General features: G+C 71.8%; 206 protein-coding genes, 3 tRNA genes and 1 riboswitch (1 of these 210 only partly in view). Of the genes, 80 read left to right on the top strand and 129 right to left on the bottom strand.

From position 1 onward, the window contains the following. From ACQPZP_RS09255 to ACQPZP_RS09245, 3 genes are all read left to right on the top strand, one after another. Positions 1-203: the end of a response regulator receiver protein gene (locus ACQPZP_RS09255; protein WP_433477212.1), read on the top strand. Its footprint begins 937 nt before the window's first position; only the last 203 of its 1,140 coding nucleotides appear in the window; its start codon lies beyond the left edge, outside the window; the stop codon is at positions 201-203. A gap of 96 nt (positions 204-299) precedes the next feature. Then, positions 300-2,201, top strand: a complete 1,902-nt coding sequence (locus ACQPZP_RS09250) for an AAA family ATPase (protein ID WP_433477211.1) — start codon at positions 300-302, stop codon at positions 2,199-2,201. Further along, positions 2,198-2,944, top strand: a complete 747-nt coding sequence (locus ACQPZP_RS09245) for a 4Fe-4S single cluster domain-containing protein (RefSeq protein ID WP_433477210.1) — start codon at positions 2,198-2,200, stop codon at positions 2,942-2,944. Before ACQPZP_RS09250 ends, ACQPZP_RS09245 begins: the two co-directional genes overlap by 4 nt. Here ACQPZP_RS09245 and ACQPZP_RS09240 read toward each other — a convergent pair. Beyond that, the gene (locus ACQPZP_RS09240) at positions 2,848-3,750 is read right to left on the bottom strand and encodes a hypothetical protein (protein ID WP_433477209.1); all 903 of its coding nucleotides are present in this window, start codon (positions 3,748-3,750) and stop codon (positions 2,848-2,850) included. The two genes, ACQPZP_RS09245 and ACQPZP_RS09240, sit on opposite strands and share 97 nt — an antisense overlap. A 45-nt stretch (positions 3,751-3,795) precedes the next feature. On the opposite strand from ACQPZP_RS09240, the gene ACQPZP_RS09235 reads away from it, so the two are divergent. Beyond that, on the top strand, positions 3,796-4,188 hold the full coding sequence (locus ACQPZP_RS09235; RefSeq protein WP_433467288.1) for an FHA domain-containing protein: 393 nt from the start codon (positions 3,796-3,798) through the stop codon (positions 4,186-4,188). A gap of 195 nt (positions 4,189-4,383) precedes the next feature. On the opposite strand, the gene typA is transcribed toward ACQPZP_RS09235, so the two are convergent. After that, complete coding sequence (gene typA / locus ACQPZP_RS09230; RefSeq protein WP_433477208.1) at positions 4,384-6,237, bottom strand: translational GTPase TypA; 1,854 nt, start codon at positions 6,235-6,237, stop codon at positions 4,384-4,386. A 191-nt stretch (positions 6,238-6,428) separates the two neighbouring features. Next, positions 6,429-6,563: riboswitch (cyclic di-AMP (ydaO/yuaA leader) on the top strand. Between the two features lie 7 nt (positions 6,564-6,570). Between typA and ACQPZP_RS09225 the strand changes: the two genes are divergently transcribed. Then, entirely contained in the window at positions 6,571-7,584 is a 1,014-nt protein-coding gene (locus ACQPZP_RS09225; protein ID WP_433477207.1) for an NlpC/P60 family protein, read from the top strand. Positions 7,585-7,641: 57 nt separating this feature from the next. Here ACQPZP_RS09225 and ACQPZP_RS09220 read toward each other — a convergent pair whose 3' ends face one another. The 3 genes from ACQPZP_RS09220 to ACQPZP_RS09210 are packed head-to-tail and all read right to left on the bottom strand — an operon-like array spanning position 7,642 to position 10,147. Continuing rightward, positions 7,642-8,034, bottom strand: a complete 393-nt coding sequence (locus ACQPZP_RS09220; protein WP_433479575.1) for a (deoxy)nucleoside triphosphate pyrophosphohydrolase — start codon at positions 8,032-8,034, stop codon at positions 7,642-7,644. A gap of 5 nt (positions 8,035-8,039) precedes the next feature. Further along, positions 8,040-8,828 carry a Mut7-C RNAse domain-containing protein gene (locus ACQPZP_RS09215; RefSeq protein WP_433477206.1) on the bottom strand — a complete coding sequence of 263 codons (789 nt, stop codon included), beginning with the start codon at positions 8,826-8,828 and terminating at the stop codon, positions 8,040-8,042. 38 nt (positions 8,829-8,866) lie between these two features. Further along, on the bottom strand, positions 8,867-10,147 hold the full coding sequence (locus tag ACQPZP_RS09210) for an amidohydrolase family protein (RefSeq protein ID WP_433477205.1): 1,281 nt from the start codon (positions 10,145-10,147) through the stop codon (positions 8,867-8,869). Positions 10,148-10,208: 61 nt separating this feature from the next. Here ACQPZP_RS09210 and ACQPZP_RS09205 point away from each other — a divergent pair, with 61 nt between their 5' ends. Next, complete coding sequence (locus tag ACQPZP_RS09205) at positions 10,209-10,733, top strand: MarR family winged helix-turn-helix transcriptional regulator (RefSeq protein ID WP_433477204.1); 525 nt, start codon at positions 10,209-10,211, stop codon at positions 10,731-10,733. Between the two features lie 18 nt (positions 10,734-10,751). Here the strand turns inward: ACQPZP_RS09205 and ACQPZP_RS09200 are convergent, their stop codons facing one another. From ACQPZP_RS09200 to ychF, 8 genes are all read right to left on the bottom strand, one after another. Further along, entirely contained in the window at positions 10,752-11,810 is a 1,059-nt protein-coding gene (locus tag ACQPZP_RS09200; protein ID WP_433477203.1) for an NlpC/P60 family protein, read from the bottom strand. Beyond that, the gene (locus tag ACQPZP_RS09195) at positions 11,807-12,442 is read right to left on the bottom strand and encodes a hypothetical protein (protein WP_433477202.1); all 636 of its coding nucleotides are present in this window, start codon (positions 12,440-12,442) and stop codon (positions 11,807-11,809) included. The genes ACQPZP_RS09200 and ACQPZP_RS09195 overlap by 4 nt, the downstream gene beginning before the upstream one ends. Continuing rightward, entirely contained in the window at positions 12,442-14,862 is a 2,421-nt protein-coding gene (locus ACQPZP_RS09190) for a type IV secretion system protein (RefSeq protein ID WP_433477201.1), read from the bottom strand. The genes ACQPZP_RS09195 and ACQPZP_RS09190 overlap by 1 nt, the downstream gene beginning before the upstream one ends. After that, positions 14,859-17,342 carry an ATP-binding protein gene (locus ACQPZP_RS09185; RefSeq protein WP_433477200.1) on the bottom strand — a complete coding sequence of 828 codons (2,484 nt, stop codon included), beginning with the start codon at positions 17,340-17,342 and terminating at the stop codon, positions 14,859-14,861. Before ACQPZP_RS09185 ends, ACQPZP_RS09190 begins: the two co-directional genes overlap by 4 nt. Positions 17,343-17,508: 166 nt before the next feature. Beyond that, positions 17,509-20,442 (bottom strand): TcpE family conjugal transfer membrane protein, encoded by a 2,934-nt coding sequence (locus tag ACQPZP_RS09180; RefSeq protein ID WP_433477199.1) that lies wholly within the window; start codon positions 20,440-20,442, stop codon positions 17,509-17,511. Between the two features lie 56 nt (positions 20,443-20,498). Further along, positions 20,499-20,621 carry a hypothetical protein gene (locus ACQPZP_RS09175; RefSeq protein WP_433477198.1) on the bottom strand — a complete coding sequence of 41 codons (123 nt, stop codon included), beginning with the start codon at positions 20,619-20,621 and terminating at the stop codon, positions 20,499-20,501. 11 nt (positions 20,622-20,632) lie between these two features. Continuing rightward, the gene (locus tag ACQPZP_RS09170) at positions 20,633-21,658 is read right to left on the bottom strand and encodes a conjugal transfer protein (RefSeq protein WP_433477197.1); all 1,026 of its coding nucleotides are present in this window, start codon (positions 21,656-21,658) and stop codon (positions 20,633-20,635) included. Positions 21,659-22,125: 467 nt separating this feature from the next. After that, complete coding sequence (ychF, locus tag ACQPZP_RS09165) at positions 22,126-23,217, bottom strand: redox-regulated ATPase YchF (protein ID WP_433477196.1); 1,092 nt, start codon at positions 23,215-23,217, stop codon at positions 22,126-22,128. A 154-nt stretch (positions 23,218-23,371) separates the two neighbouring features. On the opposite strand from ychF, the gene ACQPZP_RS09160 reads away from it, so the two are divergent. Beyond that, the gene (locus ACQPZP_RS09160; protein WP_433477195.1) at positions 23,372-24,751 is read left to right on the top strand and encodes a DNA recombination protein RmuC; all 1,380 of its coding nucleotides are present in this window, start codon (positions 23,372-23,374) and stop codon (positions 24,749-24,751) included. A gap of 56 nt (positions 24,752-24,807) precedes the next feature. Continuing rightward, entirely contained in the window at positions 24,808-25,344 is a 537-nt protein-coding gene (locus tag ACQPZP_RS09155) for a DUF6542 domain-containing protein (protein WP_433477194.1), read from the top strand. 182 nt (positions 25,345-25,526) lie between these two features. On the opposite strand, the gene ACQPZP_RS09150 is transcribed toward ACQPZP_RS09155, so the two are convergent. Next, a complete protein-coding gene (locus ACQPZP_RS09150; RefSeq protein ID WP_433477193.1) occupies positions 25,527-26,492 on the bottom strand; it encodes a 4-hydroxy-3-methylbut-2-enyl diphosphate reductase in 966 nt (321 codons plus the stop codon). A 108-nt stretch (positions 26,493-26,600) separates the two neighbouring features. Between ACQPZP_RS09150 and ACQPZP_RS09145 the strand changes: the two genes are divergently transcribed. Next, a complete protein-coding gene (locus ACQPZP_RS09145) occupies positions 26,601-27,491 on the top strand; it encodes a hypothetical protein (protein WP_433477192.1) in 891 nt (296 codons plus the stop codon). A gap of 44 nt (positions 27,492-27,535) precedes the next feature. Here ACQPZP_RS09145 and ACQPZP_RS09140 read toward each other — a convergent pair whose 3' ends face one another. Further along, the gene (locus ACQPZP_RS09140) at positions 27,536-28,759 is read right to left on the bottom strand and encodes an MFS transporter (RefSeq protein ID WP_433477191.1); all 1,224 of its coding nucleotides are present in this window, start codon (positions 28,757-28,759) and stop codon (positions 27,536-27,538) included. 20 nt (positions 28,760-28,779) lie between these two features. Beyond that, positions 28,780-29,205 carry a MarR family winged helix-turn-helix transcriptional regulator gene (locus ACQPZP_RS09135; protein ID WP_433477190.1) on the bottom strand — a complete coding sequence of 142 codons (426 nt, stop codon included), beginning with the start codon at positions 29,203-29,205 and terminating at the stop codon, positions 28,780-28,782. 125 nt (positions 29,206-29,330) lie between these two features. On the opposite strand from ACQPZP_RS09135, the gene xseA reads away from it, so the two are divergent. Further along, the gene (xseA, locus tag ACQPZP_RS09130) at positions 29,331-30,539 is read left to right on the top strand and encodes an exodeoxyribonuclease VII large subunit (protein ID WP_433477189.1); all 1,209 of its coding nucleotides are present in this window, start codon (positions 29,331-29,333) and stop codon (positions 30,537-30,539) included. A 13-nt stretch (positions 30,540-30,552) separates the two neighbouring features. After that, positions 30,553-30,789 (top strand): exodeoxyribonuclease VII small subunit, encoded by a 237-nt coding sequence (locus ACQPZP_RS09125; protein WP_433479574.1) that lies wholly within the window; start codon positions 30,553-30,555, stop codon positions 30,787-30,789. A 3-nt stretch (positions 30,790-30,792) separates the two neighbouring features. Here the strand turns inward: ACQPZP_RS09125 and ACQPZP_RS09120 are convergent, their stop codons facing one another. Next, on the bottom strand, positions 30,793-31,446 hold the full coding sequence (locus ACQPZP_RS09120) for a DUF4245 domain-containing protein (RefSeq protein ID WP_433477188.1): 654 nt from the start codon (positions 31,444-31,446) through the stop codon (positions 30,793-30,795). A 20-nt stretch (positions 31,447-31,466) separates the two neighbouring features. Then, positions 31,467-32,132, bottom strand: coding sequence for a TetR/AcrR family transcriptional regulator (locus ACQPZP_RS09115; RefSeq protein ID WP_433477187.1), 666 nt, complete (start codon positions 32,130-32,132; stop codon positions 31,467-31,469). Positions 32,133-32,311: 179 nt separating this feature from the next. Between ACQPZP_RS09115 and glpX the strand changes: the two genes are divergently transcribed. After that, entirely contained in the window at positions 32,312-33,346 is a 1,035-nt protein-coding gene (gene glpX, locus ACQPZP_RS09110; RefSeq protein ID WP_433467265.1) for a class II fructose-bisphosphatase, read from the top strand. A 16-nt stretch (positions 33,347-33,362) separates the two neighbouring features. On the opposite strand, the gene ACQPZP_RS09105 is transcribed toward glpX, so the two are convergent. Next, entirely contained in the window at positions 33,363-33,932 is a 570-nt protein-coding gene (locus tag ACQPZP_RS09105) for a DUF1707 SHOCT-like domain-containing protein (RefSeq protein ID WP_433477186.1), read from the bottom strand. A 124-nt stretch (positions 33,933-34,056) separates the two neighbouring features. Here ACQPZP_RS09105 and ACQPZP_RS09100 point away from each other — a divergent pair, with 124 nt between their 5' ends. The 3 genes from ACQPZP_RS09100 (at position 34,057) to ACQPZP_RS09090 (ending at position 37,195) form a co-directional block, all read left to right on the top strand. Next, positions 34,057-35,010, top strand: a complete 954-nt coding sequence (locus tag ACQPZP_RS09100) for an ABC transporter ATP-binding protein (protein WP_433477185.1) — start codon at positions 34,057-34,059, stop codon at positions 35,008-35,010. A 66-nt stretch (positions 35,011-35,076) separates the two neighbouring features. Next, positions 35,077-35,874: an ABC transporter permease gene (locus ACQPZP_RS09095; protein ID WP_433467262.1), complete on the top strand. Its 798-nt coding sequence runs from the start codon at positions 35,077-35,079 to the stop codon at positions 35,872-35,874. A gap of 91 nt (positions 35,875-35,965) precedes the next feature. Continuing rightward, a complete protein-coding gene (locus ACQPZP_RS09090) occupies positions 35,966-37,195 on the top strand; it encodes an MFS transporter (protein ID WP_433477184.1) in 1,230 nt (409 codons plus the stop codon). 52 nt (positions 37,196-37,247) lie between these two features. Here the strand turns inward: ACQPZP_RS09090 and ACQPZP_RS09085 are convergent, their stop codons facing one another. Beyond that, positions 37,248-37,478 (bottom strand): hypothetical protein, encoded by a 231-nt coding sequence (locus tag ACQPZP_RS09085; RefSeq protein WP_433477183.1) that lies wholly within the window; start codon positions 37,476-37,478, stop codon positions 37,248-37,250. 29 nt (positions 37,479-37,507) lie between these two features. Then, complete coding sequence (locus ACQPZP_RS09080) at positions 37,508-38,932, bottom strand: PLP-dependent aminotransferase family protein (RefSeq protein WP_433477182.1); 1,425 nt, start codon at positions 38,930-38,932, stop codon at positions 37,508-37,510. Between the two features lie 114 nt (positions 38,933-39,046). Between ACQPZP_RS09080 and ACQPZP_RS09075 the strand changes: the two genes are divergently transcribed. The 4 genes from ACQPZP_RS09075 (at position 39,047) to ACQPZP_RS09060 (ending at position 44,568) form a co-directional block, all read left to right on the top strand. Next, the gene (locus ACQPZP_RS09075) at positions 39,047-40,000 is read left to right on the top strand and encodes a DMT family transporter (protein ID WP_433477181.1); all 954 of its coding nucleotides are present in this window, start codon (positions 39,047-39,049) and stop codon (positions 39,998-40,000) included. A 1-nt stretch (position 40,001) separates the two neighbouring features. Continuing rightward, the gene (locus ACQPZP_RS09070; protein WP_433477180.1) at positions 40,002-41,672 is read left to right on the top strand and encodes a fumarate hydratase; all 1,671 of its coding nucleotides are present in this window, start codon (positions 40,002-40,004) and stop codon (positions 41,670-41,672) included. 149 nt (positions 41,673-41,821) lie between these two features. Next, the gene (locus ACQPZP_RS09065; protein ID WP_433477179.1) at positions 41,822-43,087 is read left to right on the top strand and encodes a serine/threonine-protein kinase; all 1,266 of its coding nucleotides are present in this window, start codon (positions 41,822-41,824) and stop codon (positions 43,085-43,087) included. An 80-nt stretch (positions 43,088-43,167) separates the two neighbouring features. Beyond that, positions 43,168-44,568 (top strand): class II fumarate hydratase, encoded by a 1,401-nt coding sequence (locus tag ACQPZP_RS09060; RefSeq protein ID WP_433477178.1) that lies wholly within the window; start codon positions 43,168-43,170, stop codon positions 44,566-44,568. A 62-nt stretch (positions 44,569-44,630) separates the two neighbouring features. Here the strand turns inward: ACQPZP_RS09060 and ACQPZP_RS09055 are convergent, their stop codons facing one another. The 4 genes from ACQPZP_RS09055 to ACQPZP_RS09040 form a co-directional block, all read right to left on the bottom strand. Continuing rightward, on the bottom strand, positions 44,631-45,515 hold the full coding sequence (locus ACQPZP_RS09055) for a lytic transglycosylase domain-containing protein (RefSeq protein WP_433477177.1): 885 nt from the start codon (positions 45,513-45,515) through the stop codon (positions 44,631-44,633). A 507-nt stretch (positions 45,516-46,022) separates the two neighbouring features. Continuing rightward, positions 46,023-47,339 carry a PhoH family protein gene (locus ACQPZP_RS09050; protein WP_433477176.1) on the bottom strand — a complete coding sequence of 439 codons (1,317 nt, stop codon included), beginning with the start codon at positions 47,337-47,339 and terminating at the stop codon, positions 46,023-46,025. Between the two features lie 75 nt (positions 47,340-47,414). Next, entirely contained in the window at positions 47,415-48,302 is an 888-nt protein-coding gene (locus ACQPZP_RS09045; protein WP_433477175.1) for an isoprenyl transferase, read from the bottom strand. 141 nt (positions 48,303-48,443) lie between these two features. After that, on the bottom strand, positions 48,444-48,965 hold the full coding sequence (locus tag ACQPZP_RS09040) for a hypothetical protein (protein ID WP_433467251.1): 522 nt from the start codon (positions 48,963-48,965) through the stop codon (positions 48,444-48,446). 115 nt (positions 48,966-49,080) lie between these two features. On the opposite strand from ACQPZP_RS09040, the gene ACQPZP_RS09035 reads away from it, so the two are divergent. Together ACQPZP_RS09035 and ACQPZP_RS09030 are read left to right on the top strand one after the other, a co-directional pair. Then, on the top strand, positions 49,081-50,619 hold the full coding sequence (locus tag ACQPZP_RS09035) for an MFS transporter (RefSeq protein ID WP_433477174.1): 1,539 nt from the start codon (positions 49,081-49,083) through the stop codon (positions 50,617-50,619). Further along, complete coding sequence (locus ACQPZP_RS09030; RefSeq protein ID WP_433477173.1) at positions 50,600-51,241, top strand: TetR family transcriptional regulator; 642 nt, start codon at positions 50,600-50,602, stop codon at positions 51,239-51,241. The genes ACQPZP_RS09035 and ACQPZP_RS09030 overlap by 20 nt, the downstream gene beginning before the upstream one ends. 1 nt (position 51,242) lies before the next feature. On the opposite strand, the gene ACQPZP_RS09025 is transcribed toward ACQPZP_RS09030, so the two are convergent. The 4 genes from ACQPZP_RS09025 to ACQPZP_RS09010 all read right to left on the bottom strand — a co-directional run bounded on the left by ACQPZP_RS09025 (position 51,243) and on the right by ACQPZP_RS09010 (position 56,990). Further along, the gene (locus ACQPZP_RS09025; protein WP_433477172.1) at positions 51,243-52,430 is read right to left on the bottom strand and encodes a C40 family peptidase; all 1,188 of its coding nucleotides are present in this window, start codon (positions 52,428-52,430) and stop codon (positions 51,243-51,245) included. Between the two features lie 210 nt (positions 52,431-52,640). Next, positions 52,641-54,623, bottom strand: a complete 1,983-nt coding sequence (locus ACQPZP_RS09020) for a thioredoxin domain-containing protein (protein ID WP_433477171.1) — start codon at positions 54,621-54,623, stop codon at positions 52,641-52,643. 47 nt (positions 54,624-54,670) lie between these two features. Continuing rightward, positions 54,671-56,029, bottom strand: a complete 1,359-nt coding sequence (locus tag ACQPZP_RS09015; protein WP_433477170.1) for a dihydrolipoyl dehydrogenase family protein — start codon at positions 56,027-56,029, stop codon at positions 54,671-54,673. Further along, on the bottom strand, positions 56,022-56,990 hold the full coding sequence (locus ACQPZP_RS09010) for a ribonuclease Z (protein ID WP_433477169.1): 969 nt from the start codon (positions 56,988-56,990) through the stop codon (positions 56,022-56,024). Before ACQPZP_RS09010 ends, ACQPZP_RS09015 begins: the two co-directional genes overlap by 8 nt. 80 nt (positions 56,991-57,070) lie before the next feature. Here ACQPZP_RS09010 and ACQPZP_RS09005 point away from each other — a divergent pair, with 80 nt between their 5' ends. Beyond that, the gene (locus tag ACQPZP_RS09005; RefSeq protein WP_433477168.1) at positions 57,071-57,547 is read left to right on the top strand and encodes a pyridoxamine 5'-phosphate oxidase family protein; all 477 of its coding nucleotides are present in this window, start codon (positions 57,071-57,073) and stop codon (positions 57,545-57,547) included. A gap of 9 nt (positions 57,548-57,556) precedes the next feature. Here the strand turns inward: ACQPZP_RS09005 and ACQPZP_RS09000 are convergent, their stop codons facing one another. From ACQPZP_RS09000 to mca, 3 genes are all read right to left on the bottom strand, one after another. After that, positions 57,557-58,363: a hypothetical protein gene (locus tag ACQPZP_RS09000; RefSeq protein WP_433477167.1), complete on the bottom strand. Its 807-nt coding sequence runs from the start codon at positions 58,361-58,363 to the stop codon at positions 57,557-57,559. A 154-nt stretch (positions 58,364-58,517) separates the two neighbouring features. After that, positions 58,518-58,760, bottom strand: a complete 243-nt coding sequence (locus tag ACQPZP_RS08995) for a hypothetical protein (RefSeq protein WP_433477166.1) — start codon at positions 58,758-58,760, stop codon at positions 58,518-58,520. Next, a complete protein-coding gene (gene mca / locus ACQPZP_RS08990; RefSeq protein WP_433479573.1) occupies positions 58,760-59,623 on the bottom strand; it encodes a mycothiol conjugate amidase Mca in 864 nt (287 codons plus the stop codon). The genes ACQPZP_RS08995 and mca overlap by 1 nt, the downstream gene beginning before the upstream one ends. 181 nt (positions 59,624-59,804) lie before the next feature. On the opposite strand from mca, the gene ACQPZP_RS08985 reads away from it, so the two are divergent. Both ACQPZP_RS08985 and greA read left to right on the top strand, forming a co-directional pair. After that, on the top strand, positions 59,805-60,188 hold the full coding sequence (locus tag ACQPZP_RS08985; RefSeq protein WP_433477165.1) for a DUF4307 domain-containing protein: 384 nt from the start codon (positions 59,805-59,807) through the stop codon (positions 60,186-60,188). A gap of 209 nt (positions 60,189-60,397) precedes the next feature. Beyond that, entirely contained in the window at positions 60,398-60,898 is a 501-nt protein-coding gene (gene greA / locus ACQPZP_RS08980) for a transcription elongation factor GreA (RefSeq protein WP_433467240.1), read from the top strand. A gap of 75 nt (positions 60,899-60,973) precedes the next feature. On the opposite strand, the gene ACQPZP_RS08975 is transcribed toward greA, so the two are convergent. Continuing rightward, positions 60,974-61,507 (bottom strand): Lrp/AsnC family transcriptional regulator, encoded by a 534-nt coding sequence (locus tag ACQPZP_RS08975; protein ID WP_433477164.1) that lies wholly within the window; start codon positions 61,505-61,507, stop codon positions 60,974-60,976. 128 nt (positions 61,508-61,635) lie between these two features. Between ACQPZP_RS08975 and hppD the strand changes: the two genes are divergently transcribed. The 6 genes from hppD (at position 61,636) to ACQPZP_RS08945 (ending at position 69,460) form a co-directional block, all read left to right on the top strand. Beyond that, positions 61,636-62,727: a 4-hydroxyphenylpyruvate dioxygenase gene (gene hppD / locus ACQPZP_RS08970; RefSeq protein WP_433477163.1), complete on the top strand. Its 1,092-nt coding sequence runs from the start codon at positions 61,636-61,638 to the stop codon at positions 62,725-62,727. Between the two features lie 103 nt (positions 62,728-62,830). Next, a complete protein-coding gene (locus ACQPZP_RS08965; RefSeq protein ID WP_433477162.1) occupies positions 62,831-63,634 on the top strand; it encodes an RDD family protein in 804 nt (267 codons plus the stop codon). Between the two features lie 100 nt (positions 63,635-63,734). Further along, positions 63,735-64,619, top strand: a complete 885-nt coding sequence (locus ACQPZP_RS08960) for an RDD family protein (RefSeq protein ID WP_433477161.1) — start codon at positions 63,735-63,737, stop codon at positions 64,617-64,619. Between the two features lie 81 nt (positions 64,620-64,700). Next, positions 64,701-66,314, top strand: coding sequence for a M1 family aminopeptidase (locus ACQPZP_RS08955; protein ID WP_433479572.1), 1,614 nt, complete (start codon positions 64,701-64,703; stop codon positions 66,312-66,314). Between the two features lie 135 nt (positions 66,315-66,449). Further along, positions 66,450-67,901: a M1 family metallopeptidase gene (locus tag ACQPZP_RS08950; protein ID WP_433477160.1), complete on the top strand. Its 1,452-nt coding sequence runs from the start codon at positions 66,450-66,452 to the stop codon at positions 67,899-67,901. A gap of 137 nt (positions 67,902-68,038) precedes the next feature. After that, a complete protein-coding gene (locus ACQPZP_RS08945; RefSeq protein ID WP_433477159.1) occupies positions 68,039-69,460 on the top strand; it encodes a M1 family metallopeptidase in 1,422 nt (473 codons plus the stop codon). A 5-nt stretch (positions 69,461-69,465) separates the two neighbouring features. Here the strand turns inward: ACQPZP_RS08945 and ilvA are convergent, their stop codons facing one another. The 3 genes from ilvA to ACQPZP_RS08930 form a co-directional block, all read right to left on the bottom strand. Beyond that, entirely contained in the window at positions 69,466-70,689 is a 1,224-nt protein-coding gene (ilvA, locus tag ACQPZP_RS08940) for a threonine ammonia-lyase (RefSeq protein WP_433477158.1), read from the bottom strand. Positions 70,690-70,767: 78 nt separating this feature from the next. After that, positions 70,768-71,718: an ROK family protein gene (locus ACQPZP_RS08935; protein ID WP_433477157.1), complete on the bottom strand. Its 951-nt coding sequence runs from the start codon at positions 71,716-71,718 to the stop codon at positions 70,768-70,770. Further along, complete coding sequence (locus ACQPZP_RS08930) at positions 71,715-72,893, bottom strand: FIST signal transduction protein (protein ID WP_433477156.1); 1,179 nt, start codon at positions 72,891-72,893, stop codon at positions 71,715-71,717. The genes ACQPZP_RS08935 and ACQPZP_RS08930 overlap by 4 nt, the downstream gene beginning before the upstream one ends. A gap of 209 nt (positions 72,894-73,102) precedes the next feature. Here ACQPZP_RS08930 and ACQPZP_RS08925 point away from each other — a divergent pair, with 209 nt between their 5' ends. Then, on the top strand, positions 73,103-74,485 hold the full coding sequence (locus ACQPZP_RS08925) for a sigma 54-interacting transcriptional regulator (protein WP_433477155.1): 1,383 nt from the start codon (positions 73,103-73,105) through the stop codon (positions 74,483-74,485). Positions 74,486-74,523: 38 nt separating this feature from the next. Then, positions 74,524-76,575: a vWA domain-containing protein gene (locus ACQPZP_RS08920; protein ID WP_433477154.1), complete on the top strand. Its 2,052-nt coding sequence runs from the start codon at positions 74,524-74,526 to the stop codon at positions 76,573-76,575. A gap of 99 nt (positions 76,576-76,674) precedes the next feature. On the opposite strand, the gene ACQPZP_RS08915 is transcribed toward ACQPZP_RS08920, so the two are convergent. Continuing rightward, entirely contained in the window at positions 76,675-77,661 is a 987-nt protein-coding gene (locus ACQPZP_RS08915) for an alpha/beta hydrolase (RefSeq protein WP_433477153.1), read from the bottom strand. 200 nt (positions 77,662-77,861) lie between these two features. Beyond that, positions 77,862-79,010 (bottom strand): cystathionine gamma-synthase, encoded by a 1,149-nt coding sequence (locus ACQPZP_RS08910; protein WP_433477152.1) that lies wholly within the window; start codon positions 79,008-79,010, stop codon positions 77,862-77,864. A 155-nt stretch (positions 79,011-79,165) separates the two neighbouring features. On the opposite strand from ACQPZP_RS08910, the gene ACQPZP_RS08905 reads away from it, so the two are divergent. After that, the gene (locus ACQPZP_RS08905; protein WP_433477151.1) at positions 79,166-81,328 is read left to right on the top strand and encodes an MMPL family transporter; all 2,163 of its coding nucleotides are present in this window, start codon (positions 79,166-79,168) and stop codon (positions 81,326-81,328) included. A gap of 134 nt (positions 81,329-81,462) precedes the next feature. Here the strand turns inward: ACQPZP_RS08905 and ACQPZP_RS08900 are convergent, their stop codons facing one another. Next, a complete protein-coding gene (locus tag ACQPZP_RS08900; protein WP_433477150.1) occupies positions 81,463-82,851 on the bottom strand; it encodes a cystathionine beta-synthase in 1,389 nt (462 codons plus the stop codon). A 186-nt stretch (positions 82,852-83,037) separates the two neighbouring features. On the opposite strand from ACQPZP_RS08900, the gene ACQPZP_RS08895 reads away from it, so the two are divergent. From ACQPZP_RS08895 to ACQPZP_RS08885, 3 genes are all read left to right on the top strand, one after another. After that, on the top strand, positions 83,038-84,174 hold the full coding sequence (locus ACQPZP_RS08895) for an SGNH/GDSL hydrolase family protein (protein WP_433477149.1): 1,137 nt from the start codon (positions 83,038-83,040) through the stop codon (positions 84,172-84,174). A 285-nt stretch (positions 84,175-84,459) separates the two neighbouring features. Beyond that, complete coding sequence (locus tag ACQPZP_RS08890) at positions 84,460-85,680, top strand: acetyl-CoA C-acetyltransferase (RefSeq protein ID WP_433477148.1); 1,221 nt, start codon at positions 84,460-84,462, stop codon at positions 85,678-85,680. Positions 85,681-85,853: 173 nt separating this feature from the next. Then, a complete protein-coding gene (locus ACQPZP_RS08885; RefSeq protein WP_179843986.1) occupies positions 85,854-86,081 on the top strand; it encodes a DUF4287 domain-containing protein in 228 nt (75 codons plus the stop codon). A gap of 161 nt (positions 86,082-86,242) precedes the next feature. Here the strand turns inward: ACQPZP_RS08885 and ACQPZP_RS08880 are convergent, their stop codons facing one another. From ACQPZP_RS08880 to ACQPZP_RS08865, 4 genes are all read right to left on the bottom strand, one after another. Next, positions 86,243-87,058 carry a Bax inhibitor-1/YccA family protein gene (locus tag ACQPZP_RS08880; protein ID WP_433477147.1) on the bottom strand — a complete coding sequence of 272 codons (816 nt, stop codon included), beginning with the start codon at positions 87,056-87,058 and terminating at the stop codon, positions 86,243-86,245. 170 nt (positions 87,059-87,228) lie between these two features. After that, positions 87,229-87,301, bottom strand: a tRNA-Leu gene (locus tag ACQPZP_RS08875). A gap of 113 nt (positions 87,302-87,414) precedes the next feature. Then, positions 87,415-88,764, bottom strand: coding sequence for an NAD(P)/FAD-dependent oxidoreductase (locus ACQPZP_RS08870; RefSeq protein WP_433477146.1), 1,350 nt, complete (start codon positions 88,762-88,764; stop codon positions 87,415-87,417). Positions 88,765-88,983: 219 nt separating this feature from the next. After that, the gene (locus tag ACQPZP_RS08865) at positions 88,984-89,805 is read right to left on the bottom strand and encodes a uracil-DNA glycosylase (RefSeq protein ID WP_433477145.1); all 822 of its coding nucleotides are present in this window, start codon (positions 89,803-89,805) and stop codon (positions 88,984-88,986) included. Positions 89,806-89,944: 139 nt separating this feature from the next. Between ACQPZP_RS08865 and ACQPZP_RS08860 the strand changes: the two genes are divergently transcribed. Beyond that, entirely contained in the window at positions 89,945-90,709 is a 765-nt protein-coding gene (locus ACQPZP_RS08860) for a DUF2510 domain-containing protein (protein ID WP_433477144.1), read from the top strand. 4 nt (positions 90,710-90,713) lie between these two features. Here the strand turns inward: ACQPZP_RS08860 and ACQPZP_RS08855 are convergent, their stop codons facing one another. The 4 genes from ACQPZP_RS08855 to eno form a co-directional block, all read right to left on the bottom strand. Then, positions 90,714-91,670: an exopolyphosphatase gene (locus tag ACQPZP_RS08855; protein ID WP_433477143.1), complete on the bottom strand. Its 957-nt coding sequence runs from the start codon at positions 91,668-91,670 to the stop codon at positions 90,714-90,716. Continuing rightward, on the bottom strand, positions 91,667-92,188 hold the full coding sequence (locus tag ACQPZP_RS08850; RefSeq protein WP_433477142.1) for a DUF501 domain-containing protein: 522 nt from the start codon (positions 92,186-92,188) through the stop codon (positions 91,667-91,669). The genes ACQPZP_RS08855 and ACQPZP_RS08850 overlap by 4 nt, the downstream gene beginning before the upstream one ends. A gap of 132 nt (positions 92,189-92,320) precedes the next feature. Next, positions 92,321-92,785 carry an FtsB family cell division protein gene (locus ACQPZP_RS08845; protein ID WP_433477141.1) on the bottom strand — a complete coding sequence of 155 codons (465 nt, stop codon included), beginning with the start codon at positions 92,783-92,785 and terminating at the stop codon, positions 92,321-92,323. A gap of 83 nt (positions 92,786-92,868) precedes the next feature. After that, positions 92,869-94,152, bottom strand: a complete 1,284-nt coding sequence (eno, locus tag ACQPZP_RS08840) for a phosphopyruvate hydratase (protein WP_433477140.1) — start codon at positions 94,150-94,152, stop codon at positions 92,869-92,871. A gap of 215 nt (positions 94,153-94,367) precedes the next feature. On the opposite strand from eno, the gene ACQPZP_RS08835 reads away from it, so the two are divergent. From ACQPZP_RS08835 to ACQPZP_RS08820, 4 genes are all read left to right on the top strand, one after another. After that, complete coding sequence (locus ACQPZP_RS08835; RefSeq protein ID WP_433477139.1) at positions 94,368-95,411, top strand: ABC transporter substrate-binding protein; 1,044 nt, start codon at positions 94,368-94,370, stop codon at positions 95,409-95,411. Further along, positions 95,408-96,184 (top strand): ABC transporter ATP-binding protein, encoded by a 777-nt coding sequence (locus ACQPZP_RS08830; protein ID WP_433477138.1) that lies wholly within the window; start codon positions 95,408-95,410, stop codon positions 96,182-96,184. Before ACQPZP_RS08835 ends, ACQPZP_RS08830 begins: the two co-directional genes overlap by 4 nt. Beyond that, the gene (locus tag ACQPZP_RS08825; protein WP_433477137.1) at positions 96,174-97,049 is read left to right on the top strand and encodes an ABC transporter permease; all 876 of its coding nucleotides are present in this window, start codon (positions 96,174-96,176) and stop codon (positions 97,047-97,049) included. The genes ACQPZP_RS08830 and ACQPZP_RS08825 overlap by 11 nt, the downstream gene beginning before the upstream one ends. A gap of 176 nt (positions 97,050-97,225) precedes the next feature. Then, the gene (locus ACQPZP_RS08820; RefSeq protein ID WP_433477136.1) at positions 97,226-98,542 is read left to right on the top strand and encodes a sensor histidine kinase; all 1,317 of its coding nucleotides are present in this window, start codon (positions 97,226-97,228) and stop codon (positions 98,540-98,542) included. A 5-nt stretch (positions 98,543-98,547) separates the two neighbouring features. Here the strand turns inward: ACQPZP_RS08820 and ACQPZP_RS08815 are convergent, their stop codons facing one another. The 7 genes from ACQPZP_RS08815 to mfd all read right to left on the bottom strand — a co-directional run bounded on the left by ACQPZP_RS08815 (position 98,548) and on the right by mfd (position 108,106). Next, entirely contained in the window at positions 98,548-98,904 is a 357-nt protein-coding gene (locus ACQPZP_RS08815) for a tetratricopeptide repeat protein (protein WP_433477135.1), read from the bottom strand. Positions 98,905-98,984: 80 nt separating this feature from the next. Beyond that, positions 98,985-99,203 (bottom strand): hypothetical protein, encoded by a 219-nt coding sequence (locus ACQPZP_RS08810; RefSeq protein WP_433477134.1) that lies wholly within the window; start codon positions 99,201-99,203, stop codon positions 98,985-98,987. A 64-nt stretch (positions 99,204-99,267) separates the two neighbouring features. After that, positions 99,268-100,212 (bottom strand): NADP-dependent oxidoreductase, encoded by a 945-nt coding sequence (locus ACQPZP_RS08805; RefSeq protein ID WP_433477133.1) that lies wholly within the window; start codon positions 100,210-100,212, stop codon positions 99,268-99,270. Positions 100,213-100,299: 87 nt separating this feature from the next. Continuing rightward, the gene (locus tag ACQPZP_RS08800; protein WP_433477132.1) at positions 100,300-102,777 is read right to left on the bottom strand and encodes a penicillin-binding protein; all 2,478 of its coding nucleotides are present in this window, start codon (positions 102,775-102,777) and stop codon (positions 100,300-100,302) included. Between the two features lie 70 nt (positions 102,778-102,847). Beyond that, positions 102,848-103,822: a MazG family protein gene (locus tag ACQPZP_RS08795; protein ID WP_433477131.1), complete on the bottom strand. Its 975-nt coding sequence runs from the start codon at positions 103,820-103,822 to the stop codon at positions 102,848-102,850. 5 nt (positions 103,823-103,827) lie between these two features. Beyond that, positions 103,828-104,484: a hypothetical protein gene (locus ACQPZP_RS08790; RefSeq protein WP_433477130.1), complete on the bottom strand. Its 657-nt coding sequence runs from the start codon at positions 104,482-104,484 to the stop codon at positions 103,828-103,830. 58 nt (positions 104,485-104,542) lie between these two features. Next, positions 104,543-108,106: a transcription-repair coupling factor gene (gene mfd / locus ACQPZP_RS08785; protein ID WP_433477129.1), complete on the bottom strand. Its 3,564-nt coding sequence runs from the start codon at positions 108,104-108,106 to the stop codon at positions 104,543-104,545. Between the two features lie 228 nt (positions 108,107-108,334). Between mfd and ACQPZP_RS08780 the strand changes: the two genes are divergently transcribed. The 4 genes from ACQPZP_RS08780 to ACQPZP_RS08765 all read left to right on the top strand — a co-directional run bounded on the left by ACQPZP_RS08780 (position 108,335) and on the right by ACQPZP_RS08765 (position 112,635). Continuing rightward, on the top strand, positions 108,335-109,213 hold the full coding sequence (locus ACQPZP_RS08780) for a class I SAM-dependent methyltransferase (protein WP_433477128.1): 879 nt from the start codon (positions 108,335-108,337) through the stop codon (positions 109,211-109,213). Between the two features lie 110 nt (positions 109,214-109,323). Then, a complete protein-coding gene (gene cysC / locus ACQPZP_RS08775; RefSeq protein WP_433477127.1) occupies positions 109,324-110,793 on the top strand; it encodes an adenylyl-sulfate kinase in 1,470 nt (489 codons plus the stop codon). Positions 110,794-110,896: 103 nt separating this feature from the next. Beyond that, a complete protein-coding gene (locus ACQPZP_RS08770) occupies positions 110,897-111,958 on the top strand; it encodes a sulfite exporter TauE/SafE family protein (RefSeq protein WP_433477126.1) in 1,062 nt (353 codons plus the stop codon). After that, positions 111,841-112,635, top strand: coding sequence for a WecB/TagA/CpsF family glycosyltransferase (locus tag ACQPZP_RS08765; RefSeq protein ID WP_433477125.1), 795 nt, complete (start codon positions 111,841-111,843; stop codon positions 112,633-112,635). The genes ACQPZP_RS08770 and ACQPZP_RS08765 overlap by 118 nt, the downstream gene beginning before the upstream one ends. Positions 112,636-112,655: 20 nt before the next feature. Here the strand turns inward: ACQPZP_RS08765 and ACQPZP_RS08760 are convergent, their stop codons facing one another. Beyond that, positions 112,656-113,195, bottom strand: a complete 540-nt coding sequence (locus ACQPZP_RS08760) for a hypothetical protein (protein ID WP_433477124.1) — start codon at positions 113,193-113,195, stop codon at positions 112,656-112,658. A 180-nt stretch (positions 113,196-113,375) separates the two neighbouring features. Here ACQPZP_RS08760 and ACQPZP_RS08755 point away from each other — a divergent pair, with 180 nt between their 5' ends. Next, entirely contained in the window at positions 113,376-114,635 is a 1,260-nt protein-coding gene (locus ACQPZP_RS08755; protein WP_433477123.1) for a hypothetical protein, read from the top strand. 111 nt (positions 114,636-114,746) lie between these two features. On the opposite strand, the gene ACQPZP_RS08750 is transcribed toward ACQPZP_RS08755, so the two are convergent. From ACQPZP_RS08750 to ACQPZP_RS08735, 4 genes are all read right to left on the bottom strand, one after another. Continuing rightward, positions 114,747-117,080 carry a fibrinogen-like YCDxxxxGGGW domain-containing protein gene (locus ACQPZP_RS08750; protein ID WP_433477122.1) on the bottom strand — a complete coding sequence of 778 codons (2,334 nt, stop codon included), beginning with the start codon at positions 117,078-117,080 and terminating at the stop codon, positions 114,747-114,749. 287 nt (positions 117,081-117,367) lie between these two features. Further along, positions 117,368-118,261, bottom strand: coding sequence for a sulfotransferase domain-containing protein (locus tag ACQPZP_RS08745; RefSeq protein WP_433477121.1), 894 nt, complete (start codon positions 118,259-118,261; stop codon positions 117,368-117,370). 2 nt (positions 118,262-118,263) lie between these two features. Beyond that, complete coding sequence (locus ACQPZP_RS08740) at positions 118,264-119,874, bottom strand: oligosaccharide flippase family protein (RefSeq protein ID WP_433477120.1); 1,611 nt, start codon at positions 119,872-119,874, stop codon at positions 118,264-118,266. Beyond that, positions 119,849-121,207, bottom strand: coding sequence for an O-antigen ligase family protein (locus ACQPZP_RS08735; RefSeq protein ID WP_433477119.1), 1,359 nt, complete (start codon positions 121,205-121,207; stop codon positions 119,849-119,851). The genes ACQPZP_RS08740 and ACQPZP_RS08735 overlap by 26 nt, the downstream gene beginning before the upstream one ends. Before the next feature lie 197 nt (positions 121,208-121,404). Between ACQPZP_RS08735 and ACQPZP_RS08730 the strand changes: the two genes are divergently transcribed. Further along, a complete protein-coding gene (locus tag ACQPZP_RS08730) occupies positions 121,405-122,502 on the top strand; it encodes a hypothetical protein (protein WP_433477118.1) in 1,098 nt (365 codons plus the stop codon). 183 nt (positions 122,503-122,685) lie between these two features. Then, entirely contained in the window at positions 122,686-124,551 is a 1,866-nt protein-coding gene (locus ACQPZP_RS08725) for a Wzz/FepE/Etk N-terminal domain-containing protein (protein ID WP_433477117.1), read from the top strand. Positions 124,552-124,576: 25 nt separating this feature from the next. Here the strand turns inward: ACQPZP_RS08725 and ACQPZP_RS08720 are convergent, their stop codons facing one another. The 10 genes from ACQPZP_RS08720 to ACQPZP_RS08675 all read right to left on the bottom strand — a co-directional run bounded on the left by ACQPZP_RS08720 (position 124,577) and on the right by ACQPZP_RS08675 (position 135,073). Continuing rightward, positions 124,577-125,473, bottom strand: a complete 897-nt coding sequence (locus tag ACQPZP_RS08720; RefSeq protein WP_433477116.1) for a glycosyltransferase family 2 protein — start codon at positions 125,471-125,473, stop codon at positions 124,577-124,579. Positions 125,474-125,538: 65 nt separating this feature from the next. After that, positions 125,539-126,801 (bottom strand): sulfate adenylyltransferase subunit 1, encoded by a 1,263-nt coding sequence (locus ACQPZP_RS08715; protein ID WP_433479571.1) that lies wholly within the window; start codon positions 126,799-126,801, stop codon positions 125,539-125,541. Between the two features lie 44 nt (positions 126,802-126,845). Further along, entirely contained in the window at positions 126,846-127,763 is a 918-nt protein-coding gene (cysD, locus tag ACQPZP_RS08710) for a sulfate adenylyltransferase subunit CysD (protein ID WP_433477115.1), read from the bottom strand. Between the two features lie 122 nt (positions 127,764-127,885). Next, positions 127,886-128,872 (bottom strand): 3'(2'),5'-bisphosphate nucleotidase CysQ, encoded by a 987-nt coding sequence (locus ACQPZP_RS08705; RefSeq protein WP_433477114.1) that lies wholly within the window; start codon positions 128,870-128,872, stop codon positions 127,886-127,888. 122 nt (positions 128,873-128,994) lie between these two features. After that, complete coding sequence (locus ACQPZP_RS08700; protein ID WP_433477113.1) at positions 128,995-130,467, bottom strand: sugar transferase; 1,473 nt, start codon at positions 130,465-130,467, stop codon at positions 128,995-128,997. 251 nt (positions 130,468-130,718) lie between these two features. Further along, entirely contained in the window at positions 130,719-131,294 is a 576-nt protein-coding gene (pth, locus tag ACQPZP_RS08695; RefSeq protein ID WP_433477112.1) for an aminoacyl-tRNA hydrolase, read from the bottom strand. Between the two features lie 118 nt (positions 131,295-131,412). Further along, complete coding sequence (locus ACQPZP_RS08690) at positions 131,413-132,036, bottom strand: 50S ribosomal protein L25/general stress protein Ctc (RefSeq protein ID WP_433477111.1); 624 nt, start codon at positions 132,034-132,036, stop codon at positions 131,413-131,415. A 218-nt stretch (positions 132,037-132,254) separates the two neighbouring features. Continuing rightward, the gene (locus tag ACQPZP_RS08685; RefSeq protein WP_433467183.1) at positions 132,255-133,235 is read right to left on the bottom strand and encodes a ribose-phosphate diphosphokinase; all 981 of its coding nucleotides are present in this window, start codon (positions 133,233-133,235) and stop codon (positions 132,255-132,257) included. A 167-nt stretch (positions 133,236-133,402) separates the two neighbouring features. Further along, positions 133,403-134,845 (bottom strand): bifunctional UDP-N-acetylglucosamine diphosphorylase/glucosamine-1-phosphate N-acetyltransferase GlmU, encoded by a 1,443-nt coding sequence (glmU, locus tag ACQPZP_RS08680; protein ID WP_433477110.1) that lies wholly within the window; start codon positions 134,843-134,845, stop codon positions 133,403-133,405. Positions 134,846-135,000: 155 nt separating this feature from the next. Beyond that, positions 135,001-135,073: transfer RNA gene (locus ACQPZP_RS08675), tRNA-Gln, on the bottom strand. 481 nt (positions 135,074-135,554) lie between these two features. On the opposite strand from ACQPZP_RS08675, the gene ACQPZP_RS08670 reads away from it, so the two are divergent. Both ACQPZP_RS08670 and ACQPZP_RS08665 read left to right on the top strand, forming a co-directional pair. Beyond that, positions 135,555-136,508, top strand: a complete 954-nt coding sequence (locus tag ACQPZP_RS08670) for an acyl-CoA desaturase (RefSeq protein WP_433477109.1) — start codon at positions 135,555-135,557, stop codon at positions 136,506-136,508. A gap of 17 nt (positions 136,509-136,525) precedes the next feature. Then, positions 136,526-137,308, top strand: a complete 783-nt coding sequence (locus ACQPZP_RS08665; RefSeq protein WP_433477108.1) for a TetR/AcrR family transcriptional regulator — start codon at positions 136,526-136,528, stop codon at positions 137,306-137,308. On the opposite strand, the gene ACQPZP_RS08660 is transcribed toward ACQPZP_RS08665, so the two are convergent. Both ACQPZP_RS08660 and ACQPZP_RS08655 read right to left on the bottom strand, forming a co-directional pair. Beyond that, complete coding sequence (locus ACQPZP_RS08660; RefSeq protein WP_433477107.1) at positions 137,300-137,662, bottom strand: VOC family protein; 363 nt, start codon at positions 137,660-137,662, stop codon at positions 137,300-137,302. The genes ACQPZP_RS08665 and ACQPZP_RS08660 overlap by 9 nt on opposite strands. Positions 137,663-137,836: 174 nt before the next feature. Next, positions 137,837-138,628: a trans-aconitate 2-methyltransferase gene (locus tag ACQPZP_RS08655; RefSeq protein WP_433477106.1), complete on the bottom strand. Its 792-nt coding sequence runs from the start codon at positions 138,626-138,628 to the stop codon at positions 137,837-137,839. A gap of 104 nt (positions 138,629-138,732) precedes the next feature. Here ACQPZP_RS08655 and ACQPZP_RS08650 point away from each other — a divergent pair, with 104 nt between their 5' ends. Together ACQPZP_RS08650 and ACQPZP_RS08645 are read left to right on the top strand one after the other, a co-directional pair. Next, a complete protein-coding gene (locus tag ACQPZP_RS08650) occupies positions 138,733-139,536 on the top strand; it encodes a patatin-like phospholipase family protein (RefSeq protein ID WP_433477105.1) in 804 nt (267 codons plus the stop codon). A gap of 43 nt (positions 139,537-139,579) precedes the next feature. Continuing rightward, positions 139,580-140,068: a MarR family winged helix-turn-helix transcriptional regulator gene (locus ACQPZP_RS08645; RefSeq protein WP_433477104.1), complete on the top strand. Its 489-nt coding sequence runs from the start codon at positions 139,580-139,582 to the stop codon at positions 140,066-140,068. Positions 140,069-140,121: 53 nt separating this feature from the next. Here the strand turns inward: ACQPZP_RS08645 and ACQPZP_RS08640 are convergent, their stop codons facing one another. The 11 genes from ACQPZP_RS08640 to metG all read right to left on the bottom strand — a co-directional run bounded on the left by ACQPZP_RS08640 (position 140,122) and on the right by metG (position 150,759). Then, a complete protein-coding gene (locus tag ACQPZP_RS08640; protein WP_433477103.1) occupies positions 140,122-141,240 on the bottom strand; it encodes an amidase in 1,119 nt (372 codons plus the stop codon). A gap of 56 nt (positions 141,241-141,296) precedes the next feature. Then, the gene (locus tag ACQPZP_RS08635; protein ID WP_433477102.1) at positions 141,297-143,054 is read right to left on the bottom strand and encodes an ABC-F family ATP-binding cassette domain-containing protein; all 1,758 of its coding nucleotides are present in this window, start codon (positions 143,052-143,054) and stop codon (positions 141,297-141,299) included. A gap of 50 nt (positions 143,055-143,104) precedes the next feature. Then, positions 143,105-143,281 (bottom strand): hypothetical protein, encoded by a 177-nt coding sequence (locus tag ACQPZP_RS08630; protein WP_433477101.1) that lies wholly within the window; start codon positions 143,279-143,281, stop codon positions 143,105-143,107. A 5-nt stretch (positions 143,282-143,286) separates the two neighbouring features. Continuing rightward, the gene (locus ACQPZP_RS08625; RefSeq protein ID WP_433477100.1) at positions 143,287-143,745 is read right to left on the bottom strand and encodes a hypothetical protein; all 459 of its coding nucleotides are present in this window, start codon (positions 143,743-143,745) and stop codon (positions 143,287-143,289) included. Positions 143,746-143,788: 43 nt separating this feature from the next. After that, positions 143,789-144,004 (bottom strand): hypothetical protein, encoded by a 216-nt coding sequence (locus ACQPZP_RS08620; RefSeq protein WP_433477099.1) that lies wholly within the window; start codon positions 144,002-144,004, stop codon positions 143,789-143,791. A 113-nt stretch (positions 144,005-144,117) separates the two neighbouring features. Next, a complete protein-coding gene (locus ACQPZP_RS08615) occupies positions 144,118-145,041 on the bottom strand; it encodes a 4-(cytidine 5'-diphospho)-2-C-methyl-D-erythritol kinase (RefSeq protein ID WP_433477098.1) in 924 nt (307 codons plus the stop codon). A gap of 21 nt (positions 145,042-145,062) precedes the next feature. Next, complete coding sequence (locus tag ACQPZP_RS08610) at positions 145,063-146,175, bottom strand: glycoside hydrolase family 26 protein (protein WP_433477097.1); 1,113 nt, start codon at positions 146,173-146,175, stop codon at positions 145,063-145,065. A gap of 52 nt (positions 146,176-146,227) precedes the next feature. After that, entirely contained in the window at positions 146,228-147,109 is an 882-nt protein-coding gene (gene rsmA / locus ACQPZP_RS08605) for a 16S rRNA (adenine(1518)-N(6)/adenine(1519)-N(6))-dimethyltransferase RsmA (protein WP_433477096.1), read from the bottom strand. A 58-nt stretch (positions 147,110-147,167) separates the two neighbouring features. Next, positions 147,168-147,974, bottom strand: coding sequence for a transglycosylase family protein (locus ACQPZP_RS08600; RefSeq protein WP_433477095.1), 807 nt, complete (start codon positions 147,972-147,974; stop codon positions 147,168-147,170). 134 nt (positions 147,975-148,108) lie between these two features. Next, the gene (locus tag ACQPZP_RS08595; protein WP_433477094.1) at positions 148,109-148,933 is read right to left on the bottom strand and encodes a TatD family hydrolase; all 825 of its coding nucleotides are present in this window, start codon (positions 148,931-148,933) and stop codon (positions 148,109-148,111) included. Further along, complete coding sequence (metG, locus tag ACQPZP_RS08590; protein WP_433477093.1) at positions 148,930-150,759, bottom strand: methionine--tRNA ligase; 1,830 nt, start codon at positions 150,757-150,759, stop codon at positions 148,930-148,932. Before metG ends, ACQPZP_RS08595 begins: the two co-directional genes overlap by 4 nt. Positions 150,760-150,815: 56 nt before the next feature. On the opposite strand from metG, the gene ACQPZP_RS08585 reads away from it, so the two are divergent. Continuing rightward, complete coding sequence (locus tag ACQPZP_RS08585; protein ID WP_433477092.1) at positions 150,816-152,438, top strand: ArnT family glycosyltransferase; 1,623 nt, start codon at positions 150,816-150,818, stop codon at positions 152,436-152,438. Here the strand turns inward: ACQPZP_RS08585 and ACQPZP_RS08580 are convergent. Next, entirely contained in the window at positions 152,435-154,255 is a 1,821-nt protein-coding gene (locus ACQPZP_RS08580; protein WP_433477091.1) for a hypothetical protein, read from the bottom strand. The genes ACQPZP_RS08585 and ACQPZP_RS08580 overlap by 4 nt on opposite strands. Positions 154,256-154,464: 209 nt before the next feature. Beyond that, the gene (locus ACQPZP_RS08575) at positions 154,465-155,817 is read right to left on the bottom strand and encodes a glycosyltransferase family 2 protein (RefSeq protein WP_433477090.1); all 1,353 of its coding nucleotides are present in this window, start codon (positions 155,815-155,817) and stop codon (positions 154,465-154,467) included. 311 nt (positions 155,818-156,128) lie between these two features. Between ACQPZP_RS08575 and ACQPZP_RS08570 the strand changes: the two genes are divergently transcribed. Further along, on the top strand, positions 156,129-157,904 hold the full coding sequence (locus ACQPZP_RS08570) for a hypothetical protein (RefSeq protein ID WP_433477089.1): 1,776 nt from the start codon (positions 156,129-156,131) through the stop codon (positions 157,902-157,904). A 57-nt stretch (positions 157,905-157,961) separates the two neighbouring features. Here ACQPZP_RS08570 and ACQPZP_RS08565 read toward each other — a convergent pair whose 3' ends face one another. Beyond that, entirely contained in the window at positions 157,962-158,264 is a 303-nt protein-coding gene (locus tag ACQPZP_RS08565) for a hypothetical protein (RefSeq protein ID WP_433477088.1), read from the bottom strand. 139 nt (positions 158,265-158,403) lie between these two features. Beyond that, on the bottom strand, positions 158,404-159,240 hold the full coding sequence (gene rsmI / locus ACQPZP_RS08560; RefSeq protein WP_433467158.1) for a 16S rRNA (cytidine(1402)-2'-O)-methyltransferase: 837 nt from the start codon (positions 159,238-159,240) through the stop codon (positions 158,404-158,406). Between the two features lie 94 nt (positions 159,241-159,334). Here rsmI and ACQPZP_RS08555 point away from each other — a divergent pair, with 94 nt between their 5' ends. Beyond that, on the top strand, positions 159,335-161,026 hold the full coding sequence (locus ACQPZP_RS08555; protein WP_433477087.1) for a dolichyl-phosphate-mannose--protein mannosyltransferase: 1,692 nt from the start codon (positions 159,335-159,337) through the stop codon (positions 161,024-161,026). A 7-nt stretch (positions 161,027-161,033) separates the two neighbouring features. Here ACQPZP_RS08555 and ACQPZP_RS08550 read toward each other — a convergent pair whose 3' ends face one another. Then, positions 161,034-162,227, bottom strand: coding sequence for an MFS transporter (locus ACQPZP_RS08550; protein ID WP_433477086.1), 1,194 nt, complete (start codon positions 162,225-162,227; stop codon positions 161,034-161,036). 113 nt (positions 162,228-162,340) lie between these two features. On the opposite strand from ACQPZP_RS08550, the gene ACQPZP_RS08545 reads away from it, so the two are divergent. The 3 genes from ACQPZP_RS08545 (at position 162,341) to bla (ending at position 165,461) form a co-directional block, all read left to right on the top strand. Then, a complete protein-coding gene (locus tag ACQPZP_RS08545) occupies positions 162,341-163,357 on the top strand; it encodes a LacI family DNA-binding transcriptional regulator (RefSeq protein WP_433477085.1) in 1,017 nt (338 codons plus the stop codon). Between the two features lie 8 nt (positions 163,358-163,365). Beyond that, positions 163,366-164,400 (top strand): magnesium transporter CorA family protein, encoded by a 1,035-nt coding sequence (locus ACQPZP_RS08540; RefSeq protein ID WP_433477084.1) that lies wholly within the window; start codon positions 163,366-163,368, stop codon positions 164,398-164,400. Positions 164,401-164,507: 107 nt separating this feature from the next. Beyond that, positions 164,508-165,461 carry a class A beta-lactamase gene (bla, locus tag ACQPZP_RS08535; protein ID WP_433477083.1) on the top strand — a complete coding sequence of 318 codons (954 nt, stop codon included), beginning with the start codon at positions 164,508-164,510 and terminating at the stop codon, positions 165,459-165,461. 47 nt (positions 165,462-165,508) lie between these two features. Here the strand turns inward: bla and ACQPZP_RS08530 are convergent, their stop codons facing one another. Then, positions 165,509-167,158: a penicillin-binding transpeptidase domain-containing protein gene (locus ACQPZP_RS08530; protein WP_433477082.1), complete on the bottom strand. Its 1,650-nt coding sequence runs from the start codon at positions 167,156-167,158 to the stop codon at positions 165,509-165,511. Between the two features lie 112 nt (positions 167,159-167,270). Here ACQPZP_RS08530 and ACQPZP_RS08525 point away from each other — a divergent pair, with 112 nt between their 5' ends. The 3 genes from ACQPZP_RS08525 to ACQPZP_RS08515 all read left to right on the top strand — a co-directional run bounded on the left by ACQPZP_RS08525 (position 167,271) and on the right by ACQPZP_RS08515 (position 171,934). After that, positions 167,271-168,233 (top strand): LysR family transcriptional regulator, encoded by a 963-nt coding sequence (locus tag ACQPZP_RS08525; RefSeq protein ID WP_433477081.1) that lies wholly within the window; start codon positions 167,271-167,273, stop codon positions 168,231-168,233. Next, entirely contained in the window at positions 168,230-169,132 is a 903-nt protein-coding gene (locus tag ACQPZP_RS08520) for a serine hydrolase (protein WP_433477080.1), read from the top strand. Before ACQPZP_RS08525 ends, ACQPZP_RS08520 begins: the two co-directional genes overlap by 4 nt. A 90-nt stretch (positions 169,133-169,222) precedes the next feature. Beyond that, complete coding sequence (locus ACQPZP_RS08515) at positions 169,223-171,934, top strand: AAA family ATPase (RefSeq protein ID WP_433477079.1); 2,712 nt, start codon at positions 169,223-169,225, stop codon at positions 171,932-171,934. On the opposite strand, the gene ACQPZP_RS08510 is transcribed toward ACQPZP_RS08515, so the two are convergent. Then, on the bottom strand, positions 171,925-173,217 hold the full coding sequence (locus ACQPZP_RS08510; protein WP_433477078.1) for an amidase: 1,293 nt from the start codon (positions 173,215-173,217) through the stop codon (positions 171,925-171,927). The two genes, ACQPZP_RS08515 and ACQPZP_RS08510, sit on opposite strands and share 10 nt — an antisense overlap. Before the next feature lie 539 nt (positions 173,218-173,756). Here ACQPZP_RS08510 and ACQPZP_RS08505 point away from each other — a divergent pair. The 3 genes from ACQPZP_RS08505 to ACQPZP_RS08495 all read left to right on the top strand — a co-directional run bounded on the left by ACQPZP_RS08505 (position 173,757) and on the right by ACQPZP_RS08495 (position 178,477). After that, positions 173,757-176,117, top strand: coding sequence for a phosphoketolase family protein (locus ACQPZP_RS08505; RefSeq protein ID WP_433477077.1), 2,361 nt, complete (start codon positions 173,757-173,759; stop codon positions 176,115-176,117). Continuing rightward, positions 176,105-177,190, top strand: a complete 1,086-nt coding sequence (locus ACQPZP_RS08500; RefSeq protein ID WP_433477076.1) for an acetate/propionate family kinase — start codon at positions 176,105-176,107, stop codon at positions 177,188-177,190. The genes ACQPZP_RS08505 and ACQPZP_RS08500 overlap by 13 nt, the downstream gene beginning before the upstream one ends. A gap of 72 nt (positions 177,191-177,262) precedes the next feature. Further along, positions 177,263-178,477, top strand: coding sequence for a PP2C family protein-serine/threonine phosphatase (locus ACQPZP_RS08495; RefSeq protein ID WP_433477075.1), 1,215 nt, complete (start codon positions 177,263-177,265; stop codon positions 178,475-178,477). A 26-nt stretch (positions 178,478-178,503) separates the two neighbouring features. Here the strand turns inward: ACQPZP_RS08495 and ACQPZP_RS08490 are convergent, their stop codons facing one another. Beyond that, the gene (locus ACQPZP_RS08490) at positions 178,504-178,986 is read right to left on the bottom strand and encodes an Lrp/AsnC family transcriptional regulator (RefSeq protein WP_433467144.1); all 483 of its coding nucleotides are present in this window, start codon (positions 178,984-178,986) and stop codon (positions 178,504-178,506) included. A gap of 103 nt (positions 178,987-179,089) precedes the next feature. On the opposite strand from ACQPZP_RS08490, the gene ACQPZP_RS08485 reads away from it, so the two are divergent. Next, positions 179,090-182,569, top strand: coding sequence for an indolepyruvate ferredoxin oxidoreductase family protein (locus ACQPZP_RS08485; protein ID WP_433477074.1), 3,480 nt, complete (start codon positions 179,090-179,092; stop codon positions 182,567-182,569). 1 nt (position 182,570) lies between these two features. Here the strand turns inward: ACQPZP_RS08485 and ACQPZP_RS08480 are convergent, their stop codons facing one another. Beyond that, positions 182,571-183,398, bottom strand: a complete 828-nt coding sequence (locus ACQPZP_RS08480) for a DUF6338 family protein (RefSeq protein WP_433479570.1) — start codon at positions 183,396-183,398, stop codon at positions 182,571-182,573. Between the two features lie 236 nt (positions 183,399-183,634). On the opposite strand from ACQPZP_RS08480, the gene ACQPZP_RS08475 reads away from it, so the two are divergent. The 3 genes from ACQPZP_RS08475 to ACQPZP_RS08465 are packed head-to-tail and all read left to right on the top strand — an operon-like array spanning position 183,635 to position 185,975. Continuing rightward, positions 183,635-184,882 carry a protein kinase domain-containing protein gene (locus ACQPZP_RS08475; protein WP_433477073.1) on the top strand — a complete coding sequence of 416 codons (1,248 nt, stop codon included), beginning with the start codon at positions 183,635-183,637 and terminating at the stop codon, positions 184,880-184,882. After that, complete coding sequence (locus ACQPZP_RS08470) at positions 184,879-185,463, top strand: hypothetical protein (RefSeq protein ID WP_433477072.1); 585 nt, start codon at positions 184,879-184,881, stop codon at positions 185,461-185,463. Before ACQPZP_RS08475 ends, ACQPZP_RS08470 begins: the two co-directional genes overlap by 4 nt. Positions 185,464-185,510: 47 nt before the next feature. Next, entirely contained in the window at positions 185,511-185,975 is a 465-nt protein-coding gene (locus ACQPZP_RS08465; RefSeq protein WP_433477071.1) for a MarR family winged helix-turn-helix transcriptional regulator, read from the top strand. Here the strand turns inward: ACQPZP_RS08465 and ACQPZP_RS08460 are convergent. Continuing rightward, the gene (locus tag ACQPZP_RS08460; protein WP_433477070.1) at positions 185,939-186,637 is read right to left on the bottom strand and encodes a helix-turn-helix transcriptional regulator; all 699 of its coding nucleotides are present in this window, start codon (positions 186,635-186,637) and stop codon (positions 185,939-185,941) included. The two genes, ACQPZP_RS08465 and ACQPZP_RS08460, sit on opposite strands and share 37 nt — an antisense overlap. Before the next feature lie 132 nt (positions 186,638-186,769). Between ACQPZP_RS08460 and ACQPZP_RS08455 the strand changes: the two genes are divergently transcribed. The 6 genes from ACQPZP_RS08455 (at position 186,770) to ACQPZP_RS08430 (ending at position 190,854) form a co-directional block, all read left to right on the top strand. Continuing rightward, positions 186,770-187,309, top strand: a complete 540-nt coding sequence (locus ACQPZP_RS08455) for a DUF2231 domain-containing protein (protein WP_433477069.1) — start codon at positions 186,770-186,772, stop codon at positions 187,307-187,309. After that, positions 187,306-187,734, top strand: coding sequence for a hypothetical protein (locus ACQPZP_RS08450; protein WP_433477068.1), 429 nt, complete (start codon positions 187,306-187,308; stop codon positions 187,732-187,734). The genes ACQPZP_RS08455 and ACQPZP_RS08450 overlap by 4 nt, the downstream gene beginning before the upstream one ends. Positions 187,735-187,805: 71 nt before the next feature. Next, positions 187,806-188,411: a DUF2975 domain-containing protein gene (locus ACQPZP_RS08445; protein WP_433477067.1), complete on the top strand. Its 606-nt coding sequence runs from the start codon at positions 187,806-187,808 to the stop codon at positions 188,409-188,411. After that, complete coding sequence (locus ACQPZP_RS08440) at positions 188,411-188,635, top strand: helix-turn-helix domain-containing protein (protein WP_433477066.1); 225 nt, start codon at positions 188,411-188,413, stop codon at positions 188,633-188,635. Before ACQPZP_RS08445 ends, ACQPZP_RS08440 begins: the two co-directional genes overlap by 1 nt. Positions 188,636-188,750: 115 nt before the next feature. Further along, positions 188,751-190,268, top strand: a complete 1,518-nt coding sequence (locus ACQPZP_RS08435; RefSeq protein WP_433477065.1) for a helix-turn-helix domain-containing protein — start codon at positions 188,751-188,753, stop codon at positions 190,266-190,268. A 148-nt stretch (positions 190,269-190,416) separates the two neighbouring features. Continuing rightward, positions 190,417-190,854 (top strand): ATP-binding protein, encoded by a 438-nt coding sequence (locus ACQPZP_RS08430; protein ID WP_433477064.1) that lies wholly within the window; start codon positions 190,417-190,419, stop codon positions 190,852-190,854. 160 nt (positions 190,855-191,014) lie between these two features. Here the strand turns inward: ACQPZP_RS08430 and ACQPZP_RS08425 are convergent, their stop codons facing one another. Beyond that, positions 191,015-192,439 (bottom strand): MFS transporter, encoded by a 1,425-nt coding sequence (locus tag ACQPZP_RS08425; protein ID WP_433477063.1) that lies wholly within the window; start codon positions 192,437-192,439, stop codon positions 191,015-191,017. 65 nt (positions 192,440-192,504) lie between these two features. Between ACQPZP_RS08425 and ACQPZP_RS08420 the strand changes: the two genes are divergently transcribed. Next, positions 192,505-193,002, top strand: a complete 498-nt coding sequence (locus ACQPZP_RS08420; protein WP_433477062.1) for a winged helix-turn-helix transcriptional regulator — start codon at positions 192,505-192,507, stop codon at positions 193,000-193,002. Positions 193,003-193,043: 41 nt separating this feature from the next. On the opposite strand, the gene ACQPZP_RS08415 is transcribed toward ACQPZP_RS08420, so the two are convergent. The 14 genes from ACQPZP_RS08415 to ACQPZP_RS08350 form a co-directional block, all read right to left on the bottom strand. Then, positions 193,044-193,661: a GTP-binding protein gene (locus tag ACQPZP_RS08415; RefSeq protein WP_433477061.1), complete on the bottom strand. Its 618-nt coding sequence runs from the start codon at positions 193,659-193,661 to the stop codon at positions 193,044-193,046. Next, on the bottom strand, positions 193,642-194,070 hold the full coding sequence (locus tag ACQPZP_RS08410; RefSeq protein WP_433477060.1) for a DUF742 domain-containing protein: 429 nt from the start codon (positions 194,068-194,070) through the stop codon (positions 193,642-193,644). The genes ACQPZP_RS08415 and ACQPZP_RS08410 overlap by 20 nt, the downstream gene beginning before the upstream one ends. A 6-nt stretch (positions 194,071-194,076) precedes the next feature. Continuing rightward, positions 194,077-194,496, bottom strand: a complete 420-nt coding sequence (locus ACQPZP_RS08405; RefSeq protein ID WP_433467129.1) for a roadblock/LC7 domain-containing protein — start codon at positions 194,494-194,496, stop codon at positions 194,077-194,079. Next, positions 194,493-197,171: a nitrate- and nitrite sensing domain-containing protein gene (locus tag ACQPZP_RS08400; protein ID WP_433477059.1), complete on the bottom strand. Its 2,679-nt coding sequence runs from the start codon at positions 197,169-197,171 to the stop codon at positions 194,493-194,495. The genes ACQPZP_RS08405 and ACQPZP_RS08400 overlap by 4 nt, the downstream gene beginning before the upstream one ends. A 73-nt stretch (positions 197,172-197,244) precedes the next feature. Further along, on the bottom strand, positions 197,245-197,610 hold the full coding sequence (locus ACQPZP_RS08395; RefSeq protein WP_433477058.1) for a hypothetical protein: 366 nt from the start codon (positions 197,608-197,610) through the stop codon (positions 197,245-197,247). Between the two features lie 39 nt (positions 197,611-197,649). After that, the gene (locus ACQPZP_RS08390; protein WP_433467126.1) at positions 197,650-198,147 is read right to left on the bottom strand and encodes an ATP-binding protein; all 498 of its coding nucleotides are present in this window, start codon (positions 198,145-198,147) and stop codon (positions 197,650-197,652) included. A 135-nt stretch (positions 198,148-198,282) separates the two neighbouring features. Further along, positions 198,283-198,864 (bottom strand): PadR family transcriptional regulator, encoded by a 582-nt coding sequence (locus tag ACQPZP_RS08385; protein WP_433477057.1) that lies wholly within the window; start codon positions 198,862-198,864, stop codon positions 198,283-198,285. 129 nt (positions 198,865-198,993) lie between these two features. After that, complete coding sequence (locus tag ACQPZP_RS08380) at positions 198,994-200,841, bottom strand: fatty acyl-AMP ligase (RefSeq protein ID WP_433477056.1); 1,848 nt, start codon at positions 200,839-200,841, stop codon at positions 198,994-198,996. 6 nt (positions 200,842-200,847) lie between these two features. Continuing rightward, a complete protein-coding gene (locus tag ACQPZP_RS08375) occupies positions 200,848-202,665 on the bottom strand; it encodes an acyl-CoA dehydrogenase family protein (RefSeq protein ID WP_433477055.1) in 1,818 nt (605 codons plus the stop codon). A 45-nt stretch (positions 202,666-202,710) separates the two neighbouring features. After that, positions 202,711-203,151, bottom strand: coding sequence for a nuclear transport factor 2 family protein (locus ACQPZP_RS08370; RefSeq protein ID WP_433477054.1), 441 nt, complete (start codon positions 203,149-203,151; stop codon positions 202,711-202,713). A 34-nt stretch (positions 203,152-203,185) separates the two neighbouring features. Beyond that, positions 203,186-204,010, bottom strand: coding sequence for an SGNH/GDSL hydrolase family protein (locus ACQPZP_RS08365; protein ID WP_433477053.1), 825 nt, complete (start codon positions 204,008-204,010; stop codon positions 203,186-203,188). Between the two features lie 35 nt (positions 204,011-204,045). Then, positions 204,046-204,678, bottom strand: coding sequence for an SGNH/GDSL hydrolase family protein (locus tag ACQPZP_RS08360; RefSeq protein WP_433467120.1), 633 nt, complete (start codon positions 204,676-204,678; stop codon positions 204,046-204,048). Then, positions 204,678-204,935 carry an acyl carrier protein gene (locus ACQPZP_RS08355; RefSeq protein WP_021593239.1) on the bottom strand — a complete coding sequence of 86 codons (258 nt, stop codon included), beginning with the start codon at positions 204,933-204,935 and terminating at the stop codon, positions 204,678-204,680. Before ACQPZP_RS08355 ends, ACQPZP_RS08360 begins: the two co-directional genes overlap by 1 nt. A gap of 466 nt (positions 204,936-205,401) precedes the next feature. Beyond that, positions 205,402-206,406: a sulfotransferase family protein gene (locus ACQPZP_RS08350; protein WP_433477052.1), complete on the bottom strand. Its 1,005-nt coding sequence runs from the start codon at positions 206,404-206,406 to the stop codon at positions 205,402-205,404. A gap of 335 nt (positions 206,407-206,741) precedes the next feature. Here ACQPZP_RS08350 and ACQPZP_RS08345 point away from each other — a divergent pair, with 335 nt between their 5' ends. Next, complete coding sequence (locus ACQPZP_RS08345) at positions 206,742-207,443, top strand: glycoside hydrolase family 11 protein (RefSeq protein ID WP_433477051.1); 702 nt, start codon at positions 206,742-206,744, stop codon at positions 207,441-207,443. Positions 207,444-207,475: 32 nt separating this feature from the next. On the opposite strand, the gene ACQPZP_RS08340 is transcribed toward ACQPZP_RS08345, so the two are convergent. Next, a complete protein-coding gene (locus ACQPZP_RS08340; protein WP_433477050.1) occupies positions 207,476-208,363 on the bottom strand; it encodes a LysR family transcriptional regulator in 888 nt (295 codons plus the stop codon). A gap of 79 nt (positions 208,364-208,442) precedes the next feature. On the opposite strand from ACQPZP_RS08340, the gene ACQPZP_RS08335 reads away from it, so the two are divergent. Then, on the top strand, positions 208,443-209,669 hold the full coding sequence (locus tag ACQPZP_RS08335; protein WP_433477049.1) for an MFS transporter: 1,227 nt from the start codon (positions 208,443-208,445) through the stop codon (positions 209,667-209,669). A gap of 54 nt (positions 209,670-209,723) precedes the next feature. Here the strand turns inward: ACQPZP_RS08335 and ACQPZP_RS08330 are convergent. The 16 genes from ACQPZP_RS08330 to ACQPZP_RS08255 all read right to left on the bottom strand — a co-directional run bounded on the left by ACQPZP_RS08330 (position 209,724) and on the right by ACQPZP_RS08255 (position 220,585). Then, a tRNA-Met gene (locus ACQPZP_RS08330) sits at positions 209,724-209,795 on the bottom strand. Between the two features lie 66 nt (positions 209,796-209,861). Continuing rightward, a complete protein-coding gene (gene hypE / locus ACQPZP_RS08325) occupies positions 209,862-210,929 on the bottom strand; it encodes a hydrogenase expression/formation protein HypE (protein ID WP_433477048.1) in 1,068 nt (355 codons plus the stop codon). Beyond that, positions 210,926-212,050, bottom strand: coding sequence for a hydrogenase formation protein HypD (hypD, locus tag ACQPZP_RS08320; protein WP_433477047.1), 1,125 nt, complete (start codon positions 212,048-212,050; stop codon positions 210,926-210,928). Before hypD ends, hypE begins: the two co-directional genes overlap by 4 nt. Then, the gene (locus ACQPZP_RS08315; protein WP_433467108.1) at positions 212,050-212,319 is read right to left on the bottom strand and encodes a HypC/HybG/HupF family hydrogenase formation chaperone; all 270 of its coding nucleotides are present in this window, start codon (positions 212,317-212,319) and stop codon (positions 212,050-212,052) included. Before ACQPZP_RS08315 ends, hypD begins: the two co-directional genes overlap by 1 nt. Next, on the bottom strand, positions 212,319-212,957 hold the full coding sequence (locus ACQPZP_RS08310) for a D-sedoheptulose-7-phosphate isomerase (protein WP_433479569.1): 639 nt from the start codon (positions 212,955-212,957) through the stop codon (positions 212,319-212,321). Before ACQPZP_RS08310 ends, ACQPZP_RS08315 begins: the two co-directional genes overlap by 1 nt. A gap of 5 nt (positions 212,958-212,962) precedes the next feature. Next, entirely contained in the window at positions 212,963-213,166 is a 204-nt protein-coding gene (locus tag ACQPZP_RS08305; RefSeq protein ID WP_433477046.1) for a HypC/HybG/HupF family hydrogenase formation chaperone, read from the bottom strand. Further along, entirely contained in the window at positions 213,163-213,753 is a 591-nt protein-coding gene (locus ACQPZP_RS08300; protein WP_433467105.1) for a D-sedoheptulose-7-phosphate isomerase, read from the bottom strand. Before ACQPZP_RS08300 ends, ACQPZP_RS08305 begins: the two co-directional genes overlap by 4 nt. Positions 213,754-213,784: 31 nt before the next feature. After that, the gene (locus ACQPZP_RS08295; RefSeq protein ID WP_433467104.1) at positions 213,785-213,916 is read right to left on the bottom strand and encodes a hypothetical protein; all 132 of its coding nucleotides are present in this window, start codon (positions 213,914-213,916) and stop codon (positions 213,785-213,787) included. Continuing rightward, positions 213,913-214,680 (bottom strand): hydrogenase maturation protease, encoded by a 768-nt coding sequence (locus ACQPZP_RS08290; RefSeq protein WP_433477045.1) that lies wholly within the window; start codon positions 214,678-214,680, stop codon positions 213,913-213,915. Before ACQPZP_RS08290 ends, ACQPZP_RS08295 begins: the two co-directional genes overlap by 4 nt. Further along, a complete protein-coding gene (locus ACQPZP_RS08285) occupies positions 214,677-215,681 on the bottom strand; it encodes a hypothetical protein (protein WP_433477044.1) in 1,005 nt (334 codons plus the stop codon). Before ACQPZP_RS08285 ends, ACQPZP_RS08290 begins: the two co-directional genes overlap by 4 nt. Beyond that, entirely contained in the window at positions 215,669-216,352 is a 684-nt protein-coding gene (locus ACQPZP_RS08280) for a DUF6084 family protein (protein WP_433477043.1), read from the bottom strand. The genes ACQPZP_RS08285 and ACQPZP_RS08280 overlap by 13 nt, the downstream gene beginning before the upstream one ends. Before the next feature lie 53 nt (positions 216,353-216,405). Next, the gene (locus ACQPZP_RS08275) at positions 216,406-216,609 is read right to left on the bottom strand and encodes a hypothetical protein (RefSeq protein WP_433477042.1); all 204 of its coding nucleotides are present in this window, start codon (positions 216,607-216,609) and stop codon (positions 216,406-216,408) included. Beyond that, complete coding sequence (locus ACQPZP_RS08270; RefSeq protein WP_433477041.1) at positions 216,606-217,226, bottom strand: DUF5947 family protein; 621 nt, start codon at positions 217,224-217,226, stop codon at positions 216,606-216,608. Before ACQPZP_RS08270 ends, ACQPZP_RS08275 begins: the two co-directional genes overlap by 4 nt. After that, on the bottom strand, positions 217,223-217,708 hold the full coding sequence (locus ACQPZP_RS08265; RefSeq protein ID WP_433477040.1) for a hypothetical protein: 486 nt from the start codon (positions 217,706-217,708) through the stop codon (positions 217,223-217,225). Before ACQPZP_RS08265 ends, ACQPZP_RS08270 begins: the two co-directional genes overlap by 4 nt. Next, a complete protein-coding gene (locus tag ACQPZP_RS08260) occupies positions 217,708-219,522 on the bottom strand; it encodes a nickel-dependent hydrogenase large subunit (RefSeq protein ID WP_433477039.1) in 1,815 nt (604 codons plus the stop codon). Before ACQPZP_RS08260 ends, ACQPZP_RS08265 begins: the two co-directional genes overlap by 1 nt. Before the next feature lie 13 nt (positions 219,523-219,535). Further along, on the bottom strand, positions 219,536-220,585 hold the full coding sequence (locus ACQPZP_RS08255) for a hydrogenase expression protein HypE (RefSeq protein ID WP_433477038.1): 1,050 nt from the start codon (positions 220,583-220,585) through the stop codon (positions 219,536-219,538). A gap of 184 nt (positions 220,586-220,769) precedes the next feature. Here ACQPZP_RS08255 and ACQPZP_RS08250 point away from each other — a divergent pair, with 184 nt between their 5' ends. The 3 genes from ACQPZP_RS08250 to ACQPZP_RS08240 all read left to right on the top strand — a co-directional run bounded on the left by ACQPZP_RS08250 (position 220,770) and on the right by ACQPZP_RS08240 (position 222,925). After that, entirely contained in the window at positions 220,770-221,108 is a 339-nt protein-coding gene (locus ACQPZP_RS08250; protein ID WP_433477037.1) for a hydrogenase maturation nickel metallochaperone HypA, read from the top strand. Then, positions 221,101-221,808, top strand: coding sequence for a hydrogenase nickel incorporation protein HypB (gene hypB / locus ACQPZP_RS08245; RefSeq protein ID WP_433477036.1), 708 nt, complete (start codon positions 221,101-221,103; stop codon positions 221,806-221,808). The genes ACQPZP_RS08250 and hypB overlap by 8 nt, the downstream gene beginning before the upstream one ends. A 79-nt stretch (positions 221,809-221,887) precedes the next feature. Next, positions 221,888-222,925 carry an aldo/keto reductase gene (locus ACQPZP_RS08240; protein WP_433477035.1) on the top strand — a complete coding sequence of 346 codons (1,038 nt, stop codon included), beginning with the start codon at positions 221,888-221,890 and terminating at the stop codon, positions 222,923-222,925. A 46-nt stretch (positions 222,926-222,971) separates the two neighbouring features. Here ACQPZP_RS08240 and ACQPZP_RS08235 read toward each other — a convergent pair whose 3' ends face one another. The 5 genes from ACQPZP_RS08235 to ACQPZP_RS08215 form a co-directional block, all read right to left on the bottom strand. Further along, positions 222,972-225,122: an acyl-CoA dehydrogenase gene (locus tag ACQPZP_RS08235; protein WP_433477034.1), complete on the bottom strand. Its 2,151-nt coding sequence runs from the start codon at positions 225,120-225,122 to the stop codon at positions 222,972-222,974. Positions 225,123-225,161: 39 nt separating this feature from the next. Beyond that, positions 225,162-225,770, bottom strand: a complete 609-nt coding sequence (locus ACQPZP_RS08230; RefSeq protein WP_433477033.1) for a TIGR03086 family metal-binding protein — start codon at positions 225,768-225,770, stop codon at positions 225,162-225,164. 135 nt (positions 225,771-225,905) lie between these two features. Beyond that, complete coding sequence (locus ACQPZP_RS08225; protein WP_433477032.1) at positions 225,906-226,778, bottom strand: TIGR03620 family F420-dependent LLM class oxidoreductase; 873 nt, start codon at positions 226,776-226,778, stop codon at positions 225,906-225,908. A gap of 99 nt (positions 226,779-226,877) precedes the next feature. Continuing rightward, positions 226,878-227,210: an ArsR/SmtB family transcription factor gene (locus ACQPZP_RS08220; RefSeq protein WP_433477031.1), complete on the bottom strand. Its 333-nt coding sequence runs from the start codon at positions 227,208-227,210 to the stop codon at positions 226,878-226,880. Between the two features lie 108 nt (positions 227,211-227,318). Further along, positions 227,319-227,771 carry a DUF7144 family membrane protein gene (locus ACQPZP_RS08215; RefSeq protein WP_433477030.1) on the bottom strand — a complete coding sequence of 151 codons (453 nt, stop codon included), beginning with the start codon at positions 227,769-227,771 and terminating at the stop codon, positions 227,319-227,321. Positions 227,772-227,827 lie beyond the last annotated feature (56 nt).

Genomic DNA, 227,827 nt, shown 5'->3' with positions numbered 1-227,827 from the left:
ACCGGCGGGTGGACGTCGAGCGGGAGCGCGAGTGGTGCACCGCGTTCGAGGCCGCCCGGGAGCGGCTGGCGGAGGCCGGGATCCGCTCCGACGTGGCCTGGCGGCTGGAGCCCGGGGTGCGTGAGCTGCCCGTTCCGGCGGAGTCACGGCAGACTGGGAGCCGTGCGGGGCAACGCGAACGCTCCCGCGAGCGTCACAAGTGAGGTGCGGGGGCGCACCGGCGAAGCGGAGTGGAGTTGACGGGATGAGCGGAGCGGACCGGGGGCCACGGGGGCGCCGCCTCCCACGGAGGAGCACGGATGAGCATTGAATCGCCGACCCTCGGGGGGCGGTTGCAGGGCTGGCCGCCGTTCATCCGGGAGCTGGACGCGACACTGTCGGTGCACTCCCAGTACGTGCTGTCCGGGAACCTCCACGACAGCTTCCTCGCGCCGCCGCAGGAGGGCGGGGGCCCGGCGCGGCTGCTGCCGCTGCGCGGGCTGCTGTGGGAGACGCTGCGGTCCAGCGGCGCCTCCTTCATGATCGTTTATGACCCGGTGGACGGTCTGGAGGTGTACCCGGAGGGAGCCGGGGACGCGGCGCAGGCGGCCGAGACGCTGCTCGGCAAGATCAAGCCGGACGAGAAGCCGTCGCTGGAGGCGCTGACCCGGCAGCTGGCCGCGATCGCCCGGCCGAAGGAGAACGTCCGCGCCGCGTTCGTGATCGACTCGGCGTCCCGCATCGCCCGGACCCCGACGGACCTGGAGCCGGCCGAGCGCGACTTCTTCCGCTTCTGCACGAAGCTGTCACGCAGCGCCCGGCCTGTGCGGGTGACGGGGGCGCGGCCGAAGCCGCTCTACAACCCGATCATCTGGCTGGTGGAGCGGCCCGGCGATCTGCCGCCGTGGCTGACGGCCGACAACGAGAACATCCGCGAGATCACCATCCCGCGCCCGCACCTCGGCGACCGGCAGGAGACCGCGCGGCTGCTGGCCCGCGCCTTCGGCGTCAGCGACGTCGGATCGGACGAGGTGGCGGCCGCCGCCTGCGACGCGTTCGCCGAGCAGGCCGACGGGCTCACCCTGCAGTCGATGATCGAGGTGACCCGGCTGGCGAAGGAGCGCAACGTCGACCTCGCCGACCTGCCGGACGCCGTCCGCACCTACAAGCTCGGCGTGCTCGACAACCCGTGGAGCCGCGGCCATCTGCGGCGCCGGGTGCTGGACGGGGAGAAACGCGTCCCGGAGCGGGTGATCGGCCAGCCGCAGGCCGTCACCAAGACCCTCGACATCCTCAAGCGGGCGGTGCTCGGGCTGTCGGGCGCGCAGGCGACCAGGTCCGGGAGCCGGCCGCGCGGGGTGCTGTTCTTCGCCGGCCCGACCGGCACCGGCAAGACGGAGCTGGCCAAGGCGATCACCGAGCTGGTCTTCGGGGACGAGTCGGCCTACCTGCGCTTCGACATGAGCGAGTTCTCCGGTGAGGGCTCCGGCGACCGGCTGATCGGGTCGCCGCCCGGCTACGTGGGGCACGAGGCCGGCGGCGAGCTGACCAACGCCGTCCGCGAGGACCCGTTCCGGGTGATGCTCTTCGACGAGATCGAGAAGGCGCACCCGCGGATCCTGGACAAGTTCCTGCAGATCCTGGAGGACGGCCGGCTCACCGACGGGCGCGGCAACACCGTGCACTTCTCCGAGTCGATCCTGATCTTCACCTCGAACCTCGGCCTGTTCGTGCCGGGACGGGACCTCACGACCCGGGACGCCGCCCACGGCGCCCCGGACCGTGTGCAGAACATCACACCGGGGATGTCCTACGACGAGGTCGAGCAGCGGATCAAGGGCGCCGTCGCCGATCACTTCACCGAGGTCCTGAACCGGCCGGAGCTGCTCAACCGGTTCGGCGACAACATCGTGGTGTTCGACTTCATCTCCGGCGAGGCGGCGCACAAGATCTTCGACCTGCAGTTCGCGAACATCTGCCGGCGGGTCACCGAGGAGCACCGGCTCGTCCTCGTCGTGAAGGGGGACGCGCTCGAGACGCTCCGCGGATGGTGCACGGAGGAGCTCGACAAGGGCGGGCGCGGCATCGGGATGGCACTGGAGTCGCACTTCGTCAACCCGCTGGCGCGCGCGCTGTTCGACCGGGAACTCGTCCCGGACGAGAAGATCACTGTGACCGGGATACGGCGCGAGGGCAGCATCGTCCATCTGGACCTCCAGTGAGCCCGGGACGTACGGCGGACGAGGGCCCCGGCGAGACGCTGCTGCTCGCCAAGGCGCACTATCCGGTGACCACCCTCGGCCCGGGCACCCGGGCGGGCATCTGGACGCAGGGCTGCACCCTGCACTGCCGCGGCTGCCTGTCCCGTGACACCTGGGAGGCCGACCCGGGGAAGGCGGTCCCCGTCGGGGCGGTCCTAGGATGGCTCGCGTCACTGCCGGAACCGGTCGACGGGGTGACCATCTCGGGCGGGGAGCCGTTCCAGCAGCCCGCGGCGCTGGCTACCCTGCTACGTGGGATCCGCGCGTGGCGGGACGCCCTCGGCCGTGAGACGATTAAGTTGGACATATTGATTTACAGCGGATATGTCTACTCTCGGCTCTCGCGCACCGGTGAGACGCGCGAGATCCTGGACATGTGTGACGCCGTGATCACGGGGCCGTACGTCGACCGGCTCAACCCTGGGGGGCGACACCCCGGGGACGGCTCTCTACTCTGGAGAGGGTCGGCCAACCAGCGCGTCGTGCCGCTGTCCCCGCTGGGACGCGAACGGTACGAAGCGGTGGCCGGCGTCGGGAAGACTGGAGAAGGAACAGGGCCCCGAGTACAGGTGTCCGTGGACGAAGGGCCGGAGGGAAGGCGGGTGTACTACATCGGGATCCCGCGAAGAGGTGACATGGAGCACCTCACGTCGAGGCTCGACCGCGCCGGGGTGCGCTCGGGGGATGTGTCATGGCGACCTTGAAATGCCCTGTCTGTGACGAACCGTTCCAGCCGGGCGACCTGCTCTGCATGAGCTGCGGGGCCAACCTCGCGCGCGCCGGTGGCGGCGCGCCGCAGCAGGGCCAGGGCGGATACGACCCGCAGCGGGTACCTCCGCCGCCGGGGCCGCAGCAGGGGGGCCAGCAGTACGGCGCGCCTCCCCAGCACGGCCAGCCCCAGCATGGGCAACCGCAACACGGGCAGCAGCAGTACGGGCAGCAGCAGCAACAGCCGCCCGCGGACCCGTGGGGGGCACCGCAGCAGCAGCAGCAGCCCCAGGACCAGTGGGGGCCGCCGCAGCCACAGCAGCAGCCCCAGGACCAGTGGGGCGCGCCGCAACAGCAGCAGCCGGCTCCCGATCCGTACCAGCAGCAGCCCCAGGACCAGTACGGGCAGGGGCAGCACGGGCAGCAGCAGTACGGGCAGCAGCCCCAGCAGGGCCAGCAGGGCCAGCAGGGCCAGCAGCAGTACGGGCAGCCGCAGCAGCAACCGCCCCAGGACCAGTGGGGGGCGCCGCAGCCGCAGCAGCCCCAGGACCAGTGGGGCGCGCCGCAACAGCAGCAGCCGGCTCCCGATCCGTACCAGCAGCAGCCCCAGGACCAGTACGGCCAGCCGCAGCAGCAGTACCAGCCCCCGGACCAGTACGGCGCCCCGCAGCCCGGCGGGGGCGACCACCAGTTCGGCCAGCCGCAGCAGCAGCAGCCCCAGTACGGCCAGCCCCCGCAGCCGCAGCACGGGGGCCAGCCTCCGCTGCCGCCGCACGGGCGTGAGGCGACGCTGCTGCCGCACGAGCAGAACCAGCCGCGCCCGGCCGCGCCCGACAGCACGGCGTTCATGTGCCCGTACTGCGAGGCGGTGCTGGCCAACCCGGGCGCCGCGCAGTGCGACTCGTGCCTGCGCCCGCTGCCGCAGAAGGGCACGCCCGTCCTGCGCGTGCAGTTCCCGACGGGTGAGCTCAAGGTCTCCGTCGGGCAGCACCTGGTGCTCGGCCGCGACGCGGGCCAGTCGCCGGTGGCTGCCACGTTCACGCAGTACGACAACGTGTCGCGGCGTCACTCGACGGTGTGGCTCGACCCGTCCGGGACGGCGTGGGTGCGCGACGAGGGTTCGACCAACGGGACGTTCGTCAACGGCGAGCGGCTCCCCCGCGGTGTGGAGGCCCCGCTCCGCGACGGCGACCAGCTCCGCCTGGCCGCCGACGTGACCGGGACCATCCAGCTGGCCTGACGGCAGGCCACGGCGAACGGCGGCCCCGGGGATCCGATCCCCGGGGCCGCCGTCTTTTCATGGTCCGGACATGCGAACGGGGGCCGCCCGGTACCGGACGGCCCCCGTCCCCTTCGGCGCTCGGTCGGCCGGAAAGCTCGGTCCGCCGCGGTCAGCCGTAACGTCGGTCCGCCGTAACGCCTGGTCTTCTCCGGGTCAGCCGGCCCGCTTGGTGCGGGCGCGCGTGCGCTCGCGCTCCTTGGCGTCCAGGACGACCTTGCGGATGCGGACGGCGGTCGGGGTGACCTCGACGCACTCGTCCTCGCGGCAGAACTCCAGCGCCTCCTCAAGCGACAGGTTCCGGGGCGGGGTGAGCCGCTCCAGCTCGTCACCGGTGGAGGAGCGCATGTTCGTGAGCTTCTTCTCCTTGGTGATGTTGACGTCCATGTCGTCGGAACGGGAGTTCTCCCCGACGATCATGCCCTCGTACACCTCGGTGGTCGGGCCGACGAAGAACGTCCCGCGCTCCTGCAGGTTCGTGATCGCGTACGCGGTGGCGGCGCCGGAGCGGTCGGCGACCAGCGACCCGGACGGGCGGGTGCGCAGCTCGCCGAACCAGGGCTCGTAGTCCTCGAAGACGTGGTGCGCCATGCCGGTGCCGCGCGTCTCGGTCATGAACTCGGTGCGGAACCCGATCAGGCCGCGGGCCGGGACGAGGAACTCCATCCGGATCCAGCCGGTGCCGTGGTTCGTCATGTGCTCCATGCGGCCCTTGCGGACCGCCATCAGCTGCGTGACGGCGCCGAGGTGCTCCTCGGGGATGTCGACGGTGAGCCGCTCGACCGGCTCGTGCCGCTTGCCGTCGATGTCCTTGGCGACGACCTGCGGCTTGCCGACGGTCAGCTCGTAGCCCTCGCGGCGCATGTTCTCGACCAGGATCGCCAGGGCCAGCTCGCCGCGGCCCTGCACCTCCCAGGCGTCGGGACGCTCGGTCGGGAGCACCCGGATCGACACGTTGCCGACCAGCTCGCGGTCGAGCCGGTCCTTGACCATGCGGGCGGTGACCTTGGTGCCCTTCTCGCGGCCGGCCATCGGCCCGGTGTTGGTGCCGATCGTCATCGAGATCGCCGGCTCGTCCACCGTGATCAGCGGCAGCGGGCGCGGGTCCTCGGCGTCGGCGATGGTGTCACCGATCATGATGTCGGGGATGCCGGCGATCGCGATGATGTCGCCCGGCCCGGCCTCGTCGGCCGGCTTGCGGGCGAGCGCCTCGGTCATCAGCAGCTCGGTGATCCTCACCCGCTCGACGCTGCCGTCGTGCCGGCACCAGGCGACCTGCTGGCCCTTCTTGATCGTGCCGGCGTGCACCCGGCACAGCGCGATGCGGCCGAGGTAGCTGGAGGCGTCGAGGTTCGTCACGTGCGCCTGGAGGGGCGCGTCCGGGTCGTAGGACGGCGCCGGGATCGTCTCGGTGATGACCTTGAACAGCGGCTCCAGGTCATCACTGTCCGGCATGGCCCCGTCGGCGGGCTTGCCGAGCGAGGCCCGCCCGGCACGGCCGGACGCGTACACGATCGGGAAGTCGATCTGGTCCTCGTCGGCGTCGAGGTCCATGAACAGCTCGTACGTCTCGTCCACGACCTCGTCGATGCGGGCGTCGGGACGGTCGGTCTTGTTCACGACCAGGATCACCGGCAGCCGCGCGCCGAGCGCCTTGCGGAGCACGAACCGGGTCTGCGGGAGCGGGCCCTCGCTCGCGTCCACCAGCAGGACGACGCCGTCCACCATGGACAGCCCGCGCTCGACCTCGCCGCCGAAGTCGGCGTGGCCGGGGGTGTCGATGATGTTGATCGTCAGCCCGTTGTGCTTGACGGCGGTGTTCTTCGCGAGAATGGTGATCCCCTTCTCGCGTTCAAGATCGTTGGAGTCGAGCACCCGGTCGTCGACGTCCTGGTTCTCGCGGAAGGCCCCGGACTGCCAGAGCATGGCGTCGACCAGCGTCGTCTTGCCGTGGTCGACGTGGGCGACGATCGCGACGTTCCGGAGGTCGTCGCGCGTGGAGATGGGCATGCGGGTTCGCCTTGCGTGAGAGTTCGGGAGTCGCCGCAGACGCGCGGCACCGATCCATTCTACTCGGCGGTGCGTACCACCCTTTACGCGTCGTTCGCACCAGCTCTCACAGGAGCCCCGATTGGCCAACTTTGCTCATCCTTTGTAATCTGCCCGTGATCCGGTCGTCCGGAGCCCCTCCCCCCGGGGCTGCGGCCGGAACGCCGAATCTCCCGATCGCGGGAGAACCGGGGACCCAAACCCCTGGGGTGAATCGACGCACGTCGTAGGGCGACTCCTGGCCCGAACCCGTCAGCTAACCCGGTAGGCGTACGAGGAGAGGAGAACACCGGCTTGGCTCCGGATCTTCGCCGGCGGCGCCGCCTTGCGCCCGCCGCCATCGTCACCATGCTCCTGGCCGGCCTCGGCGCCGCCCCGCCCGTCACCGCACACGCCGCGCAGCCGTTCCGGCTCGCCGCCGCGTCGTCGCCCAGCCCGACCCCGACGACGGAGAAGGGCCTGCGCAAGACCCTGGACGCGCTGAACGAGGAAGCCGAGATCCTCACCGAGAAGTTCAACAAGGCGCGCGTCGACTTCGGCAAGGCCAAGAAGGCGCAGCAGGCCGCCACCGCGGAGGCGCAGCGCCTGCGCACCCTGGCCGAGCCGGCCCGCGAGCAGCTCGGCCGGATGGCCGCGGCGAACTACATGGCCGGCGGTCCGGACGTGCTCTTCGGTTCCGGCGGATCGGCGGACGGGCTGTCCGACCGCGCCTACCTCGCGCAGAACCAGGCGGCCGCCGTCCTCGCGCTGAAGAAGCAGATCGCGCAGGCCGACGCCGCGCAGCGCACCGCGGAGGCCAAGACCGCCCAGCTCAAGAAGGCGTGGGACGACGCCAAGCAGGCCCGCGGGGCCGCCAAGGCCAAGGTCGCCGAGGTGATGAAGCGGCTCGACAAGCTGACCACCACCCACGTCAGCGACCCGCGCACCGGCCTCACCGCGACCGTGAAGGGCTCCGGGCTGCCCGCGAAGATGGCCCGCAAGGCGCTCACCAAGCTCGGCAGCCCGTACGTGTGGGCCGCCGCCGGGCCGAGCAGCTTCGACTGCTCCGGTCTCGTCGTCTGGGCCTACGCGCAGGTCGGCAAGTCCGGCCTGCCGCACTACACCGGCGACCTCTTCGCGCTGGGCACGAAGGTCTCGCGCGGCGAGCTGCGCTCCGGCGACCTGGTGTACTTCGGCAGCAACCTGCACCACATGGGCATCTACCTCGGTGACGGCAAGTTCCTGCACGCCCCGCAGACCGGCGATGTGGTGAAGATCTCCAATCTTTCCGACCGCTCCGACTTCGCCGGCGCCAACCGCATCACCTGACGCCACCGCCCCGAGACGTACAGGGGCCTCCCGCGGCGCGGCGGGAGGCCCTTGTATTCATCCTCCTAAGAGGCCCTCGCGGACGAGGGCGCCGATGACGGGACGGTCGCCCGGAAGCCAGTCGACGTCGTAGGCCTCGTGCGGGGCCAGCCAGCGCAGGGCCAGGTGTTCCAGGGCCTGCGGCTCGCCTTCGACGATCTCGGCGGTCCAGACGCGCAGGAGGGCGCGGTCGCTCAGCCGCCAGTCGCCGCCGACGCGGCGGCCCAGGCGCACCTTGACGGCGAGTTCCTCGTGGCACTCGCGGACCAGGGCGTCCTCGTCCGACTCGCCCGGATCGACCTTTCCACCGGGCAGCTCCCAGCCGCCCGCCATGTGCGGCGGCTCGGCCCGCTGCGCGCCCAGCAGCCGCCCGGCCGAGATGATCGCCGCGCCCACGACCACGAGATCGATCGCGATCAGCTCCCCTCCGTCACGGCGGCCCTTGTCCGATCGTTACCCCGAATGGCGTCGACCAGCCGCGTCGACTCCCGGACGATCTCCTCCAGGTGGTCGCCGTGCGCGCCGCGCCAGTACACCTGCCCGCAGTCGGCGCAGCGGCCGTAGACGTCGTAGCTGCGGCGGGTGCCCGCTTCGAGGTGCCGTTCGATCTCCTCTTTGTCGACCGGCACCAGTTCGCCGTTGCAGGCGGTGCAGCGCGTCCACGGGCTCAGGACGGGGGCGAAACGGTCGAGCAGGTCGCGGAGCTGGTCGTCCGGCCGGGAGCCGCGGACGTACGCGCCGAACCACAGCGCGCGGCGGCGGAGCAGCCCGCGGTCCTGAGTGAGCAGGACGCGGCGTTCCTCGTTGGCCTGGACGACCAGCGCCGGGTCGTCCATGTCGTTGTGGTAGGCGGTGTCCAGGCCGAGCAGGCGCATCCGCCGGGCGAGCGTGCCCAGGTGAACGTCCAGGAGGAAGCGGGGCGCGACCTGCCCCGGCTCCAGCGGCACGGGCTGCGGGCGCGGGACGGCCGCCACGTCCGCCTCCGCGCCGGCGTCCGGCCGGGTGGCGGGCCCGGCCGGCTCACCGTCGACGGTCATCGGCCCCGCCTCGGGCAGCGGCACGCCGAGCGACTCCACGAGGTGCCCCAGCGTCGAGGTCCCGTCGTGGGGCATCCGGGTCACGGCCTCCCGCCGCGCGGCGGGCAGGAACATCAGCAGCTCGTCGGCGACACGGATCGTAATCTCGGGCTCCACGACGCTCAGCATGCCACGCGCCGCCCACGAATCCCGCCGCATTATCCGCCTCAGGCGGCGGCGAGGCGCGCGGCGGAGTCCGCCAGGGAGGTCAGCAGGGACGGGACGTCCTGGTCCTGCAGCACTCCCCCGCGCTTGACCACCCGGCCGCCGACGAGGACGGTGTCGACGTTGCGCGTGTCCGCCGACAGGACCACGGCCGCGATCGGGTCGTGGGCCGCCGCCACGCCGAACGTGTCGGTGCGCAGGACGAGGAGGTCGGCCTGCTTGCCCGGCGCCAGCGACCCGGTGACGTCCGCGAGCCCCGCGACCTCGGCGCCCTCGATCGTGGCCGTCCTCAGCGCGTCGGCCACGGTGAACCCGACGCCGGCGGCATCGGGGCGCCCGCGCTCAAGGAAGTAGGCGGCCCGCATCATGCTGAACATGTCGCCGGGGCAGCTGGCGACCGTGTCGGCGCCGAGGCCGGTCGGGGCGCCCGCGGCACGGGCCCGTCCGGTGGGCGGCGCACCGATGTTCAGGGCGGCCTCGACGCCGGGCGCGACGGACACCGTGCCACCGGCGCCGGCGATCCGCTTGAGCGCCTCGTCGGTGTAGAAGTTGGCGTGCACGTACGTCGTCGGGTGGTCCATCAGCCCGTTGCCGCCGAGGAACGCCAGCCCGCGCGCGGCGCTCTCGGCGCCGTGGCCGCCCATGTGCGCGGTGACCGGGAGCCCGAGGTCGCGGGCCAGCCGCCATTCGGCCAGCGCGCGCTCCTCGCCCGCGATCTCGGGGCCGAGCGCGGCCAGCGCCATGGTGATCGTCCCGTCGGCGTACTCGCGGTGGACGCGGGACGTCTCGGCGGCGAGCGCGTCGAGGTCGCCGTCGCCGCCGTAGCAGTAGCCGAACACGGCCCTGATGCCGGAGGCGCGCAGCGCGGCGACGTTCGCCTCGGTGTGGCCGGGGCTGAGCTGGATGTGCGACCAGTCGACCAGGGTCGTGATGCCCGAGTCGAGGCACTCCAGCGCGCCGGCGAGCGTCCCGGCGTACACGTCCTCGGGACGGTACCGGGGCGCCAGTTCGCCGAGTACGCGCTGCAGGTAGGCGGGGAGGTCGGTGTCGGGGAGGATCGCGCGGATCCCCGCCTGCCAGGTGTGCCGGTGGGTGTCGACGAACCCGGGCATGACGATGCGCCCGGTCACGTCGATGACCTCGGCGCCCGCCGGAGCGGCCAGATCGGGGCCAACTGCGGAGATGCGTCCGTCCTCGACGAGCACGTCGGCGTTTCCCAAGACTTTCGGCTCGGGTGCGGTGTCGATGACGAGCCCGTTCGTGAGCAGTAGAGTCGTTGCCATGCCAAAAAGCTTAAGAGTTAGCTTTTTGAAAAGCAACTGAGCGAGCGAGTATTCTCGATGCGTGCAGGTCGACGAGGGTGCAGGCAGGGACGACATCGACGTCGTGGCCGAGGCGTGGCGACGCGACGGCTTGTCCGAGCCGCTCATCGCGATGCTGGAGGTCGGCAAGCGCGCGGGGCGCATCGCCATGCTGGTGCAGCAGGCCCTCCGCGGCCCGCTCGCCGAACTCGGCCTCACCTACGCCGAGTTCGAGGTGCTGACCGTCCTGCGCCGGGAGGGCGAGCCGTACCGGCTGCGCCCCAGCGAGCTCACCCGGTCGGCGTTCCTCACCTCGGGCGGCACGAGCAACGTCCTGCAGCGGCTGCAAAAGGCCGGCCACGTCGAACGCGAGGCCAACACCGGCGACGCACGCAGCCGCTTCGTGCAACTGACCGAAGACGGACTGCGCGTCACCGAACAGGCCCTCGCCGCGTCCGCCGCGGCCCACGAAGAGGTCATGGCCCGGGTGCCGCCCGAGGAGATCCGCGATGCCGCCGACGCCCTCCGCCAGATCCTCCTCGTCATCGGCAAGCGCCGCTTCCGCTGAGCACCCCGCTTCGCAGCCCTACTGCCGCGCGGCCAGGGCGTCGACCTTCTTCTTGAAGTCCGGGCGCGCGAGCGGACGCGTCACGCCCACCCAGTCGGACCGCTTGTAGGACTTCACACCGATCGCGGGAACGCAGGTCGAGCAGCTCGCCACGATCATCTTGCCCTTCCCGATGACCATGCCGACATGGCCGGGATTGTTCGACGACGTCCCTGGGCCCGAGTTGAAGAACACCAGGTCGCCGGGCAGTTCCTTGCCTTTGCTGATCTTCACGCCGAACGGCCACTGCTCGAACGTCGTACGGGGGATGTTCAGGCCGACCTGCCGGTAGGCCGCCTGGATGATGCTGGAGCAGTCCCACGCGTCCGGCCCGGTCGCGCCGAACACGTACGGCTTGCCGCGCTGCGCCAGCGCGAAGGCGATGATCTGCTTGACGAGGGCGCTCATGTTGGCGGGGAGTTCGTTGTCCTCGCAGTTGACGCCGTTCGCCTGAACGACCTTGAAGTCACCGCCGACATAGCGTTTCGCCCAGCTCAGGACGAGGTCGACGTAGTCCCACGAGTGGTTGTACTGGAAGATCGCGGTCTTCATCCGCTGCGGGGCGCCGTTGTGCTTGAGGTAGGCGGCGGCCGAGGGGATCGCGTCCGCCGGGTCGTAGCGGTCCTTCTTGCCGTCCTTGTTCCCGTCGACCGCGAACTCCTTGAACGTCCCGGCCAGGAACTGCATCGGCCCGCCCGCGCCCGCGTAGTTCTCCCCGCTGCTGACACCCGGCATGGTCGACCTGCCGTGGTCGGTCTCCACCTTGCCGACGCCTGCCAGCACGTTCCACGGGATGCCGTACTGCTTGCCGGCAGCCTGGTACAGCGAGAGATAGTTCGATGGGACGGCCTTCGCGTCGTTCGCCGCGGCGGGCTGCGCGCCCGCACCGGCCACGTTCACGCAGTTGCCGCCTCCGCCGATCCCGCCGCCGAAGATGAACTGGCTCACGCCGAACAGGATCGGGACGAAGACCAGCGCGGCGAACATCACCGCGGCGACGCCGAGGGCGGCCGCGATCAGCAGCCTCTTGGGGGTCATCCCGTGTCACCGGCCTGGCCGGCGTCCGCGGGCTGGAAGGAGTACACCTTCAGCGCACCGCCGTCCCGCGCCACCGTCACGGCGTACTGCTTGCTGTCGTCGCTCGTCTTGCCGCTCCTGGTGACCTGCTGGTGCCCGGTCACCAGGAAGATGATCGAGTTGTCCTCGATGTCGCGGACCCGGTCGAGCGACGCCGACCCCTGCGCGACGAGCTGCACCCGCTGCCGCTCCTCCGTCATCGCGGGGGTCGCCGCGTCCTGCCCGAGCCGCTGCTTCAGGTCGTCGGTGGTCAGTCCGGTGAACCGCCCCATGTAGGTCTCGGGGGTCTCGTCGTAGCGGTACGTGCCGTAGGCGGCGACGAACCGCTGCGCCAGGTCCGCCGCCGTGGCGAACTCCTGCCGGGAGAACGTCAGCAGCCGGTAGATGTCGAAGTCGCCCGGGTTCACCGCCTTCTGGATCCCGGACGGCGTGGACGACGGGCCCGGCGCGCCCGTGGCCGTGGCGGTCGGGCGGGCCTCCGGCTCGCCGGACGAGCCGCCGGGCGACGCGACCGTCAGGTAGACGCCGACGGCGGCGAGCACGACGACCAGCCCCGCGAAGAGAAGCTTGCGCCGGCGGTCGGTCAGGTTCATCAATCGTCCCGCCGGTCGACCGGGCGCAGCCAGAACGGGATCGGCGGGCCGTCGCCCGAGCCGCGCTTGCCCCACAGCGGCGGGGGCTGGCGCCGTCCGCCCGGCTCAGGACGCGACGGGCTCCCGCCCGAGCCACCGCCCGAGTTGCCGCCCGAACCACCGCCGGAGTTGCCTCGCTGCCGGGGAACGTTCGACCCTCCGCCGCCGGAGCCACCGGAACCGCCCGAACCACCGGAGCCACCGGAACCACCGCGCCCACCGGCCCCGCCGGGGCCACCGCGACTACCGGGCTCGCCCCGCCTACCGGGCTCACCTCGCCTGCCGGGCTCGCCCCGCCTGCCCGGCGCGCCCTGCACACCGGGCGCGCCCCGGACGCCGCTCTTACCGGAGCCGCCGTTTCCGCCCGAGTCACCGCCATCGGTTACGCCGCGTCCCGTCCAGGAGGTCGGCCGGGCACTGCTCCTACCGGAGCCGCCGGAGGGCTCCTCCTCGCCCTTCGCCATGATGATGCGGCCCAGCCGGGGCTCCGCCGCCTTGGCACCGTCCTTGCGGCGGTCGCCGAGCGCGCCCGCCCTGGTCGGCAGGTTGAGCGGAGGAGCGCCACGCCGGGATCGTCCCTGCGCCGCCGCGGCACCCGCACCGCGCGGCTTGGCCGCGAGCACCGGCGCGTCCCCGGGCGACTGCTCCTCGCCCGCCCCGGCCGCCGACCGGTCGGACGCGGTCACCGCACCGGCCATGGCGCCGCCCGCCCCACCGCCGGCTGCGGCGGCCACCACCGGTGTCGGGTCGTCCTTGAGCTTGCGGAACATCTGGTAGGCGGCCACCGGCGGAATCGCCTCGGTGCGCTTGCGGGCCGCCGCGACCGACTTGCCGAACTCCGCCTCGCCCTTGCCCCGTGCCCCGACCGCCGAGTAGCCGACGGCGGAGAACAGGTGCTGGAACGGCTTGCGGTAGATGAACGCCGCGAACGTCACCAGCGCGATCAGCAGCACCTGCAGTCCCCAGGGCAGCGTCTCGCCGAGGATCAGGCTGTACGCCCACAGCAGCAGTGAGAGCACGCCGATGAGCGCTGCCTGTTTCAGCAGCATGGACAGCAGCAGTTCGAGCCAGCGGATGGCGATGACCCGCCCGACGCCCGGATGTATCCCGATCCCGAGGAAGATCGGACCCGCGACGAGGAGCAGCAGGAACGCGATCTTCACCACGATCAGCGCGAGCGCGATGACCATGATGAGCAGCCCCGCGACCAGCGCCGCGAACAGCGCGATGATCGACACTCCCAGCCGGTTCTGCCAGTCCTTGCCCTGGAACAGCGCGTAGTTTGCGGAATGGTTGTCGTCGATGTCCTTCGTGACGTCCTTGTAGGCGTCGGACTTCTTCCCCAGATCGACCTTGTTGGTGCCGTACGTCTCCGGCAGGTCGACCGCCTGCGACCAGAGCAGCTTGTCGGCGTTCTGCTTGATGATCTCCGCGTTGGGGTCGTTGGTGCCGAACTCGCCCTGCAGCCACGGCTTGCAGACCAGCGCCACCCACAGCGCGTTCGCGTTGCGGGCCACCGGGTCCAGGTTCTCCGACGTCGCCGGGTCGGGCTTGCCGTTGGGGACGGGAATGCACGTCCCGCCCTTGGTATCGCTCGGCGGCAGCGCGGCCTGGAACGCGGCGTCGGTCGCCTTCGACACCGTCGTCCCGAGCGTGGTGAAGTCCGAGGGGCGCGCGATCAGCCAGGTCAGCGCCACCATCGCGGCGACCATCCAGATCACGCCCTCGGCGACCTTGCTCGCCCGCTTGCGGACGAGGCCCCACCAGGCCAGCCACATCGCGCCGAGGATGATCACCCAGGACCAGTAGCGCGCGTTGAACGTATTGCCGATGTTGGTGATGACCCCGTCGACGGTGTCCTTCAGCCAGCTCAGCAGCGAGTCCGACGCGGCAGCCTGGTAGACGCTGATCGTCGTGCGGTCGATCGTCCGGACGAAGGTGAACACGGTGTTCGCGACCGCGTTCCCCATCATGGCCATCGCGTCCGCGCACCCCATGTCGACCGCGTACCAGGTCTGGCCGGCGGTGCCGTACCGGTCGTAGTACGTCAGCCCCTCGACATGGGTCTTCTGCAGCTTCTCGCTCGGATAGTCGGGCGGCTTGATCATGCCGTCCGTCCCGGACCCGTACCGCTCGGGCGGGGGATGGTCGGCCGGTTTGCACGCGTCGTTCAGCGGATTCGGCGGCAGCGGACCGTCCGCGGACGCCGGGAACAGCGGCCCCGCCATGAGCAGCGCCATGATGGTCAGCAGCAGGATCGAGCGGCGGGTGCGCGGCCGTCGGCGGCGGGCCGAGCGGCCGGACCGGCCCAGGTCCTTGCGGTCGAGTCCTTCGCCCGGTGAGCGCTGCAGGCGCGCCAACGGGTCGCCGGAACCCCTCATCGGGCGGCCTCCTCGGCCTCGGCCCCCGCGGCGGTGAGTTCGGACGTGCCCGGATGGGACCGGGTCGGGTTGGTGTCCAGCCAACGCTGCAGTTCCTCGGAGATCAGGTCGACGCCGATGCGCCCCGCACGGCCGTCGAGGTCACGGAAGATGCATTCGCCGTTGCCGAGGTTGCGCAGCACGGCCTTGTGCTCGTCGGACGCCTCCACCCCGAGGAGCGACATGACGTTGCCGACCTCGACCCGCTCGGTGGAACGGAACGAGAACACCGACGACAGGCAGTTCGTCACCTGCTCGTTCAGCAGGTCCCCCGCGTTCTGGGAGACCAGGATCAGCGCGGTGTTCCGGGAGCGGCCCATGCGGGACACCTCCGGCACCAGCTTGGCGCCCTCGGGCGTCGCGGTGATCGCCCACGCCTCGTCCAGGAAGATGGCCTTCGGGAGCCGCCGGTCGAGGCCGTGCATGAGCCGCCGCGCGAACTGCGACACCAGGTACATCAGCGCCACCGACAGCCGCTGCTCGTAGGAGTAGTCCTCCCGCGCGATGGCGACGTCCGGCAGGGTGAGCCCGCCGAGGGTGAAGACGGTCGTCCACCCGGCGGTGTCGATGCGCTCGCCGCCGGACGGGTCGAAGCACAGCCGTGCGAGCCGCATCTCCGACATGGACCGCAGCACCGCGCCGAGGTTCTTGGACGCGGGGTCCTCCGCGGCCTCCAGATGGTCGACGACGCGTCCGAGGGACGGCCGCTCGGCGTTGGCGACCGCGCCGACCGCCTGGATCATCGCGGACTCGCGCTCCTCCGACATCCGCGGCAGCAGCAGCCGCAGCGTCTCGGTCGCCATCGTCTTCATCGTGGCGAGGTCGTCGCCGAACGAGAACGGGTCGAGCAGGCCGGGCGCCGCCGAGCCGAGCGGCAGGATCCGCGCCTTGCGGCCCCGCGCCTTGAGCAGCTGCACCAGCGACTCGGCGTCGCCCTTCGGGTCGATCGCCGCGATGGTGACGCCGCGCAGCGCCATCTGGTAGATGAGCAGCAGCGCGAGCGTGGTCTTGCCGCCGCCGGGCTCGCCGGTGATCGCGACGGCGGTCGGGCGGTTCCGGGCCGCGGCGACGAGCGGGTCGAAGTGCACGATGGACCGGGCCCGGCCGAGCGTCTCGCCGACGTACGGGCCGATCCAGCCCTCGGCCTCGTCGTCGGGACGGTCCCCGAGGTCGACGGTCGCGACCGGCATGCCGCCCGCGATCGTCCGCAGCGGCTGGCGCTGCGCGTAGGCGTTCAGCCGGATCTGGTCGCCGGGCAGCGACTCCAGGAACAGCGAGAACTGGTCGCCGGTCGAGTTGACGACGTCGATGCCGATGTCGCGGTAGTGCTCGACGACGGCGTCCACCCGCTGTGCGAGCAGTTCCTCGGTCGGCGCGGACACGATCAGCCGGTGCCACCCGTACACGAACGGCAGCCGCTCCTTGGTGATGCCGTGCTCCAGCATCCGGGCCGCGTCGATCTGCTCGGCGAGCGCTATCGGCGCCTCCGCGCCCGCCTCCCGGATGTGCTGGTCCATGTCGCGGGCGTGCGCCAGCTTCCGGGAGACGTCCTTGGACGCCTTCGCCGGCGGGATGAGCTTCATCCGCGCGCTGATCTCCACCGGGAACGGGAGGGCGTCGGCGTAGTGGAACCAGGGCTCGCCGTCCGGGAACGGCATCATGTCCGGGAACCGGGCGAACGACAGGTAGGCGACGTACGACGCGGCCGTGGCGCTCACGCCCGCACCCGTGAAGTTGGGCTGCTCGATCCGCAGGTACGAGCGCCCGTTGTGGATGGCGCCCTCCACCAGCGACTCGATCTCGCCCTTGCCCCACGTCCGGCGCGGGACGGCGGACGGCGGCGGATCGGCCAGCGCCCCGGTCACCGCGTGCTGGAACAGCCACGCCACCTCGGTCGAGGTGGCGTGCCGGGCGTACAGCGCCGACCCGCCGAGCGCGCGCCCGACCCGCTCGGCCTGCTCCGTCCAGCGGGTGATCTCCTTGTTGTCGATCGCGTCGTCGTGCACGCCGAGGACGCCCTCGCTCCGCTTGTACAGGACCCTGAGCTGCGACAGGACACCGCCGGACAGGTGCATCCCGCGCTGGCCGAGCCGGACCCCGAGGTAGACCTCCTTGGTCCAGAAGTCCTTGGCCCACACGTGCGCGTAGGTCTCCTCCAGGTACTCCCGCCACCCCGCGCCGCCGTCGGACGTCTGGTCCAGCGCCAGCGCCCACTCCGCCGCCGGGTAGGTCCGGTGCGCGATCCGCAGATGCACCTCGGCGTCCTGCATCCGGATGCCCGCGAGCGCGATGGTGATGTTGGTGGCGAGCGCCTCGCGCTCCTCGCCGGTGGTGAACTCGTAGGACACCGTGGGCAGCCGGAAGTACGCCCACGCGGCGTTGTCGGTGAACAGCACACGGTCGTCGAAGTACCGCACGGCGAGCCGGCTGGACTTGCTCATGCCGACCTCCCGTCCCGTGTCCCGGCCCCCGATTCTCCCGCCGCGCGGGCGGCCGCGCAGGGCTGGCCGAGAGAGTCTTCGCCGTCCGGACGGTCATGAAGGTCGAACGCGTCCGCCAGGAATGCCCGGCTCGCTTCGGTCTCCGCTCGGTGCCCGCGGGGGGCGCTCATCGGGTGGCCTCCTGCTCCTGCTGAAGCTCCTGGTAACGCTCGGGCATGACGGTGAAGCCGCCGGCGACCACGCCGGCGAGGGCAAGATAGGCACGCCGCGTCGGCGTCCGCAACGACTTCAGCTCGTTGCGCGGCGCGCGGTCCATGCTCAGGTGATCATCCCATGGGATGCGCACCAGCGCCCGGCACCGCCCCCGCGCCACGGCCTCGGCCTGCTCGACGTCGTCCATGCTGCGGCGGCTCACGCCGTTGATGACCGTGACGGCGCGGGACCTCAGCTCCTCATAGCCGTGGCCGTCCAGCCACTCGAACGTCATCGCGACCGCGCGCGGGGCGTCCGCGCTGGCCGGCGCGACGAGGACGATCTGGTCGGCGTACGGCAGGACGCGCGCGACCACGGCGGCCGCCGCGTCCAGCAGCGTCACCGAGTAGAACTTGTCGATCGTGCGGATCGCCAGCGCGTAGTCGCGGTCGTCCAGCGCCTGCAGCGGGTTCTTGCCCGCCGCGATGACGTCGAGCCCGGACTTGGCCTGCGAGGTGTACCGGCGCATCGCGGTCAGGCTGCCGACCTGGTCGGCGCGCGTGATGAGCCCGGTCAGCGTCTCGTTGGTGTCGCTGCGCGTCCGCCTGGCGAGCGCGCCCGGGCCGGGGTTCACGTCGATCGCGACGACCGGTTCCCCGTTGTACTGCGCGAACGTGTGCCCCAGCATCAGCGACGTGACGGTCTGCCCGGCGCCGCCGGTGCAGCCGAGCACGACGACGTGCCGCGTCCCGTGGAACGGCTGCTGGATCCGCTGCTGGTAGTCGGCGTCGACCTCGCCGTGCCCGCCGCCGACCGCGTGGATGAGCCGGCGCAGCCCGCCGCCGCTGACCTCGTGCTCGGGACCCGGCGGGGTGATCGCGGGACCGGAGGGCGGCGGCGCCGGTGGCGGCGGCAGCGGCCGCGGCCGGACGGGCGACGCGGGCTGCGACCGGACCTCGCGCGGCGGGGCCGCCTCCTCCGCGGGAGGCGGCGGCTCGGCCGGCGCCTCCGGCGCGGGCGGGGGCCCCGGCTCGGGGACGGGCGGCCACGTGAGGTTGTCCGAGGCCGCCGGACGCGGCGGGTTGGACAGCCCCTTCGTCCAGGGCCTCGGCGGCTCCAGCCGGGGCGCCTGCTGCTCGGAGGGCTCCGCGGGCGGCTCGCCCTGCGTTCCGAACGCGCCGGGCACCATCGGGATGTCGGGCCGCGTCGCCGGGGGCCGCGGCGCGGGCGTCCACGACCGTGGCAGATCCCGCCGCGGCTCGCCGGCCCGCGGGCCCTCGGCCCCCTGGCCGGCCGGACGCTCCGCGGGCGGAACATCCCGCTCCGCCTCCTGGCTCCCGGAGTGCCGGGCGGCCGCGGGCCGCTCGGCAGGCGGCGCATCCTGCCCTTCCCGCTGCCCCGGCTCCTGACCGGCCGGGATGCCCCCGGGCGTGTCCGAAATCTCTGCGTCTCCAGGCTTCTGTCCGGCCGGACGCACCACGGAGGGGACGTCCACCGGCGTCCCCGCGTCCCCAGGCTTCTGCGCGCCCGGATGCTTCGCGGCCGGGATGTCCTCGGCCGTGTCCGGAGTCCCCGCCTCTCCGGGCTTCTGCCCAGCCTGCCGCACCACGGACGTGTCCCCGGGCGTGCCCGGAGTCCCCGCGTTCCCAAGCTGCGCGGGCGGACGCACCGCGGAGGGGATGTCCCCGGCCGTGTCCGGGGGCCCCGCGTCTCCGGGCTTCTGGGCGGGCGGCACGTCCTGCTGCGGCTCCCGGTCCCCCGGTTCCTGACCCCCAGGCGCCATCGCGGGCCGGACGTCTTGCGGGGGTTCCTGGGATCCTTGATCGCCGAGGGGGGCGGGGGCTCGCTGCCCGGCGACCTTCCGGTCGCCGGGCTCTCCGTTGAACGCCTGCACGGCACGTACGCGCTCGCCGTCGGCGGCGTGCGCCTGCTCCGGCTCGGCCGGCGGCTCCCGGGTCACGCCCTCGCCCGGCTCGGCGGGGCGTACCCAGCGGACGTTCGCCGCGGGCGGCCGGACGTCCTCGCGGGTGTCCGCGGACGGCGGCGCGGGCGCCGGCCGCTCGCCGGGGCGCGGGTCGTGGTCGGGGGCGTTGGCGATCTCCTCGGCGGCCCTGCGGACGCCGGCGCCGGGGGGTTCGGCGGCCTGCCAGAACTCGGCCGGGGCGCCCGGGCGGCGGACGCCGGAGGCCAGCGCCCGCTTGCCGGAGCCGGGAGGCGGCGGGGGCGCCTCCAGCAGCGGGGTCGCCGGGGGGCGGTCGAGTTCGGCGGAGGCGGGCAGGACGTCGTCCTCGTGGGAGATGTCGCGGGTACCGCGGCGCCACGGTCTCGGTGGGGCGGGCTCGGCGGGTGCGCCGGGCAGGGGGGCGAGGGCCGGCTCGCGCTGGGCGGCGTACTCGCCCAGCGACGGCGGCGCCGCGGCGGCCGAGGGCCGCGGGACGAGGGCCGGGGTCGCGACGGGAACCGGCTCGGCCTCGGGCCGGCGGACGCGGCGGCGCGACTTGATCGCGGCGCGTTCCATCGCGGCGGCCGGGGCGGGGGCCCCGGTCCGGCGCCAGACGCGGGCGACGATGACGACCTCGCGGGGCTCCCGGATCGGGGTGAGGCGGCACCAGGTGCGGGGCTCGGCCAGGTAGCGGCTCTGGGAGAGCAGCAGCTCGGTGAGCCGCTTGCCCTCGATGACGGGGCGGGTCGCCAGCCAGGTGAGGACGCCCGGCGGGACGATATAGAGGACGTGCCAGGGCGACTCGAAGGGGATCCCGACCACCCTGAGCAGCAGGATCCACGGCACGAACACGCCGAGGAACACGCCGATCTGGACGAGCGGCAGCGGCATGGGCAGCCGCAGGTCGTACAGCTTGTAGAGCCGCTTCTCGATGCGCCAGATGTTCGTGTACGTGGGTAGATCCACGCCCCTACTCCCCTAACTGAGCGAGCACCGTGCCGCCTGCCGACCTCCTCCGGTGGTCAGGTGACGTCCACGCCGAGGGCCTCGGCGATCGCCTCGGCCGCGGTCTCGATGATGTTCGGCACGTAGAAGACCACTGCCTTTCCCGGGTCGGCGGATTCGCCGGGGGTCGTCGTGTTCACGTCGCGGCCTCTCATGATGCTTTCGGTTCCGTGGTGCCGCGAATGTCCTGGACGAGCCAGGTCGAATTCTTCTTGACCATGGCGAGCTGGTAGGTCTGCTCCAGCTCGCCCCCGCCGCCTCCGGCGGGCTGCCAGACCACGGTCGCGGTGACGGTGCGCTCGCCCGCCGGCCCTCTCGGCGCGACGATCTCCTTGACCTGCACGAAGTTCACGGAGCTGGCGAGGCCCGCGATGGTCGTCCCGTTGGAGAAGCGGGACAGGGCCGCCTGGTTGCCGGTCGCGTACTCCTGGAAGAAGGTGCCGAGGAACGGCTGGAGCTCGGTCTCCAAGGACGTGTCGCGGTCGTCGACTCCGCCCTGGGGAAGCTGCGCCTTGGTCGGCGGGGGAAGCAGGGCGGGACGGGCCGAGACGACCAGTGAGCCGCTCTTGTCCGCGTAGACGGGGACGGCGAGGCGGAGCCATCTGTCGGCCGTCCGGGCGAGCAGCGTGACGGTCGCGTTGTTGGCGTCGCGGGCGTCCACCCCGGCGACCTGGACGGACTGCACCTGCATCTTCCCGACGCCGTTCCAGCCGAATTGGGCGTCGGCGCCGTCGGGCAGGAAGGTGCGCAATTGCGCCTCGCGGACGGGCGCGGTCTTCTGGTCGAAGTTGAGATAGACGTTGGCGAACTGGATGGCGAACGCGCCCGCGGCGCTGCTGGGGAAGCCCGCGCTCTTCGGCGGCTTGGACGGGGTGTCCGACCCGCCGGCGGTGTCGTCCGCGGTGAACCGCTCGAACGGGGCGCGGACGCCGTTGACGAGGATGACGACGATGAGGGCCCAGAGCACGGCGCGCCCGACCCACACCCACCAGCGGCCGCCGGAACCGCCCCAGCGGCCGCCGCCGCGCGCGCCGCCGTCGCCGGACCCTCCGCGGCCCCGGCCCGTCTCCGGCAGGTCCCACGGGTCGGCGGACGACGCGAGCGCCCGGCCGGGCGCCGCCGTCTCGTCGACTACGGCGGTGTCACGGCCGCGTCCCACGGCCGACCTGCGAGCCATCCTGCCTCCGCTCGCGCCTCGCCCCCGGTCGGCGCGGTCCTCTGTGCCTGGTCATGTTCCGGTGGTCCTTTCTGAACCCACCTCGGGCCCAGGGTAACCACGGGCGTCAATTGTTCCAGCGCATCGCAGCGAAGCACACCCCCGGCACGCGGTTGTGGATAATGCAATCCACCTCAGCAGGAACGGGGAAGATTGCCAAACGGTGACGATCCCCTATCCAAGGCTCCGAACAGGGCGCAGGTCGACGTTCCGGACAAGCACGGCGACTCGGAAGTTGATTGGTTACCGGGTGACGACGGCGACCGCAATCTGTTCCCAAAAATATCCGGCAGACTGTCGGATTCGCGACATTTCACGACAAAACACCCAGCTCAGTGGCCACAACAGCCCCGGCCGCATCCACTGTTGCCGAAATCACACGGGCCACACCCGCGCCCGCGGCGCGGCGGCCCTGCCTCAAGGCGCCGTCAGACGTTGAAGCGGAACTCCACGACGTCGCCGTCCTGCATGACGTAGTCCTTGCCCTCCATGCGGACCTTGCCGACGGTGCGGGCCGCCGCCATCGAGCCGGCCTCGGTCAGGTCGCCGAAGGAGACGATCTCGGCCTTGATGAAGCCGCGCTGGAAGTCGGTGTGGATGACGCCGGCCGCCTCCGGCGCGGTGGCGCCCTTGCGGATCGTCCACGCCCGCGACTCCTTGGGCCCCGCGGTCAGGTAGGTCTGCAGGCCGAGGGTGCCGAAGCCGATCCGGACGAGCTGCGACAGGCCCGACTCCTCCTGCCCCATGCCCTGCAGCAGTTCGAGCGCCTCGTCGTCCGGCAGCTCGATCAGCTCCGCCTCGATCTTGGCGTCCAGGAAGATCGCCTCGGCCGGTGCGACCAGCTCGCGCAGGCGCGCGCGCAGCGCCTCGTCGGTCAGCTCGCTCTCGTCCAGGTTGAAGACGTAGAGGAACGGCTTCGCGGTGAGCAGGTGCAGCTCGCGCAGGAGCGTCAGGTCGATCCCGGCCTTCTCCGCGCCCGCGAAGAGCGTGATGCCGTCGTCCAGGAGCTTCTGCGCGGCGTTGACGGCGTCGACGACGGCGAGCTTCTCCTTGTCCTTCTTGGTCCGGGCCTCCTTGTCGAGGCGCGGCAGCGCCTTCTCGATCGTCTGGAGGTCGGCCAGGATCAGCTCGGTGTTGATCGTCTCGATGTCGCGGGACGGGGCCACGTCGCCGTCCACGTGCGTGACGTCCGGGTCCTCGAACGCGCGGATGACCTGGCAGATCGCGTTGGTCTCCCGGATGTTGGCGAGGAACTTGTTGCCGAGGCCCTGCCCCTCGGACGCCCCCTTGACGATGCCCGCGATGTCGACGAACTCCATCGTGGCGGGGATGATCTTCTGCGAGCCGAAGATCTCCGCCAGCGCGGTCAGCCGCGGGTCGGGCACGCCGACCACGCCGACGTTGGGCTCGATGGTCGCGAACGGATAGTTGGCGGCCAGGGCGTCGTTCTTGGTCAGCGCGTTGAACAGCGTGGACTTGCCGACGTTCGGCAACCCGACGATTCCGATGGAGAGGCTCACGGCCGTCAAGTTTATGGGCGTCCGCGCACCCCTCGGGCTGCCCGGAACCTCCGGCAGGCCGCCCCCGGGTGGACTCTGGGCCAAATGTCCGGGGACGCGGGGCGTCACGGCGCGTCGCGGTCGCCGATCGGGGCCGCGCTGTCACGATGAACGGATGGATCTCGCGCTGTTCGCCGGACTCCTCGTCGGCGCCGTCTTCGGCGTCGTCGCCGGGTACGCGCTCGCGACGGGCCGGCAGGGCGCGCTGATCGCCCGGGCGCGGGCGGCCGAGGAGAAGCTCGCCTACGCCGAGGAGCGGATGGCGGAGCATTTCGAGAGCCTGTCCGCCAAGGCGCTGGACGCCAGCAACCAGCGGTTCCTGGAGCTGGCGGACGCCCGGCTGAAGGCGGCGGGGGCCGAGGCGGCCGGTGAGCTGCAACGCAGGCAGCAGGCCGTCGAGCATCTGGTCGCACCGCTCAAGGAGACGCTCGCCAAGGTCGAGGAGCAGCTCCGCGAGGTGGAGACCGGCCGGCGCGAGTCGCACGCGATGCTGGCCAAGCAGGTCGACTTCGTCCGGCAGAGTTCCGATCAGCTGCGCCGCGAGACGCAGTCGCTCGTCCGGGCGCTGCAACGGCCCGAGGCCAGGGGACGCTGGGGCGAGCTCCAGCTCCGCCGCGTCGTGGAGCTGGCCGGGATGGCGCACCACTGCGATTTCGACGAGCAGGCCAGTGCCGCCACGGTGGACGGAATGGTCCGTCCCGACATGGTCGTGCGGCTGGTCGGCGGCAAGAGCATCGTGGTCGACTCCAAGGTCTCGCTGGCCGCGTACCTCCAGGCCGCGGAGAGCGGAGACCCGGTGCGGCTGGACGCGCACGCCCGGCATCTGCGCGATCACGTCGACCGCCTGGCGGCCAAGTCGTACTGGCAGGCGTTCAGCCCGTCGCCGGAGTTCGTCGTCCTGTTCATCCCGGGCGAGGCGTTCCTGGCACCGGCGCTCGACCGCGACCCGGGGCTGCTGGAGTACGCGATGAGGCGGCGCGTGCACATCGCCACTCCGACGACCCTCATCACGATGCTGCGGACGGCGTCCTACGCGTGGCAGCAGGCCGCCCTCTCACGCAACGCACGCGCGGTCTTCGAGCTGGGAAAGGAACTGTACGAGCGCCTAGGCACGATGGGGCAGCACGTCGACGAACTCGGTCGCGCGCTGACCGGAGCCATCAAGTCCTACAACCGGACGGTCGGTTCGCTCGAAACCCGCGTGCTGGTGAGTGCGCGCAAGCTGAACGAACTGGGCGTGGTCGACGGTGGGCTGGACGGCCCGAGTCCCGTCGAAGAAGGCCCCCGCGCGCTCTCCGCGGCCGAACTGACCGGCTATGGCGAACCATTCGGCGACGATGACCGTCTCCCCGATGAGAAGCGGTCTCAGTCCGGCCCGGCCACGGAACCGGTAGGTTTCGGCGGGCGGGCCATCCCCGAGCAGAGCGATCGGCTGAACACCCATGAGCGGGGCGAGCCGGGCGGTCGTCCTGCCGGCGGGAAGAGGTGGCCATGAGTTCATCGACGGTACGCGACGCGCCGGGCGGCGCCTCGCCGGGCCCGGGGGATCCAGTGACTCGTCAGCGCGGTTCTTCCTCCCGGGCGAGATCGGCCGGCCCGATCACGCTCACCGGGCGCGGCGGGATCGTGGTCATGTTCGCAGCCGGGGTGGTGTGCGGGCTGTTCTCGCGGTGGTTCGGCGTGCCGCTTCTCGCCGGCGCCGGGTTCGCGATCGGCTGCGCGCTGGCCGCGTTCGCCACCCGTCCCGCCGACCTGCTGACGCTCGTCGTCAGCCCGCCGCTGGTGTTCTTCGCCGCCACGCTCACGGTCGTGTTCGTCACCACGCTCGGCGACGGCTCGCTCCTGCGCGGCATGTCGGTCGGCGTCCTCACCGCGCTGGCGGCCACCGCGCCGTGGCTGTTCTTCGGGACGCTGCTCGTCCTCGTGGTCTGCCTGGCCCGCGGTCTCCGGACGAACGTCAGGGAGCTGCGGGACAAGCTCGTCGGGGTCCGCCTCTTCGAGAAGGAGGAGAACGAGAACCCCGTCCGCTGGGACGAGTCCCCCACGACGACGCAGGAGCGCCGCCGTGCCCATCACGGGGACGACTGAGCGGCGTCTGGAGTGGAGCGCCAGCGGAGCGAAGGACGACGCTCAGTCGCCTTGACGGGGGGTGTGGGGGGTCGCCCCCCCACAATGAAACTGAGCGGCGTCTGGAGTGGAGCGCCAGCGGAGCGGAGGACGACGCTCAGTCGCCTTGACGGGGAGTGTGGGGGGTCGCCCCCCACAATGAATCAGACGGGCGTGATGCGGAGGTCTTTACGGAGTTCCTTGGGCAGCGAGAAGCGCATGCTCTCCTGGACGGACTCGATCTCCTCCGCCTCACCGAAGCCGCGTTCGGCCAGCCACGCCAGGACCTCCTGGACCAGTTCGTCCGGGACGGACGCGCCGCTCGTGACGCCGACGGTGGTGACGCCGTCAAGCCAGGCCGGGTCGATGTGCTCGGCGTAGTCGACGAGGTGGGCGTCGTCGGCGCCGTGCTCCTTGGCGACCTCGACCAGCCGCACGGAGTTGGAGGAGTTCGTCGACCCGACCACGATGACGAGGTCGGACCGCGCCGCCATCTCCTTCACCGCGACCTGCCGGTTCTGCGTGGCGTAGCAGATGTCGTCGGACGGCGGGTCCGTCAGCTTGGGGAACCGCTCGCGGAGCTTCTCGACGGTGGCGATCGTCTCGTCCACCGACAGCGTGGTCTGCGACAGCCACGCCACGCGCTCGGGGTCGCGGACGATCACGTTGGCGACGTCGTCCGGGCCGTCCACGAGGTGGATGTGGTCGGGGGCCTCGCCGGTGGTGCCGATGACCTCCTCGTGGCCCTCGTGCCCGATCAGCAGGATGTCGTAGTCCTGGGCGGCGAACCGGACGGCCTCCTTGTGGACCTTGGTCACCAGCGGGCAGGTCGCGTCGATGGTGCGCAGGTCCAGGCCCTTGGCCTCCTCGTGCACGACGGGTGCGACGCCGTGCGCGGAGAACACGACGATGGAGCCCTCGGGGACCTCCTCGGTCTCGTCGACGAAGATCGCGCCCCGTTCCTCCAGCGTCTTGACGACGTGGACGTTGTGGACGATCTGCTTGCGGACGTAGATCGGGGCCCCGTACTTCTCCAGGGCGATCTCGACCGTCTGCACGGCCCGGTCGACGCCCGCGCAGTAACCACGCGGCTTGGCGAGCAGGACACGGCGCTGGCTGTTGGCGGTCATGGCTCTATCGTACGAGTGACGGGCTGTGACCCACCCGGGGGTGACCACGATCGCACCCATGGGGCAGAGTGAGTTTCGACGAGCCGACGCAGGAAGAGGAAAAGTCCGATGACGAAATCGCCGCGCCGCCTCAGGGAGCAGGTCCGCGACACGGTGGGCGAGCAGGTCCGGGACCTCCCGCTGCACGCCGTCCGGCTGGCCATGTTCGGCGTCGGCCGGGCGCTGCTGCTCAGCGACCGGGTGACCAGGGACTACAAGGAGATCACCGAGGGCGCCGGTGTGAAGCCGGTGATCGGGCGGCTGCGCGACGACGTCCAGAGCACGGCCGAGAAGGTGGTCGGGAAGGTCGTCGAGCGCGTCCGCGGTGAGGAGCCCGAGCCGGAACCCGTGCGCCGCACGCGGACGGCCGCCGCGCGCACCGACACCGCGCCGACGGAGACCGCGGAGATCTCGATCGGCAAGCCCGGCGCCGAGACGGGGCACACGCCCAAGCACGCCCGCCCCGGCGCGCCGTCGAAGCCCCCCAAGCCGACCAAGCCCGGCGCACTGGGGAGGCACCACGCCAAGCCGGGGGACGAGGCCGGTCCCGTCGCCGAGCCCGCGCCGAAGCCGGTGCCGTCCGAGCCGAAGCCGGAGCCCGCGCCGCAGGCCGAGCCGGCACCGAGCCCGAAGGCCGCCGAGCCCGCGAAGCCGGAGCCCGAGGCCAAGCCCGCGGAGCCGAAGGCCGAGTCGGAGCCGAAGGCCGAGCAGGACGAGGCGGCGTTCGAGCCGAAGCCGGAGTCCAAGCCCGCCGCGCCGGCGGAGGCCGAGCACATCGCCGCGGACCTGCCGGTGCCCGACTACGACAGCGCCACGCTGCCGCAGCTGCGCGCGCGCCTGCGGGGCCTGTCCGTCGACCAGGTGAAGCTCCTGCGCGAGTACGAGACCAAGCACGCGGGGCGTGAGGACGTCATCCGCATGTACGAGCGCCGCATCGCCAAGCTCAACGGAGCCGGCTGAGCGACATCGGAAAAGCCCCCGGCCGGGGGCTTTTCCATGCCGGGTCAGGCCGCGGCGGGGGCGTCCTGGAAGGCGTGGTCGATGTCGACCCGCTCCAGCGGCGCCAGGTGCCGGCGGCGTACCGCGAGGATCCCGATCGCGACGGCGCAGCAGGCGGCCCCGACGACGTACGGAAGGTTCGCGTCGACCTCCTCGGCCAGCTTCGTCGCGATGTACGGGGCGAGCGCGCCGCCCATCCAGCGGACGAAGTTGTACCCGGCGGACGCGACGGGCCGCGGGCTGTCGGACACCTCCATGGCCGCCTCGGTGAACGCGGTGTTGTTCAACCCGATCGGGATGCCGGAAAGGACCGTGCACACGATGATCCCGCCGTGGCCGAGGAAGGCGAGGCCGAGCTGGAACACGATCAGCAGAGCCAGCGCCAGGAACATGACCCGGACGGTCCCGATCCGCCGCTGCAGCGCGGGGGCGCCGAACACCGAGGCCAGCGCCACCATCACGCCCCAGCCGAAGAACACCAGGCCGATGCCGTGCGCGCTCATCCCGAGGACGAACGGGGTGAAGGCCAGGACGGTGAAAAAGGCGTAGTTGTAGAACAGCGCGGTGAACGCGGTCGTGGACAGGCCGCCGTGTGAGAGAGCCCGGATGGGCGCGCTGAGCCGGGTCTTCTGGGGCGGCTTGGGCGGCGCCTTGAGCAGCACGCTGATCAGCAGGAAGCCGATCGCCATGAGCGCGGCGGTGCCGAAGAACGGGAACCGCCAGTTCATGTCGCCGAGCAGGGCGCCGGCGAGCGGGCCGAGCGAGATGCCGAGGCCGAGCGCTGCCTCGTACAGGATGATCGCCGACTCGGCGCCGCCGGAGGCCGCGCCCACGATGACCGCGAGGGCCGTGGCGACGAACAGGGCGTTACCGAGCCCCCAGCCGGCCCGGAAGCCGACGAGCTGCCCGACGGTGCCGGACGTCCCGGCGAGCGCGGCGAAGACCACGACCAGCGTGAGCCCGATGAGCAGGGTCTTCTTGCCGCCGATCCGGCTGGACACCCAGCCGGTGATCAGCATCGCCACCGCGGTGATCAGGAAGTAGCTGGTGAACAGCAGGGACACCTGGCTGGGCGAGGCGTCCAGGTTCGCCGCGATCGCGGGCAGGATGGGGTCGACGAGGCCGATGCCCATGAAGGCGACGACGGCGGCGAAGGCGGTCGCCCAGACCGACATCGGCTGCCTGAGGATGCCGCCGCCCTTCGGGGCCGCCGGGGGCTTCACGTCCATGGATACCTCCGTTCAGGGGGTCAGGGGGCACCGAGGAGCTTGTCGAGGGCGGGCAGCGCCGCGGCGACCGCCGCGCGCTCCTCGTCCGTCAGGTCCGCGAACCGCTCCGTGAGGAAGCCGATCCGGCGCTCGCGCCCGGCGGCGAGCCGGTCGCGGCCCGCGTCGGTGAGCCCGGCGGTGACGACCCGGGCGTCGGCGCCGTCCCGGCGGCGCGCGACGAGCCCGTCGCGTTCGAGCCGGTTGATCTGCGCCGTCATGGTCGGCAACCGGACGCCGTGCTCGGCGGCCAGCTCGGTCATCCGCCGCGGGCCGTGCTCCAGGGAGCCGAGCACGGACAGCTGCTGGCTGGTGATCGGCTGGTCGGCGCTGACCCGCCGGAGCATCAGCACGACATGGCGCAGGCGCCGGTTGAGCTGTTCGGCGAGCTCGCGTTCGGATGCGGTCACGGTCTCTCCTCGGAATTACTTAGTCAGTCTAAGTTAGCTGGGCTAATTAGTGAAGCCCGGACACATGTCTCGTCGGTCACACAACGTGCGGCCGGGCGGCATGGTGCGCACCGTAGGCTGCCTGCATGGCGATGGAGACCACGGCCGAGGCCCCGGTTCCGGTGCGGACCGTGCTGCAAGCGGTGAGCGGCTGGATCGGCAAGCTCGGCCGCATCTGGGTGGAGGGCCAGATCACCGACCTCAACGCCCGCGGCGGGACGGTCTACATGACGCTCCGTGACCCCGTGGCGAACATGTCTGTGCGGGTGGTCGGCCCGCGCGCGGTGTTCGAGGCCGCCGGGCCGGCGGTCACCGACGGGGCCCGCGTCGTCGTCCATGCCAAGCCCGACTTCTGGATCAACCGCGGGACGTTCTCGCTCAGCGTCCTGGAGATCCGGCCGGTCGGGGTCGGCGAACTGCTGGCCCGGCTGGAGCGGCTGAAGCAGGTCCTCGCCGCGGAGGGGCTTTTCCGGCCCGAGCGCAAGCGCCCGCTGCCGTTCCTGCCGGGGAAGATCGGGCTGATCTGCGGGCGCGACTCCGACGCCGAGCACGACGTCCTGCAGAACGCGCGGCGCCGGTGGCCGGCGGTGGCGTTCCGGGTGGAGAACACCGCGGTGCAGGGCTCGTACGCGGTCGGCGAGGTCATGGAGGCGCTGCGCACGCTGGACGCCGATCCCGGGATCGATGTGATCATCATCGCGCGGGGCGGGGGCGCGATGGAAGACCTGCTGCCGTTCTCCGACGAGGCGCTCGTCCGCGCGGTGTCGGCGGCCCGGACGCCGGTGGTCAGCGCGATCGGGCATGAGCAGGACAGCCCGATCCTGGACCTGGTCGCGGACGTCCGGGCGTCGACCCCGACCGACGCGGCGAAGAAGGCCGTCCCGGACGTGCGGGAGCAGCTCCAGCTCGTCCGGCAGCTGCGCGACCGGGGGCGGCGGTGCCTCGGCGGCGCGGTGGAGCGGGAGGTGGCGTGGCTGCGCGCGGTGCGGTCGCGGCCCGCGCTGGCCGATCCGGTGCGGGAGATCGAGCGGCAGTCCGAGCAGGTCACGGCGTTGCGCGACCGGGCGCGGCGGTGCCTGTCCGGCGCGCTGGACCGGGCCGGGGACGAGCTGTCGCACACCCGCGCCCGGCTGCTCGCCCTCTCCCCCGCCGCGACGCTGGAGCGCGGATACGCGATCGTCCAGCGGGAGGACGAGACGGTGGTGCGGGAGTCGGCGGTGGTCAAGGACGGGGAGCGGCTCCATGTCCGGCTGGCGGACGGGCGGCTCGGCGTGACCGTCACTGACAGGGAGTGAGAGAGTGGAACCTGTGGCGGACGAGAAGGGGACGGCGGACAAGCCGTCGTACGAGCAGGCGCGCGACGAGCTGGCCGAGGTCGTCAAGCGGCTGGAGGCCGGCGGCCTGACGCTTGAGGAGTCCCTGAACCTGTGGGAACGGGGCGAGAAGCTCGCCGCGATCTGCGAGGAGTGGCTGGAGGGCGCCCGCGCGCGGCTGGCCGCGGCTCTCGACCGGCCGGAGAACGGCGATGCCGCCGCACCGTTCTGAGCGTCAGGAGCCGGGCGTGGCCGTCGCCGAAGGGGCGACGCTCGCGTTCTTCTTCTGCGGCTGCAGCGACCCGGCCAGCACCGCCAGCTCCTGGTAGGAGGCCGTACCGGTCACCACCAGGCTCAGCCCGTCCGGGAGGGTCCGGGCGAGGGAGTTCGCCTTCTTGTCCTTGCGGTAGTACTTGGTCCAGGTGACGCCGTTCACCTGCTGGGTCCCGACCGGCTTGCTGCTGTTGGTCATGCGCGGGACGTACTCGGGCGCCTTCTCGTTGCTCTGCTCCAGCGCCGCGTACTCGTCGCTGGGCGTCACGAACCCGAGGTGCCATGACACGGGCTCGTCGCCACCGGAGTCGAGCCCGTTAACCCGTGAGCTGGTGGGACGCCACCGGGCGGGAAGCCCCTCCGGGGCGTACACGGTGAAGGGCGCGTCGTTGCGCATGGCCCACAGCTGCGAGCCGTAGTCGACGGTCGGCAGGACCTCCTTGTTGCTGCGCGGCGTGATGACGTAGATCGCCAGCACCAGCAGCAGGCAGGCGCCCATCGCCATGGCGAAACCGCCGAGCCCCGTGGTCAGCCGCTTGTGCACGCCGGGGCTGACCTCGATCACGGGCCGTGCGGCCGCGGTGTCCGGGGCGGAGGGCGGGGTCTTGTCGGTCACCCCTCCAGGATCCCGCACGGTCAGCGCTGCTCCGTACCGGGGTTCCTTATCGTGCCGACGATGGCCATGACCTCGTCGGCGAGGCGGCGGGCGGCGTCCTCGTCGTCCATCAGCGAGATCTCCGACACCGCGCCCGCCATCGCGCCGGTCAGCACCGTGACCAGGGCGTCGTCCACCCCGCCGTCGGCGGTGTGGAACAGCGCTGCGTTGCGGCGCGCCCACTTGTTGAGCCGCTGCCGCATGACGCGGTCGAACCCGGGCGGGCCGTCGCCGGAGATGAACAGCCGGGCGACGTCGCGCTCGTCCAGGCAGCCGTTGAGGTAGGCGCCCGCGCCCGCGATGAACTGCCGCATGGGGTCGGCCTCGCCCGCCTCCCGGACGGCGTTGATCGCCTCGCGGGTGCGCTCCTGCTGGCGGCCCTGGAAGTCCTCGAACAGCGTCAGGTACAGGTCGGCCTTCCCGTTGAAGTGGTGGTACAGGCTGCCAACGCTGGCGCCCGCCCTGGCGACGATGTCGGTCACCGCGGCCTGGGCGAAGCCGGAGTCACAGAAGACGTCCCTGGCCGCGGCCAGCAGGGCGCCGCGCGTGGCCGCCCCGCGGTCGGAGGTCCGCGCGGGGACCTCCGCGGGCCGCGCGCCCCCGTCCTGTGTCACCCCGCCGGACGAGACGTCGATGTCGCTGCTCATGACGCCTGAGATTACGCCCTCTCCCATGGGGAAACGATCCCTTGCCCGCGCGACCGTCAAATCCCGTCCGCACGCGGTGCCGGTGAAACCCGTGCCCCGGCTGGTCTGGTCCAATTTGTGGCCCGCCATCCGGTCCACGGAGAATTCGAGGCACCACCGACCGAAGGGGCCGCCCCGTCATGTCCGATGAGACCACCGTTTCCTCTCCGCTCACCACCGAGCCGGCGGCGCCGGACCGCAACCTGGCGATGGAGCTGGTCCGGGTGACCGAGGCCGCCGCCATGGCCGCGGCCCGCTGGGTCGGCCGGGGGGACAAGAACGGCGCCGACGGGGCCGCCGTGAACGCCATGCGCCAGCTGATCAACACGGTGTCCATGCGGGGCGTCGTGGTGATCGGCGAGGGCGAGAAGGACAACGCGCCGATGCTGTTCAACGGCGAGGAGGTCGGGGACGGCTCCGGCGCCGAGTGCGACGTGGCCGTCGACCCGGTGGACGGGACCCGGCTGACCGCGCTCGGCATGAACAACGCGATCGCGGTGCTGTCGGTGGCGCCGCGCGGGTCGATGTTCGACCCGTCCGCGGTGTTCTACATGGAGAAGCTGGTGACCGGCCCGGAGGCGGCGGACGTCGTCGACATGGAGCGTCCGATCGCCGACAACATCCGCGCGATCGCCCGGGCCAAGGGCTCCTCGCCGCACGACGTGACGGTGTGCATCCTGGACCGCCCGCGGCACGAGGGCATCGTCAAGGAGGTCCGGGAGGCCGGGGCGCGGATCAAGTTCATCATGGACGGCGACGTGGCCGGCGCGATCATGGCGTGCCGTCCCGGTACGGGCGTCGACCTGCTGCTCGGCATCGGCGGCACCCCGGAGGGCATCATCGCGGCGTGCGCGATCAAGGCGCTGGGCGGGGTGATCCAGGGCCGGCTGTGGCCGCAGGACGAGGAGGAGAAGCGGAAGGCGGCCGACGCCGGCCACGAGCTCGGCCGGGTGCTGACCACCGACGACCTGGTGACCTCCGACGACGTGTTCTTCGCCGCGACCGGCATCACCGACGGCGAGCTGGTCGACGGCGTCCGCTACAGCAAGGGCACGGCGGTCACGCACTCGCTGGTCATGCGGTCCCGCAGCGGCACGATCCGGACGATCTCCAGCGAGCACCAGCTCGGCAAGCTGCGCGCCTACAGCGCCATCAACTTCGACACCGCGGTCTAGGGCCGGCGGCGCCGGGCTATCCGCCGCGGGTGAGGCGGTTGCGGACGCGGGTGCGCAGCGGGAGTCTCGGCGCGCGCGCCCGCACCGAGCCGAAGATCATGGTGCCGGCCACCTCGACCGTGGGGCCTTCGGAGGCGGGCCGGTCCCGCAGGTCGCGGGTGCTGAGGATGGTGCGGCCGGTGACGTCCACCCGGACGCCGTCGGGGACCAGGAGCCGGATCCGGCCACCGAGCACCATCGAGTCGACCACGATGTGCCGGCGCTGCAGGACGGCCTCGCGCAGGTCGAGCTCGACCGTCCCGAACAGGGCGACGAGCGGGAGCTTGACCGGGACGACCCACCGCCCGTCCCTGCGGGTGCGGCCGAAGAAGACCGAGACCGGCCGGTCGTCCACGAGGATGGGCTGCGCCTCCTCGGGGATGAGGTCGCCGGTGAGACCGGTCAGCTCGCCCAGCGTGCGGGCGGCGTAGGCGCGGGCGGTGCGCTCGGAGTGCTCCTCCATGGTGAGCCGTCCGTCCGCGAGCGCCTCGCCCAGGACGGCCGCGACGCGATCCCGGTCGGCGTCGGACGCACGCAGATCGCGCACACGGGTGACCTTTTCGCCGGCCGGTCGATGGGGGACGTCCACAGGTAGAGATTAGCCTCCGGCCGGGACGGGCCCGCGAGAAAACGTGTGGGGTTTCGTCGGCTGAATTTCCTAGTGTGAAGGTATGACCTCGCAACGTCCCCAGATCGCGGCTGCCCGGGACGGCACCGAAGCGGCGGCGATCAGGCTCCGCGGCGTCGTGAAGCGGTTCGGCGACTTCACCGCGGTGGACGGGCTCGACCTCGATGTCCCGAACGGGGTCTGCCTGGGACTGCTGGGCCCGAACGGCGCCGGGAAGTCGACGACGATGAAGATGCTGACAGCCCAGGCGATCGCCGACGAGGGCGGCATCCACGTTCTCGGCTTCGAGGTTCCGCGGGAGTCCAAGCGCGCGCGGGCCGTGATGGGCGTCGTCCCGCAGCAGGACAACCTCGACGAGGAGCTGACCGCCCGCGAGAACCTGGAGGTGTTCGCGCACCTTTACCGGGTACCGCGGAAGGCGCGGCGCAAGGCGGTGGACGACGCGCTGGCGATCGCGCGCCTGACCGAGCGGGCGCTGACCAGGGTGGACGACCTGTCCGGCGGCATGCGGAGGCGGCTGCTGATCGCGCGCGGGCTGGTGCACCGGCCCGCCCTGGTCCTGCTGGACGAGCCGACCGTCGGCCTCGACCCGCAGGTGCGTGCGGAGCTGTGGGGGCTGATCGACGGGCTGCGGGCCGGCGGCACGACCGTGCTGATGTCGACGCACTACATCGAGGAGGCCGAGCGCCTCGCCGACGAGTGCGCCCTGATGTCGCACGGCAGGGTCATCGCCCGGGGGTCGCCGGCGGAGCTGGTCGCCGAGCACGCGGGCGAGCGGGTCGTCGAGCACTACGGGCCGCCCGGCCGGCTGAGCGAGGTCGAGCGGCTGGCCAGGGCCGCCGGGCTCCCGACGCGCCGCACCGGCCCGTCGGTGTCGGTGCTGAAGGCCGAGACGATGCCGTCTTCGCTGGAGGACGAGCTGGGCCCCGACGGCGTCCGCCGCGCCTCCAACCTCGAAGACGTGTTCGTCGTGCTGACCGGGGAGCGTGTCGAATGAGCGGAGCGAACCGGGGGGTGCGGGGGTCGTCCCCCCGCGAGGAGCAGGAATGAGCGAGGAGCAGGCATGAGCGTGGAGGCGGAGCGGGCGCCGCGGCTCCGCAGGTTCGAGATGGCGCCGGTGCGGGGCATCTGGCGGCACGAGCTGGCGCTCTACAAGCGGTACTGGAAGTCGCAGTCGTTCGCCTCGATGGTGGAGCCGACGTTCTTCCTGCTGGCGTTCGGCTACGGGTTCGGCTCGATGGTCGCGATGATCGGCGACTACCGGTACCTGGACTTCGTCGCGACCGGCGTCGTCGGGACGGCCGCGCTGTTCACCTCGGTCTTCCCGGGCATGTTCAACGGCTACATCAGGCGCGTGTTCCAGCACACCTATGACGGGATGCTCGCCGCGCCCGTGGACGTCCACGAGCTGGTGACGGCCGAAGCGCTGTGGATCGCGGCCAAGTCGGCGGTCTACTCGTGCACCCCCATCGTGGTGGCGCTGTTCTTCGGCCTCGACCCCTCGCCGGGGATGCTGCTGGTCCCGTTCGTGACGTTCTTCACGGCGCTCGGCTTCGGCCTGTTCGGCATGTGGACGTCCTCGGTGGTGCCGTCGATCAACTCGTTCGACTACGTGATCACCGGTGTGGTGACGCCGCTGTTCCTGATCGCCGGGACGTTCTTCCCCATCGGGTCACTGCCCGGCTGGGCGCAGAAGGTCTCCTACTTCAACCCGCTCTACCATTGCGTGGAGCTGGTCCGGGACGCCGTCTTCGGCCTGCGCCCGCTCGCCGATCTCGGGCATCTCGGCGCGCTCGTGGCGTTCGCCGCGCTGATGTGGCTCATCGCCGTCCGCGGCATGCGCAACCGCCTCATCGACTGAGCGCCTCCCCCGCGATTGACCTGGGGCGTACCCTGTCCCTACGCTGACGCGAATCTTCTTCACATTGCGCAGCTCAGAGAGGTCGGGCCGCATGAGCCAGGGCATCACCGCGATGGACCGCCGGGCGCGGCTCGCCGCGTACACGGCGTTCGCCGTCCAGGGGCTCTGCTTCGCGTCGCTGGTGACGCAGGTCCCGCAGATGCAGAAGGCGCACCACCTGAGCGACGCGACGCTCTCGCTGGTGCTGCTCATGGTGCCGCTGGTCGCCGGGGTGGGCAGCGTGGCGTCCGGCGCCCTGTTCCAGCGGCTCGGCAGCGGCCCGGTGCTGCGCGTCTCCCAGCCCGCCGTCGCCGTCACGATCGCGCTGATCGGCCTGACCGGCGACAACGACGTCGCGCTCTACGCCGCGGTGGCGCTGTTCGGCCTGTTCGTCGGCGCGGTGGACGCGTCGATGAACGCGCAGGCGATCGCCGTCGAGCGCCGCTACGGGGTCAGCCTGATCACCGGCTTCTACGCGGTGTGGAGCGTCGCGGGGATCCTCGGCGGGCTCTGGGCGTCCCTCACCAACAAGCTCGACCTGTCGCTGTTCACCGGCTTCGCGATCGCCGCCGCCATCGGCGTCGCGGCCTCGCTCGCCACCGGCCCGCGCCTCTACCGCCGCGCCGAGGAGGGGGACGGCCCGACCGCCGAGGAGCTGAAGGCCGCCGGACGCAGCGTGCCGTGGCGTCCGATCCTCGTCGTCGGGGCCGCGATGGCCGTCGCCTACCTCGCCGACTCGGCGATCTCCAGTTACGGCGCCAAGTACCTGGACGACGAGCTGTCCGCGAGCGACTGGGTCGCGCCGCTCGGCTACGTCGCCTACCAGATCACCATGGTGATCAGCCGGGCGGTCGCCGACCTCGCCGTCCGCCGCTCGGGCGCCGTCCTCGTCGTGCGGATGGGCGGGCTCGTCGGCATCATCGGCATGTTCGGCGTGGTCGCCGCGCCCAACGCGGCCTTCGCGATCGCCGCGTTCGCGCTCGCCGGCCTCGGCCTCAGCGTGATCGCCCCGGTCTCGTTCTCCGCCGCCGGACGGGTCGACCCGACCGGCCTCGGCGTCGCCGTCTCGCGCGTGAACATCTTCAACTACGTCGGATTCGTCCTCGGCGCCGCCGTGGTGGGCGCCATCGCCCCCCTCAGCGCCGACCACGGACTCCGCCTGGCGTTCATCGTCCCGAGCGCCCTGATCCTGGTCGTCTTCATAACGGCCAAGGGCTTCAACCCGCCCCCGGTCAAGGACGCCCGCCCCGACAGCCCGGCCATGGAACGCCCAATGGCCTGATCGAAGCGAACGCCCGTGACGGGGGTTCCAGGGGGTCGCCCCCTGGGCTGACTCAGACTTCCTCTAGGGAACGGATGGCCTTCTCCCCTTCGGCCTGGGCTTGTTCCGGCGTCAGGTCCTGCAGGGCACGGCTGAGCGCCACTTCGGCGGCGTCGGCGGCGGCCCGGAGGGTCACGGCGTGTTCCTGTGCCCTTTCGAGGTCGCCCAGGCCCACACAGTCGAAGGCCACCTGCGCGTCGTGCCCGGCCATCTTCAACTGCCGTGCGGCCTCATCCAGACTCATGCATACCTCCTACACCGGGGATGCTGGTCCTACCCTTCAACACCGTCTGTAACCGCTTGGCCCAGCAGTTGCGCCGCCTTGACCAGGCGCGGCTCGGAAAGCGTGGCGTAGCCGAGGACGAGCGCGGGCGGTGCGTCGTCCGCGCGTCCGCGCGACCACATCTGCCGGGCGCCCGCGACCGACACCCCGGCTCGCGCGGCCCTGGCGACCACGGCGTCCTCGTCGCATCCGTCCGGCAGTTCCACATAGAGGTGGATGCCCGCTGAGACGCCGCGAACCACGGCGCCGGGCAGATTCTCGCCGAGGGCGCCGACGAGGGCGTCGCGGCGGGTTCGGTACCGCCGCCGCATGGTGCGCAGGTGCCGGTCGTAGCCGCCGCCACTGAGGAACTCCGTCAGCGCGAACTGCTCCAGGACGGGTGCGCCCAGGTCGGTGTTGACGCGGTGCTCACGCAGCCGTCCGGCGATGGACGGCGGCGCGACGACCCAGCCGAGGCGGAGCGCGGGGGCCAGGGACTTGCTGACCGAGCCGAGCAGGACGACCCGGTCGGGGTCGACGCCCTGGAGGCAGCCGACGGGGTCGCGGTCGTAGCGGAACTCGGCGTCGTAGTCGTCCTCCAGGATCAGGCCGTCCACCTCGCGCACCCAGGCGATCAGCTCGGCGCGGCGGGCCGGGGACAGCACAACGCCGGTCGGGTACTGGTGCGCGGGCGTGACGAGGACGGCCCGCGCACCGGTGCGGCCGAGCGCCTCGACGTCCAGGCCCTCACCGTCCACGGGGACGCGCGCGACCCGGATCCCCGCGGCCTCCAGCATCGGCAGCTGCCGGTCGCTGGTGGGGTCCTCGACCGCGAGCGCCGTGTGACCGCCGGCGCGCAGCATCGCGAGCAGCGCCGACAGGCCGTGCGCCACCCCGTTCATGATCACGACCCGGCCGGCGTCGGCGTGCGCGGCGCGGACCCGGCCGAGGTAGGAGGCGAGCTCGGCGCGCAGGGCCGGGACACCGGCGGGGTCGGGGTAGGTGAGCGCGTCGTGCGGCAGGGTGCGCAGCGCGGCGCGCGCGGCCGCGATCCACCGCTCCCGGGGGAAGGCCGACAGGTCGGGCCGGCCGGGCCACAGGTCGTACCGGACCGCCGGCTCCGGCGCGGGTTCGACCGGCCGGGCGGCGGCGGGCGGCCGGGCCGGGGGCGCGGCGTCCTCGTCGGGACGGGCGAGCGGCGCGATCCGGGTGCCGTCGCCGCGCCGGGCGATCAGGAACCCCTCGGCGGTGAGCTGCTCGTAGGCGGTGACGACGACGCCGCGCGAGACGTCCAGGTCGCGCGCGAGGTCGCGGCTCGAGGGCAACCGGGTCCCGGCGGTCAGCCGGCCGGACCGCACCGCGGCGCGGAAGCCGGCCGCGATCTGCGCCGCCAGCCGGCCCGCGGACCGGTCGAGTGAGAGATGAAGGTCGGTCACATGACACTCAGCGTCAATAGGGAGCGCGGACGTCACGGGGTCCCCTATTGGTCCACGATGGAGCATTTCGATTGGCTCTGTCGAGTGGACCAAGCGGCTTCTAGCTTTGCGTTCATGAACACGTCCCACAAGCGCGGCATGGCCGGGGCCGGATCCGCGATGTTCCTCGTCGGCACGCTGACCGCCGTCTCGGCGACCATCTCCGGCTACCCCGTCTTCGGCGGTCAGGCGGTCCGGTACGCCGTGGCCGCGCTCGTCCTGCTCGCCGTGGCCCGCCTCGCCGGCGGGGCCGCGCCGCGGCCGTCGGTGGGGCCGTCGGCGCGGGACTGGCTGCTGCTGGCGGCGCTGGCGGCGACCGGGCTGGTCGCGTTCAACGTCTGCATCGTGGCGGCCACCCGGGACACGAGCCCGGCCACGATCGGCACGGTGATCGCGACCGTCCCGGTCGTGCTGGCGCTGATCGGGCCGCTGCTGGAGGGGCGCCGCCCGGCCCCCGCGCTCCTCCTGTCGGCGTGCGTGGTGGCGGCCGGCGCCGCCCTGGCCAGCGGCTTCGGCGGCGGCAGCGCGCGCGGCCTGCTGCTGTCGCTCGGCGCGCTCGCCGGGGAGGTGTGCTTCTCGCTGCTGGCCGTCCCGCTGCTGCCGCGCCTCGGGCCGCTGCGGGTCTCCGCCTACTCCGCCGCGCTGGCCGCCCCGATGCTCGTCGCGGTCGGCCTGGTCGCGGACGGGACGGCGCTGCTCCGCGTCCCGACCGCCGCCGAGCTCGCGGGCTTCGCCTACCTGTCGGTCGTCGTCACGACGATCGCGTTCCTGCTCTGGTACGACGCGATCGGACGGCTCGGGGCCGACCGCGCGGGGCTGTTCGCGGGACTGATCCCGGTCAGCGCGGTGATCACGACCGTGGCGCTCGGCCTCGGCCGGCCCGGAGCGGCCGACCTGGCGGGGGCCGCGCTGGTCGCGGCCGGGGTCGTGCTCGGCCTGCGGACCAGGGTCGCCCCCCGTGAGCCCGCGCCTTCCGAGCCCGTAACCTGTGAGACGGCCCCCATCGGAATCGCGCGAGGATCTGCCTGAGATGCCTGAGTTCTCCTACACCGACCTGCTGCCGCTCGGCCCGGACGAGACCGACTACCGGCTCCTGACGTCCGACGGGGTCTCCACGTTCGAAGCGAACGGCCGGACGTTCTTGCAGGTCGAGCCGGAGGCTCTGCGGCTGCTCACCGAGACGGCGATGCGCGACATCTCGCACCTGCTGCGTCCCGCGCACCTGGCGCAGCTCCGCCGCATCCTGGACGACCCCGAGGCGTCCCCGAACGACCGGTTCGTCGCGCTGGACCTGCTGAAGAACGCGGGCATCTCGTCCGGGGGCGTCCTGCCGATGTGCCAGGACACCGGCACCGCGATCGTGATGGGCAAGCGCGGCCAGCACGTCCTGACGGACGGCAAGGACGAGGAGCACATCTCGCGCGGCGTGTACGACGCGTACACGAAACTGAATCTGCGCTACTCGCAGATGGCGCCGGTGTCGATGTGGGACGAGAAGAACACCGGCTCCAACCTGCCCGCACAGGTCGAGCTGTACGCGACACCTGGCGACGCCTACAAGTTCCTGTTCATGGCCAAGGGTGGCGGCAGCGCGAACAAGTCGTTCCTCTACCAGGAGACCAAGGCCGTCCTGAACCCGAAGCGGATGATGTCCTTCCTGGAGGAGAAGATCCGCTCGCTCGGCACCGCCGCGTGCCCGCCGTACCACCTGGCGATCGTCGTCGGCGGGACGTCCGCCGAGTACGCGCTGAAGACCGCCAAGTACGCGTCCGCCCACTACCTGGACACGATGCCCACCGAGGGCTCGCCGCTCGGGCACGGGTTCCGCGACCTGGAGCTGGAGCTGCAGGTGTTCGAGCTGACGCAGAAGCTCGGCATCGGCGCGCAGTTCGGCGGCAAGTACTTCTGCCACGACGTGCGGGTGGTCCGGCTGCCGCGGCACGGCGCGTCCTGCCCGGTCGCGATCGCGGTGTCGTGCAGCGCCGACCGGCAGGCCCTCGCCAAGATCACCGCGGAGGGCGTGTTCCTGGAGCGGCTGGAGACCGATCCCGCGCAGTACCTCCCGGAGACCACCGACGACCACTTGGACGACGGCGTCGTCCAGGTCGGGGCGGGCGGGGGGAATGCGATCAGCATCGATCTGAACCGTCCGATGGCGGAGATCCGGGCGGAGCTGACCAAGTACCCGGTGAAGACGCGGCTGTCGCTGACCGGCCCGCTCGTCGTGGCCCGCGACATCGCCCACGCCAAGATCAAGGAGCGGCTGGACGCGGGCGAGCCGATGCCGCAGTACCTGCGCGACCACGCCGTCTACTACGCGGGCCCGGCCAAGACGCCGGAGGGCTACGCGTCCGGGTCGTTCGGCCCGACCACGGCCGGGCGGATGGACTCCTACGTCGAGCAGTTCCAGGCCGCGGGCGGCTCGCTGGTCATGCTCGCCAAGGGCAACCGGTCCAAGCAGGTCACCGACGCCTGCAAGGAGCACGGCGGGTTCTACCTCGGCTCGATCGGCGGCCCCGCCGCCCGGCTCGCCCAGGACTGCATCAAGAAGGTCGAGGTCCTGGAGTACCAGGAGCTCGGCATGGAGGCGGTCTGGAAGATCGAGGTGGAGGACTTCCCCGCGTTCATCGTGGTCGACGACAAGGGCGAGGACTTCTTCGCCGACACCACCGGCCCCGTCCTCACCATCGGCAGGCGGTGACGCTCGGCAGCGGCCGACGACGCCCCGGTGACGGCCGGCCCACCGGTCATGAAGGTTTCTTGCCGGTAGGTCACAGTATTGGGCCAAAATCCGAGTTGGTGATGAGGTCTCCCGGATGACCAGCGGGCCACTCCGGTATCTTTTCCGCCATGTCTCAGTCAGAGCGCCTCGTTCTCGCGACGCGCTACCGGCTGGTCTCGGAAATAGGTCAGGGTGCCAACGGCACCGTGTGGAGAGGGCATGACGAGCTCCTCGATCGCGCCGTCGCGATCAAGGAGCTACGGCTCCCCGAGGACCTCTCCGAGGACGACCGGGTGGTCTTCTACCGCCGTACCCTCCGGGAGGCGCGCGCGCCCGCGCAGCTGCGCACGCACTCCATCGTCGAGGTGTACGACGTGGTCATCGAGCAGGGCCGTCCCTGGATCGTGATGGAGATGATCGAGGCGCCCAGCCTCGAACAGCTCATCGAACGCTCGGGCCCGCTCCCGGCCGACCGCGTCGCGCACATCGGCCGGGCGCTGCTGGACGCCCTCAACACGGCGCACAAGGCCGGCATCGTGCACCGCGACCTCAAGCCGAGCAACGTGCTGCTCGACGGCGACCGCGTCGTGCTCACCGACTTCGGGCTCGCGTTCTCGTCCGGTTCGGTGAGCCTCACCAAGACGGGCCACTTCATGGGCTCGCCCGCCTACGTGGCGCCCGAGGTCGCCGCCGGCGACAAGGCGACCCCCCGGTCCGACCTGTGGTCCCTCGGCGCGACGCTGTACGCCGCGCTGGAGGGCCGTCCGCCGTTCGAGCGCGAGAACGTGATGGCGACGCTGTCCGCGCTGGCGAACGAGTCGACCCCCGCCCCGCAGAACGCCGGCGCCCTCGCGCCGGTGATCACTGGGCTGCTGGAGAAGAACCCGACCCGCCGGCTCAGCCACGCCCGCGCGGTCGACCGCCTCGAACGGGCCATGGCGGGCCCGCGCTCGGGGCGCCGCCCGCCGACGCCCCGCTACCGGCTGATGGTGGTGATCGGGCTCATCGGCGCGACCGTCGCGTCCTGCGGGATCGGCGCGACCGCCCTCATCGTCGGGATGATGCGGGAGAGCCCCGGACCGTCCCCCACCGCGACGTCGTCCAGCCCGGCGGGCACCGCCACCCAGGCCGCCGCACCGCCCGGCGTGGCGACGAGCACGCTCGTCGTCCGGGCGCGCACCGACGCCTGCAAGATCTTCGTGTCGGTGCCGGGCGACGCGATCACCGTGCTCAGCGACGAGACGCTCCACCAGGGCGACGCGCGGCAGTACGGCCAGCCCCGCCTGAACGCGGTGATCTACGACGCGTCGGCCTGCGACGTCTGGGTGAACGGCCAGGAGAAACCGCCCGGCAAACCCGGCGAACGCCAGAACTACACCCTGAACAAGGAGTGACGAGCCCCGCCGCGGGGAATGCGGGGGCCACCGGATGGGCTGGCCTGTAGGACGGCCGAAGATCCGAACGGGAGGCTTCCATGTCCGAGCAGGGGTTCCGGATCGAGCACGACTCGATGGGCGAGGTCCGGGTGCCGGCGGCGGCAAGGTGGCGGGCGCAGACGCAGCGGGCGGTGGAGAACTTCCCGATCTCCGGGCGGGGGCTGGAGGCCGCGCACATCGCCGCGCTCGGCCGGATCAAGGCCGCGGCGGCGGTCGTCAACGCCGAGCTCGGGGTGCTCGACGAGGACCTGGCCGGCGCGATCGCCGAGGCCGCCCGGGAGGTCGCCGACGGACGCTGGAACGACCAGTTCCCCATCGACGTGTTCCAGACCGGGTCGGGGACGTCGTCCAACATGAACGCCAACGAGGTCGTGGCGACGCTGGCGCAGGAGCGGCTCGGCCGTCCGGTGCATCCCAACGACCACGTGAACGCCTCCCAGTCGTCCAACGACGTGTTCCCCTCGTCCATCCACGTCGCGGCGACCGGGGCCGTCCTGAACGATCTGATCCCCGCGCTGCGGCATCTGGAGGCCGCGCTGCGGCGCAAGGCGGACGAGTTCCGGGACGTGGTGAAATCGGGCCGCACCCACCTGATGGACGCGACGCCGGTGACGCTCGGCCAGGAGTTCGGCGGGTACGCCGCTCAGGTCGGGCACGGCGTGGAACGGCTGGAGGCCGTCGTGCCGCGCCTCGCGGAACTGCCGCTCGGCGGGACCGCGGTCGGCACCGGCATCAATACCCCGGACGGCTTCGCCGCCCGCGTCATCGCGGAGATCGCCCGGGCCACCGGGCTGCCGCTTACCGAGGCCCGCGACCACTTCGAGGCGCAGGGCGCGCGGGACGGCCTGGTCGAGGCCAGCGGCGCGCTCCGCACGATCGCGGTGAGCCTCAACAAGATCGCCAACGACCTGCGCTGGATGGGCTCCGGTCCGCGCGCCGGGCTGGCCGAGATCCGGCTGCCCGACCTGCAGCCCGGGTCGTCCATCATGCCGGGGAAGGTGAACCCGGTGATTCCGGAGGCGGTCACGCAGGTCGCCGCCCAGGTCATCGGGAACGACGCGGCGGTCGCGTTCGGCGGCGCGTCCGGCAGCTTCGAGCTGAACGTGATGCTGCCGATGCTGGCCCGCAACGTGCTGGAGTCGATCACCCTGCTGGCGAACGTGTCGCGCCTGCTGGCGGACCGCTGCGTGGACGGCATCGAGGCCGACGAGGACAGGCTGCGCGAGTACGCCGAGTCCTCACCGTCGATCGTGACGCCGCTGAACCGCTACATCGGGTACGAGGAGGCGGCGAAGGTCGCCAAGCAGGCCCTCAAGGAGCGCAGGACGATCCGTGAGGTCGTCCTGGAGCGCGGTTACGTGGACGACGGGAAGCTGACCGTCGAGCAGCTGGACGACGCCCTCGACGTGCTGGGGATGACCGGCCCGTCCGGCCGCTGACCGCGTCGGCCGCGGGAGCCCCCAGGAGCCTCTCCGGCGCCTGGGACCCGCCCGCCCGAGGGTCAGTACCAGCCGACGGACTCCGAGTGCGACCAGGCCTTACAGGGGGTCCCGTAGCGGTTGTCGATGTAGCCGAGACCCCACTTGATCTGGGTGGTGGCGTTGTTCTGCCAGTCGGGGCCGGCGCTGGCCATCTTGGAACCGGGCAGCGCCTGCGGGATCCCGTACGCGCCCGAGGGGTTCGCCGCGTGGGTGTTCCAGTGGCTTTCCTTGTTCCACAGGTTGACCAGGCAGCCGAACTCGCCGCTGCCGGTGAAGCCGTAGCTCGGCATCAGCTTCTTGGCGATCGTCTGCGCCTCGCCGGCCGGGACCGGGTCGCCGACCGGTCCGCTGCCGCCGTTGCCGCCCTTGTCGTCCTCGGGCTTCTTGGTGGGGATCGGCTTGCCCTTGGGGCGCAGGGACGGGGCCTTGCCCTCGTCCGCGCGCGTCGCCCGGGTGGCGCGTTCGAGCGCCAGCTTCTTGCGCTGCTGCTCCAGCACCTTCGGGTCGACCTTCGGAGCGGCCTCCGCCAGCTGCTTGGTCGGCGTGACGGTCTTGGTGCCTTCGTCGCCGGAACCGCCGGTCAGCGCGAACGCGGCGACCGCGCCACCGCCGAGCACCACGGCGGCGCCGGCCGCGATCGCGGCGATCCGCAGGCCGTTGCGCTTGCCGGAGCGGGAGCGCCGGCCGGCCGCGCGCGGCGTGTTCGACGCGATCTCGTCATGGGGGGCGTCCGTGGACACTCCGGTGCGGAGCGGCTCCTGGACGGCCTGGATCCCGAGCGTGTCACCGGCGGGCGCGCCGACCTGGGTGCGGTCGGTGCCGGCGACCCGCACGTCGTCCTCGTGCGGCGCCGGGGCCGCTTCCGGGGCAGCGGCGTAGGCCGGGGCGGGGGCCGATGCCGCCACCGGGATCCGGGGGTCGAAGCTCTGTCGATCGTCTCGCCTAGGGGACCCGGGACGGTCTCCGTACAAGGCGGTCCTTCCGACGGTCGCACGCGCATGGGCACGCGCACGAACTGTTTTCCACCCCGGCCCGGCCGGCCGTCAGGAGATCGGGCGGCCCCGGACCCGGGGCGGCGCCGTGCCCGTCGCGCGTGTTCTGGGGGGCCGCGCGCCGACCTGGCACCGCTCGGGGGGTGCTTACGGGGAGACACAATGCCCGAGGTGACGGGCTGCTTCGCAACCGAAACGAGACGAATGCGGCGCGTGGGACGGTTGTCAACCCACCCGGAGCAGCCCCGAAACCGCCACCAGACCTGCACATCTCCGCCGCTCGGGCAGTAATTGTGACCTTCATCACAACTCTACGGTACGGGGTTTAACGATCACCCTCCGTAGGAAGTCCAGGGACGTTCTCGGACGCGAAGACCCCGGCGGCCCTTCCCGGGCCCCGGGGTCGTCGCCTGCCGAAGATCACACGCCGACGTCGCCGAGCATGTCCGTCACCAGGGCGGCGATCGGGGACCGCTCCGACCTGGTGAGCGTCACGTGCGCGAAGAGCGGATGGCCCTTCAGCCGCTCCACCACCGCGGCGACGCCGTCGTGGCGGCCGACCCGGAGGTTGTCGCGCTGCGCCACGTCATGGGTCAGCACGACCCGCGACCCCGCGCCGATCCGCGACAGGACCGTCAGCAGCACGCCGCGCTCCAGCGACTGCGCCTCGTCCACGATCACGAAGGCGTCGTGCAGCGACCGCCCGCGGATGTGCGTCAGCGGCAGGACCTCCAACATGTCACGGTCCATGACCTCGTCGATGACCTCCGGTGTGGTCACCGCCGACAGGGTGTCGTAGACCGCCTGGGCCCACGGCGACATCTTCTCGTTCTCCGACCCGGGCAGGTAGCCGAGCTCCTGGCCGCCGACCGCGTACAGGGGACGGAACACCAGGACCTTGCGGTGCTGGCGCCGCTCCAGCGCGGCCTCCAGGCCCGCGCACAGGGCGAGCGCGGACTTGCCGGTGCCGGCCCGCCCGCCGAGCGAGACGATGCCGACGTCCTCGTCCATCAGCAGGTCGATCGCGATCCGCTGCTCCGCGGACCGGCCGCGCAGCCCGAACAGCTCGCGGTCGCCCCGCACGAGCTTGACCGACTTGTCCGGCTGGACGCGGCCGAGGGCCGAACCGCGCTCCGACAGCAGCCGCAGGCCCGTGTGGCACGGCAGCTCCCGCGCCTCCTCCAGGTCCGCGGTCCCCTCGTCGTACAGCTCCTCCAGGACCCCGCCGGGCACCTCCAGCTCCCGCATGCCGGTCCAGCCGGACTCCACGACGGCCAGCTCCGCGCGGTACTCCTCGGCGGCGAGGCCGACCGCGGACGCCTTCACCCGCATCGGCAGGTCCTTGGAGACCAGGACCACGTCGCGTCCCTCGTCCGCGAGCCACGCGGCCACCGAGAGGATCCGGGTGTCGTTGTCGCCGAGCCGGAACCCGTCCGGCAGGACGCTCGGATCGGAGTGGTTGAGCTCGACGCGCAGCGTGCCGCCCTGGTCGCCGAGCGGCCCCTCGACCGCCACGGGCTCGTCCAGCCGGCCGTGCCGCACGCGCAGGTCGTCCAGGGTGCGCAGGGCCTGCCGGGCGAAGTAGCCGAGCTCGGGGTGGTGGCGCTTGGCCTCCAGTTCGGAGATGACGACGACGGGGAGTACGACCTCGTGCTCGGCGAACCGGGTCATCGCCCCCGGGTCGGCGAGCAGGACGCTGGTGTCGAGGACGTACGTGCGCCGATCCGGTGTGGCCACTCGATCTCCCTGAGAATGGGGGAACTGCCGGTGGCGCGCCGGTCCGCCGCGATGGCGGTGGTCAGCAGAGGACGGTCAGGTACCGTAGCGCCGATGCCGCGCGGCGTAGGAGCGCATGGCCCGGAGGAAGTCCACCTTGCGGAAGTCCGGCCAGTGGACCTCGCAGAAGTAGAACTCCGAGTGCGCGCTCTGCCAGAGCATGAAGCCGGAGAGACGCTGCTCCCCCGAGGTGCGGATGACCAGGTCCGGGTCCGGCTGGCCGCGCGTGTAGAGATGCTCCGCGATGTGCTCCACGTCGAGGATCTCGGCGAGTTCCTCGATGCTGGTGCCCCGGCTCGCCTGCTCGATGAGCAGTGAGCGCACCGCATCAGCGATCTCACGCCTACCTCCATACCCAACCGCGACGTTCACAATCAGGCCGGGTGCGGCGGATGTGGCCTCACCCGCATCTTTAAGGACGCGAGCGGTCTTATCGGGCAGCAGGTCGAGGGCGCCGACGGGCTTCACGTGCCAGCCGTCGGCGGCGAGCTTGCGGACCGTGTTCTCGATGATCTCCAGCAGCGGTGCCAGCTCGGCGGCCGGCCGGTTCAGGTTGTCGGTGGACAGGAGCCAGAGCGTGACGTGCTCGACGCCGGCCTCCGCGCTCCACTGCAGCAGCTCGGAGATCTTCTGGGCGCCGCGCTGGTGCCCGGTGTTGACGTCGGCCAGCCCCATCGACCTGGCCCAACGCCGGTTCCCGTCCAGGATGACGCCGACGTGCCGGGGGGTGATGTCGGTCGGGAGGTCCGCCTCGACCCGGCGCTCGTACATCCGGTAGACGACGTCGCGGACGGCCGCGTACGGGCCGCTGCGGCGGAGGGCGGAGATCAGCCGCCCGCCCTCGTCGGGGCGGCGGCGCACACCGTCACGCCGTGCGCCGCGCGACCACCTGGTGCGCGGCTCTCCCGTACGCCGAACCCCCATGTGGGCTTCCCTTCGAGCGACCGACCCTGGCGGGAAAGACGCTCAATTATGGCCCGACGGCGACACTTCTCCCACCGCCCCCGTGATGCCAGGCTAACGCGCGGCGCGGCCCGTGCGGGGCGAATGGCCTGCTCTGGCCCGTCAGGCCCGGGGCCCGGCGGCGCGGGCACGTTCCACGTGCTCCAGGGCGGTGCGCAGCTCGGCCAGCCACTCGTCGGTGTTCTTGCCGACGAGCCGGACGCACCAGGCGAGCGCGTCGCTGCGGCTGCGGGCGACCCCGGCCTCCACGAGCGTGTCCAGGACGCGGCGCTCCGGCTGCCGCAGCCGCGTCATGACCGGCACGGACAGGGTGGTGAACATCTCCCGTTCGCCGCCGCATTCGACGCCCCACGAGACCTTGTGGCCGAAGCGCTGCTCGGCCTCGCGGGCGATGCCGATGCGCCGGTCGCGGGTCTCGTCGCGGAAGCGCTGGACGTGCCCGGCGATCACGCCGGCGCGCTCGGCGTCCGACACCTGCTCGGCGGCCGCCGGGACGGGCAGCCGGCCGACGACGCTGACCTCCTCGCGGTCGAGGACGACCTCGGGCGCGCCCTCGAACCAGTCCTCCGGCAACCGCCCCGAGAACCAGCCGCGCAGTTGCTCCGCCGCTTCGCTCGTATTCATGTAATCAAAATTACAACGCATCCCGCCCCAACGCCACCCTCTCTCTCGATTGACAATCACCTTCTTTTGAGCGTTACTCTCATTTCGCAGAGAGACTCATTTGGAGGTTCATGTCATGAGTGTGGGATACACACGGCGCTGGTTCGGGCTGGGCGCGCTGGCGCTGAGCATGCTGGCGCTCGGGTTCGACATGACGATCCTCAACGTGGCGCTGACCACGCTTTCGGAGGAGCTGCACGCGAGCACCAGCGCACTGCAGTGGATCGTGGACTCCTACCTGCTCGTCTTCGGCGCGCTGCTGCTGCCCGCCGGGCTGCTCGGCGACCGGTTCGGGCGCAAGTGGCTGCTGCTGGCCGGCCTCGCGGTGTTCGGGATCGCCTCCCTCGCCGGCGCGTTCGCGGACGGCTCCGGCGGCGTCATCGCGGCCCGCATGTTCATGGGGCTCGGCGCGGCGATCGTGACCCCGCTGTCGATGTCGATGCTCCCCGCGATCTTCCCGCCGGAGGAGCGCACCCGCGCCGTCGCGGTCTGGTCGTCCTCGATGGCGCTCGGCCTGCCGCTCGGCCCGCTGCTCGGCGGCTGGCTGCTGGAGAACTTCCGGTGGGGCTCGATCTTCCTGGTCAACGTGCCGGTCGTGCTCGTCGGCGGCGTCGCGGTCGCCCTGCTGCTGCCGGAGACGAAGGACCCGTCCGCGCCCCGGGTCGACGGGTTCGGCGCGCTGCTGTCGATGGCCGGCATCGTCGCGCTCGTTTACGGGGTCATCGAGGCTCCGGTGCGGGGCTGGGGCGACGCCGTCGTACTGGTGGCCTTCGCGCTCGCGGCCGTCCTGCTGGCCGGATTCGTCCTCTGGGAGCGGCGCGCCGCCGAACCGATGATGGACATGGGACTGTTCCGCGACCCCGGATTCGTGTGGGCGATGGTCGCCGCCATCACCGCGAACCTGATGATGGCCGGGGTCCTGTTCGTCCTGCCCCAGTACCTGGAGGCGGTCCAGGGCAACGACGTCTTCGGCACCGGGCTGCGGCTGATCCCGATGCTCCTCGGCCTGCTCGCCGGCGGCATCGTCACCGACCGGATCGCACCCCGCTCCGGCCACAAGCCCATCCTCGTCACGGGCCTGCTCGTGCTCGCGGCGGGCTTCGGATGGGGCGCGTCCACCGAGGTGGGCGACGGCTACTCCACGACCGTCCTGTGGCTGCTCGTCCTCGGCCTCGGCTGCGGCCTGACCATGGTCCCGGCGATGGACGCGGTGCTCGCCGCCCTCCCGCCCGCGCAGGCGGGACGCGGCTCGGGCCTCGTCCAGACGCTCCGCCAGACGGGCGGGACGCTGGGCGTCGCGGGCCTCGGCAGCCTGCTGTCCGCGCTCTACCGGGACCGCGTGTCCACCGGCGGGCTGCCCCACGAGGCGGCCGGCGCGGCGCGCGACTCCATCGGCGGCGCCGTCGCCGTCGCCGGCCGGCTGGGCGACGGCGGGCTGCTCGCCTCGGCCCGCGACGCCTACGTCCACGGCATGGACGCCGTCTTCGCCGCGTGCGCGGCCGCCGCCTTCGCGGTGGCCCTCCTCCTGTGGCTCTTCCAGCCCGGACGGGCCCGGGAGGATGCGCTCACCGCCGCCGATGCCCGAGAATCGGACCATGAGCACGTCGTCCCCTGAGCACGCCATCGACCGGCTGGAGGACCGGCTCTCCCGGCTGCCGCTGCGGGAGCGCAAGAAGCTGCGGACCCGGAGGGCGATCCAGGACCACGCCCTCCGGCTCTTCACCGAGCAGGGCTACGACGAGACGACGGTGGAGCAGATCGCGGCGGCGGCGGAGATCTCGCCGAGCACGTTCTTCCGCTACTTCCCCACCAAGGAGGACGTGGTCGTCACCGACGAGTACGACCCGATCATGGCGGAGATCTTCCGCGACCAGCCGCCGGAGCTGACCCCGATCGAGGCGCTCCGCAAGACGCTCCGCGAGATGCTCCCGCTGATGTACGAGACCGACCTGGACGTCGTCAACATCCGGCTGCGGCTCACCGCGCAGGTGCCCGCCCTGCGCGCCCGCACGTTCGAGTCACTGCGCGAAGGCACGCACGCGATGCTGAGCGACGTCATCGGCGCCCGGACGGGCCGGCCGGCCGGCGACCCGGACGTGGAGGCGTTCACGTGGGCGGTCCTGGGCGTCATGCAGGCGGCGATGTACCAGTGGATCGACGGTCGCGCCACCACGGAGGACATCCCGGCCCTCGTCGACCACAACCTGGAGTTCCTCGGCCGCGGCTGCCCGCTCTGACTCAGCGGCCGATGGCGCCGGCGGCCTTGGCCGCCATCTTCGGGCTGACCCGGACCGCGCCGCGCATGTTGCGCGTGTAGACGTTCTGGACCTGCACCACGGTGCCCGTCCGCGGGGCCGCCAGCATCTTGCCCTTGCCCAGGTAGAGGGCGATGTGCGAGATGTAGCCGGGGGCGGTCGGGTCGTTGGCCCAGATGAGCATGTCGCCCGGCTGGGCCTGGCCGTAGGGCACGACCCAGCCGGCGCGGGCCTGGTCGGCGGCGACGCGCGGCAGCCGGATGCCCGCCTTCGCGAACGCGTACTGCATCAGGCCGGAGCAGTCGTAGCCGCCCTCCGCCTCGGACTCGCCGCCCCACACGTACGGCCAGCCGAGCCGCGTGTAGGCCGCCTGGATGACCGTCCGGACCTGCCTGGCCGTCATGACCTGGCCGTTGGACGCCGGCACGTCCCCGCCCGCCGGGAAGTCGATCTCCGGGTTCACCGCGACCGCCTTGGCGTGCTTCGGCAGCACCTTGCGGAGCTTCTTGATGAACGCCTTCGGCTCGGTCTTCGGGACGCTGATCAGCATCGCGTTGCCGGTCGGCATCCCCAGTGCCTGCGCGGTGGTGTGCGATACGACGGCGTCGACGTCGCTGATGCCCATCGTCGCGTACGCGCCGACGCGCAGCTGCGACTGGTGCTGCCTGCCGCCGACGGGCACCTGGCTGCCGAGCTTCACGCCGCCGTCGCTGCCCATCGTGAACGAGATCGCGACATCGCCCGAGGCCACATTGCGCCAGAGCGCGTCCGACTTGGCGGTCGGCTTCGGCGTGTAGTTGCGGAACGTGGACGGGTCGACGCCCATCAGCCCGACCCGCTTGCCGGCGACCATGCCCTGGACGGCGTCCACGACCTCGACGCCCTTCACGCCCTTGGCACCGCGGACTCTCTGGACGACGTCCGCCGGAAGCGTGGACGGCGCGGCGACGAGGACATGGGGGGTGAGCCGCTTGCCGAGGGGCGCGACCGCCGTGGGCGACAGGCTGGTGCTGCCGGACGCGGCCACGTACCGGGCCCGCTGCTCACCGGGACGCGTGGCCACGGCCGGATCGTCGTCGTGCGCGACGAGGACGGCGACGTTGGCGGCGAGCGTGGTCAGCACCGAAACGCCGATGATCGTCGGCAGGGCCCGGCGGTTCGGCTTTCCCACTGCCACACTCCCTCGAAGGTCGCCCCTGCACCGGCTCTTGACCGTGCCCGGACACGACTATGACTCAGATGTCCGGCCACCGTCCAGATACCCGGTGCGCCATCGGGCACGCTCGTCCGCCTTGCCCCATCAGGTCACGCCCGTCCCAGCTACTCAGTAGTAACAGCAAGCATGCATGAGATCAAGGTCACGTTGCCACAAAGTGGACCTTCAATCCAATTGCCCACGTAGTTCGCGTGCCAGGTCGGCCTGGGTCGTGACCGGCAGCCGGCAGACGAACCCGCGGCACACGTACGCGGCCGGCGCCTCGTCCACCAGACCGCGTCCCTCCAGCAGCGGGACGCCCGCCGCGTCCGGCGGGCCGGTGCTCACCACCGCGCCCGGCGCGACCGTCATGAGGGCCGTCCGGTGCAGCGCCCGGGTGCGCTCGTCGTCCGGATCGCCGATCACCGCGATCTCCACCGGCCCCGTCGCGGCCGCCTCCGCCACCGCGAGGCCCCAGCCCGCGAACCGGGCGTGCTTGCCCGCGAGCGCCCCGGCCGGGGCCAGCGCCTCCGCCGCGGCCTGCCGGTGCCGGTCCGAGCCGGTCAGCGCGGCGAAGGACAGCAGCGCGCCCGCCGCCGCGAACTGGCCCGACGGCGTCGCGTTGTCGGTCGGGTCCTGCGGCCGCCGGAACAGCCGCTCCGCGTCGTCGGCCGTGTCGAAGAAGCCGCCCTGGCCGTCCCCGAACCGTTCCAGGACGGTGTTGAGCAGCTCTCCGGCCAGCCGCACGTGCCGGGGGTCGCCGGTCACCGCGTGCAGGGCGATCAGCCCGTCGGCCACGTCGGCGTAGTCCTCCAGGACACCTGCGTTCGCGCCCGCCGTCCCGTCCTTGGACGTCCGCACCAGCCGCCCGTCGTGCAGATGGACGTCCACCAGCAGCCGCGCGACCTCCTCGGCGGCCCGGACGAGATCCGGCCGGTCGAACAGGGCGCCGCACTCGGCCAGTGCCGCGATGGCGAGCCCGTTCCACGCCGCCACCACCTTGTCGTCCCGTGCCGGAGGAATCCTGTGCGCACGCGCCGACAGCAACACCGTCCGCACCCGCTCGTACCGCTCGACATCGTCGGGGTCGCTCAGAAGCTGCAGCACGGACGCCCCACGCTCGAACGTCCCCGTCACTTCGAACAGGCTCTCGGCGAACGCGGCGTCGTCTCCGAGAACCTCACGCAGCTGCTCGGGGGTCCACACGTAGTACTTGCCCTCGACACCCTCGCTGTCGGCGTCCAAGGCCGACGCGAGCCCGCCCTCATCGGTCCGCAGGTCGCGCAGCATCCAGTCGCACGTCTCCAACGCCACCCGCCGCGCGAGCGGCGTCCCCGTCAGCCGCCACAAGTGCGCGTAGACCCGCGCCAGCAGTGCGTTGTCGTAGAGCATCTTCTCGAAATGCGGGACGACCCACTGCGCGTCCACCGAGTACCGCGCGAACCCGCCGCCGATCTGGTCGTACATGCCGCCCCGGGCCATCGCCTCCAGGGTGTGCGACGCCATCGCGAGCGACTCTTCGTCCCTCGTCCGGGCGTGATGCCGCAGCAGGAACTCCAGCGCCATGGACGGCGGAAACTTGGGCGCCGTCCCGAACCCACCGCGCACCGGGTCGTACGAACCGGCCAGCACCTTCACGGCATGCGCGAGCACGCCCTCACCGGGCACCTCGCTACCGGCCAAACCGGACCCACGAGAACTCAGCGCCGCGACAACCTGCTGCCCTTGCCCGACGACATCGTCCCTTTGCTCCGTCCACGCCTTGTGGACGGCCTGCAACAGCGCCCTGAACTGTGCCCGCGGAAAATACGTCCCGCAGTAGAACGGATGCCCCTCCGGCGTCATGAACACCGTCATCGGCCACCCGCCCTGGCCCGTCATGGCCTGGGTCGCCTCCATGTAGACGGCATCGATGTCCGGCCGCTCTTCCCGATCCACCTTGATGTTCACGAACAACTCGTTCATGACCCGCGCCGTCTCGCCGTCCTCAAACGACTCGTGCGCCATGACATGACACCAGTGACAGGCGGCATATCCGACGGAAAGGAGGACCGGGACATCCCGCCGCCGCGCCTCGGCGAACGCCCCGTCGCTCCACTCCCACCAGTCCACCGGATTGCCGGCGTGCTGCAGCAGGTACGGGCTTGTCGCGTCCTTGAGCCGGTTCATGCCCCCGATCCTGCCCGATCCGGCCGCCGCCTCACTCCCCCCGGCGCCTATCCGGCGAGGGCGGTGAGGGCGGTTTCTATGGCGCGGTGGAAGGTGGGGTAGGCGTAGATCATTTCGCGGAGGGCGGCGGTCGGGGCCTCGGTGTGGACGGCGACGGCGAGGAAGCCGAGGATCTCGCCGCCGGAAGGGCCGACGACGGTGGCTCCGGCCAGGGTGCCCCATTCGGTGTTCTCGACGAGCTTGACGAAGCCGTCGTTGCCCGCCTTGTGGATCCAGCCGCGGGTCGACTCGGGGATCTGCGCGACGGCGGTCCGGACGGGAAGGTTCTGGTCGCGGGCCTGCGCTTCGGTGAGGCCGACGGAGGCGACCTCCGGGTCGGTGAAGGTGACGCGGGGGACGGCGCGGTAGACGGCCGGTGAGCCCTCCTCGCCGAGGATGTCGCGGACGGCGATGGCCGCCTGGTACATCGAGACGTGTGTGAACGCGCCCATGCCGGTGATGTCGCCGATCGCCCACACGCCGTCGGCCGCCCGCATGTGGCCGTCCACGGGGATCTGGCGGGCGGTCTCGTCCAGGCCGACCTTTCCCAGGCCGAGACCCTTCAGGTTGGGGCGGCGGCCGGTCGCGACAAGGAGACGTTCGGCGGTGAGCGTTTCGTCGCCGAGGTGCATCGTGAACTCGTCGCCGTCGTGGGTGACGCGGGTGACGTTCACGCCGGTGCGGACGCCGATGCCCTCGCGTTCGAAGACGGCGCGCAGCAGGTCGCTGGACTCGGGTTCCTCGTTGAGGAGGAGGCGGTCGGCGGCCTCCACGACGGTGACGCGGCCGTCGAAGCGGGAGAAGACCTGCGCCATCTCCACCCCGACGACGCCTCCGCCGAGGACGACGAGCGATTCGGGCGCCCTGGTCGCCATGACGGCGTCGCGGTTCGTCCAGAACGGGGTGTCGGCGAGGCCGTCGATGGGCGGGGCCATGGGCGAGGTGCCGGTGTTGAGCAGGATGCCCCGGCGGGCGCGGAAGACCTGGCCGTCCACCGTGACCTCGTCCGGCGCGGTGATGCGGCCCCGGCCGCGCACGAGCCTCGCGCCCTTGCCGGTGAGGCGGTCGGCGGCGACCTTGTCGTCCCACGAGTCGGTCGCCTCGTCGCGGATCCGGGCGGCGACCGGCGTCCAGTCGGGGCGGGCGGACGCCTCCCCCGCCATCCCGGGGACGCGGGCGGCCTCGGCGAGCAGCCCCGCGGCGCGGACCATCATCTTGGTGGGGACGCACGCATAGTACGGGCATTCCCCGCCGACCAGCCGGGACTCCACGGCGACGACCGAGACGCCGGCCTCGGCGAGCCTTCCCGCGGCGTCCTCTCCCCCGGGCCCGAGACCGATCACCACGACATCGACTTCGTCAGCCATGCAAGGAGTCCTGCCCGCGTTCTCGTCCGGTCAGACGGCGGGGCGGCATCAAGATCCGGTCGAGGTCGTGGACCAGGGTCACGTCCCCGCCGAAGGCGGCGCAGGCCTCGTCCACGAAGCGGTGCTCGTCCTCGATCCGGTACCGCTCGGAGAAGTGCGTCAGGACGAGGTGCCGGACACCCGCCTCCGCGGCCACCGTCCCGGCCTGGGCGGCGGTGAGGTGGCCGTACTCGGTGGCCAGGGCGACGTCTTCGTGCAGGAACGTCGACTCGATGACGAGCATGTCCACGCCGTCCGCGAGTTCCCGGACTCCGTCGCAGAGCCGGGTGTCCATGACGAACGCGACCTTCTGCCCCGGACGCGCCACGCTGCACTCGTCCAGCGTGACCACGCGCCCCTCGGACGTGGTGACCTGTCCTTCTTCCTGGAGGCGGCGGATCAGCGGCCCCCTGACGCCCCTCGCCGCGAGCTCCGCGGGCAGCATCGTGACGCCGTCCGGTTCCGCGAGCCGGTACCCGTACGCCTCGACCGGATGGGAGAGCCGCCGCGCGACCAGGGTGAACGGGGCGTCGCCGGTGTCCAGCGGCATCCGCTCGCCGGACACGGGACGCTCGCGGATCACGTCGGTGTCCCGGAAGGCGGCCGCGTGCCGCAGCCGCTCCCAGTACGGCCTGCCGCTCGCCGGGAACGCCGCGTCGACCGGGTGCTCGACGCCGTCGCGGGCGATGCGCTGGACGATGCCCGGCACGCCGAGGCAGTGGTCGCCGTGGAAGTGCGTCACACAGATCCAGGTCACGTCGTTCGCCGAGACGCCCGCGTGCGCCATCTGCCGCTGCGTCCCCTCGCCCGGGTCGAACAGGACGCCGTGGCCGTCCCAGCGCAGCAGGTAGCCGTTGTGGTTGCGGGACTTGGTGGGCACCGCACTGGCGGAGCCGAGGACGATCAGATCGCGGACGGACATCCCCCCATGGTGCCGGGCGAGAGGGCATGCAAGCGCTTGGTTATCGTGTGCATGGTACAGGCGAGCAGAGGGAGGGCCCGTTGGCCGGGAACAAGCGCGAGAAGATCAAGATGACGCCCGAGGAGGTCGCGGCCTACCTCGCGGAGAACTTCAAGGTGCAGGTCGCCACCGTCGGCAAGGACGGCGAGCCGCACCTGGTGACGATGTTCTACACGCTGTACGAGGGCAAGATCGCCTTCACCACGTACAAGGCGTCGCAGAAGGTGCTGAACCTGCGCCGGAACCCGACCATGACCTGCCTCGTCGAGGACGGCGTCGAGAACAGCGAGCTGCGCGGCGTCGCCCTGTACGGGCGGGGCCTCGTCATCGAGGACCCGGAGCCGCGCAGCAAGGTCGGCATGGTCGTCGGCTCCCGCATGGCGGGCCTGCCCGTCCCGAAGCTGGGCGAGCCGATCGACCCGGTCATCGCCGAGGGCATCGAGCAGGCCATCGCCAAACGCGTCCTGGTCGTCATGGAACCCGACCGAATCGTCAGCTGGGACCACGGAAAAGCATGACCACGCCCGTTACGGGGGTTCCAGGGGGTCGCCCCCCTGGATAGATGCAGCACGGTCCAGGGCGGCTTGTTCGGCGGCGTGGTCACCGCGCTGGCGGGCGGCGTCGGCGATGTGGACGAACATGGCGGCCTGCTCGTCGACGGCGTCCTGCCTGCGGAGGATCTCCAGCGCCTGGCCGAAGAAGTTGATGGCCGCGACGGGGCGGTGCGCGCGCAGGTACGCCTCGCCGAGGCTCGCCAGCGCACGCGCGCGGTTGCCGTCGTCGGGCTCGGGCAGGGCGGCGAACTCCTCCGGCAGCGGGCCGAGCAGTTCGATCGCCCGGTCGAGGGCGCCCGCCTTGGTCAGGGCGCGGGCGAGGTTGTGGCGCGCCAGCAGGACGGTGCGGAGGTCGCCGTCGCGTTCGGCCTGGCGCAGGCCCTCCTCCAGCGTTTCGGCGGCCTCCGACCAGCGTTCCCGTTCAAGCAGGGCCAGGCCCTCGGCCTCCAGGTCCCCCTCCCCAGTGGCCGTGGCGGCGAGGTAGTGGTCGAGAACGCGGCGCATGGCGGCGTCACGGTCCTCCTGGGAGTCCTCACGTTCGGCCCGTTCCCGCGCATAGGCGCGGACGAGCCCCGGGAGGCCGAAGCGGCCGTCGGCGGTGAGCAGTTCCCGTTCGGCGAGCGTCTCCAGCAGTCCGCGGGCCTCGGACTCCGGCACGTCCGCGAGTGCGGCGGCGGCCGAGGGGTCGATGTCGTCGCCCGGCTGCAGGGACAGCAGCCTGAGGAGCCTGGCCGCCGGCTGCGGGAGGTCCCGGTAGGCGTCCTCGAAGTTCGCGCGCACGTCGAGGGTCCTCCCCGGACCCGGCCGCCTCCAACCGGCCCGGACGGCCCGGCGCGGTCAGAGTCTCTCTGTGGGGGGCGCCCCCCCACGCCCCCCGGCAAGTGCCGACTGACCGTCGCCTTCCGCTCCGCTGGAGCTCCGCTCCAGGCGCCGGTCAGTCGTCGTCGGACGGGGTCTTCGCCGCGGTGCCGGCCCGCGCCGCCTTCTCCGCCTCCGCGCGCTCCCACTCCTGCTGCCTCAGGTCCTCCTCGCGGGGGGCCTCGATCTTCTTCATCTGCTTGCCCATCGAGCGGATCAGGAAGAACGTGGCGGTCGCCAGGAGGAGGAAGACCACGAAGCCGAGGACGCCGGGGCTGACCGTGTCGTTGTTCAGCGGCATGGCGTAGACGGAAGCCATCACAGACACACCTTCTCCCGGATGCCGGCGAACAGGTCGTCCTCCGGCAGCTCCGTGTCGACCAGGGACCTGGCCAAATGGTAGTCCTCGGTCGGCCATGCCTCACGCTGGAGGTCCAGCGGGACGACGAACCAGAACCCGTTGGGGTCGATCTGGGTGGCGTGGGCGAGGAGGGCGCGGTCCCTGGTCTCGAAGTGGTCGGCGCAGGGGACGCGGGTGGTCACGTCCCACTTCGCGGCCTTGTCGGTCTCGTCCTCGAAGCGCTTCATCCAATCGCCGTAGGGCGACTCCAGGCCGGCCTCCTCCATGGCGTTGTGCAGGGCGAGGATGCGGTCCTTGCTGAAGGTCATGTGGTAGTAGAGCTTGAGCGGCTGCCAGGGCTCGCCCGCTCCCGGGTAGCGCTCGGGGTCGCCGGCGGCCTCGAAAGCCTCCACCGACACCTCGTGGCACTTCACGTGGTCGGGGTGGGGGTAGCCGCCCTTCTCGTCGTAGGTGAGCATCACGTGCGGGCGGAAGTCGCGGACGGCGCGGACCAGCGGCTCCGCGGCGCTCTCCAGTGGCTCAAGCGCGAAGCAGCCCTCGGGCAGCGGCGGCAGTGGGTCGCCCTCCGGGAAGCCGGAGTCGACGAAGCCGAGCCAGCGCTGGGAGACGCCGAGGATCTCGCGGGCCCGCGCCATCTCGGCCTCGCGGACCTTGCCGATGTCGGCCTTGACCTCAGGGCGGTCCATCGCGGGGTTCAGGATGTCGCCGCGTTCGCCGCCGGTGCAGGTGACGACGAGGACCTCGACGCCGTCGGCGACGTAGCGCGCCATCGTGGCCGCACCCTTGCTGGACTCGTCGTCGGGGTGCGCGTGCACCGCCATGAGGCGGAGCGGCTCGTCACCGCCGCACGGCCGGTCGAGCGTCGTACCGTCGATGACCTCGGACACTGGGGGTTCTCCCTCTCCGGACTCTTGAGCGGCCCCCGGTTCGAGGCACGCGTCATCACAGACGAGAATGAATTGTCCCTGACAACGTCCGCACCCCGCACGGAGATTCCCCGCCATGACGACGAGCGTGTCGAAAGCAGCGGCGCCCGCCGAGCCCCGGCGGGGCCGGCTCGGGCTGGTGGTCATCGGCGCCCTCACCGCGGTGGCGGCGGGCGGCTTCGGCGTCCTCGCCGCCCACACGGGTCAGACTCCGGGCATCGTCCCGCAGACGGTGACCTACCAGATCACCGACACCTCGGTGGAGATCAACTATTCGGTGGCCAAGGGGAAGGACGACGAGGTGCGCTGCACGGTCGACGCCTATGACACCGACTTCGCCGTGCTCGCGCAGAAGGAGGTCTCCGTGCCGGCCGGGACGTCCAGCGTGAAGGGCACCGAGACCCTGCAGACGCCCCGGCGTGCCACCGGCGCGAGGATCCGCGACTGCCGGAAGGTCTGACCCGGAGATCTGACAAGAAGGCCCGCCGGGAGCCCGATACGCCGGGTGAGTGCCGAGACACGATTGGCGGATTGCGGACGCCGAGTTCAGGGAACCTTTACCCGCACACACCGGATAGGCTAGAGGTTTCACCCGGCCGCACTTCATGTCGATGTGACGCCCGCCCGCGGAGGCGGGCGAGGATCGCAACATGTGGATGAGGAGTACCCGTGACCGAGACCCGCGCTGACAACGTCACCTGGCTGACCCAGGAGGCGTACGACCGGCTCAAGTCTGAGCTGGACCACCTGTCGGGCCCGGGCCGCATCGAGATCGCTCAGAAGATCGAGGCGGCGCGGGAGGAGGGCGACCTGCGCGAGAACGGCGGCTACCACGCGGCCAAGGAGGAGCAGGGCAAGATCGAGGGCCGCATCCTCCAGCTCCAGGGCATCCTGGAGAACGCGCGCGTCGGCGAGGCGCCGCGCACCGAGGGCGTCGTCGGCCCCGGCATGACCGTCACGGTCTCGTTCGAGGGCGACGACGAGGAGGTCACCTTCCTGCTCGCGTCCCGCGAGGAGGTCGGCGCCCCCATAGACGTCTACTCGCCGAAGTCGCCGCTCGGCGCCGCCATCGACGGCAAGAAGGTCGGCGACAAGGCCACCTACACCCTCCCCAACGGCCGCTCCATGACCGTGGAGATCATCGACGCCACCCCCTACGGCGCCGCGTAGCGACGACGCCGCGATCGACCGCCGTCCCGGGACGGCGATCACCTCCGGCCGGGAGAACGTCCGGTCCGCCGCCCCTCACCGGGACGGCGGACCGCTCGTTTTCCCGGCCGTTCCCTTTCCGCCGCCCGTTCCCTCGCGGGACGCGCTCGCGACGGCCCTGAGCAGCGGGAGGGTGCGGTACGGGATCTGGGTGGCGAGGGAGATCACCGACGAGGCGCGCTCGACGCCCGCGACGTCCACGATCACGTCGATGACGCGCTGGAGGTCGGTGTTGCTGCGGGCGACGATGCGGCACAGCATGTCGCCGGGGCCGGTGATGGTGTGGGCCTCGATCACCTCGGGCACCTGGGCGAGCCGCGCCGCGACGGGGTCGTGCCCGCCCGCCTGCCGCAGCTGGAGGGTGACGAACGCGGTCACCCCGTAGCCGAGCGCCGCCGGGTCGATCTCCGGGCCGTGGCCCGCGATGACGCCGTCGCGGGCCATCCGGTCGAGCCGCGCCTGGACGGTGCCGCGCGCGACCCCGAGCCGCCGGGACGCCTCCAGGACGCCGACGCGGGGCTCGGTGGTGAACAGCTCGATCAGCCGGCCGTCCAGCTCGTCGATCGGCATGCCGCCCTCCCGTGTTCGTGGTCACCATGTACAGAGCGACCGGTCCGGACCGTGCTTTGCTGGACATATTGTCCAGCATTTCAAGCCACTCTTGCGCACCTTGTAGGCGCATGTCGAGATTAGGTGGCATGGATGAGTTTCCGGTCAAGGGTATGGACGCCGTCGTCTTCGCCGTCGGCAACGCCAAGCAGGCCGCCCACTACTACTCGACCGCGTTCGGGATGCGCAGGGTCGCCTACCGGGGCCCGGAGAACGGCAGCCCCGACGAGGCGGTGCACGTGCTGGAGTCGGGCGGCGCCCGGTTCGTGTTCCGCGGCCCGGTGAAGGCGGGCACCGGGATCGGCCGGCACATCGCCGAGCACGGCGACGGCGTCGTCGACCTCGCGATCGAGGTCCCCGATGTCGAGCACGCCTACCGGCACGCGGTCGCGAAGGGCGCCACGGGCCTGGAGGAGCCGCGCGTCCTGGAGGACGACTTCGGCAAGGTGACCGTCGCCGCGATCGCCACCTACGGCGAGACCCGGCACTCGCTGGTCGACCGCTCCAACTACACGGGCCCCTACCTGCCGGGGTTCGCGCCCGCCGGCCCGATCGCGGAGCCGCCGGAGAAGCGGTTCTTCCAGGCGATCGACCACTGTGTGGGCAACGTCGAGCGCATGGACGAGTGGGCCGGCTTCTACCACCGGGTGATGGGCTTCACCGACATGGCGGAGTTCGTCGGCGACGACATCGCGACCGAGTACTCGGCGCTGATGTCGAAGGTCGTGGCGGACGGCACCCGGAAGGTGAAGTTCCCGCTGAACGAGCCGGCGGAGAGCAGGCGCAAGTCGCAGATCGACGAGTACCTGGAGTTCTACGGCGGCCCGGGCGTGCAGCACATCGCTCTGGCCACGAACGACATCCTGGCGACGGTCGACAGGATGCGGGCCGCCGGCGTGGAGTTCCTGGAGAGCCCCGACTCCTATTACGAGGACCCGGAGCTGCGAGAGCGCATCGGCCAGGTGCGGGTGCCGATCGAGGACCTGCAGAAGCGCCGGATCCTGGTCGACCGGGACGAGGACGGCTACCTGCTGCAGATCTTCACCAAGCCCGTCCAGGACCGTCCGACGGTGTTCTTCGAGCTGATCGAGCGGCACGGCTCGCTCGGCTTCGGCAAGGGCAACTTCAAGGCGCTGTTCGAGGCGATCGAGCGGGAGCAGGAGCGGCGCGGCAACCTGTGACGCCGTCCGGGACTCGGGGACACGGCCCCGGACGCGGCCGCGTCCGGGGCCGGACATTCACCGGGTGACCGTGCGCGCCCGTTACGCGGCACACTGTGGGGGCATGAGCGAACCGCCGCAGAACCCCCCGCCTCCGGACGACGACGCCTGGAAGGCCCCTGACGCCCCGCTCCCCGGCCCTCCCGCCGCCGAGGCGCCCGCGTCACCCGAGCGTCCGCCGCCGTACCAGGGCACGTACGGCGGCCCGTCCGGCCAGGCGCCGCCCGTGGCCGGGCACGGCGGGCCGGGGATGCCGCTGCCCCAGGCGCCGCCGATCTCCGGCTACGGCCCTCCGGGTGTCCCGTATCCCGGTGCCGGCGGCGGCCCGCAGGACATGCTGGCCGGACGGCTCGCGCGCCTCGGTGCGGGCATTCTGGACAGCTTCGTGCTCAGCATCGCGGCCACTCCGGCCGTGCTGTTCTCGATCCGCTGGGACAAGATGCAGGACTCCGTCGAGTCCGGCGAGCCGATCACGAACCCGCTGGACCTCTACAACATCCCGCGGCTGCTCGCCGGGTACGCGATCGTGTTCCTGCTGGGCTTCGTGTACTTCACCGTCCTGCACGCCAGATGGGGCCAGACGCTCGGCAAGAAGGCGTGCGGAATCCGGCTGGTGAAGGCCGCGGACCTCTCGGCGGTGAGCTGGCGGCAGGCCCTCGGCCGGCAGGCGTTCGTCTACGCCATCGGCATCGCGACGGGCGCGCTGAACCTCCTCTCCCCCCTCGCGGGGATCCTCGGGCTCGTCGGCCTGCTCGACAACGCCTGGATCCTGTGGGACGAGCGGCGCCAGGCCCTGCACGACAAGGTCGCCGGGACGGTCGTGGTGAAGGCGACGCCGTGGACGCCGAACCCGTACGCCCGGCCCTGACCGCGCGGCCCGGCAACCGCTGATCATCCACGGGTAAACATTCCGGCTGCTCCCGGACGCGGCGATGTTTGGGCGGCGGTGACGCGGCGACGCTGACGGCATGACGCAACCGCCGAACGACCCCGCATCCGGGGGAGAGCCGGATGAGAACCGGCCCTATGGGCGGCAGCAGCCGCCGTACGGGCAGGAGCAGCCCGATCGGCCGGGCCCCTACGGCGGCCCCCCGTACGGCGGCGGACAGCCGCCGCAAGGTGAACGGCCCTATGGGCAACAGCAGCCGTACGGCGAGCAGCAGCAGCCGTACGGTGGCCGGCCCCCGTACGGTGAGCAGCCGCCGTATGGAGGTCAGCAAGGGTACGGAGGCCAGCAGGGGTACGGGGGGCAGCAGGGATACGGCGCTCAGCAGCCTTATGGGCAGCAGCCGTACGGGCAGCAGTACCCCGGATACGAGGCCCAGCAGCAGTACGGCAACGTCCCCGGCTACGGGATGGGCGGCCAGGCCCACCCCTCGGGCGAACTCGCGAGCCGCTGGGCGCGGCTGGGCGCGGGCATCATCGACATCATCCTCGTCGCCGTGGTGACCGGCCTCATCTCGATCCCGTTCGTCGACTGGGACCGCGTGTTCAACCCGGAGCCCGGCGAGTCGATGTACAACGGCGCGCAGGTCGGGACGAATGCGATCAGCGTCGTGCTCGCGTTCTTCTACTACTGGCTGATGCACGCCCGACGGGGGCAGACGCTCGGCAAGATGCTGCTGAAGATCCGCGTCGTCCGGGCGGAGGACGGGCAGGCCATCACCACAGGCCAGGCGGCGGGACGCTCCGCGTTCTACAGCGTGCTCGGCGGTATCTGCGGCTGCATCGGTCTGATCGACATCCTGTGGATCCTCTGGGACCCGCGCAAGCAGGCGCTGCACTGCAAGGTGGCGCGCACCGTCGTCGTCAGGGCCGACCCCTACCAGTCCAACCCCTACGCCCGCCGCTGAGCGCCGCCCGTATGACTCCGTCCCTTCGGCCATCCGAGTTGCCGGGCGGGGCTCCGCCCGGGCAGGCTGGACGACGTGCATATGGCCGGAAACTCCCCCAGCCCCCGCCGTAGCGGCTCGCGGTCCCTTCGCGGAGCCGCGTTCCGCGGTGTCCCGGGGCTGGCCGCCCTCGCCGTCGCGGGGTCGCTGACCGCCTCATGTCAGACCCCGTTCGACGACGATCCGGGCGCGTCCGGCTCTCCGAAGGGCCCGGCGGTCAACGGGCCCGCGGGGCCGACGACCGCGGGCGACGGCTACGTCCCCGGTGACGGCAACGGCGGCTACGACGTCCAGAACTACGGGCTGAAGCTCACCATCACCCCGGACGGCGCGAAGCAGCTGGACGGCACCGCGACGATCACGGCGAGGGCGACCGAGCGGCTCGCCCGCTTCAACCTCGACCTGACCGGGCTGGACGTGTCGTCCATCAAGGTCGACGGCGCGCCCGCGCGGCAGCAGCGCGGCGGAAGCGAGCTGGAGGTGACGCCGGCCAAGCCCCTGGAGAAGGGCCGGACGTTCACCACGGTGATCGCCTACTCGGGGACGCCGCAGCCGGTGTCGGATCCGGTGCTCGGCAAGTACGGCTGGATCCGCACGTCCGACGGCGTGTTCGTGGCGTGCCAGCCGAGCGGCGCGCACACCTGGTTCCCGAGCAACGACCACCCGAGCGACAAGGCCACCTTCGACTTCGAGATCACGGTGCCGCAGGGGCTGACGGCGATCGCCAACGGCGAGCCGGACACGCCCCCGGCGAGCTCGGGCGGCGGTGTGCCCACCCTGCCGGGCGGGCCGCCCACCGATCTCCCAAGCCCGGGCGGGCCGCCGAGCGGCGCCCCGAGCACCGGCCCGACGGGCGGTCCCGGGGTCGTGCCGGTCGCGCAGAAGCGCGCCGTGACGACCTCGAAGTGGCACGTCAAGGACCCGATGGCCACCTACCTCGCGACGGTCGACGTCGGCCGGTTCGAGGTGCGGACGGGCAAGACGCCGAGCGGCATCCCGAACATCACCGCGGTGGACTCCTCCACCCAGGGCGTGCCCGTCGACCGGTTCCACCAGCTGAACGGGCAGATCATCGAGGAGTGGTCGAAGCTGTTCGGCCCGTACCCGTTCTCCTCCACCGGCGGGCTGATCGACGACGCCGACGTCGGCTTCGCGCTGGAGACGCAGACGCGGCCGGTGTACGGGGCGTTCGGGCTGCAGCCGACCATCGTCGCGCACGAGCTGGCGCACCAGTGGTTCGGCGACAGCGTGAGCCTGACGCGCTGGCAGGACATCTGGCTGAACGAGGGCTTCGCGACCTACGCCGAGTGGCTGTGGGACGAGAAGACCGGCGGCCAGTCGGTGCAGGAGCACTTCGACGAGGCGTACAACGGCCTCGGCGGTCGGGAGCTGTGGGACGTCCCGCCCGGCAACCCGGGCCGCAAGCAGATGTTCGGCCGTTCGGTCTACGACCGGGGCGGGATGACGCTCGTCGCGCTCCGCGGCCGGGTCGGCGAGGACACCTTCTACAAGATCCTGCAGACCTGGACGAAGGAGCACCGGCACTCCAGCGGGACGACGAAGCAGTTCATCGAGACGGCGAACCGGGTGTCGGGGAAGAAACTCGACGCGTTCTTCGACGACTGGCTGTACCAGACGGGCCGTCCGGCCAAGTGACGGGGTGACCCGGTCGGCCGCGGGTGAAGGTCCGGCAAGGGCTGGGGAAAATCCGGCCCGCCGGTGCGCCGCCGGGCCGTCCGCGGCGCCACCATCGGGCTGGTGAACGGGCCATCTCGGGGAACGACCGCGGCCATGACCGTCGCGATCCTCCTCGGGTCGGCCGGCACGGCGTCCGCGACCACGGTCCCGGGCACCACGGCGGAGCGGCGGGCGGCCGCACCTTGTCCACAGCCCTTGCCGCCCGCCGCACACCAGGCGCCGCCGACGGGCGCCTGCGGCGCCCCCTCCCCGGGCGCGGCGGGCCTGGGCGACTCCTACTTCCGCGATGCGGGGAACGGCGGCTACGACGTCGCCCACTACGACGTCACGATGGCCTATGCCGGCGCCAGGACGGGCACGGTCGACGCGACGGTGACGGTCACCGCGACCGCGACGCAGGATCTGTCCGCGTTCGACCTCGACTTCCGCGGTCCCGAGGTCGGCGGGGTCTCGGTCGACGGGCGGTCGGCGCGGCATCGCCGCGACGGCCGGGAACTCGTCGTCACGCCGGCGGAGCCGATCCCCGCCGGCCGCGTGTTCGCCGTCGCCGTCCGGTACGCGGGCAGGCCGAAGCCGCTCCGGAGCAAGGCGTTCGGCACCTACGGGTGGATTCCGAGCAAGGACGGCGCGGTCGTCGCCGCCGAGCCGGACGGGGCGTCCACCTGGCTGCCGGTGAACGACCATCCGCGCGACAAGGCCACGTACGCGTTCCACGTCACCGTCCCGAAGGGCCTGCAAGCCGTGGCGAACGGAACGCCGGGGCCCGTCCGGCACGGCGGGACGACGGCCACCTTCGAGTGGTCCGAGGGCGCGCCGATGGCGAGCTACCTGGCCACGGTCGCCATCGGGAAGTTCCATATGCGGCGGACGCAGGCGGGCGGAACCCGCGTCATCACGGCCGTCGACCCCGCGTTCGGATCGTCGGCGAAGGAACTGGAGAGCACCACGGTCAAGGTGCTGAAGTGGGCCGCGCCGCTGTTCGGCCCGTATCCGTTCGCGACGGCCGGCGGGATCGTGGACGATCCGAAGCTCAACTACGCCCTGGAGACGCAGGAACGTCCCCTCTACGGCGGGTTCGCGCCGGACGACGACTTCGTCGTCCACGAGCTGGCGCACCAGTGGTTCGGGGACAGCGTCGGCCTGACGCGCTGGCAGGACATCTGGCTGAACGAGGGCTTCGCGACCTACGCCGAGTGGCTCTGGCGGGAACGCACCGGCCGGGACTCCGCCGGAAAGATCTTCAAGCGCTACCGCGCGCAGCCCGCGAGTTCACCGATCTTCAGCCCCCCGCCGGGCGCGCCGGGCGCCGGGAAGCTGTTCGGCTACTCCGTGTACGTGCGGGGCGCGATGTGCCTGCAGGCGCTCCGTGACCGGGTGGGCGACAGGGCGTTCTTCACGATCCTCCGGACCTGGGCGGCCGAGCATCGCCACGCCACCGCCACGACGCCGCAGTTCATCGCGCTCGCCGAGCGGGTGTCCGGAAAGAGGCTCACGGAGCTGTTCCAGACGTGGCTCTATTCGAAGACCAAACCGCGGAGATGGTGACCGGATGCCGGATCCGGCCACGAAAACCACCCCCTGCCAGCGAATTCGAGACCAAAACGCGCTTGTGCGGGACCCGGATCACAAGAAAGTCTTGATCACGCTTGTGACGGCTTACCAAGGTTCCGAGGACGAGGTCGATGAGCAGAACCCCCAGAGCGCTGGCCGCCGTGACGCTCGGCATCGCGGCGAGCCTCGCCGTGACCGCGGCGCCCGCCGGCGCCGCCGCGCGATTCACGCCCGGCGCGCCCAGCGCGGGCGATCCCTACTTTCCGGACATGGGCAACGGCGGGTACGACGTCGCCCACTACGACATCGGCCTGAAGTACGACCCGGGGACGAAGTCGATCCAGGCCGTCACCAAGGTCGAGGCGCGGGCCACGCAGAACCTGTCCCGGTTCGACCTGGACTTCCTCGGCCCGCTGAAGATCTCGTCGCTGACGGTGGACGGGCGCAAGGCGTCCTTCACGCGGACCGGCGCCCAGGAACTCGTCATCACTCCGCGCGAGGGGCTGCGGAAGAACCGGCGCTTCACGGTGACCGTGGCGTACTCCGGCGTCCCGCAGACGATCAACGACGACGCGCTGGGCACGTCCGGCTGGGTGCCGACGCCCGACGGCGCGGTGATGCTCAACCAGCCGTTCGGCGCCGCGACCGTCTACCCGGTCAACGACCATCCGACCGACAAGGCGACGTACACCTACACGCTGTCCGCGCCCAAGGACCTCACCACGCTCGCCAACGGCGACCTGCGCGGCAGGTGGACCAAGGGCGCCTGGACGACCACCCGCTGGGACGTCCGCAACCCGATGGCCAGCGAGCTCGCGATGATCGCGATCGGCAGGTACGACGTGCTCGCCGGGCGGACGAAGGCGGGCGTGCCGAACCTGACCGCCACCGACCGGGCCATGGCGATCAAGCCGGAGGACGCGAAGAAGTTCCTCGACCAGACCGCCGAGGTGACCGACTTCGAGGCGGGCCTGTACGGGCGCTACCCGTTCACGTCCACGGGCGGCATCGTGGTCAAGGCCGGTGTCGGCTACGCGCTGGAGACACAGGGCCGTCCCGTGTACGACCTCGGCCGCCGGCCGGGCGGCATCCCGAGCGCCGGCCTGCTCGCGCACGAGCTGGGCCACCAGTGGTTCGGGGACGCGGTGTCCCCGGCGAAGTGGGCGGACATCTGGCTGAACGAGGGCTTCGCGACGTACTCCGAGTGGCTGTACGGCGCGGCGCACGGCGGCGACACCGTCCAGAAGGTCTTCGACGAGACCTACGCGACCCCGGCGAGCGACGGCCTGTGGAAGGGCAAGGTCGCCGACCCGGGCCGCGACCACATCTTCGACGGGCTCGTCTACGACCGCGGCGCGATGGCCGTCCACGTCCTCCGCACGAAGATCGGCGACGGGGCGTTCTACCGGCTGCTGAAGGCGTGGCCGTCCGCGTACCGCTACGGCAACGCCTCGACGAAGGACTTCGTCCGCTTCGCCGAGCGCGTCTCGCACAAGAACCTGGACGCCTGGGCCGACGCCTGGCTCTACTCCGAGGGCAAACCGTCCCTCTAGGCCGGTCAGCTCAGGGTGAGGGTGTAACCCTTTTCGCGTAGGCGGCCGATCACGTCTTCGGAGTGGTCGGCCCCTCGCGTCTCCAGGTGCATGAGCACTTCGGCCTCCTCGACGTGCAGGCGGGCGGCGACGCGTTCGTGCATCACGTCCAGGACGTTGACGCCCAGTTCCGCCAGCTCGCCGAGCAGGGTCACGAGGGCGCCCGGACGGTCCTTCAACCGGCAGCGGACGACGAGGTACCGCCCGGCGCCCGCGAGCCCGTGCCGCAGCACCTTGGACAGCAGCAGCGGGTCGACGTTTCCGCCGGACAGCAGCACGACCACCGGCGGCTCGACTGCGTACGAGTGCTCCAGCAGCGCCGCCACCCCGGCCGCCCCGGCGGGCTCGACGACCTGCTTGGCGCGTTCGAGGCAGAGCAGCAGCGCCTGGGAGATCGACTCCTCGGTCACGGTGACGACCGCGTCGACCAGGTCCGTGAACATGTCGAAGGTCAGGTCGCCGGGACGGCCGACCGCGATCCCGTCCGCCATCGTCGGCTCGATCTCGATCTGCGTGGGCTTCCCGGCCGCGAGCGAGGGCGGGAACGCCGCGGCGCGCCTGGCCTGCGCGCCGAGCAGCTTGATCGACGGGCCGCCGGTCTCCGCGGCGAGGCCCCTGACCGCCGCCGCGATGCCGGCCATCAACCCGCCGCCGCCCACCGGCGCGACGATCGTGCGGGCCTCCGGGCACTGCTCCATGATCTCCAGCCCGATGGTCGCCTGCCCGGCGACCACGTCGGGGTGGTCGAACGGGTGGATGAACACCGCGCCGCACTCGTCCGCGTACTCCTGCGCGGCGACGAGGCAGTCGTCCACGGTCGGCCCCGGGAAGACGACCTCGGCGCCGTAGCCGCGGGTCGCGGCGATCTTGGGGAGCGGCGCGCCGGCCGGCATGAACACCGTGGCCCTGCAGCCGAGCATCGACGCCGCGAGCGCGACCCCCTGGGCGTGGTTGCCGGCGCTGGCCGCGACCACCCCGCCGGACCGCTCCTCCTCGGTCAGCCGGGCGATCCGCACGTACGCGCCGCGGATCTTGAAGGAGCCGGTGCGCTGCAGGTTCTCGCACTTCAGCAGGACCGGCCCGCCGAGCTGCTCCGACAGCACCCGGGAGGGGATCATCGGGGTCGGCACCGCCACCCCGCGGAGCAGCTCACGGGCACCCCGGACATCGTCGACACTGACGGAGGTCATGGCGTACTCCTGTGGGAGGCGACCCCCCACACCCCCCGGTTCGCTTCGCTCATTGTGTGATACTCGCACCCGCCGCGCTCAGCCCGCACTCCAATAGCGATCTTGAGCGAAGACCAGGGCGGCCGCGCCGACGAGCCCGGCGGTCTGCCCGAGCTCCGCCGGGACGATCCGGACACGGCGCGCGAACTCCATCCGGGCGTGCGCCCGGAACGCGTCCTCCATCGGGTCGAAGAGCAGCCCGCCCGCCTGCGACAGTCCGCCGCCGATCGCCGCGACCTCCAGGTCGCACAGGTGCGTCGCGGACGCGAGCGCGATGCCGATGGCGCGGCCCGCCCGGCGCATCGCCGCGCCCGCGACGGGATCGCCACGGCGGGCGTCGGCGGCCAGCTCGACACCGGTGCCGTCCCGGCTCCCGGGCCGCCAGCCCTGCTCCCGCGCCCACGCGACCAGCCCCGGACCGCGCGCGACCGCCTCCAGGCAGCCGCGGCCCCCGCACCCGCACGGCGGCCCGCCCGGGTCGACGATCACGTGCCCGATGTGCCCGGCGTTTCCGCTGAACCCGTTCACCAGACGCCCGCCGAGGATGAGGCCGCCGCCGACGCCCGTGGACACGACCATGCCGAGGACGTTGCCGTGCCCGCGTCCCGCGCCGAGCCAGTGCTCGCCGACCGCGACGCAGACCGCGTCGTTGTGGATGCGGACGGGCAGCCCGGGATACCGGGCGCGGAGCCGCTCCCGCAGCGGGAAACCCCGCCATGCCGGGATGTTCAGCGGGGACACCTCGGCGGCCGGCCACGTCATCGGCCCTCCGCAGCCCACCCCGACGCCGGCGAGCCGCGGATCCCCGGCGTCGGCGAGTAGCTTGCCGAGGAGCGCCTCCAGCGCCCGCCACAGCTCCTCGCCGTCCACTCCGGGCACGTTCGGGGTGGGGGTCCGCGTCCGGGCGGAGATGCCGCCGTCGGGCTCGACCAGTGCGGCGGCCAGCTTCGTCCCGCCGATGTCCACCGCGAGGACGGGCGGCCCGCTCAAGTGGTCTCCTCCGCCCGGCCGAACGCCAGGATGGACGCGGTGAAACCGTGCACATGGTTGCGGCCGGCGACGGGCCCGATCTCGCCGGCGGCGAAGAACCCGCCGACCCCGGCAGGGCCGAACGCGCGGTCGAGCACCTTCGCGTCATGGTCGGAGTCGGGGAACATCGCCTGGCCGCGCCCGTTGCAGGAGAACAGCAGCGCGCCCTCGACCGGCGCCAGGTCGAACCGTTCGAGCAGCGCGGAGAGGTCCTCCTCGGCGGCGCCCGCGTCCCGGACCTGGAACCGGACGGTGCGCCCCACGTCCACCACGTCGCCGATCGCGATGGCGCCGCTGTCGGTGTCGGCGCCGACCACCCCGCGCACGAGGAAGTCGCCGTGCTCGTGCTCGTCGGCGTACTCGTCCATCGCGACGCCGATCAGCAACCCGCGGCCGGCGAGCTCCTGCTCCTCCTCCGGCAGCCCGATCACGATCTGCTCCAGCTTCTCCAGCGCGGGGACACCGGCCAGCTCGTACAGGACGTTCTCCTCGGCCTTGGTCACCACCATGTCCGGCCCGATCGGGCGGGCGCCCTGGCTGACCACGGTGGCGGCGGCGACGGACCCGCCGATCACCACGCCGACCGCGCCGTCCCGGTACACCTCGCCGCCGACGAACAGCCGCACCTCGCCCTGCCCGGTCTCGCCGAGCCCGCTGCCCTCGGCGAGACCGCCGACCAGCGGCAGCCCGGGCAGCGCCTCGTCGGAACGCTCCACGAACGCGTCCACCGGGAAGCTGTAGGGGTCGGCCAGCAGCACGCCGACCACGTCGTCGTCCTGCCCCTCCGGCATCCCGACGACGATGAGCCGGTCGTCGCCCTTGAGCGTCTCCAGCCGGAACGCGTCGAGCCGCGCACCGGGCAGCACCGCCGCCCACGCGCTGACCGCGCCCCGCTCCTCCACGCCGCGCCCGGCGCCGATCACCCCCGACGCGCTGCAGCCGAGCACCAGCGCGGGGCCCGCCGCCAGCTCCGCGGCCACCGCGGCCGCCTCGACCTCGTCCGGATCGTCCCCCGTCACGAACACGCACACCAGGTCGGGCGCCGCGCTGAGCGGCGCGAGCGCCTGCTCGACCGCCGCCGCGGCGGCACTGGACAGGTCGGGTCCGAGGGCCAGGCCATCACCGAATCGCGCCATCGGCGCCGCCTCCCTCACTCCGTTCGCCGGCTCGGTTCACACCTTCAGTTTCCCCCTCCGGGGGCTCTCCACGCGAACATCAGCGAGTCGGGGCAGGCCGGGCGAATCGTCGGCGGGGGTGCGATTCCGCGTACCGGCGACGTAGTGTCGGTCGCGTGCGTTCATCCACACCACGTGAATCCACACCCCGTGAATCAACTCTGGGCGCGTTGCGCACCAGCGGCCACGTCCGGCTTTCCGTGAAGGCCGAGATACGGCGCAACCTGCTCGACCGGCTGAGATCCGGCGAGCCGCGCTTCCCCGGCATCCTCGGGTTCGACGACACCGTGCTGCCCCACCTGGAACGCGCCCTGCTCGCCGGGCACGACCTGGTGCTGCTCGGCGAGCGCGGGCAGGGCAAGACGCGGCTGATCCGCACCCTGGCCGGGCTGCTGGACGAGTGGACCCCGGTGGTCGCGGGCTGCGAGATCAACGACCACCCGTACGCGCCGGTCTGCGTCCGGTGCCGCCGGCTCGCCGCCGAGCTGGGCGACGAGCTGCCCGTCGAATGGAAGCACCGCGACGACCGGTACGGGGAGAAGCTCGCCACGCCGGACACCAGCGTCGGCGACCTCATCGGCGACGTCGACCCGATCAAGGTGGCGGAGGGCCGCACCCTCGGCGACCCGGAGACCGTGCACTTCGGGCTCGTGCCGCGCACCAACCGCGGCGTCTTCTCCATCAACGAGCTGCCCGACCTGGCCGAGCGGATCCAGGTGGCGCTGCTGAACGTGCTGGAGGAGCGCGACGTGCAGGTCCGCGGCTACGCGCTCCGGCTGCCGCTGGACGTGCTGCTCGTCGCGTCCGCCAACCCCGAGGACTACACCAACCGCGGTCGCATCATCACCCCGCTGAAGGACCGCTTCGGCGCCGAGATCCGCACCCACTACCCCCTCGAACTGGACGCCGAGCTGGCGCTGATCCGGCAGGAGTCCGACTTCGCCGACCTGGCCGGGCTGCCCGCCGAGGTGCCCGACCACCTGGTCGAGATCATCGGGCGGTTCACCCGGCTCGTCCGGGACTCGACGGCGGTGGACGCGCGGTCCGGCGTGTCGGCGCGGTTCGCGCTGGCGGGCGCCGAGACCGTCGCGGCGGGCGCGGTGCGGCGGGCGGCGCTCGCCGGGGAGGAACGCGCGGTCGCGCGCGTCTGCGACCTGCCGTCGGTCGTGCCGTCGCTGATGGGCAAGGTGGAGTTCGAGGTCAGCGAGGAGGGCCGCGAGCAGGAGGTCCTGGAGCACCTGCTGCGCCGCGCCGTCGCCGAGACCTACCGCCGGACGCTCGGCGCCACCGACCTGAACGGGCTGCTCGACAAGTTCGACTCCGGCGAGCGGGTCGAGTCGGGCGAACTGGTGGCCGCGACGGAGCTGCTGCGCCGGATCGGGCACGTGCCCGGCCTCGCCAAGATCATGGAACGGCTCGGCATGAGCGGGGAGTCCCCCGGGCAGGCCGCGGCCGCGCTGGAGTTCGCCCTGGAGGGACTGTTCCTCACCCGGCGGCTCTCCAAGGACGTCGCCGAGGGACGGTCCGACGGGACGGCCACGTACCGGACCTGACCGTCCGGACCTGAGGTCTCCACGCGTAAGGAGCTTCGATGAGCCGATATCGCTACGGGGCCTACGAGGACGGGCCCGACCCGCTCGCCCCGCCCTACGACGTCCGCGACGCCCTGGACGCGATGGGCGACTCGGTGCTGGACGGCACCCGCCCGGACGACGCGCTCCGGGAACTGCTGCGCCGCGGTCTGCCGGGCGCGCAGAACCGGCGCGGGCTCGACGACATGCTCCGCCAGGTGCGCGAGCGGCGCCGCGCGCTGCGCGACCGGGGCCGGCTGGACGGCACGCTGGAGCAGGCCCGCGCGCTGCTGGACACCGCGATCGGGCAGGAGCGGGCCGAGCTGTTCCCCGACCCGGGCGACGACGCACGGCTGCGCGAGGCGGAGCTGGACACGCTGCCGTCCGACACCTCCCAGGCGATCCGGCGGCTGTCGGACTACGACTGGCGTTCGGACGCGGCCCGCCGCACCTTCGAGCAGCTGAAGGACCTGCTGCGCCGCGAGGTGCTGGACGCGCAGTTCCAGGGCATGAAGCAGGCCCTGGAGAACCAGGACCCGGCCGCCATGCAGCGGGTCAAGGACATGATGGCCTCGCTCAACGAGATGCTGGACCGGGACGCGCGCGGCGAGCACACCCAGGAGGACTTCGACCGGTTCATGGGCGAGTACGGGGACATGTTCCCCGACAACCCGCAGAACCTGGAGGAACTGGTCGACTCCCTCGCCCGCCGCGCCGCCGCCATGGACCGGCTCCTCGCCTCGCTCAGCCCCGAGCAGCGCGCCGAGCTGGCCGGGCTGATGGAGCAGGCCATGCAGGACGCGGGCCTCGCCATGGAGATGACCCGGCTCGGCGACGCGCTGCGGGCCCGCCGTCCCGACCTCGGCTGGGGCCGGTCCGAGCAGATGACCGGGGACGACCCGCTCGGCATGGGCGACGCCACGACCGCGCTCGCGGAGCTGGCCGACCTGAGCGAGCTGGAGGCGGCGCTCGGGCAGGACTACCCGGGCGCGCGGCTCGACGACATCGACGAGGAGGCCGTCCGGCGTGCGCTCGGCCGGCAGGCCGTCGACGACCTGAACGCGCTCCGCCGCATCGAGGCGGAGCTGGAACGGCAGGGCTACCTGCGGCGCAACCGCGGCAAGCTGGAGCTGACCCCGAAGGCGGTGCGGCGGCTCGGTGAGACGGCGCTGCGCCGGGTGTTCTCCCAGCTGACGTCCGGCCGGCAGGGCGACCACGACCAGCGCGACGCGGGCCAGGCCGGGGAGCTGACCGGGGCGAGCCGCGAGTGGCGGTTCGGCGACGAGCAGCCCCTCGACGTCGTCCGGACGGTGAGCAACGCGATCCGCCGCAGCGCGATGGAGGGCGGCCCGGCGCTCGTCCCCGGCCCCGCGACCGCGAAGGTGGTGGAGCCGCCGCCGGGCAGGGCCGAGGTCGCGGAGCTCGGCGACGGCTCGCGTCCCGGCGGCGTGAAGCTCGGCGTGGACGACTTCGAGGTGCACGAGACCGAACGCCGCACCGGCGCGGCCGTCTGCCTCCTGGTCGACCTGTCCTACTCGATGGTCCTGCGCGGGACGTGGGCGGTCGCGAAACAGACCACCCTCGCCCTGCACACGCTCGTGACCAGCAAGTTCCCGCAGGACGCGATCCAGATCATCGGGTTCTCCAACTACGCGCGGGTGCTGCACCCGACGGAGATGGCGGGCCTCGACTGGGACATGGTGCAGGGCACCAACCTGCACCACGCCCTGATGATCGCCGGACGGCACCTGGACCGGCATCCCGACTTCGAGCCGATCGTCCTCGTCGTCACCGACGGCGAGCCGACCGCGCACCTGCGTGCCGACGGCCGCTCCCTGTTCGACTACCCGCCGTCCACCGACACGCTCGTCCTCACCCTCGCCGAGGTGGACAAGATGACGCGGCGCGGCGCCTGCATGAACTTCTTCATGCTCGCCGAGGACCGGCGGCTCGTGTCGTTCGTGGAGGAGGTCGCGCGGCGCAACGGCGGCCGGGTCTTCGCACCCGACGCCGAGCGGCTCGGGGAGTACGTCGTCAGCGACTACCTGAGAGTGCGCCGCGGCCGCCGCTGACGCGCGCGTCAGCGGGCCCTGGCCGGCCAACGGCGACTTCGCCCAGGCGTGGCCGGCCGATGGTCTGGAACGGCCAGGCCGACCTGGACGACCGGGAGGTCACTGGCCGGGGTTCAGGAGCTTCTTGAGCCAGGCCAGGATCGTCGGGTAGGTGTGCTCGTCCTCCAGCATCTCGGAGGCGTGCATGTCGCCGTCGATGGTCTTGACGGTCGCCTGGACGCCCGCGGCGCGCAGCGCGCTCGCCAGCCCGGTGCTCTGGGTGACCGGGACGAAGTCGCCGGTGGCGTGCATCAGCAGCATCGGCGCGTCGCCGGCGGAGACGTGGGTGAGGGTGCTCGCGTCGTCCAGCCGCGTCCAGCAGTCCGGGTCGGCGGTCAGGCCGGGCACGCAGCGGACGAGGTCGGCCACGGCCCGCCGCAGCTTGCGCTCGGTGAACGTGGCGCCCGGCTTCGCGCCGTCCTGGAAGGCCAGGAACGGGTTGTTCGGCGGGGACAGCCCGATCACGCCGCGGACCTGCCGGGTGCCCGTCCCGAACGTGCCGAGCTGGGTCGCGAGCTGCCCGCCGGCCGACGAGCCCATCACCGCGACACGGTTCGGGTCGATGTCCCACACCCGGGCGTGCTTCTTGATGAAGGCGAGCGCGGACATCGCGTCGTTGCGCTGGGCCGGCCACTGCGCCTTGGGCGCCAGCCGGTAGTTCGCCGACAGGACGACGAAGCCCTCCTCTGTCAGCCGGCGCGCGAAGTACCTCCAGCTGCCGGCCTTGTCGCCCTCCATCCAGTAGCCGCCGTGCAGGAGCAGCAGGGCCGGGCGCGGCGTCGCCCGGGGCCCCGGCTCGCGCCAGTAGGCGTCGATCCGCTGGGCCGCGTCCTTGCCGTAGGCGTAGGTGCGGACCTTCGGCAGCTGCGGGGTGACCATCACCGCCTGCGCGGTGACGGTCCCGTCGGGCTCGCCGTCCGTGGCGCCCTGGCCGTTCTCCGGCTGCGCCGGGGACGACGCCGACGGTGAGCCGGATCCCGGCGCTCCGGTTCCCGGCACTCCGGTCTCCGGCCCGCCGGACGGCCCGGACCCGTCGGCCGGCGGCACGGACGGAACCGAAGCGCTCGGCGTCGGCACCGGCGCGTTCGCGTGGGCTCCCACGGGAACGGCCACGGCCGACACACACGTCGCGGCGAACGCCGCCCCACAGACCAGTACTTTGCGCACCCCGGGCCCTTTCTTGACGAACCTGGCGCGCCGAGTATAGATGTTTTGATCAAGCCCGGTGGGGAATGGTCAGCTGATTCTCAGGAAAGTGCCTGGTCGAGGTCACGAAGAAGATCGTCGGCGTCCTCGATGCCGACCGACAGCCGCACCAGGTCGGCGGGCACCTCCAGCGGCGAGCCGGCCGCCGAGGCGTGCGTCATCCGGCCCGGGTGCTCGATCAGCGACTCGACTCCGCCGAGCGACTCGCCGAGCGTGAACAGCTTCGTCCGCTCGCACACCCGCACGGCGGCCTCCTCCGACTCCATCCGGAACGACACCATGCCGCCGAACGCCTTCATCTGCTTGGCGGCGACGTCGTGGCCGGGATGATCGGGCAGCCCCGGGTAGAGGACCTGCCGGACGGCCGGGTGCCGGGTCAGCATGTCCACGACCTTCTCGGCGTTCGCGCAGTGCCGGTCCATCCGCACGCCCAGCGTCTTGATCCCGCGGAGGGTGAGCCAGGCGTCGAACGGGCCCGCGACGGCGCCCATCGAGTTCTGGTTGAACGCCAGCCGCTCCCCCAGCCCCGCGTCCGCCGCGATCAGCGCGCCGCCGACCACGTCGGAGTGCCCGCCGATGTACTTGGTGGTCGAGTGGACGACGACGTCGGCGCCGAGCTCCAGCGGGCGCTGCAGGTAGGGCGAGGCGAAGGTGTTGTCGACGACCAGCAGCGCGCCCGCGTCCCGGGCGACCCCGCCGAGCGCCGCGATGTCGGCGATGCCGAGCAGCGGGTTCGTCGGCGTCTCCACCCAGATGATCTTCGTCTCGGGCCGGACCGCGGCGCGCACCGCCGCGATGTCCCCGAGCGGTACGGGGTCGAACGCGACGCCCCACGGTTCGGCCACCTTCGCGAACAGCCGGTAGGTGCCCCCGTAGGCGTCGTTCGGGATGATGACGTGGTCACCGGGCCGGCAGACCGTGCGCAACAGCGCGTCCTCGGCGGCTAGGCCGGACGCGAACGCCAGCCCGCGCGCCCCGCCCTCGGTTTCGGCCAGGCATACTTCCAGCGCAGTACGGGTCGGGTTGGCCGACCGGGAGTACTCGTAGCCGCCGCGCAGCCCGCCGATGCCGTCCTGCTTGTAGGTGGAGACCTGGTAGATCGGCGGGACGACCGCACCGGTGGTGGGGTCGGGCTCCTGCCCGGCGTGGATGGCCAGGGTCTCGAAGCCCTGCGGAACCTCGTTGTCCATGGGTACGAGGCTATCCACTCCCCGACCCTCCTAGAGGAGGAGGGGATCCCCCGCAGGTATCAGCCGCCATTTCGGCGCTGGGGGTGACCTCAACGACCCGTCCGTTCTCTACCGTTTTACAGGTATCCCTACGACAGTGACTTAAGGAATCCCCCATGTTCGCTCGGCTCGCGCGCTTCGTCGTGAGACACCCGTGGTGGACGATCGTGGCCTGGCTCGTGGCCGCGGTTCTCATCATCGCCTTCTCCCCCAAGCTCACCACCGAGTCCGACCAGGGCGACTTCCTGCCCTCGAAGTACGAGTCGGTCCAGGCCATGAAGGTGGCCGAACAGGCGTTCCCGCAGCAGGAGGACACCTCCTCGCTGATCGTCGTGAAGCGGTCCGACGGGCAGCCGCTGACGGCCCAGGACACCGCGAAGGTGAACGCGGCCGCCAAGTCCCTGAACGCCCACAAGCCGCCGACGGTGCTGAACTTCGCCACCGGCGCGCAGGCCGTGGCACCCAACAAGGCCGTCCAGGTGATCATGGTGCCGATGAAGGGCACCTCCCAGTCCGACAGCGAGAAACAGGGCGACGCGGTCAAGCAGATCCGCAAGGACCTGCCCCCGTTGCTGAAGGACGCCGGGCTGGAGGCCAAGGTCGGCGGTGACGTCGCCGGCTTCGTCGACAACGAGGACTCCTTCAACAAGTCCTTCGAGATCGTCGGCATCGCCACCTTCGTGCTGATCATCGGCCTGATCCTGCTGATCTTCCGGGCGCCGCTGGCGGCGGTGCTGCCGATCATCGTGATCATGGTGACCATGCAGGTCGCGATGGGCCTGATCGGCGCCGCCTCGAAGGTCTTCGGCTTCTCCGGCGACGACAGTCTCAGCACCATCATCCTGATCGTGCTCTTCGGCATCGGCGCCGACTACTACCTGTTCCTGATGTTCCGGTTCCGGGAGCGGTTGCGGGCCGGCGACGACAAGAAGACCGCGATGATCACCGCGGTGGAGCGGGTCGGCGAGGTCATCTCCTCGGCCGCCGCCGCCATCGCCGTCACGTTCCTGGTGCTGCTGCTCGCCACGTTCGGGGTGTTCAGCGCCTGGGGCCCGGCTCTCGCGATCTCCGTCGTGACCATGGGCATCACCTCGCTGACCCTGTTCCCGGCGCTCGTGTCGCTGCTCGGCACCGCGGTGTTCTGGCCGTCCAAGGCGTGGAAGAAGCAGCCCAAGGAGCGCATCTCCGGCGCCATCGGCCGCGGCGTCGGCCGCCGCCCGGTGGTCGCCGCGCTCGCCTCCGGCCTCGTCATGATCGTGCTGGCGCTCGGCGCCCTCGGGTTCAAGGCGGACTACGACTTCGCCGCCGGCTTCCCGCAGGACACCGAGTCCGCGCAGGCCACCAAGGACATGGAGAAGGGGTTCCCGCCCGGTCTGACCACGCCCGTCCAGGTGTTCCTCAAGAGCGAGAACGGCCAGCCGATCGGCAAGGCGCAGATCGCCGAGTTCAGCCGGAAGGCCAAGGACGCCCCCGGCGTCGGCCGCGTCCAGCCGGCGGTCCCCGGCAAGGACGGCACCGTCGTCCGCGTCGACCTGGTGCTGAAGACCAACCCGGTGTCCAACGAGTCGATCAGCCTGGTCAAGGACAAGCTCTCGCCGGCCGTCCACCAGATCGAGCCGTCCGGGACCCGCGCCTACGTCGGCGGCCAGACCGCGGTCTTCGCCGACATCAACGCCGTCAACAACCGCGACCTGTCGGTGATCCTGCCGGTGGCGGCGGTGCTGATCGCGGTGATCCTGGCGCTGCTGCTGCGGTCGCTGATCGCGCCTCTGTACCTGGTCGTGGCGGTGCTGCTCGGCTTCGCCTCGACGCTCGGCTCCGCGGTGTACGTCTTCCAGTACGGCCAGGGCGAGGCCGGAGTGATCTTCCAGTTGCCGATCATCCTCTACCTGTTCGTGCTGGCCATCGGGACCGACTACAACATCCTGATGACGGCGCGGCTGCGTGAGGAGGCCAAGGAGGGCCACGACCCGAAGAAGGCGGCGGCCCTGGCCGTCCAGCACGGCGGCCCGACGGTCGCCGCGGCGGGCCTCATCCTGGCCGGCACCTTCTCGGTGATGATGCTCGCGCCGGTCTCCATGCTCAAGCAGATGGGCTTCTCGGTCGCGATCGGCATCGCGCTGTCGGCCTTCGTGATGTCGACGTTCCTGGTGCCGGGCCTGACCGCGATGCTGGGCCACCGGGCCTGGTGGCCGGGGCACGGCGACGAGCCGAAGAAGAAGCCGGTGCCCCCCGCCGACACGCGGGAGGACTTCATCCCGTCCGGGTACCGCGGCTAGGCCGCGGCACCCCCGAGGACGTCGGGTCGCGGAGCCCGGCCCATAACGCCGCCCACCGGCCGGGCACCGCGACCCGACAAAGGAAGAGCGCCTGGAGATCGTCACGGTCTCCAGGCGCTCTGCCGTCTCCGGGGTCAGGCGGTGGCGTCGGACAGGAAGGCGAGCAGGTCCTGGCGGGTGATGAGGCCCTTGGGCTTGCCGTCCACGAGGACGACGGCGGCGCCGGACTTCTCCAGGACGCCGACGGCCTTGCTGACCGGCTCGCCGGAGCCGAGCGTCGGCAGCGGCGCCGCCATGTGCGCCTCCACGGGCTCGGTCATCTTGGCCTGGCCCTTCACCATGATGTCGAGCAGGTCGGTCTCCCCGACCGAGCCCACCACCTCGGCCGCCATGACGGGCGGCTCCTCCTTCATCACCGGAAGCTGCGACACCTCGTACTCGCGCATGATGGCGATCGCGGTCTGCACGGTCTCGTGCGGGTGGACGTGCACGAACTCCGGCAGCGTGCCTCCCTTCCTGGTGAGCACCTCGCCGACCCGGGCCTCCTCGGTGGACGGGGTGAGGAAGCCGTAGTCCGCCATCCAGCTGTCGTTGAAGATCTTGCCGAGGTAGCCGCGGCCGCCGTCCGGCAGCAGTACCACGATCACCGCGTCGGGGCCGGCGCGCTCCGCGACGCGCAGCGCGGCGACGACGGCCATCCCGCAGGAACCGCCGACCAGCAGCGCCTCCTCGCGGGCGAGCCGCCGGGTCATAGTGAAGGAGTCCTTGTCGGAGACCGCGATGACGTCGTCGCAGATGCCGCGGTCGTAGGTCTCCGGCCAGATGTCCTCGCCGACGCCCTCGGTGAGGTAGGGACGGCCGCTGCCGCCGGAGTAGACCGAGCCCTCCGGGTCGGCGCCGATGATCTGCACCTTGCCGCCGGAGACCTCCTTGAGGTACCTGCCCGTGCCGCTGATGGTGCCGCCGGTGCCGATGCCCGCGACGAAGTGCGTGATGCGGCCCTCGGTCTGCTCCCACAGCTCCGGGCCCGTCGTCTCGTAGTGGGACTGCGGGTTCTGCGGGTTGGTGTACTGGTTCGGCTTCCACGCATCGGGGATCTCGGCCGCGAGCCGGTCGGACACCGAGTAGTAGGAGTCGGGGTGCTCGGGGTTCACCGCCGTCGGGCACACGACGACCTCGGCGCCGTACGCGCGCAGCACGTCGATCTTGTCCTTGCCGACCTTGTCGGGGCAGACGAAGACGCAGCGGTAGCCGCGCTCCTGCGCGACCATGGCGAGCCCGACCCCGGTGTTGCCGGACGTCGGCTCGACGATCGTCCCGCCCGGCCGGAGCGCCCCGGACCGCTCGGCGGCGTCGATCATCCGGACCGCGATGCGGTCCTTCACCGACCCGCCGGGGTTGAAGTACTCCACCTTGGCGAACACCTGCGGCCGCAGGCCGTCCCCCACGCCGGCGGTTACCTTGCGCAGTCGAACGAGCGGGGTGTTGCCCATCAGTTCGACGAGCGAATCGTGTACGTGCACCGCGGCATCCTTGTCGTTCAGTCTGGTGATCTGAGCGTTGCTTCGCTGTTCCGCCGCCGGTCACGGCGCGGGTACGAGCCCGGCTCCGGCAGGTTTCCCGGTTCCGACGTTAGCCGAGATCGATGCCGGCAGGTATCGGGACCCCTCCGTGCGGGTAGGAACTAAATCACGGAGGGTCAGCGCAGCATGTTGAGAGCATTCACCGCGCGCCGGATCGCGGCGGCCGCGGCCTATGGCGGCGGGGGCATCACGGCCTTGGGCGGCATCACGTTCGGCCTGCTCGTGATGGAGGCCAAACTCGCCCGGAAGATCATCTCAGCCACGCCGAACGGCGACCCGCCGGTGGCGGACGGGCTGTACGGCGAGGCAGGCGGCGGGGTCCCGCTGTCGCTCGTCATGCTCGGTGACTCCACGGCGGCGGGGCTCGGCGTCCACACCCCGGCCGAGACGCCGGCCGCGGTCCTCGCCACCGGGCTGTCCGCGATCGCCGGGCGTCCCGTCCGGCTGACGAACGTCGCCCGCTCCGGTTCCCGCTCGCAGGCTCTCAGCGGCCAGGTCGACCGCGCCCTTGAGACGTGCCCCGACATCGCCGTCATCATGATCGGCGCGAACGACGTGACCGGGCGGGTGCCGGCCGGCGAGTCCGTCCGGCACCTGGCGGACGCCGTGGAGCGGCTCCGCGCCGCGGGCGGCGAGGTCGTCGTCGGCACCTGTCCCGACCTCGGCTCGATCAAGCCCCTGATGCCTCCGCTCAGATGGTTCGCGCGGCGCGCCAGCCGCCAGCTCGCCGCCGCGCAGACGATCGCCGCCGTCGAGCGCGGCGCCCGCTCGGTGTCGCTCGGCGGACTGCTCGGCCGCGAGTTCGCCGCCGACCCGCGCACGATGTTCAGCGAGGACCGCTACCACCCGTCCGCCCGGGGGTATGCCGCCGCGAGCGCGGCCGTCCTGCCGTCGGTGGCGTCCGCGCTCGGGCTGCGGCACGACCTGGCCGGCCACCTGGGCGAGGACGTCCTGCCCGTCTACCGCGCCGCGGCCGAGGCGGCCGAGCGGGCCGGCACCGAGGTCACGGGCGCCTCCGTTCGCGGCCGCGAGCGCGGCCCCCGCGGCCGCTGGGCCACCCTGCGCCCGCGTCGCGTCGCCATCGGCGCCGGGCCCTGGCGGCCCTCCCGCGCCTGGCGGCAGGGGGATCTCCGCGTCGCCCCGGTGCGGCTGGCGACCCGCTGCGCGGCCGGTTTCTCGCGGGTGCGCACCCGGATCCGCACGCCCCGGTGGCCGCGCCCCGCGCGTGGCCGGAGCCTGCCGGCGGCCGAGGCCGACGGCTGAGGCGGACGGCTGAGATAGGGGGGCCGGGACCCGTCCGGTCACCTTCGACGAGCCCCGGCCGTCCGGTGCACCGGCCAGACCGCACCCGCGCTTTGGGCGACCCGGCAGGTGGCGCCGGTCTCAGGGTCCGGCCTCCGGCGTCCCGGACACATGGGGCGGCGGTCACCGCGCCGCCGGGACTTCGCCCGGGGGGCGGCGTGTACGGGGCTGGGGACCAGCGGTTAGATTGCTGGTGACCGGCGGGTAAGTTAACGCCGTCCCGGCCGCTGAGACAGGAGACCGCACATGCCCGAGGCAGTCATCGTCGCAACCGCGCGCTCGCCGATCGGCCGCGCCTTCAAGGGGTCGCTCAAGGACATCCGGCCCGACGACCTCACCGCCCAGATGGTCACCGCCGCGATGGCGAAGGTCCCGGAGCTGGACCCGAGCCGGATCGACGACCTCCTGCTCGGCTGCGGGCTGCCCGGCGGCGAGCAGGGCTACAACATGGCGCGCGTCGTGTCCGTCCTGCTGGGCTGGGACAACGTGCCCGGCGCCACCATCACCCGGTACTGCTCGTCCTCGCTCCAGACGACCCGGATGGCGCTGCACGCGATCCGGGCGGGCGAGGCCGACGTCATCGTCTCGGCGGGCGTCGAGACCGTCAGCCGGTTCGCCAAGGGCAGCAGCGACGGCCTGCCCGACACGCAGAACCCGCTGTTCGCCGACGCGCAGGCCCGCACCGTCACGACCGGCGAAGGCGGCGCGCCGGTGTGGCACGACCCGCGCGAGGACGGCGCCCTGCCCGACATCTACATCGCGATGGGCCAGACGGCCGAGAACGTGGCCGGGATGCGCGGCGTGTCCCGGCAGGCGCAGGACGAGTTCGGCGTCCGCTCGCAGAACCTCGCCGAGAAGGCCCTCGCCAACGGGTTCTGGGAGAAGGACATCACTCCGGTGACGCTGCCGGACGGCACCGTCGTGTCCAAGGACGACGGCCCCCGGCCCGGCACCACCTACGAGAAGGTCTCCCAGCTCCAGCCGGTGTTCCGGCCGGACGGGACGGTCACCGCGGGCAACTGCTGCCCGCTGAACGACGGCGCCGCCGCGGTCGTCGTGATGAGCGACACCAAGGCCGCCGAGCTCGGCATCACCCCGCTGGCCCGGATCGTGTCGACCGGCGTCACCGGGCTCTCCCCCGAGATCATGGGCCTCGGCCCGGTGGAGGCGTCCCGCAGGGCGCTCGCCAAGGCCGGCATGACCATCGACGACATCGACCTCGTCGAGATCAACGAGGCGTTCGCGGCGCAGGTGCTGCCGTCCGCCGAGGAGCTCGGCATCGACCACGACAAGCTGAACGTGAACGGCGGCGCGATCGCCGTCGGCCACCCGTTCGGCATGACCGGCGCCCGCATCACCTCCACGCTTCTCAACGGACTCAGGTTCCACGACAAGCAGTTCGGGCTGGAGACCATGTGCGTGGGCGGCGGCCAGGGCATGGCGATGGTCCTGGAACGCCTGTCCTGAAGGCGATTGCGACCGCGCCCCGGGAGCGCGCGGGCCACCCGCGCGCTTCCGGGGAACTTCTCCGTTACAGATGATCTACGTAACGCAATAGATAGGTCCCCGTTAGGGGGTTGTCACATGCGGAGAGGTGTTGCAGAGTCGGCAGGAAGAGCCCCGCGACCTGGAGGTGCCAATTGTCACTGAACCACTCGCCGGAGACGCACAGCAAGTTGATCGCCCGCATTCCGCAAGTCACAGGACGTGACATCCCCGAGTGGTTCACCACCATCGAGAACGGACCCTCGTTCACCCGCTGCGAGGAACGCAGCACCTGGCTGGCCGAGGAGCACAACCTCTCCCACGGCTACGCGGCCGCCCTGGTCCGCGAGCACGAGCGCACACGGCGCGCGCGCCACTACTGACGGCGCCGGACGCGCCGCGCGAACTTCATACGGACGTGGTGGGATCCCGCCAACGGATGCCCCCGCCGTCGTGCCGCTGTGCCGTCACGACCCTGGCGTTGAGATCCCACACAGATCAGCCCCACGCCGTCGCGGCGCGGGGCTGATCATTGCGGGGGACGCTAGTCGCGTCCGCTGAAGTAGCTGAGCAGCCGCAGGACCTCCAGGTAGATCCACACCAGGCTCAGCACCAGCCCGAACGCGCAGTACCAGGCGAACTTCGCCGGCGCCCCGGAGCGGACGCCCTGCTCGACCGAGTCGAAGTCGAGCAGCAGGAAGAAGCAGCCGACGAGGATCGCGACGACGCTGAACACGTAGGCGAGCGGGTTGCCGGGGTCGCGGATGCCGATGCCGTGGTCACCGCCGAAGGCGCTCACCAGCAGATTGACGATCATCAGCCCGATGAGCGCGAGGCCGGCTGCCATCACGAACTTGGCGAATTTGGGCGTGACCCGGACGATGCGCAGCGCGTAGACGGCGAGCGTCGCGCCGAACGCCAGCGCCGTCCCGATCACGGCCTGGAAGACGATCCCGTTGTAGACGTCGTTGTAGGTGTGGCTGATGATGCCGACCACGACCCCGTAGACCGCGGCGAACGCCAGCACCATCGGCGCGTTGGCCTTGCGGCCGAACGAGATGAACGCCCAGATGCCGATCTCGGCGATGAGCGCCACGACCAGCACGGGGACGGCCATCTCGGTGGGCACCAGCGCCCACGCCAGCGCCGCCGTGACCACCAGCGTGGCGAGCGTCAGGAATCCGCGGACGACGACATCGTCCATGGTCATCGGCCGGACACCCGGCGGCGCGTAGGGGGCTCCGTACCCGGCGGGCGCACCGTACTGCTGCGCCCCGTACCCGGCGGGCGCCCCGTAGCCCTGCCCTCCGGTCCGCTGGTAGAAGGCGTTCCCCCGGAACGCGGGGTTTCTGCTCTCCATCAGGTCTCCACTTCGGCCGCAGTGGCCCCCAGTCTAAGCGCGAAACCCCCACATGATCAGCCGACACGTTCCACCTCATCACCCTCGGTCAACCACGGCGAAAGGTGGACCGAAAACAGCGGACCCCGGCGAAGTTGACCGCAGGTCAACGAGCAGCACCCGCCGCCTCGTGCCCCTGGTCGGACTCGAACCGACACATTGGCTCTTTTAGGGAGCCTGCCTCTGCCATTGGGCTACAGGGGCGGCGTCATCATATCGAGTCAGTGGCTGACAGTGCCGCGTCCGAGGGCCGTCTGGGGAGTCGTCGCGCGGCCGGGTCCGGCCAGTGGGATGTTTCGCGTGGTCAAGGGGGGCGGTCAGGTGTCGTGGCTGCGGCCGGCGGCGAGTTCGAACTCCTGGCGGGGCCATTCGAGTTCGCCCAGCGAGACGATCTCCCGCCGGAAGAACAGCGCGAGCGTCCAGTCCATGGTGATCCGGAACTTGCGGTTGGCGGTCGGCATGCGGGACAGGTGGTAGGTGCGGTGCATGACCCAGGCGGGCAGTCCGCGCAGTTTCAGCCCGTAGACGTTCGCGACGCCCTTGTGCAGGCCGAGGCTCGCGACGGAGCCGACATAGGCGTGCTTGTACGGCTTCCTGGGCTTGCCGCGGAGGTCCGCCACGATGTTGTCGCCGAGGCGTTTGGCCTGTCTGACCGCGTGCTGGGCGTTTGGCGCGGTGAAGTCGCCGGTGGCGGTGAGGTCGGGGACGGCCGCGTTGTCGCCCGCGGCGTAGACGTGGTCGAGCCCGTCCACGGTCAGTTCCGCGGTGGCTTTGAGGCGGCTCTTGTCGTCGAGCGGCAGGTCGCTGTCCTTGAGGACGGGGTGCGGTTTCACGCCGGCGGTCCAGACGAGGGTGCCGGCCTCGAACTCTTCGCCGTCGCTCAGCACGATGCGCCGTTTCTCCGCGGACTTCAGCAGCGTGTTGAGTTTGACCTCGATGCCGCGGCGGCGGAGGGCCTCGGTGGTCCAGCGGCCCATCTCGGGGCCGACCTCGGGCAGGATCCGGTCGGTGGCCTCCACCATCAGCCAGCGCATCTCGCGCGGGTCGATGTCGGGGTACCACTTGCAGGCGTCCCGGGCCATGTCCTCCAGTTCGGCCATGGCCTCGACGCCCGCGAATCCGGCGCCGACGAACACGAAGGTCAGCGCCCGCCTGCGGACCGCCTCGTCGCCCGCGTTGGACGCGGCGATGTCGAGCTGGTGCAGGACGTGGTTGCGCAGGAAGATCGCCTCTTCGACGGTCTTGAAGCCGATCCCGCAGTCGGCGAGGCCGGGGATGGGCAGCGTCCGCGAGATGGAGCCGAGGGCGACGACGAGCAGGTCGTAGCCGATGTCGCGGTCGGGCACGCCGGCGGTCTCCGAACCGGCGGGCCGGACGGTGACCCGCCTGGAGGCGTGGTCGATCCGGGTCACGAACCCGTTCACGATCTGGCAGCGGTTCAGGACCTTCCGCAGCGGCGCCACGACGTGGCGCGGCTCCAGGTTCCCCGCGGCCGCCTCGGGCAGGAACGGCTGGTAGGTCATGTAGGACTGGGGGTCGATGACTGTGACGGCGACCTCGCCACGGCGCAGCTCGCCGCGCAGCTTCTTCTGAAGCCGCAGGGCCGTGTACATGCCGACGTACCCGCCGCCGACGATGACGATCTGTTTCGTGCGCTCGGATGGCATGTCGGGAGCGGTACCCGCATATGAGGCGGGCTCACGTATTTGCCCGACTTGCGAACTTCATGACCACATCCGGCATCTCACCGGATGCACCACCAGAAGAGAGACGGCGAGGCCGTGGCCGGACGGGGGCGCCAAGCGGCCGCGGGCGGCGGACCGGTGCAGGGGCCGGTCCGCCGCGCCACGGCCGCTTGGCCAAGGCCCGGCCTCGCCGTCGGCTCGTCAGCGGTGATCGCGGGCGCGGACGAACACCGCGTCCAGCATGTCCTCGGTGACGCGGCCGGTGAAGGTGTTCTGCTGGCTCGGGTGGTAGCAGCCGAGCAGCAGGACGGGATCGCGCCGGGCCACCGAGGACGGCGGCGTCAGCTCGACCTCCGCGCCGTGGCCGAACCTGGGCCGGGGCCGCGGCACGCCGTACCCGGCCTGCTTGAGCGCCGGCCACACGCCCTGCCAGGCGAACCCGCCAAGGCACACGACGCAGCGGACGCTCGGCGCGACCATCTCGACCTCCCGGGCCAGCCACGGCAGGCAGGTCGTCCGCTCCAGCGGGGTCGGCTTGTTGTCGGGCGGCGCACAGCGGACGGCCGCCGCCATCCGCGCCCCGATCAGCCGCTGCCCGTCACCGGCGTGGACGCTTGCCGGCTGCGCGGCGAGCCCCACCCGGTGCAGGGACGCGAACAGCCAGTCGCCGGAGCGGTCACCGGTGAAGATCCGCCCGGTGCGGTTGCCGCCGTGCGCGGCCGGGGCCAGCCCGACGATGAGGATCCGCGGCTCCGCCGCGCCCCAGCCGGCGACGGGGCGCCCCCAGTACTCCTCGTCCGCGAACGCCCGGCGCCGCTGGACGGCGACCTTCTCCCGCCACTCCACGAGCCGGTCGCACGCGCGGCACACCGACTGGCGGGCGCACAGCTCGTCCAGATCCGGCGCCTTGGCGGCCAGTTCGACGACCTCGCCGGTGCCGTGCGCGACCGGGGTGCCGGGGGCGGCGGGGTCTTCCGGCCAGCCCGATCCGGGCGGGACGAACCGGGCGTTGGCGGGCGGCATACCACCGATCGTCCCACGCCACACGCGGTGGCCGGGTTCCGCCCATGACCCGTGCGACGCGGGTCCGGTCGGTACGATGCGTTCGCCGGTCGGGGAGGCGGGTGTCCGGCACGCCATTGCGCGAAGCGGGAGGCAGGCAGTGTCGCAACCGGGCTGGTACCCAGACCCCTACGGCACGGGAAGCCTGCGCTGGTGGGACGGGGAGAACTGGACCGAGCGGCTGAACCCCGAGCCGGACCGGCCGCCGCGGATCCCCCGGCGGGAGCGGCGGTCCCGCGAGGAGCCCGCCGGCGGGACGCCGCACGCCGCCCCGCGGGCGCCGACCTGGGACCGCGCGCCGTCCGTCCAGCCCCTGGACGTGAACGTGCGCGGCTTACGCCTGCTCGCCGACGACGTGCTCGTCGCCTACGGGAGCACGTCGATCACCTGGGCGCGGGTCGAATGGGTGGCGTACTGGGCGGCGGAACGCCCGGCCGGATCCGGCCACGTCCCCGGCACCCAGTGGATCTTCCAGGCGGGCCGGCACCCGTTCCACGGCGGCCCCCGCGTGGAGGTGGTGATCGAGCCCGGCACCCTGCCGGGCCCGGACGACGAGCCCGAGCACGTCTGGGGGCGGCTGATCCAGCTGTGCCAGGACTACGCCGAGCAGCGTCTCGTCGCGGAGCTGGCGTCCCGGGTCCGGGCGGGCGAGTCGGTCGACGTGGCGCAGGGCCTCACCGTCCACCCGGGCGGCGTGAGCGGCAACCGGGTGTCGCTGAGCTGGTCGTCGATCTCCGGCGCGACGGTCGACCGGGGCCGGGTCTGGATCCAGCAGGCGGGCAGCGCCTCGCCGATCCTCTACGTCCCGCAGCAGAACCCGAACGCCGTGCTGATCCCCGCGCTGCTCGCGCGGCTCAAGTACTGACCGGTCAGACCAGCGACCAGGCGATGCCGTCCAGGATGTCGTGCTCGCTGACCACGACGGCGCCGAACCCGTACTCGCGCATGATCCGGTCGAGGATCAGCGCGCCGGCGCCGATCACGTCGACCCGGCCGGGATGCATGACGCCGAACTCGGCCCGCTCCGCGCGGGTGGCGTGCAGCAGCCGCCGGGTCACCTCGTGGACCTGGCCGGCGGTGATGCGCGACAGGTGGATCCGGGACGGGTCGTACGCCGGCAGGTCGAGCGCGATGCCGGCGACCGTGGTGACGGACCCGGCGAGCCCGACGAGCGTGCGCGCCTCGTTCACCGGCACGGTCTCCCGGACGGCGGCGAGGGCCGCGTCGATGTCGGCGGCGGCGTTCGAGATCTGCTGGGGCGAGGGCGGGTCGTCCTTCAGGTGCCGCTCGGTCATCCGCACGCAGCCGATGTCGATCGAGCGGGCCGCGTCGGCGGACGAGCTGCCGACCACGAACTCGGTGGACCCGCCGCCGATGTCGACCACGAGGTAGGGGCGGGCCGGGCGCAGCGCGGCCAGCTCCCGGGTGGCACCGGTGAACGACAGCCCGGCCTCCTCGTCCCCGCTGATCACCTCGGGGACGACGCCGAAGATCTCGACGACGCCGCTGACGAAGTCGGCCCGGTTCGCGGCGTCGCGGGTCGCGCTGGTCGCCACCACCCGGGTCTTGATCGGCCCGTGCCCGGCGCCGGCGCCGTGCCGCTCGATCAGCCCGGCGTACCCGCGCATCGCGGTGAAGGTGCGCTCCAGCGCCGCGGGCGACAGCCGCCCGGTCTCGTCGACGCCCTCCCCCAGCCGGACGATCTCCATCCGGCGCTCGACGTCGGTGAGGGTCCCGCCGCTCTCGCCGTCGCCGCCGGGCGCGATGTCGGCGATCAGCAGGCGGACCGAGTTCGTCCCGCAGTCGATGGCCGCGACGCGCGTCACGGCGCCTCCCCCGGTTCCGGTTCCACCTGGACGCAGGGCCCCGAGCGCCACCATTCGGGGAGCGCGTCCAAGGCCTCGCGGCCGAACGGGCTGACGCCCGGCACGGCCAGCTCGTGGGCGATGAGGGCGTGCAGGCATTTGACGCGTTCCGGCATGCCGCCGGCGCTCTGCATGCCCTCCGGAAGCGGTTCGACGCCCTCGCCGCGGGCGGCCTCGTCGCGGCGGCGCAGGTAGTCCTCGTGGGCGGCGGCGTACTCGGCCCGCAGGGACGGGTCATCGGCGAGCCTGGCCTGCATGTCCCGCATGATGCCGCTGCCCTCCAGCGTCCCGATGGCCGATGCGGCCTTCGGGCACGTCAGGTAGAACAGCGTGGGGAAAGGGGTCCCGTCGGGCAGCCGCGGCGCCGTCTCGATGACGGCGGGCAGCCCGCACGGGCAGCGGCTCGCGACCGCGCGGACGCCGCGCGGCTCCCGACCGAGCTGGGCCGCGACGGCGGCCGTGTCACCTGCTTCGATCATCCGTCCCCACCCGTGGATCCCGCGATCCCGTTCTTCCACCGGCCCCGTTCTCCCGTACCGTCGCGCCGGCTCCTCGTACGGGCCCGGCCCCACCCGCCGGACGCGTCCGCGGCCGCCCGCGGCGCGGACTGCTCAGCGCGGCCGGTCGGCGGCCTCCACCGACCGCCACAGCGTCTCGTACCAGGGCGGCCTGGTCGCCGGTCCGCCCTTGCGGGACTGCTGCCCGTCGCCCCCGCTGCCGTCCAGCACGATGTAGCACTTTACGTCAGGACGGCAGTAATGGAGTCTTCGCGTCGCCTCACGCTCAATGTACGACTTATCGCCCAATTGTTGCTTGCGTTGGGCGAGTTCCTCCACCTGCCGGCGGGACATGGCCTCCTGGCGGCGGAGATCGGAGATCTCCTTGCGCTGGGCGATGTACTCCCGGACAGGGTAGGCGAGGCTGAGCGCGATCGCGCACACGACGACCGCGAGGATGGCGGCGCGGCTGGTCAGCGCCGGGTTCGTGCGGCGCGGCGCGGCGCCGTCGCCGTCGCGATCGGTCTCGCCGGCGTCACGCCCGCCTCGGGGGCCCGCTCGGTCGTCGCCTTGCGCCATCGTGTCCCCTGCCTGTGGCTCGGCTGCCCGGAACCCGGTGCCCGGCGGGCGGGACGGCGTCCCACCCGCCGGATCACGCGATCTCAGCCCTGCGCGTCGAAGCGCGGGAACGCGGCGGCGCCGGCGTAGCGGGCGGCGTCGTCCAGCAGTTCCTCGATGCGCAGCAGCTGGTTGTACTTGGCGACGCGGTCGCTGCGGGCCGGGGCGCCGGTCTTGATCTGGCCACAGTTGGTCGCGACGGCGAGGTCGGCGATCGTGGTGTCCTCGGTCTCGCCGGACCGGTGGCTCATCATGCAGCGGTAACCGCTCGTCTGCGCGAGCGAGACGGCGTCGAGGGTCTCGCTGAGCGTGCCGATCTGGTTGACCTTGACCAGCAGCGCGTTCGCGGCGCCGGACTTGATGCCGCGGCCGAGCCGCTCGGGGTTGGTGACGAACAGGTCGTCGCCGACGAGCTGGACCCGGTCGCCGACGGCGGCGGTGAGGCCCTCCCAGCCGGCCCAGTCCTCCTCGTCGAGCGGGTCCTCGATGGAGACGAGCGGGTAGCCGCCGAGCAGCTCGGCGTAGTAGGCGGCCATGTCGTCGGCGGACCGCTTGGTGCCCTCGAACGCGTACTGGCCGTCGGCGTGGAACTCGCTGGCGGCGACGTCCATCGCGAGCGCGATGTCGCGGCCGGGGGTGAAGCCGGCCTTGCGGATCGCCTCCATGATCAGGTCGAGCGCGTCCCGGTTGCTCGGCAGGTCGGGCGCGAAGCCGCCCTCATCGCCGAGACCCGTGTTCAGGCCCCGCGACTTCAGCACCGACTTCAGCGCGTGGTAGGTCTCGGCTCCCCAGCGCAGCGCCTCGGCGAAGGTGGTCGCGCCGATCGGCGCGATCATGAACTCCTGGACGTCGACGTTGGTGTCGGCGTGCGCGCCGCCGTTCAGGATGTTCATCATCGGGACGGGCAGCAGGTGCGCGTTCGGGCCGCCCACGTAGCGGAACAGCGGGAGGCCGGCCGAGTCGGCGGCGGCCTTGGCGACGGCCAGGCTGACGCCGAGGATCGCGTTGGCGCCGAGCGCGGACTTGGCGGGGGTCCCGTCCAGGTCGACCAGGAGCTGGTCGATCAGCCGCTGGTCGGACGCGGGGTAGCCGACGAGCTTCTCGTCGATGGTCTCGTTGACGGCCTTGACGGCGTTGCGGACGCCCTTGCCGCCGTAGCGCTCACCGCCGTCCCGCAGCTCGACCGCCTCGAACCGGCCCGTGGAGGCACCGCTCGGGACCGCCGCGTGCGCCTCGGTCCCATCGGCGAGCAGGACCTCGACCTCGACGGTCGGATTCCCGCGGGAGTCCAGGATCTCCCGGGCGAGTACGGCCTCGATCGACGACACGGGGAACCCCCTGATGGTGCGGATGGTCTGGTGCGGTCACCGAGCCTATCCGCGCGGCCCCCGCGCCGCCCAACCGCCTCGCCGTTCCCGGGGCGGACGGCTCACATAAGGGACGGGGTGGACGAAACCCTGCCGAGGCGGCGACTTGACGCAAGTATTGCCCACCTTATCTACTGTCCAGGTCAAACAGACTTGCTTAGTAGGGAAAGATGACAATGCATCGTGGACTTCGCGGGCGCTTCGCCGCCGTGGCACTGACCGTTCTGGTCGCAGCGGGCACGCTCGGCGCCTGCGGCGGCGACGATGACGGGTCCGGCGCGGACGCGCCCCTCAGACTGGGCTACTTCCCGAACGTCACGCACGCGACCGCCCTCGTGGGCGTCGAGAAGGGCATCTTCGCCAAGCACCTCGGGACCGCGCCGAAGACCGCGACGTTCAACGCCGGCCCCGCCGCCGTCGAGGCGCTGTTCTCCGGCGCGATCGACGCGACGTTCGTCGGGCCCAACCCGTCCATCAACGCCTGGTCCAAGTCGCACGGCAAGGCCGTCCACATCATCTCCGGAGCCGCCTCGGGCGGCGTGTCGCTGGTGGTGAAGCCCGGGATCAAGGGCGTCCAGGACCTGCGCGGCAAGAAGATCGCGACGCCCCAGCTCGGCAACACGCAGGACGTGGCGCTGCGCTACTGGCTGAAGAAGAACGGCCTCACCGCGAACAAGGACGGCAGCGGCGACGTCAAGGTCGTCCCGCAGGAGAACGCGCAGACGCTGCAGACGTTCGCGCAGGGCGAGATCGACGGCGCCTGGGTCCCCGAGCCGTACGCGTCCCGGCTGATCCTGGAGAACAAGGGCAAGAAGCTGCTGGACGAGAAGTCGCTCTGGCCCGGCGGCAAGTTCGTGATCACCAACCTGCTCGTCAGCCAGGAGTACGAGAAGAAGCACCCCGACCAGGTCAAGAAGCTGCTCCAGGGCGTCGTCGAGGCGACCGACTACATCAACCAGAACAAGGCCGATGCCGAGAAGGTCACCAACGACGCGCTCGCCAAGCTGAGCGGGAAGCCGCTGAAGCAGGACGTCCTCGAATCGGCGTTCAAGGAGATCGACTTCACCACGGACCCGGTCGCGTCCTCGCTGACCGCCGGGGCGCAGCACGCCGAGGAGATCGGGCTGCTGGAGAAGACCGACCTGGACGGCATCTACAACCTCGGCCCGCTCAACGAGGTGCTCAAGTCGAGCGGGAAGGCGGAGGTCAGCGACCGATGACCGGGACGACGGCGGTCCGCCTCAGCGACGTCTCGAAGGCGTTCGGGACCGGCGGATCCGCGCTCCTCGCGCTCGACAGGGTCTCCCTGGACGTGGCGCCGGGCGAGTTCGTGTGCCTGCTCGGCGCGTCCGGCTGCGGAAAGAGCACGCTGCTCAACCTGGTCGCCGACCTCGACCGGCCGAGCGCCGGGACGATCGACAAGGACGGCGCCCGGGTCGCGCTGATGTTCCAGGAGCCCGCCCTGTTCCCCTGGCTCACCGTGACGGCGAACCTCGAACTCGCCCTGAAGATGCGCGGCGTCCCCCGCGCGGACCGCCGGGGGCGCGCCGGGGCGCTGCTCGACTCGGTGCATCTCGGCGGGTTCGCGCGCAGGCGCCCGCACGAACTGTCCGGGGGCATGCGGCAGCGGGTCGCGCTCGCCCGCGCCCTGGCGCTGACCGAGGACGAGGCGGACGGCGGGCAGGGCACCGTCCTGCTGATGGACGAGCCGTTCGGCGCGCTCGACGCGATGACCCGCGACCTCCTGCACGACGAGATCGAGCGGATCTGGCGGGACCGGGGGCTGACCGTGATGTTCGTCACGCACAACGTCCGGGAGGCGGTGCGGCTCGGCGACCGGGTCGTGCTGCTCAGCAGCCGCCCGGGCCGGGTCGTGGAGGAGTTCCCCGTCCCGATGCCGCGGCCGCGGCGGATCGACTCGCCCGAGGTCGCCTCGCTGGCGGCGTCCATCACCGACCGGCTGCGCGAGGAGGTCGTCCGGCATGGCGCATGAGGTGCTGAAGGACGAGGGGCGGCTCGACCGGGAACTGGCCGGCCTGGACGCCCTGGAACTCGGCGGCAGGACGCGGGCGCGGCTCGTCCAGCGGACGTGGTCGGCGGTGTGGCCGATGTTCACGGCCGTGCTCATCGCGCTCGCGGCCTGGCAGCTGGTGGTGTGGAGCGGCTGGAAGGAGCCGTGGGTCCTGCCCGGCCCCCGCGACACCCTGCCGGTGTTCTGGGACCAGATCACCTCGTCCCGGTTCTGGGACGCGGTCGCGCTGACGATGCGCCGCGCCGTCGTCGGGTTCGCCCTCGCGGTCGCCGCCGGCGTGGTCGTAGGCGCGCTGGTGTCGCAGTTCCGGGTGCTGCGCCGCGCGTTCGGGTCGCTGATCACCGGCCTGCAGACGATGCCGTCGATCGCCTGGTTCCCGCTCGCCATCCTGCTGTTCCGGCTCAGCGAGAGCGCGATCCTGTTCGTGGTGATCCTCGGCGCGGCCCCGTCGATCGCCAACGGGCTGATCGCGGGCGTCGACTACACGCCGCCGATCCTGCTGCGCGCCGGGAAGGTGATGGGGCTGCGCGGCCTCACGCTCTACCGGCACCTGATCATGCCGGCCTCGCTGCCGTCGTTCGTGGCGGGGCTGAAGCAGGGCTGGGCGTTCGCGTGGCGCAGCCTGATGGCCGGCGAGCTGCTCGTCATCATCGGCGACACGACGTCGCTCGGCGTGCTGCTCTCGCAGGCCAGGGAGCTGAACAACACCGCCGACATGATCTCCTACATGCTGGTGATCCTGATCATCGGGATCGTGATCGACCAGCTGTTCGGGCTCGTGGACCGGTCGATCCGGCGCCGCTGGGGCGTTGACGAGGGGTCCTGAGAATCCTTTTACCTGCCCGTGAGGGTGCTGTTTGCCCTGTTCCGGCAAGAATTCCCGGGTACTGGCAGAACCGTACCCGGGAGGTCGTCATACGCGTCCGGCTCCGCCGGCCGTCCGCCGGCCCGAGCCGCTGGATCTGGCGGGCCGTGCTACGGCACCCGGAGATACGGGTCCGGGTGACGGTCACGGCCGTGCTGATCGCCCTGGTGCTGTCTTCGGCGCTGTGCGCGGTGCTGCTGGCCCTGATCCAGCGGGACGCGGCCAACCAGACCGTCAAGGAGCTGGCCCGCGAAGGGCGGGTGGTGGCCGCGTCGGTGAACACCGGGAGGCTCACCGACCCGATCCCTGCGCCCGATGGCGAACTCCTGCAGGTGGCGGACCGGCGCGGCCGGGTACTCGCGGCCTCGCCGCTGATGCAGGACCGTGCCCGGGTGCCCATCCGCCCGCCCCCGCGCGACGAGGACCGCCGCGACGGCCGCCTCTGCGGCATCGACGCGCCGGGCGGCCGCTGCTTCCTGGTCGTGGAGTACCAGGTGGGCCTGGGGGCGCCCGCGAAGTTCGTCTACTCCCTCTCCCCCGCGCCGGGACCGCTGCCGCGCCCGCTGGCGGCGAGCCTGGTGCTGATCAGCATCCCCTTCATCACCGGCCTCGCCGGCTACGGGACGTGGCTGGCGGCGAGCCGGACGCTGCGTCCGGTCGACGGGATCCGCCGGGAGCTGGACGAGATCACCGCCACCGACCTGGAGCGGCGTGTGCCCGTGCCGCCACGCCGCGACGAGGTGGGGCTGCTCGCCGAGAGCGTGAACGCGACGCTGGACCGGCTGGAGCAGGCGGTCGCGCGGCAGCGAGGGTTCGTCTCCGACGTGTCGCACGAGCTGCGCAGCCCGCTCACCGCGCTGCGGATGGAGCTGGAGCTGGCGCTGTCGGCGCCGGACGACGCCGATCTGCCCGAAACGCTGCAGGCCGTCCTGATCAATGCCGAGCGGCTGTCGGCGGTGGTGGACGACCTGCTGGCGCTGACCCGGCTCGAAGCCGACCGGAACTTCACCCGGGAGCCGGTGGACCTCACCGAGATCACCGACGAGGAGGTGCTGCGGCGGCCCCGCCGCAGCCAGGTGACGGTGCTGTCGGAGGGGCCGGTGACGGTGCACGGCGGGCGGAGCGAGCTGGCCCGGCTCGTGACCAACCTGCTGGACAACGCCGACCGGCACGCGGCGTCGGAGGTGACGGTGATCCTGCGCGCGGAACCGCCCGACACCGCGGTGGTCGAGGTGATCGACGACGGCACCGGCATCCCGCCGGAGGACCGCGAGCGGGTCTTCGAGCGGTTCGCGCGGCTGGCCGAGGGGCGGCACCGGGACGCCGGCGGCACCGGCCTCGGCCTCGCCATCGCCCGCGACATCGCCGAGGCGCACCGCGGGTCGCTGATCCTCACCGACCGGATCGACGGCGTGCCCGGCGCCCGGTTCGTCCTCCGGCTGCCGGGCGACTAGCGGGCTCAGGCCAGGTCGGCGGCCGTCACCGAGACGCCGGCCCGCTCGGCCGGGCCGACGCCCATGGCGCCCGCCAGCCTGCGGAAGGCGCGGGCCTCGTCCGGGCGGCTCTGCCGCTCCAGGGTGCGGGCGAGGGCCTCGTGCGCCCAGCCGTTGCAGGGGTCCAGTTCGACGAGCCGGCGGAACGTCTCCTCCGCCCGGCGCAGCTGCGCGCTGTGGAAGTACGCGCGGCCGAGCAGCTCGACCGCCGAGCGGTTGCCCGGGTCGGCGGCGACGATCGGCGCCAGCATCCCCGCGGCGGCCGCGTAGTCACCGGCGTCGAAGAAGAGCGTCGCGCGCTCGAACTCCTCGTAGGTCGTCATCCCGGCCCCCTTCTCGGTTGCTTGACACAACTCGGTGAACCGGGGCCGGCCGGGCTTTGTTCCCGGCCCTCGTCCGGGCCTCAGGAGAGGCCGAGATCGGCGCGGAGCCGTTCGCGTTCGGCCTCCAGCAGCTCGATCTGGCCCTGCAGTTCCTCGCGGGCGGCCAGATACTGCCCGGAGTCCACGAAGTCCGTGGCGTCGGCGGGGGGCGGGGGAAGGTCGGCGCGCAGCCGCTCCAGCGACGCCTCGATGTCGCTCAGACGGGTGCGGCGGTCGTCCTCGGGCTGGCTCTGGTTCATGTGCTCCTCCTGTGGCTCTGCATGCCCGCCCCGCCGCCGTCCTCACCTGTGCGGCCCGGCGGGGTCAGATGCGCAGCACGGTCTTGCCGCGCGCGCCGCCGATCCGGTTGCCGGCCAGGGCGTCGGCCGCGTCCGCCAGCGGTACCTCCCGCTCGACCCGGACGCGCAGCGCGCCCGCGTCGATGAGGTCGGAGAGGCCGTCCAGCGCCTCCGCCGAGGGCTCGTTCTCGAAGTTGACGCCGCGCAGCCCCTTGGCCTCCATCGAGTCGGGGTTCACCGACCAGGTGGTGGTGACGTAGGTCCCGCCGGGCCGGAGCAGCTGCGCGATGTGCTCGGTCGCCCGCGTGTCGCTGACCATGTCGAGGACGGCGTCGATCCCGTCCGAGTGGACGGCGAGCACCTGCCGGTTGAGGTCGCCCGCGGAGTGGTCGACGGTCTCGTCCGCGCCGAGGCGCCGCATGGTGCCCGCCATGTCGTCGCGGGCCGTCGCGATGACCTTGGCACCCGTGCGGGACGCGAGCTGCACCACGCCCTGCCCGACGCCGCCGGTCGCGCCCACGACGAGGACGGTCTGGCCGGTGTCGATCTCCGCCGCCTCGACCATGCCGAGCGCGGTCATGCTCGCGGTCGGCACCGCCGCGGCCTGCGTGTAGATCATCCCCTGCGGCATCCGCGCGACCGGGCCGTCGTCGCGGACGACGGCGTACTCGGCGAAGCTGCCGATCCCGCGCGCGACGTCGCGGAACGACCCGTAGACCTGCTCGCCCTGCCCCAGCCGGGTCACGCCCTCGCCGACCTCGTCCACGACGCCCGCGCCGTCCCCGCCGAGGATCAGCGGGAACGGCGCGTCGACGGAGTCCTTGAGCATGCCGTCGGCGATCTTCCAGTCGATCGGGTTCAGCCCGGCGGCGATCAGCTTCACCAGGATCTCGCCGGGCCCGGGTTCCGGGCGCGGCAGGTTCATCAGCGCCGGTGTGGCGCCGTACTCGGACACGGCGATGGCTCGCATGACGATCGTCCCCCCGAACGGATCGGTGCGGTGTGCGCACCCGATGACGATCTACCCGGCGACCGGACGATCACACGGACGCGCAGGTCACGCGGGTGCCTGCTGGGCCGGGTCACCGGCCCGCGGCGTGCCGGTGGCGCGCGGGACGGGCGGTGCCGGGGGCCGCTGCCCGCCGCCGCGTCCGGGCCGTCCGCCCGCCTCGCCGCGCTTGGAGCCCTTGCTGACGTACAGGGTGACGGTGTTGCCCGGCTCGGCCGAGCCCGGCCCCGGCGACATGCCGGCGACGGTGCCCTTCGGATAGCGGCGGGACGGGACCGCCGCGCCGATCCTGGCCCTGAAGCCGGCGGCGCGGAGCCTGGCGACGGCCTCGGCCGGCCGCATGCCCCGCACGTCCGGCACCTTGGCCCGGTCCTCGCCGGAGCCCTTGCTGAAGTAGCGCGACGGCGGCCGGTGGAACGAGCCCGGGTCCGTGTGCGACAGCGCCCCCAGCATGCTCTGCCGCCAGATCGGCGCCGGGATCGTCGCCCCGAACACGGCGCCGTAGCACTGGCCGTCCATGCAGAGGCTCTCCATCGGGTGCTTGTAACCGCCGCGCGGGTCGCCGACCCAGACGGCCGCGGCGAGGTCCGGGGTGTATCCGGCGAACCAGGCCGCGGAGAAGTTGTCGACGGTGCCGGTCTTGCCGGCCGCGTCGCGGCCGAGACCCATGCCGCGCGCGGTGCCCTTGGTGAGGACGCCGCGCAGCACGTAGTTGACGGCGTCGGCGACGCCCTCGTCCATCGCCTGCTTGCAGTCGCGCCCGGGGACCTTCAGCTTCTTCCCCGCCGGGTCCCGGATCTCCCGGATGGCGATCGGCCTGCAGTACTTCCCGCGGGCGCCGAACGCGGCGTAGGCGGCCGCCATCCGCAGCGGGGAGACGGGGTTGAAGCCGAGCGTGAACGACGGGTACTCCTCCAGCGGCTTGCCGTTCGCCTGCTTCATCCCGAGGCGTTCGGCCATCTTGACGGTGTCGCAGAGGCCGACCTTCTTCTCCAGCGCGAGGAAGAACGTGTTGACCGAGTGGTGCGTCCCGGTGACGATGCTGAACTCCCTGCCGCCCTCACCGTCGGCGGAGTTGCGCAGCGAGGCGGTCGGATCGCCGACGCGGTCGCCGTCGCAGTTGCGGTAGCCGACCGGCGTGTACGCGCGCGGCGCCATCAGCCGGGTACCGAACGGCAGCCCCTCGTCCAGCGCGGCGGCCAGCGTGAACGCCTTGAACGTGGATCCGGCCTGCATGCCGATGCTGGAGCCGTGGCTGGCGTCGGCGGCGAAGTTGATCCACGTCTTGCCGCGCTCATTGTCGGGGCCGAGCTTGCGGTCGACGACCATCGCCTTGATTTCACCGGTTCCCGGCTCCACCATCGCCTCGGCGGCGGCCTTGTGCGCGGAGTTCTTCTGCGGGACATGCCCGTCCACGGCGCGCTGCGCGGCCTTCTGCGCCCGCCTGTCCAGCGTGGTGCGGATCGTGAGCCCGCCGCGTTTGAGCAGCTTCTCCCTGTCGACGGCCGTCTTGCCGAACACCGGGTTGGTGAGGATCTCGCGCTGGACGTAGTCGCAGAAGAACGGCGCCTTGCTGGAGACGCAGCCGCTCCGCACGTTGTCGACGTCCAGCTTGATGGGCTGTCTCTTGGCCGCCTCCGCCTTGCCGCGGTCGAGCCGGCCGAGGTCGGCCATCCGGTCCAGGACGGTGTCGCGGCGCTGCCGGGCCGCGCCGGGATGGCGGATCGGGTCGTAGGCGTAGGGGTAGCGGATGACGCCGGCGAGCAGCGCCGCCTCGGCCAGGTTCAGCTCGGAGGCGTGCTTGGAGAAGTAGTGCCGGGCCGCGGCCTCGATGCCGTAGGCGCCGTCGCCGTAGTAGGCGATGTTGAGGTAGCGGCGGAGGATCTCGTCCTTGCTGTACCTCTTCTCCAGCGCCACCGCGTACCGCAGCTCGCGGATCTTGCGGGCCGCGGAGATCTCCCTGGCCGCCTGCCGTTCGGCGTCCGAGTCGGCCTGGGTGAGCAGCAGGTTCTTCACGTACTGCTGGGTGATGCCGGACCCGCCCTGGTCCACCTGTCCGCTGCTGAGGTTGGTGGCGAGCGCCCGCAGCGTACCCTGCGTGTCGATGGCGCCGTGCTCGTAGAACCGGCTGTCCTCGATCGCCAGCACCGCCTCCCGGACGACCGGGGCGATCTTGTTCATCGGGACGTCCACGCGGTTCTGGTAGAAGAACGTGGCGATGGTGGAGCCGTCCGCGGCAAGGATCTTCGACCGCTGCGGGACACCGGAGGTCGTCAGCCCGTCCGGCTCGGACTCGAACCAGCCGGCCGCGTCGCGGGCCCCGACGCCCGCCGTGCACGCGGTCGGCAGCAGCATGAGCGCGACGAGCACGCCGGCGAGCCCGCCGAGGGCGCCCAGCCCGCGCAGCGCACGGGCCTTCTCGGCGCGGGTCGTCGACCGGGTGAGCAGCCGGCGCGGCCGGCGGCGGCGCGGGCCGGGGGCTCCGCTCTCGGGGTCCCCTGTGTCACCTTCGCCCTCGGTCGGCACGCGCTTAGCGTAAACGCGCCTTCTCCGCCCGACCACCCCATCGGCGATGTTCCGGTCGATATCCCCCGAATCAGCCGGACTGCTCTCGCCGTTCCCACGCGCGGACACGATCGCGGAATACCCGGGATACGGCGCGCAACTCCGCCTCCGGGTCCACTGCGCCTTCGACCGCCTCCCGGACCAGCGCGAAAAGCCGGGCCCCGAGCTCGTTCTCACCGCCGGCCAGGTCGTCGGCGAGACCCGCCGGGGCGTCCATCCGGGCGGCGCGGCGCTGGAGCTGCGCGGCCAGCGACAGCGCGGACTGGCCCATCGGCACGCCGTCGAGCGCCGACGCCTCGGCGCCGCTCTTCTCCGCCCGCTCGGCCGCCTTGATCTGCTCCCAGTTGGCGTTGACCTCGTCGGCGCCGGAGACCGTCACGTCCCCGAACACGTGCGGGTGGCGCCGGACGAGCTTGTCGACGATCGCGCCCGCCACGTCGTCGATCGTGAACGCGGTCTCGTCGTCGCGCTCCGCGGCCACCACCGAGTGGAACGCCACCTGCATCAGCACGTCGCCCAGCTCCTCGCGGAGCGCGCCGTAGTCTCCGGACTCGATGGTGTCGAGGACCTCGTACGCCTCCTCCAGCAGGTACGGGACGAGGGTGACGTGCGTCTGCTTGCGGTCCCACGGGCATTCGCGGCGCAGCGTGTCCATCACCGACACGAGGTCGAGGAGGCGCGCTCCCGGAAGGTCGTAGGAGCCGTGCAGCACCTCGACGTCCAAGGGGTCGTTCACGACCAGGTTCCCGATCCCGCGCATCAGCTCCTCGTCGCCCTCGGGCGCGGCCACCCACAGGACGTCCGCCCGGCGGGCGTCCGCGACCAGCGCGGACGGGTCGGGCGCGTCCACCAGGTCCGGGACGATCCCGGCGTCGAGGAGTGCGGGCAGCAGCGGATGCCCGTCCCGGAGCCGGACGGCGTCCGCCGACCGGAGCGCGTCCCAGGCCCGCCAGGTCAGCAGGCCCGGCGCGACCCGGTGCGTGGTCGCGAGCAGGGTCAGGCCCATGGGTCTCAGATACCCGACTCGGGGCTGGACAGCCGGTACACGATCGGGCCGATCTCGAACTTGGACGCGTCGTAGTGCCCGTAGCGCGGGTTGACCTTGATGTGCATGTCGCCGGCGGTCCGCTGGAACAGCTCGTTCCACTGCTGCCCGGCCTGCTGCGTCGCCGGGTTCATCGGGTTCTTCAGATCCGCGCCGAACCGCTGCATGACGGCCCGCTGCGTCGCGACGAGCCGCGCGAGGTCGCGGGTGTGCGCGCGGGGCAGCCCGCTCGCCAGGGTGATCGACGCGGCGCCGCCCTCGTCGTTCAGGTCGTGGACGGCGCCGTCGACCTGCCCGCCGGTGACCTCGACGCCGGCCTGGTCCGCGACCTTGGCGGCGACCCTGAAGTTGATCAGCAGGGTCAGCGCGCCCTGCAGGTCCGACTCGGAGTCGCCGGCGAGCTGCGGCGTCAGGCCGGTCGCGTTCGCGCGCAGCTCGTTGGCCGCCGGGTCCGCCCGGAACTGCGTCCGCCAGTCGCGGACGTTCTGGCTGAGCGTGGTGACGGTGATGCGGTCGTCGCCGACGAGGGCGGCGGTGCCGACCTTCGGGGAGCCGCCGCAGCCGGCCAGCGCGACGGCCGCCACCACGGCCGCCACCGCTGCCTTCACGGACTTACCAGGCACGGATTCCTCGTCTCGTCGCTTGAGCTGTCTCGGGGAGCTGGGATCGCCCTCAGAGAGGTTAGCGCTGCGTGGCGGGTTGCAGGAAAAGGGCGTCGACCAGCCCGGTCGCCCACGTCAGCAGTTCCTGGTCGCGCAGCGGCCGGCCGCCGAACTGCGCGGTCTTCGGCGCCGGGACGAGCAGGGTGTCGGTCGCCGGCTTCAGGATGCTCTTCGGGTAGAGCCGCTGCAGCCTGACCTGCTTGGAGTCGGGCAGATGCACGGGCGTGAACTTGATGAAGTTGCCCTGGAGGGTGACGTCGGTGAGTCCCGCCTTGCGGGCCTTGGCGCGGAACCGCGCGACTTCGAGAAGGTTCAGCACCGGGACGGGCAGCGGCCCGAACCGGTCCTTCAGCTCGTCGTGCACGGCGCCGATCTCGTCGTCGGACGTGATGGCGGCGATGCGGCGGTAGGCGTCCAGCCGGAGCCGCTCCCCCGGCACGTACTCGTGCGGCAGGTGCGCGTCGACGGGCAGCTCGACCTTCGTCTCGACGGCCTCGGGCTCGCCGCCGCCGTCCTTCAGCTCCCGCACGGCCTCCCCGACCATCCGGACGTACAGGTCGAAGCCGACGCCCGCGACGTGCCCGGACTGCTCGGCGCCGAGGATGTTGCCGGCGCCGCGGATCTCCAGGTCCTTCATCGCGACGTACATGCCGGCGCCGACCTCGGTGTGCTGCGCCAGCGTCGCGAGCCGCTCGTGCGCGGTCTCGGTCAGCGGCTGCTCCGGCTGGTAGAGGAAGTAGGCGTACGCCCGCTCCCGGCCGCGCCCGACGCGTCCGCGCAGCTGGTGGAGCTGCGACAGGCCGTACATGTCGGCGCGGTCGACGATGAGGGTGTTGGCGTTCGGCACGTCCAGGCCGGACTCGACGATCGTGGTCGCGACGAGGACGTCGTAGTTCTTCTCCCAGAAGTCGACCATGACCTTCTCGAGCTCGTGCTCGTTCATCTGGCCGTGCGCGATGCCGATCCGCGCCTCCGGGACGAGCCGCGCCAGGTTCGCCGCGACCTTGTTGATCGACCGGACCCGGTTGTGCACGAAGAACACCTGGCCCTCGCGCAGCAACTCGCGGCGGATCGCGGCGGCGATCTGCTTCTCCTCGTACGGGCCGACGAACGTCAGGACGGGGTGCCGCTCCTCCGGCGGGGTGAGGATCGTCGACATCTCCCGGATGCCGGTCAGGCCCATCTCCAGCGTGCGCGGGATCGGCGTCGCGGACATGGCGAGCACGTCCACCTGCGTCCGGAGCCGCTTCAGCTCCTCCTTGTGCTCGACGCCGAACCGCTGCTCCTCGTCGATGACGACCAGGCCGAGGTTCTTGAACCGGGTCTGCGACGACAGGATCCGGTGGGTGCCGACGACGACGTCCACGGTGCCCTCGGACAGGCCGCGGAGCGTCTCCTCGATCTCCTTGTCGGACTGGAACCGGCTGATCGGCTTCACCACGACCGGGAACGCCGCGAACCGCTCGGAGAACGTCGACATGTGCTGCTGGACGAGCAGCGTCGTCGGGACGAGCAGGGCGACCTGCCGCCCGTCCTGGACGGCCTTGAACGCCGCCCGCACCGCGATCTCGGTCTTGCCGTAGCCGACGTCGCCGCAGATCAGCCGGTCCATGGGGACGGCCTTCTCCATGTCGCCCTTCACCTCGTCGATGGCGGCGAGCTGGTCGGGCGTCTCCACGTACGGGAACGCGTCCTCCAGCTCCCGCTGCCACGGGGTGTCGGTCGCGAACGGGTGGCCGGGGCTCGCCATCCGCGCCGAGTAGAGCCGGATCAGCTCCCCGGCGATCTGCTTGACGGCCTTGCGGGCGCGGGACTTGGCCTTCTGCCAGTCGGCGCCGCCGAGCCGGTGCAGGCTCGGCGCCTCGCCGCCGACATAGCGGGTGAGCTCTTCGAGCTGGTCGGTCGGGACGAACAGCCGGTCGCTCTTCGCGTACTCCAGGATCAGGTACTCGCGGGTGGCGCCCTGCACCGTCCGGCTGACCATCTCCACGTACCGGCCGACGCCGTGCTGCTCGTGCACGACGTAGTCGCCGGGCTTGAGCCGCAGCGGGTCGATGCCGCCGCGGCGCCGGGACGGCATGCGCCGCGCGTCCTTCGTGGACGACTTCTGCCCGGACAGGTCCGTCTCGGTCAGGACCGCGAGCTTGACCGCGCCCCAGGTGAAACCGTTCTCCAGCAGCCCGGTCGTGACCGTGACCAGGGACGGCTCGGGCGGCCCGCCGAGGTCGGCGAGCCGCGCGCCGATCCCCTCCTCGCCGACCAGCTGGACGAGCCGCTCCGCGGGCCCGTGCCCGGCGGTCACCATCACGACCCGCCAGCCGCCGTCGATCCAGCCCTTGAGGTCGCCGACGACCCGGGACGTGTCGCCCCGATAGGCCTCCGCCGGCTGCACCCCCAGGTTCAGCGCATCGCCCTCGGGATTGAGCGCTGTCACGCTCCACCGGGGCAGCCCCAGCTCGGTGCTGTGCGCGCGGACCTCCTCCAGCGAGCGGAACGCGGCGGCGCCGAGATCGATCGGCGCCTCGCCCCCGGCGGCCGCGTTGACCCAGCTCGCCTCCAGGAACTCCTGGCTCGTCCGGACCAGCTCGACCGACCGGGTGCGGATCCGCTCCGGCTCGCACACCAGCAGCGCCGACCCCTCCGGCAGCAGATCGGTGAGCAGCTCCATGCTCTCGGCGAGGACGGGCGAGAAGGCCTCCATGCCCTCGACGGTGTCGCCGTCGGCGATCCGGCCGAGGATCTCCTCCAGCGCCGGATGCTCCTCGGCGAGCAGCTTGGCGCGCTCGCGCACCTGCTGCGTGAGCGGCAGCTCCCGGCACGGCGGCGCCCAGAGGCGCGCTTGCCCCGACCAACCGACCCCGCCGACCGCCTCGGCCTGCGCGACCTCCAGGGAGCGCTGGTCGGCCGCCTTGAAGTAGCGGATCTCCTCGACCGTGTCGCCCCAGAACTCCACCCGGAGCGGGTGCTCCTCGGTCGGCGGGAACACATCGAGGATCCCGCCGCGCACCGCGATCTCGCCGCGCTTCTCCACCAGGTCGACGCGGTGGTAGCCGGCGTCCACGAGGCTCCGGACGGTGTCGTCCATGTCGGCGTCCTCGCCGGAGACGAGCCGCACCGGCTCCAGGTCGGCGAGCCCGGACACGATCGGCTGCAGAACGGCGCGGATCGGCGTGACGACCACGTCCAGCGCGCCGCCCTTGCCGTCCTCGTCCGGCTGGGCCGCGTCCGGGTGGACGAGCCGCCGCAGCACCGCGAGGCGCTGCCCGACCGTGTCGGAGCGCGGCGACAGCTTCTCGTGCGGCAGCGTCTCCCACGCCGGGAAGTGCGCGATGCGGCCCGGGTCGAGCAGGCTCGCCAGCGCGGCGGCCAGGTCCTCGGCCTCCCGGCCGGTCGCGGTCACCGCGAGCACCACGCCCCCCGCGCCGGCCGAGCCGCCGGCGCGCAGGCTGCGGCTCAGCGCCGCGGCCAGGATCGGCCACAGCGCGGCGGGCGCGACGACCTCCTGGTCCGCGCGCGCCCGCTTGAGAGCGCGCTCCAGACCGGGGTCGGTGCACGCAAGGTCAACAAGTCCGGAAAGCGTCATCTTCGCCCGCAAAAAATCGCCGATCACCCCGAGGGAGGGCAGCCCGAAAACCGGGAATCCGCGCGGACCCCGGTACCGCGTACCAGGGTACGCGCCCGCGCGGGCTCCCGTTCAGGCGACGCCGCAGCTCGCGGACGGCCCCCCGGCGGGTACGCAGGGCGACACGACGGTCACCAAGAAAGGGCAAATAGCGGACGGAGCGGAGTCAGGCGATTACGCTGCGAGATTGTGACCGATCTGCGTACGCCGCCGGTCAACGACGGCGATCTCTTCTCAGAACGCGCCCGTCAGTACGCCCACGAGAAGCCCCTGCAGCGGATCCACATCCTCGAAGCGGGCTGCGGCTGGGGCACGGGGCTGGACCTCGGCGACCGCGAGCACCACGTCACGGGGGTCGATCTGGAGTCCCCCGAGCTGCGCGCGTACACCTGCGAGCGGCCCGACCTCGACACCTGGCATCTCGGCGACCTGCGCACCGTCCCGCTGCCGCCGCGCGCCTACGACGTCGTCCACGCCTCGTACCTGATCGAGCGGGTCCCGCACGCCGAGCTGGTGCTCGACCGGTTCGTCGCCGCGCTCAAGCCCGGCGGGCTGCTGCTGATCCACCTGCGCGACCGCAACACCGCGTTCGGGTTCCTGGACCGCACGCTGCCCAGGTGGCTGCATCTGTCCGGCCGCAGGCGCCGTCCCGGTCCGGGACGGGGCCAGGGGCGCGGCGCCCATGCCCGCGTCCCGCAACCGGCGGACGGCACGAAGGCAGAGCCCGCCGTGCCCGGCGCGCGGCCCGGCGGCGCGCCCGCCGCGGCACCGGCCGCGGAGCCGCCCGCCCGCCCGGTGCCGGTCGTGCGGACGAGCCCGCCGGCCGCCATCTACGACCGGGTCGCGTCCCAGGCCGGCATGCGCTGGTACTGCGTCATGCGCGGGCTCGTGATCGCCGAGGAGTACACCTCCCGGCAGGCCATCGACGCGCTCGGGGCCGGAACCGGCCTCGCCGAGCTGCTCTGCCGGCTGGTGTCGGCGGTCAGCCGGGGCCGCCTCACCGCCGACCACAGCGAGGTCACGCTCGTCATCCGCAAACCCGAGAACCGCTTCGCGCGGGTCATCTGATCCGGGGGCGCACGTGCGCGGGTCCGGGCCGGGGCAGTATTTTTCCTGCGGAAACCCCTAATCGCCACGGATGAGCCCGGACGCTCCGCCGGGCGGGATCGGAGATCGCGGTGACCGCCGACGCCGGCCTTCCCGACACGCTGCGCGACCTGCCCGCCTGGACTCCGGACGCGGTGGAGCTCGCCGACCTGGACCTGATCCTGGCCGGGGTGTACCGCCCGCTGACCGGGTTCCTCGGCTCGTTCGACACCGCCATGGTGATCGCCGGGGGCCGGCTCGCCGACGGCACCCCGTGGCCGGTCCCGGTCACGCTGACCGTTCCGAAGAAGCTGACCGGCCACGAGCGGGTCGTCCTCCAGGACCCCGAGGGCGTGCCGCTCGCGGTGATGCGGGTCGCCGAGACCTGGCAGGACCCGACGAGCCAGGCATGGCGGCTCGCCGGTCCGCTGGAGGCCCTCCGCGCCCCGGCGCACGGCCCCTTCCACGGCCTGCGCCGCCGCCCCGACGAGCTCGACGCCTTCGAGGGCAACGTGCTGGTGGCGGCCACTCGCGAGCCTCTCCACCGCAAGCAGCTGGGCCAGCTGCGGCAGGTCGCCGAGCAGCTCGGCGCGAAGGTCCTCGTCCTGCCGATGCTGAGCGGGCAGCACGACGAGTCCCTCGTCCGGGCGCTGCTGGGCGTCCGCAAGGAGCTGCCGGACGGCGCGCAGATCATCCCCGTGCCGCTGCCGGCGCGCGGCGACCGCGAACGCGACGTCCTCCTCCACGCGCACGTCGCCGCCGCGTACGGCGCCACCCACCTGCTCGCCGAGGAGGAGATGGACGGCACCGCGATCCCGCTCGTCGTCCCCGAACCCTGGGCGTACGACGCCGACGTGGAGGTCTGGCGGCCCGTCGCGCGCATCGAGCCCGACCACGTCCAGGCGGAGCTGACGCCCGAGCGGCTCAACGAGCTGCTGGACGCCGGGGAGCCCGTGCCCGACTGGTTCACCCCGCCCGCCGTAGCCGCCGAGCTGGCGCTGGCGCGCCCCCCGAAGCGCTCGCGCGGCATCACGGTGTTCTTCACCGGCCTGTCGGGCTCCGGGAAGTCCACAGTCGCGCGCGGCCTGGCCGACGCGCTGGTCGAGCGCGGCGGCCGGACGGTCACGCTGCTGGACGGCGACGTCGTCCGGCGAATGCTGTCGGCCGGCCTGACGTTCTCCCGCGCCGACCGCGACCTCAACATCCGGCGCATCGGGTTCGTCGCCGCCGAGATCACCCGGCACGGCGGCACCGCAATCTGCGCACCCATCGCCCCGTACGCGGCGACCCGCGCGGAGGTGCGGCGGATGGTGTCCGCCGTGGGCGACTTCATCCTGGTGCATGTGGCGACGCCGCTGGAGGAGTGCGAGCGCCGCGACCGCAAGGGCCTGTACGCCAAGGCCCGGGCCGGGCAGATCCCCGAGTTCACCGGCATCTCCGACCCCTACGAGGCGCCGGACGACGCCGATCTGACGCTCGACACGTCGCACATGACGCCCGACGAGGCGGTCGGCGAGGTCCTCGGCCTGCTGGTGGATGGCGGCTGGGTGCGGCCCGAGTAATCCCTTCCGTCCCGTTTGTCCCACACCACCCGGGTTACCACTCCGGAGACACGTCGCTTAGTCTGTTAAGCGAGTTTTCCTATATGCCAGGTAGGTCATGCCGATGGACTTCGATTGGACGATGGCGCTGGGCTCGTTCCTCGTCGCCATCATCGTCGGGCTGACCGGCATGGGCGGCGGCGCCCTGATGACGCCGATGCTCGTGACGTTCTTCGGGGTCAGCCCGCTCGCCGCCGTCTCGAGCGACCTGGTCGCCGCCGCCGTGATGAAGCCCGTCGGCAGCGCCGTCCACTACCGGCAGGGCACGATCAACATGCGGCTGGTCGGCTGGCTGTGCGCGGGCTCGGTGCCCGCCGCGTTCTCCGGCGTCCTGGTCGCGAAGGCCCTCGGCCACGGCGGCTCGATCGAAGACCTGATCAGCAAGGCGATGGGCGTCGCACTGATGATCGCCGCCGCAGGCCTCGTCCTGCGCGGCTACCTGGCGTATCGCGGTCGCAACGGATCCACCGGCGACCGGGAGAAGGCCCCCGAGATCAAGGTCCGGCCCGTTCCGACCGTGCTGATCGGGATCGTCGGCGGGCTCGTCGTCGGCATCACCTCGGTCGGCTCCGGCTCCCTCATCATCGTCGCGCTGCTCGCCCTCTACCCGACGCTCAAGGCGAACCAGCTCGTCGGCACCGACCTGCTCCAGGCCGTCCCGCTGGTGTTCGCGGCCGCCATCGGCCACCTGCTGTTCGGCGACTTCCGAATGGAGGTCACCACCGCGCTTCTCGCCGGCTCCATCCCCGGCGTCTACCTGGGCTCCAAGATCTCGTCCCGGGCCCCGAGCGGGCTCATCCGGCGGGTCCTCGCCCTGGTCCTGGTCGCGTCCTCGCTCAAGATGTTCGGCGTGGCCGCCGTCCCCCTCGCCTGGACGATGGTCGCCCTCACCGCCGCCACGATCGCCGTCTCCCTCTACCTCCGGCGCACCTCGCGGAACCGGGATACGCTGCCCTCTCCGGTCGTATCCCCCGGCGTCGCCGGTGCCTCTGGGAGGGCAGAGCGAACGTGGACCAACGATGGCCGCATGACACCGTCGACGTCCTCGGCGTACGGGTCAGCCGCTCCGACGTCGCCCGGTTCCGGTCCTTCGTCGAGACGGCCGTCAAGGAGCGGACGAAGCTGACCGTCACCTTCGCCAACCCGGACTACGTGCTCAAGGCGCAGAAGGACGCCGGGCTGCGCGATCTGATGAACGGCTTCGACCTCAACCTGCCGGACGGCTGGGGCGTGGTGCTGGCCGCGAAGATCTTCGGACGCCCGGTGCCCGGCCGGATGGCCAACGACGACCTCACCGACCATCTCTTCGGCCAGCCCGCCGAGCAGGGCTGGCGCGTCTTCCTGTTCGGCAACGCCCCGGGCGTCGCCGAAGCCGCCGCGGGGAACGTCCGCGCGTGGTACCCGGGCCTGAGCATCGCGGGCACCCTGCACGGCCACTGGGCGGACGACCAGGGCCGCATCCCCGCCGAGACCGCCGGGCGCCTCGTCGCCGAGATCAACGACGCCGCCCCGGACATCCTCCACGTCGGCCTCGGCACCCCGCTGCAGCAGCGCTTCGTCACCGAGTACCGCGACCGCCTCACCGCGCCCGTCATCATCACGTGCGGCGCCTACTTCGAGCACCTCGCCGAACGCCGCGACTACTACCCGGCCTGGGTCCTCAAGCTCCGCGTCGGCTTCCTCTACCGCCTGGCCCGCGAACCCCGCCGTCTCTGGCGCCGCTACACCATCGAACTGGGCGCCTACCTGGCCCGGGTCCTCCTGCACCGCCTCCGCCACGGCAAGGCCGGAAAGCCCTCCTAGGCCGCCGGCCCGCAGTGCCGTCAGCTGGGCAGGAGTGAGGCGTTCGCGAGTGCGCCGCCCTTCGCGCAGTCGATCGAACGCAGGGTCACGTCGCCCTTGGCGTGCGGGCGGCAGGTCCAGCCGGCCGACTTGATCGGGTGACCGTCGTAGCCGTAGCCGCGGGTCTCGACCTCGGCGATGTAGCCGAAGTAGGTCGTGAAGACGGTGCGCACCTCCGAGCACTTCGCCTGCCCGCGGGCCATCTTCAGGCCGTACTGCGCGGCCTGGTTGTTCTGCGCGGTGCCGCACACGACGCCCGCCTTGCCCACCTTGGGCGGGTAGAGGTAGGGCCGCGTCTGCGAGACCGGGGTCGGCTGCGTCGTCGGCTTGCTGCCGTTCTTCGACTTGTCGTTGTCGCCCGTGTCCGGCACTCCCGGCGCGCCGCTCGCCCCGGCGGAGGCGCTCGGCCCGCGGGGATCGGGTTCGGCGGACCTGCCGTCGCCGCCGCCGCACGCGGACACCGCGGCCAGCAGTGCGGCCGTCACAACGCAGAACGCCATGATGCGCCGTCGGAACAGCATCGGGGGTCCCCCACTTCTCACGATCAGCCGACCCGTGAAGCGATACCAGAGGTCATGGAACCCTATGGCATCCGGCGCCGGCGCCAGGCCACTTCCACCCATCCCGGCGGCCCCGAACACACGGTGCGAGGGCCGCTAGACTCACGCGCATCCCCCGCCCGGATCGCGACAGGAGGCGTCGTGCCCACGTCCGTGCCACTGCGCGAGCTCATCGTCCGGCTGTGGGGCGAACCCGGCCCCGGCGCGCCGGTTCTGGCCACTCTCGACGGCCTGCCGAGCGGTTACCGTCCCGTGGAGAGCTACGCCGTCGTCCCCAGTCCCGCGAACGCGAAGTTCCTCGTGCCAATCGCCGGGAACGCCGCCGCGGCGGCCACCTTGACCTGCTACAACAGGCTGCGGTCGGGGCAGGTGCGGGCCACCCGGCGCGTCCTCGGCGCCGGGTTCCGGACGGGGCTCGCGCAGCGCCTGCTGAGGCACCGGCTCACCGTCGGCATCCGCTCCGACATCCCCGCCGAGCAGGCCGCGGACCATCTGCTCGGCGAGCACCTGCGCCGGGTGCTGGACGCCCCGGAGCTCGTCTTCGGGCTGGGGGTGCGGCCGATCGACCCGAACAGCAAACCGACCCTGCAGGTCTTCTCCGGCGACGGCGCTCCGCTGGGCTACGCGAAGATCGGCTGGAGCCCGGCCACGAGGGAGCTGGCCACCACCGAGGCGGAGGCGGTGCACGCGGTCGCGACGGGCCTGGCGGCGCGCGCCGGCGAGGCGAGCGGGCCCCACCCGCACGTCCCCGCGCTGCTGCACCACGGACCGTGGCGGGACCTCGTCATCACGGTGACCGCGCCGCTGCCTGCCCGCGTGACCGGCCACGGGGATCCCGGCAGCCCGCCCGAACCGGCCTTCACGCTCGCGATCGCGGAGAGTTCGGACTCCGGATGGGAAAGGCTCACCGGCACGGCGTTCTGGCGGCGCCTGCGGGACGACGCCGCCGCGATGGACGACGAGCCCGACCTCGCCGAGGCCCTGAACGCCGTCATGGACGGGCTCGCGGACCGGTTCGCGGAGCTGAAACTGCGGATCGGCCGCTGGCACGGCGACTGGGTTCCGTGGAACATCGGCCACCACGGCGGCGACCTGCACGTGTGGGACTGGGAGCACAGCGCCCTGGGCGCGCCGGTCGGGCTGGACCTTCTGCACTGGCGCTTCCAGGTCGAGCTCGTGCTGCGCGGGGCCCCTCTGGACACGGCGGTGGCCGCCGTCGAACGCGCGGCCCGGGACGAGCTCGCCTCGTACGGTGTCGCCGCGGAGGCCCGCGACCTGATGGCGCGTCTCTACCTGCTGGAGATGTTCGCGCGCACGTACAGGCTCAAGCGCGGCGGCGGGGGCTGGAACCCCGCGCTGTTCCCCGCGATGCTCGACGTCCTCGCGCGCTGGCGGTCCTGAGAGCCGTTCCCCGTCATCAGGGGACATGCGCGGGCACGTCCATCTCCGAACATGGGTCAGGCCCGGGCTCGGCTCCCGCCGAACCCGGGCCTGACTCCCGTCGTCACCCGGTTACGGGGTCACGACCTCCGTCGAGGCGGAGCGGTTGCCCGCCGTGTCGACGGCGCGCACCCAGTAGCGGCCGCCGGTCCCCGAGTCGTCCGTGAGGTGCCAGCCCCACGTGACGCCGATGACCCGGTCGTCCTTGATGACCTCGTACTTGGCGGTGTTGGCGTTCGCCGAGGGCCCCTGCCAGGTCAGCTTGACCCCGCCGCCCTCGGAGGTCGCCTTGAGGTCGGTGGGTTTCCCCGGTGGCGAGGTGTCCCGCTGACACACCCGGGTGAACCCGCCGGCCCATTGATAGCCGGAATTCAGCCACGACCCGCGGTTGATGTCGCCGCCGATCCACATGCAGCCCTGCTTGTCCTCGGTGAGCTCCCACGGCCCGTTGCCGGCGCGGGTGCCGAGGCTCGGCCAGAAGTCCGACATCGGCTCGGCTGTCTTGCCGTCGAAGGCCATCACCGCGTTGGCCGTCTGGATCTGCGACCACGTGGTCGGCGTCGGCCACGCGTCGCCGTCGTGGTAGACGAACTTGTAGCAGTGGCAGCTGCCGTACACGATGCCGTTGATCTCCACGGCGGCCTGCATGTCGCCGCCCGGCTTGGTGATGACGCTCTTGATCCGGTCGAACTTGCTCTTGGTGTAGGCGCTGAAGATGTGCTCGGAGCCGCCCACCCAGACCTTGTCGCCGTACTCCCGGATGATCTGCTGGTACTGCTTGTCGATGTTCGGCGTGCTCGGGTGCCAGCTCTGGTCGTTCAGCCCGGCCACCTGGGCCGCCGGTGCCGCCGTGCCGAGCACGGCGATCTTCCGCGCGGGCTGACCGTTCACCTGGGTGAAGTAGCCGGCGTAGTAGACCCGGTCGCCGCCCGGGTTGGCGTCCAGCTCGATCACCGAGCCGTTGAAGTTCGGCTTCCACGTCCCGTCGGGCTTGCCGTCGGAGAGGCGGAGGCGCGCGGTGCGTCCCACGGACACCTTGGTGCTGAGGGGGTTGCCGCCCCAGATGCGGGTGAAGCTGCCGCCGACATACAGCCAGTTGCCCTGCACGTCCAGGGCGCGGGCCATGGCGGGGCTACCGTCGGAGGCGGAGACGCTCGCCGCCCATCCGGTCGCGTTCTTCCCGGTCGCCAGGTCGAGCGCGGCCAGCCCGGCGGTGTTGCCGGCATCGTTGGCCTTGGTGAACTCGCCCGCCACGATGAGCTTGTTCCCGGCGACCTCCAGGTCCCAGACGCCGCCGTTCAGCTTGGGCCGGAACGAGGACTTCCACTCGCCGGTCGTGGTGTCGAAGGCGGCCAGGTACGACTGCTCGACCTTCTCGTCGGCGGCAGGGGTCGCGCCCTTCTGCACGTACTTGAACTCGCCGCCGACGTACATGGTGTTGCCCGACACGGCCATGGCCTGCACCTCAAGGTGCTTCTCGCCGGTACCGCCGCTGACCACACCGGTGACGCCCCACGCCCCGCCGGAGGTCTGGTTCTTCATCAGCGGCTTCTCGGTCGTGGCCGGGGTGCCCGAGTCGGGGACGGACGGGTACTCCAGGTCGGTCAGCTTCGGCCGGATCCACACCTGGGTGAACGGGATGGTGTTGCCGCCCGCGACGCCGGAACGCCAGAGGTAGCTGGTCGGGCTGTTGTCTCCGGCCGTGACGTACGACCGGTAGGCGAAGCCCCGCTGCCAGCTGTTCTCCTTGGTCTCGTAGGTGTAGAACCCGTTGGTCGGCTTGAGGACGCTGTCCTTGGCGACGAGCCGCGTGTTACCGCCGCTGGAGGTGGCGCCGTCGAAGCTGACGGAGGTCAGCGGGTTCGCCGGATCGGCGTCGAACGTCCAGGACCACGGAGCGGCCTTCTGGAACTTCCACCGCATCTCCTGCCACTTGCTGCCGTCGACGTTGGTCGCGCGGCGGACCCGGACGCCGTCGGGGAGGTCGTCGACCGTGTGGCCGCCCAGCAGGCCGTCGATCGTCTCCGCGGGCAGCGTGGCGGGGGTGAACGCGCCGGTGCCCGTCGGGTTGCTGCGCACCTCCGCGACGCCGTTCTGGCCGGGGTAGGCGAAGTTCCAGCCCTGCCGGCCGCGGCCGGCGAGGACCCAGCCGCCGCCGTCCGTCGTCATGTCGCAGTAGAACTGGTCGGGCGCGACGAGCTTCGGCGTCTGCAGCCAGTAGACCCCGTCCGCGCTGGAGGGGAACTGCTGCTTGATGGCCCAGCAGGAGGCCGCGGCGCGGGCGGAGCTCTTCCCGTCCCGCTGCACGCTGGCCGCGCTGAGCGCCGCCGTCCGGCCGCCGCCCTGCGCGGAGACGGTGGCGACGACCGTGCCGGTCAGCACGGCCGCCGTGGCGACTATGGTCACGGCGCTTCTGCGATACCGGACACCACGCAGGAAACGCAATCGATCTGGCATGAACTCCCCCGGGGGGATTCGACGGAGGGGATGGCGCTGAGCAGGCGATTCGTCCGCCGCTCCAGGCGCCACGCATGAGAATGAATTTACGTTAGTGCAGGTGGAGACCGTTGGTCAACGAATTCCACAATGCTGGAATGGCAATGTGAACAAACTCCCAGTTCGTCCGGCGGCAAACGAAAAAATCAGTGATACGGCGGTAAACCGGCCCGCTTGTTCACGCGTCCGGGACCCGCTCAGCTCGGCCAGCCGAAATCGACGCCCAGCCACTGGAAGAGCTCCCGGTTATGCGGCCGGTAGAACTCGGTGAGCTCGGCCTTCGTCCCCTCGTCCATCGGCGGGGCCGGCAGGTAGTTGTGCCGCTCGGCGCTCTCCATGCGGTGCGGCGGCAGCCCGAGGAAGCCGCAGACGCGGTCGAGCGCGGCCTGCTCGTCCGCGTAGAGCTCCTCCGCGGACATGACCAGGAGGTTCTCCCGCGGGTAGTGCTCGCACCACCGCTCCAGCTGGGGCCGGTAGACGCCGCGGTCCCGGTAGCTGTTGAAGTCGTGCGGCTCGCTGTAGTACAGCGGCTCGGCGAGCATGCGCTCGACCTCCCCGCGGAGCCGTTCCGGCTCCGCGGCGAGCGCCTCCTCGAACCCGAGGTCCTCCGCGCCCTTGCCGACGGCCTCCCAGTAGTGGGAGTAGGCGCGCTTGACCGGGTCGCGCAGCACGACGACCGCTTTGAGGCCGGGCATCCGCGCGTGGATCCGCTCCACCGCGCGCGGGTCGTAAAGGTAGTACGGGCACGCCTCACCGGTCAGCGGACGCGTTCCCGACTTCTGCTCGATCCGGTCGAGTTCACTCTCGGTGGCGAAATGAGAGCGATACCAAGCGTCGCCCTTCGCATAGTTGACGTAGAAGTACCAGGGGCTTTTCAGTCCGCGTGACGCCGGAAACATCGGCATGACCAGCGGATGCTGGATCAGGTAGTTCCACAGCGATGTCGTCCCGCCCCGTTTGGTGCCGATGACCATGAAGTCGGGCAGGTGCCGTTGTTCCGCCGTGCGCATCCCGTAGGCCCGGGTGACCGAATTGGCCACGTCCTTGACGGCCCGCGGCGAGCGGTCCTTGAGACCGGCGACAAGACCCATGGTCAGGCACTCTCCCCTTGTCGGGCGCTCTTTTCCCCGGCGCCCCTGTTGCGGACCGCGCCGAGGAACTCGGCGCCCCCGAGCGAGTGGCGCAGACGCCACAGCGTAGCGGCGTACCCGGCGCAGGCGACGACGGTGTAGACGGCGAAGACCAGGGCCGAAGTCCCGAAAAGGGCCCGCAGCACCACCCCGGTCAGCCCGAACCACACCAGCGCCCACAGCCCGGTCACGGCGACACGCCGCACGTCCAGCCGCAGCCCGAGCAGGTAGCGGACCTGCAGCGCCGCCGCGACCGTGTCGATCAGCATCGCCACCGCCCAGGCGGCCGCGGCGCCCGCGATGCCGAACGGCGGCACGAGCACGAAGGTCAGCACGATGTTCACCGTCAGCGCGACGGACTTGTTGGCCAGGCTCCAGGAGCTCTTGCCGCCCATGAGCAGCACCGTCTGGACGTTGCCGGCGCTGAGCGCGAGCAGCATCGACCCGGACAGCACCGCCAGGGCGACCGCGCCGCCGGTGAACTCCTCGCCGAACAGCGCCAGCAGGAACGGGCCGAAACAGGCCAGCACCAGGTAGATGGGCCAGGACGCGAGCACGACCCACCGGGTCGCCAGCGAGTTCAGGTGCCCGGCCCGGCCCCGTTCGTCCCGCGCGAGCATCGCGGCGACCTGCGGCGCGATCGCGATCCGGGCGGCCTGCAGCACCAGCGTCCCGGTGCTGACGAACCGGTTGGCGGTCGCGTAGACGCCCGCCTCCTCGCTGGACACGAGCATCGCGACGAGCGGGACGTTGGCCCACACCAGCGCGATCTCGACCGCGGCGGCCACTCCCCGAGGTCCGGAGAACGCCCAGAACTCCCGTCCCGCCGATTTCTGCGGCGCGGGGTCCGCGACCGTTTCGTCTTCCTGCCCGCGCTCGCGTTCGGCTCGCGGCACCATCCGCCACAGCACCAGGACGGCCGCGACGAACGACGCCGCGACCGGAGCCGTCCAGGCGACCATGACGCCGGCGGCCCCCATGCCGAACACGAACACCAGGCCGACCAAGAGCGGGCGCGCACCGGGCAGCAGCACGTTGTTGATCAGCGAGTAGGCGGTGACGCTGCCCAGGCCGCGGGTGCCGCCGAGCGCCACCCGCGTCAGGGCCATGAGGCCGAGGAAGGGCGCGGCGATCCGCAGCAGCGTGACGGCCGTGCCGGCATGCGCGGGGTCGATGAAACGGTCGGCGATCCAGGGGGCCGCCAGATACGCGCCGACCGAGCAGAGGACGCCGACGACCACCACCGGCAGGTGCGCCACGGCCATCAGCCGGCGCAGCTCGTCCCCCCGGCCGAGGGCGCGCAGCCGCGCCGTCGTGCGCACCAGTCCGGTGTCGGCGCCCAGCTCGGCGATCTCGGCGACGATGGTGAACAGCGCCACCACGACGAAGAACACGCCCGCCTCGGCGGCGCCCAGCGTCCGGGCGACCACCACGGTCAGCAGGAACCCCGAGGCCGCCGCGACGATGGAGCTGATCAGCCCGATCGCCCCGCCGCGCGCGAACTCCCGCAGGTCGCGGCCGTGTCGCCGGCCGTCTCCGGACTTCTGCTCAGCCTGCGGCAACGCCGCGGTCATCCACGCCTCCCGCCTTCCCGCCGGCGGATCCACGCAGGATCAGTGCGGCCGCCACGAACACCAGGACGAGCTCGGTCTGGTCGAGCCCGTAGTAGAAGAGCATCAGCGATGCCATCACCTGCACCGCGTGCAGCCAGAGCAGCGAATCCGGTCTGACGCCCCGGGTCCGCAGCGCCAGCCACCATATCCACGCGCAGAAGAACACGAGCCCGGGAAAGCCGTAAGAGAACATCAGGTGCCAGAACTCCCCCTGGGTGCCGACGGACACCACGAAGTTCTCGGACGGCCGCGGCGCCCCGTACCCCAGCACCGGGGAGTCGAGGGTCCGCACGAAGGTCTCGGTGTACAGCCCGAGACGGTCGTTGTTGGTCGAGCTGTACTCCGTCCGGCTGTTGATCCCCGCACCGACGCCCGACAGGAGCGCCGCGATGCCGCCGATCACCACGAGGGCGATGACCATGGCCGGCCAGCGGACATGCCCGCGGCGCAGGAAGCGGATCGCCGTGTACAGGACGCCGGCCAGGATCGCCAGGAACATCCCGCGGTTCAGCGTCGCGAACGCCGGGATGAGCGACGCCGCCATCAGGCCGACGAGCACCAGCCGCGTGAACATCCGCGCCTGCGTGATGTACAGGACGACGAAGGGGAACAGGAGCGCGAAGTGGCCTCCCCAGGAGTTGGTGTAGGGGAAGGGCGCGCGGGGCCGGTTGTAGGGCTTGGGCGCACCCCACGGCTGCTGGATCTCCGCGAACTGCGGATGCACGAGGGCCTGCACGTAGTCGTTGCTCTTGATCGCGTCGGGCAGGATGCGCTCGAACGGCGTCGTCAGCCCCACCTTGGGCAGCAGCACGCCGAGGAAACCGCCGATCACCACCCACACCCAGAAGACGACCACCATGCCGAGCGCGCGGCGGATCGGAAGCCGTTTCAGGCTGCAGTTGTAGGCGTAGACGAACACGACGGTGGCGGAGCCGTAGTTCATGAACTGGAACAGGAAGCCGACGCCGCGGCCGAACGTGTCGATCTGCGTCCCGGCGGCGATCATCCACACCAGGAACATCACCCAGAGCCCGAACCGCGGCGGGACCCGGGTCCCGCCGCGCAGCATCAGGTGCAGCGCCATCACGGACGCGGCGATGGGCGCCGCGAACGCGCCGAGGCCGAGCAGCCACCAGACGGGGAAGGCGATGAACAGCAGGCCCAGCGGCCAGGCGGGCAGGTCCTTGCGGGCCGGCGTGGCCGGAGGCGCCTCGCGCTCGCCGGGATCGGAGAGCCCCCGGTGCCGCAGACCCGGCATGGGCGCGGCGGAGCGCCGCGGCGCGGTCGTGACCACCCTCGTCGCCTCCCCTGGGAACCGGGCCGTTTCCGTGTTGGGGGAACGACCCCCCGCGCCCCCCGGCAACCGCACCGGACTCCACCCGTTCCCGACCGGCAGGCGGATACGAACCATACACTCGGAGGCCGAGCCTACGCCCCTGCGCCCGGGGAATCGCGCGGCTCGGGGCCGTCGCGATCGGGGAGAGTGGAGCAGTGGACGAACGCTGGTACCAGAGGCGGTCGGTGCTGGGGGGCACCGCCTTCGCCGCCGCCGGCATCACCGCGGGCGTCGCGGCGGAGACGCTGCTGTCGCCCGGTCCGTCCCCGGCCGAGGCGGAGCAGAAGGGCCCCTGGACGTACGTCCCGCCGAACGGCTCCATCCAGAAGGCCATCGAGGACGGCGCCACCGCCATCCTGCTGGGGAACGGCGACTACCGCATCACCGAGCCCGTCGTCCCGGTGCGCGGCTGCACCATCCGCGGCGCCGGGCAGCGGACCAGGCTGCGCGCGACGCGCTCCATGGACGCGATGATCGCGATCGGCGAGGGCCGGTCGGTGGACGGGGTGTCCGTCTCAGACCTGGTCCTCGACTGCGCCGGCCAGGCCGGGATCGGGATCGACCTCGACATCACCGGCACCGGCAGGTTCTACAAGGGGGAACCGGACGCGGTCTGCCGGATCGACAACCTCGCCGTCTACACGCCGGAGCTGGACGGCATCGCCTACCGCGGCAGCGACACCCAGGCGTGCGTGACCAGCCGGGTCCGGGTCCGCCAGGCGGGCCGGTACGGCTTCCGGGTGGAGGCGCCCGACAGCTGGTGGATCGCCTGCGAGGCCACGACGCGGCGGCAGACCGGCGCGAGCGCCGGCTTCTACGTCGGCCCCGCCATCGCCGGTTCCGACGGCATAGGCGGGGCCAACAACTTCTTCCAGGCGTGCAAGGCGTGGTACTGCCGCGACTACGGCTGGCACGTCAAGGGGACGCGCAACAAGTTCGTCGGCTGCGAGGCGCAGGACACCCGGAGCCACGGCTGGTTCATCGAGTACGACCAGAACGTGTTCACCGGATGCGTGGCCGACACCGCGAGTTCCCGCGACCTCGGCGCGAACGCGAACGAGGCCGACGGGTTCTTCGTCGGCCAGGGCGACCAGACGTCCCTGGTGGGCTGCCAGTCGTTCGACCGCAGGCCCGGCGGGCGGGGTCCGCAGCAGCGCTTCGGGTTCAACGTGCCGGCCACGATGGCGGATCAGGGCCGGCTGGTGGGCCAGACCGGCTGGGACAACGCGACGGGGCTCGTCAACCGGCGGTGACCGCACCCGGCCAGTCCCGGCGCGGGCGACCCGGTGATCGGCGGGGCGTTCTCGCCCGTCTCCGTTAAGCGGTTCGCCACGAATGGGTCAAGGTATCTTGGATCGAACTCCGACGGGGAGTGGACCGCACGGCGCGCACGGCGCGCACGGCGAATCGACGGCGGCGAGAGGAACACCCGGCTGATGGACTCCACTTCGAGAGCCGACTCCACGGAGCTGGCGGAGTACGCGGCCATGCTCCGGCGGCGCTGGTGGGTGGTCGTCGCCGGTGCGCTGCTGGGCCTCGCGATCGCCGTCGCGGGCCTGTTCCTGCTGCCGAAGTCGTACGTGTCCACGGCCGTCGTGCAGGTGTCGTCCACCGACCCGGAGCAGCGCCAGAACAACAACAACAAGAACGACATCAGCCTGGAGACCGAGGCGCAGCGGCTGCGCTCGACCGAGGTGACGTCCCTCGTCCAGAAGCGGATCGGGTCCGGGGAGTCACCGCTGGACCTCGGGCGCCGGGTCCAGGTCAACGTGCCGCCGAACTCGTCGGTCCTCGTCATCGACTGGGCGGCGCCGAGCGCGGCGAAGGCCCGCGCCGGCGCGCAGGCGTTCGCCGAGGCGTACCTGCAGAACCGCAACGAGAATGCCGTCCAGCGGCTGCAGACCCAGGCGTCCGCGCTGGAGAAGCAGATCAACGACGTCCGCACGAAGCTCGCGACCGCCGGCGCCACGCAGCGCCGCGTGCTGACCGGGCAGATGACCGCCTTCACCAACAAGCTCACGGACCTGCAGGTGGAGATGGCGAACGTGGACGGCGGTGAGATCATCACCAGCGCGTCGCCGCCGCCCGGGCCGGCCAGCCCCGACCCGGTGAAGTTCCTGCCGAGCGGCCTCGCCGGAGGCCTGCTGCTCGGCATCGTCCTGGCGATCATGTACGACCGGGTCGACCGGCGGGTGCGGGTCGCCGGGGACGTCGAGCGCGTCCTCGACCTGCCCGTCCTGCTGTCCATCCCGCAGCGGCGCGGCAAGGAGGGGCTCGGGCTGCTGCCCGCGCGGAGCCGCAGCGGGCAGAACTTCCACGAGCTCGCGCACGAGATGACCGCGACGCTCGGCCACGGCAACCACGTCATCCTGGTCACCGGCGCCGCGCCCGGCCCCGGCTCCAGCATCGTGTCGGTCAACCTCGCCGCCGCGCTCGCCCGCACCGGCTCGAACGTGCTGCTCGTGTGCGCGAACCTCCAGTCGCCGCTGGCGTCCGACCTCCTCGGCCTGCATCGCGGCGCGGGGCTGTCGGAGCTGCTGCTCGGCCGGGTGGAGCTGCGGGACGTGGTGCGCCGCAACCACGCGCTGCCGTCCCTCGCCACCATCACTCCAGGCGCCGACGCCGACCTCGCCGCCGAGATGCTGCAGCGCGAGCAGATGGCGCGGCTGATCGGCTCGCTGCGGGAGAAGGCCCGGTTCACCGTCATCGAGGCCCCCTCCACCGAACTCGGCGCCGACGCGCAGGCCCTCGCCGACCTGTCCGACGCAGCCCTCATCGTCGTGGAGACGCCGCGCACCAAGTACGCGCAGATCCGCGACGGCGTCCGCCGCATCCACCGGATGGGCGCGGCCGTGCTCGGCGCGGTCGTCCTGCCGAGGCAGGACGAGACGGCCGTGGCGGCGCCCCCGCCCACGCTGCCCCGCGAACCCCGCGACATGCCGCCCCGGCGGCGGGACGGCTCGGCCGGCCCCGCGGCGCACCCGCTGTCGCCGCCCGCGTCGTCACCCACGTCGCCGCCCGGGTCCAAGGAGCCGCGCCGCGCCGCGGCGCCCGCCGCACGCGAACCCGGGGCCCGCCGAGACCCGCTCGGCGAGCCGGAGTCTCCGCGCGGGCGCAGGCACGCGCGGCCGCCCGCCCCGGACGCGTCCGAAGGCGGGGGCCAGGACAAGCCGAACGACAAGACCATCACGCTGGGCGCGATCAACCTGGACGCGTTCCCGCCGTCCCCCGATGAGGACGCCGTTTCACCCGCCGCGGACACCCTGACCGACAAGACGGCGAAGAAGCTCAACCGCCCCTGATTCCGGCGAAGGCGGTAGGGGCGGATCAGATGCCGCGGCCCCGGGTGTGGAGGGCCAGGAGGACGCGTTTGCCGGAGACGACGCCGGAGGCGACCGCCAGGGCGAACGGGACGCGGCGTTCGGCCGGGTTCGCTTTGAGTGCGCGGGCCGACCAGCGGAGGGCGTCCTTGCGGCGGCCGACGGTCGCGCAGCCGAAGGCGAGCTGGCCGTATACGCGTCCGGCCGCGCCGGACTCCTCGCCGATCTCCGGGTAGTGCTCCAAGAACCACTCCAGCGCGGCCACCTTCGTCTCCCACGCCTGCGCGTAGTACGACGTCAGCCCCCACAGGACGCGGACGTACGGCTCGTCGACGTTCAGGACCGGGTGGCGGCGGGCGGCGCGCAGCGCGAGGTCCCAGTCCTCGCCCTGGCTGCCGGGGATCGTCTCGTCCACCATGCCGATGTCGATGAGCGGCTCGCGCCGCGCCACATAGGTGGACGAGTGGACGCTCATCATCCGGTCGCGGATCAGCTCGTCGTAGGTGACGCGGCCGGTCCCGGCCAGCCGGGGCAGCTCCCGGCCGTCGAAGTCGATCAGGATCCCCGAGCTGCACAGCACCGCGTCCGGCTCGCCCTCAAGGGCCTTCACCTGGGCGGCGAGCTTGCCGGGCAGCCACTGGTCGTCGTCGTCGCAGAACGCCACCAGATCGGTGTCCAGGGCGAGGATGCCGGAGTTGCGGGCACCCGCGAGGCCCGGCTCCCGGGTGTTGGCGATGACCTCGACGCGGTCGCCGGCGAGCGACACGTCCGGCTCGGCCCGGTCGAAGACGACGACGGCGCGCAGCTCGCCCTCGTAGTCCTGCACCAGCACCGACTCCAGGGCGCGGCGCAGCAGCTCCGGCCGGTTGTGCGTGGGAAGCACGACTCCGACGGATGGGGGCATCGAGGGCCTGCCTTGCGGTCGAGGGGGGAGGGCCCGCGGGGCCCGGCGGGCCCCGCGGCGCGCGGTCAGCGCGCGCCGGTGATCATGCCGGCGGCGACGGTGTTGTTGGTGGCCTCGTCGATGAGAATGAAGCCGCCGGTGAGGCGGTTGCGGCCGTAGTCGTCCACGAACAGCGGCTGCGTCACGCGCAGGGAGACACGGCCGATCTCGTTCAGGCCCAGGCCGGCCGCCTGCTCGTCGCGGTGCAACGTGTTGACGTCCAGCCGGTAGTGCAGGTTCTTCACCAGCGCCTTCGCGGTGCGGGTGGTGTGCTTGATGACCAGCTTCGACCGCGGCGCGAGGGTGCTGTCCGGGGTCATCCAGCAGACCATCGCGTCGATGTCCTGCGCGACCTCGGGACGGTTGTGCGGACGGGCGATCATGTCGCCGCGGGAGATGTCGATGTCGTCGGCGAGGCGGAGCGTGACCGACATCGGCGCGAACGCCTCGTCGACCGGGCCGCCCGGCCCGTCGATGTGGGTGATCCTCGTGGTCAGCCCGGACGGCAGGTGCACCACCTCGTCGCCCGGCTTCAGCACGCCGCCCGCGACCTGGCCCGCGTAGCCGCGGTAGTCGTGCAGGTCGGGGTCGGTCGAGGCGTGCGGGCGGATCACGTACTGCACCGGGAACCGCACGTCGATCAGGTTGCGGTCGGACGCGATGTGCACGTGCTCCAGGTGGTGCAGCAGCGAGGAGCCCTCGTACCACGGCATGTTCACGCTGCGCTCGACGACGTTGTCGCCGTGCAGCGCCGAGATCGGGATGAACGTCAGGTCCGTCACCTCCAGCTTGGAGGCGAACGCCGTGAACTCGTCCACGATCTGCTCGTACACGGCCCGGTCGTAGCCGACCAGGTCCATCTTGTTGACCGCCACGACCAGGTGCGGGACCTGGAGGAGCGTGGTGAGGAACGCGTGCCGGCGCGACTGCTCCAGGATGCCCTTCCGCGCGTCCACCAGGATGATCGCCAGGTCGGCGGTGGAGGCGCCCGTCACCATGTTCCGGGTGTACTGGATGTGCCCCGGCGTGTCCGCGATGATGAACTTGCGGCGCGGCGTCGCGAAATACCGGTACGCCACGTCGATGGTGATGCCCTGCTCCCGCTCGGCGCGCAGGCCGTCGGTCAGCAGCGCCAGGTTCGTGTACTCCTCGCCCCGGTCGACGCTGGTCTTCTCGACCGACTCCAGCTGGTCCTCGAAGATCGACTTGGAGTCGAACAGCAGCCGGCCGATCAGCGTCGACTTGCCGTCGTCGACGCTGCCGGCGGTCGCGAACCGCAGGAGGTCCATGGTCTTCGCGGCGCCGGTCTTGGCGGTCTGGTCCGTGCCGGCCATCAGAAGTAGCCCTCCTTCTTGCGGTCCTCCATCGCGGCCTCGCTGGTGCGGTCGTCGGCGCGGGTCTGGCCGCGCTCGGTGATCCGCGTCGCAGCGATCTCCTCGATCACCTCGTCGAGCGTCGCCGCGTTCGACTTCACCGCGCCCGTGCAGGACGCGTCGCCGACGGTGCGGTACCGGACCGTCGCGTCGAACTCCGGCTCGTCGTCGCCGCGGTTCGCGTAACCCGTCTCGGCGTCCAGGAGCAGGCCGTCCCGCTCGAACACGCGCCGGGTGTGCGCGAAGTAGATCGGCGGAAGGTCGAGCTCCTCACGCCGGACGTAGTCCCAGATGTCGAGCTCGGTCCAGTTCGACAGCGGGAACACCCGGACGTGCTCGCCCTGGACGATCTTCGTGTTGAACAGGTTCCACAGCTCCGGACGCTGGTTCTTCGGATCCCACTGCCCGAACTCGTCCCGGAACGACACCACCCGCTCCTTGGCGCGGGCCTTCTCCTCGTCCCGCCGCGCCCCGCCGAACGCCGCGTCGAACTGGTTCTCCTCGATCGCGTCCAGCAGCGGCGTGATCTGCAGCCGGTTCCGGGACGCGCGGCGCCCCTTCTGCTCGGTCACCCGGCCGCTGTCGATCGCGTCCTGCACCGACGCCACGATCAGCCGGACGCCGAGCTCGGCGACCCGCCGGTCCCGGAACTCGATCACCTCCGGGAAGTTGTGCCCGGTGTCGACGTGCATCACCGGGAACGGGATCGGCGCCGGCCAGAAGGCCTTCTCGGCCAGGCGCAGCATGACGATGCTGTCCTTGCCGCCCGAGAACAGCAGCACCGGCCGCTCGAACTCGGCCGCCACCTCCCGGAAGATATGGATCGACTCGGCTTCGAGCACGTCTAGCTGGGACAGCAGGTAATCGCAACGCTGCATGGTCTGGGGCTCTCTCCACGCTGTTCTGGCAGATGCAACCGGTGGCACGGGACGGGCGCTCGCCTTCCCACCGGGTCGAACGCCGGCCCGCCGTGTTTCAGTCCCGTCCGTGGGGCGGACGGTCAGGGCAGGGCGCCGCCTGTTTCCCGTATGCCGGTCAGCAGCGTCGACGCCGACATGGGATGGCACACCAGGATATCCGGGAGCAGGGGGTCCTTCCGGTTGTACGCGAGCGCCGACCCGTCGATCCGGGACGCGTGCGCCCCCGCACCGAGCGCGACCGCCGCCGGCGCCGCCGAATCCCACTCGTACTGGCCGCCCGCGTGCACGTAGGCGTCCACCTCGCCGAGCAGCACCGCGGAGATCTTCGCCCCCGCCGACCCGATCGGCACCAGCTCCACGTCGATGCCGTCCGAGGGGGGACGACCCCCCACACCCCCCGGAACCGCCTTGGCCAGCCTTTGAGCAAGCTGCCGGACGAACTCGGGCGGGCGCGTCCGGCTGACGGCGATGCGGAGCTTGCCCGCGTCCGGCGCCGGAATGTGCAGCGGCACCTCACGCGGAAGCGTCTTGCGCCCGGCCTCGGGCCCGGCGGTGACAGGGTCGGGGTCGCCCATGTCCGTGCGGACGAGAGACGCACCACCCGTCGCGTCGGTGCGGAGCGTCAGGCCCTGCGCCGGCAGCGCCACCGCCCCGGCGACCAGCCTGCCGCCGTTCTCGTCGCGCTCCCAGAGCGCCACGTGGACGGCCCAGTCGCGGCGGCCCTCCTCGGAGAACTCCCGGGTGCCGTCCAGCGGGTCCACGATCCACACCCGGCGGGCGGTGAGCCGCTCGGCGTCCGCGGTGTTGCGGGTCGGGGCGCGGTCGTCGCCCTTCGACCGCTTCCCCGCGACCGACGAGCGCCCCTCCTCCGACAGGACGGCGTCACCGGGACAGCGCTCGGCGAGCGCCGCCATGAGGTACTCGTGCGCCCGCAGGTCGCCCGTGTCCTTCAGGGCCCGCGCGTCCGCGAAGCCCATCTCGTCCCGCACGCCCAGCAGCAGCCGCCCCGCCGTGCCGGCGAGCTCCGCCGCCAGCGCGTGGTCGTCCGCCGCCCCTGCCCAGGTCATTCGTCCATCACATTCCCGACTCGACTGGTCTGCACGGTCAACTTTCTCATGCATACCCGATGACACCGCGTGCCAGGGTCACCGTCCCACCCAGCGGACGGACCGGCGCGGGCCGGTGCGGGCTAGTACGCGCCCGAGCCGCGGAACACCGCCGACCAGGTCTTCCACATGATCTGGAGGTCCAGCGCAAGGGTCCAGTTGTCGACGTACCGCAGGTCGAGCCGGACCGACTCCTCCCACGACAGGTCCGAGCGGCCGCTGACCTGCCACAGCCCGGTCAGGCCGGGCTTGACCACCAGCCGCCGGTACACGTCGCCGCCGTACTGGGCCACCTCTTCGGGCAGCGGCGGGCGCGGACCCACCAGCGACATCTCGCCCCGCAGCACGTTGAACAACTGCGGCAGCTCGTCCAGCGAGTACCGGCGCAGCCGGCGCCCCACCCGCGTCACCCGCGGGTCCTGCCGGATCTTGAACAGCACCCCGTCGTTGTCGTTGGCGGCGAGCAGGTCCAGCCGCCGCGCCTCCGCGTCGGCCACCATGGTGCGGAACTTCAGGACCGTGAACTCGCGGCCGCCGCGCCCGACCCGGGTCTGCCGGAACAGCACCGGCCCCCCGGACATCTTGATCAGCACCGCGATCAGGGCGAGCAGCGGGCTCAGCGCCACGATCCCGGCCAGCGCCGCCACCCGGTCCACCAGGCCCTTGAGCACCTTGCGGCCGCCGTCCAGCTCCGGGTGCTCCACGTGCAGCAGCGGCAGCCCCGACACCGGCCGGATCGAGATCCGCGGTCCGGTCACGTCCATCAGCGCCGGCGCGACCACCAGCTCCACGTCGTTGCGCTCGATCTGCCACGCCAGCCGCCGCAGCGCCACCCCGTCCATCTCCGGGCACGCCAGCACCGCCACCGAGTCGGCGCCGATCCGGTCGGCAACCGCCGCCGCCTGCGCGAAGTCGCCCAGCACCGGGACGTCCTCGACCTCGGCGACCGCGTCGTCGCCCGAGGCCAGCGCCGGCGGCAGGCACACGGCCACGATGTCCATCCCGTGGTACCGCTTCTTCCGCAGCACCCGGATCAGGTCGGCCACGGACGTGCGGTGCCCCACCGCCACCACGCGCCGCATGCACTCGCCGTGCCAGCGCTTCCGGTGCAGCCACTTGCGCAGCCGGTACCGCGCCACGAACGCCAGGAACGTCCCCAGCGGCAACGCCATCACCACATAGCCGCGCGCCACATCGGTCTTGGTCGCGTACGCCACGATCGCGACGACCGCGGTGAGGATGAATCCGGCGCGCAGCACCCGGTGGAACTCCTCATAGCCGACGCCCACGTACCGGGGCTGGTACGCCCGGCACAGCACCAGCGTCGGGACCCACGCCAGCGGAAGCACCACGGTGAGTGCCACGTACGGCGCGTCCAGTTCCGTCGGCACACCGGGGAACCGGAGCACGAACGCGATCACACCGGCCATCAGCATGCTGGCGAAATCGAGGAACACCGCGAACCGGCGGTAGGATCCGCTCCAGTTCGGCGACGAGGTGCGCTTCTGGTCATGGCGGATCGATGACTCGGCCTGGACCTTGTCAACGACGGCCATAAACCACTCACCAATCCTCTGTAACACGCGCCCCGTCAGCGCGATTCACACCGAAGACGGTTGAACGCAGCCTGAGGTTCACATGCATCCTGAACCTCATTCGACCTGCATCTTACGGCCGCTTTGCCATGGTCACGGGTGGAACGCGGGCATCCGCCCGGCAATGCATGCGAACAAGGGTGGACGCGCACAAAACGGCGCCGTGGGCGGCCGATCACCGCCGGACCGGCGCGTCCGGCGGCCGGATCCGGTCACCCGGCGTGGAAGGCGTTCTGCGCTGCGGCCAGCCCGCCGGACAGCAGCGCCTCCACGGCGTCCGCCGCGCGGTCCACCTCCAGATCGAGGTCCTTGCGCTCCGCCGCGGAGAAGTCCTTCAGCACGAACGCCGCCGGATCCATTCGTCCCGGCGGCCGGCCCACCCCGAACCTCACCCGCAGATAGTCCTTCGTGCCCAGCGACTTCGTCACCGAACGCAGGCCGTTGTGCCCGTTGTCGCCGCCGCCCTGCTTCAACCGCACCGCGCCGAAGGGAATGTCCAGTTCGTCATGGACGACGATCAGCCGCTCCACCGGCACCTTGTAGAAATCGCGCAGCCCCTTCACCGGGCCGCCCGACTCGTTCATGAACGACCTGGGCTTCGCCAGCACCACCCGCGCGCCGGCGAGACGTCCCTCCAGCACGTCGGCCCGGGCCCGGTGCGACCTGAACTTCCCGCCGGCCCGTGCGGCGAGGACGTCCAGCACCATGAACCCCGCGTTGTGCCGGTTCTTCGCATACGAGGGCCCCGGATTGCCCAGCCCCACCACCAGCCAGAGATCCGTGCTCACCCGCACTCCTCACGCAGCAGAAAACCGGCACCGACAGAACACGGTCCCCGCCGGTGCGAACACCGGCGGGGACCGTGAGAAGACCAAGCGGCCCGCGTCCCGCGCGGCCGCGCCCGCGTCACTCGGCGGCGGACTCGCCCTCGCCCTCGGCGGCCGCACCCTCGGCCGGCGCCTCGGGCGCCTCGGCCGCCGCCTCGGCCGACACGGTCGCGTCGGTGATCTGCACGATCAGGATCTCCTCGTCGGCCACCAGCGTGGTGCCGGACGGCAGCTTGAGGTCCTTCGCCAGCACCTGCGAGTCGATCTCCAGCCCGGTGATGTCCAGGTCGACGGACTCGGGGATGTGCGTCGCCTCCGCCTCCACGGAGATCTCCACAACCGCCTGCGCGAGCCGGCCGCCCGGGATCACGTCGCCCACCACGTTGACCGGCAGGTCCACGACGACCTTCTCGCCGCGCTTCACCAGCAGCAGGTCGACATGCTCCAGGAACCCCTTGACCGGGTCGCGCTGGACGTCCTTCGGCAGCGCCAGCTCCGCGCCACCGGCGAGCCCCTCGATGGTCAGCAGCACGTTCGGCGTCTTGAGCGCCAGCATCAGGTCGTGCCCCGGCAGCGAGATGTGCTGCGGGTCGGTGCCGTGACCGTAGAGGACGGCGGGCACCTTGCCGGCCCGGCGGGTGCGCCGCGCGGCACCCTTACCGAACTCGGTGCGCGGCTCGGCGGCGATGCGTACCTCGGACACGACGAAAACTCCTCAGTTGTTGCGATCCACGGCCGTCCGGCACTGGACGTCCGCTACGGACAGAGCGAATCAGGCGTTGCTCGATGCGTCAGGCGCCTCGAAGATTCTTTTGCGTATCCCGGGGAGTGCGGCCCCTGTCCCGACACCGCACTGAACGACCCGGGGCATACGCGGTTGCACAAGTCTAGCCCAACACCGCGACGCCCAATGCCAAGGCCCTAGCTGTGGCCGCCGAAGAGACTCGTCACCGAACCGTCGGAGAACACCTCGTTGATGGCACGGGCGATCAGCGGCGCGATCGACAGCACGGTCAGCTTGTCGAACTGCTTCTCCTCGGAGATGGGCAGCGTGTTCGTCAGCACCACCTCGGAGATCCGCGAGTTCTTCAGCCGGTCCACCGCCGGGCCCGACAGCACGCCGTGCGTCGCCGCGACGACGACCTTCGTGGCGCCCTGGTCGAACAGCGCGTCCGCCGCCTTCACGATCGTCCCGCCGGTGTCGATCATGTCGTCCACCACGACGCACGTCCGGCCCTTGACCTCGCCCACGACGTCGAACACCTTGACCTCGTTCGCCACGTCCGGGTCGCGCTTCTTGTGGATGATCGCCATCGGAACGCCGCCGAGCCGGTCGCTCCACCGCTCGGTGACCCGCACCCGGCCCGCGTCCGGCGCGACGACCGTGACCTGGGAGGTGTCCAGCCGGCTCTCGAAGTGCTGCGCCAGCAGGTCCAGCGCGAACAGATGATCCACCGGGCCGTCGAAGAAGCCCTGGATCTGGGCGGTGTGCAGGTCGACGGCGATCAGCCGGTCCGTGCCCGCCGTCTTGAACAGGTCCGCCATCAGCCGGGCCGAGATCGGCTCCCGGCCGCGGTGCTTCTTGTCCTGCCGGGCGTAGCCGAAGAAGGGCGCCACCACGGTGATCCGCTTGGCGGACGCGCGCTTCAGCGCGTCCACCATGATCAGCTGCTCCATGATCCACTGATTGATGGGAGCCGTGTGGCTCTGGATCACGAACGCGTCGGAGCCGCGGACCGACTCCAGGAACCGCACGAACGTCTCACCGTTGGCGAAGTCGTAGGCGGACGTCGGCGTCAGGTCGACGTGGAGGTTGTCGGATACTTCCTTGGCCAGGTCCGGGTGGGCTCGGCCGGTGAAGAGCATCATCTTCTTCTGGCCGCTCGCTTTGATCCCACTCACCTCTGACAACTCCCCCTCAATGGAACTCTGCCTTATATGTGGGGTGTTGTCCCCACTCCCCGCGCACCACAACAAGACTCCGGTGCACGGTTCGCTCTGTTGTTCCGGAGGACGCCGCTGTCCCCCGCGTTCCCGCCGACGGCGGGGCGGTCCTCATCGGGCGCGCGCTACGGCGTGCCGTCCTCGTCCTTGGCCCGGCGGGCCGCCTCGGCCGCCGGCGTCCCCGGCCGCTTCCGCTCGACCCAGCCCTCGACGTTGCGCTGCCGCGCCCGCGCGACCGCCATCGCCCCCGGCGGGACGTCCTGGATGATCACCGAGCCCGCCGCCGTGTAGGCGCCGTCGCCCACCGTCACGGGCGCGACGATCATGTTGTCGCTGCCGACCTTCACATGCGACCCGATGACGCTGCGGTGCTTCTGCACCCCGTCATAGTTCACGAACACCGAGCTCGCGCCGATGTTGGAGTACTCGCCGATCTCGGCGTCCCCCACATAGGTCAGGTGCGGCACCTTCGTGCCCTCGCCGATGTCGGCGTTCTTCGTCTCGACGTACGTCCCGACCTTGGCCCCGCTCGCCAGCCTGGTGCCCGGCCGCAGGTACGCGTACGGCCCGACCGACGCCTCCGGGCCGACCTCCGCCCCCGCGCACACCGCGTTGATCACCGACGCGCCCGGGCCGACCGTCGTGTCGGTCAGCGTGCAGCCCGGGCCGACCCGCGCGCCCTCGCCGAGATGCGTGCGGCCGTGCAGCTGCGTTCCCGGGTGGATCTCCGCGTCCTGATCCGCGGTCACGCCCACGTCGATCCAGGTGGAGGCCGGGTCGATGATCGTGACACCGGCCCGCATGTGCGCTTCGAGGATCCGGTCGTTCAGCTGCCTGCGCGCCTGCGCCAGCTGGACCTTGTCGTTCACGCCCTGGGTCTCCACCCAGTCGGCGGCAAGGTGCGCGCCGGCCCGGTGCCCGTCCCCGCGCATGATCGCGACGACGTCGGTGAGGTACTCCTCGCCCTTGGCGTTGTCGGTGGTCACCCGCTTCAGCGCGTCCGCCAGCAGCGCCCCGTCGAACGCGTACATGCCGACGTTGATCTCGTTGATGGCGCGCTGTTCGGCGGTCGCGTCCTTGTGCTCGACGATCGCCTCGACGCTGCCGTCCGCGGCACGGATCATCCGCCCATACCCGGTCGCGTCGGGCATCTCGGTCGTCAGGACGGTGGCGGCGTTCCCCTCGTCCTCGTGCGCCTCGACGAGCGCCCGCAGCGTCTCGCCCCGCAGCAGCGGGTGGTCGCCGTTCGTGACCACCACGGTCCCGTTCAGCGCGCCGGTCTGCTCCAGCGCCATCCTCACGGCGTGCCCCGTCCCGCCCTGCCGGTCCTGGACGGCGGCCTCGGCGTCCGGCGCATGCTCGGCGAGATGCGCGACGACCTGCTCGCGCCGGTGCCCGACGACCACGACGAGCCGCTCGGGCTCCAGTTCGCGGGCGGCGGCCAGCACATGGCCGAGCATGGTGCGCCCGCACAGCTCGTGCAGCACCTTCGAGGTGCGGGACTTCATCCGGGTGCCCTCGCCCGCGGCGAGAACGATGACGGCGGCCGGGCGGCTCGCAGCGCTCACAAGGAGGCTCCTCGGCATCGCGGACGGGATCGGTTCACGGGCCCGCCACCTGCGACATCACGCCACGGCGAACCCGACACGGGCAGGATACCGCCCGCTCCCCACCTGTCACCCCGCCGCCCACCCCAAGGCGACCCTCTGGACATTTCAGGCAGTTCCGCCGCCAGGAGTCGAACCTGGAGTCTTTGGGACCAAAACCCACTGCGTTGCCAATTACGCCACGGCGGATCGGCAGGACCTCATCCCCGCCCGGGGCGCCTGCGAGGCCCACGATACCGGCCGTGGGCACACGACCCCACACCTATTACCTCGGCCTGCGCAGGGCGATGCCCGGAGTCTGCCTGTTTGTCGGGATCGGTTTAGAGCGTCCTGTGCGGGCAACCCATCTCGGTGTCGTCCGGCCCGAGCCAGGGCGCGGACGGCGCGGCGGTCTCCGCGGGGGCGGGCACGCCGCGGCACATGGGTCGAGCGCGCCGCAGGGTCGGCGGCACATCCAGGGATCCTTTGCCGCCGGTCGAGCGTTCGTCCTGGTGAGGGCCTTCCATGCGCCCTTCCGCGGCGGGCCGGTCGTTGTCTGTTTCGCAGGAGAGTTTTGTGGCGTATGAGGCAGTTTCTCGCTGATTTTACCGTTCGCCACTGGGCAACTTACGGATGCGTAGGTTACGTTGGCGTAGGTAAGGCTGCCCCGAGTCGCAGGAAGTGGTGACGCATGACAACAGCCCCGACCATGGATCCTCCCCGCCCGCAGGGGCGTCCCGAACTCGCGCCTGACACGCAGGGCAACGCCGAACGGGCGCTCGTCGCCGCGTTCACCGGTCTGCCGTTCCTGGCTCTGTTCGCGGCCGTGCCGCTCGTCTGGGGCCGGTTCCTCGGCTGGACGGACGTCGTGCTCACGATGGTCTTCTACGTGCTGTCCGCGGCGGGCATCACGGTCGGATACCACCGGTACTTCACGCACGGGTCGTTCAAGGCCAGGCGCGGGCTGAAGATCTTCATGGCGCTGGCCGGGAGCATGGCCATCGAGGGACCGGTCATCACGTGGGTCGCCGACCACCGGCGGCATCACAAGCACTCGGACAAGGAGTTCGACCCGCACTCGCCGTGGCGGTTCGGCAACGACTGGAAGGCGCTGACGAAGGGGCTGGCCTGGGCGCACTACGGCTGGCTGTTCGACGCCAACAGGACGTCCAAGCAGCGGTTCGCCAAGGACCTGCTGAACGACCGCGACATCCGGCGCATCCACCTGGCCTTCCCCGGGCTGGTCGCGGTGTCGTTCCTGCTGCCGGCGGTGATCGGCGGGCTGGTCTCGATGTCGTGGACGGGGTTCCTGACGGCGCTGTTCTGGGCGGGGTTCGTCCGGATCACGCTGGTTCACCATGTGACGTGGTCCATCAACTCGATCTGCCACACCTTCGGCAAGGAGGAGTTCGAGGTCCGCGACAAGTCCCGCAACGTGTGGTGGCTGGCGATCCCGTCGCTGGGCGAGTCGTGGCACAACCTGCACCACTCGGACCCGACCTGTGCACGTCACGGCGTCCTGAAGGGGCAGGTCGACATCAGCGCGCGCATCATCTGGGCGTTCGAGAAGATGCGCCTGGCCCATGACGTCCGGTGGCCGAACCGCGACAGGCTGGCGGCGAAGCGCACGAAGCAGGCGGTTTGACCGTCACAATTGATCCCGTGACAGAACCCGCTCCCAGGCCCCGCAGAAAGCGGATGACCGGTAAGGAACGACGCGAACAGCTTGTCGACATCGGCCGGACGCTGTTCGCCGAGCGCGGCCTGGACGGCACGTCGGTGGAGGAGATCGCGTCGGCGGCCGGTGTCTCGAAGCCCGTGGTGTACGAGCACTTCGGCGGCAAGGAAGGGCTGTACGCGGTCGTCGTCGACCGGGAGTTCGAGCGGCTGCTGAAACTCGTCACGGACGCGCTGGACTCGGCGATCCACTACCGCAGCAAGCTGGAGAAGGCCGCGCTGGCACTGCTGGAGTACATCGAGGAGCACCCGGACGGGTTCCGGATCATCGTGCGCGACTCGCACGGCGGCACGGGCACCGGCAGTTACGCGAGCCTGCTGAGCGAGATCGCCGGCGAGGTGGAGTACATACTGGCCCAGGAGTTCGACCGGCACGGGTACGACGACAAGTTCGCGCCGCTGTACGCGCAGAGCCTGGTCGGCATGGTCGCGTTGACGGGCCAGTGGTGGCTGGACGTGCGCAAGCCTCGCCGGGAGGATGTCGCCGCGCACATAGTGAACCTGGCGTGGAACGGGCTGGCGGGGCTGGAGCCGAAGCCGTCGCTCGACCCGCGCCAGCGCCGCAAGGAGCTGGAGCGCATGGAGAAGCGTGCGGAGAAGGCCGCGGCGAAGGCGGAGAAGGCCGAGGAGCGGGCGGCGGCGAAGGCCGAGAAGGCACAGCGCAGGGCACAGCGTGATTTCGAGGAGATCCCCGACCCGTCAGCGTGACGGCTGCAGGAATTCGAGCCGGTTGCCGACCGGGTCGTCGGCGTAGAGCCGGCGGTGCCCGGGAAAGAGATCGTCCGGCCTGGTCTCGTGGCCGGCGGCCTGCAGGCGCGCGGCGAGGGCGTCCAGGTCGTCGGCGAGCAGCCCCGGATGGGCCTTGCGGGCGGGCCGGAAGTCATGCTCGATGCCGAGGTGGAGTTCGACGCCGGGGCCGCGGAACCAGGCTCCGCCGCGCTTGGCGAGTTCCGGCGGCTTGGGGATCTCGTCGAGTCCGAGGACGCCGGAGTAGAAGGCGCGGAGCCGGTCCTCGCTGCCGGGCGGGGCGGCGAGCTGGACGTGGTGGACACCGGTGATCATGGTCGCCTCCGGAGGGTGCGACCGGCGGCCGCCCGGAGTTCGTCCGGGTGGCCGCCGGCCAGGGGTCGCCGGTCTCGGGTCGCGAGTCCGGGTTCTGCGGACGCCGCCCGTCCGTCCGGGTTGGCACCGCAGGGGAACGAGTCGCTTCCCCCGGCGGGCCGGGCGGCATCGCGTCTAGGGCCTCCGGGTGGCGATCACGAAGATCCTCCGGAAGGGGAACACGGTGCCGTAGGGGGCGGCGGGGTAGGCGCGCCGGAGCCTTTCCCGGTAGTCGGCGAGGAACTCCTCGGTCTCCTCGGGGTCGAGTGCCGTCAGGACGGGTCGCAGCGCGGTCCCCTTGACCCATTCGAGGACGGGGTCGTCGCCGTGGAGGACTTGGGCGTACGTGGTCTCCCAGGCGTCGACGGCGCATCCGTGGCGGGTGAGGAGGTCGAGGTAGCCGGCGGGGTCGAGGACGGGCGCGTCCCGCTGGAAGGACCCGAGCTTGCCGCGCCACCTCTCGGAGCGGCCGAGCTCGCGCAGCAGGACGTGGCTGGGCGCATCGAAGTTGCCGGGGACCTGGAAGGCGATTCGTCCGCCGGGCGTGAGGGCGTGGGCCCATCGGGGCAGCAGGTCGAGGTGTTCGGGGACCCACTGGAAGACGGCGTTGGAGAAGACGAGGTCGACGGGTTCCTCGGGCTTCCAGGTGGCGACGTCGGCGACGCGGAAGGCGAGCCGTCCCGGGATCTCGTGCTCGCGGGCCTTGGCGATCATCTCGGGTGAGCCGTCGAACGCGTCGATGACGGCGTCCGGCCAGCGGGCGGCGAGGGTGGCGGTGAGTTCGCCGGAGCCGCAGCCGAGGTCGGCGACGCGGGCCGGCGGGGTGCCGCCGAGGCGCCCGGCGAGTTCGGCGAAGGGCCTGGCGCGCTGATCGCTGAAGATCCCGTACTGCGCGGGATCCCACACGGCTTCGCTTTCTCTTGACATCAAGAGACATCTTGCCCGACCCGTATCTTGATGTCAAGAGTCTTGGCGCGGCCCAGTCGGTCGACGGATGCGACCGCGCCTGCGCTGTTCCTAGGCTCCTCGGCATGACGAACAACAGCGGATGGGCCCTGGCGCTCGGCCCCGGCGGACCGGTGGGAACGGCATGGCTGCTCGGCCTCGCGGCCGGACTGCGCGAGGCGGGCGTGGAACCGGCGGACGCGGGGCTGGTCGTCGGCACCTCGGCGGGCGCGATCGCCGGCGCCGCGATCACCACGGGACGGGATCTGGCGGCGCTGGCCGAACTGCCGCCGGCCGGTGGTCCGCCTCCGGCGGTGGACGGCTCGGTCATGGCGCGGGTGTTCGAGCTGGGCCGCGACCCGGCGCTGGATCCCGGCGAGGTCAGGCGGCGGATCGGCCGGCTGGCACTGGACAATGGGGCACTGCCCGCGCAACGGCACCACGCGAGCATGAGCTACCTGGTGGGGACGGACAGGTGGCCCGAGACCCGGCTGCTGATCACCGGGGTCGAGGTGGAGTCGGGCGAACCGGTCGTGTGGGACGCGTCGAGCGGCGTCCCGCTCTCGCTCGCGGTCGCCGCGAGCAGCGCCGCGCCGGGTTTCGCCGAGCCGGTCGCGATCGGCGGGCGGCGCTACCTGGACGGCGCGTTCGCGGGCTGGTCCAACGAGGAACTGGCGAAGGGGGCCGGGCCGCTGATCGTCATCGAGCCGCTCCCCCACATGTCGCACGGCGGCGGGGACGTCCGGATCGTCCCGGACGAGCGGGCGCTGGAGGTGTTCGGGCCGAACGTCGGCGACCGGTCCCGGTGGGCCCCGGTCTACCGGGAGGGGGTCCGGCAGGCGCCGGAGGCGGCGGAGCGGATCGCCGGAGCGCTCGCCCTGCGTCGCTGATCGGCACCGGCTTTCTCGATATCAAGACAGGTAGGGTGTCGGCATGCGCGATGAGGTCGACAGGCTGGTCGAGGCGTGGAACACCGAGCGTCCGGACCTGGACGTCCGGCCGCTTCAGGTCCTCAGCCGCGTGTCCCGGCTGGCCCGGCACCTCGACCGCGCGCGCCGCGCGGTGTTCGCGGACCACGGCCTGGAGTCGTGGGAGTTCGACGTCCTCACGGCGCTGCGCCGGGCGGGCGCCCCGTACCAGCTGAGCCCCGGACTGCTGCTGCGCGCGACGCTGGTGACGTCCGGCACCATGACCAACCGCATCGACCGGCTGGCCGCGGCCGGGCTGGTCGAGCGACACCCCGATCCGCAGGACAAGCGCGGCGTCCAGGTCCGCCTCACCGACGCGGGCCTGACCCGCGTGGACGCGGCCTTCGCCGACCTGCTGGCCCGCGAGCAGGAGATCCTGGAGACCCTCTCCCCCGACCAGCACGACGCCCTCGCCGCCCTCCTCCGCACCCTCCTCATCCCGTTCGACGCTTGATCTCCCAGGGGGGCGACCCCCTGGAACCCCCGTCACGAGCTGGGGGTTCTTGGTCAAGGGGTCAGGGTGGTCTCCAGGGCGGCGGCCAGGCCGCAGAGGTGTTCTTCGGCGCCGGCGGGGCCTATCAGCTGGACGGACGCCGGGAGGTGTGAGCCCGGCAGGGGGACGGGCAGGGCGAACGCGGGGAGGCCGGCGACGTTGATCTGGCCCACCAGCGAGGTGAGGACGAGATCGGATTCGTCCGCCTCGCCGGGTTCGGGGGCGACGCAGGGCAGCACGGGCAGGGCGATCGCCGCGTGCCGGGTGAGGATCGCGTCCAGTTCGGCCCTGAGCGCCTTCTTCACGCCGAGGGCCCAGTCGAGCTTCCCGGCGCCGGACACCTCGTGCATGGTCTGGAGGCGCCTCGCGATTCGTCCGCTCAGCTTGGCGGGTTCGGCGAGCAGGTGCCCGTCCAGCCTCCACGCCTCGTCGCTGATGATCATGCCGTTGGCCGTGGCCGCGTCGGTGTAGTGCTCGGACGTCACGTCGGTGACGGGGCCGAGGCGGCGCAGCGCGTCGTCGACGGCGGCGTCGATCGCGGGGTCGACGCCGTCCACACGGAGGCGCGCGATCGTCCCGGACGGGTCGTACGGGACGGGGGCGAAGCCGGGTTCGAGCAGCGTCATGCCGAGGACGACGGCGGCGACGTCGCGGCCCATCGGCCCGACGATGTCCAGGGTCGGCGAGAGCGGGTACACGCCGTCCAGGGGGATGCGGCCGTTGGTGGTCTTCAGCCCGGCGATGCCGCAGCAGGCGGCGGGGATGCGGACCGACCCGGCCGTGTCGGTGCCGAACGCGACGTCGGCCTCGCCGGTGGCGACGGCGACCGCGGAGCCGCTGGAGGAGCCGCCCGGCACGCGGGACGGGTCGAGCGGGTTCACCGGCGTGCCCGTCCACGGGTTGACGCCGTCGGCCACCATGCACAGCTCGGTGAGGTTGACCTTGCCGGCGATGCGGGCGCCCTGCGCGCGGGCGGACGCGACGACGGGCGCGTCGGCGGCGGCCGGTCCGGCGCGCTCGGCGACGGCCCGGCAGCCCGCGGTGGTGGGCAGGCCGGCGACGTCGATCGCGTCCTTGACTGCGAGGCGCGGGCCGTCGCCCGGCTCGTCCGTCCTGATGATCCAGGTCGTCATCCAGGGATGATCCCCGCTCCGACCCAGATTTTCCAGCCGTGCCGGTCAGGTGCCGGTCAGCCGAGATCCTCGGCGAGCATCAGCCACTCCTCCTCGACCGTGGCGGCCTCGGACTGGATCTCCTTGAGCCGGGCGTCGAGCTCCTGGAGCTTGGCGTAGTCGGTGGCGTGCGCGGCGAGCTGCTCGTGGAGGTCGGCCTCCTGCCCGGCGAGCTTCTCCAGGCGGCGTTCCAGCCGGTCGAGCTCCTTGCGGGCCTTCCAGTCCTGTCCGCCGGCCTTTGGTTTCGGGGGCGCCGGCTCGTCCCGGGCGGCGCCGGGTTTGGGCGCGGTCCCGGCCGCGCGGCGTTCGAGGTACTCGTCGACGCCGCCGGGCAGCATCGACACCCGGCCGTCGCCGAGCAGCGCCACGACGTGGTCGGTGATGCGTTCCAGGAAGTACCGGTCGTGGCTGACGACGACGAGCGTCCCGGGCCAGCCGTCCAGGAGGTCTTCGACCTCGGTGAGCGTCTCGATGTCGAGGTCGTTGGTGGGCTCGTCCAGGAGGAGGACGTTGGGTTCGCCCATGAGAAGGCGGAGAATCTGCAGACGGCGGCGCTCGCCTCCGGACAGGTCGCCGACGGGCGTCCACTGCCGGTCGCCGGGGAAGCCGAGCCGTTCCAGGAGCTGGCTCGCCGTCCATTCGCGCTTGCCGACCGTGATGCGGCGGCGGATCTCCTCGACCGACTCCAGGACGCGCCGCGAAGGGTCGAGTTCCTCCAGGTTCTGCGACAGATGCGCGAGCTGGACGGTCTTGCCCTGGACGACCGTGCCGGAGGCGGGCCGCACCGAGCCGTCGAGCAGGCGCAGCAGGGTGCTCTTGCCGCTGCCGTTGACGCCGACGAGTCCGACGCGTTCGCCGGGGCCGAGCCGCCACGTCATGCGCTTGAAGAGGTCACGGCCGCCGAGTTCGACGGTCGCGTCCTCAACCTCGTAGACGGTCTTGCCGAGCCGCGCGGTCGCGAACCGGGTCAGCTCCACCGAGTCGCGCAGCGGCGGCTCGTCGGCGATGAGCGCCTGCGCGGCGTCCACCCGGAACTTGGGCTTGGACGTGCGGGCCTGCGGGCCGCGGCGCAGCCACGCCAGCTCCTTGCGGAGCAGGTTCTGCCGCTTGGCCTCGGTGGCGGCGGCGATCCGGGAGCGCTCGGCCTTGGCGAGGACGTAGGCGGAGTAGCCGCCCTCGTAGCGTTCGACGCGGCCGTCGACGACCTCCCACGTCCGGTCGGTGACCTCGTCGAGGAACCAGCGGTCGTGGGTGACGACGAGCACCGCGACCTTGCGGTCCTTCAGGTGCCGCGCCAGCCAGTCGATCGCCTCGATGTCGAGGTGGTTGGTGGGCTCGTCCAGCATCAGCAGGTCGGACTCGGGGACGAGGAGCCGGGCCAGCGCGACCCGGCGGCGCTCCCCGCCGGACATCCCGGCGAGCGGAGCGTCCAGGTCGAGGTCGGCGAGCAGCCCGCCGAGGATGTCGCGGACGCGGACGTCGCCCGCCCACTCGTGCTCCGCGCGGTCGCCCAGCACCACGGACCGGACCGTGGCGCCGTCCGGGAACGCATCCCGCTGGGTCAGGTAGCCGAGGCGGACCCCGCGCGCGTGGGTGACGCGGCCGTCGTCGGGTTCGGTCTCCCGCGCGAGGACGGACACGAGGGTGCTCTTCCCACCGCCGTTGCGGCCGACGACGCCGACGCGGTCGCCCTCGTCCAGGCCGAGGGACACGGCGTCGAGCAGCGGCTGGGGCCCGTAGGCCTTGGCGACGTTCTCAAGGTTGATCAGATTCACGACGCCTGCAGTTTATTAGCCCGCGGAGGCCCCCCGGAGCGGCCGGGCCTTCAGACACCCGGCGGCGGCCCGCCCGGCGCCCCCGGCGGACGGTAGGCGGTCCCGCTCTCCCGCCGCTTCCGCGCGGTCACGGCCACGATCACCACGATCACCGGAACGGCGACGACCGCGGCGAGGACGATCAGGATGAGAAGGATCTCGACCACGCCGGGGCCCGCCATGCTCACGATACTCACGCTCCAGGTGGCGGGCCCGCCGGCCCGCCCGGCTGACCAGGCTGATCAGCCTGACCCGGCTGATACGGCTGGCCCGGCTGATACGGCTGGCCTGGCTGATCGGGCTGTCCCTGCTGACCCGGCTGACCGAACTGACCTGGCTGATACGGCTGGCCCGGCTGGTCGGGCTGACCCGGTTGATACGGCTGGCCGGACTGGCCTGGCTGATACGGCTGGCCGGGTTGACCCGGCTGACCGAACTGACCTGCCTGATCGGGCTGTCCCGGCTGGCCCGCCTGATACGGCTGGCCCGGTTGGTAGGGCTGGCCGGGTGGGAGGGGCTGGCCGGGTGCGCCGGGTGGGCGGTAGGCCGTGTCCGTGCGCTTCCGGGAGCTCGTGACGAGGACCACGACGAGGACCCCGGCGCCGATGAGGACGACGAGGAAGATGATCGCGAGGAGAAGCGCGGCCGTCATGCTTTGTCCGCCAAATCGTGGTTGAAGCCGGGACACCCCGAGCCTACTGGCCGCCCGCCTCCCCCTGCACGACCTTGCGGGACACGACCGTCCCGGAGCCGGCCGTCCCTGGTCCGGCCGTGCCCGGCCCGCCTGTGCCGCCCACGACCTTGTCGGGCGCGTTGCGGCTGAGGGCCCGGTCGCGGCGCACGGCCAGCAGGACCAGCGTCGCCATCATGGCGAGCGCCACGAAGCCCAGCAACCCGGACAGATACGTCATCGCTCCACCTCGCCGGATGAATCGGTGCCGGAGGGAATCGGTGTCACGGGTAGATGACGCGCAGTGTGGGGGTGAAGTTCGCTTGTGTGACGAGCGCAGCTACCGCCGCGCGGTCATACCAGTGTGGCGCCGGGGACAGGGCCGTGCGCCCGGACGATCTGCTCCGCGACGCCGGCGCCGTGCAGCGCCTCCGCGAGGCCCACGGCGTCGTCGTCCGTCTCGGCGAGGAACGCGCAGGTGGGGCCGGAGCCGGAGACGAGCGCACCGATCGCGCCGAGATCGCGTCCGGCGTCGATCGTGCGGCGCAGCGACGGGCGCAGCGACAGCGCCGCGGGCTGCAGGTCGTTCGACAGGGTCGCGCCGAGCCCCTTGGGGTCGCCGGTGGCGAGCGCGGTCATCAGCCCCTCGGACACGGTCGGCCACTGCGCCGCCTCGTCCGCCTCCAGCCGGAGCCGGTCGCACTCGGCGTAGACGGCGGGGGTGGACAGGCCGCCGTCCGCGGTGGCGAACACCCAGTGGAAGGTTCCGCGGGTGAGGGCGGGGGTGAGCCGCTCGCCGCGCCCGACGCCGACGGCGGTCCCGCCGAGGACGGCGAACGGGACGTCGCTGCCGAGGTCCGCGCCGATCTCCATCAGGTCGTCGCGGGTGAGCTGATCCCGGTCGTCCCAGAGCCGGGCGCAGGCGACGAGCGCGGCGGCGGCGTCGGCGCTGCCCCCCGCCATGCCGCCGGCGACCGGGATCGCCTTGCGGATCCGCAGCCGGACGTCCGGCCGGACGCCGAGGCGCTCCGCGACGAGCCTCGCGGCCCGGGCCGCGAGGTTGTCCTCGTCGGTCGGGACGCCGCCGATCGCGACGCGCGAGTGCGGGGCCGCCTGGACGCTCACCTCCAGCCGCCCCGACGGCTCGGCCGTCACCTCGTCGAACAGGGACACGGCGTGGAACACGTTGACGAGGTCGTGGTAGCCGTCATCGCGGAGCGGTCCCACGCCGAGCTGCAGGTTGACCTTGGCGGGGACGCGTACCGTCACTGCGTTCACGACGGAAACCCTAGAGGACGCCTACCCGCCACTGGTGACGGGTAGGTTGCGGGGGTTGAAGTAGGGCGTGGTGGCTAGCTCGCGCAGGGCGGACGTCGCGTGCTTGTCACCGGTCACCGAGTACGCGCGGCGCTTGTCGCGGGCGTCCTCGGCCTGCTCGTCGGAGTTGAAGTACACGACCGCCTTGACCTGCGGGTCCTGCAGGGTCTTGGCGGCCGCGCGGAGCCAGTCGGCGCGGCGCGGGCCGTAGGACTTCGGCACCCCGAACTCGGCGATCATGATGGGCTTGTGCCGCTTGCGCGCCCACTCCATGAACAGCTTCACGGCCTCCGACAGGTCGCGGTAGTCGTAGTCGCCGCCGGGTGCGGCGTCGGCGCAGATCCAGTCGACCTGGTCGTCGCCGGGGTAGTAGGAGCCGGCGTCCGCGCCGCTGAAGCCGCGGGCAGTGGGGCACCACACCCACGCGACGTTGTCGACGTTCTCCCGCTTGAAGATCTCTCGCAGGTGCTTCCAGGCGGCGATGTAGTCGGCCGCCGAGTGGACGCGTTTCCGGCCGGACGACTTGTCCATGTCCCGCGACCAGCGCAGGAAGACCGGTTTGCCGAGGGCCTTGATGGCGCGGGCGCGCTGTTCGATGAGGTCGTCGTACTCGCCCTGGGCGATCTCCCGGGTGTCCGCGCCCGCCCAGGTCAGCAGCAGGTAGCGGTTGCCGTCGGCGACGGACTTCTCCAGCCCGCCGGGGAAGTCGCTCTTCCAGCCCCGGTAGCTCTGCACGATGTCCAACTGCCGGCCGAGCTGGTGCTCGAAACCGGCGACGGGCGCCATGCCGGGCTTGCCGGCGTCCTTCCCGGACGGCGACGCCGAGGGAGAGCCGGACGGGGAGTCCGACGGAGACGCCGAAGCGGAGGCGGACGGCCTGCCGGTGCCCTCCGGCGGCACCCAGGCCCCGAAGTAGGCCCCCTTCGCCGGCGGGACGGGGGCGACGCCCGCCCGCGCCGTCGTCGTGATCTTGGGTGCCGCGCCCGCGCCGTCACCGCAGCCCGCGGCCATCGTCGCGACCATGCCGACGGCCGCGAGCAGCGCCGTCCCCACGATCGGCAACCTGGCCCGCGACGTCCGCGAACGCGCCTTCACATCGACCTCCGGCTCGTGCTGATCCGCTGAGTTCCCCCGAGGGAGCCTTCGCCTAGGGTGTCTGAGGGTGATCTTCCCGGCGTGAAGGACCATACTCGGCAATCCGGGCGAAGGCGGCCACGTCCAGCGCTTCGCCCCGGATCCGCGGGTCGACGCCGGCGGCGCGCAGCGCGTCCTCGGCGGCGGACGGGGACCCGGCCCACGCTGCCAGAGCCGCCCGCAGCGTCTTGCGGCGCTGCGCGAACGCGGCGTCGACCACGGCGAACACCTCCTCCCGGGACACCGCGCCCGGCGGCCGGTCACGGCGGGTGAACGCGACGAGGCCGGAGTCCACGTTCGGCGCGGGCCAGAACACGGCGCGGCCGACGGCCCCGGCACGGCGGGCGTCGCCGTACCAGGCGAGCTTCACCGACGGCACCCCGTAGATCTTGCCCCCGGGCGCGGCGGTCATCCGGTCGGCGACCTCGGCCTGCACCATGACGAGCGCGGTCCGCAGCGACGGCAGCACGGCCAGCAGGTGCAGGACGACGGGCACGGCGACGTTGTAGGGCAGGTTCGCGACGAGCGCCGTGGGCGCCGGCCCCGGCACGTGTGTGATCTTCATCGCGTCGGCCCGCACGACCTCCAGGCGTCCCGCGAGATCGGGCTCGCGCGCGGCGGCCGTGGCGGGCAGCTCGGCGGCGAGCGCCGGGTCGATCTCCACGGCGACGACGCGACGCACCTCCGGCAGCAGCGCCAGCGTGAGCGACCCCAGCCCGGGCCCCACCTCAAGGACGACGTCCTCGGGAGACAGCTCGGCGACCCGGACGATCCGCCGGACGGTGTTCGCGTCGATGACGAAGTTCTGCCCGAGCGTCTTCGTCGGCCTGATGCCGAGCCGCCCGGCCAGCTCCCGCACGTCGGCCGGCCCGAGCAGCCCTCTGGTCTCCCCCACGCCCCGATTCTCCCCTGTCATTCCCGGGGGACGTCCCCCAGGACCTCCGCCCGCCCGGTCAGGAGAACAGGAACCTCCCGCAGTTGGGCCACTGACCCTGCCACCGCCCGTTCACCTTGTTGTAGAGGAGCTGCGCCCGGTAGGTCTGCTCGCCCGCGCTGGCGTCGGAGGGCTTGCCCGTCCCGCCCACCGACGCCCAGGACGCCAAGGAGAACTGGTAGAGGCCGTAGTAGCCGGCCGGGTTCACGGCCTTCGGGTTGTTGTGGGACTCGCAGTTGGCGAGCCCGTGCCAGTTCAGCCGCGCGGCCGAGCCGCCGCCCCCCGACTTCGGGCCCACCGCGAGGATCCGCGCGACCGGCTTGCGCGTCACCTTCTGCGCGATGACCTTCCTCACCTTCTTGCCCTTGCGCCGGACGTACGCCATCTTCACGATCTTGAGGCCGGGGCGCCCCTTGCGCAGCTCCTTCTCGCTCCACGGCGGGACGGACGAGCTCTTCTTGCGGACCGTCGGCGCGGGCGTCTTCACGATCTTGGTCACCGGGTCCGACAGCAGCCGCATGATCTTGATCACGTCCCCGGCGGGCTGGTTGGCGGCCGGCTTGACCAGGTCGTGCGGCCCGAGCGCGACCTTCGCCTGCTCCAGGACCTGCTGGACGGTCGTGCCGGTCGTCATCGTCTCGGTCTTCTTCGCGTCGACCACGATGACGACCTTGCGCGGCGCGGGGGCGCTGGTGCGCGGCGCGTCCGCGACGGCGCCAGTGTTCTTCCGGCCCGCCCCGTCTCCGCCGCACGCCGCGGCCAGCAGCACGGTCGCCAGCAGCGCGGCGGTGGGCATGAGCGTGCGACGCACGGGTTTCCAAGGCACGGGGGGTTCCTCCAGGGGGCCGGGCTCGGGGGCGCCCGTTCAACGGGCCAGAGATTAGAGCCCCCCGCCCGTCTCCGCCACCTCAACGCCCCCACAGGCCCCTTATGGGCAGTATGTCCCCGTCTGTCCGCTGGTCACCAGGAACCGAAGGCGCGCTCCCCGTTCGCGGCGATCGCGGCGCACAGCTCCGCCAGGTCCACGTCCTTGATCTCGGCCATCGCGCGCACGGTGTGCGGGATCAGGTACGAGGCGTTCGGCTTGCCGCGGTGCGGGATCGGCGTGAGGAACGGCGCGTCGGTCTCCACGAGCAGGAGGTCGAGCGGCGCCGCCTTCAGCGCCTCCCGCAGCGGCTCGGCATTCTTGAACGTGACGTTCCCGGCGAAGCTCATCAGATAGCCGCGCTCCGCACAGATCCCGGCCATCCGGGCGTCGCCCGAATAGCAATGGAAGACGACCGTGTCCGGCGGGCCCACCTCGTCCAGGATCGCGAGCACGTCGTCGTGCGCCTCCCGGTCGTGGACGACCAGGGCCTTGCCGGTGCGCTTGGCGATCGATATGTGCTCACGGAAGGCCCGGTGCTGGTCGTCCTTCGGCGCCCAGTCCCGGTAGTAGTCCAGGCCGGTCTCGCCGATCGCGCGCACCTTCGGGTGCGCGGCCAGCAGCTCGATGTCCGCCAGGACCGCGTCGGAGATCCCCGTCGTCTCGTTCGGGTGGATCGCGACCGCCGCGTACACGTCGTCGAACTCGTCGGCGGCGTCCACGGCGAACCGGGAGGACGGCAGGTCGCAGCCGATCGTGACGATCCGCGTGATGCCCGCCGCCTTAGCCGACTTCAGCTGCTCGTCGACGGGCGTCTCGACGATGTCGAGATGGCAGTGGCTGTCGAAGACGTCGACAGGCAGGCGCTCGGGAAGCGGCGGGTACGACCGTGAGGCCTGCCCGTCCCCGTCTCGGCTCACGTGTTCTCCAGCCTCGCGAGTTCCTCGTCCACCACGGAGGCGTCGAGCTTCTTGAACAGCGGTGTCGGCTTGGCCAGCGGCACGCCCGGCTTGATCGGCGTGGACTCCCAGCGCGCCTCGGTCGCGTAGTCGCCGGTCAGGACGCGGTAGTCGGGGCCGCCCTCCTCCGACACCGTCGTCAGCTCCGGCATCCCGCTCCACACGCCCTGCCCGCCCAGCATCTCGTAAACCTTCTGGGACGAGTTCGGCAGGAACGGCGTCAGCAGCGTCTTGGCGTCGTCCACCACCTGGAGGGCGGTGTGCAGGATCGACTTGACGCGCTCGGGGTCGTCCTTCAGCTTCCACGGCGCCTGGTCGGACAGGTACTTGTTGGCGTCGCGGACGACGTCCAGCGCCTCGGTGATCGAGTTCTTGAAGCGGGACCGTCCGAGCTCGGCGCCCACGGCCGCGAACGCGGTGCGGCTGCGCTCCATCAGCGCCCGGTCGGCGTCGGTGAGGTCGCCCGCCTCCGGGATCGCGCCGAAGTTCTTCGCCGCCATGTTCACGGACCGGTTCACGAGGTTGCCCCACGCGGCGACCAGCTCGTCGTTGTTGCGGCGGACGAACTCGGACCACGTGAAGTCGGTGTCCTGGTTCTCCGGCCCGGCGACCGCGACGTAGTAGCGCAGCGCGTCCACGTCGTAGCGCTCCAGGAAGTCCTTCACGTAGATGACGACCTGCCGGGACGAGGAGAACTTGCGGCCCTCCATCGTCAGGAACTCCGACGACACGACCTCCGTCGGGACGTTCAGCGCGCCCAGCGAACCCGGCGTGCCGCCCTTGTCGCCCTGGCCGCCGTAGCCGAGCAGCATCGCCGGCCAGATCTCGGCGTGGAAGACGATGTTGTCCTTGCCCATGAAGTAGTAGGACAGGGCCTCCGGGTCCTGCCACCAGGCGCGCCACGCCTCCGGGTCGCCGGACCGCCGCGCCCACTCCACCGACGCGGAGAAGTAGCCGACGACCGCGTCGAACCACACGTACAGCTTCTTCGCCGGGTTGTCGCGCCAGCCGTCCAGCGGGATCGGCACGCCCCAGTCGAGGTCGCGGCTGATCGCGCGGGGCTGCATGTCGTCGAGCAGGTTCAGCGCGAACTTCAGCACGTTCGGCCGCCACGGTGTTTCACCCCCATGGCTACGCCCCGCCGCCCCCCCGCCCTGCTTGCCGCGGAGGTACCGGCCGAGGACCTCGGTGAACGCCGGCAGGTCGAGCATGAAGTGCTCGGTCTCCACGAACTTCGGCTTCTCGCCGTTGATCCGGGACACCGGGTTGATCAGGTCGATGGGGTCGAGCTGGTTGCCGCAGTTGTCGCACTGGTCGCCGCGCGCCCCGTCGTACCCGCAGATGGGGCAGGTGCCCTCGATGTAGCGGTCCGGGAGCGTCCGGCCGGTGGACGGCGAGATCGCGCCCATCGTCTTGGTCGGGAAGATGTAGCCGTTGTCGTACAGGCCCTTGAAGATCTCCTGGACGATCGCGTAGTGGTTCAGCGTCGTCGTCCGGGTGAACAGGTCGTAGGTCATGCCGAGGCCGTGCAGGTCCTCGGCGATCACGCCGCTGTACCGGTCGGCCAGCTCGCGGGCGGTCACGCCCTCCTTGTCGGCCTGCACCTGGATCGGCGTGCCGTGCTCGTCGGTGCCGCTGACCATCAGGACCTTGTTGCCCGCCATCCGCTGGTAGCGGCTGAACATGTCGGCGGGCAGCGCGAAACCGGAGACGTGCCCGATGTGACGGGGCCCGTTGGCGTACGGCCAAGCGGGCGCGGTCAAGATATGACGGCTTGACGAGGACATGGAATCAAGGGTAGTCGCGTCACGGACGCCCCGGCACGCGAGTAATCTTGCCAGGCATGCCCCAGACCACGTCCGACGAGGCCGTCGAGCGTACGGTGACCGGCGGCGCGCCGGACGACGGGCCGCCCCGGAGCCTCCCCGCCCGGCTCGCGCGCCGGGTGCGGCGGACCCGCCGGGTCGTGTGGCTGTCGCTGCTGGTGGCGGCGTCCGCGGTGGCCGCCCAGTGGGCGGTCATGACGCCGCCGCTGTACTTCGACCCGTACTACGTGTGGCTCGCGGCCCGCGACTGGCCCGACATCCCGCTCGCCCAGTGGCCGTTCGACGAGGTCCCGCACCAGGTCACCCGGATCGGGCTGGTGCTTCCGGCGCGGCTCGTCCAGGAGGTCCTCGGCGACGGGCAGGCCGCGTACTTCGTCGTCGCCGGGGCAGGCGGCGTCGCCTTCTTCGTCGGCACGTACCTGGTCGTCCGCTCCCTGTTCGGGGACGTGGCGGGCGTCGCGTCCGCGGCGATCCTGCTGATCCACCCGTTCTTCACGATGACCAACCCGTACGGCCACGAGATCACCTGGTCGACCGGGGTGATGCTGCCGGACATGCCGGGCGCCGGGCTGTTCACGATCGGGATGGCGGGCCTCGTCGTCGCGAGCCGCAGAACCGGGCGGGCGCAGACGCGCATGCTGCTGGCCGCCGGGGTGTGCCTCGGCGCGTCGTTCCTCGTCCGCGAGTTCCTGGCGTTCCTGTTCCTCGCCATCCCCGCCTATCTGGCACTTCTGCGGATCCCGTGGCGCCGCAACGTCACGGTCGGCGCGCCGATGCTCGCGATCCTCGTCCTGAACTTCGTCCACAACCAGATCGTGTGGGGCAACCCGCTCGCCGGGCTCCTGTCGGCGGCCGAGCACGGCGGCCAGTCCCGCGACTACGTCACCCGGGAGCTCGCCGCCCGCTCGTTCCTGCGCGCGATGCACGACTGGAACCCGCTCGGCCTCGTCTTCACCGCCGCGCTGGCCCTCACCATCATCGGCTGGGCCGTCACCCGCGACCGGCGGCTCGCGCTGGTCCTGGTGTGGTTCTTCACCCTCGCCGTCCCGCTGACGCTGTTCTCCGGCGTCCTCGACCCGGACAGCATCTCGCTGCGCGCCTGGCTGCAGCGGTACTGGTTCGCGGTGCTGCCGGCGCTGCTCGCCGGCGGGTTCGGGTCGCTGATCCTGATGTTCCGGATGGTGCCGTCCGGCCTGGCGTCCCGGCTGCGGCTGCGGACCGTCGTGGTGCCCGTCCTCGCGGTCGCGCTCGGCGGGACGTACGCGGTCGCCGCCGTCCGCGCCGTCCCGGAACTGCCGCGCGACAAGGCGTGGAACGAGCTGCGCGGCTACCTCGGCGACCACCGCGGCATCACGCTGATCTGCGCCGACCGGCGGCTCGCGCAGACCCTCACCTTCTACACCCGCGACATGTGGGGCCGGCCGATCTGGCGCGGCGAGATCCGCGACTTCCCGCACTACCTGGGGCAGGTCCCGCGCAACGCGACGGAGGGGCCGATGCTCTACACGCGCTGGCGCGGCATGGAGTCGCAGATCGGCGGCGGCTGGCGCCCGTCACCCGCCGAGGGATGGACGCTGATGTGGCGGTCGTCCGACGGGGTTCTGCAGCTCTGGAACCCGCCGCCCGCGCCCGGGGACTAACGGGACCAGGCGACCCAGTCGCCCTCGACCGTGCGGCGGCTGTCGACGACGTGCCAGCCGGGCGGGGCGCCCTTCGGCCAGGACGCGGCGGCTGACTTGTCCTTCGGCCATGCCAGCACGACCAGGTCGACGTTCTGCGGCGGAGCGGTCCAGCGAGCGTCGAAGACGCTGCCGTCGCTCCACCAGGCCCAGTAGTACTGGGAGAGCCGGATCGTCCACCAGACGTTCCAGTCGACGGCGATGGACCGCTGCCTCGCCAGGTCGACGTCGCGCCGCAGGTCGGTGTGCGCGGTCTCGGCGCGCACGAGGGGCCGCGCGATCCGGTCGGTCGCGGTGACGCACATGCCGACCGCGACGAGGGCGAGCAGGCCCGCCAGCAGCAGCGGGCCGTGGCGGCGCAGCCCGGCGGCCGCGACCGCCAGGGCGAGCAGCACCAGTCCGGTGAGCGTGGCGTGCCAGAGCCGGAACGCCGTCCAGTCCCAGGTCAGGAACGACGTCTCCGGGAAGTCGTAGGCCGTGTAGGTGTACTGGGTGAGCAGGTCACCCGCGTACCACTGGACGACGCACGCGGCGATGACCGCCATCCCGGCCGCCGCGCCCGCCGCGGACAGCAGCGTCCGCCGTGATGCGCGCGCGAGGACCGCGACGCCCACCATGAACAGCACCGGCATGACGCAGGCGAGGTAGCGGCCGTACACGTAGTTGCCGATCCGGTACTCCACCGGCAGCGCCGCCGAGGTCGCGAACGCGATGCCCGCGACGATCGCGAGGAGACCGAGCGCCAGCGCCCGCACCTGCCCGGGCGTGCCCGGCGCCGTACGCGGGCGGATGGCGAGGAACGCCACGGTGACGAGGCCGATCGCCGCCACTCCTCCGGTCGCGACGGCCTGGTACCAGACCTGGCCCGTGCCGAGCGACAGCATCCAGCCCCACCCGTCCAGCGTGGTGAGGCGCCGGACGACGTTTCCGCCGAGGTCGTTGTCGCCAGACGGGTACATGTGCGGCAGCAGCGACCGGTTCAGCAGCATCCCCGCACCGGTCCCGGCGGCGAGGACGAGCGCGGCGGCGGACGCGTCGCGCCAGGACCGCCACCGCCGCACCATCGCGATGCCGAGCAGCGCCGCGTGCACGACCAGCAGGATCGCTCCGCGCGTGTGGCATGCGTAGGCGTACGCGACCAGCAGCGAAGCGCCCGTCCCGGACAGCGTCAGCCGGACGGACGCGCGGCGCCCGGCAGGCGGCGGAGCAGTCAGCCAGGCGTGCACGAGCAGCAGCCAGCCGACCAGGATCACCGGCAGGATCGCGTCCGTCAGCACGAACTCGGAGTAGAACAGCACGCACGGCAGCAGCGCCGTCACGTGCGCGAAGACGTACGACCAGCGCCGCCGCAGCCGCAGCCGGCGCAGCAGCAGGTAGGCCAGCGGCAGCATCGCCGCGCTGACCAGCGCGTTGATCACCAGGGCGGCCCGGTACACGCCGACCGGGCCGGCGCCGATCCAGAACGCGGGCGTCAGCAGCAGCGGGTAGCCGCCGCGGTAGACCGTCCCGAACGACATGTCGGCGTCCGGGCCGCCGGTCAGGACGCGGGCGGCGAACAGGTAGCCGGACTCGTCCGGCGTCGCCACCGGCACCGTCTGCCCCGATCCGAGCCACAGCCGGACCGCGACCTGCGCGACCCAGCCGAGCACGAACAGCCAGGCCCAGCGGCGCCGGTCGAGCCGGGGCGGGGCGGCGACCGGATCCGGCGGCGCGACCGGTGGCCGGGCGACCGCCGCGGCGGTCGGCGGCGCGGCGTCCGGCGGCGTACGTGTGCTCATGGGCGTACGGCGCGCCGGGCGCGGGCTGCCGGGGAACGAAGATCCATCGACGGTCAAGCCTGTCACAGTGCTGGCGGTGCGCCGGTCCCCGCTCGGGAACACTCAGCAACTTCTCACGATTCGGCACGGTCCGTCCCGTCATGTTCTCAGATGGTGACGAACATCGGACGGTCCGGAGCACGCGCCGCGCCGGGGATGCCCGCGGCCGGTCAGCCCTCGGGCATGCCGTCCTCGTCGCCGTCGTCGGCCGCCGGCAGGTCCGCCCTGCTGGCGCCCGCCTTCGCCGGCTCCTGCTCGGGCCGCTCCGCATCCGTCTTCCCGGCCTTGTCCGCCTTCGCGGCCTCACTCCTGGCGACCTCGTGCGCGGCGGCGTCCACGACGCCCGCGGCCTCCTCCGCCACGTCGACGATCGGCGGGTGCTGGCGGCGGCGGATGCCGAGGATGCTGACGAACAGGGACGCGAAGATGGCCTGGAAGCTCATCACGAGCGCGGTCGCGGCGGGCACGACGATGCGCAGCGAGTGCCGCGGGTCAAGCTCGCCGAAGCTGTTCACCCGCCAGTGCAGCAGGGACGCGACGAGACCGCCGAGACCGGCGACCGCGAGCAGCCCGCCGATCAGCAGGCCGCGCTCCAGACTCCACCAGTCGATGAGCTTCTGCACCCGGCGGTCGTGCGGCAGGAATCCCTCCTGCATCGCGTAGACCTTCGTGAGCAGCGCGAACAGCACCGCCTGGAAGCCGATGATCAGCGCGGCGGACGCGCCGACCAGCGTGTCGACGTCGAACGCGATCTCCCCGACGGTGACCGGGCCGGTCGACAGCGCGATCCCGGCGACAAGGCCGAGCGTCATGAAGACGAGACCGGGGATGAGGAACAGCCAGCGGGGGCTGTAGAGCATGAGGAAGCGGAGATGACGCCAGCCGTCACGCCAGGTGTTCAGGTGCGGGGCGCGGGTCCGGCCGTCGGGCGACAGGGTGGTCGGCACCTCGCGGATGTCGTAGCCCTGCAGGGTCGCCTTGACGACCATCTCGCTGGCGAACTCCATGCCGCCGGTCTGCAGGCCGAGCCGCAGGATGGCGTCCTTGTCGAAGGCGCGCAGCCCGCAGTGGAAGTCGCCGATCTTGCTGCCGAAGAACAGCCGGCCGACGAAGCTGAGCACCGGGTTGCCGAGGTAGCGGTGCAGCGGCGGCATGGCGCCGTCGGCGATGCCGCCCTTGAACCGGTTGCCCATCACGAGGTCGGCGCCGTCGCGCAGCTCGTCCAGGAACGGGCCGAGGGTCGTGAAGTCGTAGGAGTCGTCGGCATCGCCCATCGCGACGTACCTGCCGCGCGCGGCCCGGATGCCGCCCATCAGGGCGTTGCCGTAACCCTTGTCGATCACGGGCACGACCCGGGCGCCCGCGTCGCGGGCGAGCTGCTGGCTGCCGTCGGTGCTGCCGTTGTCGGCGATGACGACCTCGCCGTCGATGCCCTTGTCCTCGAAGAAGCCGATCGTCTTGCGGACGCAGGTCTCGACCGTCTCCGCCTCGTTCAGACATGGCATCACTACGGAGAGTTCCACGCGTTCTCCTTCGTTACCCCTGGTGACCGTCTGCGGTGTTTTCCGATAATCTCTGTTGTTCCGCGGAGGCGGCCCGTCGTCGTTCATGATGCCTGCCGAGGACGGGTAATGATGGCCGCTCTCGTCAAGAGCACCCGTATCGTGTTGCCCACTTGCAACCGAAAATCCCACTCTGGATCGGTCGCGGGCGGCAGGCTAGGACGTCAAGCATACGGGCACGGCGGCCCGGAAAGGGTGGGACGGCTGTGACGCGTGCGGGAGAACGCAGTGCCACCGGACCGGGGGCCGGACATCGAAGGGGAGGTGCGGCAGTGGCGGGGGAATCGCCGCGGGGCACCGCGCTCGACGAGACGGCACAGGGCGGCACGGCCCTGGCCACGGCCGATGAGGCCGCCACGGCGGACGGCACGGCGGGCGATGCGGCCCCCGATCCGGACGCCTCCTCGGACGCCGCCGCGGACACGGCGCCGAACGACACGCCCGATGGCACGGCGACGGTCACCGACACGGAAAAGTCCGTTAAGGACCGTCCGGAATCCGATGCGAAGGCCGGACCGGAAACGGCTGCCCCGGCGGACGAGACCGCCGAGCCGGACGTCCGGCGGCGGGCCCGCGGCCTCTGGACGCTCGCGCGCCGCCACCCCACGTTCAGTGTGATCATTGCCACAGCGGCCCTGCTCCGGCTCGTCGCGATGCTCGGCTACCAGCCGGTGATGTTCTTCAACGACAGCTTCGACTACCTGAACGTCGCGATGGACCCGTACCCGCATCCGCTGCGGCCCGACGGGTACTCGTTCCTGCTGGTCGCCCTCAAGCCGTTCCACAGCTTCGCGCTCGTCGCCGCGATCCAGCACCTCATGGGCCTCGCCATGGGCGTGATGATCTACGCGCTGCTGCGGCGCAAGTTCCGGCTGCCCGGCTGGGGCGCGGCCCTGGCGTCCGCGCCGGTCCTGCTGGACGCCTACCAGCTGCAGCTGGAGCACCTCGTCCTGTCCGACACCATGTTCACCTTCCTGGTGATGTGCGCGGTCACCCTGCTGCTGTGGCACGACCGCCCGACCTGGAAGATCGCCGCGGCGGTCGGGCTCATCGTCGGGATGGCGTGGCTGACCCGCTCGGTCGGGATGCCGGTGCTGCTCGGCGTGCTGGTGTACATGCTGGTCCGGCGCAGCGGCTGGCGGCTGATGGCGGTCACGCTGGCGGCCTGCATGCTGCCCGTCCTGGCCTACATGGGCTGGTACAAGGCCGACAGCGACAAGTTCGCGATCACCGAGAGCAACGGGATCTTCCTGTACGCGCGGGTCTACAAGTTCGCCGACTGCCACGAGATGAAGGACCTGCCGGTCAGCGAGTACCCGCTGTGCACCGAGCCCGCGAACCGGCTGCCCAACTCCCAGGACGGGATCTGGAACGCCCGCTCCCCGTTCAACCGCTATACCGGCACGCGGTTCAGCCCCGAGAACAACAAGCTCGGCAACGACTTCGCCAAGCGGGCGATCGTCGCGCAGCCGGACGACTACCTGCGGGTCGTCGCGCACGACTTCTTCCGGGTCTTCCGGTGGAAGCGGACCGTGTTCCCCGACCCGGCGACGTACTCGCAGTACGAGTTCGGCAAGACCGGCCGCCCGCTGCCCGACTGGCACATGCCGCACGGCGGGACCGCGTCCCAGGACGCGCGGGGCTACGAGCAGGGCGACGCCCGCACGCAGGTCGTGGAGCCGTTCGCCGGGGTCGCCCGCGGCTACCAGGACGTCTTCTACCTGCGCGGCACGATGGTCGGCGGCATCCTGCTCATCGGCCTGGCCGGGCTGATCCCGCTGTGGCGCCGGTTCGGCGGCGAGGCGCTGCTGCCGTGGACGCTCGCGACCGGGCTGCTGCTGGCGCCGGCGGCCACCGCCGAGTTCGACTACCGGTACGTGCTGCCCGCCGTCCCGCTGGCGGCGCTCGCCGCCGGGATGGCGTTCACCCCGGAGGCCCGCCGCACGGTCACCGGCTGGACCCGCACCCTCGTCGCCCGCGCCAGGACGCGGAAGACCGCCGAAGACGCACCGCAGGAGAGCCGGGAGACCACCGGCGTCCCCGCCTGACCGGCGCCTGGAGCGGAGCTCCAGGCGCCGCGCCGGGGCCGGACCCGCGGGTCCGGGCTACCAGGCGTGCATCCGGCGGAGATGGAAGACCATCGCCACGTCGCTGCCACCGCGGGCCTTCGGGATCTCGGCCTGCTTGCCGCGCACCGCGGACAGCGCCTTGACGTTCTGGCTGCCGCAGGTCGGGCAGGACCGGTCCATCCAGGGCGTCGTGCAGGGCTGGCCCTTCCGCTCGTAGATGACGGCCTCGTTGCCGTGACCATCCCCGGAGTGCCGGACCTCGAAGTCCTCGTCCCAGGTCGTCGCACAGCTCAGGCACTCGAAGACCCATACCTCATGGCTCGACCACACATCCTGCACGGCACTCACCCCCTCGCTGACCATCTCGCCCGCGTTCCGATTCCATGGTGACTCGGCCGAGCCCATAGTGCCCCCGGTCGCACGCCACCGAGTTGCGTTATTCCCAGAAAGAACCGTTTGGACCGTTCCGATGCCGTGACTATTTCCTGGCTTTCACGACTGCGTCGTAAACGACTCTCTTGGGGGCGCCGTTCTCCCGGGCGATCTCCGCGATGGCCTGCTTGCGGGGCGTCCCGGCCTCCTCCCGGGCGGCGACCGCCGCGGCCAGGTCTGCCGGGTCGGACAGCCCGCGCGGCTCGGGCGCGCCGCCGACGACCAGCGTGATCTCACCGAGCACGCCGTCCGCCGCCCACGCGGCGAGGTCGGCGAGCGGCCCTCGCCGGACCTCCTCGTAGGTCTTGGTCAGCTCGCGGCAGACCGCGGCGGGACGGTCCGCGCCGAACGCCTCCGCCATGGCCGCGAGGGTGGCGGGCAGCCGGCGCGGCGACTCGAAGAACACCATCGTGCGGGGCTCGCCCGCCAGCGCGCCCAGCCGCCGGGCGCGCTCGCCCGGCTTGCGGGGCGGGAACCCCTCGAAGCAGAACCGGTCGGTCGGCAGCCCCGACACCGCCAGCGCGGTCGTCACGGCGGACGGCCCGGGCAGCACCGTCACCGGGACGCCCGCGGTGACGGCCGCGACGACGAGCCGGTATCCGGGGTCGGACACACCGGGCATGCCCGCGTCGGTGATGACCAGCACGTCGCGTCCGGCCAGCAGCTCCTCCACCAGCCCCGCCGCCCGCGCCCGCTCGTTCAGGTCGTTGTACGACACGACGCGCGCGGCGAGCCCGACGCCGAGATCGCCCGCGAGCCGGCGCAGCCGGCGGGTGTCCTCGGCCGCGATCACCGGCGCCTCCGCCAGCGCCGCCCGCAGCCTTGCCGACGCGTCCTCGGCCCGTCCGATCGGCGCCGCGGCGAGCAGCAGGGTCCCAGTCACGCGCTCATTCTCCCAGGGGCGCGACCCCCTGGAACCCCCGTCACGGGCGGAAGCCCAGGAGGCGACCCCCTGGAACCGCCCCTACGATGACAGGATGGCGACGACGGATCTGGCTTCCGCCCCGGCCATCGCGTCCCGGCGCAGGCCGCCACCGCTGCGCGAGTGGCTCGCCCCCGCGATCCCGGGGAGCCCATGGCTGTCCTGGCTGGGCCCGCTGCTGGTCACGGCACTCGCCGGGTACCTGCGGTTCGCCGGGCTGGGGTCGCCGAAGGCGGTCGTGTTCGACGAGACCTACTACGCCAAGGACGCGCTCGCCCTGCTGAAGTTCGGCTGGGAGCACAACACCGTCGAGAACGCCGACAAGATGCTCATCGCCGACCCGCACGCGAACATCTGGGGCAGCGGGCCCGCGTTCGTCGCGCATCCGCCGTTCGGCAAGTGGATGATCGCGATGGGCGAGTGGATGTTCGGCGCGACGCCGTTCGGGTGGCGGTTCATGCCCGCGCTGGTCGGGACGCTGTCGGTGCTGATCCTTTGTCGGGTCGCACGCCGGATGACCGGCTCGACGCTGCTCGGCTGCGCCGCCGGGCTGCTGCTGGCGCTGGACGGCCTGGAGTTCGTGACCAGCCGGGCCGCGCTGCTGGACATCTTCGTGATGTTCTGGGTCCTCGCCGGGTTCGCCTGCCTGGTGAACGACCGGGACCGCTCCCGCCGCGACCTCGTCGACAGGATCGAGCGCGGCGAGACCTCGGTGTACGGCCCGTTCCTCGCGCACGGCTGGCGATGGGGCGCGGGGATCTGCCTCGGCCTCGCCTGCGCCACCAAGTGGACGGGGATCTTCTACGTCGCCGCGTTCGGGGTGATGACCGTCCTGTGGGACTACGGCGCGCGCCGCGCCGCCGGAGTGCGGTCCCCGTTCGCCGGGATGATGCTGCTGGAGGCCGTCCCGGCGTTCGTGCAGATCGTCGTGGTGGGGCTGGTGACGTACCTGGCGACCTGGTGGGGGTGGATCTTCAAGCCGGGCGGCTGGGGGCGCGGCGAGGTGTCCAGCAGTGTGCTGCTGCGGCCGTTCGAGGCGATGCCCGACCTGTGGAACTACCACGCGCAGATGCTCCACTTCCATACCGGGCTGGACGCGAAACACCCGTACCAGTCGTGGCCGTGGGGATGGCCGATCCTGCGGCGTCCGGTCGCGTTCTTCTATACCGAGCCGAAGTCGTGCGGCGCGGACCGCTGCTCCCGCGAGATCCTCGGGATCGGCACCCCCGCGCTGTGGTGGGGCGCGCTCGCCGCACTGATCGTCGTCGTGTTCATCTGGTTCTTCCTGCGCGACTGGCGGGCCGGGGCGATCCTGCTCGGCTTCCTCGCGGGCTGGCTGTCCTGGTTCCCGTCGGCGTTCGCCGACCGGACGATGTTCCTGTTCTACGCGACGCCGCTGATCCCGTTCATGGTGCTGGCGGTGGTCCTGGTGTTGGGATACCTGATAGGACCCGCGCCCGCCTGGACGGCGGGCGCGCACGCGGCGAGACCCGGGGCGGGCCCGCACGGCGAGGCCTTCGCCACCGCGCACGACCTGCCCGCCGATGCGCACGAGGAGGGCGGGGCGTACGCACCGGTCCCACTCGCCCAGGGGGCGGGGATCAGGCGGCTGGTCGGCGCGGCCGCCGCGGGGGCGTTCCTGCTGGTGGTGCTGGCGAACTTCGCCTACTTCCATCCGATTCTGTCGGCGCAGACGATCCCGTACGACGACTGGCACAACCGGATCTGGTTCAAGAAGTGGGTGTGACGCGCGGCTAGGCGACGGCCTCCGCGGGGACGGCGGCGGGACGCAGCGTCCGGGCACCCAGCAGGCACAGGACCAGGGCGAGGGCACCGCCCGACCCGGCTCCCGCGAACGCGCCGGGGACACCCGCCACGTCCTGCCCGACGCCGGAGACGAACGAGCCGAGCGAACCACCGGCTCCGACCGCCGCGACGACCCACGCGAACGCCTCGGTGACGGTCCCGCTGGGCGCGAGCCGGTCGACGAGCGTGAAACTGCACGCCAGCACGGGCGCGAGGAAGACGCCGGAGACGAACGCCAGCGCCGACATGACGGCGAGGCCGGGCGCCATGACGAGCGGGACGTATCCGGCGGCGAGCGCGGCCAGCAGCCAGGGCAGCCGGTGGTGCGGCTCGCCCGCCCAGGACCGGGCGCCGTAGACGATCCCGCCGGTGAGGGCGCCGCCCGCCATGCACGCCAGGAGCAGCCCGGAGGCGAGACCGCGGCCCTGCTCCTCGGCGTAGGCGACGACCGCGACGGCGTAGACGCCGAGCGCGATCCCGGCGCAGGCGAGCGACAGCAGCAGGACGCGCAGGCCCGGGGAGCGCAGCGGCCCGGCCCAGTCGGAGGCGCGCGGCGCGCCCCGCCATCTGCGGGACGGCCCGGACATTGCGACGACGAGCGTCCCGGCGATGCCGAGGGCTCCGGTGATCAGCAGCGCCGTCTCGGTGTTCACGACGGCCGCGGCGACGACGAGCAGCGGCCCGACGGTGAAGATGATCTCCTGGGCGGCGGCGTCCAGCGCGTAGGCGGCGTCGACCTGCTCCGGGCCGTCCAGGACGTCCGGCCACAGTGCGCGCAGCCCGGCCTCCAGCGGCGGGGTGGCGAATCCGGCGACGAACACGGCGGCGACCGAAACCGGCAGCGGGTGCGCGCCCACGGCGGCGAGCAGGACGAAGCCGGCGGCGGCGGCGCAGGCGGCCGGCAGCAGGACGCGCGGCTGGCCGAACCGGTCCATGGCGCGGCCGAGGACGGGCTGCCCGGCGGCCGTCGCCAGCCCGAGGATCGCGGCGAGGGTGCCGGCCAGGGTGTAGCCGCCGCCGTCCGCGCGGACGTGCAGGACGACGGCCAGCATGCCCATCCCGTTGGGCAGCCGGCCGAGCAGGGTGCCGCCGAGCAGCCGTCCCGCGTACGGCCTCCGCAGGAAGACGACATAGCCGCGCATCGATTCGGCCCCCGGGTTCCCGTCATACGTAGTACTTACCGCGTCATACGTACCACTTCCGGGCGGGTCCGCTCTAGTCTGAATTCGTCACATTCATCCTCCGGGAGGCGCAGGTGCCGGCAATCAGCCGTCCCACCAGCAAGGACGTGGCTCAGGAGGCCGGGGTCTCGCAGTCCACGGTCTCGCTCGTGCTGGGCGGCAAGTGGAGCGGGCGCGTCTCCCCCGCCACCGCGCGCAGCGTGCGGAGCGCGGCCGAGCGGCTCGGCTACCGGCCCAACCAGGCGGCCCGGAACCTGCGTCTCGGCACGACCCGGACCGTCCTGCTGATGGTCCCGACTCTGACCGCACCGTTCTTCGGTCCCGTCTACACGGGCGCGGCGAGGGTCGCGGCCCGGCACGGCTTCGGGGTGGTGGTCTCGACCTGGCCGGACGACGCGGTGGGTCCCGCCGACAGCCCGTTCGGGTCGGACGAGGCGATCGACGGCGTCCTCGCGTCCTCGATGGCCGTGGAGGCGCTCGCCGAGTTCCGGGGCACGCCGGTCGTGATGCTCGACAGCGGCCCGGACGCCGCAGTCCCCACCGTCGGCTTCGGCGTCGCCGACGGGATGCGCGCGATCGCCGGGCACCTCGCCGGGCTCGGCCACCGCCGGATCGGGCACGTCGCCGCCGCCGTGGACCAGTGGACGTTCCGCGCCCGCGGCGACGCCCTCGCCGCCGCCGTCGCGGCCCTGCCCGGCGGCGTCCTGACCCGGTACACGTGCGCGATCGACGTCACGGCGGCGAAGGACGCCGCGACCCGGCTGCTGGCCGGCGACGATCCGCCGACCGCGCTGGTCTGCGACGACGACCTGATCGCGGCGGGCGCGTACAAGGCGGCGCGCGCGCTCGGCCTGGACGTCCCGTCCGATCTGTCGGTCACGGGGTTCGACGACGTCCTGCTGGCGACGGCGCTGGAACCCGAGCTCACGACGGTCCGGCTGCCCGCCGGGGAACTGGGCGCGCAGGGCATGACGGCCCTGCTCGACCTTCTCGCCGGCCGCCGCCCCGCCTCGCGCGTCCTGCCCGGCGAGCTCGTCGTCCGCGCCTCGACGGCCATCCCCGCGGACCGGGTGCGGCAAAGCCGGGTATAAGGGGGCACATGGGATCCCATCCGTCCGAGACCGATATCGAGCGGCATCCGGAGAACCGGATCGGCAGCGCACCGCCGCGGACGCGGGCATGGCGAGACGGCAAGGTCGAGGCGGAGGGCTTTCCCGTCGCGGAGGTGAGCGACTACCTGGAGCGCCCGGACGTCGTCGTGTGGCTCGACTTGTGCGGACCGCGGCACGAGGACCTGCACGTCGTCAGCGACGAGCTGGGGCTCGACCCGGTCGCCGTCGAGGACGCCGTGTCCCGGCACGAGCGGGCGAAGCTCGACCGCTACGACGGCTACGTGTTCCTCAACGTCTACGTCCCGCGGGTGTACGAGGGCGATCTCGCGATGAGCGAGCTGTCGGCGTTCATCAGCGGACGTGCGCTGGTCACGGTCCGGCAGGACCGCCGGTTCGACGTGGACGAGCTGATCAGGCGCTGGGACGAGAGCCCGGACACCGGGCCCGGCGAACCGACCGCCGCGTTCCTGCTCTACGGCCTGCTCGACCTGGTCGTCGACCTGCAACTGGAGGCCGTGCAGGCGCTCGACGACGAGACCGACTCGGTCGAGGACCTGGTCTTCGACGACAAGTTCCCGGTCAAGGAGATCCAACGGCGCAGCTACCGGCTGCGCAAGAACCTGACCGCGCTGCGGCGGGTGGCGCTGCCGATGCGGGAGGTGCTCAACACGATGCTCCGCCGCGACCTGCGGATCGTCCCGCCGCCGCTCGTCCCCTACTTCCAGGACGTCTACGACCACACACTGCGCGTCGCGGAGTGGACGGACGGCCTGCGCGACCTCGTCGCCGACCTGCTCGACACGCGGCTGGCGCTGCAGGGCAACCGGATGAACGAGGTGATGAAGAAGGTGACCAGCTGGGCGGCGATCATCGCGGTGCCGACCGCCGTCACCGGGTTCTACGGGCAGAACGTCCCGTATCCGGGGTTCTCACAGCACTCCGGGTTCATCGCCAGCACGATCATCATCGTGGTCTTCAGCGTCGTGCTCTACGTCATCTTCAAGCTCCGCGACTGGCTCTGACCGGTTCGCATCGGCAGGTCACGGCACACGAATATCAATTTCCATATCGAATTCCGCGCTATATCAATATTGGACATGGCCTTCGCCGTTCTGGTCTGCTCTCCGGCATGACGAAGAACACCACCCGAGCCAGGCGGCTCAGCGCCGCCGCCCTGGCCCTGACGGCCTTCGCCGGGGTCACCGGCTGCGGTTCCGGGGGAACCGCCGTGAAGAGCGCGGCGCCGCGGAGCAACACCTCCCACGCGCCTTCTCCCGACCGCGCCCAGGCCGAGGTCACGCGGCAGATCGGCCACATCGAGGCGACGCACCGCACGCGCATCGGCGCGTACGCGATCGACACCGGCACCGGGCGCGTCGTGTCCCACCGGCCGGACGAGAGCTTCGCGTTCGCCTCCACGTTCAAGGCGATGGCCTGCGGCGCGGTCCTGCGGAAGGCGCGGCGGACCGATCCGGGCCTGCTCGACAAGGTGATCCACTACACGAAGGACGATCTCGTCGAGTACTCCCCCGTCACCGAGAAGCATGTGGACACGGGCATGACCGTCGCCGCCCTGTGCCATGCCGCGATCACCGAGAGCGACAACACCGCCGGGAACCTGGTGCTGAGGCAGATCGGCGGACCTGCCGGCCTGACCGCCTTCCTCCGCTCCCTCGGCGACCGCGTCAGCCGCAGCGACCGCTGGGAGACCGCGCTCAACGACTGGAGGCCGGGTGAGAAGCGCGACACGACCGCGCCTCGCCCATGGGCGACGGACCTGCGGGCGCTCACCGTCGGCGACGCGCTCGCGCCCGCCGACCGCAGGCGGCTCATCGGCTGGATGAAGGCCACGGTGACCGGGGACAAGCGCATCCGCGCCGGGCTCCCCAAGAGCTGGACGGTCGGTGACAAGACCGGCACCGGCGGCACCTACGGCACCGCGAACGACATCGCGATCGCCTGGCCGCCGTCCGGCCCCCCGCTGATCATCGTGATCACCACGAATCGCCCCGGCGCCGACGACGAGGCCGACGACAAGGCCGTCGCCCAAACCGCCCGCATCCTCGCCCACGCTCTCCGCTGACCACGTCGGCCCCCGGCGCCGGAGCGCGCCGGGGGCCGCACGGTCGGTCAGACCTTTTTGAGGAAGGTGGCGGCGATGGGGGCGGCGGCTTCGGCGCCGGTGCCGCCGCCCTCGACGATGACGGCGAAGGCGACGTCCTTGCGGTAGCCGATGAACCAGGCGTGGGTCGGCGGGTTGTCGCCCTGGCCGAACTCGGCGGTGCCGGTCTTGCCGGCCGTGCCGGACGGGAAGGCGACGCCGGACGCGGTGCCCTCGCTGACGACGGCCGGCATGAGGGAGTGCAGCGCGTTCCTGACGGCCGGTTCCAGCTTCTTCGGCGCCTCCGGCTTGCGGCCTCCGGCGTCGGCGGCCTGCGCGGCGAGGGCGGCGTCCACGAGGCGGGGCGAACGCCAGGTGCCGTCCGCCGCCGCGGCGGCGACGCCCGCCATGTTGAGCGGGCTGGTCAGCACCTCGCCCTGGCCGAAGGACGCGGAGGCGAACGCGGTGTCGTCCTTGTTGTCCGGGAACGCCGCCCGGACGGCCGGGAGCCCGGCGATCACCGGGGCGTTGAACCCGAACTGGGCCGCGACCTGGGCGAGCCGCTTCTCGCCGAGCTTGTCCACGGCGAGGCGCGCGAAGGTGGTGTTGCAGGAGTGCGCGAAGGCCTCACGGAGCGGGATCGTCCCGAAGTCCTCGTGCTTGTAGTTGTGGAACGAGCGGCCGCCGACGTCGGTGGTCGCCGGGCATCCGACCTTCGTGGACGGGGACATGCCGCCCGCGACCAGCGCGGCGGCGGTGACGACCTTGAACGTGGACCCCGGCGGGTACCGGCCCATGAGGGCGCGGTTGTAGCCGCCGGGCTTGTTCGCCACGGCGAGGATCTCCCCGGTGGACGGGCGCAGCGCCACCATGGACGCCGGCTCCTCCGCGGCCGCGAGCGCGTTGCCCGCGGCGGCCTGCACCTTCGGGTCGATGGTCGTCTTCAGCGGCTTGCCCTCGGTGCCGCCGAACCGCTGCAGCGTCTTCACCGCGGTGCCGTCCGCGTCCACGATCTGGACGGCGAGCGCAGGCGTTCCGGCGAGCCGCCGCTCGTACTGCTTCTGCAGGCCGTCCGCGCCGGCCGGGTCGCCCTTCTGGTAGGGGGCGCCGAGCTTCTTCGCCGCCTCGGCGGACGCGGGCCCGACCGGCCCGGCGAGCTGCTGCGCGGACCCGGACGGCGAGGTGCTCAGGTCGCTGCCGTCCGCCGCGAGGACGGCGGCGCGGTCCGGCCAGGTGCGGCCCGCGCGAAGCCGCTGCCCCTCCTTGAGCTCCGGGTACACGACCTGCGGCGACCACCGGACGAGCCACTTCCCGTCCTTCTCGGCCAGCGGCAGGGACCCGGTGTACTTCCACGTCCGGTCACCGGCCAGCGTCAGCTCGGCGCTGTAGGAGCCGCCCGCCCGGTCGTCCTTGGGACGTCCCACGGAGGCGACCGTGTAGCGCTGCTTGGTGACGCCCAGTTCGTCCCGCATACGGGTGAACCGGGTCTCGAAATCCGCGGGCGGACGGTCGGTCAGCGTCTTCATCGTGGCGACGTCGCCACTGCTCCAGGCCGCGAGATAGCGCTCCGCGGTGTCCCTGGGATCGGCTCCGTCGCGCAGGAACCACACCGCCCCCGCCCCCACGATCACGACCGCCGCCACGATCGCGGCGGCGGCGAGCACACGGGATCGGCTCATCGCCAGAACTCCTTCCCCCTCGATGAAGGCACAAGGACACCAGCCGTTGCCCGAAAAGTCCAAGATTGATATCGATGTCGGGAAGATATGGGGATTGGTATCATCGCTGGTCGTGAACCTGGTGGGGCATCTGCGATGCTTCGTCGTGGTCGCCGAGGAACTGCACTTCGGCCGCGCGGCGGAGCGGCTCGGCATGGCCCAGCCGCCGCTGAGCCAGCGTATCCAGCGGCTGGAGAAGGAGCTCGGCGTGCGGTTGTTCGACCGGTCCAGCCGGCGGGTCCGGCTCACCGCCCCGGGCGGCCTGCTGCTGGACGAGGCCCGTGACATCCTCACCCGCGTGGACCGCATCTACTCCGTCGCCGAGCGGGCCCGGCTGGGCGAGGTCGGCACGGTGCGCGCCGGGCTGCCGAGCGACCTCGGCGGGCCGATCGTCGCCGCGCTGATCGCCGCGTTCCGGGAGCGCCGCCCGGACCTGCGGCTCGACCTGCGCGAGACGGGGACGGACGAGCAGGTCCGCGCGCTCGCCGAGGGCGCGCTGGACGCCGGGGTGGTCCGGCATCCGTGCGACTCCCGCGACCTGGAGCTCGGCCCGATGCTGGGGCAGCCGCTCGGGGTGCTGCTGCCCGCGGGCGGGGAGCTCGCCGCGTCGCCCGAAGTGCATCTCGCCGACCTCGGCGCCCGCGACCTCGTCGTCCCGCCGCGCGGTGAGGCGCCCGGCGCGCACGACGATCTGCTCGCGGGCTGCCGGCGGCACGGGTACGCGCCCGCGGCCGTGCACGAGGCGCGGCATCCGGGGTTCGCGCACGGGTTCGTCCTCGCGGGGACGGCCGTGGCGATCGCCCCGCGCACCGACGACACCGCCGGGGTGACGTGGCGCCCGCTGGTGGGCGAGCCTCTCGCATGGCGGACGTCCTGCGCGTGGCGGCGGGCGGGCGACCCCGACCACGCTCGCGCGATCGCCGACTTCACCGCCGTCGCGACCGCCGTGCTGCGCGACGAGGCGGACATGACGCCACTGGACGGCGCGCCCACCCGCCGGGTGGTTCCTCGCCCGTCTTCGGGGTTCCTGGCATGAGCGAGACGAATCAGGTCGTGGACGTCAGGGCGCGCATCGAGGCGGAGTTCCAGTCCGCCGGAGTGACCGGGTTCCTGCACGTCGTGGACATGGACACCGGGCGGGAGGTCGCGGTCGGCGCGGACGATCCGGTGGTGCTCGCGTCGGTGTTCAAGGTGCCGCTGCTCGTCGCGTTCCACCGGCAGGCCGCGGACGGCCTGCTCGACCCGGCCGAGCAGGTCACGCTGCGCCCGGACGACCGCACCGCCGGCCCGACCGGGGTGTCGGCGCTGCTGGACGAGGTGCGCATGTCACTGCGCGACCTCACCTGCCTGATGATCACCGTCAGCGACAACGCCGCCGCCGACCTCGTGCTGGACCGGGTCGGCCTGGACGCGGTCAACGCGACGGCCGCCGCGCTCGGGCTCCGCGACACCGTCATCGAGGTCGACGGCCGCGGACTGCACGAGTCCCTGCTGACCGACGCCGGGGTGAGCGACTTCGCCGAGGTCTGGGCCAGGCTGGACGACCCGGCCGTCCGGGCCCGGCTGCGCGCCCTCGATCCGCTCCGCACGAGCCGCAGCACGCCCCGCGACATGACGCGGCTGCTGTCGATGATCTGGCGGGACGAGGCGGCCCCGCCGGACGGCTGCGCGGCGATGCGGCGCCTGTTCGGCCTCCAGGTGTGGCCGCACCGCCTCTCGTCCGGATTCCCCTACGACGACGTGGTCGTCAGCGGCAAGACCGGCACCCTGCCGACCGTCCGCAACGAGGTCGGCGCCGTCGAGTACCCGGACGGCGGCCGCTACGCGGTGGCGGTGTTCACGAGGTCGCTGCTGCCCATCGCCGTCCTGCCACAGGCCGACGCCGTCATCGGCACCGCCGCGCGCCTGGCCGTGGAATCGCTCCGCCGCCCCTGACCGCGCGGCAAGGGTGACGCAATGAGCACACCACGTCCCCGGGAAACGTAGGCTGTACCCCGGTTTTAAGCCTTCTTGGGGAGAGTTTCGTTGCGGCTGCCGGATCATCTGGAGCTACTGCTCACCGACGAGCCGGTGCTCGACGTCTACTCGCATGGTCCGTGGCGCGTCCCGGACGGGCTGTTCGAGGAGATCTCGGCGCGGATCGACGGGCTGGCGGCCGACCCGCGGGCCGTGGAGCTGACCACCGACGAGCACAAGCTGCTGACGCTGCCGGCGTCGCTGGTCACCGCGGAGATCTTCGGCATGCTGGCGTTCCTGCCGGGCGGCGGGGCGATCAAGGCGGGGTCGTGGTCGCAGCTGCCGGAGCGGCTGCTGCACCGGCACCTGGTGAACCCGGGCCCGCTCAGCACCCGGATGACCCGCTGGGACGCGCCGGGCGGCCGATGGCGGCCACCGGTGGACTGGCTGATCGAGGCGCCCGACCGGGAGCTGGCGATCGAGCTGGCCCGCGACTGCCTGTCCGTGCTGGAGGGCATCGAGCCGCTGGAGGAGCGGCGCAAGGCACTGCTTCGGCTGTACGACGACGCGCCGGTCTGCGACGTGAACCTGCCCAAGATGGAGCTGCGGGAGCACTGGCACGCGCACGCGGGCGACGACATCGTCGCGGCCGTGCCCGAGCTGCTCGGCCCGGTCGGCTACCTGGAGTGGGTGTGCACCGGGCTGCTCGCGTCCTACGAGCATCTGACGGACGCGGCGCCGCGCGAGGAGAGCGTCGAGGTCCACCTGATCCAGCTGCTGCTGCAGGGCAGCATGGAGCACGTCCCGGCCGAGTTGGCGGTCGCGCTGGGCGAGGACCGCTACGACGAGCTCCAGCGGCGGTTCGCCGCGGAACGCCGCGGGTTCAAGGCGGGCGCGTGGCAGGAGCGGACGCGGGCGTGGCTCGTCCGCGCGCTGGTCGCGGGCGCCGCCGACGCGTGCCGCGGCTGGCTCGACATGGCGATGCGGTTCATCGCGGTCGTCCAGGGCCTGCCGGGCGACCCGTGGTTCCCGAAGGCCGAGTGGATCCCGGTCGGCCAGTTCCAGACCGACCTGCGCCGCCTCTACGCGCCGCGCCGCCGCGTCGTCAACCCGCTCACCGAGACGCTGACGAGCGTGCCCGCTGCGGACGGGGCGGCCGGGCGGAAGGCGGCCGCGCGTCCGGAGATCGCCACGTCGCTGGTGGAGCAGCCGGAGGTCGTGGCGGCGCTGGACGAGCTGACCCGCGGCAGCGACCCCGTCCGGCTGCTGATCTGCGGCCCGGACGGCACCGGAAAACGGGACGCCGCGCAGGAACTCGGGAAGGCGCTCGCGCTCGGCCGCGACCCGCACTGGGTGACCGACAACCTGTTCACCGGGCAGCGCCTGTCGGACGCCGTCGCCAAGCTGCACGCCGACGCCCGCGACTGCGCCGGCGACCGGCTGCTGATCATCGAGGGCCTGGACGGCGTCGTCGCCGACCCCGGCAACGGCGAGGCGCTGGCCGCCGAGCTGCACCGGCTCCTCGCCGTCCACCCCGACCTGAACCTGGTCGCCCTGTGCGACGCGGGCGGCGAGGAGCGGATCCGCGAGGTCAACCCGGTCCTGCCGCAGCGGTTCCGGATCGCGCGGACCCGGCCGTTCACCGCGGCGGGGCACGCCGAGCTGTTCCGCCGCGCGCTGGACGCCCGCGGCGTCCGCGGCACCCGGCCGGCCGTCGAGGCGGCGGGCGCGCTGCTGGCCGCGACCCCGCCCATGCAGACGCTCCGCAACGCCCGCCTGGCCCCGCACCTCGCGGACCAGGTGGTCGCCGCGGTCCGGGCCAGGACCGCTGCGGACGCCGAGCCGGTCGTCCGCAAGCCCGACATCCCGCTCACGCTGGACACCGCGCAGGCCGCCGGCGACCCGCTGGCGGAGCTCGGCGACCTCACCGGTCTCGACACCGTCAAGCACGAGATCGCGCTGCTCGTCGCCGGGACGCACGCCGCGCGGCTGCGCAGCGAGTCCGGTCTGAGGATCACCCCGCCGACCCGGCACATGGTGTTCACCGGCAACCCGGGCACCGGCAAGACGATGGTGGCCCGGCTGCTCGGCCGCATCTACAAGCGGCTCGGCGTCCTGTCGTCCGGGCACCTGGTGGAGGCGTCCCGCGCCCACCTCGTCGGCGAGTACATCGGGCAGACCGCGCCCCGGACGCGCCGCCTGGTGGAACGCGCGATCGGCGGCGTCCTGTTCATCGACGAGGCGTACACGCTGACGCAGTCGCCGCTGAAGGGCGACTACGGGCACGAGGCGATCGCCGAGCTGGTCAAGCTGATGGAGGACCACCGCGACGACCTCGTCGTGGTCGTCGCCGGCTACCAGCAGGAGATGGCCGAGTTCCTCGCCGCCAACCCCGGCCTGGACTCCCGGTTCCCCAAGCAGATCCACTTCCCCGACTACACCGACGACGAGCTGATCACCGTGTTCCGGCAGCTCGCCGCCACCGACGGGTTCGAGCTGGCGCCCGGCACCGACGACGTCCTGCGGACGATGCTGCGGGGGGCGCCGCGCGGTCCGTCCTTCGGCAACGGCCGTCTGATGCGCAACATGCTGGACGTCGCCGTCGCCAACCAGGCGGACCGCGTCGCCTCCGCCGCCGTGCCGGTCGTGAAGGACGCCCGGGCCGAGAAGGGGAGCGAGCCGATCCAGACGCCGTCCAGGGAAGAGCTCATCACGCTGACGGCCGAGGACCTGCCCCCGCTCCTGGATCACCCCGAGGAGTTCTTCGGCCTTTATCTCTGAGCGGCGCTGGCGAGCCGTTCGGCGGCGCGGAAGAGCAGGTCCTCCGCGCCGGGCCGGGTGATGAGCTGCGCGCCGACGGGCAGCCCGCCGGCGGTTCCGGCGGGGACGCTCAGCGCGGGCAGGCCGAGGACGTTCCACGGGAACGTGAGGCTGACCAGGAGCGCGGTGAGCGGGCCGAGCCCGACCTCGGTCGCGCCGATCCGCGGCGCGGTGATCGGCATGGTGGGCATGGCCAGCAGGTCGTAGCGGTCCAGCAGCCCGGCGACCTCGCGTGCGTACCGGTCCCGCTCGCGGAGCGCCCGGACGAGCCGCCAGCCGGGCATCTGGGCGGCCTTCTGAAGGCGTGCGAGCGTCACCTGCTGATACAGGCCGGGCGCCTCCGCGACCCGCTCGGCGTGCACGTCGTGCGCCTCGCTGAACTGGATGGCGAGGAACACCTGCCGGAGCCCGTCGAAGTCGATCCGTTCGGGCACCGCGTCCGGGAACAGCGCGCGGACGACCCGTTCCACCTCGGGGTCGGCGGCGGGCGGCTCGATCCAGGCGACGCGTCCGTCCGGCGCGCCACCGTCCTCGGGCGGGGGCTCCGCGGGTCCGGTCAGGGCGTGGTAGGCGATCCGGCAGTCGGCGGCGGTCGCGGCGAGGACGCCCACATGGTCGAGCGAGCGGGACAGCGGGAACACGCCGCCGGCCGGGATGGCACCGTGCGCGGGCTTGAACCCGGCGATCCCGCAGAACGAGGAGGGGATGCGCACCGATCCGCCCGTGTCCGTGCCGAGGGCGAGCGGGACCATGCCCGCGGCGACCGCGACCGCGCTGCCGCTGCTGGAGCCGCCGGACATCCGCTCCCGGTCGTGCGGGTTGCGGACCGGCCCGTTCACCGACACGTCGCCGGTGCCGCCGAACGCGAACTCCTGCGTGCCGGTCTTCCCGACGATCACGGCGCCGGCGTTCCGGAGCCTCGTCACGCATACCGCGTCGTCCTCGGCGAGGTGCCCGTCGAAATGCGCGGATCCCATTCCGGTGGGCAGCCCGGCGACGTCGATGATGTCCTTCACCGCGACGGGGACGCCGTGCAGCGGGCCCCGGTCGGCGCCGGAGGCCAGTTCCTCGTCGGCCGCCGCGGCGGCGGCCTCGGCGCCCTCCGGATCGAGGGTGACGAAGGCGTTGAGGTCCGGGTCGACCGACTCCAGGGCCCGCGCGACCAGGCTCCGTGCCGACTCCCGCCCGGTCCGCAGGTCGCGTCCGATGTCCGCCAGCGTCCGTCCGGTGAAGAACCCGCCCACTCCGCCTCCTTGCGGCTTGTCCGTACCGATCTGCGTAGCATCGCAGACCGCGGCCGCCACTACCGTCACCCCACCGGTCGCTCTGTGTCTCCCATCCGTCGCTCAGTGTCAGCCACTCGTCGCAGACCGTAGCCCGCTCATCGACCGCACGCCGGGATCAGTGAACCTACGCACGAGTACGAGGCAAGCTTCAACGCACCTAGTGGAGACGCTCCCGCCGGTTCGCTGGGGGGCGGGGCGGAGGCCGTCGCGTTTCTCGCGAGGCAACCGCCCCTGTAACCGGTGACGTCCACATCCGGGTGGGGGGACGAGGTCACGGCCGCGCGCCGTGGCCTCGTCATTTTTCACGCCAGGTCCATTCGGGAACGGGCCCGACAGCTCTTCCGGGGGGTGTGGGGGGCGGCCCCCCACAGGAAACAGGGACGTTCGGCCCTGGGCCGTGCGGCGGCACGGTGATGGGCTCATGGCGACGGTTGAGAACGCCGATCGCGGGGACGGGATGTCCCCAGGACGGTATGAGCACCGGAGGGACGCGCGCCATGACCGAGTCCGTCGCCATGACCGACGACGAAGTACGGGAGATCGACGCGTACTGGAGGGCCGCCAACTACCTGTCCGTGGGGCAGATCTATCTGCTGGACAACCCGCTGCTGCGCGAACCGCTCGAACGGCGGCACATCAAGCCGCGGCTGCTCGGGCACTGGGGCACCTCGCCCGGACTGAACTTCTGCTACGCCCACCTCAACCGGGTGATCAAGGCACGCGGCCTGGACATGATCTACATCATGGGGCCGGGGCACGGCGGGCCCGCGGCCGTCGCGAACGCCTGGCTCGAAGGCACCTACAGCGAGGTGTACCCGGACGTGTCGCCGGACGCCGCCGGGATGCGCAGGCTCTTCCGGCAGTTCTCCTTCCCCGGCGGCATCCCGAGTCACGTCGCGCCGGAGACGCCCGGCTCCATCCACGAGGGGGGCGAGCTCGGGTACTCGCTGGCCCACGCGTACGGGGCCGCACTCGACAATCCCGGCCTGGTCGTGACGTGCGTGGTCGGGGACGGCGAGGCCGAGACGGGCCCGCTGGCCGCGAGCTGGCATTCCAACAAGTTCCTGGACCCGGTGAAGGACGGGGCCGTCCTGCCGATCCTGCACCTCAACGGCTACAAGATCGCGAACCCGGCGGTGCTGGCGCGGATCCCCGAGGAGGAACTGGTGCAGCTGCTCGACGGGTACGGCTACCGGCCGTTCCTCGTCAGCGGGGACGAACCGGCCTCGATGCACCGGAAGATGGCCGCGGCGCTCGACCAGGCGCTCGACGAGATCGCCGGAATCCAGCGTGGCGCGCGTGAGGGGCGGATCTCCGAGCGGCGCCGCTGGCCGATGATCGTCCTGCGGTCCCCGAAGGGCTGGACGGGCCCGAAGGAGGTGGACGGGCTTCCGGTCGAGAACACGTGGCGGTCCCATCAGGTGCCGCTCGCCGGTGTCCGCGACGATCCCGGGCACCTTGCACAACTGGAGGAGTGGCTGCGCTCGTACCGTCCGGAGGAGCTGTTCGACGGCGAGGGACGTCCCGTGGCGGCGCTCCGGGCCCTCGCCCCCGCGGGCGAGCGGCGGATGAGCGCCAACCCGCACGCCAACGGCGGCCTGCTGCTGAAGCCGCTGACCCTGCCGGACTTCCGCGACTACGCCGTCCCGGCGGACAAGCCCGGCACCACGTCGTCCGAACCCACCCGGACGTTCGGGACGTTCCTGCGCGACGTCGTGAAGGCCAACCCGTCCAACTTCCGGATCATGGGCGCGGACGAGACCGCGTCCAACCGGCTCGGCGACGTGTTCGAGGCGACCGACCGCGTCTTCCAGGGCGAGCGGCTCCCGGCCGACGAGCACCAGGGGCCGTCCGGCCAGGTGATGGAGGTGCTGAGCGAGCATCTCTGCCAGGGCTGGCTGGAGGGCTACCTCCTCACCGGGCGGCACGGCCTGTTCAACAGCTACGAGGCGTTCGTGCACATCGTCGACGCCATGTTCAACCAGCACGCGAAATGGCTGAAGGTCACCCGCGGGCTGCCGTGGCGGCGGCCGATCGCCTCGCTGAACTACCTGCTGTCGTCGCACGTGTGGCGGCAGGACCACAACGGCTTCACCCATCAGGACCCGGGCTTCCTCGACGTCGTGATGAACAAGAAGCCGGAGATCGTCCGGGTGTACCTGCCGCCGGACGCCAACACGCTGCTGTCGGTCGGCGACCATTGCCTGCGGTCCCGCGACTACGTCAACGTGATCGTGGCCGGGAAGCAGCCGGCGCTGAACTGGCTGCCGATGGACGCCGCGATCGCCCACTGCACCCGCGGTATCGGCATCTGGGAATGGGCGTCCACTGAAGGCGGCTCCGACCCGGACGTGGTGATGGCGTGCGCGGGCGACATCCCGACCCTGGAGACGCTCGCCGCCGTGGACCTGCTCAGGCGGTTGTTCCCGGAACTGCGTGTCCGGGTCGTGAACGTCGTGGACCTCATGCGGCTGCAACCGCCCAGCGAGCACCCGCACGGGATGCCGGACCGCGACTACGACGCCCTGTTCACCACTGACAAGCCCGTCATCTTCGCGTTCCACGGCTACCCGTACCTCATCCACCGGCTCACGTACCGGCGCGCCGGACATCACCATCTCCACGTCCGCGGCTACAAGGAGGAGGGCACGACCACCACGCCGTTCGACATGGTCATGCTGAACGACCTGGACCGCTACCACCTGGTCATGGACGTCATCGACCGCGTCCCGTCCCTCGGCGGCCGGGTCGCGCACATCCGGCAGCGCATGGCCGACCAGCGCCTCTTCCTGCGCGGGTACACCCGCGAGCACGGCGAGGACGCACCGGAGGTCCGCGACTGGACGTGGCCGTACTGATGCGGGTCCTGACGGTCAACCCGGGGTCGAGCAGCCTGAAGGTGAGCCTGCTCGACGCCGACGACACGGTCCTGGCCGCGGACGCGGGCGCGGGCCACGAGATGGCCGGGCTGGTCGCCGGCATGCCGCGCCCGGACGCGATCGGCGTCCGGTTCGTACACGGCGGCACCGACTTCACCGAGCCGGTGCGCGTCGACGCCGAGGTCACCGAGCGTCTCCACAAGCTGGCCGACCTGGCGCCCCTGCATCAGCCGGCGTCGCTGCACGCGTTGTCGGAGATCACGGGTGAGCTGCCGGACGTCCCGGCCGTCGCCTGCTTCGACACCGCGTTCCACGCCACCCTGCCGGACGCCGCCGCGACCTACGCGCTCCCGCCGGAGTGGCGCGAGCGGTTCGGGCTGCGGCGCTACGGGTTCCACGGGCTCTCGTTCTCCTACGCCGTCCGCCGCACGGGCGAGCTGCTCGGCCGCGACCCGGCGGGGCTGCGGATGGTCGTCTGCCACCTGGGTTCCGGCGCGTCCCTGTGCGCCGTGGCCGAAGGCCGGTCGGTCGACACCACGATGGGGTTCACCCCGCTCGAAGGGCTGGTCATGGCGTCCCGGGCGGGCAGCATCGACCCGGGCATCCCGCTGTGGCTGATCAAGCACGGGCTCGACCCCGGCGACGTCGGCCGGGCACTCGAACGCGATTCCGGGCTGCGCGGCCTGACGGGGACGGGCGACATGCGCCGCGTCCGCGAGCTCGCGGGGGAACGCGACGTCATCGCCCTCGCCGCGCTGGACGTCTTCCACCACCGCCTCCGCGCCTGCGCCGCCGCGATGACGGCCTCCCTCGGCGGGCTCGACGTGCTCGTGTTCACCGGCGGCATCGGCGAGCACGACCCGTCCGTGCGCATGCGGCTGGCCGAGGACCTCGCCTATCTCGGCGTCTCCGTCGATCCCGGCCGCAACGCCGGAGCGGACGGCGACACCGACCTCACCGCGGCCGGCGCGCCCGTCCGCACGCTGGTCATCGCCGCCCGCGAGGATCTGGAGATCGCCGCGGACGTGCGGCGTTGCCTCCGGCCCCGGTGACGCCGTCACGGCGATCACACACTGACCACGCACTTCTGGTGAATCATCAGAAATCGCCCATAAAGTGGGAAGGTGGAGAACGCGTCAGGCGCTTTGGAGGGCGTCACCCGGAAACTGGAGAACATCCAGGCGATCACCGACGAGATGTTCGCCCATATGGATGTCGACGAGTTCCTGGACACCCTCCTCGAACGCGTCCGCGAGGTCCTGGACGTGGACACCGCGGCGGTCCTGCTTCTCGACAGGGCGGGGCGCGATCTCATGGCGACCGCCGCGAAGGGCATCGAGGAAGAGGTCAGCCAGGCGGCCCACGTCCCGGTGGGCCGGGGGTTCGCCGGACGCGTGGCCGCCGAGCGACGGCCGATCCACATCGCCGACGTGCCGAGCGCCGACATCTTCAACCCGCTCCTGGTCCAGAGGGGCCTCCGGTCCCTGCTCGGCGTACCGCTCGTCGGCGGCGGCAGGCTGGTGGGCGTCATGCACGTCGGGACGCTCACCCCGCGCCGCTTCACCGCGGAGGAAGAGGAGTTCCTGCAGCTCGCGGCCGCACAGGCCGCCATGGCGGTGCGGTCGCTGCTCAGCCGCGCCGAACGCGCCGGAGCGCTGGAGCTGCAGCGCAGCCTGATCCCGTCGGAACTGCCGGAGATCCCCGGCCTCGAGATGGCCGCCCGCTACCGTCCGGGCAAGGCGATCGTCGGCGGGGACTGGTACGACGTCTTCACGCTCCCGTCGGGCGAGACGGGCATCGTCATGGGGGACGTCGCCGGGCACGGGCTGCCGGCCGCCGTCGTCATGGGACGGCTGCGCAGCGCCCTTCGCGCCTACGCGTTGGAATCGGCGGGTCCGGCCGAGGCCCTGCACAGGCTCAACCGGAAGATGCTGCACTTCGAGCCCGATGTGACGGCCACCGTCCTGTACGCGGTGTGCGGTCCCGAGGGCCGGGTCCGGGTCTCCTCGGCCGGCCACCCTCCCCCGGTCTTCGCGGAGCCGGGCTACCCTGCACACGCGGTCGACGTGGACTTCGACGTCCTCATCGGCCTGGACGAAGCGATCCCCCGCCGGACCACGACCATCGAGCTTTCCCCCGGCGCCCTGCTCTGCTTCTACACCGACGGGCTGATCGAACGGCGGGACAACTCGATCCGCGCCGGCATCGCCAAGCTGTGCGAGGCGGCGTACGCCGGCCCGCCCGAGAACGTCGGCGCCGCGGTGATGTCCGCGCTCATCGGGCGCGAGCCGGCCAAGGACGACGTCGCCCTGCTGCTGATGCGGCGCCGTCTTTCCTGAAGCGCCGTCTTTCCTGAACCGGCCGTTCAGCGGGTACGGGCGCGTTTCTCCTCGTCCTCCAGAAGGGGACCGACGCGGAACGGGACCTGGTGCGTGAGAACGATCGAGGTGGTGCTCCGGCGGACGCCCGGGCACGCGAGGATCGAGTCGATCACCTCGTGGAGCTGCTTGCCGTTCGGCGCGACCGCCCGCACCAGGAGGTCGCCCTGACCGGTGATGCCGAGCACCTCCAGGACGCGCGGGATCGCGGACAGCGCGACGGCCGCCTCCCGGAGCCGCCCCTGCGCGACCTCCAGCGTGACGAACGCGGTGAGCTCGAACCCGATGGCGCCGAGGTCGACCTCCCGGCCGCGATGCCCGATCACGCCCTCGCGTTCGAGCCGCTCGACCCGGGCGTGCGCGGTGTTGCGGGCGATTCCGAGCTTGGCGGCCAGCTCCGTGACGCCGATGCGGGGCTGCTCGACGAGGCGGCGGAGGATCTGCAGGTCGAGGAGAGTGGTACGGGTCACAACGCTCAGCTCCGGCGGGTAACTCGGTTCTGACTTGAGCAATCTGCTCAATTATCGCCCAGCCATCTTGCACACCGCTCAGCGACATTGGCTCAATGCAAGCATGAGCACCAGCGTTTCCCCCTCTCCGCTCCGCGACCGCCTTGAGCTGGAGCGCGGCCGGATCGCGATCGGCGGCGTGCACGCGCTCGTCCGGCTGCTGCTCGACCAGCGGCGCGCGGACGCCCGCCGCGGCTGGACGACCGCCGGGTTCGTGTCCGGCTACCGGGGGTCGCCGCTCGGCGGCCTCGACCAGCTGCTGATGCGGGACGCCGAACTCCTGGAGGGCCACGACATCCGGTTCGTGCCCGGCGTGAACGAGGAGCTGGCGGCGACGGCGGTGTACGGGTCGCAGCTGGTGGACCACCTGCCCGGCCCTCGCTACCAGGGCGTCTTCGGCCTCTGGTACGGCAAGGCGCCCGGCGTGGACCGGTCGCTGGACGCGTTCAAGCACGCGAACTGGCTCGGCACGTCCGAACGCGGCGGGGTGCTCGCGGTGGTGGGCGACGACCCGTCCGCGAAGTCGTCCACGCTGCCGTCCGCGACGGAGGGCGCGCTCGCCGAGGCGTTCATGCCGGTGCTGGTCCCCGCGTCGGTGGGCGACGTGCTCAGGCTGGGACGGCACGGGTTCGAGATGTCCCGGTTCAGCGGCGCCTGGACGGGGTTCAAGGTCGTGACCGATGTCGCCGACTCGCACGAGACCGTGACCGCGGAGCCGGTGCCCGCCCCGCTGCTCCCCGAGTTCACCTGGCGGGGACGCCCGTGGAAGCCGACCCGCAGGCCCGGCGTCGACCTCAAGGACACGACGGCCCTGGAGACGGAGGTCCTGCAGGGCCGGCTGCAGGCGGCCACAGCCTACGCCGCCGCGAACGGCCTCGACCGGATCGAGGGCGCCGCCGGCGACGCGACCATCGGACTCGTCGCCGCCGGACGCACCTACCTGGAGCTGCGCGAGGCCCTCGACCGCCTCGGACTGGACGACACGGCACTGGCCCGGCGCGGCGTCCGGCTGCTGCGGCTCGCCATGATCTACCCGCTGGACGCGGGCCGGCTCAAGGAGTTCGCGACCGGGCTCCGCGAGATCGTCGTGGTGGAGGAGAAGCGCGCGTTCGTCGAGACGCAAATCCGCGACGTGCTGTACGACCTGGCAGAACGTCCCGCCGTGTACGGCAAGCGCGGAGTCGACGGCGCCGGTCTCGTCCCGCCCGACGGGGGCCTGGACGCAGACCGGATCGCCAGGGCCCTCGCCCGGTTCCTCGCCGACCGCGTCGGCGAGGAGCACGTCGACCTGCGCGACCCGGTGCTGAAGCCCCGCACGCCCAGGATCAACCTGCTCGGGGCCACCCGCACCCCGTACTTCTGCTCCGGCTGCCCGCACAACCGGTCGACCGTCGTCCCGGACGGGTCGGTCGCGGCGAGCGGCATCGGGTGCCACGTGATGACGGTCTTCCAGGACCGCGGCATCGGCACGACGCAGATGGGCGGCGAGGGCGCGATGTGGGTCGGCGCGGCCCCGTTCAGCGACACCGGGCACATGTTCCAGAACCTCGGGGACGGGACGTTCTTCCACTCGGGCAGCCTCGCCGTCCGGCAGGCGGTCGCGGCCGGCACGAACATCACCTTCAAGATCCTCTACAACGCGGCCGTCGCGATGACCGGCGGGCAGGACGCCGACGGCGGCTCCGACCCGGCCGCGATCACCCGGATGCTGCACGCCGAGGGCGTCACGAAGATCACGGTGGTGGCGGACGACCCGTCCCGCCACCCGCGCGGAACGGACTGGGCGCCCGGCGTGAAGGTCCGGCACCGCGACGACCTCGACGCCGTCCAGCGGGAGCTCCGCGAGATCCCCGGCGTGACCGTGCTGCTGTACGACCAGGCGTGCGCGGCGGAGACGCGGCGCAAGCGCAAGCGCGGCCTCCTGCCCGATCCGCAGACCCGGGTGCTGATCAACGAGGCGGTCTGCGAGGGCTGCGGCGACTGCGGCACCAAGTCGAACTGCCTGAGCGTCGAACCGGTCGAGACCGAGTTCGGGCGCAAGACGCAGATCAACCAGACGTCCTGCAACAAGGACTACTCCTGCGTGGACGGCGACTGCCCCTCGTTCGTCACCGTCATCCCCGGCAAGAGGAAGGCCGCCCGGCCGATGCCGGAGATCGCCGAGCCGGCCGAGCCCGCCTCGCGGCCGGAGTCGGCGGACGTCCTCCTCGTCGGCATCGGCGGCACCGGGGTCGTCACCGTCAACCAGGTCCTCGCCACCGCGGCCCTCATCGACGGGCGGCACGCCCGCTCGCTCGACCAGACCGGGCTCAGCCAGAAGGCCGGCGCTGTCGTCTCGCACCTGCGCATCGGGCCCGCCGACCGTGACCGGCCCGGGATGGTCGGCGCGGGCGGCGCCGACGCCTACCTGGTCTTCGACTCCCTGGCGGGGACGTCCGAGACGAACCTGCGCCGCTGCGCCCCGGACCGCACCACCGCGGTCGTGTCGACCAGCGAGGTCCCGACCGGGCGGATGATCGTCGACATCTCGGCGTCGCTGCCGCCGAGCGCGTCCCTCGTCAAGCGGATCGCGGACCACACCCGCGCGGACCGGCTGGTCGCGCTCGACGCCCTCGCGCTCGCCGAACGCTGGTTCGGCGCCACGACCACGGCCAACTTCGTCGTCGTCGGCGCCGCCTACCAGTCGGGGCTGCTGCCGCTGTCCGCGCGGGCCATCGAGGAGGCGCTCACGCTGAACGGCGTCCAGGCGGAGGCGAACATCCAGGCGTTCCGGGCGGGCCGCCGCCTCGTCCTCGAACCGGACCAGGCGGCCGAGCCGACCGCGGCGAAGGCGACCCCGCGACCGCTGGACAGCACCGCGCCGGCCGCGATGAACCTCGTCGACGCGGCCGACCCGGAGGGAGAACTGGCCCGCGTCCTGCGGATACGCGTCCCGGACCTCGCCGCGTACCAGAACCTGGCGCTCGCCAAGCGGTACCTGGACGCCGTCCTGCGCGTCGCCGAGGCGGAGGAACAGGCGGGTGCCGGCGGGCAGCGGCTCGCGGTCGCCGTGGCGCGCAACCTGCACAAGCTGATGGCCTACAAGGACGAGTACGAGGTCGCCCGCCTGCACCTCGACCCGGAGCTCACCCGGAACGTCGAGGAGCGGTTCGGCCCCGGCTCCACCGTCGCGTACATGCTGCACCCGCCGCTGCTGCGGGCGATCGGCCTGGACAAGAAGATCGCGCTCGGCCGCTCGGCGCGCCCGGCGTTCCACGCGCTGCGGGCCATGCGCCGACTCCGCGGCACCCCGTTCGACCCGTTCGGCGCCACCGCGCAGCGCCGCGCCGAGCGCCGCCTCGTCACCGGGTACGTGGCAGTGGTGAACGAGCTGGTCGCCGGGCTGGACGCCGGCCGCCACGACACGGCGGTGCGGATCGCCGAGCTGCCCGACATGATCCGCGGGTACGAGGACGTCAAGACCGCGAACATCGCCCGCTACGAGGAGACCCTCCGCGAGCTGCTCGCCGCGTGGCGCGCCGAACGGTCGCCGAGCCGGGTATGAGTCAGGTGATCGCGCTGGTCACCGCGCCGACCAGCGCGATCACCACCAGCTCCAGCGCGAGGAGCTTCGCCAGCGGGCCCGGCGTCAGCCGGTACTCGTAGCACTGCTCGACGAGGATCTTCAGCTGGTCGCCCAGGTGCATCCGCGGCGCGGAATGCCGCGACGGGACGCCCCGGAGCGTCGGCGGTGGCGGCGGCTGTTCCTCGACCGGGCGCACGAGCACGCTCGTGACCGCCCTGGTCGGGACCACCATCCGGTCCCAGTGCAGTGCGTCCAGCGGCAGCGGTTTCCCGTGCCCGTCCAGCTGGAAGATCGGGCCGCACAGGGTGATGAAACGCGGCTCGGTCCCGCGCGCCACCGACTCCTCCCCGAGCAGTCCCCGAAAGGTCTCTCCGCTGTTCAGCGTGATTTCGAGTTCGACTTCGCGATCCGTATAGTCGTCTCGCGAACCGGTCACCTGACGGGCCGCGGGAAATGGCCCGGGCCGATTCTCAAGTCGCACGAGAACCGCCGCGACCAGCGACGACAGGGTGAGCGAAAGCGTCAGGAAACAGCCCACCGACCAGGCCGCCAGAAGTGGCGTCATCGGCGGCGTGCCGCTCTCGTCCAGGATGTGCCGCAGGTTCGGCATGGAGCTCTGGCCCAGCGCACCGAGCAGGATCAGCGTGATGGTCGTGACGACCGTGCCCGCGATGACCACGCGGGAGAATCTCGGCGCGTTCTCCCGCCGGGACCGCTCCCGGCGGCCGCGCGTCATATCGAAATGCAGACCCGGGACCGCCGCCAGAGCCAGCAGCACAACAGGCACGACAATGGAATTTTCGGTCATGGTCACCCCAGCCCGCCATCAGGGGTCATCGGCGTTCAGATCCTGTCAGCTGGACCTTCAAATCTCAACATCAAGACAACTGACGAATGATCCAATTGATGTTCCGGTCCGCATTACCGCAGAAAGCGCTATCGGCCCGTCCCGCGGTCCGGTCGAACTTCCCGGGCGGGCGGCGCGTACCTCCTGACGCGCCGGGGACCACGCCCGGCACCGGAGTGCGACGAAGGTGACGTCGAGTGGAATCGGGCTTGCGGCTGACGGAGCGCTACCGCCTCGTGGAGCGCCTGGACGACGGCGGAACGATGGAGGTCTGGCGCGCCTGGGACGAACTGCTCGGCCGTCCCGTCGCGGTGAAGCTCCTGACGCCCGCGCGCGGAGACCTGCACCGCACCTTCCAGGAGGGCGTGAACCGCGCCGCCGGGCTGTCCCACGCGGTGCTGGAGACGGTCTACGACAGCGACCAGACCCGGGACGCGGCCGGGCGCCTCACGTCCTTCGTCGTGACCGAGTTCCTGGACGGCGAGACCCTCGCGGACCGGCTCCGGCGCGGCCCGCTCACCGCGTCCGAGGCGTCCGACGTCTGCGGCCAGATCGCCGGTGCGGTGGACGCCGCCCACACGGCCGACGTGGTGCACGGCGACCTGAAGCCGGGCAAGGTCATGCTCTGCTGCGGCGAGGTGAAGGTCGTCGACACCGGCATCGGCGGGATCGTCCGCAGCGCGCGCACGTCCGCGGGCCGCGACACGAGCCTCGTCCGGGCCGCCGAGGTCGAGACCGCCGACGTCCGCGCGCTCGGCACGATCCTCAGCGCCTGCCTCGCGCCCGGAACGTCCGAGGCGCTGTCCGCGCTCGCCGCCCGCTGCCTGAGCCCCGACCCTCCGTCCGCCACGGAGATCGCCGACCTCCTCGCCCGCGACGACGAACCGCCGAGCGCGGTCTTCGCGGCGCCGGGGAGCCCGGCGGGCACGGCCCCGCCGAACGACCACCGGACCAGGGCACTGCCCCCGCGGCCGCGCCCCCGGCACCGCCGCCGCGGCGTCCGGCTCGCCACGGTCGCCCTCGTGCTGACGATCCCGGGCACGGCCGCCGCCGCGATCCTGGCGTCGGCGCCGCGGTCCCCCGGCACCGTCCCGCCGTCCACGCCGGCCAACGCCGTCCCCGCGCCCCGCACGACGCCGCCGCGGACCGAGCCGGCCGTCCCGGACCCGGCCGTCCCGGACACCGGGGTGTCCGACGCGCTCGGACGGCTGCGCCCCATCGTGAGCCGCGGATACGCCTCCGGCGAGATCCGCTCCGACGTCGCCGTCGATCTCAACAACGTCATCACCAACCTGGAGAACGATCTCAACTCCGACCCGAACGTCGACGTCGGCGGCCGCGTCACCCAGCTGCACGACAAGATCGTCACCCGGCAGCGGGAACGGGGGCTGACCCCCGGCGTCGCGGACGACCTGAACCGCGTCCTCGCGACGATCCAGACATGACGGAGGACCGGCCCCCCACGCAATGGCGGCGCGAGGAGCTCGCCCGCCCGCCGCGCGCGTTCCGCCTCCCCTGGCTCGCGCTCGCCGGCGTCGTCGCCACGATCATCGCCGCGAGCACCCTGGTCGCCACCATCGGCGACACGCTCTCCAGCCGCGACCGTTCGGCCGGGAGCCTGCTCCCCCTCCAGGCGGCGTCTCCGTCCGCGACGGCCCCGCCGTCCACGCCCGAACCGCCCCCGCCGACACCCGAGCCGTCCCCGTCCGAGACACCGGACCCGCCCCGGTCGGAAACGCCGGACCCGCCCATGGGCGCTCCCATGGCGAACATCCACGACGCCCTCCTGAAGCTGCGCCGCTCCGTCGACCAGGGCGTCGCCGTCGGCGATGTCCGCGACGACGTCGGTCTCGACCTCACCAACGTGATCGAGGGCATGCTCGACGAGGGCCGGGGCCCCCGCCAGCGGGTCCGCGCGAACATCACCTACCTGCAGAACAAGATCGCCACCCGCACCCGCGAGGGCGGCATCACCGACGACCGCGCCGAAGAGCTCCACCTGATCCTCGACCGCGCGACCCCCTAGCGCCCCGTACCATCGAGGCACCGCAGGCCGGCACGGACGGGGGGCGCGTGCAGGAGCTCAGCCAGGAGGACTTCACCGCTCTGCTGGCCTTCCGCACCGGGCTGCGCCGCTTTCTGCGGTGGAGCGAGGAGGCGGCGCGCGCGGCGGGGCTGACCCCGGCGCAGCACCAGCTGCTGCTCGCCGTCAAGGGCCACGGCGCCGGACGTCCCCCCACCATCGGCGAGCTGGCCGACTACCTGCTCCTGCGGCACCACAGCACCGTCGAGCTGATCAACCGGGCCGAGAACGCGGGCCTCGTCGAACGCGAGCGCGACCCCGCGGACAACCGGGTGATGCGGGTACGGCTGACGACCACCGCCGACCGGGTGCTCGCCGAGCTGGCCCGGGTCCACCTCGCGGAACTGCGCAGCCTCGCGCCGGTCCTCGACCGCCTGAACACCGAACTGAGCGCGCTGGAGAGCCCACCGGACTCCTGTCAGCCGTCGCGCGGGCCGAACTCCACACAGCAGTAACCGGAGTGGGGGGCGAGCGCGGCCTCGACACTGGACGCGCCGAGACCGTCCACCATGCCCGACAGGAACGCGTGGTTCACACCGCACACCAGGTCGGGATCGTCCGCGGCCATCGGATGGAACGGGCAGTTGCGCAGCCGCAGCCGTGTCGGCCCCTCCCGGTCGGGTTCGAACCCGTGCCGTGCCAGGATCTCCGCCGCGCAGGTGAGGGCGCGTTCCGGGCCCAGCCGCCCGCCCCGGACGGGACGGCTCTCCGCCTCGCCGAGCGCACGCCCGCGCTCGCCGGCGGCCCGCAGCGCCGCGTCCTGCCCGCTCTCCCCCTCTGCCTGGCCACGGACCGCGTCCAGCAGGATGCTCGCCAGCAGACCGTGCTCGCGCTGCGGGATGCTGACCCGCACATCGAGACCGGACGGCTCGTACACCTTCGGCGCCCGGCCCACCCGCCGGACCCCGGCCGGGCTGCCGTAGCGGGCGCGCAGCAGCCCCGCGTCCACGAGCTTGTCGAGATGGAACGCGGCCAGCTTGCGGGAGATGCCGACGCTGGCCGCGGCCTCGTCCCGGGTCACCGGCGCCTTGGCCGAACGGATGAACGCGTACATCCCGCGCCGCAGGTCGTCGCTGAGGATGGCGGCGGCCTCCAGCCCGGCGGAGTCTGAGGTCACGCCACCACCCTAACGCGCGATCTCCATAACGCCCAGAAAGCTACCCGAAACAGGACAGCGCCCCAGCCAGCAGCACCCTGTTGACGTCCTCCTGCTATAACACCAATACTTGTTGGTGAAATAGGAGGCGCCATGGACGATCCACAGCACCGGGCGAAACAGCCGGTGAGTTCGCTCGCCGGGAGCTACGGCCATCCCCTGCACCCGATCCTCGTGACGGTGCCGATCGGGGCGTGGACGGGCAGCCTCGTGTTCGACATCGCCTCGCATCTGGCCGATGACCCGGACTTCCTGGCCAAGGGGTCGCTGTGGCTCATCGGCCTGGGCGTCATCGGCGCGTTCGCCGCCGCGGCGGCCGGCTTCCTGGATCTGCTCGCCATCGCGCCGGGGACGCTCGCGTTCCGCACAGCACTCGTCCACATGTCGCTGAACCTCGCCGTGACCCTCGCCTACGCGATCGGGTTCGGCTGGCGGATGGGGGACGTCACTGGAGCCGTCGGGCCAGGTCGAATCGCGCTTTCCGCCCTGTCGCTCGCGTGCCTCGCCGTGTCCGGGTTCCTCGGCGGGAAGCTCGCCTACCGCTACGGCGTGCGCGTCGCCGACGAGAGAACCCAGGCCGAGGGCTTCGCCCGCACGCCACGTCCCAACGCCGACCATGGAGGAACACCATGAACATCGCCGCACTCGTCACCTGGCTCGTCACCGCCCTGGGCGGCTTCTACATGCTCGGCACCTGGATCGCGCGCGGCGGGGTCCGGGGCGGGAACTCCCGGCTCCCCGTCCCGGTGATCTTCGGCCACTTCCTGCTCGCCGCCGCCGGCCTCGTCGTCTGGATCGTCTACCTGTTCACCGACACCGGCGCGCTGGCCTGGACGGCGTTCGGCATCCTGCTGCCGGTGGCGCTGCTCGGCTTCGTCATGTTCGCCCGCTGGCTGACCGTGGCCCGCACGCCGTCCGTCCGCGCCGCGGGCGCCCCGGGCTCCGCCCAGGCCGGCGCCGCCCCCGAGAGCTCCTTCCCCGTCCCGGTCGTCCTCGGCCACGGCCTCTTCGCGGTCGTCACCCTGGTCCTGGTCATCCTCACCGCACTCCAGGGCTGAGGGCTTGACAGCGGCATATCGTTTATCGTTACTATCGAAAAACGATATGCCGCTGCTCAAGGAGACACGTCATGACCACGGCCTTCCGCTGGACTCGGGTGGACAGCCATGTCCTGGAACTGGTCATCGGGCTCGGCCTCCTGCTGGTCGGCCTCTTCCAGGCCCTCTTCCCGCTCCTCGGGGTGACCGGGCCCCTGCCCCCCATCGACACGCGCGAGGTGCGTCTCGACACCGCCGCGCAGGTGCCGCACCTTCAGTCCGGCGGGGCGACCCTGCGCGGCACCCACCAGGCCGAACTGGCCTTCACCGACCCGGCCCTCTGGGACCGCGTCCTCTTCGCCGCCCCGCAGATCGTCCACGCCGGCCTGATCCTCGTGATCCTTTCCATTCTCATGCGGATGGCCACGACGTTCCGCACGGGCGACGTCTTCGTCCCGGCGAACGTGTACCGCCTCTACGGCATCGCCGTCGCCCTCATCCTGACCGGCACCGCCGTCCCCGCGCTCGACACGATCACCACGGAGGCCCTGATCAGCGGCACTCCCCTCACCAAGGAGGTCGTGTCCGGGTACACGCTGTCGGCGTCGACCGTCGTGCTGTCCATCCTCGTCGCCGCGCTGGCCGGCGCGTTCGGCCACGGCACCCGCCTGCGCGCCGACACCGAGGGCCTGGTCTGATGCCCCCCGAGGACCCCCACCAGATCACCGTCCACCTGGACGCCCTCCTCGCCGAACGCGGTCTCACCCTGACAGAACTGGCCGAACGCGTGGGCGTGACCCCCGTCAACCTCTCCATCCTGAAGAACGGCCGCGCCAAGGCGATCCGCTTCACCACCCTCAGCGCCCTCTGCCGGGAACTCGACTGCCAACCGGGCGACCTGCTGGCCTACGAGAAGGACTAGCCCAGCGGAAGGCTGCCGTGGCGTAGGCTCTACGTGGGAGAAGACTCACATTCGTGACCGGGCTTCCGTCGTCGACTGTTGCGCTCGGAAGCGCGCGACCTGAACCTCGGACATCATGACCGACCGGGCTCCGTCCACCGAACTCGCCAGCCTGCGCAACCGGGTGGCGGCTGTGCAGCGTCTCAGCAGCGCCGCCTCCGGCGGAATGGAGGGGCTGACCCGCCAGCTCGCCCACGAGCTCGGCCCCGGCGGGCGGGTCCTGCTCGTCGACCGGCTGAACGCCGTGGTGCGCGCACATCCGCGGGAGGCCGCCGCCCAGGTCACCGCCTTGACGGAGCCGCTGACCGAGCTGTGGCGGCGCGGCACGGCCGGGAGTCTGGTCAGCCGGATCGGCGACGACACGGTGCTCCTGCAGACGGTCGGCGAGAACGAGGCGGACGTGATCCTCGTCGCCGCCATGCCGGCGGACGCCGGTGCGGACGCGGTCGCGGTGACCAACGCCGCCGCCTCGCTGGCCGTGATCCACATCAACGCGGCGCGGCGGCTGCACGAGGCCGAGGAGCGGTTGCACAACGCCGTTCTCCAGCTGCTGCTCGACGAAGAGGTCGACAAGGCGTCCAGGACGATGCCGGGCGGGCTGCCCGCGGAGCCGGTCCGGGTCTACCGGGTGTCGGCACCGGGGCCGGTGCGCGGCGCGCTGCGCCATCACCTCTGGCGTCTCGCGTCCCGCTTCCACGAGCCCGCGATCGTCACCCGGGTCGACGACGAGATCGTCCTCTGCGTGCGGGACGACGCCGCCACCGGACGCCTTTTGCGGGACCGCATCTCGGAGATGCGGGACCAGAACGTCCGGGTCGGGAAGAGCGACCCCATGCCGCTGGAGGAGTTCCGGGCCGCGTACGAGGAGGCGGATCACGCGCTGCGTGCGGCCTGCGCCATCGGCACGACGCTGATGTCGTTCGGTGAACTGGCGGAGGAGCGGCTGCTGCGGCTGATCCCGCACGGGGAACTGCTGGTGTGGGCCGCGACACTGCTCCGGCCGGTGACGGACGCCGACGACGCCGAGCAGTCGCTGCTGCGCACCCTCCGGGCCTGGCTGGAATGCCACGGCCGCATCAGCCAGACGTCGGCCGCGCTGGGCATGGCGCCCCAGACGATCCGGCGCAGGATCGTCCGTGTCGCGGGACTGCTTCAGGGCGACCTCGACGACGAATGCGTGCGCGTGCGCCTCTATCTGGCGCTGCAGATCATCGACCGGGCCGGCCGGACCGACCATCCGTACGGGGACCCGCTCGACGTCGGCAAGGACTGCCTGGTCTGGTTGCTCGACATCCGGGAGAGCGTGTCCTGGGCGGCCAGCGTGATGAAACCGCTCCGGGACGCGGACCCGGACGGCAGGCTCCGGCAGACCGTTCGCACCTGGCTGGCGTTGCACGGGGAACTCTCCGAGACCGCCGCGCAGCTGGGCATCCACCGGAACACGCTGAGCAAACGGCTCGCCCGGGCGGAGGCCATCCTGGACTTTCCGCTGAGCTGGATCGGCAACCGCGCCCAGCTCTACCTGGCGCTGCTGACCGACGACCTGGCGGCCAAGGACTCGTTTCCGCCCGAGGCGTACGCCCACACGTTCTGAATCGCCCTCCGCCCCTCTCACCGGGACTTCCCACCTTGCACACCATCGGGCGACGACCGAGCGATTTGCACATGGGCGTCTCAGGCCGCCGCAAAGTTAGCGTCTGGAGAGTAATCGGCACGCCTTGTACTACGGCCCAGGTGGTGACATGAACACCGAAGAACCCTGCCTCACCCTTCCGGCCCGATCGTCCGACCGGCCCGGCTCGTTCGCGAAGATCACCTGGCCGGTCACCGAAACCCGTCTCGCCACCGTGACGGACACGCGGTCCTGGAGTGACGAGATCCTCGCCGGGTGGCGCAACCCGCTGCGAGAGGACACCGCCCTGATCGTGACCGAGCTGGTCACCAACGCCATCCTGCACGGCGGCGGGCTCCACTCGCTCCAGCTCACCCTCCTCCACGACGACGGTGTGCTGGTGGAAGTCGGCGACGGCTCGCAGGATCCCCCCGAGCCCAGGGAACCGGACCCGCAGCGTGCGAGCGGCTTCGGGCTGCGCCTAGTCGCCGCCCTCACCCAGGACATGGGGCAGTGGCGCCATGCGTCCGGGAAGACCGTCTGGGCGCGCCTCGGCCCGGAGCGCTGACCGCCCTCGGGCACCGCGACACCCGCCCAGGGCGACCATGACCACGATCAAATACAGCAGGCACCTCTCCGGATGAGGTGCCTGCTGTGCGGGGTTCGGACGAACCGGGCCTTGCGGTCCGGGTCAAGGCTTCGCCCGTCTCCCGAGTCTTCGAGGGGTTTCAAGAGGCGCCGGCGATCACTTCCGTTTCTGGCTCGGGGACGGGGCGGGTCGGCTGCGGGCGGCGCGGGGTCATGCCAAGGGCGGCGATCGCTGCGATCACCATGAACCCGCCGACCGTCAGCCAGGCGTGGACGTAGGCGGTGTGCGCGTCGGGGTAGCCGTGCGGGGTGCCGAGCACGGCGACGGCCAGGCTGACCCCGAGGACGGTGCCGATCTGCCGGCTCATGTTGACCACGGCGCTGCCGGTGGCGTAGCGGTGGGACGGCAGGTCGACGGCGGCCGCGGACAGGATGGTGGGGAGGGCGAGGCCGACGCCCGTCCCGCCGATGAGCCAGCCCGGCAGCATCTCGGACGCGTAGGCCGGTGCCGGGCCGAGGCTCATCGCGATCATGACGACGCCGAACGCGCACAGCATGCACCCGACGGCGGTGATCAGTCCGACGGGGACGCGTGCGGCGGCCATGCGCCCGGCGATGAGCGCCATGACGGGGACCATCAGGGGGCCGGGCGCGACGGCGAGCCCGGTCCTGATGGGCGAGTAGTGCCAGACCTGCTGCATCCACAGCACGCCGATCAGCAGGTTGGCGGCGAACGCGACGGTGAAGAGCAGGACCGCGGCATTCGACCAGAAGAAGGTGCGGACGGCGAGCAGCGCGGGTTCGATCACCGGCGCGGGGTGCCGCAGCGAGCGCAGCCAGAACCAGGCGAGGCCGAGCAGCGCGGCGCCGACGACGACGGTCGTCCGCTCGCCCGGCCAGTCGTTGATCCGCACGAGGCCGAGCGCCAGCAGCGCGACGGCGCCGGTCAGCACGGCGGTGCCGGGCAGGTCGGGGAAGCGGGCGGTGACGCCTTCGCGGGAGTCGGGGACGAGGCGGAGCGCGAGCAGCACCGCGATGATCCCGATGGGGACGTTGACCTCGAACACCCAGCGCCAGGAGACGTCGACGAGGACGCCGCCGACCGCCGGCCCCGCCGCGGCGGCGAGCGCGGAGGCGGCGGACCAGATCCGCACGGCGCCGCCGCGCCGTGCCGCCGGGAACGCCGACAGCAGGAGGCCGAGGCTGGTGGGGATGAGCGCCGCCGCTCCCGCGGCCTGCACGACGCGGAAGGCGACCAGCCACCACAGGGACGGGGCGGCGGCGCACGCCTGGGAGGCGAGGGTGAAGACGGTGAGGCCGAGGACGAGGCCCGTCTTGCGGCCGTAGCGGTCGGCGAGCCTGCCGAGCGGGACGAGGAGCGCGGCGAAGACGATCGCGTAACCGTTGAGCACCCACGACAGGTCGGCCATCGGTTCCCCGGCGAAGTCGCGGCCGATGTCGTTGAACGCCACGTTGACGATGAACAGGTCGAGGCCCGCCATGAAGGAGGCGACGGAGAGCACCGCGAGCACCGGCCCCGTGCGCACCTGACTTTGTTCCACCATAGTCAGGGAGGCTAGCGAGCCACCTGACTTTGGTCAAGCGAAGTCAGCAGGTTTATAGTGGACGGGTGACGATCGCACTTGAGGGGCACTTCGCCGACCGCGACGCCTGGTCGATGCAGAACTGCCCGGTCGCGAGAACACTGGCCGCACTGGGTCCGCCGTCGGCGGTCCTGGTGCTCAGCGAGGCGTTCTTCGGGACCAACCGTTTCGGCGACTTCGTGCGCAATCTCGGCATGACCGAATCGGCCGTCACCGCCCGGCTGCGCCATCTGGTCGACGCCGGCCTGCTGGTCCGGGAGCCCTACCAGGAACCCGGGCAGCGCACACGCTACGAGTACCACCTGACGAAGATGGGCCTGGACCTCGCGCCCACCCTGGTCAGCCTCATGGAATGGGGCGAGACCTACCTGCCCCACGAGGAGGGCCGCCAGGTCATGCTGACCCACGCCCGCTGCGGGGAGCGCGTGACGGCGCAGGTCAGATGCGCGGACGGCCACGACGTCGGCGTGGACGAGATCGTCATGGGCCCGCCGGAACCCGGCGAGCAGCACACCGGCGCCTGACGGCGCCCCCGCCCTCCCGGATGCCCGCGCCCTCGCGCCGGTCAGGGGCGCCGGGTGCCGCCGGCCAGGCGGAGGGCGTGTTCGACCAGGGAGACGAGGACCTGTTTCGCCGAGACCGTATGGCGGGCGTCGCACAGCAGGACGGGAATGTGCGGGTCGATGTCCAGGGCCGTCCGGATCTCCGGCGGGTCATAGCGGTCGGCGTCGTCGAAGCAGTTGACGGCGACGATGAACGGCGTGCCCTTGCGCTCGAAGTAGTCGATCGAGGCGAAACTCGCCATCAGCCGCCGCGTGTCGGCGAGCACGACCGCGCCGAGCGCGCCGCGCGACAGCTCGTTCCACATGAACCAGAACCGCTCCTGTCCCGGCGTCCCGAACAGGTAGATCGCGACGCCGTCGCGCAGGGTGATGCGGCCGAAGTCCATCGCCACCGTGGTGGTGGTCTTGGCGGCGACGCCGTCGAGGTCGTCGACGCCGACGCTCGCGTCGGTCAGCGCCTCCTCGGTGCGCAGCGGCCGGATCTCGCTGACCGCCCCGACCAGGGTCGTCTTCCCGACGCCGAACCCGCCGGCGACGAGTATCTTCAGCGCGACGCGCGGGCCGTCCGCCCGGTCGTCGGTCTCCTCGACTTCGTCGAGATCAGAGCGCGCGGAGCTCATCGAGCACCCTCCTGAGCAGGTTCGGATCGGTGTGCGGCTGGACGGCCGGCGCGGACGGCGAGGACGGCGTGGACCACCGCTGGACGTCCACGAGGCCCGAGTCGAGCAGGTCGCCGGCCAGCACGCGGATCACGCCGAGCGGCAGGTTCAGGTCCGAGGCGAGGTCGGCGAGGGCGTGCGGACGCCGGCACAGCGCCAGCAGCCGGCGCTGCTGGCGCGACAGCCGGCCGGGCTCGGGCGGCGGCCGGCCGGTCGCGACGAGGATCGCCACGATGTCGAGCGGCTCCCCGCTCGGCCGGGTGCGGCCGCGCGTCACCGCGTAGGGGCGGACGATCGGTCCGGCGGCGGCGTCCAGCCACCGCTCCCGGCCGGGACCCCGAGGAGCACCGGGCACGTCGCTGGGGTCCATTCCGGGTCACCTGTGTCCAGGTCCGGGCGCGCCCTGTCTCAGTCCGGTGGACAGCTGCCTGCCGACGCGCTTGACCAGCATCGTCATCTCGTAGGCGACCAGGCCCGCGTTGGCGCCGACCTCGCTGAGCAGGGCCAGGCAGCTGTTGGCCCCGGCGGGGACGACGAAGAACAGCCCCTTGTCCATCTCGACGAGGGTCTGCCGGATCTCGCCGGAGTCCAGCTGCGGCCGCGCCCCGACGGCGAGGCTGTGGAACCCGGCGGCGAGGGCCGCGAGGTACTCGGAGTCCTCCCGTCCGACGCCCCGCGACATGCCCATCACGAGCCCGTCCCGGGACAGCACGACGACCTTGCGGATCTGCGGGACCCGGTCGACCAGGTCGTCGAGGAGAAAGTTCAGCTCGGTGCCCGCTCCCTGCTGGGTCATGATCTTCCCTCCATGCCGTCCACGGGTCCGTCCGCGGGTGCTTCGTCCTCGTCCCGGCCGCGCAGCCAGCCCGCCTGCAGCGACGCGAACAGGTCGCGGGACGCCTCCGCCGACCGTTCCTCCCAGGCGGCGATGGCGTCGCCGGGGTCTAGTGTCGGGTCGCGCAGCTGGGGCGCCAGGTTGCCGCCCCGCACCCGGCGCGGCAGCGGGGCCCGCCCGCCCCCGGCCGCCTGGACCTGCGCCTCCCCGAACGACTGCTCTCCGAAGGACTGCTCCCCGAAGGACGAGGGGGCCTCGTACCGGCCCGGACCGGCGTAGGGGTCGTGGCCGTAGGCGGGGATGTGCGGCCCCGCGGCCTGGAACGGACGCGTCGCGTCGAACACCGGCGCCGGTCCGGGCAGCCGGGTCCCCGCCGGGGGTGTTTCATGCGGCGGTGGGGTTCCGTACGACGTCGGGGTCTGGTCGCCGCTGTCGAACCCCACCGCCGCGTTCTGTTCCGGCCGGTCCTCCATCCATTCGGGGTAGGACGCCGGTGCGTCGGGCGGCACCGCCGTGTCCTGAACGGGCGCGATGTCGTACACCGGGGCGTTGAGCATCGTCGTGGACGAGGGCCCCGGCGGCGTGGGCCACGGCTTCATCCCGTTCGCCGGGGCGGACCCGTTCTGCGGGGCGGCCCCGTTTCCGGCCACCGCCACATCGCCCCCCGGAACGCTTTCGGCTCCGACTTCGTCCTCAGGCTGGTCGACGTCCACGATCAGCCGGCGCGGGATCAGCACGACGGCGCTGACACCCCCGTACAGGGACGGCTGGAGCGCGACCCTGATGCCGTGCCGTCCGGCGAGCCGGGAGACGACGAACAGGCCGAGCCGGTCGGTGACCGCCAGATCGAACTCCGGGGGCCGCGACAGCCGCAGGTTCAGCGCGTCCAGCTCGGACTGGTCGAGCCCGATGCCGCGGTCGATGATGTCCACCGCGAACCCGTTCGCGCCCATCTCGCCGCGCACGAGGACCTCGGTCGGCGCCGGCGAGAACACCGTCGCGTTCTCGATCAGCTCGGCGAGCAGGTGGATGATGTCGGCGACGGCCTCGCCGATCACCGCGGCCTGCCCGGACACCACGACGACCTCGACCCGCGTGTAGTCCTCGACCTCGGCGACCGCGGCGCGCAGGACGTCCTCGACGTGCACGGGGCGGCTCCAGCCGCGGCCCGGGGACGTCCCGGACAGGATGACCAGGCCCTCGGCGTGCCGGCGCATGCGGGTGGTGAGGTGGTCGAGGCGGAACAGGTCTTCGAGCGCCTTCGGGTCGGACGCGCCGCGCTCCATCTCGTCCAGCATCCGGAGCTGGCGGTGCAGCAGCGACTGGCTGCGCCACGCGACGTTGAGGAAGACGCGGCTGATGCCCTGCCGCAGGTACGACTCGCGGACCGCGGTCTCGATCGCGGTGTGCTGCACCTTCGTGAAGGCGTCGCCGACCCGCGCCACCTCCCTGCTCTTGCCGATGACGAGCGGCGGGGCCTCGGCGTCCACGTCGACCTCCTCACCGCGCCGCAGCCGGGCGACGACGCCCGGCAATCGGTCCTCGGCGAGGTTCAGCGCGGCGCGCTGGAGCCCGCGCAGCTCGCGGGACAGGCTGCGCGCGGCCAGCAGCGACAGGATGATCGACGCGATCACGGCGAGCAGCCCGAACCCGCCGGCGAGGACGAGCCGCAGGACGATCCGCTCACCGATCGGCTTGGCCAGCTCGTTGAGCGCGAGGCTCGCCTCGGTGACCTTCTGCGCCCACGCCTGCGACAGCAGCTGCGTGGTGGCCTGCCAGTCCGCGGCCTCGGCCGGCAGCCGGTCGCCGCGCGCGTTCACGATCGCCGTCTCGGCCGCCCGGTACCGCCGGTAGCCCTCGGACGAGGCCAGCTTCTCCAGCGGCCCGCGGATCTGCCCGTTCAGGTCGGCGAGCCCGGCGTCGAACTCGCGCCGTCCCTCCGCCGCCCACTGGACGAACGCGGTGTGCTCGGCCTGGGTGAACCGCCCGTTGCGCGCCAGTGCCGCGGTGACGAGCGAGTCCTCCCGCAGCATGTAGGCGCGGGCGTTGCCGATGCCGATCAGCGCCCGGCCCTGGGTGAGGATGGCGACGTCGTTGACCGTCACCAGGCCGTCGAAGACCGTGATGACCTGGTCGAGGACGGTGCTGTAGGAGTTGATGACCTCCAGCGGCTGGGCCGTGCCCGCGTCGACCTGGGCGCGCAGCTGCGGCAGCCGGTCCAGCGCCTTGATCGCCTCGGCGAGCCGCTGCTTGGTCTCCGGCTGCGCGGCGTCCCTCGCCTCCGGCGACAGCGCGGTCGCGCGGAACGCCTTCTCGACCGCGCTCACCCGGGCGCGCTGCCCACCGAGCTTCTGCCTGTCGGCGGGGCTGCGCGTGCTCAGCGCGACGACACTGAGGGAGCGTTCCGCCTGGAGCTGGTTCACCAGGTAGATGCCGGGAAGCCCCATCTTCTCGTACGTCGTCGAGAAGTCGTACTTGTCGAAGGCGTCGCCGAGCGTGATGTTCGCGGCGAACGCCCACAGGGCGATGAGCGACACCAGCGGGACCAGCAGCAAAGCCGTGATCCGCAGCCGGATGGGGCGCCTCCGCCGGGTGCTGCCGCCGGACGCGCCGTCGCGGGGTGTCTTCGAGGTCATCAGATCACTACCTCAAGCCGGGGACGGGCCGGATGTCGCGGCCCGTGTGTCGGGGGTCAGGGGGGCGCGGGGGTCAGGGGCGCGCCTCGTCCAGCGCGGCGCGGGCGACCAGGCCGCGCAGCCGGCTGGTGATCATGGAGACGGCCTGCGCGTGCCCGCGCACGGCCTTCTCCCGCGTGGTGTACTGCCCGATGTCCGCGTGCATCGCGTGATCGGACACGATCGTCTGCCATAGCAGCGGCCTTCCGTTCGCCGCGAGCCCGAGATCGATCACGGTGAACCAGGTCGAGACGACCACGACGACGGCGCCGACGCGGATGACGTCCTGCGCGAGCAGGCGTCCCCGCACGTCGAGCAGCAGCCCTTGGGCCTCCTCGGCCGTGATGCGTCGGCCGTCCCACCGGTAGTAGTCCGGGGGGCGGTGGTACTCAGCAGGCATGGCACGTCCCATCGCCGGACCGGGGTGCGCGGGAGGTGCTCAGTGACCGGGGTGCTCGTCCCGCGGCCAGGCGCGCACTTCGCACCAGACCGACTTGCCGGACGCGGTGTGGTCGGTGCCGTGCCGGTCGGCCATGACCGCGACGAGGAACCAGCCCCGTCCCGTCTCCTCCATGAGGTCGACCGGCCGCTCCCTGGGGACGGCGGCGCTCTGGTCGTGCACCTCGATGCGGAGCCGGGTGCCGGCGCGCAGCAGCCGCAGGCACAGCGCGGAGCCGGGGATCGGCGCGTGCCGGACGGCGTTGGTGACCAGCTCGGACACCAGGACCTCGGCGTCGTCGGCGACGTGCCCGATGCCGGACGCGGTGGTGACGGACCGGCTGAAGCGCCGCGCGCGCGGGACGGACTCCCGCTCGGCGGGCAGCGTCAGCTCGCCCAGCAGAAGCGGGGCGGGCTCGTCCATGGTGGGCAGGCCGTGCGGTGGTGTGGTGGTGGCCAGGGTGCTAGGGAGTTCGATGGTGTGGTGTTCGCCCGACATGATGAACGCCTCCTTGACTAAGGCGTGTCGCCCGGATGCGGCCCGGCCGGGGTGCGAGGCCGCGGGCATGGGGGGATGGTGCCGGCGCCGCCGTTCGGGCGGACGGGGGCACGGTGCGCGAGGGACGCGGCGCGGTCATGACGCGTCGCCTCCCTCGGCCTGGGTGCCCGCCCGGGCGCGCAGCAGCCGGGCGGTGCTGGTGAACCACTCGTAGTTCTCCTGCTCGAAGCGGCGGCCTCGCAGGCAGGTGAGGTACGGGCCGAGTGGGGACCCGGTGCGAAGGAAGGTCTCCTCGTCCAGGTCGCCGCGCAGGTGCTTCAGGGTGCGTTCGAAGACCTCGACCTTGGCGGCGGAGGCCACCGCCCGGTCCTCGAGCTGCGCGATGACGGAGGCGGCGGAGATGTGGTCCACGGCCTGGACCATGACGAGCAGGTTCTCGCGGATGATCCCCGGCTTGGCGGGGACCGCGGCGAACCGTTCGAGCTCGTCGACCCCGGCCGGGGTGACGGTGTACACGCGTTTGTTGGGACGGTCGTGCTGGATGATCTGCCGTCCGCTGATCAGGCCTTCCGTCTCCAACCTCGACAGCTCCGAATAGAGCTGCTGCGGTACGGCATGCCAGAAGTTGGAGACCGACAAATCGAAGATCTTGGCCAGCTGGTAGCCGCTGTACTCGCCGTCGAGCAGCGCCGCCAGCACCGCGTGACGTAGCGCCATCGGCCTTCTCTCCCCGCCTTGACTCAGGGTGATGCCCGACGTTAGCAGACAACGACATGATTAGTCATCATTTTGACTAGGATTGGTCAGCCCGAATTTTCACGATCTTCGAAATCGCCCGGTCCGCGCTCATGCGCGCACCCGGCGAAGCTCCGCGACGCCCGGTTCCAGGTCGCCGGCGAGCCCGGTGATCTCCCCGTTCAGGAATGCCTCCCGGGTCAGCCGGCGCTGCATCTTGCCGCTGGTCGTCCGCCTGACGGTGCCGCGCGCGGCCAGCACGACGCTCACCGCGGGCAGCTCGAAGGCGCGGGCGACACGGGTCTTGATGAGGGACGCGAGCTCGTCCAGCGGCGTTCCGGCGGCGGCCCGCGTGCTTATCTCCTGGACGACGACGACCTGCTCCCGGCTCGCGTCGACCGGCCCACCGGCGCCCGCGTCGACGCCGGAGTCGATGTCCGGGTCGATGTCGGGGTCGATCGCGAAGGCGGCGCCGACCAGCGCGGCAGGATGGGCGGCCCGCGCCGCCTCCTCGATGTCGTGCGCGTGGATGTTGCGGCCGTTGACGATGATCAGATCCTTGATCCGGCCGGTGACATAGAGCTCGCCGTCGGCGATGAATCCCAGATCGCCCGTCCGTAAGAACGGGCCCTCGTCCGCGGACGTGCGCGCGCCGAACGTCGTCCGGCTCTCCTCGGGACTTCTCCAGTAGCCCTGGGCGACGCTGCCGCCGCGGACCCAGATCTCGCCGACGCGTCCCTCCGGCCGCTCGGCGCGCGTCTCCGGGGCGACGATCCGGACGTCCAGGGTGACGGGGCGCCCGCTGCTGACGAGCCGCCTGACCCCCTTCCCGGCACTGCCGTTCGGGGAGTCGCCGTTCGGGGAGTCGCCCTTCTGGGCGCCGCGGGCGACGGCCTCGTCGCGGGTGAGGGCCTCGGCGTCGAAGTCGCGGACCACGGGGCCGCCGCCCAGGGGCGCACCGGTGACGAGCAGCGTCGTCTCGGCCATCCCGTAGCAGGGCATCCACATGGCGGGCCGGAAGCCGACCGGCCCGAACCGCTCGGTCATCGCCTCCAGCGTCGCCGCCCGGACGGGCTCGGCGCCGTTCTTGACGACCCTCAGCGACGACAGGTCCAGCGCCTCCATCTGCCGGTCGGTGACACGGCGCAGGGCCAGCTCGTACCCGAAGTTCGGCGCGACCGTGATCGTCCCCCGGTACCGGGTGATCAGTTCCAGCCACAACGCGGGGCGTTTGATGAAGGTGATCGGCGAGGTGAACACGTACCGGCAGCCGAGGTAGAGCGGCTGGAGGAACTGACCGACGAGCCCCATGTCGTGGTAGTGGGGCACCCAGCCGACGCCGACCGTGTCGGCCGTCCCCTCAATGCGGCGCTTGATCTCCTCGCCGTTGCACAGCAGGTTGCCGTGCGTCACCATCACGCCCTTGGGCTCGCTTGTCGAACCCGACGTGTACTGGAGGAAGGCCAGCGTGCCGGGGCTGAAATCCGGGGGCTTCCAGCCGCCCGGATCGGACTCCTTGCCCGCCTGGGTGTCCAGGCAGTGGACGCGTCCCCTGAGCCCGGCGGCCGACAGCCACGCGTCGAGCGTGCCCCGGTGCGCGGTGTCGGTGAGGATCAGCGCGATGTCGGCGTCCTCGATGATCCGGCGGGTGCGTCCGAAACGGCCCGCGTCCAGGTCCGGGAGCGGGGCCGGTACGGCGACGACCCGCGCGTACAGGCAGCCGAGGAACGCCGTCAGGAACTCCAGCCCCTCCGGATACAGCAGCAGGACGGCCCGGTCGCGCAGCCCGCGCGCCTCCAGGCGGCAGCCCAGCACACGCGCCTTCCGGTCCAGCTCGGCGAAACCGACGACGTTCTCCTTGTACTTGCGGCCCGGTTCCTCGCTGATGAAGGTGAACGAGCGGTCGTCACCATGCGCCCGGATGTTCTCCCGGACCAGCGACACGAAATCCGTGTACACCGGGACTCACTCGTCCTCGGCCAGGGACAGCAGGGAGAACCACCGTCGTTCGGCGGCGCCGCGGAACATCACGTCCTCCAGTGGCGGGAGGAACTCCTCCGACAGGACGGTGTCGGGCTGCGCGCGCTGGAGCAGCCGCTGCAGGCACAGCACGAGCCACTGCCCGTCCGCGAACGGGCCGCCGAACGCGTGCCGGTTGTGCAGCCACGTGAGCATGCAGGAGGCCATCGCGTGCAGCTCGCAGTACCGTTTGGCGCGGGCGAGCGCCGCCACCGACGAGGTGTCGCCCTCGTTCGCGCGGATGCCCGCGTCCACCTTGGCGCGCAGGCCGCCGATGCCGGACAGCAGATCCTTCAGCTCCGCCGCGACGCCGGGCGCCGCGTGCGCGTTCGCCGCGGTCAGCAGCTCCTCGGCGATCTCCTCGAACCGCTGGCCGACCTCGTCGCGTCCCTCGTTGGTGAGCTGCAGCTGCCGGCCGTCCGGGTCCCAGGCGGGCGGCGTCCGCGTCCAGCAGAACAGGTCGGCGAGCAGTTCCTCCTCGCGCCCCGTCTCCGCCGGCGGCTCGACGAGGTACGGGAGCTGGCCGGCGACGTTGGCGAGGTTCACGTGCGTGGTGCCCTCGAAGATGCTCGCGATCGCGTGGTCGCGCTGAAGCTTCTGGAACACCCCGTGCGCCACTCCTTCGCGCAGGTAGCCGCGTGCGGCGAGGACGGTCCCGATGCTGGCCACGACCTCCTCCCCGAGGACGGGGACGAAGTACTTCACGATCGACGACCACAGGCTGAGCCGCCCGGGCGCGACGGTCAGGCAGCGCGCCACGGGGATCGCGACGCACTCGGCTATCAGCAGGTCCAGATGCGCCTTGACCAGATGGTCGCGGATCACGGGGATCTTGTAGATGTCCGATCCGTAGAGGGTGCGCTGCCTCGCGTACTCCATCCCGATGCGCACGACCGCGTCCATCGTCCCGACCGACAGCGCCGCGATCGCCGTCCGGGTGATCTGCAACGTCTTCAGCGTCTGGACGAGCCCGGAACCGCGCCGCCCGATCACCCGTTCCGCGGGCAGCCTCGCGCCGGAGAACGCGACTCCGCTGAGGTCGTGGCCGCGCAGCCCGACCGTCCGGACGGGCGGGAGCGTCGACCAGGCGGCGGGGTCGAGCTCCCGCTTGTCCACGAGGATCAGGGAGAAGTCCCGCGGGCCGGTCTTGGCATAGGTGGTCACGAACCGTCCGCGGGTGGCATTGCCGACCGGCCACTTCACGCCGGTCAGCACCAGCTCGTCCCCCTGGATGTCGGCCTCCGACTCCGACGCCATCACGTCGCTGCCATGGTCGGCCTCCGAAACGCCGAAACAGGCCAGGTCGCCGCGCAGCACCCCGTCAGCGACCGTCTTGCGCTGCCAAGGATCGCCCCACAGCCACACCGGGTTCACCGCCAGCAGCCCCGACCCGTACATCACCGCGACGGTGACGCTGCGGCGCGAGATGCCGCGGGTGACGAAGAAGAGCTCCTCCAGTGTCGTCAGGCGCCCGCCCAGCGTGCTCGGCACCAGGTACTTCGGGAAACCCCACGCCCGGACGGCGTCCACCGCGCCCGGCGGCAGTTCGTCGCGCTCCTCCGCCTCCACGATGGCCTTGTAGGAGAAGGGGCCGGCCTCGTCGTCCATCGGGTCGCCGAGATAGCGGTTCAGGTCGGCGGCTATCCCGTGCGCCGGGGACAGTCTCTCCGGAAAGGGCTTCCCCGGGGCCGGCGTCCTGGTGGACGACTCCGCCGGCGCGGGATGTACGGGGTATGCGGGGTGTACGGGGACCTTACTGTCCATCTTTCCTTCGACTCCCTATGTCTGGGTCGCTCCCTGTGGCTGCCCCTAGGCCTGCTGAGTACCGGACGGACCCCCCGCTTCCCCCGCGTCCTCCATCCGCCTGCCGACCACCCGGGCGAGCGTCATCGCCGCGGGCAGCGGGCGCACCATGACGGTCAGCCCGGTGACCAGCCCGGTCTCGCCGAACCTCAGCAGGTCGAGTCCCTGGACCGCCTTGCCCAGCACCCGGGCGTTGAAGATCAGCGCCTGCGCGGGCGGGGCGGCGCCGTTCGTCCCGCCCGGCGGGACGCCCGCGAGCTCGTCGGTGTAGCGGAAGTCCTCGAAGACCTCCAGCAGGACGCCGAGCAGCGCGGCGACGGCGTCACGGCCCAGATAGGGCTTCACCATCACCGGGCTGTGGAACTCGATGCCCGGGTCGAGCGCACCGGTGATGGCGGCGAGGTCCTTGGCCTCCACCGCCGAACGGAACGTTCCGGGAACCGTCATCTGAGCTGCTCCCTTTCGCTTGCCGTGAGCGCGGTCACTGCGCCGTCCGGGGTGGGACGGCGGCGGCGGGGGGCGCGTCCTGCGCGGGAAGGACGGGAGCGGGGGCGGGAACGGGAACGGCGACGCGGGCGAGGTCCTCCGCCCAGGCCCGGTAGCCGGCGGGCGAGGGGTGGAAGCCGTCGGTGGCGAAGAGCCCGCGGTCGCGCGCCATCGCCTCGTCCATGGGAGCGTGGACCGCGCCGCATGCCGCGGCGGTCTCCCGCATGATCCGGTCCATGGTGCGGGCCCGCTCACCGAGGACCGAGCGGAGCGGACGCGGGAGGGCGGGGAACAGGTGCACCGGCGGCATCCCGGCGACGAGCACCTTCGCGCCCGCGTACCGTTCGCGCAGGACGCCGACCAGCTCGGCCACGTCGGTCGTCCAGCGGTGCAGCGAACGCCGCCGGATCAGGTCGTTGATGCCCACGGTGACGACCACGAGGTCCGGGGCGGAACCGTTCGCCGGCGGGACGAGACCGGTCGTGATCCTGCGGGCCGTCGCCCCGTTCTCACCGGAGACCGACCATGCCACGCCGCGCCGCAGGCGTTCCCGCAGCGCCACCGCCAGGAACCCGGGCAGCGCCTCCGTGTGCCGGCGGGCGCCGACGCCCACCGCGGTCGACTCGCCGATCACGACGATCCGGAAGGCCGGGCCCTTCCCCGGGTCGGCGCCGGCGACGAAGCCCTGCTCGTCGCCGGCCGCCGGGTCGAGCCGCGGTGTGCGGCGCACCGTCCGCCACGCCTGCACGACCAGCACCGGAGCGAGCGGGATCAGCATCGTCGAACGGGGGACGCGGACGCTGGCGAATGGTCTCTTCATCTGTTTCCCAGACTGCTGGATCGGCCCCCCGAGGCTCAGATCACCCGCTCGCTGAGCAGGCTTTTCGCAAGGTCCGCGATCACCTCCGCGACATACCCGTGACCGCGCGAGTTGAGATGGATTCCGTCGGCACTCCACATCGCGGGGTCGGCGACTTTCGCCACCGTTTCCCGCGCCGGAAACGGGATTCCGAACTCGGCGGTCGCACTCGCCAGCTCCGCATTGAAGTCATGAATCCGCTGCACGGTCCGTTTCTTGCGGAACTGCGAGATCGGGGATATGTCGAGCAGCGGCGGGCGCGGCACCGGGATGGCGAGCGCGACCGCGCCCCGCTCGCCGGCCCAGCCGAACAGCTCGCGCAGCCGGCCCGCCGCGTCCGCCCGCTCGAAGCCGCGCAGCGCGTCGTTCATCCCGCAGCCGAGCACGACGAGCCGGGGCCGCAGGTCCCGGACGGCGGGCAGCTGGTCGCGCACGACGTCCTCGACCGTCGCGCCGGGGTCGGAGACGTTGAGCATCTCCTCCCGGCGAATCGCCAGGTGACGGGCCAGTCGTCCGGCCCAGCCGAGCCACCCGCCGGCCGGGTCCGGATCGTCCTGGCCCTCGGCCACGCTGTCGCCGAGCACCACCATGGCGGGCCCGGCGGCGCCGGCCTCGGGCCGGCCGGCCATCACGCGACGAGGTCGAGCAGGTAGTCGGTGAGGTCGGTCACCGTCTCCCGCCGCCGGGCCTCGGCCACGTCGACCTCGACCTGGAGGTGGTCCTCGATGTCGCTGATGATGCTGATGGCGTAGACCGAGTCGACCCCGTAGCGGGCGAGTTCGACCGCCGGATCGATGTTTTCGGCCGGCCTGTCGAGGTAGAAGGCGATCCTGTCAAGAAGCCACGATTGAAGCTCGTCGTGGGAAATTGTTTCCGATCGGGTCACCGCACTCCTCCTTATGGCAGAGGATCATCGAATCAATCGCGATAGCTATCGGAAGACGAGCAACACGCAAGATACAGCCAAATGCAGGGCGTGTCTCGACCCGGATGTGAACGATCGGACACGGGCATGTCTCCGTCCCGTAAACCCAGTCAGTGACCTGGTAAAAACGGCAACAAGTTACTCGGTGGTAGCCAGTTCCGATATGGGCCCACCCGAACGACGGCCGGCCACGCCGTCCCCCCGGGTCCCATCGATCCGTCTACTCCCGCACAGCGTCCGGCGGCACGCTACCTGCGTCGTTCCCCAGCAGGCGCCCGCCGGTCGGCCGGCCTCGGCTCCCACCCTCCGGGCACGTTCCATGAGAATTTCGGACAACCCCCCAGATCCGCCCATCCAAGTCGAGTCAGGGATGCCTTGCCCGAAGGGAAGGAACACCTGTCCTCGCGGTATCAGTGCGTGCAGACCGTCAGGCCACGGGCACGGGCCCGGCCAACCGCGAGGCCACGGGGTTGGGTTCGCGAGCCTCGGCGAGCCGGTCCCGGACGGCCTGCGTGTGCCGCGTCCGCCAGCGGTGCGCCGCGAGGCGGTGGAATCTGGCGAGATGCGCGGCGGCGGGACGTGATCCCTCGCTGAGCGAATAGCCGTGGTGGAGCAGGCGGGAGTTGAGGACGTGCCCGACCAGATCCGCCTCCCACCCCTCCAGGCGGTCCCGCCATGCTCCGACGCGCCGGGTGTTGACGGCCTCATGCGTGCGCAGGTGCCATTTCCGTGTGGACGGCACCGTCCGCCGGGCGTGCTCGTACGCCCGCGTCATCTCGGGGTCGTACTCCTCGCCGATGAACGCGCACAGCTTCATCAGCGTGTCCTCGGGTTCGGCCACGAGATCCTCGTAGCGGAGCTCGTGGAAGGTACGGGGGCCCAGACGGGCGGCGAGGTTCGTGCCGATGTCGACCGCCTCCCGCCAGGTCAGCGCGGCGGCGTAGATGTCGCCCTTGAACCAGGGCATGCCCATCAGGGAACTCACCGCGTCCCGGCCGTCCCGGACGAGGTGGACGAACTGCGCGTCCGGGAACATCCGCTGGAGCATCGGCACCCGGCGGAAGTAGCTGGGGCGTTTGTCCCCCCACCGCGGTTTGCCGTGCCGCCGCGCGTAGGCGCGGAAGACGGCCGCGAGCGCCGACCCGAGCGTCGGCGGCCCGTGCACGATCTCCTCGATGACGTCGGCGGCGTCCAGCTCCAGGACCTTGAACTTGGTGTCCCGGCCGCCGGTGATCCACTCGGCCAGCGCCCGCCGGTTCTCGGCCCGCTCCAGGTCGCCGAACCCATGCCGCGCCTCGTACGAGGTGTGCACGAACCGTGTCTCGGACGGGAAAGCGATGCGCCGGTGCGAGTGCAGCATCTGCTGTAGCAGCGTCGTCCCCGATCGCGGACACCCGAGAACGAAGATCGGCCGAAAGGACTCCGTTGTCATGGCCGGCGAACGTACCCGCGGCCCCTGCAACGAAGCTCAAGCGAACCTCAACACATCCTGAGAGCCCGTAAAGCCACTCACGGATTCACCGCAGGACGCTCCGAAAGTTTCGGAGTATTGAACAGATCTTGATCACGACATGAGGCCCCCCATCGACATCATGAAGATTTCACAACAACGAAGTGCGATCTGCCAGGGAAGATGCCTCATCAAGGGCGATCATCAATTACGAAACATTTCCGAAACTGTTGACATGGTGATGGCGCCGAACCAACACTGACGCCGAGTTCACCCAGGGCGCGCCCCCTGGAACCCCCGTGAGCGAGGAGGCTCCCATGAACGACACCCTCGTCCGCCGCAGACACGCCCTCACCAGGCTCGGTCTCCGCACCAGGCCGGTCGCCGCCGTCTGCGCCGTGGCGCTGGCCGCGGCCGCGGCGGTCCTGCCCGGCACCGCCAGGGCCGACACGACCATCACCACGAACCAGACCGGCACCAACAACGGCTACTACTACTCCTTCTGGACCGACGGCGGCGGATCGGTCTCGATGACGCTGAAGTCCGGAGGGAGCTACAGCACCCAATGGAGCAACGTCGGGAACTTCGTCGCCGGCAAAGGCTGGAGCAATGGCGGACGCAGAAGCGTGAACTACTCGGGCAGCTTCAACCCGTCAGGTAACGCGTATCTCGCCCTCTACGGGTGGACCTCCAACCCGCTCGTCGAGTACTACGTCGTCGACAATTGGGGCACCTACCGGCCCACGGGAACGTACAAGGGCACCGTCACCAGCGACGGCGGCACCTACGACATCTACCAGACGACGCGGTACAACGCCCCTTCAGTCGAAGGCACCAAGACCTTCAACCAGTACTGGAGCGTCCGGCAGTCCAAGCGAACGGGCGGAACCATCACCACCGGCAATCACTTCAACGCATGGGCCGCCCACGGCATGAACCTGGGCAGCTTCAGCTACTACATGATTCTCGCGACCGAGGGATATCAGAGCAGCGGAAGCTCCAACCTGACGGTGGGCTGAAGCAACGGCGACACATCTGTGGCGCGGCACGCCTACCGGCCGCGCCACTCCGCCGGGGCGTCCAGAGTTTCCAGGAAAGCCGCGGCGGCCGGGGACGGGCCCAGGCGGCTCCAGATCATGTGCTCCACCCGGGTGGGGGGATCGCGGAGCTCGACGACGCGCAGGTCGGGAAATTCGGTGACGAATGCGGCGGGCAGCATGCCGACGCCCAGGCCGAGCCGGACCAGCCGCGCCACGAGAGCCGGGGTCGTCACCTCGAAGGCGACCTCACGGCTCACTCCGGCGGCGGCGAACGCCTCGTCCGACTGGGCGCGCCCGGCCGTACCGGCGGAGAAGTCGACGAACACCTCGTCCGACAGCCGGCGCAGATCCACGTCCACGGCGTCGGCCAGCGGATGGCCGGGCGCGACCACCGCGACGAGCTCGCCCTGTGCCAGGACGCGGCCGTGGACGCCCTTCGGCCGGACGTCGCGCGGCAGCCCGAGGAGGGCGATGTCCATCGTGCCATGCCGCACGCGTTCGGCCAGGTCATCGCTCCCTCCCACGCGTAGCGTGATCCGCACCTGCGGATGGCGGACGTGGAAGCTCTTCAGCGCGCCCGGCAGGTCCACCGCCGTCACGGTGGGGATGGCGCCGATGGCGAGCCGGCCGCGGATCTCCCCGGACACCGCCGCGACCTCGGCGCGAGCCCGCTCCGCGGCGTAGAGGGCCTGCCGGGCGGCGGGCAGGAACGCCTCGCCGGCGGGCGTCAGCCGGACCCGGCGGCTGGTGCGGTCGAAGAGCCGGGCGCCCAGCTCCCGTTCCAGCCGGGCGATCTGGTGGCTCAGCGCGGACTGGACGACCCGGCAGCGCTCGGCCGCCCGGGTGAAGTTCGCCGTCTCGGCCACCGCGACCACGTAGCGCATCTGCTGGAGCTCCATCGATCCATCTTGTATCGAGATCGATGAGATGACAAACATGTGTTGGACTCATTGATCGCGCCAGGGCGAGACTTCCGGCATGACTTTGAGGACTGACATCCGCATCGAGCGACCTCATTCGACATTGCGATCATGGCTGGGGGTCTCCGCGATCACGGCCAGCCTGTTCGCCTTCCTCACCACCGAGCTGATGCCCGTCGGCATCCTCACTCCGGTGAGCACGAGCCTGGGCATATCGGTTGGAGTCGCCGGGCTGATGGTCACGGTGTACGGCGTCTCGGCCGGGCTGGGCGTGCCGTTCATCGTGGCGTGGAGCAGGCGTGTCAACCGGCGCGTCCTGCTGTCCGCGCTGCTGGCGGTACTGGCCCTGGGCAACCTGGTCACCGCCGTCTCGCCGAACTATCCGCTGGTTCTCACGACGCGGCTCATCATGGGATTCGCCAGCGGCGTGTTCTGGGCCATAGGTGTCAGCATGGCGATGCGTCTCGTTCCGGAACGCCATGCGAGCAGGGCGGCCGCGGTCGTGATGTCCGGCATCTCGATCGCCGCGGTGGTGGGCATGCCGCTGGGAACATTCCTGGAGGACCTCACCAGTTGGCGGGCCACGTTCCTCATCTGGAGCGGCCTCGGTGCGCTGGTGTTCGTCGCGGTCACCGTGATGATTCCTTCATTGCCGTCGGAGAACGCCGTTCCGGTGCGGGAGGTCTTCACGCTCCCGCTCAAGAACGTGCGGCTGCGTTCGGTGATGTTCACCATCGTGCTGTTCGTGCTCGGCCATTTCGGGGCGTACACATTCGTGCGGCCGTTCCTGGAGGACAATTCGTCCATCACGCCGGGCGCCATCACCGGGCTGCTGATGGTCTACGGCATCGGAGGCGCAGCAGGGAACTTCGTCGCCGGGCATACCGCGACCAGGAATCTGCGGGCCACCTTCATAACCGCCTGCTCGGGACTCGTGGCGTCCCTGCTTCTGCTGCTGGCGATCGGACACTGGCAGGCCGGTCCGTTCATCGTGCTCGTCCTATGGGGAGTCTCCTTCGGCGCCTGGCAACTGTGCCAGGTCAACATGACGCTCGCCGCCGCGCCCGACACCTTCGAGGCCGCGATGTCCCTCAACACAATGGCCTACAACACGTCCATCGCGCTCGGCGCGCTCTTCGGCGGACTGTTCGCCGACCATGTCGGCGTCAGGAGCGTCCTCTGGTTCGGTGTCGCGCTGACGGCGGCATCGCTGCTCGTCACACTCCTCACCCGCCGGGCCCCGGCAGGCACGGTCCCCGCCGACGCGGTGCCCGTCGGCAAGTAATCCGAATTGGCACGGATAAAGGCGCGCCCGACACCCGGGCGCGCCTTTCCCTAGAGGCGGGGGCGGGACTCGAACCCGCATCACCAGGCTTATGAGACCTGCATGCTCCCGTTGCACTACCCCGCAGCGATAAGACAATGCTAAGACGCCACCCGGCCCCACCGCCAATGGTTTTTCCGCACATTTCCGGTCTCAGCAGATGCGGGGTAGGGGGTCGCCGACCAGGAGGTCGACGATGCGGGTGCCGCCGAAGGCGGTCTTCAGCAGGACGAGGCCGGACGGGTCGTCCGTGACGCGGCCGATGACGGCGGCGTCCGCGCCCAGCGGGTGGCCGCGCAGGGCCGACAGGGCCGCGTCCGCCGCCTCGGGGGCGACCACGATCACGGCGCGGCCCTCGCACGCGACGTACATCGGGTCGATGCCCAGGAGTTCGCAGGCGCCGCGCACGGCGGGACGCACGGGGATCGCGTCCTCGTCCACCACCACGGTCGCGCCCGAATCGGACGCGAACTCGTTGAGGACGGTCGCCACACCGCCCCGGGTGGCGTCCCGCATCCGGCGGACGCCGCCGGGGCACGCGACGGCCACGTCGGCGAGCAGGCAGTTCAGCGGCGCGGTGTCGGACGACAGGTCGGCCTCGATGTCGAGCTCGCCGCGCGCCAGCATGACCGTGACACCGTGCTCGCCGATCGGCCCGGTCACGAGCACGGCGTCACCCGGGCGGATCTCGCCCCGCGGCGGGGAATGGGCGACCCCCACGCCGGCCGTGTTGATGTAGCAGCCGTCGGCCTTCCCGCGCTCGACGACCTTGGTGTCGCCCGTGACGATGTCCACGCCCGCGGCCTCCGCGGCGAGCCGCATCGACGCGGTGATGCGGCGCAGGTCCGCGACCGGGAAGCCCTCTTCGAGGATGAACCCGGCGGACAGGTGCAGCGGGGTCGCCCCGGAGACCGCGAGGTCGTTGACGGTTCCGTTGACGGCCAGGTCGCCGATGTCGCCACCGGGGAAGAACAGCGGCGACACCACGTACGAGTCGGTGGTGAAGGCCAGGTCGGCGCCGTTCACCGCGAAGCGCGCCGAGTCGTCGAGCCGGTCCAGCAGCGGGTTGCCGAACGCCTCCCGGAACACCGCCTCGATCAGCGTGTGGGTGGCCTTGCCGCCGGAGCCGTGCGCGAGCGTGATCGTGTCGTCGCGGAGCCGGGCCTTGCGGCTCCGGGCGCGCTCGATGCGTTCGAGGACCTGCTCCTCGCGGATGATCATCGGATGGCCTCTCTGACCCGCTCCCGGGTGAAGCGGCCGAAGTTGTAGTAGGCGGCGCAGGCGCCCTCGGACGAGACCATGCACGTCCCGATCGGCGTCTCCGGTGTGCAGGCCGTCCCGAACACCTTGCACTCCCACGGTTTCAGGACGCCCTTGAGCACCTCGCCGCACTGGCACGCCTTCGGGTCCGCGACCCGCCCGCCCGGGATGTCGAAGATGCGCTCGGCGTCGAAGGCCGCGTACTCGTCCCTCATCCGGAGCGCGGAGTGCGAGATGAAGCCGAGCCCGCGCCACTCGAAGTAGGGACGCGGCTCCATCGTCCGGCCGATGACGTCCAGCGCCTTGGCGTTGCCGTCCCACGGGACGACCCGGCCGTACTGGTTCTCGACCTCCGACCGCCCCGAAGCGAGCTGCAGGAGCAGCATGTGCACGGACTGCAGCAGGTCCAGCGGCTCGAACCCGGCGACCACCAGCGGCTTGCCGTAGTCGCCCGTGATGAACGAGTACGGCCGGCAGCCGATGACCGTCGAGACGTGCCCGGGGCCGAGGAAGCCGTCCAGCCGCAGGTCCGGCGAGTCGAGGATCGCCTTGATCGCCGGAAGGATCGTCACGTGGTTGCAGAACACCGAGAAGTTCGTCACCCCGGCCGCCGCCGCCCGCAGCACCGTCATCGCGGTGGACGGCGCGGTCGTCTCGAACCCGATCGCCATGAACACGACCCGCCGCGACGGGTTCCGTTCGGCGATCTTCAGCGCGTCCAGCGGCGAGTACACCATCCGGATGTCCGCGCCGGCGGCCTTGGCGTCGAAGAACGAGCCGCCGCCGCCCGGCACGCGCATCATGTCGCCGAACGACGTCATGATCACGTCCGGCTGGGACGCGATGTGGATCGCGTCGTCCACCCGCCCCATCGGGATCACGCACACCGGGCAGCCGGGCCCGTGCACCAGCGAGATGTTCTCCGGCAGGTAGTCCTCGATGCCGTGCTTGTAGATGGTGTGGGTGTGGCCGCCGCACACCTCCATGAACTTGTACTGCCGGCCGGGCTCGCACAGGGACGCGATCGAGGCCGCGAGCGCCCGCGCCTTCTCCGCGTCCCGGTACTCGTCGACGAAGCGCATCAGTCGATCCTCGATTCCCGCAGTGCGTCGATCTCGTCGTCGTAGGCCGCGCCGATGCCCTCCAGCATCGTCAGCGTCGCCCGCGCCTCGTCCTCGTCGATCTTGGACATGGCGAACCCGACATGGATGAGCACCCAGTCGCCCGGGGCGAGCCCCTCCCCGTCCAGCAGGCCGATGTTCACCGCCCGCCGGACGCCGGTCACGTCGACCTTCGCCAGCGGACGGTCCGGCATGATCTCCACGATCTCGCCCGGTATCGCCAGGCACATCAGCGGGCCTCCCGGGTCAGTTCCGCCTGTGTCAGCTCCCACAGGGCGTGGTAGACCGTCGTCTGCGCCTCCTGGATGCGGTGGACGGACGACGACGGCACCACGAACAGGTGGTTCAGGCCGGGCGTCTCCGCCATCTGCCCGCCGGTGTAGCCGGCGAGGCCGACCGTCACCATCCCGCGCCGGGTCGCCTCCCGCAGCGCGGCGATCAGGTTGTCGGAGTTCCCGCTGGTCGACAGCGCCAGCGCGATGTCGCCGGGCCGCCCGAACGCGGCGAGCTGGCGGGCGAACACCACCTCGAACCCGACGTCGTTGGACAGCGCGGTGACGACGGCGACATCGGTCGTGAGCGCCAGCGCGGGCAGCGGCCGCGCGGGCCCGCCCGGGTTGAGGAACAGCGCGGCGACGTCCTGCGCGTCGGTCGAACTGCCGCCGTTCCCGAACGTGAACAGCCGGCCGCCGGACCGGAAGGCGGCCGCCATCCGCGCGGCGCAGACCGAGAGTTCCCCGCCGTACTTCTGCAGGACGGTCTCGCGGAGCCGCACGATGTCATTGGCCTTCTCCAGCGTCGAGCGGCGGACGTCCTCCATGAGGGTGTCCAGCCCCGACCCGCCCGCGTAGAGGAACGGATAGAGCATCTCGGTCACGTCACGACCCCGATCGCCTCCTTGGCGTGGACGAGCACGGTGCCGCCCACGGCGGTGTCCACCAGTGCCACGCTGACCTGTTCGAGCCGCCCGCCCCCGACGTCGACGTCGGCGAGGCCGCCGTCGAGCAGCCGCACGACGACGGCCGGGACCGCCTCGTCCGCGCAGGTCACGCAGTGGTCGCCCGTGCAGTCCGTCACGCGCCCACCTCCTGGCCCAGCACGCCGGGCTGCTCAAGGAACACGTGCACCAGTTCCCAGAGCACGTGGTAGGCCGTGACGTGCACCTCCTTGACGACGCGCGGGTCGTCGGACCGGACGGTCACCAGATGGTCGGCCGCCCCGGTCAGCGCTCCCCCGTCCCCGCCCGTCAGCGCGACCGTCAGCATGCCGAGGTCCCGGGCGCTCTCCATGCCGCGCAGGACGTTGTCGCAGCGGCCGTCCGGCGAGATCCCGAACGCGATGTCGTCCGGCCCGCCGAAGCAGCGGACCTGGTGTGCGAAGACGTCGCCGAACCCGGCGCCGGCGCAGACCCCGGTGAGGGTCGCGACGTCGCCGGTGAGCGACAGCGCGGGCAGCGCCCGCTTCCCGACGATCACCGGGTGCACGAACTCGACCGCCACGTGCTGCGCGTCGGTCGCGGCGGCGCCGTTGCCGAAGGTGAACAGGCGCCCGCCGCGGTGGAAGCGGACCGCCATCGCGTGGCAGGCGGCGGCGAGGGCGTCCGCGTCCCTGGCGAGCGCGGCGCCCGGTTCCACGCGGCGCCGGAACACCTCCGCCACGGTCATCGGGTCGTCCGATCACATGTCAGCGGTTCCATCACATGGACTCGGCCTTCATGTACCGGCGCAGTGCGGGCATCTCCTTGACGAGGACGACCAGCACGGTGAGTACGAACAGTGCGACCATCAGCCGGATCATGCCCGGACCGATGCGGATTCCCTTCCTCATTTCTCCACTCCCCTCTCTGTGAGTTCCTTCGCGAGCAGCCGCTCGATAAGCAGGACCGCCTCGCCGACAGCCGCGCCGACCGGCGCGCTGAGCTTCATCTCCCACGTGGCGTCCGTGGTCCGCGCCGACGGTTCGCACGCGACGAGCAGGATCCGCGCCGGTACCGGGCCGTTGTCCCTGGCCAGCCGCAGCACCTGCGCGGGGTCGAGACCGTGCGCGTCGACGGCGACGCCGCCGAAGCTGTCCGGGTCTGGCTCGACGAGCGACACGGTGCCGGGCTCGTGCCCGCGCGCCGCCGCGTCGACCAGGACGACGGTCTCGTAGCCGTCCCCGAGCGCGTACATCAGGTCGATGCCGCGGATGCCGAAGTCGGTGACGTCCACGCCGGGGGGCAATGTCCGCTCCGCCAGCCTCCGGACGACCTCCACGCCGAACCCGTCGTCGCCGTGGAACACGTTCCCGATGCCCGCCACGAGCACCTTGCGGGACGGTGCGTCCCCGGCCAGCGGCTCCACCTCGTCCAGGCCGACGAAGAAGCGGTGCCCCAGCTGGTTGCGGGGGCCGAGGTCGCGGCCCGGGTCGTCGTCGAGCGCGACCACCAGGTGCAGCCTGCCCTCCATGTCCTCGTCGACCCGTTCGACGGTGGCGGTGCGCCCGACGAGGGCGAGGTCGAAGATGTCCGCGCCGCGACCGCGCGGGCACAGCCGGACCCGGCTCCCGGGCGCCATCTCCCGCCCGCCGGCGACCGTCCTTCCGCCGCTCACCAGACGTCCTTCCGCGGGTCGCGCAGGGTGCCGTGCAAGGCGAGCAGCTCGCCGGACGACAGGGCGCCGCACCGTTCCAGGATCTGCCGCGCCTTCGGGTCGGTCGCCGCCATCTCCCGCCGCTCCTCCTCGGTGAGGCTGAGCACGCTGAGGATCAGCAGCCGGTCGATCTCCGTCCCGTCGAACAGGTCGCCGGGACTCTCCGGCGCCACCTGCGGCCAGTCGTACAGGACGATCGGCGCCGCGAGGACGGTGTCGTGGCTGCCCGGCTCCCCCGCGAGCACCGGCCACAGCCCGTCCTTGCCGCACCCGGCAGCGGCCTCGGCCAGCTCGTCCGGCGGGTCGGTCAGCGAGACGAACGCCCCGTCCCGGGTGTTCGCCACCACGTGCGCGCACAGCATTCCGGCGTTGACGGCCTCTTCACGCCCCTCCGCGTCGCCGCTGTTGACGACGTCGATCCGCAGCCGCACGGCACCGTCCCCGGCGGGTTCGGCGGACACGCCGACCCATCCGTCCACCCGCCCCCAGTCCCGCACGAACCGCACACCCGCTCGGCCGCCGTTGATCGCACGCACGTTCGCGGCGGTGAGCTGTTCGGCCTCCTTGCCCGGCGCTATCGCGACCGGGATCCGGGCCGGGCTCTCCAGCAGGCGCTCGATCGCGATCCGGTCGGTGGTGATCTCGCGCTCACGGGCCTCCTGCCAGGTGGTGTACGTCTCGTCCCCTACCTGGAGCTCGTCCGTGGGGGTGTCGCCGTTCATCACCTGGCGGTGGACCGCGTGCAGGAAGCGCAGCGTCACCTCGACATCGGTGCCCGGTGTCGTCTCCAGCAGGAACTCCGCATGGACGTTCCAGTGGTCGTTGGCGTTGTCGGCGTACGGGCGCGGGTAGACCCCGCCGATCGTCCAGCGCTGCCGGTTCTTCAATGACGACCGGCGGTAGGGCCACAGCAGGTAGCCCTCGTACAGGACCGCATCCGCGATCGCCCTTATGTGGTCCACTCTTCCTCCTCCTCGCGGAGCGTCTCGGCGCGGCGAAGGAGTTCGTCGACCGTGTCGTCGAACGAGGAGTGCGCGCGCCGTGCCCGGTAGGCGGAGAGACGGGCGAAGCAGTCGTCGTCCAGGCGAAGCCAGCGGGCCGTGCCGTAGTAGCGGCCCATCAGGTCCCGCCACACCTGGACGGGCAGGACGCCGGTGGCCTCGTGGTGCCATGGGATCTGCCCGGTGCGCAGCCTGCCGTCCTCGCCCGGGTAGAAGACCGTGCCGTTGAAGGTGAGGTCGAGCGGGACGTCGCCGCCTCCGAGCGCGTGCAGGTAGCGGTCGGCCGCCACCTGCATGTCGTGCCCGCACGGCAGGGAGAGCGCCACCTCCGTTTCGCCGCGGAACGTCGGCACGGTGACGCCGACCCGCGCCCACGTCAGCCCCTGCAGCGACCTGTCCCACATGTCCGGCGTGCCGAACACGCCGGCGAGCCGGTCGCGTTCGGCGTCGTCGTAACCCCGGCGGGCCGCCGCGATCGTCACGGTCGTGGTGAGCAGGACGCACTGGACGGGCCCGCCGTCCATCCGCCGCAGCCCGATCCGCAGGTTCAGCGTCGGCGTCGCCGCGAACGTCTCCGCCTCGATGCCGAGCAGATCGAGCCCCAGCTCCGGCAGACCACTCCCCCCGCTCATGCCGTGCTCCTTCGAGGGGGGACGCCCCCCCACGGCCCCCCGGTTCACTTCGCTCATGCCGGTGACAAGTTCGGCATCGAGTCGAGAATCGGCCCATGGGACGACGGGTTGATCCCGGTGGAGCGGGCCGCCGTGGACGTCCCGTCGGGCAGGTGCCCCTCCTGCTTCTCGTAGTTGCCGCTGCTGTTGCCCTCGCGGACGCCCTTGGTGTGCGAAGGCCTGTCGGGTTTCACGTCGGGCCGGCCAACCTTGATCATTGCTCTCCCCTCATCTCCTCGAAGAAGGCGCCGATGCGGTCCCAGACCGCGTCGCCGCCGGCGAAGCCCGTCCAGTGCTCGCGCAGCAGGGCGGTGAGCCGGTAGCAGTCGTCGACCGGGAGGATCCAGTGCTCGGACGCGCCGCGCGCCCGGTGCACGACGAGGGCCTCCACGTCCGGGCGCAGCCCGGCAAGGACGGGGTTGGCCTCGGCCAGCCGCCGCCAGCTGTCGGCGTGGACGGCCGCGTGCAACGCCCCCGCCGGGCTCGGGTACCGGGCCGTGACCGCGCCCGTCTCCGCCACGGAGAAGAACGCCAGGTCGACGGGGACGCCGAGGCCCGCCCACAGGGGGCCGTCCAGATGGAAGCCGGTCAGCTCGCGGCGTCCGTCCGGAACGAGCCGGTAGTGCCGCCCGCCCGCCGCCTGATCGTCGAACAGGACGGTGCACGCACCGCACGCGCACAGCGGCTCGCCCTTCTCCATGTCGAGAAGATGCCGGTGCGCGTCGTGCAGCGGCTCGGCGCACAGCTCACATCGCCCGGGCGCCTCGGCCGGCGGCGGAGCCGGCGGGGCCGAGGCCAGCGCCGCCAGCCGCGGGGTGGACAGCTCGGGCGTCATACCCTGCTCCGCAGCTGGTCGAGCGGGATCAGCACCGGCTCCGGCGCGGGCGCCTCGATCTCGACCCGCGCCATCTCCGGCGCCGCGGCCAGCACCGCCTGCTCCACCGCCTCCCGCACCGGGCCGGGTGCGGCGGCGCGGCCCTTGGCGGCCACCTTCAACCGCACCGTCTCACCCTCGATCCCGGCGAACTCGGCGGACGTCCGGTGCTTGCCGAGAAAGCCGTCCAGCGTGCCGAGCGCCCGCCGCACCCGTGTTTCCGGTGTTTCCGGATGCAGGCCGTGCGTGAGCAGCAGGTGGCCGACCAGTTCGTCCCCGGTGAGCGCGGACGTGTCCGCCGAGAGCCGCATGATCCGGTCGAGCGCCTCCCCGTACAGCTCCACGAGCGCCTGGACGGCCGGCTCCGCCGCCGGATCCAGCGCGCCGAGCAGCCCCTCAAGGTGCCGGACGTGCTCGCGAACCCGCTCGTCGTCCCAGCTCATCAGTGTTTTCCAGGGTTTTCCTGCGCACCGAACATCGGCGAGTGCCTCTTCTCGATCGTCCGGCCGTTGCCGACGTACATGTGCACGCCGCACGGCAGGCACGGGTCGAAGCTGCGGACCGTCCGCATGATGTCGATGCCCTTGAAGTCGTCCGGCCCGTTCTCCTCGAAGATCGGCTGCTCCTGGACGGCGTCCTCGTACGGCCCGGGCGTCCCGTAGGAGTCGCGCGGGCTGGCGTTCCACGGCGTCGGCGGGTACGGATGGTAGTTCGCGATCTTGTGGTCGCGGATGACGAGGTGGTGCGACAGCACGCCCCGCACGGCCTCGTGGAACCCGCAGCCGATCGCCTCCTCCGGCACGTCGAAGTCGGTGAACACCTTCGTCCGTCCGGCCCGGACCTCGTCGAGGGCCTTCTCGGCGAAGTACAGCGCCATCCCGGCCGCGTAGGCGATGAAGTACGCGCGGGCGCGGTCGCGTTCGATCGTGTTGGCGTACTGCGGCGGCGTCCACTCCAGGTTGACCTCGGGCATGCCCGGCGTCTTCGGCAGGTCGATCTGAACGCTGTGCCCGGTGGACCGGACGTACGGCGTGTCCACCTCGCCGGCCAGCGCGGTCGCCCACAGCCGGGCGAGCGGCCCGCCGCCGGTGTCGAGCGCGAGATGGTCGCCGGTCTCGGGATGCTTCCAGCGCGGGCTCATCACCCAGCTGTACTTGCCGCCGTCGAGGTCGCGCCGCTGCGGGTTCGGCAGCGTCGTCTGGTTCCACGGGTGCCGCTGGTCGATGGGGTTGCCGAGCGGGTCCTCCTTGACGAACGTCTCCTCGCCGGCCCAGTCGTCGTAGTACGAGCTGCCGAGCAGGATCCGCATGCCGAGGTTGATGTCGACCAGGTCCGTCGTGACCAGCCGCCCGTCCACGACCACGCCGGGGGTGACGTAGGCGGCCCGTCCCCAGTCGGACATGTGCCGGTAGTCGTAGTCGCAGACGTCCGGATTCTGGAACGCGCCCCAGCAGCCGAGCAGTGTCCGCCGGCGGCCGACCTGGTCGTAACCGGGGAGCGCCTCCAGGAAGAAGTCGAAGATGTCGTCGTTCATCGCGACGGCGCGCTTGACGAAGTCGAGGCAGCGGGTGAGCCGGACGAGATAGTCGGTGAACACCTGCGGGGTCGCGACCGTCCCCACCCCGCCCGGATACAGCGTCGACGGGTGGACGTGCCGTCCCTCCATCAGGCAGATCATCTCGCGGGTGATGCGGCTCAGCTGCAGGGCCTCCTTGTAGACCGAGCCTTCGAACGGGTTGAACGCCGTCATGATGTCGGCGATCGTGCGGAACCCGTGGACGGAACCGCGCGGCGCGTCGGTGTTCTTGGCCGTCGTCAGCAGGCCCGGGTTCGTCTCGGCGACCATCCGCTCGCAGAAGTCGACGAACACCAGGTTGTCCTGGAAGAGGGTGTGGTCGAACATGTACTCGGCTGCCTCGCCGAGGTTGATGATCCAGTCGGCGAGCGGCGGCGGTTTGATCCCGTACGCCATGTTCTGCGCGTAGACCGAGCAGGTCGCGTGGTTGTCGCCGCAGATACCGCAGATGCGGCTGGTGATGAAGTGCGCGTCGCGCGGGTCCTTGCCCTTCATGAACACGCTGTAGCCGCGGAAGATGGACGAGGTGCTCCTGCACTCCGCCACCTGCATGTTCGCGAAGTCGATCTTCGTGTAGATGCCCAGGTTTCCGACGATCCGGGTGATCGGGTCGAACGCCACCTCGACGAGGCCCGCCTGCGTGGCCGCCCGGCCGCCACGCGTCTGGGTGCCCTGTTTCATGTACGGCCGCCTTTCAGTTGTGCGGCCAGCGGGGCTGGTAGCCGCTGGTCAGCCTGTCTCGGTTGTGGCGCCACTTCGGTTCCCTGTTGGCACTCCTGTTGGTGATCGACCGCATCGTCCGGATGAACGGCCCGTAGGTCTTCAGCAGTCTCGTCGAGAGGCCCGCACCGGGCGGCTCGTCCATGAACGGCATGAACTTGTCGGGGAAGCCGGGCATCGTGCAGCCGATGCAGATGCCGCCCACGTTGGGGCAGCCGCCGACGCCGTCCATCCAGCCGCGCTTGGTGACGTTGCAGTTCACCACCGGTCCCCAGCAGCCCACCTTCACCTGGCACTTCGGCGAGTTGTAGTCGCGCGCGAAGTCGGCCTGCTCGTAGTAGGCGGCGCGGTCACAGCCCTCGTGGACCGTCTTGCCGAACAGCCAGGTGGGACGGAGCTGCTCGTCCAGCGGGATGACCGGCGCCTGCCCGGCCGCCTGGTGCAGCACCCACAGCAGCGTCTCCATGAAGTTGTCCGGCTGGACGGGGCAGCCCGGCACGTTCACGATCGGCATCCCGCCGGCGGACCGGAAGTCCCAGCCGAGGTAGTCGGCGAGGCCCATGCACCCGGTCGGGTTGCCCGCCATCGCGTGGATGCCGCCGAAGGTCGCGCACGTGCCCGCCGCGACGACCGCCCACGCCTTCGGCGCGAGCCGGTCGATCCACTCGTTCAGCGTGATCGGCTCACCGGTCTCGGGGTCGTTGCCCATGGACGTCCAGTAGCCGTCCCCGTTGATGTTCTCGTTCGGTATCGACCCCTCGACGACGAGGACGAACGGGTCGAGTTCGCCGCGCGCCGCCTGCCGGAACGCCTCCATGAACTCGTCGCCGTTCTCGTACGCGAGCACCTTGTTGTGCAGGTGGACCTTCGGCAGGCCCGGTATCGCACCGAGGACGACGTCCTCGATGCTCGGCAGCGAAGCCGCGGTCACCGAGACCGTGTCCCCGTCGCAGCTCATTCCCTCGGACGTCCACAGAATGTGGATCTCGTCCGCCAGCGGTTCCGCCGGAGCGACGCTCACCATCCGCTTCCCTCCCCCGACCGGCTGAGATCATTTACCAATGCGGCCTGCCCTGCGGGAACCCCGCGAAACACCGCCCGAAAACCCCTTCAATTGATCGTCTCCGTTCGGTAAACACACCGTTTGAACAGGGAAGATCGGGGCAGCGGACCAGCGACGGGCGAGCGGAAACAGGCCGGGAGGACGTGTGCACGAATTGGCCGTCACGGAGAGCGTCATAGCTGCAATTTCCGCGCAATTGCCCGATTCGCGAGTGGTGGTGGTGCACCTCGAAATAGGGAGACTTTCCGGAGTCATGCCGGACGCGGTGCGATTCTGCTTCGAACTCGCCGGCGAGGGCACCTGTGTGGCGGGCGCCCGGCTCGACATCACCGAGCCCGAGGGCGAGGGCCACTGCGCGAGCTGCGGGACGTCCTTCCCCGCCCGCGAGCCGCTCGCGGTCTGCCCGTGCGGCAGCGCCGACGTGACGGTCAGCGGCGGCGCCGACCTGACGATCAAGGCGGTGGAGGTCGCCGACGATGTGTGAGACCTGCGGCTGCGACGCCGGGGACGGCGTGCGCCTGACCACCCTGGACCACGGTCACGGCCACGTCGTCACGCTGGACCAGAAGGTCCTGGCCCGCAACGACGACCTGGCCGGGCGGAACCGGGCCTGGCTGGCCGAGCGGGGCGTCACCGCGCTCAACGTGATGAGCTCCCCCGGCTCGGGGAAGACGACGCTGCTCGAACGCACCGTCGCCGACCTGAGCCCGGAACGTCCGATCTCGGTGATCGAGGGCGACCAGGAGACGCTGCTGGACGCGCGGCGCCTCACCGCCGCCGGGGCCCGGACCGTCCAGGTCAACACCGGCGCCGGCTGCCACCTCGACGCCGCGATGGTGGCGGACGCGCTTGCCGCGCTCTCACCGCCGGACGGCTCGACGGTCTTCGTCGAGAACGTCGGCAACCTCGTCTGCCCCGCCCTGTTCGACCTCGGCGAACGGGCCCGCGTCGTGCTCATGTCCGTCACCGAGGGCGCCGACAAACCGCTGAAGTACCCGCACATGTTCCGGGGCGCGGACGTCCTCCTGCTCAACAAGGTCGACCTGCTCCCGTACGTCGACTTCGACATGGACGCCTGCCGGAGCGCCGCCCACCGCCTCTGCCCCGGCCTCACCGTCCTCCCGGTCTCGGCGACCCGGGGCGACGGCCTCGGCGCCTGGTACGACTGGCTGGCCGAAGCCTGACGCGGTCGGCGCCCTTGACCTTGAGCGCACTCCAGCTCCTAGCGTTCTGGCCGTACGCCTGACGAGGGAGCACGCTCAGATGCAGTACCGCAAGCTCGGCCGCACCGGAGTCGAGGTCAGCACCCAGTGCCTCGGCGCGATGATGTTCGGCGCCGTCGGCAATCCCGACCACGACGAGTCCGAGCGCATCGTCCACAAGGCGCTGGACGCCGGGATCAACTTCATCGACACCGCCGACATGTACTCCGCCGGGGAGAGCGAGGAGATCGTCGGGAAGGCCCTCAAGGGCCGCCGGGACGACGTCGTTCTCGCGACCAAGTTCTTCTTCCCGCTCGGCGAGGAGCGCAACGGCCGCGGCGGGTCGCGGCGCTACATCGTCCGGGCCGTGGAGAACAGCCTCCGCCGGCTCGGCACCGACCACATCGACCTGTACCAGATGCACCGCCGCGACTGGGACGCCGACCTGGAGGAGACCCTCGACGCGCTGACCGACCTCGCCCGCCAGGGCAAGGTCCTCTACGTCGGGTCGTCGTCCTACCCGGCCGACTGGATCGTCGAGGCGCAGTGGGCGGCCGAGCGCCGGGGCGGCGTCCGGTTCGTCTGCGAGCAGCCGCAGTACTCGATCTTCGCCCGGTCGATCGAGGAGTCCATGCTGCCCGCCGCGCAGCGGCACGGCATGGGCGTCATCCCGTGGAGCCCGCTGGCCGGAGGCTGGCTGACCGGCAAGTACCGGCGCGGCGAGGACGCTCCGGCGGGCGCCCGGTTCGCCCCTTCGGACAACCCGGCGTGGCGGCGGCGCACCGTCGACGTGGACCCGAACGCGCCGGTCCGCTACGACGCCGTCGAGCGCCTCACCAAGATCGCCGAGAACGCCGGCCTGTCGCTCACCCACCTGGCCCTGGCCTTCGTCGGCGAGCACCCGGCGATCACGTCCACGATCATCGGCCCGAAGACCATGACCCAGCTGGACGACCTGCTCGCGGCCGCCGACGTACGCCTCGACGCCGCCACCCTCGACGCCATCGACGAGGTCGTCCCACCGGGCACCGACATCGGCGGCATCGACCACATGTCCGGCAACCCGTCCCTGACCCCCGAAAACCGCCGCCGCCCCTGAGAACACCGGCCGCCGCCGCGGTCGCGGCGGGGGGCCGGGCCTTCTCCTACTTGATCAGGGGGTCACGGGGGAGCTTCAGGATGCGTTCGGCTATCTGGTTGCGGGTGATCTCGGACGTGCCGCCGGCGATGGACAGGCCGCGGGAGCCGAGGCGGATCCAGCCCGCGGCCTGGCCGAGGCCGTCGGTGAAGGCGGTGCCGGGGCCGGCGAATTCGGCGAGCAGGCCGGCGGTGGCGTGGCCGTGCTCGGCGAGGACGAGCTTGGTGATGTTGCCTTCCGGGCCGGGTTCGCCGCCGGCGACGGCACGTTCGGCGGACCGCAGGTTGAGCAGGCGCAGGGCCTGCTCCTCGGCGGCGTACGCGCCGACGCGCTCGGCCGCGGCGGGGACGCGGTCGCCGCGCTCGGTGTAGAGCCGGATCACGTCCGGTCCGGGCGGGCCGCCGACGCCGCCGCCGATGCTGACGCGCTCGTTGCCGAGGGTGGCGCGGGCGACCGTCCAGCCCTGGTTCGGCGTGCCGACGACGTCGGCGTCCGGGACGAAGACGTCGGAGAAGAACACCTCGTTGAAGTCGGAGTCGCCGGTCGTCTGGCGCAGCGGCCGGACCTCGACACCGGGGTGCTCCATGTCGATGACGACCATGGTGACGCCGGAGTGCTTGGGGGCGTCCGGGTCGGTGCGGACGGTCGCGAAGCCCCAGCGGCAGTAGTGGGCGCCGCTCGTCCAGACCTTCTGGCCGTTGATCAGCCAGCCGCCGTCGGCCCTGACGGCGCGGGTCTTGACGGCGGCGGCGTCCGACCCGGCGTCCGGCTCGCTGAACAGCTGGCACCAGATCTCGTCGCCGGTCAGCGCCGGGCGGACCCAGCGGTCGATCTGGTCCTGCGTGCCGTGCTGGATCAGGGTGAGGATCACCCAGCCGGTGATGCCGAGCTGGGGACGCTTGACGCCGGCGGCCCGGAACTCGTCCTCGATGACGAGTTGCAGTCCGGCACTCGCCTCGACACCCCAGGGGCGCGGCCAGTGCGGCTGGGCGTAGCCGGTCTCGATGAGCCGCCGCCGCTGCTCGGCGGCCGGCAGCGCGGCGATCTCGCCGGCCAGCGCGCGGATCTCCGGGCGCCGCGCCTCGGCCTCGGGCGGCAGGTCCAGGTTCGCCTCCCGGACGACCCCGGCGGCCCGGAGCCGCGTCACGTCCCGCTCCGCCGCGTGCGGGTCGACGACGGCCTCCAGCGTCGCGGCCCGGCGCAGCAGCAGGTGGGCGTCGTGTTCCCAGGTGAAGCCGATGCCGCCGTGCACCTGGATGTTCAGGCCGGCGTTGGACGTGAACGCGGGGAGGGCGAGCGCCGCGGCGACGGCCGCCGCCAGCTCGAACTGGGCGGACGGGCCGGTCTCCGCCCGCGCCGCGTCCCACACGGCGGCCGTGCCCAGTTCGGCGGCGACGAGCATGTTCGCGCAGTGGTGCTTGACGGCCTGGAACATCCCGATCGGGCGGCCGAACTGGTGCCTCACCTTGGCGTACGCGGTGGCGGTCTCGACGCATTCGAGGGCGCCGCCGACCGCCTCGGCGGACAGCAGCGTCCGGGCGATGGCGGTGGCCCGCGCCGCTGCTCCGGCGAGGACGTCCACGGCGGCGCCGTCGAGCCGGACGCGCGCCGAACGCCGGGACGGGTCCAGGTTGCCGGGGACCTCGACGGTGACGCCCGGCGCGTCCGCCCGCACGACGACCATGTCGTCGCCCGCCGGCAGGACGAGCAGTTCGGCCAGGCCGCCGCCCAGCACGACGCCGGCGTCACCGGTGGCGACGCCGTCCCGCACGGTGAGCGAGCCGTCCAGGCCGAGCGCCGCCGGGGTCTCGCCGGAGGCGAGACCGGGAAGGAGCCGCGCCCGCTGCTCCCCGGTCCCGGACGCGGCGACCGCGGCGGACGCGATCATCGTGGGCAGCATCGGGCCGGGCGCGACCGCGCGGCCGAGCTCCTCGGCGACCACGACCAGCTCCGGCAGCCCGGCGCCCCCGCCGCCGTACTCCTCGGGAAGATGCAGGCCGAGCAGCCCGAGCGCGGCGAACTCCGTCCAGAACGCGGGCAGCGTCTCCTTGTCGGCCTCCAGCAGCGCGCGGTTCGCCGCACGCGCCTCCTGGTCGCGCAGGAACGAGCGTGCCGTCCGCGCCAGTTCGCGGTGCTCGTCGCTGATGGCGATCGCCATGGCCCCTCCAAGCGTCGTTCCGGCCAGGACACCAGAATGTCATTCGGTCGGGGTCCGGCGCGAGGGGGGCGCCGTGTCAGCCGGGCGGCGGCCGAGGTAGGCGACCAGGCGGTCGCCCGGTCCGGCGCGCGGTCCCGGCTCGACCGGCTCGGCGAACAGCGGGCTCCGCGTCTCGGGCACCACCAGCGGGCAGAACGCCATCAGCTCGTCCGCCAGGTCCGGCGGGATGGGACGTCCCTCCCCCGTGGCCTGGGAAAGGTCCCAGCCGTGCACGGCCACCTCGATCGCGCCGGCCGCGGCGACCAGCCCGCCGGCCAGCCGCCGGTCGCCGATCGTCACGGTGCGCCGGGCGGCGGACACCTTCAGCAGGCGGACGGCCCGCACACGCAGGGCCGACACGGGGTCGTCCACCGGTTCCGCCTGGGGCGGCACCGTCTCGACCTGACCGATGCTCATCCCCTCGTGCAGTGCGTCCAGCGAATCACCGAGGTGCAGCATGAGCATGTCGAGATCCCAGGACTCGCACGGCGTGGCGCGCGCGAGCATCTGCGGCGTGACCGCCTGCACGGCCGTCAGTGCGTAGCCGATCGCCCGCTCCAGCAGCCTGCCGCGCATCAACGCCTGCGGCACGCGCGTCCGCTCGCGCATCCGGCCTCCATTCGGGGTGACGGCCCACTGTTCTATGGACCGGACCCCGAGCAGAAAGTCATCGGCCGGGACTCGACGAGTGAAAACAACCTGCCGCGAGGTGACCGCCCGGCGCCGTTCTCGTCTGTGGCCCGTTCAGGCCAGGGCGTCGCCCAGGAGGCGCCAGTGCGGCATCGCGGACTCGCCCGGCCCGATTCCGATCACCTGGACGGCGACATGGTCGGCGCCGGCCTCGACGTGAGTGTGGAGCCGCTTGACGATCGTGTCGAGGTCGCCCCAGAAGACGAGGTCGTCGACGAGCCGGTCGGCCCCGGTGGCGATCTCGTCCTCCGAGTAGCCCAGCCTGCGGAACTTCGCGATGTTGTACGGGGTGTTCAGGTACGGGTCCAGGTGCTCCCGGGCGAGCGCGCGGGCCCTGCCGGGGTCCGGCTCGAACAGCACCGGGTGTTCAACGGCGAGGAACGCGTCCGGGCCGAGGATCTCCCGCGCCTGCGCGGTGTGCGCCACGTTGACGTGGTAGGTGTGCGCGCCGAGCGTGCGGTCGCGGGCCAGTTCGAGCATCTTGGGCCCGTACGCGGCGAGGACGCGGCGGATCGGGGCCTTCGCCATGGGGTCGGACGCTTCGAGCGCGTCCAGTTCGTCCAGGTACTCCCGCATCGCGGCCAGGGGCTTGATCCCCGGATGCGGCTCGCCGCCGAATCCCAGCCCGAGCACGTGCCGCCCGGGATAGGCGTCGGCCAGCAGGACGGCCGCGCCGTGCGTCCGGCGCGCCTCGCGCGACCAGATCTGCGCGATGCCGTTGACGACGTGCATCCGTCTGGCACTGGCGAGTAGAAAGCCGGCGTGGGTGAGCGCCTCGCGCCCGGCGACCTCCGGAATCCAGAGAGCCCGCCATCCCTGCCCCTCCAACTCCTGGACGGACTCGCGCATCCGCGCGGCCGGCAGGTTCTCGAAGTCGAAGGTGTAGATCCCGAACGTCCCGAGCTCCTCGCCGCTGATGGCGTTCATAGCAAACCCCCCGCAAGTAGCGTCTTCATGACATATCGTAGCATCGCAGAATCTCGATATGTTCGCAAACGCCAGGCGCTCCGCCCGCGATCCCAGGCCCTAGAGGGTCCGCCCGAGGGCGGCGACGAGCGCGGCGATGCGCTCCTCGTCGCGCTTGTAGTGGGTCCACTTGCCGACGCGCGTGGCCCGCACCAGACCCGCCCGCTGCAGTTCGGCCATGTACGCCGACACGGTCGACTGGGCGAGCCCGACCTTGGCCTGGATGTGGCTCACGCACACGCCCACCTCGGCCGGATCGGCGATCGCGCCGTCCAGCGCGAAGTGCCGCTCGGGCTCGCGCAGCCACGACAGCAGCTGCAACCGCATCGGGTTCGCCAAGGCGCGCAGTGCGCCGACCAGGTCCGGATCCGGTGAAAGCGCGGTCTCCCCCATGAGCTCATCATACCGATCATTACGACGTTTCGCGATATGTCGTCGCCGCAATGACTCCTCGGCGAACAGCCGGACCCAGTACAGCGCGTCCTTGCGCGCCGGCGGTCGCTACCGCCGCGTGTAGCCGGTCTGCTCGGCGGCGCGCCGCCCGTACACGCACAGCGCCCAGATCACGGCGACGTCGAGGGCGATCATGACCACCGACCACACCGGGTAGTACGGCAGGAAGAGGAACTGGGAGATCGCGTTCGCCGCGGCGAAGGCGATGCCGACGGCGCGGGCCCACACGTGCCCGGTGAAGATGAACAGTCCCGCGAGCGCGACGAGGATGCCGAGCACCAGGTGCGTCCACCCCCATGCCGTCACGTCGAAGTCGTACACGTAGCGCGGCGTGACCACGTAGAACTGGTCCTTCACGATCGCGGCCACCCCCTGCAGTGCCTGGAACGACCCGATCATCAGCATCAGCACGCCGGCGAAGACCGCCAGACCGGTGGCCCAGACACCGGCGTGCTGGGTCTGTACCTCCGAATGCCGCCGCGCCGAAGTCTGCTGTGACATGTGGCACCTCCGTCCGTGCCCGTCCATCGCCCACCAGCAGGATCGTCCAGCGGCGC

Source organism: Spirillospora sp. CA-142024 (assembly GCF_050942325.1).
Taxonomy (GTDB): domain Bacteria; phylum Actinomycetota; class Actinomycetes; order Streptosporangiales; family Streptosporangiaceae; genus Spirillospora.
Note: the sequence above shows the minus strand (reverse complement) of the source record. Positions and strands in the feature narration are given on the sequence as shown.

Bases quoted from the DNA above. Each gene is read 5' to 3' on its own strand.
- ACQPZP_RS09250 (WP_433477211.1), top strand. From the start codon at position 300: ATGAGCATTGAATCGCCGACCCTCGGGGGGCGGTTGCAGGGCTGGCCG.
- ACQPZP_RS09235 (WP_433467288.1), top strand. From the start codon at position 3,796: ATGTGCCCGTACTGCGAGGCGGTGCTGGCCAACCCGGGCGCCGCGCAG.
- typA (WP_433477208.1), bottom strand. From the start codon at position 6,237: ATGCCCATCTCCACGCGCGACGACCTCCGGAACGTCGCGATCGTCGCC.
- ACQPZP_RS09215 (WP_433477206.1), bottom strand. From the start codon at position 8,828: ATGCTGAGCGTCGTGGAGCCCGAGATTACGATCCGTGTCGCCGACGAG.
- ACQPZP_RS09210 (WP_433477205.1), bottom strand. From the start codon at position 10,147: ATGGCAACGACTCTACTGCTCACGAACGGGCTCGTCATCGACACCGCA.
- ACQPZP_RS09200 (WP_433477203.1), bottom strand. From the start codon at position 11,810: ATGACCCCCAAGAGGCTGCTGATCGCGGCCGCCCTCGGCGTCGCCGCG.
- ACQPZP_RS09195 (WP_433477202.1), bottom strand. From the start codon at position 12,442: ATGAACCTGACCGACCGCCGGCGCAAGCTTCTCTTCGCGGGGCTGGTC.
- ACQPZP_RS09190 (WP_433477201.1), bottom strand. From the start codon at position 14,862: ATGAGGGGTTCCGGCGACCCGTTGGCGCGCCTGCAGCGCTCACCGGGC.
- ACQPZP_RS09185 (WP_433477200.1), bottom strand. From the start codon at position 17,342: ATGAGCAAGTCCAGCCGGCTCGCCGTGCGGTACTTCGACGACCGTGTG.
- ACQPZP_RS09170 (WP_433477197.1), bottom strand. From the start codon at position 21,658: ATGGCTCGCAGGTCGGCCGTGGGACGCGGCCGTGACACCGCCGTAGTC.
- ACQPZP_RS09160 (WP_433477195.1), top strand. From the start codon at position 23,372: ATGGATCTCGCGCTGTTCGCCGGACTCCTCGTCGGCGCCGTCTTCGGC.
- ACQPZP_RS09150 (WP_433477193.1), bottom strand. From the start codon at position 26,492: ATGACCGCCAACAGCCAGCGCCGTGTCCTGCTCGCCAAGCCGCGTGGT.
- ACQPZP_RS09145 (WP_433477192.1), top strand. From the start codon at position 26,601: ATGACGAAATCGCCGCGCCGCCTCAGGGAGCAGGTCCGCGACACGGTG.
- ACQPZP_RS09140 (WP_433477191.1), bottom strand. From the start codon at position 28,759: ATGGACGTGAAGCCCCCGGCGGCCCCGAAGGGCGGCGGCATCCTCAGG.
- xseA (WP_433477189.1), top strand. From the start codon at position 29,331: ATGGCGATGGAGACCACGGCCGAGGCCCCGGTTCCGGTGCGGACCGTG.
- ACQPZP_RS09115 (WP_433477187.1), bottom strand. From the start codon at position 32,132: ATGAGCAGCGACATCGACGTCTCGTCCGGCGGGGTGACACAGGACGGG.
- glpX (WP_433467265.1), top strand. From the start codon at position 32,312: ATGTCCGATGAGACCACCGTTTCCTCTCCGCTCACCACCGAGCCGGCG.
- ACQPZP_RS09100 (WP_433477185.1), top strand. From the start codon at position 34,057: ATGACCTCGCAACGTCCCCAGATCGCGGCTGCCCGGGACGGCACCGAA.
- ACQPZP_RS09095 (WP_433467262.1), top strand. From the start codon at position 35,077: ATGAGCGTGGAGGCGGAGCGGGCGCCGCGGCTCCGCAGGTTCGAGATG.
- ACQPZP_RS09090 (WP_433477184.1), top strand. From the start codon at position 35,966: ATGAGCCAGGGCATCACCGCGATGGACCGCCGGGCGCGGCTCGCCGCG.
- ACQPZP_RS09085 (WP_433477183.1), bottom strand. From the start codon at position 37,478: ATGAGTCTGGATGAGGCCGCACGGCAGTTGAAGATGGCCGGGCACGAC.
- ACQPZP_RS09075 (WP_433477181.1), top strand. From the start codon at position 39,047: ATGAACACGTCCCACAAGCGCGGCATGGCCGGGGCCGGATCCGCGATG.
- ACQPZP_RS09070 (WP_433477180.1), top strand. From the start codon at position 40,002: ATGCCTGAGTTCTCCTACACCGACCTGCTGCCGCTCGGCCCGGACGAG.
- ACQPZP_RS09065 (WP_433477179.1), top strand. From the start codon at position 41,822: ATGTCTCAGTCAGAGCGCCTCGTTCTCGCGACGCGCTACCGGCTGGTC.
- ACQPZP_RS09060 (WP_433477178.1), top strand. From the start codon at position 43,168: ATGTCCGAGCAGGGGTTCCGGATCGAGCACGACTCGATGGGCGAGGTC.
- ACQPZP_RS09045 (WP_433477175.1), bottom strand. From the start codon at position 48,302: ATGGGGGTTCGGCGTACGGGAGAGCCGCGCACCAGGTGGTCGCGCGGC.
- ACQPZP_RS09040 (WP_433467251.1), bottom strand. From the start codon at position 48,965: ATGAATACGAGCGAAGCGGCGGAGCAACTGCGCGGCTGGTTCTCGGGG.
- ACQPZP_RS09035 (WP_433477174.1), top strand. From the start codon at position 49,081: ATGAGTGTGGGATACACACGGCGCTGGTTCGGGCTGGGCGCGCTGGCG.
- ACQPZP_RS09030 (WP_433477173.1), top strand. From the start codon at position 50,600: ATGAGCACGTCGTCCCCTGAGCACGCCATCGACCGGCTGGAGGACCGG.
- ACQPZP_RS09020 (WP_433477171.1), bottom strand. From the start codon at position 54,623: ATGAACCGGCTCAAGGACGCGACAAGCCCGTACCTGCTGCAGCACGCC.
- ACQPZP_RS09015 (WP_433477170.1), bottom strand. From the start codon at position 56,029: ATGGCTGACGAAGTCGATGTCGTGGTGATCGGTCTCGGGCCCGGGGGA.
- ACQPZP_RS09010 (WP_433477169.1), bottom strand. From the start codon at position 56,990: ATGTCCGTCCGCGATCTGATCGTCCTCGGCTCCGCCAGTGCGGTGCCC.
- ACQPZP_RS08995 (WP_433477166.1), bottom strand. From the start codon at position 58,760: ATGGCTTCCGTCTACGCCATGCCGCTGAACAACGACACGGTCAGCCCC.
- mca (WP_433479573.1), bottom strand. From the start codon at position 59,623: ATGGCGGTGCACGCGCACCCCGACGACGAGTCCAGCAAGGGTGCGGCC.
- ACQPZP_RS08985 (WP_433477165.1), top strand. From the start codon at position 59,805: ATGACGACGAGCGTGTCGAAAGCAGCGGCGCCCGCCGAGCCCCGGCGG.
- ACQPZP_RS08975 (WP_433477164.1), bottom strand. From the start codon at position 61,507: ATGCCGATCGACGAGCTGGACGGCCGGCTGATCGAGCTGTTCACCACC.
- hppD (WP_433477163.1), top strand. From the start codon at position 61,636: ATGGATGAGTTTCCGGTCAAGGGTATGGACGCCGTCGTCTTCGCCGTC.
- ACQPZP_RS08965 (WP_433477162.1), top strand. From the start codon at position 62,831: ATGAGCGAACCGCCGCAGAACCCCCCGCCTCCGGACGACGACGCCTGG.
- ACQPZP_RS08960 (WP_433477161.1), top strand. From the start codon at position 63,735: ATGACGCAACCGCCGAACGACCCCGCATCCGGGGGAGAGCCGGATGAG.
- ACQPZP_RS08955 (WP_433479572.1), top strand. From the start codon at position 64,701: ATGGCCGGAAACTCCCCCAGCCCCCGCCGTAGCGGCTCGCGGTCCCTT.
- ACQPZP_RS08950 (WP_433477160.1), top strand. From the start codon at position 66,450: ATGACCGTCGCGATCCTCCTCGGGTCGGCCGGCACGGCGTCCGCGACC.
- ACQPZP_RS08945 (WP_433477159.1), top strand. From the start codon at position 68,039: ATGAGCAGAACCCCCAGAGCGCTGGCCGCCGTGACGCTCGGCATCGCG.
- ilvA (WP_433477158.1), bottom strand. From the start codon at position 70,689: ATGACCTCCGTCAGTGTCGACGATGTCCGGGGTGCCCGTGAGCTGCTC.
- ACQPZP_RS08930 (WP_433477156.1), bottom strand. From the start codon at position 72,893: ATGGCGCGATTCGGTGATGGCCTGGCCCTCGGACCCGACCTGTCCAGT.
- ACQPZP_RS08920 (WP_433477154.1), top strand. From the start codon at position 74,524: ATGAGCCGATATCGCTACGGGGCCTACGAGGACGGGCCCGACCCGCTC.
- ACQPZP_RS08910 (WP_433477152.1), bottom strand. From the start codon at position 79,010: ATGGACAACGAGGTTCCGCAGGGCTTCGAGACCCTGGCCATCCACGCC.
- ACQPZP_RS08905 (WP_433477151.1), top strand. From the start codon at position 79,166: ATGTTCGCTCGGCTCGCGCGCTTCGTCGTGAGACACCCGTGGTGGACG.
- ACQPZP_RS08895 (WP_433477149.1), top strand. From the start codon at position 83,038: ATGTTGAGAGCATTCACCGCGCGCCGGATCGCGGCGGCCGCGGCCTAT.
- ACQPZP_RS08890 (WP_433477148.1), top strand. From the start codon at position 84,460: ATGCCCGAGGCAGTCATCGTCGCAACCGCGCGCTCGCCGATCGGCCGC.
- ACQPZP_RS08880 (WP_433477147.1), bottom strand. From the start codon at position 87,058: ATGGAGAGCAGAAACCCCGCGTTCCGGGGGAACGCCTTCTACCAGCGG.
- ACQPZP_RS08870 (WP_433477146.1), bottom strand. From the start codon at position 88,764: ATGCCATCCGAGCGCACGAAACAGATCGTCATCGTCGGCGGCGGGTAC.
- ACQPZP_RS08865 (WP_433477145.1), bottom strand. From the start codon at position 89,805: ATGCCGCCCGCCAACGCCCGGTTCGTCCCGCCCGGATCGGGCTGGCCG.
- ACQPZP_RS08850 (WP_433477142.1), bottom strand. From the start codon at position 92,188: ATGATCGAAGCAGGTGACACGGCCGCCGTCGCGGCCCAGCTCGGTCGG.
- ACQPZP_RS08845 (WP_433477141.1), bottom strand. From the start codon at position 92,785: ATGGCGCAAGGCGACGACCGAGCGGGCCCCCGAGGCGGGCGTGACGCC.
- ACQPZP_RS08835 (WP_433477139.1), top strand. From the start codon at position 94,368: ATGCATCGTGGACTTCGCGGGCGCTTCGCCGCCGTGGCACTGACCGTT.
- ACQPZP_RS08830 (WP_433477138.1), top strand. From the start codon at position 95,408: ATGACCGGGACGACGGCGGTCCGCCTCAGCGACGTCTCGAAGGCGTTC.
- ACQPZP_RS08825 (WP_433477137.1), top strand. From the start codon at position 96,174: ATGGCGCATGAGGTGCTGAAGGACGAGGGGCGGCTCGACCGGGAACTG.
- ACQPZP_RS08815 (WP_433477135.1), bottom strand. From the start codon at position 98,904: ATGACGACCTACGAGGAGTTCGAGCGCGCGACGCTCTTCTTCGACGCC.
- ACQPZP_RS08810 (WP_433477134.1), bottom strand. From the start codon at position 99,203: ATGAACCAGAGCCAGCCCGAGGACGACCGCCGCACCCGTCTGAGCGAC.
- ACQPZP_RS08805 (WP_433477133.1), bottom strand. From the start codon at position 100,212: ATGCGAGCCATCGCCGTGTCCGAGTACGGCGCCACACCGGCGCTGATG.
- ACQPZP_RS08795 (WP_433477131.1), bottom strand. From the start codon at position 103,822: ATGGGCCTGACCCTGCTCGCGACCACGCACCGGGTCGCGCCGGGCCTG.
- mfd (WP_433477129.1), bottom strand. From the start codon at position 108,106: ATGACGCTTTCCGGACTTGTTGACCTTGCGTGCACCGACCCCGGTCTG.
- ACQPZP_RS08770 (WP_433477126.1), top strand. From the start codon at position 110,897: ATGGACTTCGATTGGACGATGGCGCTGGGCTCGTTCCTCGTCGCCATC.
- ACQPZP_RS08760 (WP_433477124.1), bottom strand. From the start codon at position 113,195: ATGCTGTTCCGACGGCGCATCATGGCGTTCTGCGTTGTGACGGCCGCA.
- ACQPZP_RS08745 (WP_433477121.1), bottom strand. From the start codon at position 118,261: ATGGGTCTTGTCGCCGGTCTCAAGGACCGCTCGCCGCGGGCCGTCAAG.
- ACQPZP_RS08740 (WP_433477120.1), bottom strand. From the start codon at position 119,874: ATGACCGCGGCGTTGCCGCAGGCTGAGCAGAAGTCCGGAGACGGCCGG.
- ACQPZP_RS08725 (WP_433477117.1), top strand. From the start codon at position 122,686: ATGGACTCCACTTCGAGAGCCGACTCCACGGAGCTGGCGGAGTACGCG.
- ACQPZP_RS08720 (WP_433477116.1), bottom strand. From the start codon at position 125,473: ATGCCCCCATCCGTCGGAGTCGTGCTTCCCACGCACAACCGGCCGGAG.
- ACQPZP_RS08715 (WP_433479571.1), bottom strand. From the start codon at position 126,801: ATGGACCTCCTGCGGTTCGCGACCGCCGGCAGCGTCGACGACGGCAAG.
- cysD (WP_433477115.1), bottom strand. From the start codon at position 127,763: ATGCAGCGTTGCGATTACCTGCTGTCCCAGCTAGACGTGCTCGAAGCC.
- ACQPZP_RS08705 (WP_433477114.1), bottom strand. From the start codon at position 128,872: ATGACCTGGGCAGGGGCGGCGGACGACCACGCGCTGGCGGCGGAGCTC.
- ACQPZP_RS08700 (WP_433477113.1), bottom strand. From the start codon at position 130,467: ATGGCCGTCGTTGACAAGGTCCAGGCCGAGTCATCGATCCGCCATGAC.
- ACQPZP_RS08670 (WP_433477109.1), top strand. From the start codon at position 135,555: ATGACAACAGCCCCGACCATGGATCCTCCCCGCCCGCAGGGGCGTCCC.
- ACQPZP_RS08660 (WP_433477107.1), bottom strand. From the start codon at position 137,662: ATGATCACCGGTGTCCACCACGTCCAGCTCGCCGCCCCGCCCGGCAGC.
- ACQPZP_RS08655 (WP_433477106.1), bottom strand. From the start codon at position 138,628: ATGTCAAGAGAAAGCGAAGCCGTGTGGGATCCCGCGCAGTACGGGATC.
- ACQPZP_RS08650 (WP_433477105.1), top strand. From the start codon at position 138,733: ATGACGAACAACAGCGGATGGGCCCTGGCGCTCGGCCCCGGCGGACCG.
- ACQPZP_RS08645 (WP_433477104.1), top strand. From the start codon at position 139,580: ATGCGCGATGAGGTCGACAGGCTGGTCGAGGCGTGGAACACCGAGCGT.
- ACQPZP_RS08640 (WP_433477103.1), bottom strand. From the start codon at position 141,240: ATGACGACCTGGATCATCAGGACGGACGAGCCGGGCGACGGCCCGCGC.
- ACQPZP_RS08625 (WP_433477100.1), bottom strand. From the start codon at position 143,745: ATGACGGCCGCGCTTCTCCTCGCGATCATCTTCCTCGTCGTCCTCATC.
- ACQPZP_RS08620 (WP_433477099.1), bottom strand. From the start codon at position 144,004: ATGACGTATCTGTCCGGGTTGCTGGGCTTCGTGGCGCTCGCCATGATG.
- metG (WP_433477093.1), bottom strand. From the start codon at position 150,759: ATGTCCTCGTCAAGCCGTCATATCTTGACCGCGCCCGCTTGGCCGTAC.
- ACQPZP_RS08585 (WP_433477092.1), top strand. From the start codon at position 150,816: ATGCCCCAGACCACGTCCGACGAGGCCGTCGAGCGTACGGTGACCGGC.
- ACQPZP_RS08580 (WP_433477091.1), bottom strand. From the start codon at position 154,255: ATGAGCACACGTACGCCGCCGGACGCCGCGCCGCCGACCGCCGCGGCG.
- ACQPZP_RS08555 (WP_433477087.1), top strand. From the start codon at position 159,335: ATGGCGACGACGGATCTGGCTTCCGCCCCGGCCATCGCGTCCCGGCGC.
- ACQPZP_RS08550 (WP_433477086.1), bottom strand. From the start codon at position 162,227: ATGCGCGGCTATGTCGTCTTCCTGCGGAGGCCGTACGCGGGACGGCTG.
- ACQPZP_RS08540 (WP_433477084.1), top strand. From the start codon at position 163,366: ATGGGATCCCATCCGTCCGAGACCGATATCGAGCGGCATCCGGAGAAC.
- bla (WP_433477083.1), top strand. From the start codon at position 164,508: ATGACGAAGAACACCACCCGAGCCAGGCGGCTCAGCGCCGCCGCCCTG.
- ACQPZP_RS08530 (WP_433477082.1), bottom strand. From the start codon at position 167,158: ATGAGCCGATCCCGTGTGCTCGCCGCCGCCGCGATCGTGGCGGCGGTC.
- ACQPZP_RS08520 (WP_433477080.1), top strand. From the start codon at position 168,230: ATGAGCGAGACGAATCAGGTCGTGGACGTCAGGGCGCGCATCGAGGCG.
- ACQPZP_RS08505 (WP_433477077.1), top strand. From the start codon at position 173,757: ATGACCGAGTCCGTCGCCATGACCGACGACGAAGTACGGGAGATCGAC.
- ACQPZP_RS08485 (WP_433477074.1), top strand. From the start codon at position 179,090: ATGAGCACCAGCGTTTCCCCCTCTCCGCTCCGCGACCGCCTTGAGCTG.
- ACQPZP_RS08480 (WP_433479570.1), bottom strand. From the start codon at position 183,398: ATGACCGAAAATTCCATTGTCGTGCCTGTTGTGCTGCTGGCTCTGGCG.
- ACQPZP_RS08470 (WP_433477072.1), top strand. From the start codon at position 184,879: ATGACGGAGGACCGGCCCCCCACGCAATGGCGGCGCGAGGAGCTCGCC.
- ACQPZP_RS08455 (WP_433477069.1), top strand. From the start codon at position 186,770: ATGGACGATCCACAGCACCGGGCGAAACAGCCGGTGAGTTCGCTCGCC.
- ACQPZP_RS08450 (WP_433477068.1), top strand. From the start codon at position 187,306: ATGAACATCGCCGCACTCGTCACCTGGCTCGTCACCGCCCTGGGCGGC.
- ACQPZP_RS08445 (WP_433477067.1), top strand. From the start codon at position 187,806: ATGACCACGGCCTTCCGCTGGACTCGGGTGGACAGCCATGTCCTGGAA.
- ACQPZP_RS08440 (WP_433477066.1), top strand. From the start codon at position 188,411: ATGCCCCCCGAGGACCCCCACCAGATCACCGTCCACCTGGACGCCCTC.
- ACQPZP_RS08435 (WP_433477065.1), top strand. From the start codon at position 188,751: ATGACCGACCGGGCTCCGTCCACCGAACTCGCCAGCCTGCGCAACCGG.
- ACQPZP_RS08430 (WP_433477064.1), top strand. From the start codon at position 190,417: ATGAACACCGAAGAACCCTGCCTCACCCTTCCGGCCCGATCGTCCGAC.
- ACQPZP_RS08425 (WP_433477063.1), bottom strand. From the start codon at position 192,439: ATGGTGGAACAAAGTCAGGTGCGCACGGGGCCGGTGCTCGCGGTGCTC.
- ACQPZP_RS08415 (WP_433477061.1), bottom strand. From the start codon at position 193,661: ATGAGCTCCGCGCGCTCTGATCTCGACGAAGTCGAGGAGACCGACGAC.
- ACQPZP_RS08410 (WP_433477060.1), bottom strand. From the start codon at position 194,070: ATGGACCCCAGCGACGTGCCCGGTGCTCCTCGGGGTCCCGGCCGGGAG.
- ACQPZP_RS08405 (WP_433467129.1), bottom strand. From the start codon at position 194,496: ATGACCCAGCAGGGAGCGGGCACCGAGCTGAACTTTCTCCTCGACGAC.
- ACQPZP_RS08400 (WP_433477059.1), bottom strand. From the start codon at position 197,171: ATGACCTCGAAGACACCCCGCGACGGCGCGTCCGGCGGCAGCACCCGG.
- ACQPZP_RS08395 (WP_433477058.1), bottom strand. From the start codon at position 197,610: ATGCCTGCTGAGTACCACCGCCCCCCGGACTACTACCGGTGGGACGGC.
- ACQPZP_RS08390 (WP_433467126.1), bottom strand. From the start codon at position 198,147: ATGTCGGGCGAACACCACACCATCGAACTCCCTAGCACCCTGGCCACC.
- ACQPZP_RS08385 (WP_433477057.1), bottom strand. From the start codon at position 198,864: ATGGCGCTACGTCACGCGGTGCTGGCGGCGCTGCTCGACGGCGAGTAC.
- ACQPZP_RS08375 (WP_433477055.1), bottom strand. From the start codon at position 202,665: ATGGACAGTAAGGTCCCCGTACACCCCGCATACCCCGTACATCCCGCG.
- ACQPZP_RS08370 (WP_433477054.1), bottom strand. From the start codon at position 203,151: ATGACGGTTCCCGGAACGTTCCGTTCGGCGGTGGAGGCCAAGGACCTC.
- ACQPZP_RS08365 (WP_433477053.1), bottom strand. From the start codon at position 204,010: ATGAAGAGACCATTCGCCAGCGTCCGCGTCCCCCGTTCGACGATGCTG.
- ACQPZP_RS08360 (WP_433467120.1), bottom strand. From the start codon at position 204,678: ATGGCCGGCCGGCCCGAGGCCGGCGCCGCCGGGCCCGCCATGGTGGTG.
- ACQPZP_RS08350 (WP_433477052.1), bottom strand. From the start codon at position 206,406: ATGACAACGGAGTCCTTTCGGCCGATCTTCGTTCTCGGGTGTCCGCGA.
- ACQPZP_RS08345 (WP_433477051.1), top strand. From the start codon at position 206,742: ATGAACGACACCCTCGTCCGCCGCAGACACGCCCTCACCAGGCTCGGT.
- ACQPZP_RS08340 (WP_433477050.1), bottom strand. From the start codon at position 208,363: ATGGAGCTCCAGCAGATGCGCTACGTGGTCGCGGTGGCCGAGACGGCG.
- ACQPZP_RS08335 (WP_433477049.1), top strand. From the start codon at position 208,443: ATGACTTTGAGGACTGACATCCGCATCGAGCGACCTCATTCGACATTG.
- hypE (WP_433477048.1), bottom strand. From the start codon at position 210,929: ATGATCATCCGCGAGGAGCAGGTCCTCGAACGCATCGAGCGCGCCCGG.
- hypD (WP_433477047.1), bottom strand. From the start codon at position 212,050: ATGCGCTTCGTCGACGAGTACCGGGACGCGGAGAAGGCGCGGGCGCTC.
- ACQPZP_RS08315 (WP_433467108.1), bottom strand. From the start codon at position 212,319: ATGTGCCTGGCGATACCGGGCGAGATCGTGGAGATCATGCCGGACCGT.
- ACQPZP_RS08310 (WP_433479569.1), bottom strand. From the start codon at position 212,957: ATGCTCTATCCGTTCCTCTACGCGGGCGGGTCGGGGCTGGACACCCTC.
- ACQPZP_RS08300 (WP_433467105.1), bottom strand. From the start codon at position 213,753: ATGACCGTGGCGGAGGTGTTCCGGCGCCGCGTGGAACCGGGCGCCGCG.
- ACQPZP_RS08295 (WP_433467104.1), bottom strand. From the start codon at position 213,916: ATGAGGAAGGGAATCCGCATCGGTCCGGGCATGATCCGGCTGATGGTC.
- ACQPZP_RS08280 (WP_433477043.1), bottom strand. From the start codon at position 216,352: ATGAGCGGGGGGAGTGGTCTGCCGGAGCTGGGGCTCGATCTGCTCGGC.
- ACQPZP_RS08275 (WP_433477042.1), bottom strand. From the start codon at position 216,609: ATGATCAAGGTTGGCCGGCCCGACGTGAAACCCGACAGGCCTTCGCAC.
- ACQPZP_RS08270 (WP_433477041.1), bottom strand. From the start codon at position 217,226: ATGACGCCCGAGCTGTCCACCCCGCGGCTGGCGGCGCTGGCCTCGGCC.
- ACQPZP_RS08265 (WP_433477040.1), bottom strand. From the start codon at position 217,708: ATGAGCTGGGACGACGAGCGGGTTCGCGAGCACGTCCGGCACCTTGAG.
- ACQPZP_RS08260 (WP_433477039.1), bottom strand. From the start codon at position 219,522: ATGAAACAGGGCACCCAGACGCGTGGCGGCCGGGCGGCCACGCAGGCG.
- ACQPZP_RS08255 (WP_433477038.1), bottom strand. From the start codon at position 220,585: ATGGTGAGCGTCGCTCCGGCGGAACCGCTGGCGGACGAGATCCACATT.
- hypB (WP_433477036.1), top strand. From the start codon at position 221,101: ATGTGTGAGACCTGCGGCTGCGACGCCGGGGACGGCGTGCGCCTGACC.
- ACQPZP_RS08240 (WP_433477035.1), top strand. From the start codon at position 221,888: ATGCAGTACCGCAAGCTCGGCCGCACCGGAGTCGAGGTCAGCACCCAG.
- ACQPZP_RS08235 (WP_433477034.1), bottom strand. From the start codon at position 225,122: ATGGCGATCGCCATCAGCGACGAGCACCGCGAACTGGCGCGGACGGCA.
- ACQPZP_RS08230 (WP_433477033.1), bottom strand. From the start codon at position 225,770: ATGCGCGAGCGGACGCGCGTGCCGCAGGCGTTGATGCGCGGCAGGCTG.
- ACQPZP_RS08225 (WP_433477032.1), bottom strand. From the start codon at position 226,778: ATGAACGCCATCAGCGGCGAGGAGCTCGGGACGTTCGGGATCTACACC.
- ACQPZP_RS08220 (WP_433477031.1), bottom strand. From the start codon at position 227,210: ATGGGGGAGACCGCGCTTTCACCGGATCCGGACCTGGTCGGCGCACTG.
- ACQPZP_RS08215 (WP_433477030.1), bottom strand. From the start codon at position 227,771: ATGTCACAGCAGACTTCGGCGCGGCGGCATTCGGAGGTACAGACCCAG.